Annotated in this window: 222 protein-coding genes, 3 pseudogenes, 1 riboswitch and 1 other annotated feature (2 of these 227 cut by a window edge); of the genes and pseudogenes, 33 read left to right on the top strand and 192 right to left on the bottom strand. The window is 46.2% G+C overall.

The genetic code is table 11. From position 1 onward, the window contains the following. The 24 genes from BLS69_RS04645 to mtrB all read right to left on the bottom strand — a co-directional run. Positions 1-927 carry the 5' portion of a hypothetical protein gene (locus tag BLS69_RS04645; protein WP_091028956.1) on the bottom strand. 192 nt of this gene lie to the left of the window's left edge, so 927 of the gene's 1,119 nt are visible here — the first part of the coding sequence; its start codon is at positions 925-927; its stop codon lies off the left edge, out of view. A gap of 233 nt (positions 928-1,160) precedes the next feature. Then, a complete protein-coding gene (locus tag BLS69_RS04640) occupies positions 1,161-1,760 on the bottom strand; it encodes a histidine phosphatase family protein (protein WP_091028954.1) in 600 nt (199 codons plus the stop codon). Between the two features lie 43 nt (positions 1,761-1,803). Next, on the bottom strand, positions 1,804-2,439 hold the full coding sequence (locus tag BLS69_RS04635) for an anti-sigma factor family protein (RefSeq protein ID WP_091028953.1): 636 nt from the start codon (positions 2,437-2,439) through the stop codon (positions 1,804-1,806). Further along, on the bottom strand, positions 2,436-3,029 hold the full coding sequence (locus tag BLS69_RS04630) for an RNA polymerase sigma factor (protein ID WP_062835180.1): 594 nt from the start codon (positions 3,027-3,029) through the stop codon (positions 2,436-2,438). The genes BLS69_RS04635 and BLS69_RS04630 overlap by 4 nt, the downstream gene beginning before the upstream one ends. 699 nt (positions 3,030-3,728) lie before the next feature. Further along, complete coding sequence (locus tag BLS69_RS04625) at positions 3,729-4,823, bottom strand: prephenate dehydrogenase (RefSeq protein ID WP_091028950.1); 1,095 nt, start codon at positions 4,821-4,823, stop codon at positions 3,729-3,731. A 26-nt stretch (positions 4,824-4,849) separates the two neighbouring features. Next, the gene (gene hisC / locus BLS69_RS04620; RefSeq protein WP_091028948.1) at positions 4,850-5,950 is read right to left on the bottom strand and encodes a histidinol-phosphate transaminase; all 1,101 of its coding nucleotides are present in this window, start codon (positions 5,948-5,950) and stop codon (positions 4,850-4,852) included. An 86-nt stretch (positions 5,951-6,036) separates the two neighbouring features. Beyond that, positions 6,037-6,843, bottom strand: a complete 807-nt coding sequence (trpA, locus tag BLS69_RS04615; RefSeq protein ID WP_091028946.1) for a tryptophan synthase subunit alpha — start codon at positions 6,841-6,843, stop codon at positions 6,037-6,039. Then, positions 6,840-8,039 (bottom strand): tryptophan synthase subunit beta, encoded by a 1,200-nt coding sequence (gene trpB / locus BLS69_RS04610; RefSeq protein WP_017687714.1) that lies wholly within the window; start codon positions 8,037-8,039, stop codon positions 6,840-6,842. Before trpB ends, trpA begins: the two co-directional genes overlap by 4 nt. Continuing rightward, the gene (locus BLS69_RS04605) at positions 8,036-8,737 is read right to left on the bottom strand and encodes a phosphoribosylanthranilate isomerase (RefSeq protein WP_091034832.1); all 702 of its coding nucleotides are present in this window, start codon (positions 8,735-8,737) and stop codon (positions 8,036-8,038) included. The genes trpB and BLS69_RS04605 overlap by 4 nt, the downstream gene beginning before the upstream one ends. A gap of 35 nt (positions 8,738-8,772) precedes the next feature. Then, on the bottom strand, positions 8,773-9,561 hold the full coding sequence (trpC, locus tag BLS69_RS04600; RefSeq protein ID WP_076250003.1) for an indole-3-glycerol phosphate synthase TrpC: 789 nt from the start codon (positions 9,559-9,561) through the stop codon (positions 8,773-8,775). Further along, positions 9,551-10,591 carry an anthranilate phosphoribosyltransferase gene (gene trpD / locus BLS69_RS04595; RefSeq protein WP_091034830.1) on the bottom strand — a complete coding sequence of 347 codons (1,041 nt, stop codon included), beginning with the start codon at positions 10,589-10,591 and terminating at the stop codon, positions 9,551-9,553. Before trpD ends, trpC begins: the two co-directional genes overlap by 11 nt. Positions 10,592-10,659: 68 nt before the next feature. Continuing rightward, positions 10,660-12,228, bottom strand: coding sequence for an anthranilate synthase component I (trpE, locus tag BLS69_RS04590; RefSeq protein ID WP_036607674.1), 1,569 nt, complete (start codon positions 12,226-12,228; stop codon positions 10,660-10,662). 691 nt (positions 12,229-12,919) lie between these two features. Continuing rightward, positions 12,920-13,297, bottom strand: coding sequence for a chorismate mutase (aroH, locus tag BLS69_RS04585; protein WP_047843558.1), 378 nt, complete (start codon positions 13,295-13,297; stop codon positions 12,920-12,922). A gap of 5 nt (positions 13,298-13,302) precedes the next feature. Further along, positions 13,303-14,397 (bottom strand): 3-dehydroquinate synthase, encoded by a 1,095-nt coding sequence (gene aroB / locus BLS69_RS04580; protein WP_091028943.1) that lies wholly within the window; start codon positions 14,395-14,397, stop codon positions 13,303-13,305. 1 nt (position 14,398) lies between these two features. Then, positions 14,399-15,568 (bottom strand): chorismate synthase, encoded by a 1,170-nt coding sequence (aroC, locus tag BLS69_RS04575; protein ID WP_091028940.1) that lies wholly within the window; start codon positions 15,566-15,568, stop codon positions 14,399-14,401. A 178-nt stretch (positions 15,569-15,746) separates the two neighbouring features. Next, positions 15,747-16,541, bottom strand: coding sequence for a CheR family methyltransferase (locus BLS69_RS04570; RefSeq protein ID WP_091028937.1), 795 nt, complete (start codon positions 16,539-16,541; stop codon positions 15,747-15,749). Positions 16,542-16,566: 25 nt separating this feature from the next. Next, the gene (ndk, locus tag BLS69_RS04565) at positions 16,567-17,010 is read right to left on the bottom strand and encodes a nucleoside-diphosphate kinase (protein WP_017687704.1); all 444 of its coding nucleotides are present in this window, start codon (positions 17,008-17,010) and stop codon (positions 16,567-16,569) included. 154 nt (positions 17,011-17,164) lie between these two features. Beyond that, a complete protein-coding gene (locus tag BLS69_RS04560) occupies positions 17,165-18,139 on the bottom strand; it encodes a polyprenyl synthetase family protein (RefSeq protein WP_017687703.1) in 975 nt (324 codons plus the stop codon). A 343-nt stretch (positions 18,140-18,482) separates the two neighbouring features. Next, positions 18,483-19,103, bottom strand: coding sequence for a UbiX family flavin prenyltransferase (locus BLS69_RS04555; protein WP_017687702.1), 621 nt, complete (start codon positions 19,101-19,103; stop codon positions 18,483-18,485). Next, positions 19,104-19,970 (bottom strand): UbiA-like polyprenyltransferase, encoded by an 867-nt coding sequence (locus tag BLS69_RS04550; RefSeq protein WP_091028934.1) that lies wholly within the window; start codon positions 19,968-19,970, stop codon positions 19,104-19,106. Continuing rightward, positions 19,963-20,691 carry a demethylmenaquinone methyltransferase gene (locus BLS69_RS04545; protein WP_036607690.1) on the bottom strand — a complete coding sequence of 243 codons (729 nt, stop codon included), beginning with the start codon at positions 20,689-20,691 and terminating at the stop codon, positions 19,963-19,965. The genes BLS69_RS04550 and BLS69_RS04545 overlap by 8 nt, the downstream gene beginning before the upstream one ends. Before the next feature lie 15 nt (positions 20,692-20,706). Continuing rightward, the gene (locus BLS69_RS04540; RefSeq protein ID WP_091028932.1) at positions 20,707-21,570 is read right to left on the bottom strand and encodes a heptaprenyl diphosphate synthase component 1; all 864 of its coding nucleotides are present in this window, start codon (positions 21,568-21,570) and stop codon (positions 20,707-20,709) included. Positions 21,571-21,671: 101 nt separating this feature from the next. Further along, positions 21,672-22,223, bottom strand: a complete 552-nt coding sequence (locus tag BLS69_RS04535) for a hypothetical protein (RefSeq protein WP_091028929.1) — start codon at positions 22,221-22,223, stop codon at positions 21,672-21,674. Between the two features lie 121 nt (positions 22,224-22,344). Beyond that, the gene (mtrB, locus tag BLS69_RS04530) at positions 22,345-22,566 is read right to left on the bottom strand and encodes a trp RNA-binding attenuation protein MtrB (RefSeq protein WP_017687697.1); all 222 of its coding nucleotides are present in this window, start codon (positions 22,564-22,566) and stop codon (positions 22,345-22,347) included. 147 nt (positions 22,567-22,713) lie between these two features. On the opposite strand from mtrB, the gene BLS69_RS32065 reads away from it, so the two are divergent. Then, positions 22,714-22,875, top strand: a complete 162-nt coding sequence (locus BLS69_RS32065) for a hypothetical protein (RefSeq protein WP_176872576.1) — start codon at positions 22,714-22,716, stop codon at positions 22,873-22,875. 66 nt (positions 22,876-22,941) lie between these two features. Here the strand turns inward: BLS69_RS32065 and BLS69_RS04525 are convergent, their stop codons facing one another. From BLS69_RS04525 to BLS69_RS04420, 23 genes are all read right to left on the bottom strand, one after another. Next, complete coding sequence (locus tag BLS69_RS04525; protein WP_024630670.1) at positions 22,942-23,214, bottom strand: HU family DNA-binding protein; 273 nt, start codon at positions 23,212-23,214, stop codon at positions 22,942-22,944. A 217-nt stretch (positions 23,215-23,431) separates the two neighbouring features. After that, on the bottom strand, positions 23,432-24,418 hold the full coding sequence (locus BLS69_RS04520) for an ABC transporter permease (RefSeq protein ID WP_017687695.1): 987 nt from the start codon (positions 24,416-24,418) through the stop codon (positions 23,432-23,434). After that, a complete protein-coding gene (locus BLS69_RS04515; RefSeq protein WP_091028926.1) occupies positions 24,415-25,932 on the bottom strand; it encodes a sugar ABC transporter ATP-binding protein in 1,518 nt (505 codons plus the stop codon). Before BLS69_RS04515 ends, BLS69_RS04520 begins: the two co-directional genes overlap by 4 nt. Positions 25,933-26,041: 109 nt before the next feature. Then, on the bottom strand, positions 26,042-27,139 hold the full coding sequence (locus BLS69_RS04510) for a sugar ABC transporter substrate-binding protein (RefSeq protein WP_091028924.1): 1,098 nt from the start codon (positions 27,137-27,139) through the stop codon (positions 26,042-26,044). A 217-nt stretch (positions 27,140-27,356) separates the two neighbouring features. Further along, entirely contained in the window at positions 27,357-28,835 is a 1,479-nt protein-coding gene (gene spoIVA, locus BLS69_RS04505; protein WP_036607700.1) for a stage IV sporulation protein A, read from the bottom strand. A gap of 454 nt (positions 28,836-29,289) precedes the next feature. Then, positions 29,290-30,069, bottom strand: a complete 780-nt coding sequence (locus BLS69_RS04500; RefSeq protein ID WP_091028921.1) for a hypothetical protein — start codon at positions 30,067-30,069, stop codon at positions 29,290-29,292. A gap of 46 nt (positions 30,070-30,115) precedes the next feature. Further along, positions 30,116-30,466 (bottom strand): 2Fe-2S iron-sulfur cluster-binding protein, encoded by a 351-nt coding sequence (locus BLS69_RS04495; protein ID WP_091028919.1) that lies wholly within the window; start codon positions 30,464-30,466, stop codon positions 30,116-30,118. Between the two features lie 17 nt (positions 30,467-30,483). Then, entirely contained in the window at positions 30,484-31,101 is a 618-nt protein-coding gene (locus BLS69_RS04490) for a hypothetical protein (protein WP_091028916.1), read from the bottom strand. Positions 31,102-31,184: 83 nt separating this feature from the next. Then, positions 31,185-31,364 (bottom strand): DUF2768 family protein, encoded by a 180-nt coding sequence (locus BLS69_RS04485; protein WP_017687688.1) that lies wholly within the window; start codon positions 31,362-31,364, stop codon positions 31,185-31,187. A gap of 173 nt (positions 31,365-31,537) precedes the next feature. After that, the gene (locus tag BLS69_RS04480) at positions 31,538-31,813 is read right to left on the bottom strand and encodes a stage VI sporulation protein F (RefSeq protein WP_017687687.1); all 276 of its coding nucleotides are present in this window, start codon (positions 31,811-31,813) and stop codon (positions 31,538-31,540) included. Between the two features lie 103 nt (positions 31,814-31,916). After that, complete coding sequence (locus BLS69_RS04475) at positions 31,917-32,957, bottom strand: NAD(P)H-dependent glycerol-3-phosphate dehydrogenase (RefSeq protein WP_036607707.1); 1,041 nt, start codon at positions 32,955-32,957, stop codon at positions 31,917-31,919. After that, positions 32,950-33,573, bottom strand: coding sequence for a glycerol-3-phosphate 1-O-acyltransferase PlsY (gene plsY / locus BLS69_RS04470; protein WP_076209908.1), 624 nt, complete (start codon positions 33,571-33,573; stop codon positions 32,950-32,952). Before plsY ends, BLS69_RS04475 begins: the two co-directional genes overlap by 8 nt. A gap of 11 nt (positions 33,574-33,584) precedes the next feature. Further along, complete coding sequence (der, locus tag BLS69_RS04465; protein WP_076209907.1) at positions 33,585-34,907, bottom strand: ribosome biogenesis GTPase Der; 1,323 nt, start codon at positions 34,905-34,907, stop codon at positions 33,585-33,587. Positions 34,908-35,092: 185 nt separating this feature from the next. Continuing rightward, on the bottom strand, positions 35,093-36,307 hold the full coding sequence (rpsA, locus tag BLS69_RS04460) for a 30S ribosomal protein S1 (protein ID WP_036607712.1): 1,215 nt from the start codon (positions 36,305-36,307) through the stop codon (positions 35,093-35,095). A gap of 142 nt (positions 36,308-36,449) precedes the next feature. Continuing rightward, the gene (locus BLS69_RS04455) at positions 36,450-37,037 is read right to left on the bottom strand and encodes a lysophospholipid acyltransferase family protein (protein ID WP_076209906.1); all 588 of its coding nucleotides are present in this window, start codon (positions 37,035-37,037) and stop codon (positions 36,450-36,452) included. Then, a complete protein-coding gene (gene cmk / locus BLS69_RS04450) occupies positions 37,034-37,738 on the bottom strand; it encodes a (d)CMP kinase (RefSeq protein WP_091028913.1) in 705 nt (234 codons plus the stop codon). The genes BLS69_RS04455 and cmk overlap by 4 nt, the downstream gene beginning before the upstream one ends. Before the next feature lie 103 nt (positions 37,739-37,841). Continuing rightward, on the bottom strand, positions 37,842-38,066 hold the full coding sequence (locus BLS69_RS04445; protein WP_091018057.1) for a hypothetical protein: 225 nt from the start codon (positions 38,064-38,066) through the stop codon (positions 37,842-37,844). A 63-nt stretch (positions 38,067-38,129) separates the two neighbouring features. Next, a complete protein-coding gene (locus BLS69_RS04440) occupies positions 38,130-38,783 on the bottom strand; it encodes a flagellar brake protein (protein ID WP_017687679.1) in 654 nt (217 codons plus the stop codon). A 148-nt stretch (positions 38,784-38,931) separates the two neighbouring features. After that, positions 38,932-40,278 (bottom strand): germination protein YpeB, encoded by a 1,347-nt coding sequence (gene ypeB, locus BLS69_RS04435; RefSeq protein ID WP_076209902.1) that lies wholly within the window; start codon positions 40,276-40,278, stop codon positions 38,932-38,934. Positions 40,279-40,399: 121 nt separating this feature from the next. Beyond that, entirely contained in the window at positions 40,400-40,570 is a 171-nt protein-coding gene (locus BLS69_RS32060) for a hypothetical protein (protein WP_165980215.1), read from the bottom strand. A 114-nt stretch (positions 40,571-40,684) separates the two neighbouring features. Then, positions 40,685-41,380, bottom strand: coding sequence for a glutamic-type intramembrane protease PrsW (gene prsW, locus BLS69_RS04430; protein ID WP_062835211.1), 696 nt, complete (start codon positions 41,378-41,380; stop codon positions 40,685-40,687). 43 nt (positions 41,381-41,423) lie between these two features. Further along, positions 41,424-42,038 (bottom strand): genetic competence negative regulator, encoded by a 615-nt coding sequence (locus tag BLS69_RS04425; protein ID WP_076209900.1) that lies wholly within the window; start codon positions 42,036-42,038, stop codon positions 41,424-41,426. Between the two features lie 187 nt (positions 42,039-42,225). Further along, on the bottom strand, positions 42,226-42,579 hold the full coding sequence (locus BLS69_RS04420) for a hypothetical protein (protein ID WP_047843572.1): 354 nt from the start codon (positions 42,577-42,579) through the stop codon (positions 42,226-42,228). A gap of 94 nt (positions 42,580-42,673) precedes the next feature. Here BLS69_RS04420 and BLS69_RS04415 point away from each other — a divergent pair, with 94 nt between their 5' ends. Beyond that, positions 42,674-43,570, top strand: a complete 897-nt coding sequence (locus BLS69_RS04415; protein WP_091028909.1) for a polysaccharide deacetylase family protein — start codon at positions 42,674-42,676, stop codon at positions 43,568-43,570. Positions 43,571-43,615: 45 nt separating this feature from the next. Here BLS69_RS04415 and BLS69_RS04410 read toward each other — a convergent pair whose 3' ends face one another. From BLS69_RS04410 to BLS69_RS04400, 3 genes are read right to left on the bottom strand one after another with little or no spacing between them, the layout of a single operon-like run. Further along, the gene (locus BLS69_RS04410) at positions 43,616-44,413 is read right to left on the bottom strand and encodes a metallophosphoesterase (protein WP_176872574.1); all 798 of its coding nucleotides are present in this window, start codon (positions 44,411-44,413) and stop codon (positions 43,616-43,618) included. A 29-nt stretch (positions 44,414-44,442) separates the two neighbouring features. Continuing rightward, positions 44,443-44,895 carry a hypothetical protein gene (locus BLS69_RS04405; RefSeq protein ID WP_091028905.1) on the bottom strand — a complete coding sequence of 151 codons (453 nt, stop codon included), beginning with the start codon at positions 44,893-44,895 and terminating at the stop codon, positions 44,443-44,445. Next, positions 44,892-45,485 (bottom strand): CPBP family intramembrane glutamic endopeptidase, encoded by a 594-nt coding sequence (locus BLS69_RS04400; protein WP_036607728.1) that lies wholly within the window; start codon positions 45,483-45,485, stop codon positions 44,892-44,894. Before BLS69_RS04400 ends, BLS69_RS04405 begins: the two co-directional genes overlap by 4 nt. Before the next feature lie 335 nt (positions 45,486-45,820). Continuing rightward, positions 45,821-46,051: a binding site (T-box leader), on the top strand. 198 nt (positions 46,052-46,249) lie between these two features. Between BLS69_RS04400 and serA the strand changes: the two genes are divergently transcribed. Then, positions 46,250-47,845, top strand: a complete 1,596-nt coding sequence (serA, locus tag BLS69_RS04395; protein WP_076209897.1) for a phosphoglycerate dehydrogenase — start codon at positions 46,250-46,252, stop codon at positions 47,843-47,845. 64 nt (positions 47,846-47,909) lie between these two features. Here serA and BLS69_RS32845 read toward each other — a convergent pair whose 3' ends face one another. From BLS69_RS32845 to BLS69_RS04270, 25 genes are all read right to left on the bottom strand, one after another. Further along, positions 47,910-52,493 (bottom strand): BclA C-terminal domain-containing protein, encoded by a 4,584-nt coding sequence (locus BLS69_RS32845; protein WP_091028904.1) that lies wholly within the window; start codon positions 52,491-52,493, stop codon positions 47,910-47,912. A gap of 196 nt (positions 52,494-52,689) precedes the next feature. Next, positions 52,690-54,087 carry an ATP-binding protein gene (locus tag BLS69_RS04385; protein ID WP_240768053.1) on the bottom strand — a complete coding sequence of 466 codons (1,398 nt, stop codon included), beginning with the start codon at positions 54,085-54,087 and terminating at the stop codon, positions 52,690-52,692. A 55-nt stretch (positions 54,088-54,142) separates the two neighbouring features. Next, the gene (locus tag BLS69_RS04380) at positions 54,143-54,859 is read right to left on the bottom strand and encodes a response regulator transcription factor (RefSeq protein WP_017687664.1); all 717 of its coding nucleotides are present in this window, start codon (positions 54,857-54,859) and stop codon (positions 54,143-54,145) included. Between the two features lie 138 nt (positions 54,860-54,997). Beyond that, positions 54,998-56,260, bottom strand: coding sequence for a cytochrome c biogenesis protein CcsA (ccsA, locus tag BLS69_RS04375; RefSeq protein ID WP_091028901.1), 1,263 nt, complete (start codon positions 56,258-56,260; stop codon positions 54,998-55,000). Further along, positions 56,257-57,930 carry a cytochrome c biogenesis protein ResB gene (locus tag BLS69_RS04370; RefSeq protein ID WP_091028899.1) on the bottom strand — a complete coding sequence of 558 codons (1,674 nt, stop codon included), beginning with the start codon at positions 57,928-57,930 and terminating at the stop codon, positions 56,257-56,259. The genes ccsA and BLS69_RS04370 overlap by 4 nt, the downstream gene beginning before the upstream one ends. A 14-nt stretch (positions 57,931-57,944) precedes the next feature. Next, positions 57,945-58,472: a redoxin family protein gene (locus BLS69_RS04365; RefSeq protein WP_036607739.1), complete on the bottom strand. Its 528-nt coding sequence runs from the start codon at positions 58,470-58,472 to the stop codon at positions 57,945-57,947. Between the two features lie 134 nt (positions 58,473-58,606). Continuing rightward, a complete protein-coding gene (locus tag BLS69_RS04360; protein WP_062835222.1) occupies positions 58,607-59,356 on the bottom strand; it encodes a pseudouridine synthase in 750 nt (249 codons plus the stop codon). A gap of 196 nt (positions 59,357-59,552) precedes the next feature. Continuing rightward, entirely contained in the window at positions 59,553-60,371 is an 819-nt protein-coding gene (locus BLS69_RS04355; RefSeq protein WP_091028897.1) for a S1 family peptidase, read from the bottom strand. 63 nt (positions 60,372-60,434) lie between these two features. Further along, positions 60,435-60,968 carry a spore maturation protein gene (locus tag BLS69_RS04350; RefSeq protein WP_017687658.1) on the bottom strand — a complete coding sequence of 178 codons (534 nt, stop codon included), beginning with the start codon at positions 60,966-60,968 and terminating at the stop codon, positions 60,435-60,437. 6 nt (positions 60,969-60,974) lie between these two features. Next, complete coding sequence (locus BLS69_RS04345; RefSeq protein WP_091028895.1) at positions 60,975-61,601, bottom strand: nucleoside recognition domain-containing protein; 627 nt, start codon at positions 61,599-61,601, stop codon at positions 60,975-60,977. 31 nt (positions 61,602-61,632) lie between these two features. Beyond that, positions 61,633-62,820 (bottom strand): D-alanyl-D-alanine carboxypeptidase family protein, encoded by a 1,188-nt coding sequence (locus BLS69_RS04340; protein WP_091028892.1) that lies wholly within the window; start codon positions 62,818-62,820, stop codon positions 61,633-61,635. Between the two features lie 130 nt (positions 62,821-62,950). Further along, positions 62,951-63,433, bottom strand: a complete 483-nt coding sequence (gene ytfJ, locus BLS69_RS04335; RefSeq protein WP_036607830.1) for a GerW family sporulation protein — start codon at positions 63,431-63,433, stop codon at positions 62,951-62,953. Positions 63,434-63,580: 147 nt separating this feature from the next. After that, positions 63,581-64,312: a DUF2953 domain-containing protein gene (locus BLS69_RS04330; protein WP_091028889.1), complete on the bottom strand. Its 732-nt coding sequence runs from the start codon at positions 64,310-64,312 to the stop codon at positions 63,581-63,583. Between the two features lie 188 nt (positions 64,313-64,500). Then, positions 64,501-65,157 (bottom strand): SMC-Scp complex subunit ScpB, encoded by a 657-nt coding sequence (gene scpB, locus BLS69_RS04325; RefSeq protein ID WP_091028888.1) that lies wholly within the window; start codon positions 65,155-65,157, stop codon positions 64,501-64,503. Then, the gene (locus BLS69_RS04320) at positions 65,126-65,926 is read right to left on the bottom strand and encodes a segregation and condensation protein A (RefSeq protein WP_076328266.1); all 801 of its coding nucleotides are present in this window, start codon (positions 65,924-65,926) and stop codon (positions 65,126-65,128) included. The genes scpB and BLS69_RS04320 overlap by 32 nt, the downstream gene beginning before the upstream one ends. A 104-nt stretch (positions 65,927-66,030) precedes the next feature. Further along, positions 66,031-66,498, bottom strand: coding sequence for a 6,7-dimethyl-8-ribityllumazine synthase (ribE, locus tag BLS69_RS04315; protein WP_017687651.1), 468 nt, complete (start codon positions 66,496-66,498; stop codon positions 66,031-66,033). A 101-nt stretch (positions 66,499-66,599) separates the two neighbouring features. After that, positions 66,600-67,832: a bifunctional 3,4-dihydroxy-2-butanone-4-phosphate synthase/GTP cyclohydrolase II gene (locus tag BLS69_RS04310; protein WP_091028885.1), complete on the bottom strand. Its 1,233-nt coding sequence runs from the start codon at positions 67,830-67,832 to the stop codon at positions 66,600-66,602. Positions 67,833-67,864: 32 nt separating this feature from the next. Next, complete coding sequence (ribE, locus tag BLS69_RS04305; protein WP_091028882.1) at positions 67,865-68,533, bottom strand: riboflavin synthase; 669 nt, start codon at positions 68,531-68,533, stop codon at positions 67,865-67,867. A gap of 61 nt (positions 68,534-68,594) precedes the next feature. Then, positions 68,595-69,698, bottom strand: coding sequence for a bifunctional diaminohydroxyphosphoribosylaminopyrimidine deaminase/5-amino-6-(5-phosphoribosylamino)uracil reductase RibD (gene ribD, locus BLS69_RS04300; RefSeq protein WP_176872572.1), 1,104 nt, complete (start codon positions 69,696-69,698; stop codon positions 68,595-68,597). 323 nt (positions 69,699-70,021) lie between these two features. Next, positions 70,022-70,188: riboswitch (FMN riboswitch) on the bottom strand. Positions 70,189-70,356: 168 nt separating this feature from the next. After that, positions 70,357-71,670, bottom strand: a complete 1,314-nt coding sequence (locus BLS69_RS04295) for a hypothetical protein (RefSeq protein ID WP_256332222.1) — start codon at positions 71,668-71,670, stop codon at positions 70,357-70,359. A gap of 107 nt (positions 71,671-71,777) precedes the next feature. Then, positions 71,778-72,209, bottom strand: coding sequence for a peptidylprolyl isomerase (locus tag BLS69_RS04290; protein ID WP_017687646.1), 432 nt, complete (start codon positions 72,207-72,209; stop codon positions 71,778-71,780). Positions 72,210-72,458: 249 nt separating this feature from the next. Then, the gene (gene lysA / locus BLS69_RS04285; RefSeq protein ID WP_017687645.1) at positions 72,459-73,790 is read right to left on the bottom strand and encodes a diaminopimelate decarboxylase; all 1,332 of its coding nucleotides are present in this window, start codon (positions 73,788-73,790) and stop codon (positions 72,459-72,461) included. Between the two features lie 104 nt (positions 73,791-73,894). Beyond that, a complete protein-coding gene (locus BLS69_RS04280; RefSeq protein ID WP_091028877.1) occupies positions 73,895-75,562 on the bottom strand; it encodes a spore germination protein in 1,668 nt (555 codons plus the stop codon). A 24-nt stretch (positions 75,563-75,586) separates the two neighbouring features. After that, positions 75,587-76,015: a stage V sporulation protein AB gene (locus tag BLS69_RS04275; protein ID WP_026080996.1), complete on the bottom strand. Its 429-nt coding sequence runs from the start codon at positions 76,013-76,015 to the stop codon at positions 75,587-75,589. Further along, complete coding sequence (locus BLS69_RS04270; protein WP_091028874.1) at positions 75,996-76,652, bottom strand: stage V sporulation protein AA; 657 nt, start codon at positions 76,650-76,652, stop codon at positions 75,996-75,998. Before BLS69_RS04270 ends, BLS69_RS04275 begins: the two co-directional genes overlap by 20 nt. Positions 76,653-76,696: 44 nt before the next feature. Between BLS69_RS04270 and BLS69_RS31830 the strand changes: the two genes are divergently transcribed. Further along, complete coding sequence (locus tag BLS69_RS31830; RefSeq protein ID WP_143023553.1) at positions 76,697-76,900, top strand: hypothetical protein; 204 nt, start codon at positions 76,697-76,699, stop codon at positions 76,898-76,900. A 254-nt stretch (positions 76,901-77,154) separates the two neighbouring features. Here BLS69_RS31830 and BLS69_RS04265 read toward each other — a convergent pair whose 3' ends face one another. Next, positions 77,155-78,063 (bottom strand): helix-turn-helix transcriptional regulator, encoded by a 909-nt coding sequence (locus BLS69_RS04265; RefSeq protein WP_091028873.1) that lies wholly within the window; start codon positions 78,061-78,063, stop codon positions 77,155-77,157. A 108-nt stretch (positions 78,064-78,171) separates the two neighbouring features. Between BLS69_RS04265 and BLS69_RS04260 the strand changes: the two genes are divergently transcribed. Then, on the top strand, positions 78,172-79,101 hold the full coding sequence (locus tag BLS69_RS04260) for a DMT family transporter (protein WP_091028870.1): 930 nt from the start codon (positions 78,172-78,174) through the stop codon (positions 79,099-79,101). An 87-nt stretch (positions 79,102-79,188) separates the two neighbouring features. Here the strand turns inward: BLS69_RS04260 and sigF are convergent, their stop codons facing one another. The 11 genes from sigF to BLS69_RS04205 form a co-directional block, all read right to left on the bottom strand. Further along, positions 79,189-79,944 carry an RNA polymerase sporulation sigma factor SigF gene (gene sigF / locus BLS69_RS04255; RefSeq protein WP_036607856.1) on the bottom strand — a complete coding sequence of 252 codons (756 nt, stop codon included), beginning with the start codon at positions 79,942-79,944 and terminating at the stop codon, positions 79,189-79,191. Positions 79,945-79,958: 14 nt separating this feature from the next. Then, complete coding sequence (gene spoIIAB / locus BLS69_RS04250) at positions 79,959-80,414, bottom strand: anti-sigma F factor (RefSeq protein WP_036672324.1); 456 nt, start codon at positions 80,412-80,414, stop codon at positions 79,959-79,961. Beyond that, complete coding sequence (spoIIAA, locus tag BLS69_RS04245) at positions 80,411-80,764, bottom strand: anti-sigma F factor antagonist (protein WP_017687636.1); 354 nt, start codon at positions 80,762-80,764, stop codon at positions 80,411-80,413. Before spoIIAA ends, spoIIAB begins: the two co-directional genes overlap by 4 nt. Before the next feature lie 144 nt (positions 80,765-80,908). Next, positions 80,909-82,084 (bottom strand): D-alanyl-D-alanine carboxypeptidase family protein, encoded by a 1,176-nt coding sequence (locus BLS69_RS04240; RefSeq protein ID WP_091028867.1) that lies wholly within the window; start codon positions 82,082-82,084, stop codon positions 80,909-80,911. A gap of 248 nt (positions 82,085-82,332) precedes the next feature. After that, positions 82,333-83,157: a purine-nucleoside phosphorylase gene (locus tag BLS69_RS04235; RefSeq protein WP_091018093.1), complete on the bottom strand. Its 825-nt coding sequence runs from the start codon at positions 83,155-83,157 to the stop codon at positions 82,333-82,335. 129 nt (positions 83,158-83,286) lie between these two features. Then, positions 83,287-84,177, bottom strand: a complete 891-nt coding sequence (locus tag BLS69_RS04230) for a tyrosine recombinase (RefSeq protein ID WP_091028864.1) — start codon at positions 84,175-84,177, stop codon at positions 83,287-83,289. Between the two features lie 75 nt (positions 84,178-84,252). Next, positions 84,253-84,495 (bottom strand): DUF4227 family protein, encoded by a 243-nt coding sequence (locus tag BLS69_RS04225; protein ID WP_091028861.1) that lies wholly within the window; start codon positions 84,493-84,495, stop codon positions 84,253-84,255. A 159-nt stretch (positions 84,496-84,654) separates the two neighbouring features. Then, complete coding sequence (locus BLS69_RS04220; RefSeq protein ID WP_036607866.1) at positions 84,655-85,122, bottom strand: ferric iron uptake transcriptional regulator; 468 nt, start codon at positions 85,120-85,122, stop codon at positions 84,655-84,657. A 107-nt stretch (positions 85,123-85,229) separates the two neighbouring features. Next, positions 85,230-85,859, bottom strand: coding sequence for a stage II sporulation protein M (spoIIM, locus tag BLS69_RS04215; RefSeq protein ID WP_017687629.1), 630 nt, complete (start codon positions 85,857-85,859; stop codon positions 85,230-85,232). Positions 85,860-86,213: 354 nt separating this feature from the next. Beyond that, entirely contained in the window at positions 86,214-87,434 is a 1,221-nt protein-coding gene (locus BLS69_RS04210; RefSeq protein ID WP_091028859.1) for an endonuclease Q family protein, read from the bottom strand. A 2-nt stretch (positions 87,435-87,436) separates the two neighbouring features. Then, a complete protein-coding gene (locus BLS69_RS04205; protein ID WP_091028855.1) occupies positions 87,437-88,030 on the bottom strand; it encodes an NUDIX domain-containing protein in 594 nt (197 codons plus the stop codon). Positions 88,031-88,340: 310 nt separating this feature from the next. Between BLS69_RS04205 and BLS69_RS04200 the strand changes: the two genes are divergently transcribed. Further along, positions 88,341-88,475: a Z-ring formation inhibitor MciZ gene (locus BLS69_RS04200; RefSeq protein ID WP_091028853.1), complete on the top strand. Its 135-nt coding sequence runs from the start codon at positions 88,341-88,343 to the stop codon at positions 88,473-88,475. A gap of 151 nt (positions 88,476-88,626) precedes the next feature. Here BLS69_RS04200 and BLS69_RS04195 read toward each other — a convergent pair whose 3' ends face one another. After that, positions 88,627-89,760 (bottom strand): M20/M25/M40 family metallo-hydrolase, encoded by a 1,134-nt coding sequence (locus BLS69_RS04195; protein WP_091028851.1) that lies wholly within the window; start codon positions 89,758-89,760, stop codon positions 88,627-88,629. Between the two features lie 267 nt (positions 89,761-90,027). Here BLS69_RS04195 and prli42 point away from each other — a divergent pair, with 267 nt between their 5' ends. Further along, positions 90,028-90,129: a stressosome-associated protein Prli42 gene (gene prli42, locus BLS69_RS04190; protein WP_017687624.1), complete on the top strand. Its 102-nt coding sequence runs from the start codon at positions 90,028-90,030 to the stop codon at positions 90,127-90,129. Positions 90,130-90,155: 26 nt separating this feature from the next. Here the strand turns inward: prli42 and lipB are convergent, their stop codons facing one another. The 5 genes from lipB to lpdA all read right to left on the bottom strand — a co-directional run bounded on the left by lipB (position 90,156) and on the right by lpdA (position 96,049). Continuing rightward, positions 90,156-90,863 (bottom strand): lipoyl(octanoyl) transferase LipB, encoded by a 708-nt coding sequence (gene lipB / locus BLS69_RS04185; RefSeq protein ID WP_074095681.1) that lies wholly within the window; start codon positions 90,861-90,863, stop codon positions 90,156-90,158. A 111-nt stretch (positions 90,864-90,974) separates the two neighbouring features. Then, entirely contained in the window at positions 90,975-92,420 is a 1,446-nt protein-coding gene (locus tag BLS69_RS04180; protein WP_091028848.1) for a dihydrolipoamide acetyltransferase family protein, read from the bottom strand. Positions 92,421-92,467: 47 nt separating this feature from the next. Beyond that, the gene (locus BLS69_RS04175; protein ID WP_017687621.1) at positions 92,468-93,454 is read right to left on the bottom strand and encodes an alpha-ketoacid dehydrogenase subunit beta; all 987 of its coding nucleotides are present in this window, start codon (positions 93,452-93,454) and stop codon (positions 92,468-92,470) included. A 2-nt stretch (positions 93,455-93,456) separates the two neighbouring features. Then, entirely contained in the window at positions 93,457-94,485 is a 1,029-nt protein-coding gene (locus tag BLS69_RS04170) for a thiamine pyrophosphate-dependent dehydrogenase E1 component subunit alpha (RefSeq protein WP_036607878.1), read from the bottom strand. A 139-nt stretch (positions 94,486-94,624) separates the two neighbouring features. After that, positions 94,625-96,049, bottom strand: a complete 1,425-nt coding sequence (gene lpdA, locus BLS69_RS04165) for a dihydrolipoyl dehydrogenase (RefSeq protein WP_091028844.1) — start codon at positions 96,047-96,049, stop codon at positions 94,625-94,627. Positions 96,050-96,273: 224 nt separating this feature from the next. On the opposite strand from lpdA, the gene BLS69_RS04160 reads away from it, so the two are divergent. Further along, positions 96,274-96,591, top strand: a complete 318-nt coding sequence (locus tag BLS69_RS04160; RefSeq protein ID WP_017687618.1) for a DUF2627 domain-containing protein — start codon at positions 96,274-96,276, stop codon at positions 96,589-96,591. Between the two features lie 63 nt (positions 96,592-96,654). Continuing rightward, complete coding sequence (locus BLS69_RS04155; protein ID WP_091028843.1) at positions 96,655-97,002, top strand: potassium channel family protein; 348 nt, start codon at positions 96,655-96,657, stop codon at positions 97,000-97,002. Between the two features lie 8 nt (positions 97,003-97,010). Here the strand turns inward: BLS69_RS04155 and BLS69_RS04150 are convergent, their stop codons facing one another. Next, complete coding sequence (locus tag BLS69_RS04150) at positions 97,011-97,223, bottom strand: hypothetical protein (RefSeq protein WP_091028840.1); 213 nt, start codon at positions 97,221-97,223, stop codon at positions 97,011-97,013. Between the two features lie 176 nt (positions 97,224-97,399). Here BLS69_RS04150 and BLS69_RS04145 point away from each other — a divergent pair, with 176 nt between their 5' ends. Next, the gene (locus BLS69_RS04145) at positions 97,400-97,999 is read left to right on the top strand and encodes a thymidine kinase (RefSeq protein ID WP_062835251.1); all 600 of its coding nucleotides are present in this window, start codon (positions 97,400-97,402) and stop codon (positions 97,997-97,999) included. 117 nt (positions 98,000-98,116) lie between these two features. On the opposite strand, the gene BLS69_RS04140 is transcribed toward BLS69_RS04145, so the two are convergent. The 5 genes from BLS69_RS04140 to BLS69_RS04120 form a co-directional block, all read right to left on the bottom strand. Further along, a complete protein-coding gene (locus BLS69_RS04140; RefSeq protein ID WP_017687614.1) occupies positions 98,117-98,593 on the bottom strand; it encodes a hypothetical protein in 477 nt (158 codons plus the stop codon). Positions 98,594-99,127: 534 nt separating this feature from the next. After that, positions 99,128-99,778 (bottom strand): hypothetical protein, encoded by a 651-nt coding sequence (locus BLS69_RS04135; RefSeq protein ID WP_036672336.1) that lies wholly within the window; start codon positions 99,776-99,778, stop codon positions 99,128-99,130. Positions 99,779-99,982: 204 nt separating this feature from the next. Continuing rightward, positions 99,983-101,020, bottom strand: coding sequence for an NAD(P)/FAD-dependent oxidoreductase (locus BLS69_RS04130; protein WP_017687612.1), 1,038 nt, complete (start codon positions 101,018-101,020; stop codon positions 99,983-99,985). A 159-nt stretch (positions 101,021-101,179) separates the two neighbouring features. Further along, positions 101,180-103,156 carry an AraC family transcriptional regulator gene (locus BLS69_RS04125; RefSeq protein WP_091028838.1) on the bottom strand — a complete coding sequence of 659 codons (1,977 nt, stop codon included), beginning with the start codon at positions 103,154-103,156 and terminating at the stop codon, positions 101,180-101,182. 188 nt (positions 103,157-103,344) lie between these two features. Then, the gene (locus tag BLS69_RS04120) at positions 103,345-105,219 is read right to left on the bottom strand and encodes an AraC family transcriptional regulator (RefSeq protein WP_176872570.1); all 1,875 of its coding nucleotides are present in this window, start codon (positions 105,217-105,219) and stop codon (positions 103,345-103,347) included. A gap of 292 nt (positions 105,220-105,511) precedes the next feature. On the opposite strand from BLS69_RS04120, the gene BLS69_RS04115 reads away from it, so the two are divergent. Beyond that, positions 105,512-106,324: a FlxA-like family protein gene (locus tag BLS69_RS04115; protein WP_091028832.1), complete on the top strand. Its 813-nt coding sequence runs from the start codon at positions 105,512-105,514 to the stop codon at positions 106,322-106,324. Between the two features lie 291 nt (positions 106,325-106,615). Here BLS69_RS04115 and BLS69_RS04110 read toward each other — a convergent pair whose 3' ends face one another. From BLS69_RS04110 to spoIIIAA, 26 genes are all read right to left on the bottom strand, one after another. After that, positions 106,616-107,467 carry a diguanylate cyclase domain-containing protein gene (locus BLS69_RS04110; RefSeq protein WP_256332221.1) on the bottom strand — a complete coding sequence of 284 codons (852 nt, stop codon included), beginning with the start codon at positions 107,465-107,467 and terminating at the stop codon, positions 106,616-106,618. Positions 107,468-107,814: 347 nt separating this feature from the next. Further along, positions 107,815-108,621 (bottom strand): sporulation transcription factor Spo0A, encoded by an 807-nt coding sequence (spo0A, locus tag BLS69_RS04105; protein WP_062835258.1) that lies wholly within the window; start codon positions 108,619-108,621, stop codon positions 107,815-107,817. Positions 108,622-108,816: 195 nt separating this feature from the next. Beyond that, complete coding sequence (gene spoIVB / locus BLS69_RS04100; RefSeq protein ID WP_076215808.1) at positions 108,817-110,145, bottom strand: SpoIVB peptidase; 1,329 nt, start codon at positions 110,143-110,145, stop codon at positions 108,817-108,819. A gap of 120 nt (positions 110,146-110,265) precedes the next feature. Next, complete coding sequence (gene recN, locus BLS69_RS04095) at positions 110,266-111,984, bottom strand: DNA repair protein RecN (protein ID WP_091028830.1); 1,719 nt, start codon at positions 111,982-111,984, stop codon at positions 110,266-110,268. A gap of 55 nt (positions 111,985-112,039) precedes the next feature. After that, entirely contained in the window at positions 112,040-112,489 is a 450-nt protein-coding gene (gene ahrC / locus BLS69_RS04090; protein WP_017687604.1) for a transcriptional regulator AhrC/ArgR, read from the bottom strand. Positions 112,490-112,573: 84 nt separating this feature from the next. Then, the gene (locus BLS69_RS04085) at positions 112,574-113,059 is read right to left on the bottom strand and encodes a hypothetical protein (protein WP_091028828.1); all 486 of its coding nucleotides are present in this window, start codon (positions 113,057-113,059) and stop codon (positions 112,574-112,576) included. An 84-nt stretch (positions 113,060-113,143) separates the two neighbouring features. Continuing rightward, positions 113,144-113,989 (bottom strand): TlyA family RNA methyltransferase, encoded by an 846-nt coding sequence (locus BLS69_RS04080; RefSeq protein WP_091028825.1) that lies wholly within the window; start codon positions 113,987-113,989, stop codon positions 113,144-113,146. 22 nt (positions 113,990-114,011) lie between these two features. Continuing rightward, entirely contained in the window at positions 114,012-115,919 is a 1,908-nt protein-coding gene (dxs, locus tag BLS69_RS04075) for a 1-deoxy-D-xylulose-5-phosphate synthase (RefSeq protein ID WP_091028823.1), read from the bottom strand. 283 nt (positions 115,920-116,202) lie between these two features. After that, positions 116,203-117,108 carry a polyprenyl synthetase family protein gene (locus BLS69_RS04070; RefSeq protein WP_371129031.1) on the bottom strand — a complete coding sequence of 302 codons (906 nt, stop codon included), beginning with the start codon at positions 117,106-117,108 and terminating at the stop codon, positions 116,203-116,205. Further along, on the bottom strand, positions 117,101-117,358 hold the full coding sequence (xseB, locus tag BLS69_RS04065; protein ID WP_017687599.1) for an exodeoxyribonuclease VII small subunit: 258 nt from the start codon (positions 117,356-117,358) through the stop codon (positions 117,101-117,103). Before xseB ends, BLS69_RS04070 begins: the two co-directional genes overlap by 8 nt. Further along, complete coding sequence (gene xseA, locus BLS69_RS04060; RefSeq protein WP_091028819.1) at positions 117,348-118,712, bottom strand: exodeoxyribonuclease VII large subunit; 1,365 nt, start codon at positions 118,710-118,712, stop codon at positions 117,348-117,350. The genes xseB and xseA overlap by 11 nt, the downstream gene beginning before the upstream one ends. A gap of 10 nt (positions 118,713-118,722) precedes the next feature. After that, positions 118,723-119,580, bottom strand: a complete 858-nt coding sequence (gene folD / locus BLS69_RS04055; RefSeq protein ID WP_017687597.1) for a bifunctional methylenetetrahydrofolate dehydrogenase/methenyltetrahydrofolate cyclohydrolase FolD — start codon at positions 119,578-119,580, stop codon at positions 118,723-118,725. A 117-nt stretch (positions 119,581-119,697) separates the two neighbouring features. Then, positions 119,698-120,150, bottom strand: a complete 453-nt coding sequence (gene nusB / locus BLS69_RS04050; RefSeq protein ID WP_091028817.1) for a transcription antitermination factor NusB — start codon at positions 120,148-120,150, stop codon at positions 119,698-119,700. Between the two features lie 222 nt (positions 120,151-120,372). Beyond that, entirely contained in the window at positions 120,373-120,606 is a 234-nt protein-coding gene (locus tag BLS69_RS04045) for a DUF2273 domain-containing protein (RefSeq protein WP_017687595.1), read from the bottom strand. Between the two features lie 14 nt (positions 120,607-120,620). Further along, positions 120,621-121,160, bottom strand: coding sequence for an alkaline shock response membrane anchor protein AmaP (gene amaP, locus BLS69_RS04040; protein ID WP_017687594.1), 540 nt, complete (start codon positions 121,158-121,160; stop codon positions 120,621-120,623). Between the two features lie 146 nt (positions 121,161-121,306). Further along, on the bottom strand, positions 121,307-121,717 hold the full coding sequence (locus BLS69_RS04035) for an Asp23/Gls24 family envelope stress response protein (RefSeq protein ID WP_017687593.1): 411 nt from the start codon (positions 121,715-121,717) through the stop codon (positions 121,307-121,309). A gap of 218 nt (positions 121,718-121,935) precedes the next feature. Then, the gene (gene accC / locus BLS69_RS04030) at positions 121,936-123,279 is read right to left on the bottom strand and encodes an acetyl-CoA carboxylase biotin carboxylase subunit (protein WP_036614375.1); all 1,344 of its coding nucleotides are present in this window, start codon (positions 123,277-123,279) and stop codon (positions 121,936-121,938) included. Positions 123,280-123,334: 55 nt separating this feature from the next. Further along, complete coding sequence (gene accB / locus BLS69_RS04025) at positions 123,335-123,799, bottom strand: acetyl-CoA carboxylase biotin carboxyl carrier protein (RefSeq protein ID WP_036614903.1); 465 nt, start codon at positions 123,797-123,799, stop codon at positions 123,335-123,337. 139 nt (positions 123,800-123,938) lie between these two features. Beyond that, a complete protein-coding gene (locus BLS69_RS04020; protein WP_091028815.1) occupies positions 123,939-124,769 on the bottom strand; it encodes a SpoIIIAH-like family protein in 831 nt (276 codons plus the stop codon). 66 nt (positions 124,770-124,835) lie between these two features. After that, positions 124,836-125,474 carry a stage III sporulation protein AG gene (spoIIIAG, locus tag BLS69_RS04015; RefSeq protein ID WP_017687589.1) on the bottom strand — a complete coding sequence of 213 codons (639 nt, stop codon included), beginning with the start codon at positions 125,472-125,474 and terminating at the stop codon, positions 124,836-124,838. A 15-nt stretch (positions 125,475-125,489) separates the two neighbouring features. Continuing rightward, the gene (gene spoIIIAF / locus BLS69_RS04010; RefSeq protein ID WP_176872562.1) at positions 125,490-126,320 is read right to left on the bottom strand and encodes a stage III sporulation protein AF; all 831 of its coding nucleotides are present in this window, start codon (positions 126,318-126,320) and stop codon (positions 125,490-125,492) included. Positions 126,321-126,352: 32 nt separating this feature from the next. Beyond that, positions 126,353-127,495, bottom strand: a complete 1,143-nt coding sequence (spoIIIAE, locus tag BLS69_RS04005) for a stage III sporulation protein AE (protein ID WP_371129059.1) — start codon at positions 127,493-127,495, stop codon at positions 126,353-126,355. A 68-nt stretch (positions 127,496-127,563) separates the two neighbouring features. Then, the gene (gene spoIIIAD / locus BLS69_RS04000; protein ID WP_017687586.1) at positions 127,564-127,953 is read right to left on the bottom strand and encodes a stage III sporulation protein AD; all 390 of its coding nucleotides are present in this window, start codon (positions 127,951-127,953) and stop codon (positions 127,564-127,566) included. 32 nt (positions 127,954-127,985) lie between these two features. Continuing rightward, positions 127,986-128,189, bottom strand: coding sequence for a stage III sporulation protein AC (gene spoIIIAC, locus BLS69_RS03995; RefSeq protein WP_017687585.1), 204 nt, complete (start codon positions 128,187-128,189; stop codon positions 127,986-127,988). 29 nt (positions 128,190-128,218) lie between these two features. After that, positions 128,219-128,737: a stage III sporulation protein SpoIIIAB gene (gene spoIIIAB, locus BLS69_RS03990; RefSeq protein ID WP_036614389.1), complete on the bottom strand. Its 519-nt coding sequence runs from the start codon at positions 128,735-128,737 to the stop codon at positions 128,219-128,221. Beyond that, complete coding sequence (gene spoIIIAA / locus BLS69_RS03985; protein ID WP_036674989.1) at positions 128,730-129,734, bottom strand: stage III sporulation protein AA; 1,005 nt, start codon at positions 129,732-129,734, stop codon at positions 128,730-128,732. Before spoIIIAA ends, spoIIIAB begins: the two co-directional genes overlap by 8 nt. 262 nt (positions 129,735-129,996) lie before the next feature. On the opposite strand from spoIIIAA, the gene BLS69_RS03980 reads away from it, so the two are divergent. Then, complete coding sequence (locus BLS69_RS03980) at positions 129,997-130,746, top strand: 2-phosphosulfolactate phosphatase (RefSeq protein WP_091028807.1); 750 nt, start codon at positions 129,997-129,999, stop codon at positions 130,744-130,746. A gap of 86 nt (positions 130,747-130,832) precedes the next feature. Here the strand turns inward: BLS69_RS03980 and BLS69_RS03975 are convergent, their stop codons facing one another. The 5 genes from BLS69_RS03975 to BLS69_RS03955 form a co-directional block, all read right to left on the bottom strand. Then, positions 130,833-132,086 carry an aspartate kinase gene (locus BLS69_RS03975; RefSeq protein WP_047843625.1) on the bottom strand — a complete coding sequence of 418 codons (1,254 nt, stop codon included), beginning with the start codon at positions 132,084-132,086 and terminating at the stop codon, positions 130,833-130,835. 190 nt (positions 132,087-132,276) lie between these two features. Next, a complete protein-coding gene (efp, locus tag BLS69_RS03970; protein ID WP_017687580.1) occupies positions 132,277-132,834 on the bottom strand; it encodes an elongation factor P in 558 nt (185 codons plus the stop codon). Positions 132,835-133,126: 292 nt separating this feature from the next. Further along, positions 133,127-134,200 carry a M24 family metallopeptidase gene (locus BLS69_RS03965; protein ID WP_036674988.1) on the bottom strand — a complete coding sequence of 358 codons (1,074 nt, stop codon included), beginning with the start codon at positions 134,198-134,200 and terminating at the stop codon, positions 133,127-133,129. A gap of 39 nt (positions 134,201-134,239) precedes the next feature. Further along, positions 134,240-134,683: a type II 3-dehydroquinate dehydratase gene (gene aroQ, locus BLS69_RS03960; protein WP_062835278.1), complete on the bottom strand. Its 444-nt coding sequence runs from the start codon at positions 134,681-134,683 to the stop codon at positions 134,240-134,242. 76 nt (positions 134,684-134,759) lie between these two features. Next, a complete protein-coding gene (locus tag BLS69_RS03955; protein ID WP_091028804.1) occupies positions 134,760-135,338 on the bottom strand; it encodes a YqhR family membrane protein in 579 nt (192 codons plus the stop codon). 213 nt (positions 135,339-135,551) lie between these two features. On the opposite strand from BLS69_RS03955, the gene BLS69_RS03950 reads away from it, so the two are divergent. Both BLS69_RS03950 and BLS69_RS03945 read left to right on the top strand, forming a co-directional pair. Further along, on the top strand, positions 135,552-136,544 hold the full coding sequence (locus BLS69_RS03950; protein ID WP_062835280.1) for a DUF1385 domain-containing protein: 993 nt from the start codon (positions 135,552-135,554) through the stop codon (positions 136,542-136,544). Between the two features lie 5 nt (positions 136,545-136,549). Continuing rightward, positions 136,550-136,882 (top strand): hypothetical protein, encoded by a 333-nt coding sequence (locus BLS69_RS03945; protein WP_036614407.1) that lies wholly within the window; start codon positions 136,550-136,552, stop codon positions 136,880-136,882. Positions 136,883-136,942: 60 nt separating this feature from the next. On the opposite strand, the gene BLS69_RS03940 is transcribed toward BLS69_RS03945, so the two are convergent. The 3 genes from BLS69_RS03940 to mntR form a co-directional block, all read right to left on the bottom strand. After that, entirely contained in the window at positions 136,943-137,944 is a 1,002-nt protein-coding gene (locus BLS69_RS03940) for a patatin-like phospholipase family protein (RefSeq protein WP_091028801.1), read from the bottom strand. A gap of 91 nt (positions 137,945-138,035) precedes the next feature. Then, positions 138,036-139,640, bottom strand: a complete 1,605-nt coding sequence (locus tag BLS69_RS03935) for a family 10 glycosylhydrolase (protein WP_091028799.1) — start codon at positions 139,638-139,640, stop codon at positions 138,036-138,038. Positions 139,641-139,849: 209 nt separating this feature from the next. Beyond that, on the bottom strand, positions 139,850-140,278 hold the full coding sequence (gene mntR, locus BLS69_RS03930) for a transcriptional regulator MntR (protein ID WP_036614415.1): 429 nt from the start codon (positions 140,276-140,278) through the stop codon (positions 139,850-139,852). Positions 140,279-140,469: 191 nt separating this feature from the next. Here mntR and splB point away from each other — a divergent pair, with 191 nt between their 5' ends. Further along, the gene (splB, locus tag BLS69_RS03925; RefSeq protein WP_091028797.1) at positions 140,470-141,540 is read left to right on the top strand and encodes a spore photoproduct lyase; all 1,071 of its coding nucleotides are present in this window, start codon (positions 140,470-140,472) and stop codon (positions 141,538-141,540) included. Positions 141,541-141,682: 142 nt separating this feature from the next. Here splB and BLS69_RS03920 read toward each other — a convergent pair whose 3' ends face one another. The 17 genes from BLS69_RS03920 to adhE all read right to left on the bottom strand — a co-directional run bounded on the left by BLS69_RS03920 (position 141,683) and on the right by adhE (position 166,880). Continuing rightward, on the bottom strand, positions 141,683-142,396 hold the full coding sequence (locus BLS69_RS03920; RefSeq protein ID WP_036614418.1) for a cytochrome c biogenesis CcdA family protein: 714 nt from the start codon (positions 142,394-142,396) through the stop codon (positions 141,683-141,685). 49 nt (positions 142,397-142,445) lie between these two features. Beyond that, entirely contained in the window at positions 142,446-143,249 is an 804-nt protein-coding gene (locus BLS69_RS03915) for a metal ABC transporter permease (protein ID WP_047843633.1), read from the bottom strand. Positions 143,250-143,301: 52 nt separating this feature from the next. Next, positions 143,302-144,060: a metal ABC transporter ATP-binding protein gene (locus BLS69_RS03910; protein WP_091018152.1), complete on the bottom strand. Its 759-nt coding sequence runs from the start codon at positions 144,058-144,060 to the stop codon at positions 143,302-143,304. A 99-nt stretch (positions 144,061-144,159) separates the two neighbouring features. After that, positions 144,160-145,218, bottom strand: coding sequence for a metal ABC transporter solute-binding protein, Zn/Mn family (locus tag BLS69_RS03905; RefSeq protein WP_091028794.1), 1,059 nt, complete (start codon positions 145,216-145,218; stop codon positions 144,160-144,162). A gap of 242 nt (positions 145,219-145,460) precedes the next feature. After that, positions 145,461-147,521, bottom strand: coding sequence for a methionine--tRNA ligase (metG, locus tag BLS69_RS03900; RefSeq protein ID WP_091028792.1), 2,061 nt, complete (start codon positions 147,519-147,521; stop codon positions 145,461-145,463). A 598-nt stretch (positions 147,522-148,119) separates the two neighbouring features. After that, complete coding sequence (gene yidD / locus BLS69_RS03895) at positions 148,120-148,371, bottom strand: membrane protein insertion efficiency factor YidD (protein ID WP_017687565.1); 252 nt, start codon at positions 148,369-148,371, stop codon at positions 148,120-148,122. Positions 148,372-148,373: 2 nt separating this feature from the next. Then, positions 148,374-148,838: a Fur family transcriptional regulator gene (locus tag BLS69_RS03890; RefSeq protein ID WP_074095707.1), complete on the bottom strand. Its 465-nt coding sequence runs from the start codon at positions 148,836-148,838 to the stop codon at positions 148,374-148,376. A gap of 338 nt (positions 148,839-149,176) precedes the next feature. Further along, a complete protein-coding gene (locus tag BLS69_RS03885; RefSeq protein ID WP_091028789.1) occupies positions 149,177-151,423 on the bottom strand; it encodes a stalk domain-containing protein in 2,247 nt (748 codons plus the stop codon). A gap of 275 nt (positions 151,424-151,698) precedes the next feature. After that, positions 151,699-153,345 (bottom strand): beta-N-acetylhexosaminidase, encoded by a 1,647-nt coding sequence (nagZ, locus tag BLS69_RS03880; RefSeq protein WP_091028786.1) that lies wholly within the window; start codon positions 153,343-153,345, stop codon positions 151,699-151,701. 28 nt (positions 153,346-153,373) lie between these two features. Next, positions 153,374-155,005: a response regulator transcription factor gene (locus BLS69_RS03875; protein WP_091028784.1), complete on the bottom strand. Its 1,632-nt coding sequence runs from the start codon at positions 155,003-155,005 to the stop codon at positions 153,374-153,376. Further along, on the bottom strand, positions 155,002-156,837 hold the full coding sequence (locus tag BLS69_RS03870; protein ID WP_091028780.1) for a cache domain-containing sensor histidine kinase: 1,836 nt from the start codon (positions 156,835-156,837) through the stop codon (positions 155,002-155,004). Before BLS69_RS03870 ends, BLS69_RS03875 begins: the two co-directional genes overlap by 4 nt. A gap of 32 nt (positions 156,838-156,869) precedes the next feature. Then, positions 156,870-157,700 (bottom strand): carbohydrate ABC transporter permease, encoded by an 831-nt coding sequence (locus BLS69_RS03865; RefSeq protein ID WP_091028779.1) that lies wholly within the window; start codon positions 157,698-157,700, stop codon positions 156,870-156,872. Beyond that, complete coding sequence (locus BLS69_RS03860; protein WP_036614432.1) at positions 157,700-158,584, bottom strand: carbohydrate ABC transporter permease; 885 nt, start codon at positions 158,582-158,584, stop codon at positions 157,700-157,702. Before BLS69_RS03860 ends, BLS69_RS03865 begins: the two co-directional genes overlap by 1 nt. A 51-nt stretch (positions 158,585-158,635) precedes the next feature. Next, positions 158,636-160,003 carry an ABC transporter substrate-binding protein gene (locus tag BLS69_RS03855; protein WP_091028776.1) on the bottom strand — a complete coding sequence of 456 codons (1,368 nt, stop codon included), beginning with the start codon at positions 160,001-160,003 and terminating at the stop codon, positions 158,636-158,638. Positions 160,004-160,226: 223 nt separating this feature from the next. Further along, complete coding sequence (gene pflA, locus BLS69_RS03850; protein ID WP_091028774.1) at positions 160,227-160,979, bottom strand: pyruvate formate-lyase-activating protein; 753 nt, start codon at positions 160,977-160,979, stop codon at positions 160,227-160,229. Positions 160,980-161,068: 89 nt separating this feature from the next. After that, a complete protein-coding gene (pflB, locus tag BLS69_RS03845) occupies positions 161,069-163,327 on the bottom strand; it encodes a formate C-acetyltransferase (RefSeq protein ID WP_091028772.1) in 2,259 nt (752 codons plus the stop codon). Positions 163,328-164,267: 940 nt separating this feature from the next. Beyond that, positions 164,268-166,880: a bifunctional acetaldehyde-CoA/alcohol dehydrogenase gene (gene adhE, locus BLS69_RS03840; protein ID WP_091028769.1), complete on the bottom strand. Its 2,613-nt coding sequence runs from the start codon at positions 166,878-166,880 to the stop codon at positions 164,268-164,270. A 430-nt stretch (positions 166,881-167,310) separates the two neighbouring features. Between adhE and BLS69_RS03835 the strand changes: the two genes are divergently transcribed. Continuing rightward, positions 167,311-168,027 (top strand): Crp/Fnr family transcriptional regulator, encoded by a 717-nt coding sequence (locus BLS69_RS03835; RefSeq protein WP_076333276.1) that lies wholly within the window; start codon positions 167,311-167,313, stop codon positions 168,025-168,027. 87 nt (positions 168,028-168,114) lie between these two features. Here BLS69_RS03835 and BLS69_RS03830 read toward each other — a convergent pair whose 3' ends face one another. The 6 genes from BLS69_RS03830 to BLS69_RS03805 all read right to left on the bottom strand — a co-directional run bounded on the left by BLS69_RS03830 (position 168,115) and on the right by BLS69_RS03805 (position 173,612). After that, a complete protein-coding gene (locus BLS69_RS03830) occupies positions 168,115-168,828 on the bottom strand; it encodes a hypothetical protein (RefSeq protein WP_133385433.1) in 714 nt (237 codons plus the stop codon). Positions 168,829-169,025: 197 nt separating this feature from the next. Further along, positions 169,026-169,757, bottom strand: a complete 732-nt coding sequence (locus BLS69_RS03825) for a hypothetical protein (RefSeq protein WP_091028765.1) — start codon at positions 169,755-169,757, stop codon at positions 169,026-169,028. Between the two features lie 191 nt (positions 169,758-169,948). After that, on the bottom strand, positions 169,949-170,245 hold the full coding sequence (locus tag BLS69_RS03820; protein ID WP_076333333.1) for a winged helix-turn-helix transcriptional regulator: 297 nt from the start codon (positions 170,243-170,245) through the stop codon (positions 169,949-169,951). Between the two features lie 331 nt (positions 170,246-170,576). Next, positions 170,577-171,305: a ThuA domain-containing protein gene (locus BLS69_RS03815; protein WP_017687549.1), complete on the bottom strand. Its 729-nt coding sequence runs from the start codon at positions 171,303-171,305 to the stop codon at positions 170,577-170,579. Positions 171,306-171,329: 24 nt separating this feature from the next. Beyond that, positions 171,330-172,298 (bottom strand): sugar phosphate isomerase/epimerase family protein, encoded by a 969-nt coding sequence (locus BLS69_RS03810; RefSeq protein WP_091028762.1) that lies wholly within the window; start codon positions 172,296-172,298, stop codon positions 171,330-171,332. A gap of 201 nt (positions 172,299-172,499) precedes the next feature. Next, on the bottom strand, positions 172,500-173,612 hold the full coding sequence (locus BLS69_RS03805) for a Gfo/Idh/MocA family protein (protein ID WP_091028759.1): 1,113 nt from the start codon (positions 173,610-173,612) through the stop codon (positions 172,500-172,502). Between the two features lie 190 nt (positions 173,613-173,802). Between BLS69_RS03805 and BLS69_RS03800 the strand changes: the two genes are divergently transcribed. Then, on the top strand, positions 173,803-174,621 hold the full coding sequence (locus BLS69_RS03800; protein ID WP_091028757.1) for an AraC family transcriptional regulator: 819 nt from the start codon (positions 173,803-173,805) through the stop codon (positions 174,619-174,621). 25 nt (positions 174,622-174,646) lie between these two features. Here the strand turns inward: BLS69_RS03800 and BLS69_RS03795 are convergent, their stop codons facing one another. Beyond that, entirely contained in the window at positions 174,647-174,961 is a 315-nt protein-coding gene (locus tag BLS69_RS03795) for a hypothetical protein (protein WP_091028755.1), read from the bottom strand. A gap of 32 nt (positions 174,962-174,993) precedes the next feature. After that, on the bottom strand, positions 174,994-175,932 hold the full coding sequence (locus BLS69_RS03790; protein ID WP_091028752.1) for a Gfo/Idh/MocA family protein: 939 nt from the start codon (positions 175,930-175,932) through the stop codon (positions 174,994-174,996). A gap of 100 nt (positions 175,933-176,032) precedes the next feature. Here BLS69_RS03790 and BLS69_RS03785 point away from each other — a divergent pair, with 100 nt between their 5' ends. Further along, a complete protein-coding gene (locus tag BLS69_RS03785) occupies positions 176,033-176,743 on the top strand; it encodes a TVP38/TMEM64 family protein (RefSeq protein ID WP_091028750.1) in 711 nt (236 codons plus the stop codon). A 180-nt stretch (positions 176,744-176,923) separates the two neighbouring features. Next, positions 176,924-177,886 (top strand): peptide-methionine (S)-S-oxide reductase MsrA, encoded by a 963-nt coding sequence (msrA, locus tag BLS69_RS03780; protein WP_091028748.1) that lies wholly within the window; start codon positions 176,924-176,926, stop codon positions 177,884-177,886. A gap of 105 nt (positions 177,887-177,991) precedes the next feature. Here the strand turns inward: msrA and BLS69_RS03775 are convergent, their stop codons facing one another. From BLS69_RS03775 to BLS69_RS03765, 3 genes are all read right to left on the bottom strand, one after another. Further along, entirely contained in the window at positions 177,992-179,233 is a 1,242-nt protein-coding gene (locus BLS69_RS03775; protein WP_091028747.1) for an MFS transporter, read from the bottom strand. A gap of 82 nt (positions 179,234-179,315) precedes the next feature. Next, positions 179,316-179,924, bottom strand: coding sequence for a TetR/AcrR family transcriptional regulator (locus BLS69_RS03770; protein ID WP_091028744.1), 609 nt, complete (start codon positions 179,922-179,924; stop codon positions 179,316-179,318). Positions 179,925-180,060: 136 nt separating this feature from the next. Next, positions 180,061-180,861, bottom strand: a complete 801-nt coding sequence (locus BLS69_RS03765; RefSeq protein WP_076216967.1) for a lipid II flippase Amj family protein — start codon at positions 180,859-180,861, stop codon at positions 180,061-180,063. 429 nt (positions 180,862-181,290) lie between these two features. Here BLS69_RS03765 and BLS69_RS03760 point away from each other — a divergent pair, with 429 nt between their 5' ends. Next, positions 181,291-181,761 carry a DUF2188 domain-containing protein gene (locus BLS69_RS03760; protein ID WP_091028742.1) on the top strand — a complete coding sequence of 157 codons (471 nt, stop codon included), beginning with the start codon at positions 181,291-181,293 and terminating at the stop codon, positions 181,759-181,761. Positions 181,762-181,886: 125 nt separating this feature from the next. Here the strand turns inward: BLS69_RS03760 and BLS69_RS03755 are convergent, their stop codons facing one another. Further along, positions 181,887-182,621 (bottom strand): YitT family protein, encoded by a 735-nt coding sequence (locus BLS69_RS03755; protein ID WP_036614465.1) that lies wholly within the window; start codon positions 182,619-182,621, stop codon positions 181,887-181,889. A 949-nt stretch (positions 182,622-183,570) separates the two neighbouring features. Between BLS69_RS03755 and BLS69_RS03750 the strand changes: the two genes are divergently transcribed. The 4 genes from BLS69_RS03750 to cysK all read left to right on the top strand — a co-directional run bounded on the left by BLS69_RS03750 (position 183,571) and on the right by cysK (position 186,809). Continuing rightward, positions 183,571-184,608, top strand: a complete 1,038-nt coding sequence (locus BLS69_RS03750; protein ID WP_051447360.1) for a nucleotide-binding protein — start codon at positions 183,571-183,573, stop codon at positions 184,606-184,608. Continuing rightward, positions 184,605-184,838, top strand: coding sequence for a hypothetical protein (locus BLS69_RS03745; protein WP_017687536.1), 234 nt, complete (start codon positions 184,605-184,607; stop codon positions 184,836-184,838). The genes BLS69_RS03750 and BLS69_RS03745 overlap by 4 nt, the downstream gene beginning before the upstream one ends. 468 nt (positions 184,839-185,306) lie before the next feature. Then, entirely contained in the window at positions 185,307-185,690 is a 384-nt protein-coding gene (locus tag BLS69_RS03740; RefSeq protein ID WP_091028740.1) for a YhjD family protein, read from the top strand. Between the two features lie 162 nt (positions 185,691-185,852). Next, positions 185,853-186,809, top strand: a complete 957-nt coding sequence (cysK, locus tag BLS69_RS03735; protein ID WP_091028738.1) for a cysteine synthase A — start codon at positions 185,853-185,855, stop codon at positions 186,807-186,809. A gap of 491 nt (positions 186,810-187,300) precedes the next feature. Here the strand turns inward: cysK and BLS69_RS03730 are convergent, their stop codons facing one another. Then, complete coding sequence (locus tag BLS69_RS03730; RefSeq protein WP_091028736.1) at positions 187,301-189,283, bottom strand: ATP-dependent DNA helicase; 1,983 nt, start codon at positions 189,281-189,283, stop codon at positions 187,301-187,303. Between the two features lie 188 nt (positions 189,284-189,471). Here BLS69_RS03730 and BLS69_RS03725 point away from each other — a divergent pair, with 188 nt between their 5' ends. Next, positions 189,472-191,064: a catalase gene (locus BLS69_RS03725; RefSeq protein WP_091028734.1), complete on the top strand. Its 1,593-nt coding sequence runs from the start codon at positions 189,472-189,474 to the stop codon at positions 191,062-191,064. A gap of 553 nt (positions 191,065-191,617) precedes the next feature. Next, complete coding sequence (locus BLS69_RS03720; protein WP_091028731.1) at positions 191,618-192,994, top strand: right-handed parallel beta-helix repeat-containing protein; 1,377 nt, start codon at positions 191,618-191,620, stop codon at positions 192,992-192,994. 141 nt (positions 192,995-193,135) lie between these two features. On the opposite strand, the gene BLS69_RS03715 is transcribed toward BLS69_RS03720, so the two are convergent. After that, positions 193,136-193,417 (bottom strand): DUF6809 family protein, encoded by a 282-nt coding sequence (locus tag BLS69_RS03715; RefSeq protein WP_091028729.1) that lies wholly within the window; start codon positions 193,415-193,417, stop codon positions 193,136-193,138. Between the two features lie 263 nt (positions 193,418-193,680). After that, positions 193,681-194,517, bottom strand: coding sequence for an ATP-grasp domain-containing protein (locus BLS69_RS03710; RefSeq protein WP_091028726.1), 837 nt, complete (start codon positions 194,515-194,517; stop codon positions 193,681-193,683). 688 nt (positions 194,518-195,205) lie between these two features. Between BLS69_RS03710 and BLS69_RS03705 the strand changes: the two are divergent. Further along, positions 195,206-195,717, top strand: a pseudogene (locus tag BLS69_RS03705) (GNAT family N-acetyltransferase). A gap of 199 nt (positions 195,718-195,916) precedes the next feature. Here the strand turns inward: BLS69_RS03705 and BLS69_RS03700 are convergent. The 5 genes and pseudogenes from BLS69_RS03700 to BLS69_RS32495 all read right to left on the bottom strand — a co-directional run. Beyond that, positions 195,917-196,159, bottom strand: coding sequence for a hypothetical protein (locus BLS69_RS03700; protein WP_091028723.1), 243 nt, complete (start codon positions 196,157-196,159; stop codon positions 195,917-195,919). Between the two features lie 280 nt (positions 196,160-196,439). Next, the gene (locus tag BLS69_RS03695; protein WP_091034825.1) at positions 196,440-196,769 is read right to left on the bottom strand and encodes a hypothetical protein; all 330 of its coding nucleotides are present in this window, start codon (positions 196,767-196,769) and stop codon (positions 196,440-196,442) included. A gap of 310 nt (positions 196,770-197,079) precedes the next feature. Then, on the bottom strand, positions 197,080-197,460 hold the full coding sequence (locus tag BLS69_RS03690) for a hypothetical protein (RefSeq protein ID WP_091034823.1): 381 nt from the start codon (positions 197,458-197,460) through the stop codon (positions 197,080-197,082). Positions 197,461-197,485: 25 nt separating this feature from the next. Next, a pseudogene (locus BLS69_RS32500) lies at positions 197,486-197,893 on the bottom strand (hypothetical protein); the annotation flags it as partial. A gap of 540 nt (positions 197,894-198,433) precedes the next feature. Continuing rightward, positions 198,434-198,694, bottom strand: a pseudogene (locus BLS69_RS32495) (WXG100 family type VII secretion target); the annotation flags it as partial. Between the two features lie 608 nt (positions 198,695-199,302). Between BLS69_RS32495 and BLS69_RS03680 the strand changes: the two are divergent. Further along, positions 199,303-199,869, top strand: a complete 567-nt coding sequence (locus BLS69_RS03680; protein WP_091028718.1) for a DUF4879 domain-containing protein — start codon at positions 199,303-199,305, stop codon at positions 199,867-199,869. Between the two features lie 372 nt (positions 199,870-200,241). Here the strand turns inward: BLS69_RS03680 and BLS69_RS03670 are convergent, their stop codons facing one another. After that, positions 200,242-201,129, bottom strand: a complete 888-nt coding sequence (locus BLS69_RS03670; protein ID WP_091028713.1) for an AraC family transcriptional regulator — start codon at positions 201,127-201,129, stop codon at positions 200,242-200,244. 213 nt (positions 201,130-201,342) lie between these two features. Between BLS69_RS03670 and BLS69_RS03665 the strand changes: the two genes are divergently transcribed. After that, positions 201,343-202,101 (top strand): SDR family NAD(P)-dependent oxidoreductase, encoded by a 759-nt coding sequence (locus BLS69_RS03665; RefSeq protein WP_256332218.1) that lies wholly within the window; start codon positions 201,343-201,345, stop codon positions 202,099-202,101. 657 nt (positions 202,102-202,758) lie between these two features. Here the strand turns inward: BLS69_RS03665 and yaaA are convergent. From yaaA to BLS69_RS03645, 5 genes are all read right to left on the bottom strand, one after another. After that, entirely contained in the window at positions 202,759-203,511 is a 753-nt protein-coding gene (yaaA, locus tag BLS69_RS03660; RefSeq protein ID WP_091028711.1) for a peroxide stress protein YaaA, read from the bottom strand. Between the two features lie 213 nt (positions 203,512-203,724). After that, complete coding sequence (locus BLS69_RS03655) at positions 203,725-204,603, bottom strand: prohibitin family protein (RefSeq protein ID WP_091028709.1); 879 nt, start codon at positions 204,601-204,603, stop codon at positions 203,725-203,727. Next, positions 204,581-204,739 carry a hypothetical protein gene (locus BLS69_RS32050; protein WP_176872558.1) on the bottom strand — a complete coding sequence of 53 codons (159 nt, stop codon included), beginning with the start codon at positions 204,737-204,739 and terminating at the stop codon, positions 204,581-204,583. The genes BLS69_RS03655 and BLS69_RS32050 overlap by 23 nt, the downstream gene beginning before the upstream one ends. Positions 204,740-205,300: 561 nt before the next feature. Continuing rightward, positions 205,301-205,732 (bottom strand): hypothetical protein, encoded by a 432-nt coding sequence (locus BLS69_RS03650; protein ID WP_091028707.1) that lies wholly within the window; start codon positions 205,730-205,732, stop codon positions 205,301-205,303. A gap of 308 nt (positions 205,733-206,040) precedes the next feature. Then, positions 206,041-206,325 (bottom strand): DUF3139 domain-containing protein, encoded by a 285-nt coding sequence (locus BLS69_RS03645; protein ID WP_091028705.1) that lies wholly within the window; start codon positions 206,323-206,325, stop codon positions 206,041-206,043. Between the two features lie 231 nt (positions 206,326-206,556). On the opposite strand from BLS69_RS03645, the gene BLS69_RS03640 reads away from it, so the two are divergent. Continuing rightward, positions 206,557-207,327: a hypothetical protein gene (locus tag BLS69_RS03640; RefSeq protein ID WP_091028703.1), complete on the top strand. Its 771-nt coding sequence runs from the start codon at positions 206,557-206,559 to the stop codon at positions 207,325-207,327. A 157-nt stretch (positions 207,328-207,484) separates the two neighbouring features. Here the strand turns inward: BLS69_RS03640 and BLS69_RS03635 are convergent, their stop codons facing one another. The 6 genes from BLS69_RS03635 to BLS69_RS03610 form a co-directional block, all read right to left on the bottom strand. Further along, a complete protein-coding gene (locus tag BLS69_RS03635; RefSeq protein WP_256332217.1) occupies positions 207,485-208,372 on the bottom strand; it encodes a cell wall hydrolase in 888 nt (295 codons plus the stop codon). 278 nt (positions 208,373-208,650) lie between these two features. After that, on the bottom strand, positions 208,651-209,868 hold the full coding sequence (locus tag BLS69_RS03630; protein WP_074095747.1) for an MFS transporter: 1,218 nt from the start codon (positions 209,866-209,868) through the stop codon (positions 208,651-208,653). 113 nt (positions 209,869-209,981) lie between these two features. Beyond that, positions 209,982-210,797, bottom strand: coding sequence for a carbohydrate ABC transporter permease (locus BLS69_RS03625; protein WP_017687488.1), 816 nt, complete (start codon positions 210,795-210,797; stop codon positions 209,982-209,984). A gap of 49 nt (positions 210,798-210,846) precedes the next feature. Next, a complete protein-coding gene (locus BLS69_RS03620; protein WP_017687487.1) occupies positions 210,847-211,719 on the bottom strand; it encodes a carbohydrate ABC transporter permease in 873 nt (290 codons plus the stop codon). Positions 211,720-211,722: 3 nt separating this feature from the next. After that, complete coding sequence (locus tag BLS69_RS03615) at positions 211,723-212,997, bottom strand: ABC transporter substrate-binding protein (protein ID WP_091028701.1); 1,275 nt, start codon at positions 212,995-212,997, stop codon at positions 211,723-211,725. A 210-nt stretch (positions 212,998-213,207) separates the two neighbouring features. Continuing rightward, positions 213,208-214,392, bottom strand: coding sequence for an LLM class flavin-dependent oxidoreductase (locus tag BLS69_RS03610; protein WP_091034818.1), 1,185 nt, complete (start codon positions 214,390-214,392; stop codon positions 213,208-213,210). A gap of 548 nt (positions 214,393-214,940) precedes the next feature. On the opposite strand from BLS69_RS03610, the gene BLS69_RS03605 reads away from it, so the two are divergent. Continuing rightward, entirely contained in the window at positions 214,941-215,813 is an 873-nt protein-coding gene (locus BLS69_RS03605) for a helix-turn-helix transcriptional regulator (RefSeq protein WP_091028700.1), read from the top strand. 260 nt (positions 215,814-216,073) lie between these two features. On the opposite strand, the gene BLS69_RS03600 is transcribed toward BLS69_RS03605, so the two are convergent. The 6 genes from BLS69_RS03600 to BLS69_RS03575 all read right to left on the bottom strand — a co-directional run bounded on the left by BLS69_RS03600 (position 216,074) and on the right by BLS69_RS03575 (position 224,392). Next, positions 216,074-216,997 (bottom strand): hypothetical protein, encoded by a 924-nt coding sequence (locus tag BLS69_RS03600; RefSeq protein ID WP_091028697.1) that lies wholly within the window; start codon positions 216,995-216,997, stop codon positions 216,074-216,076. Between the two features lie 8 nt (positions 216,998-217,005). Next, positions 217,006-218,373 (bottom strand): nucleotide sugar dehydrogenase, encoded by a 1,368-nt coding sequence (locus tag BLS69_RS03595; RefSeq protein ID WP_091028694.1) that lies wholly within the window; start codon positions 218,371-218,373, stop codon positions 217,006-217,008. A gap of 92 nt (positions 218,374-218,465) precedes the next feature. Further along, positions 218,466-219,269: a response regulator transcription factor gene (locus BLS69_RS03590; protein ID WP_091028692.1), complete on the bottom strand. Its 804-nt coding sequence runs from the start codon at positions 219,267-219,269 to the stop codon at positions 218,466-218,468. 239 nt (positions 219,270-219,508) lie between these two features. Further along, entirely contained in the window at positions 219,509-220,909 is a 1,401-nt protein-coding gene (locus tag BLS69_RS03585) for a glycosyltransferase family 2 protein (RefSeq protein WP_176872555.1), read from the bottom strand. Positions 220,910-220,931: 22 nt separating this feature from the next. Then, on the bottom strand, positions 220,932-222,140 hold the full coding sequence (locus BLS69_RS03580) for a HEAT repeat domain-containing protein (protein ID WP_091028691.1): 1,209 nt from the start codon (positions 222,138-222,140) through the stop codon (positions 220,932-220,934). Between the two features lie 26 nt (positions 222,141-222,166). Next, positions 222,167-224,392, bottom strand: coding sequence for a hypothetical protein (locus BLS69_RS03575; protein WP_091028689.1), 2,226 nt, complete (start codon positions 224,390-224,392; stop codon positions 222,167-222,169). Positions 224,393-225,249: 857 nt separating this feature from the next. On the opposite strand from BLS69_RS03575, the gene BLS69_RS03565 reads away from it, so the two are divergent. Together BLS69_RS03565 and BLS69_RS03560 are read left to right on the top strand one after the other, a co-directional pair. Beyond that, on the top strand, positions 225,250-226,494 hold the full coding sequence (locus BLS69_RS03565) for a DNA polymerase IV (protein WP_091028687.1): 1,245 nt from the start codon (positions 225,250-225,252) through the stop codon (positions 226,492-226,494). Next, positions 226,491-226,832, top strand: a complete 342-nt coding sequence (locus BLS69_RS03560) for a YolD-like family protein (protein ID WP_091028686.1) — start codon at positions 226,491-226,493, stop codon at positions 226,830-226,832. The genes BLS69_RS03565 and BLS69_RS03560 overlap by 4 nt, the downstream gene beginning before the upstream one ends. A gap of 213 nt (positions 226,833-227,045) precedes the next feature. Here the strand turns inward: BLS69_RS03560 and glsA are convergent, their stop codons facing one another. The 4 genes from glsA to BLS69_RS03540 form a co-directional block, all read right to left on the bottom strand. Next, positions 227,046-227,987 (bottom strand): glutaminase A, encoded by a 942-nt coding sequence (glsA, locus tag BLS69_RS03555; protein ID WP_091028684.1) that lies wholly within the window; start codon positions 227,985-227,987, stop codon positions 227,046-227,048. 136 nt (positions 227,988-228,123) lie between these two features. Then, on the bottom strand, positions 228,124-228,606 hold the full coding sequence (locus tag BLS69_RS03550) for a GNAT family N-acetyltransferase (protein ID WP_091028682.1): 483 nt from the start codon (positions 228,604-228,606) through the stop codon (positions 228,124-228,126). Between the two features lie 260 nt (positions 228,607-228,866). Next, a complete protein-coding gene (locus BLS69_RS03545; protein ID WP_091034815.1) occupies positions 228,867-230,102 on the bottom strand; it encodes an L-lactate MFS transporter in 1,236 nt (411 codons plus the stop codon). A 180-nt stretch (positions 230,103-230,282) separates the two neighbouring features. Next, positions 230,283-230,686: the 3' portion of a LytR/AlgR family response regulator transcription factor gene (locus BLS69_RS03540; protein WP_091028680.1), read on the bottom strand. It continues 391 nt past the right edge of the window; 404 of the gene's 795 nt are visible here — the last part of the coding sequence; its start codon lies off the right edge, out of view — the gene reads right to left on this strand; it ends in the stop codon at positions 230,283-230,285.

Below are 230,686 nucleotides of genomic sequence, written 5' to 3'. Positions count from 1 at the left end.
CTGAATGAATGGACCGATCTGACGAAACAGCGACTCGGCGGTTGACCATTCTTGGGCACATTCGCCTGTCCAGTACACAATAGAGGACAGATTGGGAATAGCACCTTTATACAATCTTAACCAAAACCTAAATAGCTGTATCATCTCGGCTGTTTTCTCTGCCCCCAGCTTGTCTTCTCCAGCTGGTGATAGCTTCAGCGTGCCTTGCTCCTCATGAACCAGCCGATGGTGAAATGCATAGTCGTAGAGAAGTGCGAAACGATCCGGGTAATCCTTGAAGGAACGGCCATATCCGAATCTCCATCCACCTTTGCCCACCAAATCCTCACTAATGTGCAGATGCTCCATAATCTGCTGTTGAGAGCGACGGTACATCATGCCTTCAGCGTTAAGGGCAATTTCGTGCTGCTGGACAAACTGCAGGAACAACTTGAGATCATCCGCTAAGAGATGATATTCATCCCGATACATGGGTGGTTCCGTTGTTTTGATAATGCCTGCTCGCAGATGTGTGGATAACACATCCCTGAATCTTAATTTCAGATCCTGGGGTACCTGATACAAATACCTGGTCTGCTGCGTTGTCCCATTGAACAACCATCCACTCTTATTAAAGCGAACGATGAGATCACGTGGACTCGCGCCAGCCTCACTCTCCTTTTTGTCCATCGATTGACGGGCTATGGCAATGAGTTCTTCCATACCATAATACTGGCGAGGATCAAACAACAAGTTGTTCAAAAAGCGCTGATCTGCTTGATTCAGTTGACGTACCTGCTGCTCAAAAAAGGGTCTGCTGCCCAATGTAGTGAGAATACTCTGGATGAGTTCATGTTTGGAATTGGGCTTGCATTCACATTGGTAATAGTCTGCTATTCGATTAAGCTGGCCAATATCGGCAAAAGTAAGCATATCCGCTAGATTCATGGGTCCATCGCCTCGCCCGTTAACTACTTCGACTGCTGATTAGGAGCCTGAAATAGTTTGGTTTTGTAAACATCGTTGACGGAATTCCCATAATCTAAACCTCTTTTTGGAAATCTTTTATGTTTTAAACCATACTATGCCCCAAGTTGGTCAATCAGAAGAAAAATGAGAGGTTTGAAATCATATAAAGTCTTTATTTCCCCATAAAACGCAAAAAAACAACCCAAGTTAGATTACTCAGGTTGTTTCGCTGTGTCCAAAGACAGATGTCGTGTGCAATTATATAACAGCGGACTCCAGTCATCACGTTCCTTTTCCAGGATCGTCAGTGACAGGTTTCCAATTCGTTCTGTATACCGATCTTTAAACAAGGCTGTTAACAGGTTGGCCAGAAAAGCTCCATGAGTGACAATGAGCACGGCTTGGTCCGGATAGGCAGACCATAGATCTTCCAGAAACGCCAGTGCACGAATCTGGATATCCGCTATCTGCTCCTGTCCCAAGTCCAATGTCTCCCAGGATTTGCCCCAACGGGCAACCCGTTCTTCTGAAGTCAGACCTTCAATCTGACCAAAAGCCCTTTCTTTCAACCGTGCGTCCGGCTCAAGCAAAGGTACATTCAACAGTTTAGAGATAATCTCCCCTGTTTCCTGTGCCCGCGATAATCCACTTGTGATGATATAGTCCCACTGGTATTCTTCCGTCAACAGACGTCTTCCCAGTCGCTCTGCCTGTTCACGGCCTTCCCCATTCAGAGGTATATCAGTCTGCCCCTGTATACGGCCCGCCGCATTCCAGTCTGTAAGACCGTGACGAATAAGCCCGATTCGCACTTACATCCCTCATTTCTCCACACGGCGAACGAAAGGTTATTACCTATGCACTCGCACCTTGTTTACGTTTATTCGTTGTTCGATGCATACGTCCAAGAGAAAATAACGCCATTCCTATTGCAAGTAAAGAGAGGGCCATCCAATACTGCGGATAAGCAGGTCCCATGCTCACAACAAAAGGTTCTATGATACTTCCTCTGTCCGCTCCAGTCATGTTGTACTGATACATTCCAGAGGACGATGGTCCGCTTCCGGCAACCCCTGTCTCCAGGATACCCGTAGTAACAACTTTGGTTTGCTCAGCTTCTGATACGTCTGGCTTAAACATTGCCATATACAGAAAGCTGCATAAAAAAATAGCCAGGAACGCGGCAATCCACAAAGACATATGCTTGCGGATCACAGCAGAGAAACGATTAACCTTTGCCTCTTCCGGCAGTAGCCATGGAGACTCCGCATAGATCCGGTCCATAACGTTACGGTTCACTCTCTCTGCTTGTTGTTCTGTCACTGGAACCGGAATGCTGTGCAGCAAGATCTGAGCTTCTTCCCAGACCTCAAACTGCTCGGAGCACTCTCCACAACCAGCGAGATGAGCATGAAATGCAATCCGCTGAGGATGAGTTTCCGGCAAGTCCCAGACCAGTGCAAACAGTTCCTGGGCTTCATTGCAATTCATCGGTTCTTCATCCCTTCATATGGCTCGTACACCGGTTCGAAGAAATAAGGTTCCAATTGAGTTTTTACGCTTGATCTTGCTCTGAATAATAGCGATTTCACAGAACTGACGCTCTGCCCAAGAATATTCGCAATCTCTTGGTAGTCTAGTTGATCATACTCGCGGAGTATAATCGCAGAACGCTGCTTCTCCGGCAAATTGTTAATCGCATCCCTAACCAGCATCACCCGCTCGCTGCGTAGTACAGCATACTCCGGTGCATTCTCCGAAGGAGCAACGGGAACAATCCCGCTCTCTTCAAGTGGGACATTTCCGCTGCGCTGTTTGCGAAGCTCACTCAGTACCGTATTTCTCGCAATGGTATATAACCAGGTTGAGAATGAGGCATCCACCTCACGGAAAGAGTGCAGACTGCGGAACGCCTTATAGAAAGTCTCAGAACAGAGATCTTCCGCAAGCAGCTCCATATTGGAACTTTTCAACATATGATATACGAAAGCCAGTATTTTACGCTGATAACGACTCATCAGCTCGGAATATAACTCCAGGTTACCTTCCTTGATCTCTCGAATCAACTGGGAATCCGTCATTTGAGTGCGACCCCTCCTCGCCCATCCATGTGCTTCTCCCCGTTCGACTCTATCCATGTATTACCGAACAGGCACAAAAAAGTTGCGGTTCTCACCGCATATAAAAAGCGTTCAGCGCCGTAACTGGCCTTCCCGCCAAATTCCCCTATGTAATGGCAATTTCCCCAACGTTTCTACATTAACAGTATTTATTGTACAACGGTCTGCATCATCCTGGCAAATCCATTGGTATCCGCAAAACCCGACCTGTCATTCATATGCGGTCATTTTCACGTTCATGACTTCATTTTGAGCCTTTTTGGTAAGCCCTGCTTATATAGACGGACGACATACCGAAAAGGTTACAAAAATGTGATATTTTTTTGATCTAAGGTATCCCTAAAAAAAAGGAGTTATTATCCTGAATTACCGAAAGATATAATTAATTCAAGCAATTTTACTGAAAGTGTTGACAAAATGAAAACGTATACATATAATAAGGGTACAGTATGGTTTCTCTCCACTCCTATCCAATAACTGTATTGCTCCACGTGAGCAATGGCCGCTTTTGTAAGCGGTCTTTTTTTTGTCTTTAAAAAGATATTCATATGTTAATATTTATATAAACCCTGTATAAAATCCTCTTTGATCCGTGTCTGAAAATCAAATAATAACTCCAATATAAACTCACAAAAAAGAGGGCTTTCGCCCTCTCTCGTCTTATATCCACACTTGATAGCCTAAGGAATCCAATAACGTCTTGGCTCGTTCCATATCTTCTTCCTGACGGAAAGACAGACGCATAATGCCCGGCACATCCACCCGGTTTTCGATAATCTCCAAATTGCTCAAGTTGATGTCATTCGCCCCAAGCTCAGTTGCGATCTTACCGATCATACCCGGTGCATCCTGGACATCAGTATACAGATCGAATAACGGCGAAATCATGCCTTTGCGTCGTTCTGGTAATATACTGCGGAACTCGCGGGCCTGACGGAATGCCTCCTCTATACCTTCACCGTTCTTATGCTCCAGCATATCCGTAAAGGCCTTCATCTGGCTATTCCAGTCCTTAAGCAAGCCCAACAGTACATCACGGTTGCTAAGCAAGATATCTCTCCACACAATCGCATCACTGGACGCAATCCGGGTAATATCCCGGAAACCACCTGCAGCCAGCATTTTATACAGTGGATTCGACTCATTATATTCACGCACCTGATTCACCAGCGCAACAGCAATAACATGTGGCAGATGACTAATCGCCCCCACGATGTCATCGTGCAGCAGAGGCTCCACACGCACGATCTGTGCCCGTGTATACGCAAGCAGCTCAGACAGCCTGCTGTAGGCTTCCTCAGGTACATGTTCTGAAGGGGTTAAGACATAGTATGCATTCTCAAACAACACAGCTGAGGCCGCATCTACGCCTGCACGCTCCGACCCCGCCATAGGATGACCACCAATGAAGTAAGCGTCAGTCAACCGCACATGCTCGGCACAAGCGGCAATGGAAGCTTTAGTGCTTCCTACGTCCGTGATGATACAACCTTTTTTCAATGGCAGCTTGGAGAGCTTTTCGAAATAGGATTCAAGCAAACCTACGGGAACGCACAAAAAAATAAAGTCGGCATCCTCTACCGCTTCTTCCAGAGAGAGCGTAGCATCATCCACTACACCGCTCGCTATGTACTTGTCCTTCAGTTCATCCAAGTGGGCGTAGCCCATCACGGTTACATCTGGCTTGCCTTTGAAGCAGAGCGCCAGTGAACCGCCGATGAGTCCTACACCAATCATTGCAATTTTTAGTTTCATGGGTCCTCACTCTTTCATCGCCAGTATTAAGGGCGTGCTACCGCCTTCTCAGCCAGCGTGTTCTCCAGTGCCGTGACAAATGCACGGTTCTGTTCTGATGTTCCGACGGACACACGAATGTAAGTTGGGTATACGTGGAATCCTGGGCGAACGATAATGCCTTGTTTGAGCAAGGATTGGAACGCAATTGCTGAAGGCATATCCAGGTCAACCATAATGAAATTACCCTGTGAAGGGAAATACGACAATCCGAGCCGTGTAAATTCATTTTGCAGGTAATCCCGATCCGTTGCATTCCGCTTCGAGCACTCTTGAACAAAATCCTGATCCAGTAGTGCAGCGGTTGCCGCAACCTGTCCAAAACGGGAGGTGTTAAACGGTTCACGTACACGGTTAATCAAATCAATAATTTCGGGACGTGCAATGCCGTACCCGATCCGGAGCGAAGCCAAACCGTAAATTTTGGAGAATGTCCGCAGTATGACCAAGTTCGGATACCGTTCGATCAATGGTATACTTTGCGGGTATGCTTCATCGGTTACGAATTCATAATAAGCTTCGTCCAGTATGACCATCACATGAGCAGGCACACGGTCCATAAAGGCTATAAGCTCCTGCTCGGAGATAATCGTACCTGTCGGATTATTGGGATTACATACCCATACTGCTTTGGTTTTGTCGTTAATTTGCGCGAGCATCGCGCTCAGATCATGCGTGCCATCTTTCAGAGGCACTTCTATGGTCACGGCCCCCTCAATATCTGCATTGCTTTTATATACGGAGAATGTCTGATCTGCCATGATGGTCTCGTCACCCGGCAAGAAGAAAGCTCTTGTGATCAAAGCAATAATCTCATCGGAACCACAACCAAATATTAAGTTGTTCCGTTCAACGCCAAGATGCTTGGCAAGAACTCCCGTCAGCTCAACCGAGCTACCGTCTGGGTATATGCTTATATTCGTCATTTCTCTCGTAATGGCTTCCAGGGCGGCAGGAGAACTGCCGTACGGGTTTTCGTTGGAGGCCAGCTTGATGACTTGTTCAAGCCCCAGTTCACGTTTCACTTCTTCAATCGGTTTGCCCGGCTGGTACACAGGCAGATTGACAATCTGGGATTTCGGTTTCAACCCGACCGCCTCCTGTTATTGAAATAATGTTAGACACGAATCAGCGTGCACCTCACGTGTCCAAAAGATGTCCTTTCAGGACATCCCTATCCCTTTAATTGTGCCACAAAGTTGCGAATTTGCAACAGTCCCGCTGCACGCGTATCCGGATTTTCAAGCAGAGGAATCGCATCTTCCACCTGACGAACAATGGCACTACCTACCACAACGCCATCGCAGATGCGGGAGAAATGGGCCACCTGCTCATGACTGGAGATACCAAAACCTACCGCTACAGGGAGGTCTGTCAGACTTTTCACCGTCTCAATGAAACTCTCTACGCCATCAAAGAAAGAAGCTCTCTCTCCGGTTACCCCAAGGGATGATACACAATAGATAAAGCCACTCGCTCCCGTTACAATCCGCTCAATCCGGGCATTAGATGTAGGTGCAACAAGAGGCACCAGATGCACACCAGCACGATTTGCGCGTTCACGCATCTCTTCCGCTTCCTCAATCGGCAGGTCCGGAATGATCATGCCACTAATATCGTGTTTGACCAATTCATCAAAGAATACATCCAGTCCTGTCTGCAATACCGGATTATAATAGGTGAACAGTACAAACGGCAGTTTCACACCTGCATTACGAGCTTTTGCTGCAGTTTCCATAACAGTACGAATGGTAATTTGGCTTTTCAACGCACGTTCGGAAGCGCGCTGAATGACTGGTCCATCTGCAAGCGGATCGGAATAGGGAACACCCAATTCCAAAATATCCGCTCCAGCCTGTTCAAGCTCCTTGATGATATCAATCGTTGTGTCCACATCCGGGTCTCCCACGGTTAAGAATGGAATAAGTGCCGTACGATTCTGTTCCTTCAATTGCTGGAAGGTCTGGTCCATCAGATTCATCCCAAGTCACCTCCCGTGTATTTCATGATGGATTCAACATCCTTGTCTCCACGTCCCGACAGACAAATCACTACAATATCATCTGCTGTAAGTTCAGGCGCCAGTTTGACAACTTGGGCTACCGCATGTGCAGACTCCAGAGCAGGAATGATTCCTTCCGTCCGACATAGGAGTTGCAGGGCATCCAGTGCTTCCTGATCCGTGATCGGTACATATTTTGCCCGTTCAATATCCTTGAGATAGGAATGCTCCGGACCAACACCCGGATAATCAAGTCCGGCCGAGATGGAATGCGCTGGCTGAACCTGTCCATACTCATCCTGCAACAGGTAACTCATAGATCCCTGGAATACACCATGCGTACCTTTGGTCATCGTCGCAGCGTGATACTCGGTTTCGACCCCTTTGCCTGCGGCTTCAACACCAACAAGCTTCACATCCTGATCACCGATAAATGGATAGAACATACCGATCGCATTACTTCCTCCACCAACAGCTGCTACAATTACATCCGGCAAACGCCCTTCGATCTCCTGAATCTGACGACGGGTCTCATCACCAATCACACGTTGGAAATTCCGCACCATCATCGGATATGGATGAGGACCAACCACTGATCCAAGCACATAGAACGTATCCTCCACATTGCTGACCCAGTAGCGAAGCGCTTCATTACCAGCATCCTTCAATGTCCGTGTTCCAGACGTCACCGGAATCACTTCTGCTCCAAGCAGCTTCATCCGAAATACGTTTAACTGCTGACGCTCTGTATCTTCTTCGCCCATAAATACTTTGCATTCCAATCCAAGCAATGCGGCTACGGTAGCCGTTGCAACGCCATGTTGACCTGCACCCGTTTCGGCAATAACTTTCTTTTTGCCCATCCGTTTGGCGAGCAAACCTTGTCCAATCGCATTATTAATTTTGTGCGCGCCTGTATGATTGAGATCTTCACGTTTCAGATAAATTTTCGGTCCGCCCAATCGGCGTGACAATTGCTCTGCATGATACAATGGCGTTTCACGTCCAGAATACTCGCTTAGCAGATAATTCAGTTCCTTGTTGAATTCCTCATCTTCAGAGAAGTGGCTATATGCCTCCTCCAACTCAATAAGTGCGTTCATTAGTGTCTCAGGTACAAAGCGGCCTCCGAAGTGACCGAAACGCCCGTGTTGATCCGGCAATTGATGTGTCATGCCTGCTTCACCCTTTCTACGAATGCTGTAATTTTGGCCATATCCTTCACACCTTCAGTCTCCACGCCGCTGGATACATCGACGCCGAAAGGTGCATATGTCTGTATTAGTTGTTGTACATTGTCCGGCTGCAACCCTCCTGCAACGAACAGAGCAATTTCGTGACTTTTCGCCCATTCAGCATAGGCAGGGATTCGCTCCCAGGCAAACGTTTTCCCGGAGCCCCCTCCATATAGAGGATCATGGGTATCAAGCAATATCGCATCCACGAATTTATCGTAAGTATCAAGAGCCCTTATGGCTGCATCATCAGCTTCCGGCCCCGTTTCATCTTTGGGAAAAGAAAAAACTTTGAACACTTTGGCATTCCACCGCTGCTTCACCTGCTGGCAAAATTCCGCAGTCTCCTGTCCATGCAGTTGAATAACATCCAGCTGAGCAATCTCCATAATGTGTTCCAGTTCTTCGAGCGTAGGATTCACAAATACACCCGCAAGCTTCGGCCGATCATAGGCAGACCATTCGAACAACACCGTTCTTAATGCAGCAGCCTGCTCGGGTTCGATTCGGCGGCGTGATTTGGCAAAAACAACACCAATGTAATCCACAGGCAAGTTTATCATCGATTTTAGCACTTCAACGTCCTGAAGTCCACATATTTTTACGGCCGCTGGCAGCGGGTTTCTCAGTTCTGACATACTGTCACCTGTGCCATCGTGTATGGAAGTATTCATCATTTGGGTCCCATCAGATCATATACAGCCGCCTCGACATCATCCTTGCGCATGAGATGCTCACCTACGAGAATACCATGAACACCGGCCTGGATCAGAGGTACTGTTGATTCTGGTCCGTCAATACCACTTTCGCTAATCAAGGTAACACCACTTGGAATCAATTCCATCAAATCCAGTGTCGTGTTCAGACTGGTTTCGAATGTTTTCAAATTACGATTGTTGATGCCTACAAGTGTTGCCTGCGGAATCTCCAATACCTGCTCCAGTTCTGTTCGATCGTGGACTTCAATCAAGGCATCCAGCCCCAAACTTTTGGCAAATTCCAGATATTGACGAATCTGTTCAGGTGTCAGAATGCTGGCAATCAGCAATATCGCATCCGCCCCCAGCAATCTTGCCTCGGCAATCTGTCGTTCATCTATAATAAAATCCTTGCGTAACAGCGGAATGTTCACCGCCTGATGAATCGCCTGCAAGTACTCGTTGCTGCCTTGAAAATACGACACATCCGTTAATACGGAGATGCAGTCTGCACCCGCTCGCTCATAAGCAGCAGCAATCTCTACCGGATGAAAATCCGGACGAATTAACCCTTTGGATGGTGAAGCTTTCTTCACTTCAGCAATAAGGCCGAGTTTGCGATTACGTCCGCTCGATAGTGCTTGTTCAAACCCCCGGGTTGCGGGTAGTTGTTCGATTTTTTGGATAGCTTCATCCATGCGAAATGTTTGTGCCAGAACTTCAACTTCTTTATGTTTGGTTGCAACGATTCGATCAAGATACATGACTGTACGCCTCCGTTGTATGAATTAACTGTTCAAGCTTCCCGGCAGCTTTGCCCGAATCTACCGCTTCTGCGGCAAGTGTCACCCCTTCAGCAATGCTATCTGCAAGACCGGATACATAGATGCACGCTCCGGCGTTCAACAGAACGACATCGCGATAGGCACTCTGCTCACCCTGGAAGATCCTTTTAATAATTTCGGCATTCTGTGCCGCATCTCCTCCAAGTACCGCTTCGAGCGGATGCAGAGACAACCCCATATCACGTGGATCGATATCGTAGGTGTGCACTTCCCCATTGCGAAGTTCAGATACCTGAGTTGGCGCCGAGATGCTGATTTCGTCCAGACCATCATGGCTGGCCACGACCAACGCTCTTTTGAGACCAAGACGATTCAGTACTTCAGCAATCATCGGCGTCCGGGAACGATCATACAGACCAAGCAATTGGCGATCTGCTCCCGCAGGATTGGTTAATGGTCCGAGCATATTAAAAATGGTACGAACACCCAGCTCTTTTCTTGGTCCTGCCGCATGTCGCATGGAAGGGTGATATACCTGGGCAAAACAGAAGCAGATTCCGATATCATCCAGACATTGTCTGGCCTGCTCCCCGTTCAGATGGATATTTACACCCAGTGCCTCTAATACATCTGCACTACCCGCTTTACCTGAAGCTGAACGGTTGCCATGTTTGGCGACACGAACCGAGACGGCCGAAGCAATAATGGCGGATGCTGTGGAAATGTTGAATTTGTGAATACCCGATCCACCTGTTCCACAAGTGTCCAGCAAGCCGCTGCCATCCGTTAGAATTCGTCCGCCCTGACCACGCATGGCTTCAGCAAAACCGGTGATCTCATCCACCGTTTCCCCCTTCATCCGCAGCGCCATCAGCAAACCTCCGATTTGAGCCGGCGTTGCCTCACCTCTCATGATCGAGTACATCAAATCTCTTGCTTCGGCTTGTTCCAAATGGCTGCCCTCCAAAATCTTCGCCAGGCCATTCTTCATGCCTTCCTCACGAGTAATCTCAGCAATGGGGGTTACAGGTTTCTCATTCATTATTGGGTTTATGTTCATCTCCGGTCTCTCCTCTCTCAGTTCTTAGCGGCCGCTGGTGTGACAAAGTAGTCTGCATTCGCCAGTCTCAACGTGCTGTCCTTTTCTTTGGCAGGAAACATGGCTTCTGCTGTTCGAATCGCCTTGAGCAATGCTTTAGCTTTGTTAACTGTTTCCTCATATTCATTCTCAGGCACAGAATCCCAGACGATTCCCGCTCCGGCCTGTACATAAGCTTTTCCTTTTTTGAAAATAATCGTACGAATCGTAATACAGGAGTCCATGTTACCCGAGAAACCAAGGTATCCGATTGCTCCTGCATAAGCACCCCGTGCCTCTTTCTCCAGTTCCGCGATAATCTCCATTGCACGCAGTTTCGGTGCTCCGGATACGGTACCCGCTGGCAAGCATGAGAGGAACGCATCGAAGAAATCCTTGTCTTCTCTAAGCTCGCCCGTAACGTTGGACACCATGTGCATAACGTGAGAATACCGTTCAATCTCCATGAACATGTCACACTTCACACTGCCGAAGCTGGATACCCGGCCCAGATCGTTACGACCCAGATCAACCAGCATCAGATGCTCCGCGCGTTCCTTCTCATCTTGGAGCAGATCAGCAGCGAGAGCACGATCTTCTGCTTCTGTAGCCCCCCTTGGACGTGTACCTGCTATCGGTCGTGTCTCCACACGATTCCCGTCCACCTTGACCAGCGCTTCAGGCGAAGTACCCACGATAATCTCATCATCCATTTTGAGGTAATACATATAAGGTGATGGATTCAAGGTCCGAAGCACACGATACACGTGAAGCGGAGAAACTTCCGTATCAATGTGGAAACGCTGGGATAATACCACTTGAAAAATATCACCTGCGCGAATGTAATCTTTGGCTTGCTCCACATTACCGATAAATTGCTCCTTCGTAAGGTTGGAGCGAATATCCCCCAGTTCCACGTCTCCCGGAATGGAACGCGGATTCAGGTTCTCCCCTGGTCCTTGCTGCTGCAAACGTTCTGCGGCCTGCTCCAGCTTCTCCGAAGTCACTGCATACGCTTGACGTATCTCATCATCCGTTGCACCGTCCTTGACGTGTACATTCCCGACGAGCAGCATCTGCTGCTTCACATGGTCAAACACGATAATCTGGTCACAGAACATAAAGCGAATGTCATCCATATTCAGGTCATCCAGCGCGTGAGCTGGAAGTTTCTCATAATAGGACAGCAGATCATATCCGAAGAAACCAATTGCCCCACCTGTGAATGGTGGCAGTTCATCATCTTTTGGGCTGCGATACTTACGCAGCAGTGCTTTCAGTTCTTCGATCGGTTTGCCTGGCAATTCACGTGTTTTCCCTGCTTCTTCTACAACGATCCGACCCTTCTTGGCCGAAATCATCAGGAACGGATCTGTACCGATGAACGAGTATCTCGCCCATTGGATCCCCCCCTCTACACTTTCCAACAGGAATGCCCGGTCGTTGTCAGCATAACGGCGGAATATTCGAATCGGAGTCTCCATATCTGCCAGAATCCGTTTGACTACCGGAATCAGATTATACTCATTCGACATTTTCAGTACTTGATTAACGTTTGGCGTTATCATCAGATCACGTCCTTTCAGATTTAGGTAAGTTCAACTAAAGATTGTTTACACTGAGCACTTCGATGACAGAACAACCTTCCGATCACTTTTATTCCCAGATTTTTTTGATTCCCTTTCAAAAGGGAAAATCCGGTGATAAATGTGAACGCTCCGCTTCTTCACGTTATTTCTGTCCTCTGCGTTTTTGTGTAAAAGTTAAGTTGAACCTATATGGGTAGTAGAAAAGGTTATATGTACAAAAAAACCTCTACCATCAGGTAGAGGTTTGGTTATAAGCTGTATTTAACAGGGTGATGCTTCATAAATAACAAGTCCCTATACTTCGCTGTCGGATTATTCACAGGTCGCTGAATTGATGCATCTCACATCATCCAATTCGGGAAAATATATCAGTTATAACACTTCAACTCTCATTCCAATATTTCATAAAATATAGGAGAGTGCATTGATTGTGTTTATACCAAAATATATCAAAACAACGATGTCCTATGACACGCTTGTTTTCCCTGTTCCTGTTACCTATTCCGTAGCACGACGTACCGTGAATCAGTTGACCGGTTTCTGTTGCCCCGGTTACCACCCACTGGACTCTGCTATATACTCCACTAGCTCAGCTGCTCTCAGCTCAATCTCAACTCTACTCAACTGGTTCTCACTATACATCATTATGATCGGTTTGACAACCCACTACTTAAGAGCCAGAAGGTGCTGCCAAATCCGGACGTAATGCCTGTGCACCGTTCAGATACACATGGTTGATTTCATTCTGAGCTTTGTTTGTATTCACATGCACCATGAAACGAATGCACTGCGCCAATGCACCTTTAACAGGAACCTCCAGTGCACACATTAGTGGTACAAGTTCCCAGCCATCCAGTTGGCGAATAGCTTTTGCTGGGAATGCAGCATCCAGATCCCCAGTTAACGTAATCCACACACTGCAGATATCTTCCGGTTGAATCTCATTGCGATCCACGATCTCTTGCAACAATACAGCCGTTTCCTTCAAAATCTGTTCTTCGTTGTTCTGCGTGACTGTTGTAGCCCCGCGAATTCCCCGTGTGACCATTGCTGTCATTCTCCCTTCCTGAGCATTTCAATGACGTCCCGAACTGCCGACACCGGTACGTCCTTCACAATTCTTGCAGCCCCAATCTGATCAGGAATGATAAACACCATATGACCTTCACGGAACTTTTTGTCATGCATCATCGCTTCCATTAATGCATCCGTGTCGAGATGCGCAGGCATCGTTGTTGGAAGGCGAAGTGAACGCAGCATGCGGACTGTATCTTCATAGAGCCCTGCTGGCGCACCAAGCTTCTCACCAAGCAATGCTGATCCAGCCATACCGATCGAGATCGCTTCTCCGTGCAGGAATTCTCCATAACCGGCAATCGCTTCAATGGCATGACCAATCGTATGTCCCAGGTTCAACAACGCACGTTCTCCATTTTCACGTTCGTCTCTGGATACAATCTCTGCCTTAATGCCACATCCACGCTCCAAGCCGTATCCAAGTGCTTCCGGATTAAGCGCAAGCAGTTCTTCCGCATGTTCCTCACACCAATGTGCAAAAGCCTCATCACGGATCAGCCCGTGCTTCAGCATCTCTGACAACCCTGCCGATACATCTCGTGGTGGCAAGGATTGAAGTGTGTCCACATCATAGAGTACAAGCTCGGGCTGGTGGAATGCACCGATCATATTTTTGGCCAGCGGATGATTGACAGCTACCTTACCGCCTACACTGCTGTCATGCGCCAAAATTGTTGTAGGCACTTGAACAAACTTCACTCCACGCATATATGTAGCGGCAACAAAGCCAGCCAGATCACCTACGACACCACCACCTAGGGCCAGAATCGCAGAACTCCGATCCAGTTTGCCTTCGATCGCAACGGTCATCATATCCTGGTACACCGAAAGGGATTTCGATGTTTCACCAGAGGGCACAACCGCAGATACGACTGTATAACCAGCCGTACGCAGCGTTTGCTCCATACCTGACAAGTATTTGGGAGCCACATTTTCATCTGTAATGATGAGTAGCGGACTTTTTTTGGTCAAGCCATACTGCTCAAAATATTGAGGGGCTTGTGCCAATAGGCCGCTACCAATCAGAATCGGATATGAGCGTTCCTCCAACTGTACCGTCAGCTGACGCATATTAGTAACTCTCCAGTTGAGCGTTATAACTAGCAACATTCGCACGGATCTCTTCCATGGAATCCCCGCCGAATTTCTCCAGGAATGCTTTGGCAATTTCCCACGCTACAACATGCTCCATAACCACACTCGCTGCTGGTACAGCACAAGCGTCCGAGCGCTCAACCTGAGCCGTAAATGCTTCTTTTGTATCAATATCAACACTTTGCAGTGGCTTATACAACGTTGGGATCGGCTTCATCACACCACGTACAACGACTGGCATACCGTTTGTCATACCACCTTCGAATCCACCCAGACGGTTGGTTGCCCGGTGGTAGCCGCGCTCATCCGTATGCATGATTTCATCATGCACCTGTGATCCCCGAATGACTCCGGCTTCGAATCCGATACCAATCTCTACACCTTTGAATGCATTAATGGACATTACGCCTTGAGCGATTCGTGCATCCAGTTTGCGATCGTATTGAACATAACTACCAAGACCAATAGGTACACCTTCAACGATACATTCCACGATTCCTCCGATGGAATCGCCTTCTTGTTTAATCTGGTCGATGTAGGCTTCCATCTTCTTCTCTGTCTCAGCATCCGTAACACGTACAGAGGAAGCTTCTGTCACAGCGATCAGTTCATCAATCGGAAGGTCCTGATACGGAGCTTCGATCTCTCCAATGCGAAGTACACGTCCTGCTACCTTGATTCCGAATTCAGCCAGGAATTGACGTGCAATGGCACCACATGCCACACGTACCGTTGTCTCACGTGCACTGGAGCGCTCCAGTACGTTACGCAAGTCTTTAAGATTATACTTGAGTCCACCGTTCAGATCAGCGTGTCCGGGACGAGGACGATGAACGCGACGTTTCTCTTCGTCACTGCCTTCAATCGGCTCAATATTCATAATATTCTGCCAATGTTTCCAGTCGTTATTTTGAACAACCAGCGCTACCGGAGCACCTGTTGTATATCCATGACGGATACCACCAACGAAATTCGCCTGATCCTTCTCGATCTGCATCCGGCGTCCACGGCCATATCCCTTTTGGCGGCGGTGAAGCTGGAAATTCAGTTCTTCAAAATCAATTGTCAAATTACTTGGCAATCCTTCAATAATAGCGGTCAATTGGGGTCCGTGCGTCTCCCCTGCGGTTAAATAGCGTAAACTCATAATACGTTCCCCCTTTAAACTGTTAAACTTCACATTGCTAAAATCCCATAATTTCTTTGCTTATTATAGTATAGCTGACCGGCTTTGACAAGAAAGTCGGCTCTTTCTTGTACTTGGTATACAAATAACCGCCTGAACACATGTACATGTGCTTCAGACGGCTCAACAACCATTATCATTATTTTTTCCGATAGAAGAATGTCTCTGCTGTCTCCAGACCATATTGTCCCGGGGAGAAGATCTGCTCCGTACTGCCCACAAACAAAATACCGCCTGGACGCAAACTTGCTGCAAATTTGTGATACAACAGGTTTTTGGCTTCCTCGGTAAAATAGATCATGACATTTCGGCACACAATCAGATCGTACCCATCGTCAAAACGGTCCACCAGCAAATTTTGTTTCATGAACTTGATCGAATTTTTGAGTTGCTCATCAATACGGTATACCAAGCCATCCTGCTTGAAGTAACGGTTCGCCGTTTCCTTTGGCACATCCTTAAGTGAGCGTTCCATATAACGCCCTTCCTTGGCTTTGGCCAATGCACCTTCATCCAGATCACTTGCCGTAATGGAGCTGTCCTTCAAAATACCCATCGTGTCCAGAATCATGGCGAGTGTATAAGGTTCTTCACCTGTTGAACAGGCCGCACTCCAAACTTTAGCACGACGCTTGGACCCCAGCAGTTCAGGCAGGATCTCGTCCCGCAGCACTTCCCAACGATTGGGATTACGCCAGAATTCCGACACGTTAATCGTCATACGATCAAGGAATTCGTAGAACAATGATTTATCTTTCTGCATAGCATCAAAAAAGTTAGAAAATGTATGAAACCCGTTTTTGTTGCGAAGTGTGGTCAGCCTTCTTTTCATCTGGCCTTCCTTGTATTGAGCAAGATCAATGCCTGTGCTCTCTTTGATTTTACGAATGAATCCGGTGTAATCCGGGTCTAGTAGTTGTTCTTGCTCCAGCATCGTGTATCACCCTTTTGGCTAATAATTACAACCAGGCTGCGATGCTCTTGTCGTATACCACCAGTTCATCTGAAGCAAAGAAATTGGCTGCTTCACGGGAAGCACTTTCCGGTGAATCTGCCCCATGAATCAGATTATGTGGTGTGTGGCTGGCGAAGTCTCCGCGAATGGTACCCGGAGCTGCTTCCTTCACATTGGTTTTTCCGATGACGATGCGCGCAAGCGCCACAATATCGTCGCCTTCCCACACCATGGCAAATACAGGCCCAGATGTGATAAAACGAACCAAATCATCGAAAAACGGTTTGCCCTCATGTTCAGCATAATGGCGTTTTGCCTGATCCTCAGACATCTGCACCAATTTGCCTGCCACCAACTTAAATCCTTTGTCTTCCAGACGGCTAATAATTCGACCGATCAATCCACGCTGCACACCATCCGGCTTCACCATCAAAAATGTACGATCCATCAGCTCACTCCTCACTCACGGTTCAAAGTTAATCACTATGTAAACGCAATCCCTATGATTGTAACATACATGTCCAAATCCTCCCAATGAGGAATCTCACAGTTCTGTTCATCTTTGGGTATGAGCAAGCCGAGAGTCGAAGGTCATACAAAGTTTAATGCGTACGTTTAACCACAAAATGAGCGATATCACGCAGGTTTTTGGTCGTCTTGATGTTAGGTAGCTGATCGAGAGCATCGAGCGCTTTCTTCATATATCGGTCAGCAAGGGCTTCTGCTTTAGCAATTCCTTGACTTTGGCGAATCATTCCAATTGCATCCGATGCACTTGCCCGTCCTTCTTCATGCTGGACACGGGAAATCTCCTTAAGTAAAGGTTCCCGCAGATCGGATTCTTCCAGAGCATAAAGTACAGGAAGAGTAATATTCCCTTGCTTCATGTCACTGCCAGGTGGCTTGCCAAGTTGTTTCTCGGTACCTACCAGATCAAGTACATCATCTTGAATCTGAAAAGCCATCCCCACATTGTATCCGTACGTATACAGCAGGGAAGATACATGCTCAGGCGCACGTGTAGCCAATGCCCCTAACTGACAGCTAACCGCAATCAGAAGTGCTGTTTTGCGGCGAATCCGCAGTAGATAATTACGAACACTTTGTCCCGTATTGAAAAAGTCCCGAATTTGCTCCATCTCACCAATGGACATCTGTACCATGGCTTTGGCAAGGATACGATGAATAGCTGGATCGGATAATCCGGCAGTCATTTCAAGTGCCTTACCGTAGATATAGTCTCCAGTGTACATGGCAATCCGATTATCCCATTTTGACTTCACCGTAGGTTTACCGCGGCGTGTCTCCGCATTATCAATAACATCATCGTGAACGAGGGATGCCGAATGAATGAGTTCCAGCGGAACCGCAACCAGCTTCAGACGTTCAATGTCGTATGTACCAAATTTCCCACCAAGTAACACAAAAACGGGCCGTAACCGTTTTCCTCCTGCTTTGAGCAAATGAAGTGACGTTTCACTCAGCAGCTTCTGTTCTCCTCGAACACTGCGATACAATTCTTTCTCAATGTAATCCATGTCCTTTTTTAACAACCCGAAAATATCCAATAGTTTCATTCGTTCACCCGTATCAGCGTATTGTCAGTCCATAAATTCATGCTTACCTTCCCCTCCAGCAAGTCGGGCCTGCAGGCATTACGAAAAACCCGGCTTACCGTTCTTGCTTGTGTTTTTCTATAAGGTAATCTAACGTATTTTTCTTCTCCGAATGTCATGGCCGACACCCGAAAATTAAACTCTGCGACTTGTTCTGAAACAAAATACAGAAGTTGCCGGAGCATGGGTCAAGACTGTGGTTCATGAAGACTCACCATCAGCACTCACCAATACCCCGGGATTCGGGGGACAAATAAACCGAGCAACACTTTGGCAAAAAACAGCCTTGTATCGAACTCAGTCGTTATCCCCGTTCATCCGGTTCTCCCCATCTTGTAAACAGTTGATGTGGGATGCGCAAGCTATCCAGCACTTTCCCCACCAAAAACAGAATCAACTCATCCATAGTTTGAGGTTTGTAATAAAAAGCAGGCATAGCCGGTATCATTCGTACACCAAGACGAGAAAGCTTCAGCATGTTTTCCAGATGGATTGCATGAAGAGGCGTCTCACGTGGTACGAGTATCAATGTTCTTCCCTCTTTCATCATAACATCGGCTGCGCGAGACATCAGATTATCCGACGATCCCTGCGCGATGGACGAAAGAGTTCCCATCGAACATGGCATGATAATCATGCCGTCGGCCAGATAAGAACCACTTGCAATGGAGGCCCCTATATCACTCACAGGATGATAGATCAGAGAACCGGCACGGTTGCCGAATTTTTCTTCCAGCACCGCGTCCCGATTCGTCACATCCCAGTCCAATTCTTCTTTCAGTACACGCCACCCTGCATTGGATATGACCAGATGAACGTTATATTCCAAATCAAGCAGCGTTTCAATTAATCGAATGCCATATATGCTGCCACTCGCTCCGGTAATTCCGACAACCAGTCGTTTATTGTCCGGCTGCTGCACCATTTATTTCACCGCCAGATCAATAAGAGTGAACGTAAATACGATTATACTAAGCAAACTGTTCATGGTAAAAAACGCCGTTTGAACACGGCTCATATCATTAGGCGATACGATATAGTGTTGATAGAACAGAATTCCATACGTCACCAACATGCCTGCGCCATACCACCAGCTCAGATCTGTCATCAACAATAACGCAAGAAAACCAATTGCAGTAATCACATGGAAGAACTTGGCGATCTGCAAGGATTTAACCAGGCCAAAACGAGAAGGTATGGAGTGAAGCCCCTCTCCCTGATCGAACTCCAGATCCTGACATGCATAGATAATATCAAAGCCCGCTGTCCAGAACACAATCGTAACGTACAGCACAATCGCTGTCCAATCCATCGTTCCTGTTACAGCTACCCAGCCACCAAGTGGTGCCAAACCAATCGTCATTCCGAGAACGACGTGGCATAACCATGTGAATCGTTTGGTGTACGAATACAGTACCAACATAAACACAGCAATAGGCAACAGCTGCATGGATAATACATTAAGATTGGATGAGGCCCAGAATAACAATATAAATGAGATAATGACAAATATAACAACTTCCCCATTTTTCAACAGTCCTGCCGGGATGGCTCTCATCGCGGTACGCGGATTTTTGCCATCAATCGCTTGGTCAATAATTCGGTTCAAACCAAAAGCTGCACTACGTGCGCCGACCATCGCAAGCAATACCCACATGATCTGCATCCAGCTTGGGAAGGTATCATTCACTACCATGGAGCCGAGAATGGCCCCCATAAATGCAAAAGGTAAAGCAAAAAGCGTGTGTTCAATCTTGATCATTTCTAAAAAGATGCGAATTTTCCTAAACATGCTGATTCTCCTTGGTTCCAATATGCAGTGCCGCTATACCTCCGGTCAGAGGGTAGGCCTGCACTTGTTGTAATCCAGTTTCTGCAAAAATGTCTGCCAGTTCCTGCCTTCCCGGAAAAATGGCCAGTGAGTCCGGCAGCCATTTGTACTGCTCAAAACTTTTAGCAAACACTTTGGCAAGATTCGGTAAAACCTTCTCAAAGTAAAAATAATAAATGCCTTTAAACGGCTGCCATGTTGGCTTGGACAATTCCAGGCACACAACCATACCGCCCGGTTTGACCACACGTTTCATTTCAGACAACACTTGTCTGAGATCAGGTACATTACGCAGCCCGAACCCGATCGTCACATAATCAAATGAATTGTCTTCAAAAGGAAGTGACATAGCATTTCCCTGTGTCAAGGTAATCTGCTTTTGACGTTGCACCGCATTGATCTTTGTCTGACCAACTTCCAGCATGTTGCTGCTGAAATCAAGTCCGTGCATGTGCCCCGTTTCACTTGCCTCTGCCATAGCAAGCGTCCAGTCACATGTGCCGCAACACAAATCAAGACCGGTATCGCCTTTGGACATATTCATCTTTTTCATGGTGAATTTACGCCAAGCCTTATGCCTGCGGAAACTTAGAATATCATTCATGACATCATATTTTCCGGCTATACTCTGAAAAACCGAATGGACATATTCTTCTTTCGGTTTGGTCTCTCCGCTCCCCATTCGTCTGTCTCCCCCTCAATCTTCCCTTACTGCCGCATGTGAAGGCTGCAAATATGCCAAGTAAGGATCTAGAATTGCATGTATCTCATGCAAGCCCATCCGCCCTTCCTCGTCTTGCAACAACAGTTGAATGCGGTGTGTACACTCGCGAAGCTTGTCCAGCAAAACCTCGCCAACCCTATGCTTCAGCACCATAGCGTTCCATGCACGTGCATCCGGTTCAGACTGACGTAGCACACTGCGCTCATCGTCATTACCATGCTCGTATATGTGCCAATATGCATAGCTGTGAAGATATTGTTTTGCGTCATTCATCCGCTTCAGTTCTTCCACGATCGTTTCGCAGGAGCTGAATTCGGTCAACAGGCTGTTCCATAATGACTCTTCGTTATGTTGAATCATGCCTGTAAATGAAAGAAACAGCTGCATCCTCAGCTGTACCGTTTCACGCAAGTATTCATCAGCCGAAACGAGAAGCTTCTTCATCCGTTCATACAGCGTCATCTTGCGTGCGTTCACTCCGGATACAGCACCACTGAGTTTGCCAATCATTTCAATTCTGCCCGCTTGGGCAAGCAATTGATAAAAACGGCTACTTAAATAATCCCCGGCGAGTACATTCAACTGGCGTGAACGCATCTCCTGCTCTCTCCGCTCACCGGAAATGGTATCGATTCGATCATGCGTATCCATGGCCAACTGAACGAGCGAAGTTGCAAGAGCATATAACTCTTGATGCACCTTTTCGTCTGTGCGGCCCACAAATACCTGCAACAGACGTGCCCGGCTATCCGGAAATGATGGGATTTCCGTATGTTGTCGAATCATGTCGTAATCCGTATATTTCTTTGCTAGTTGGGGTACGCGATATGAATTCATTCTCAGCCTCCGAGCCTTAACATTGTTAAACCATTTCTGCACTACAATCTTATATATTATAGCATATGTTGAACGGGCACGCACTGAATCCTGCTATTCTATTACCCCTGACTTGTCATTTCGAATTGCTTCTTCCAGAGTTCGGTCTCCATCAAATGAAACCAGTCCTTCAATTCATCTGAAAAGGCCGCACTTTTCCAGTTCCGTAATGTTTCAATCGCATACAGAGGCCACTCTCCACGCCGAATATCAGCAGCAAGCAACAGATGTCGTTTATGCATCCATTCATCTTCTGCCATTACACGTAGCAGCACCTGATCCACGTTATCCAGACTCCGAAAGCCCATATCCGCCACAGCTGCCATGTTCTCATAGATTTCAGTGTAACTTGTACCCGTTCCTTTAACTTTGAGGTCCAACGTCAAAATGGACTGTTTCCATTCCACTCTTGCAATGGGAGTTGATAGTTGCATGGAACTTAGCACATCAACCAGATTGTCATTCGTTAGCTGAACTGGATGATGTGATGCAGAGGCAGGCTGTACGTTGTCCCCGCCCCATGTACGCATATGTAAGGTTTGTATCGCAACAAGCAGAAAGACCGCCGCAACCGTTGCCAGCATTGAAGCAGTAACAATCATCCGCGGTTTCATATACGCCTCCCTGCCTTTACCTGTTAGTGTAGTCTGTCCGGTAAAGGCTCATACCTCATTGTACAATGAAAAAAAGCAGGCTATGCCTGCAATCTTCATTTGAATGTATTCAATCTGTCCATTACTCCGATTCAATCTGTCCATGCTTGGTAATCAGCGTGGCTTTGCCCCGGATTTTAATAGCTGAGGTATGAGTGGTAAATTGGGCAAACATCACTTCACCCTTGTCCAATTTCTCGGTGTGGTGAAAACGTGTATCCTGACCTCGGGTTAATCCGATCACCTGGACACCATTTTCCTCTGCCTTAATTACAATATAATCATTGCCGGTTGGATGATCCATCACGCATGTCCCCTTCTTTAGTTCGATAGCGTTAATGATGATTAAGATTGTTTCATTTGTCAACCTGCGCCTTATACGAATGAACCGCAAGAATCGGCTACCCTAGGGTCATACTACAGTTATACAGCTACAGAAAGGAGAATTTGCATGAAGTACACCCCTGCCGCACTTACAGACGAGCATATTCATCAGTCAAAAGAAATCGAACAGCATCTGTCTGCAGCTGCGGGCGAAGAACTGATTCTGGTTGCTTATATCGGGCAACCGGAGGATCCTGAGCACTCGGATAGCCGCAAGAATCATCGTTAAAGGGCAAAAGAAAAGGCCGTGAACAAGTCACGGTCTTTTTGTCGACATATGGAATATGTAGAAATCTTATTTAATTCCGTCTTTGAGCGCTTTACCTGGTTTGAATGCAGGAATTTTGCTCGCAGGAATTTCGATTTCTTCACCTGTTTGCGGGTTGCGTCCTTTACGTGCAGAGCGCTCGCGAACTTCGAAGTTCCCAAAACCAACCAATTGTACTTTATCTCCGCTTTGAAGAGCCTCAGAGATTGCTTCGAATACGGCATCAACCGCTTTCGTTACATCTTTCTTGGACAATTCAGTCGCTTCAGATACGTGTGTAATCAAGTCTGATTTGTTCATTTGTTTTTCACCTCCTGTATCAATGTCCTGAATGTTATACTGTGTTTCCGTTTTATAGCGAAATATACGTTCATACGCAAAAAATCTACGTACATCTTGAGCGCTGAACACAAATCTCCGCCTGCGGTCAACAGTCATTTTCGGCAGAATGTCGTCTGAAACCACGGGCATTTCAGACGCCGAACAAATTTCATACTAATACAGACAGCCCACAATTTCAAGTCCGGTTGCGGTTTAAGACGTAAAATGTAACCGCCAGGGCAAGCACGAGAACCCCACCTTTTACAATATCATGTGTGAAATACTGTACGTTCATCATTGTTAAACCGTTCACAAGTACACCAATCAGAACCGAACCGATGAAGGTTCCGATGACATTTGGTTTACCCGCGCCAAACACAGAGAAACCGACAAATACTGCAGCTACGGATTCCATTAACAACGGTGATCCCGCATCAATTTGACCAGATCCTACTTTGGAAGCATAGATGATACCCCCGATTGCTGCAAACACTCCAGCGGCTACATAGGCGAGTGTACGCACCTTTTTCACCTTGATTCCAGACAACCGTGCAGCTTCCTCATTACCACCTGTAATGTACATCTGGCGACCATATTTCGTATACGTCAAAAAGATATGCACACCTATTACGGCAATAAGTAGCATGATAACTGATATAGGCATACCCAGCCATTTACCCTGCCCTATAAGCAGGAATGTCGGGTCCATCTCTCCCGCAGCTTTACTCCCATCAGGGAACTGCATGTGATTGTAAATGGTATATCCCTGTGCATACGTTTTGTGAATACCTCCGATGATGTACATCGTGGCAAGGGTGGCGAGCAAATCCGGAATACGCAATTTTACAATGAGCAAAGCATTCAGTAAACCAATAACAGCTCCAATGATTAGTGGCACAATAATTACAATTGCCAGTGGTTGTTGATACCAAATCATTAACGAAGCAGTAACGACGGTAGTTAATGAGACAGTCGCCCCAACCGAGAGATCAAATCCATCAACAATGAGAGATAATGTAACACCGATCGCTACAAACGTAACGATAGAGATCGAGCCCAAAATATCGGTCAAGTTACTGTACGTAAAGAAATAAGGCAATTTAATGCCAAAAAATGCGATAACACCTATGATGACTATAATTGCCCCGTAACGGAACGCAAAATCTAGTGATTTATCCTTCATGATTGCACCTCTTGTCCACCGCTTGCATAGTATAGCAGCTGTTCTTGGTTAGTCTGGCCTCGTTTGAACTCTTTTACGATAACACCCTCGCACATGACAGCGATTCGGTCACCAATTCCCATGCCTTCGTCCAGTTCACAGGTGAAATAGATTACACCCTTGCCCGCCAAAGCCAGTTCATTGATGATACGGAAAATGTCACTTTTTGCCCCAATATCTACGCCTTTGGTTGGCTCATCAAATATAAATACATCCGCATCCGCATTTAGCCATTTACCAATGGCTACCTTCTGCTGATTACCACCGCTTAGATATTTCACTTCCTGTTTCACGGACGATGTCTTGATTCCGAGCTGTTTCACCAATGACTCTGCATTCAGACGTTCCCGCTTGCGGCTTACGAAACCTAATGTACTAAGACGGCTTAGCAAAGGCAGACTTAAATTCCGTTCCACGTTCTCCTGGATCAGGATTCCTTGTTTACGTCGCTCCTCCGGTACAGAAACGATCCCCAGAGCCGCCGCATCCGCAGGCTGAGACAAGCGGAGGTTACGGTTGTTAAGCCGGATCTCGCCTCCCTCCAGCCGATCTGCACCAATCAGCAAACGTGAACTTTCCGTTTTACCCGCGCCTACCAGACCCACCACAGCGAGGACTTCACCTCGGCGTACAGAGAGGTTAACACCTTTGACTTTCACTCCACGACGAAGCCCACGTGCCTCCAATAACAGCTCTCCCACGGGCGCTTCCGTCTTCGGAAACTCTTCTTCGAATGGTTTGCCCAGCATCTGTGTAACCAAATCGTTGATCGTAAGTCCCTTTGCTTCAACAGTAAATACGTGTTGCCCATCTCTCATAACCGTAACGCGATCACAGTGACCCGTCACTTCAGCAAGGCGATGGGTAATGAAAATACAAGCTACACCCCGATCCTTCAGCAGATGAACAATTCGGAAAAATGCATCCGTTTCTTCCTGACTCAGCGGTGCAGTCGGTTCGTCAAAAATGATGACCTTGGCATCCTGAATTAAAATCCGCGCCAGCAATATCATCTGTTTCTCTGCAAGTGTCAGATCGGCCACTTTTTGGTGAACAGATATGTCTGCTCCTAATTGCTTCAACGCCTCAACCGCACGCTGTTGCAATTTTCGTGGACTTTTCCACCAACCTCCAGCAGATGAAGCCAACTGATCCAACATGATGTTCTCCGCAGCCGTCAGCTGTGGCACCAATGCTGCATCCACTTCCTGATAGACACAGTGAATCCCACTTGCCTTAGCGTCTCCCGGAGAACTTAAATGAAGCGCTTGTCCACTCAATTGAATCGTACCCTGATCCAATGGATAGGCACCAGACAGAATTTTCATTAACGTGCTCTTACCGGCACCATTGGCACCCAGCAGCGCGTGAATTTCCCCGCCTTTTACAGAGAAATCCACATCCTTCAGTGCAGGAATACCTGAAAACTGCTTGTGGATATGTTCCATTTGAAGCAGAATCGGTGCAGTGCTCATGATGTTAACCTCCAATCGTTCCCTTCCGGGAGCATCCCTTTTTTCAGACCACACATATCTTCATTATGTTTGAAAAAGCGCGCCTTGCGGCGCGCTTCCGTTACGCTGCTTATTTAGCAGTAATTCCGTATTCGCTCATCCAGTCCTTGATTCCTTGTGTGCTGCCACCCCAACCTTCAACGAACTCTGACAGCTCCGAAGTGGAGATTTGTTTATCTGGCAGAGCTTCACGTTGAACATAGACCGGGTTTAGAACAACTGCATCTTCGGTCTCGTCCCCGTTCAGTTTCTGATAAGCATAACGTACTTGGACGCGACCAATATCCGTTGGATCAACAGCAGCGGAAGCTACCCAAGGATTTTTCGGGTCCTGAATCATTTGCAGATCCTCGTCACTCATATCAATACCATACACTTTGATCTCATCACGTCCAGCTTGTTGAATCGCACGGGCTGCACCTTTGGCGAACTCATCCCATGCAGTCCATACAGCTGTAATCTCACCTTTTGGATACTGCTTGAGAATAGCTTCCATTTTGGCTTGAGTATCCAGCGCCGGGTTCTGTGCAGAACCGAATGTAGCTATTTCCTTGATGTCCGGATTTGCTTTCATGAATTCACCGTATGCAATCTGACGGCGTTCCATCGGTGCAAAACCAGCTACCCATACTTTTACAATATTACCTTGTCCATTGATATCTTTTTTCATTTGCTCCAGCGTCAGTTCAGCCATCTTCTGGTCATCCTGCGACAGGACTGTGGCTCCTGGAACACTGATAGCTGCGTCAAACACGACCACTGGAATATTCAGTTCTACTGCCTTCTTCACGCCTGGCTCTAATAGGGAATCACCGTGATCCGTGAGAATGGCATCAAATTTCTGGTTAATAGCGCTATCAAGCAAGGATACCATCTTTGCTTTGTCATTATCGGCAACAAACGTTGTCAGTTCTCCACCGAATTTTTCGATTTCTTCTTTTACACCCTGTACATATTGCTGCGAGAAAGTACCTGTATTAAACTCCATAATAAGTGCAATCCGCTTGCCGCTTAGAGGGCCTGTAACTGCTTCCGTTTTTGGTGTATCATCTGTTGCACCCGAAGCCGGAGTTGCTGCCGGTTCTTTTTTGATTCCGCAAGCGGACAGCGCCAATGTAAATACTAATAACACACTCAACCATACCCATTTTGTCTCTTTTCTTTTCATCTCTGTCTCCCCCTGTCCACTCTCTGTGATCTCGATCACAATAGTTGAATATTAATATAACGGCTAATCCCTAGTATGTAAATGGGTTTTAGCAATTTAAAGCTAAAACTCGCTAAGTTTTTTCGAAAGCACTATTCTTCCTATCCATTTCATCCAAAATAAAGAAATCATATAAAAAAGACCGCGAGGGGATGCCCCCTTACGGTCTTTTGATGTCTTACAGAATGATAGCGATCAAGCCGCCCGAACCTTCGTTAATGATTCTTCCCAGCGTCTCTTGCAATTTGTATCTTGCATTATCCGGCATCATGGCAATTTTTCCCTGAATACCTTCTCGCACGATGGAGTGCAACGAACGACCAAACATGTCTGAATCCCATACCTTGATTGGATCGTTCTCGAAGTCCTGCATCAGATATCTCACCAGTTCCTCACTTTGTTTCTCCGTACCGATGATTGGAGCAAACTCCGATTCCACATCAACCCGGATCATGTGAATGGACGGTGCCGTTGCTTTTAGGCGTACGCCAAATTTGGTGCCCTGACGAATGAGCTCAGGTTCATCCAGAGCCATCTCTGCAAGAGATGGAGCAGCAATGCCGTATCCGGTCGTTTTGACCATCTCCAGCGCTTCTGCGAAGCGGTCATATTCCCTCTTCGCATGCGAGAATTCCTGCATCAATTGCAGCAGATGATCCTTACCGCGAATTTCAATTCCGACCACTTCCACGAGAATCTGATCATACAATTCATCTGGCGCATACAGGTCAATTTCGGCTACACCCTGCCCCATATTCATGCCACTCAGGCCTGCGCGATCAATGAATTCATATTCCATGAACTGAGCAACAACGCGATCCACGTCGCGAAGTCTTCGAATATCCTTAACGGTATCCCGTACGGAATTTTCATAGTTGCTGCGCAGCCAGTGAGTCTCGTTCAGTACCATAACCCAGCTCGGCAAGTTTACATTCACTTCATGCACAGGGAACTCATAGAGCACTTCACGAAGTACACCTGTCACATCATCTTCCGTCATGGTCGCTGCACTGAGTGTCATCACCGGAATGTCGTATTTGGCTGCAAGCTCACTACGTAATTGCAGGGCTTCTTCACTGCGAGGACGAGTCGAGTTGATGACCAGGACAAACGGTTTACCCACTTCTTTTAATTCCGCAATGACCCGTTCTTCAGATTCCACATAGGAGCTGCGGGCAATTTCGGCGATTGTGCCGTCTGTTGTTACCACAACACCCAGTGTAGAATGCTCCTGAATAACTTTGCGAGTACCAATCTCGGCGGCTTCCTGGAATGGAATTGGTTCCTCGAACCAAGGCGTGGAGATCATGCGTGGACCATTCTCATCCTCGTATCCCTTGGCTCCTTCCACCGCGTAACCTACACAATCCACAAGACGCACATTGACATCGAGTCCTTCTGCCACCTTGATCTGGACTGCGTTATTTGGTACGAATTTTGGTTCGGTAGTCATGATGGTTTTACCTGCTGCACTCTGTGGAAGTTCATCCACCGCTCGACCACGGTCAGCCTCGTTAGTGATGTTTGGCAACACAATGGTTTCCATGAATCGTTTAATAAATGTTGATTTTCCCGTCCGGACTGCGCCGACAACCCCGAGATAAATATCCCCTCCGGTCCGCTCAGCTATGTCCTTAAAAATGTCCACTTTCTCCAATGAAATCCCCTCCCTAAATTACTCCGAAGGAAAAATGCTAAAGAGCATCCGCTTCGTTTTTTCAATCAGAAGACTGAAATCCCTGCAACGGTAGAGCCGCCTTTGTGAGTGCCCGGAAGTCGTCCGCCGCCGAACGTTGCATTCTGATGAAACCGGCGAGAGCGGCGTTAACTCGTACATGCAATTGGACTAGTATCATCTTATGTATCCGTATGCGGCAATATGACGCGTATTTTTGTTTTTTTATCTTATGGTGATGACATTAGGAGAATCCCCCGATCTCGGACTACGCGTCTTTATTTCAATCTACTTTATGTGATCCGTGAAGCTTTTATGACGGTTATTGCTGATACTAACAAAAGAAAAAAGAGATATCCCTTATTTGGAATATCTCTTTTTGAACCATTAGAGCCATGGCGGTCCTACACCTAAATCATTTGAATTGCAACCATGCTTATTTTATGGGCTGGGCAATCGGCGCATTATTTTGCCAAGCATAGGGAACCGATTTAACGGGTACGAAGTAGGAGTGTTCCAACAGAAAATCGCGAACATCTTCAGTGTCTGCTGGGGACATGTCAGACTTTTCCACTGCCTGCATAATGTCAAAAGCATAATCTACATAGACTTTGCCTTCGTCATCCATCATAAAAGGTAACGCCTGACCTGAATATACACTATTCAGCGTAATGGAAGGTGTGCCCGCCTGTGCAGCCTGCTCCATATCCACAGCATATAACCCCGGATACAGTTCTTCCCCACCTGGCAGCTTATTGTTATGTACGGACTTATATTGATTAACCATTCGTTGCACATCGTTTACTTTCTGTACAGTCAGAAGATCCATCACTTTAACGGTCGGATTCACTTCTTCGTCCTGAATAAGGAAGTAAGCGCTCCCACCACTTTCAAAAGCGGTTCCTGGTATTTCATCCAGATACCCCAGTTGTTTCAACTTGGGCAGATCCACTCTGAACTTTTCATATTTTGGCGTTTCCATATCTGCATTGATGATTGGCAAAATCCCCTCATCTTTCTGGAATGCCTCGACCGCACTCTGGATACGGCTCACGCTTTCCCGATAGGCTATCTTTGGGTCCGAATTGCTCTGGGATGGATACATACAACCACTTGCTGTAAAAGCAAACAACAGGAATAACAGCAGACCACCCGTCTGATGTTTCAGACGCTGCCGTCTGCTTCTTTCAACACAATTTGGCTTGTTCCTAATCATTCGTGTCCTCCTTGAATAACTCATTAGAGAATCAATTTCATAACGCTCAGAACCAGTCGTCTTCCTGTTGTTGACGTTCCAGTTGTTTCCGAATGGCTGCCTTCAGCGGGTCCTCTGGAACATGAACCGATAGAGATCCACACACCTTGGCCTGACAGGACAGTCGTGTACCTGCTTCCAACAGTGAACCCAGCTTGCGCTTTTCTGCATCTGTTGGTGGATACAGTTCCGCCCGATGTTCTTCATCCACGTTCACTTTGCACATCAGGCAAGCCGCTTTACCATCACATCGGGTCGTAATCTTGACTCCAGCACGTCGTGCTGCATGCAGAAGTGTTGCCCCTGGTTTGAGCGCTATCGATTTGTTCATAGGTAAAAAAGTTATCTTATAGTCCATCATTTTCCTCCCTCAACCTACTGGGGCCATGCAAAGCCAACAAGCTCTTCCACTTCGGCTCTGAAGCGGGCTGTCCATACATTCTGTTGACTTAACAGCATCATTATAGGTTGATGTGCATGTGGTTGCTGACGCATCTGTGTCGCAATGGGTACATAACGATCTTCACGACCTCGCAGCAGATTAAACAACAGCTCATGCGCAAGCGGCATCAGTCGCAGGGTATATGAACCTACTTGTGCTACTGGTGCATGTGGAGCAAGTACATGTTCAATCTCGATACGGTACCAACTTTTGCGAGCCCATATTTCGAAACCACCAACCAATTCCAGCGCACATTCACCCACTTGATAGTGGCTCAGCAGAGAAGCATACGGTCCTGTCTTGTCCACTGTAGGCTCGTCAAGCATTTCCCCCGGAGCGCTACGGTGAAGTTCTTTAGCAGCAGCAACATCCGCATAGATATCAATATCTCTTGGAGCTTGTTGCAACTCCACCCCTTGAAGCAGCAACCCACAACTTCCTCCAAGTAACCATGTCTGTGGCTGTGTGTTCCAGGCTTTGGCCGTTTCCAGCAAAGCCGCGTGTAATTCCGGATAACGCTCTGTCCGACCCTCCGTATCATGCGGCCCCATAGGCTCACACTCCCCTCATCCGTGTTCATTGTGTCAGTTCTTATGATGTGCTTATGCGGATGTTATCTTTCAGGCATGGGAAATCAGGTCAGAGAAGCGATTCCACCGAAAAAGCCAATCAGCATAATCAAAAATGCAATTAGAGAAAGAATCCCCCGTACAATACCTTTTGTTTTGGCACGAGCAAACGTAATCAGGAATACAGATAATCCCATAATGAGGATGGCCACCAATGACAGCCACATCTTGTCCATTGCGCTCATAATCCAGCAGTCTCCCCTTCAGTCCGATATTCATCACTGACACTGTGACAATTGCAACCATTATAACACGAAATTCAGCTCAACTTTCCAAAAAAAAGACAAAAAAGCAAGCCGGCAGAAGCCGACTCGTCTTTTTGTCTTACTGGATCACCTGTACATGCAGGTGTGATCTATTATTTTTTCATCATCATTTTCATTAACGATTCCATACTGCTCGGATTCAATCCGCTTTTCTTGACCGCACTCACAATATCCTTAACCGTATCCTCAGATACCGGAACTTTCGCCATGGCGGATACTTGTTTGATCAATTGGCGCAACTGAGCTTCATTCTGAATCGTCGTTGGTTTCACCGTGCTTGCCAATTTCTTAACGGCACCTTCAGTTATCGTTTTACCCGTTTTCTTGTTGATTGCATTCAGTGCATCTTTGGAAATGTTGTTACCCATTCGTCTCCCCTCCTCCGGCAATACTCATGTGTATAGTATGAGTCTGCTACAGAAAAGGTGAATAAGCTTCTTATTTCACAAGGTACGTTTAGGCTGATTACAATCAGGAATGCCACTGCTCCCAGGTTTCAAGCTTCATGACTTCCATTTCAGTCTTCGGGTCACGTCCCATCAAGGCTTCAACCGCATCACGCGGCTGTCTCTCCTGGAATAAAACGTGATATAACTGATCCGCAATTGGCATTTGCACACCGTATTTTTGTGAGATGAAATAGGCAGCTTGCGTAGTTCGAATGCCTTCTACCACCATGCCCATAGACTTCAGAACATCATCCAACTTCTGTCCCTGACCCAACATGGAACCTGCTCTCCAGTTCCGACTGTGCTGACTTGTAGCCGTTACAACCAGATCCCCGATGCCGGCAAGTCCCGAAAACGTTAGCGGATTTGCTCCCATCTCAACACCAATACGTGTGATCTCTGCCAGACCTCGTGTTAGCAAAGCGGCTTTGGCATTATCACCAAATTGAAGACCATCGGACATGCCTGCACCAAGAGCAATGATATTTTTGAATGCGCCTGCAAGCTCAACACCAATCATGTCCCGATTCGTGTAAACCCGGAAATAGGCATTCATAAACAAAGCTTGGGCAGACTCGGCAGATGCCTTATCCAGTGAAGCTACAACCACTGTCGTTGGACAACGCTTCACCACTTCTTCCGCATGGCTTGGGCCAGAAAGAACAACCACACGTCCTTCTTCACATTCAAGCTCTTCTGAAATGACTGTGGACATCCGTTTGAGGCTTTCTGTCTCAAAACCTTTGGTTGCATGAATGACTAACATCTCAGGCTTGTAATAAGCCTTAAGCTGGTTCGTAACTGCACGCATGGCTGATGAAGGCGCAACAATTAACACAGCTATAGCGCCTTCCACCGCAGCTTCCATATCAGTTGTTGCTTGGATCCGTGGTGAAAGCTCCGCATCCGGAAGATAGCGAGTATTGGTGTGCTTGTTATTGATTTCGTTAGCCTGGTCTTCACCACGTGTCCACATCATCACGTCCAACTGATTGGCGGCGAGTACACTGGCCAGAGCTGTCCCCCAGCTTCCAGCGACCAGAACAGCAACTTTTTTAGACAACTCGTTTACCCCCTCCAGGGTTTTTCGATCCCAATTTATTTTCCTGTCCTTTGGCGAGCTTCGCAATATTGGTACGATGTCTCCAGAACGCAAACAGACAAATAATCAGACTCCCCCAGAAGATATTCATTGAATATCCGGGTAATACCAGGATAAAGATGGGTGTAAATGCTACAAAAATCAGAGACCCCAATGAAACATAGCGTGTCAATACAATAGACAGAATGGCGATCACCCCAGCACATAACGCAGGTAGGAAAGCAAGACTCACCAGAACACCAATGGCTGTGGCAATGCCTTTTCCTCCACGAAAATGGAAGTAAAGCGGCCAGTTATGTCCTGCAATGGCTGCTATACCACTGAGTGCAGGAATCCAGGCAGATCCGTCACTCAGCCAGATTCCTATCCATACAGCTGCAACACCCTTAAGTACATCAAGTAACAGAACAGCAATTGCCGGTCCTTTACCCAAAATACGCAACGTATTGGTAGCTCCCGCGTTTCCGCTTCCGTGCTGACGAATATCGATCCCCCGTATCGCTTTGGCAAGGAGGACACTAAAGCTGATCGAACCGAGTAAATAACTCAGTACAATCGCTGCGATTTGTAAAATCACACACTTCTCCCCTAACTTTCGTCGGACTTCTTCCGAGTAAATATGCGAATTGGTGTTCCTTCGAAATCAAACGCTGCACGGATTTTATTCTCCAGATAGCGCTCATATGAGAAGTGCATCAACTCAGGGTCGTTCACAAAAATAACCATGGTCGGCGGTTTAACTGCAACCTGAGTCACATAGTTAATTCTCATTCTCCGTCCTTTATCCGTTGGCGGAGGATTAATCGCAACCGCATCAGACACCACATCGTTAAGCAGATGTGTCTGCACACGTAACGAGTGTTGCTCTGCTACACGTTGCACAACCGGCAACAGTTTTTGTAAGCGTTGTTTTGTGAGGGCTGACAAGAATACGACCGGAGCATAAGTCATAAACAGGAAGTGATCCCGAATTTTTCTCTCAAACTCTTTCATCGTTTTGTCATGCTTCTCTACTACGTCCCATTTGTTCACAACAAACAATGACGCTTTACCAGCTTCGAATGCATATCCTGCAATATGCTTGTCCTGTTCAATAATGCCTTCTTCACCATTAATGACAATCAGAACAACATCTGCACGCTCAATCGCACGCATCGCACGCATTACACTGTATTTCTCAGTTGTTTCATATACTTTACCACGCTTACGCATACCTGCTGTATCAATCAGCACGTAACGTTGGCCGTCTTTTTCAAAAGGTGTATCAATTGCATCCCGGGTCGTTCCAGCCACGTCACTTACAATGACACGCTCTTCTCCCAAAATCGCGTTCACCAGTGAAGATTTACCCACATTAGGACGTCCAATCAGAGCTACACGAATAACATCTTCATCGTAAGTCTCTTCCTCAAGTTCTGGCAACTTCTCCACAATTGCATCAAGCAAATCACCTACACCTGTACCGTGACTTCCGGATACGCCAATGGGATCACCGAAACCAAATCCATAAAACTCATAAATGAGCTCACTTCGTCCGATATTATCCACTTTGTTAACGGCTACAACAATAGGCTTGCCTGAGCGGTAGAGCATCTCTGCTACCTCTTCATCCGATTGCGTAATACCTGCTTTTGCATCACACATGAATACAATAACATCCGCTTCTTCAATAGCGAGCTCTGCTTGCATCCGAATCGATTTTAAGATTACATCTTCACCATCAATTTCGATACCACCTGTATCAATAATACTAAATGGTTTACCGTTCCATTCACCGATTCCGTATATGCGGTCACGGGTAATGCCCGGCTTGTCTTCCACAATGGCCAGTCTGTCGCCGATGATCCGATTGAAAATGGTGGATTTACCCACGTTCGGTCGTCCGACAATTGCCACAACGGGTCTTGCCATACATTCCACTCCTCCTGTCCATACTTACGATACTCATCATAGCAAAAAAGATATGTCTTGGCTAACGTTTCATGCCAAATTACTCGCAATAAAAACAATCGGCGAACCCGCCTGGGGCTCGCCGATCTTGCTTTTGTTATTCAGCAAAATATGCAGTATATAACTTAGAACCATGCATTGTTAACTTATTTGAATTTGCTGAGTTTGTCTCCAAACAGTTCGCCAAGCGTAGTGCTCATACCTTGATTGTTCAAGGAAACGTTTGGATTGTTGATTTCTTCACGCGGAGCGTTGTTTCTTGAAGGTCTTTCTGATTTTTGTGGTTGAGCTGGAGCTTCTTCTGTTTCTTTGATGCTCAAGCTTACACGTTGCTCAGAAGGGTTCATGTCCAAGATTTTAACTTGAACTTCCTGTCCTTCTTTCAGCACTTCATGAGGAGTGCCGATGTGTTTGTGGGAGATTTGCGAGATATGCACAAGTCCCTCAACACCAGGAGCGATTTCAACAAATGCACCGAAGTCAACCAGACGTTTTACAACACCTGTTACGATATCGCTGGAATTGAATTTTTCGCTTGCTGTTTCCCAAGGACCTGGTTGAACAGCTTTCATGCTCAGGCTGATTTTGCCTTTTTCAGGGTCAACTTTCAGCACTTTCACACTAACTTTGTCACCTTCAGACAGAACGTCGGATGGTTTTTCAACGTGTGTCCAAGCCAGCTCGGATACGTGAACCAAACCGTCAACTCCGCCCACATCAACGAATGCACCGAATTGAGTCAAACGTTGTACTGTACCTTCGATCACTTGACCTTCTTGCAAACCAGCCATTACTGTAGCTTTGTTTGCTTCGAATTCTTGCTCCAGTACGTCTTTTTGGGAAAGGATCACTTTGTTGTTCTCACGGTCGATCTCTTTCACTTTAACACGCAGTGTGCGTCCTTTGTAGTCGCTGAAGTCTTCAACGAAATGGCGTTCAACCATGGAAGCCGGGATAAATCCACGTACGCCCACGTCTGCTACCAGACCGCCTTTAACAACATCACCTACAACAACTTCGAATACGTCTTGGTCTTCAAAATGCTTTTGCAATTGATCCCATGCGTTTTCGCTGTCGATTGCACGTTTGGACAGAACGAGTTTTTCTTTCTCGTCGTCGATGCTAAGAACTTTAGCTTCAACTTCTTGTCCAACTTCAACTGCGTCAGACGCGCTGTCAACATGTAATGAAGACAGTTCACGAATTGGAATGACACCGTCATATTTATATCCAATGCTCACATAGGCTTGGTTATCTTCCAATTTGACGATGGTTCCTTTTACGGTATCTCCTTTTTTCAAGGAAACGAATTGATCCAACTCATCTTGGGTTGCTTCTTGATTTTTCATTTCTTCCGACATGTCAAATACCCTCCTCAATTCAAAAACCCCATTATATTCAAACCTGCCTGTAGCAGAGTTCAAAACACTTTCATCACTGAGTGCTTAAGCTTTAGTCTCCCTCAAAAATATGGAAACATGCACTCAGCTACCGACGAAGCCATTACTTGCTTGGCACGCCCGTTTGCACCATTTCGTTAATCTTGGACATAATCTTTTCAGTCGCCTTCTCCAGAGCTTCTCCAGATGGGTCTTCCTTGAACTCGTCCAAACTTACTGGTGCTCCATATACAACTTTCATCTTACGAAAAACTTTGTAGTTACCGATAATAGCAGTAGGAATAACTGTAGCGCCACTGCGGAGAGCAAAACTCGCTGCCCCTTTTTTGCCGATACCTCCATCATTGTGACGGCTTCCTGAGGGGAAGATTCCAAGCACTTGACCATCACGCAAAATATTGAGTGAGGTTTTGATGGATTCCTTGCTGACACCTCCACGTTTAACGGGGAAAGCGCCCACGGCTTTAATAATTCGGCCGAGTACCGGAATGTCAAACAATTCGCTTTTGGCCATAAAACGCACCTGACGGCGAATTTTGATACCAACGGTTGGAGGATCGAAGTTACTAATATGATTGGAACATAAAAGTACGCCGCCTTCTTTCGGAATATTCTCCCGTCCAACGGCCTCCAAGCGGAAAAGAATGGTATAAATGATCCGCAGTAATGTGCTGCAAAATGTGTAAATCATAGACCGATCTCTCCTCTGACCATTGTGCAATAAGATACGATTTTGTCAACCACTTCATGAATGTTCATCTCCGTTGTATCAAGGACGATAGCATCCTCAGCACAACGCAATGGGGAAATTTCCCGATTCTCATCCAATCTGTCACGGGTGGCAATGTCTCGCTCCAGTTGTTGCAACGTCAGTCCTTCAGAGGGGTCCAGTTCTTTGAAGCGGCGAAGTGCACGCTCTTCGACACTGGCAGTCATGAAGATTTTCACTTCCGCATCGGGCAATACTGTCGTTCCGATATCGCGTCCATCCATGACGACGCCCTTGCGCAAAGCCATTTGCCGCTGAGTATCCACTAATTGCGTACGCAGCCCCTCGATTTGCGCATATCGGGACACGATTCCCGTCACTTCACGGGAGCGGATTTCCGAGGTTACTTCTTCCCCATTACAGAACACTTTCTGTCCGTCGGGATCCGGTTGTAAATCAATGACCAGCTTTTGGGCTTCCTGAAGTACCTGTGTCACTTCTTCCGGCGCAATATCTTTCCGAAGCATGTGCAAGGTTACCGCACGGTACATTGCGCCTGTATCGACGTATACATACGCGAGCGCCTCTGCAACCAATCGGGCCACCGTGCTTTTCCCGGCACCGGCAGGTCCGTCAATTGCAACGTTCATTTTCCCGTTCTCTGATGTGTTCTGGCTTGCCAACGGGGCATTCCTCCTCAAACGATAAACCTCAATAAAAAAACAGGCATTGCCTGCATCGTGAAAATTATACCACACTCTACACATGGATGCAAAAACAGACAAATCAACGATGTTCGTAATCATTCATCGTTTGCACTTCAATTGGCGTTCCTTCCAGGCGGTCAATGGTGGTCAAATTCTTTTTGAAGCCGGGTACCAACAGCAGCAATTGATATACCACAAGCAAGATTAGAAGGACTGTAATCAGAATCGTAACCTTTCGTTCCATTCGCCTGGAGAAAACATAATAAAGTCGTTCATATCTGCGGGTTGCATGACGATGATTCATGGCAATGCCTCCGTTTTTTTCATTACGGTACCCGCAGTTCCTTCTTCTTATGCCACAACATTCCTATTTCGTACGATAGTCCAATTGTCGTTCGAAACAAAACTTGATAATTTTCTGGCGCTCCGAATCTGAAATCTGCACAAATTTCAGCATGCATAGCTGTCTGCCGGTTTCCAGGGTTTTGATCCGCACAACTTCAGCTTCAAAATTCACATGTTCAATGGTTGAATTCCGGTAGGGAACCAGCAACCAGCATTTCAGTTTTTGACCTTCAGCTATTGAAAAACCTGTTTCGCCGTAGATGGACAATCCACCGCCACCAATATCTTCAGTCAATCCGACGGCACGGGTCAGATCTTCACTCTGGATGGCCAATTCGAGGTTTGCATGAACACGAAGAAAGCTGCGTCGTTGTATTTTGGATATATCGCTCGGAAGCGGTTTGCGGATACGGACAAGACGGACCACATCTTCCTCAAATCCCGTGACATAGGTATTAAAATAATGCCGGACCCCATCCTCCGTAATATATGAAATGGACAATTCCTCTCCGAAAAAGAGCCTTTTCAGACGGCTGCTTCCTTGTTGCATCGGGACCTCAATCAGAAAACTGCTGTCATCCATATCTGCAATGCGTGATTTGTACTCTTTGTGTTCCTCTTTTTCATCTGCAGAAGCAATCTGGATGTATAAAATTTCATTTATTTTCGGAAACAAGCTGTTCACCGCCACTTTATGTATTTATCTTCGTATGTACAAGGACTATTATACCATGACCTTTCTCACATTGAACAAGAAAAAAACAGACCACATCGTGGTCTGCCGCAGTTATTCGCTCAGCTTAAAATTCAGATTATCCATCTTTTTATGAGGTTGCATTGACCGGTTTGATCTCTTCAACCGCTTCTTCCATTCCTGTATTTGCATTAATGTATATCCGGTAACGAGAACCGTTAATTTTCCCTCCGAATTCATAACACAATACTTCTTTGCTGTAATCATTCTCAATCAAGGATTTGCGAACATAATTTTCTTCGAACTCCGAGTTCAGCTTTTTCCGCGCCTGTTGCTCCGTAAGAGTTGCTTTCGGAATTTTGCGCTTGTCATTATGTTCGTAGACAAAGTCACTCGCCTGAAAGCCGGTTACTTCGCCTGTATCCAAACCTACACGAACTGACATTTTCTCTGGATAGATCAAAGTGTCTCCTTGCTTACGCACATAAGTAAGGTTACCCAGATTACCATATTCATCGTAGTTTACAGCCTTCATATCCTTATAGCCTTTGTTCATTAGAAATTGATCCGCTTTAGCCATGGCATTCTGACGAGACACTTTTTTGGTTCCGATTGGACGCGTATCACTGTAAGAGATCAGCATTCCGCCATTACGGGTGAAATCCATCATCAGTTTGCCATTGTTGGCATGATCAATCGTGGCGGTGTAGGACTCCCAGTCTGTTCCTTTGCCGTTCTCCTGCACTTGGATTTTGCTACTATCCGCATTAGAAAATTTTGCAGCCTTGCTCTGAATCTGTTCTTTGGTCACCGGTAAGCCGCCCAGTTTCTTGACTGATCGTTTTGCATAGATATTGGATACGGAAGGACCCCAATCAAGCTCCGGGTATTCCTGCACCTTTTTGTTCACCGTACGAAAACCATCAACGATCGTGTTGTCCATGGTTTGCTCTTGCGTTGCCATGGCAGTCTCTGCATCCATCCAGCGCAATCGGTCCGTCAGGACTTTCTGCTGCACATCCTGCAGATTCTTGGTAATCTCGGATGAATTCTGATACAGCTTTTTCAGGTTGCCCATTTCCTTCTCACTTAGCGGTTCGTTTGTCAAGTCACGCATCGACGCCCGATAGGCAAAGTTGGAAATACGCGAGAGAAACTCCTCTGTCTCGTTAAATGGCAGCATGGTAAGTGGCAGTTGGTTGATCTCATTCTGCGCTTCACTGGTGAGTCGCCATACATTCATCAGACCTTTGCGATGCATCCCCTGTGATGTAGAGTGAACCGCCAAGGTGTTACCAATCTCCGAATGCAATTTGTCCATATGAAAAGATAAATCGTGAAAGGCACGCTGATATTGATTCTCTGCCTTGATCAGAATTGCATTCTTCTCCTGATTCTCCTGATAGCCCCACACGAGCGCACCGACCAGCAGAACCGCAAATATCGGAAACATAACTGAACTTAATCGTTTATACATCGGTAGAGTCTCCTTTCTTCTAAACCACTACCTCTATTGTGGATCGAAGAAAGATCTCTTATGCATGCGATTTCCAGTCCTTACACAAGCAGGTTGCTAAAGTACCGTTTGGGTCCTTATTTTAATTCAGCTGAATCCCAGTTGCCATGCCCTCTTCTTCAATTTCGAACTGGTCTCTGTTATCACAGAGGCACTGCTTGAATCCCGTCTCAATCCGGCCCCGCTCTTTCTTGCCTCGTAATGTAAATCGTTCACCGCATTGTTTGCATCTGATTTTAATTTTAATTCTCATCACAACGATCTCCGTTTCTGTTGGTCATTCCCCGGGAGTTTATCCGTAAAAATAAAAACACACCGGAGCCATAGGCGCAATATGCGCTTTATGTCCACCAGTGTGTCCGTATTTTTATAATTTAACCTCTTCCTCCCGCTTCACAAAACGAAAAGGAGAACGGTTATTAGCTCGTGTGATTTTACCCATTGCCCCATACCACAGGCCCGCCATTAGCGGCGCTATAAACCACAACCAATGATTCACCATGGTGTTCATGATGACATCGTACAATGCATGCCAGAAAAAAGGTAACACCAGAGAAAGAACCAGATACCACCGCTTTTTCTTACCACCGATAAACTTGGCTTTACCCATATAATAACCCATGATTACCGCAAACATAGCGTGCCCTGAAACAGGGAGCAGTGCCCGAAGGAACATGGCTGAGACGGATGCATTCCCCGCAAAGGCATACAACACATTCTCAACAGTGGCAAATCCAAGTGAAACAGCGACTGCATATAAGATCCCGTCATACGGCTCATCAAATTCGGTGTGATTATAGATGATATGATAAAGTACGAACCATTTAACGAATTCCTCCACACCACCTGAGATCAGAATGGCCTCAAGATAAGGATTATCCCCGAGCCACATCATCATGCCACGCTGAATAATCATCACAGGCAGTACCATCAGAATCCCCATGAGGAAAACCCGCAATACCATATGAAGTGGCTCATAATCATAACGGTCTTTCAGGTAAAAGTATGTTAACAAGGCGAGACCCGGAGCAACTGCTGCCGCTAAGACCGAAAACAAAAGCACCGAAATTCCCTCCTCTGACTAAAGACGCGATTACAACTAGAGATTAATCCTGGCGTTTGAAGTGGGTGCAGATAACATCAATCGCTTGTGCAGGAATAACAACCTTACCATACTCTTCCATAACTGCTGGAGTAACTGAGGAGCCTTCGCCAAATTCAGCAAGCAAAGCAATCAATGCCGCATGTTTGGTGGAATCTACCTCATCTGGCTCCAAATGCAAGAACCACTTGTCTTTATAAGAATAAAGTCTCCCAGCATCCGTAACATGCTGACGCAACATATGTGCAGCTTCAATGAGCACTTCAAAGTCCTTGAATGCATAAACGATGGAATCGCTTTGCTCGAGTGTAACTTCCATTTCATATACTTCTTCAGGAAGATCATCTTCATGACCTGAACCATATTGTTGCGGATCATATTTTCCACGTGTGACAATGACAACCATCCCTTGAGCGGGAAGTGCGAATACTTCGACAGCGAGTGGACCTGTGGCATCAAATCCAAGTTCGGAATAGGCCTGATCCATCATTTCAGTGAACAGTTCATGAACCTTAGGTATTTCCTGCCACATATCTTCTTTTTGTATTCCGCGCTCGCTCAGATCGTCAAAGGTCAGGAAAATCCGTATCTTATCGTGACTTAGTCGTTCTATTTTCATACAGGATCTCCCCTTTATAAGCAAGTCTTATAACAGATTATGAAGCACAAAACAATATGTGCTGAAAATAAATCTATGTAGTTATGTTATCATTTTATACCTCTAAATGCACGAAGTAAAATCGACAAAAAAAGAATCATTCCACAGCCAATCTAGACTGTGGATGATTCTAATTGGTGGTTTTGGTTTATAAACCCGGTACTGTTGTGTTTGTTTGACTTAAAATTTGCTCAACTTCATGCTTTACATCCGGATTGGTGCGAATAAAATCTTTGAGCATGCTCATATTCGCTTCTTTTTCCTGCGGTGTGATTGCTCTTGCGGTCTTTGCTGCCGGATTTTTGTGGGATTCACCATGTTGATTTTGCTTACTTGTGAACCCGTCCATACCCGGGAAAGTCATTTCCATCATCTTATGTTTTGCCTGATCCATCATATTTCTTGATGAACCCGATGACATCATGGGCAATTTGCCTTTGGACAGCCATGAACTGGCTGCAACACCAATGACAATGCCCCAAAAAAAGGATGACGTCTTCATTACACCAACCTCCTTCAAGTGTTAAAATCATATTTAGTGTTTGCGGTAGTGAGCGATCTCATTCCGTATAAATACAGGAAAGCGAGTTGAAATCATGTTCAGACATACCGCCGCATTGATAATTGCTGCAAGTTTACTGCTGTCAGCTTGTGGGACAGCGGAAGAAAAAACATCTGAAAATTCCGCACCAGCGGGCGAATCGACTACCACGAGTCAAGAAGAGCAAGGTAACTCTAACCCAACTGAAACAGCAGAACCCGGAACTGATGTGCCCGAGCCTTCAACGGAAGATTCAACTGCGACAGAAGAAGAACCTGAATCTTCGGAGAAGGTTTCTACAGAAGAGAAAGTGGAAAAGACGTATCATATGAATGAAAATTATTATATTAAACCAAACGATGAAGCGAGCCCAAACAAAGTGGTCTTGTTAACTTTTGATGATGGACCCAAAGAAGAAAAAATGATTACTTCACTGATCGACACTTTAGATAAACATAACGCTAAAGCGATATTTTTCGTCAATGGATATCGGGTAAAAAGCCATCCGGAATTGCTCAAACTCATACATGAACGGGGTCAGATTGTAGGCAATCATGCCTGGGATCATGAGGATCTCAAAAAAATGTCCAACGCTGAGGCGGCAAAACAGGTTACAGATGTCCAAAAAATAGTGAAGGATACCATTGGTGAGGAACCGCAATTCTTCCGTCCACCTTTTGGGTCGGGAAATGATGCACTGAAGGCTGCTGTGAAGAAAAATGGCATGTTATATATGACTTGGTCTAATGGTTCGCTCGATTGGGATAAAAGTACCAAAGACAAACCGGAAAAAGTCATTCAAAATGTACTGGACCAGTTAAATCCCGGAAGCAATATTTTGATGCACGAGTTGCCATGGACGGTTGAAGCATTGGATGAGTTGCTGACCAAGCTCGAAAAGAAAGGTTATTCCTTTGTTGATCCGCGTGCAATTGAATTGGAAGCTCGTTAAATTGAAATTTTGCGCATTAAAATAAAACAGCCTTGATCCAATGGATCAAGGCTGTTTCTCTGTGAGTGCTTTTTCCGCGGGCACTCTTAACGTGATGATATGCATCTCCGCAGGACAACCTAGTCGGAGAGGAAGATGATTTGTACCGTATCCTCTGCTAACAAGCATTTTGCCTTCTTGGTGAATGTCCTCCGGACTTCGCTTCAGGGAGTACCAACCATTCGATACGGGACGATACACTTTGCTCAGGAACACAGGTCCGAAAAATGGTAAAACCAATTGTCCTCCATGTGTATGACCGCTTAAAATAAGATCTGCATTTTCCTCCAAGCGAAGGGCCTGCAAAGGATCATGAACGATAGCAATTTTGCAAAAACGGTTACCGATCTGTTGTAGTAATACATCGCCCTGTTTGGAACGATAGTCTATGCCGATCAGGCTCAATCTGTCGTTGCCTCTTTGCAGATATTCCACATTATCCTGCAGGAGCTTAACGTCCGATTCCCGAAGGATTCGCGCAAGTTGAGCGGTACCAGCCCTCTTGTCATGGTTGCCATACACCGTAAATGAAGGAGCAATGTTCGATAAAATTTTCATGTTATGTCTAACTAAAGACCATGAGATTCCTTTTTCCGCAACATCCCCGCCGATGAGAACCCAGTCCACCTTGTTTTTAACGTTTTCCAGATCCTTCTGCTTCAGCTTGCGCTTGTGCGTGTCGGATACATACAAAATCTTAGCCCCGTCAAAGGATGTTGGCAGATGAGGCACTTCAACCTCTTCTTCAATCATTTGATGAATATGGGCTTCACGCCACATATGAAAAAGAAGTAAAACTCCCATCAAAATGATTAAACCTGCGATTAAAAGCATTACCACGGTAAGGGAAGGAACGTATTCAGAGCGGGTGCCCCTTCAACCCCCCACCAAACCAGACTAATCGTTAACATGACAAAAATAAAAATGAGTGAATTGACAAACCTCTTGCTCAATTTTAACCGACGTGAAGGATGTAATTCTGTCCGTGTAGGAAGCGAACCCGCTTCGGGGATCGACTCTTCCGTTGATGTTGGCGTTTTTTTGGAGCGTGATGGTGCCCTTTGAGGAAGTACTGGACTTTCCAGCTTTTCTGTATAAGGCTTGCGCTGTGATCTAGGTAAAGAAACAGAAGTAATTGGTGTGATTCCGCCAACCTCAGCAGCTGCTGCCGTTTCAACAACGATGCTTACTTGAGAAGCCACCTGACGCTCGGATTTCTCTTTTTTATCCGATTGACGATGGCGCTGACTGCCATATGTCTTCATTCTACTTAATGGCTGATTCATGATCCCCTCCGAAAACGTATCGCTAATCCGGACACCAAATCAATAATAAAGTGACATAATATAGGCGCCCATAATGTGCCGGATTGCAAGTAAATCCAACCCAATCCATAACTTGAGACAAACACCCAGCCTGTTGGAATCCAGTGGCGCAAATAACGAATATGGATAACTGCAAATAAAATACTTGTCCAGTAAGGACCGATGGCATGTTGGATGGCTCCACGGAATAATAATTCCTCACACACAGCAACAATGGCTGCTATACATACAATGTGCCAGATCGGACGCCCACGGAACAACATCTCGTTAATTCCACCGTCATCCATACTTTCCTGAGGTATAACATACGACAGTACCAAGTCCATAACAAGCATAATGCCTGCAAGACCAAGACCCCACCATATAAATTGGTAATTGTCAGGCCATGCGAGTACATCTAACAAGTTTCGTTTCTGCAATAAGATCCACACAACTCCGATAATCAGTGTCAGACCTTGTGTAAAGTATAGATTGATTAAAAGCAAACGCTCGGTAAGCTGCTGTGGCTCAGCCTTTTGAATCTTGAACTTGGGAAACTTGAATTTTTTCATCGGATGCGTCTGTCCTCTTGAGTTAAATTTGATGGATAACAATTACGTTGTCCAATCGGATAGTATACTAAATGATAGCCAAAAAACCAATTAGGTTCAAGACCTGCCCCAAGTCCTGGTTATACGTCCGTGCCATTACTTCATTAAAGCAGTAAAATCCAGTTCACCAAACAGCTTACTTTCCATCTTCTTGTGGTAGGTATATTAACTACTGTATTACTTATGGTGACTCTGTTTATGTGTGAATCTAAAGACATCTGCAAAACAATTTAAAACATTTAAGCCTATTGACATGCTCATGTTAGCCATGATACATTATGAAAAAATTAGTCACGTTAAACACGATGATGGAAAAAAGACGTTGCTTCGTCTTACAGAGAGCCGATGGTAGGTGTGAATCGGTGGCAGGCAAATGGTCTTGAGCGCTCCTGAGTTATTGCATTGAAATTGGAGTAGGTGCAATCGGTTTAGACCCGTTATCCTCTTCGGTCTTCATTGACCGCTAAGACTGTCGTTGCGAAACGGCGGTGAATTAGGGTGGTACCACGACAACTCTCGTCCCTTATTGCGCAAGCAGTATGTGGATTGAGAGTTTTTTGATTTATTTAAAGGATATCTGTGGGATCACTCTATTTGCTCCACCTCCCCCCTCTGTTGCGACACCGCGTTGTTGGGCGGAAGAATCAATCTGGTTTTAAGGAATACCTCTTCGCTGAGGTCAAACCTTGACGATATAGATACACATACCTAAGGAGGAAGAAACCATGTACAAAGTGTTAGTGTCGGACCCAATCAGTGATCTGGGGATCCAGCAACTGGTGGATGCAAATGATGTTGTTGTTGAGAAGAAAACCGGTCTTAGTGAAGATGAACTTGTTGCCATTATTGGTGATTATGATGCCCTCTTGGTTCGTAGCCAGACTCGTGTTACAGATCGTATTATGACGGCTGGTACCAACCTTAAGGTGATCGGACGTGCAGGTGTTGGTGTAGATAACATTGATCTGGAAGCTGCTACTCAGCGCGGTATCATCGTTATTAATGCACCTGATGGCAATACCATCACAACTTGTGAGCACACATTTGCCATGATGATGGCATTGGCACGACACATTCCTCAGGCATATGCCAAGACTATTCAAGGTACGTGGGATCGTAAAACCTTCCTGGGTGTGGAATTAAGAAATAAAACGCTCGGTGTACTGGGTATGGGACGGATCGGTAGTGAAGTTGCCAAGCGCGCCAAAGCATTCGGAATGGACATTCTTGCTTACGACCCGTTCCTCACGGAGGAGCGTGCCGAGAAGCTGCAAGTGAAGCTGGCTAGTGTAGATGATATTATTCGCAATGCGGACTTCATGACCGTTCACACGCCATTAACACCGGAAACACGGCATATGATTTCACGTCCACAATTCGAAGTGATGAAAAAAGGCATGCGTATCATCAACTGTGCTCGTGGTGGTGTAGTTGACGAGATGGCACTTGTCGAAGCCATTGATCAAGGTATTGTTGCTGGTGCAGCATTTGACGTATTCGAAAGCGAGCCGCCAGCCGCTGATCACCCGTTCCTGAATCACCCAAGCATTATCGTTACGCCTCACCTTGGTGCGTCCACAGTAGAAGCACAAGAGAACGTGGCTATCGATGTGTCGGAACAGGTACTTCACATTTTGCGTAACGAACCGTTTAAAAACGCAGTTAACATGCCGGCTGTTGCACCAACCGTTATGAACAAATTGCAGCCGTATTTCAAACTGGGTGAAACGTTGGGTAGTTTTGCAGCACAGATTACACAAAATGCAGTGCAGGAGATTCGGATCGACTATGCTGGTGAACTTTCTGAAGTAGATACTTCTCCTCTCACTCGTTACATTGTGAAAGGGATTCTCGCCAGACATTTGGGTGGGGAAGCCAACATCGTTAACTCCATGCATCTGGCCAAAATCCGTGATCTGAATGTGGTTGTAAGCCAAACCTCAGCAACTAAAGGATTCACTAACCTGATTACCGTAACATTGGTTACAACTCAGGATGCTGAGGAACGCCGTGTAGCAGGTACATTGCTTGCAGGTTATGGAGAGCGTATCGTTCGTCTGGACAAATTCCCGGTAGATATCGCACCGGAAAGTCATCAAATTTTGATCTCCCACAACGATAAACCAGGTATTATCGGACGTGTAGGAACCCTGCTTGGACAAAACGATGTCAACATCGCATCCATGCAGGTTGGACGTAAAATTATTGGTGGTGCAGCGATCATGATTCTGACCGTAGATAAAGCTGTTCCAAAAGATGTGCTTGTGCAGCTTGCTGCGCTGCCTGAAATCAATACTGCTGTTGAAATCGTGCTGGAATAGTTCCTTATCATTCAGTAAGATCAAAGAGACGAGCCCCAAAGGGTCCGTCTCTTTTTTTTCGTGATTAGCTTAAGCGAATAATGTTGAGTGTCGCACCTGGCGGCGATAGAACAGCTGTGGCTATTAGACCGAATAATTGAAGCTGAATGGTCGAACCCGCTGTGGCAGTGATAATAAAGTCGGTTGACAACTGGCTTAGAGAGAGCACTGGTGAGATTACACTCGCCGGTACTACAGCCCCATTAAGCAATATCCGTGATTGTACGGCGAGTGCTGCTGTCAAATTAATTTTGTAACTGATATAGTATCTGCCTGCTGTAGCAAGAGTGAAGGTATCATTCGCTCCATTTACCGTAATTCCGGTTCCAATATTCTGATTCGCAGGAAGAGCAACGACCGTTCCGCCCAAAATAACAAGAATGGTGCCATTCGTATTTTCTGCGTAGGATGAAGCCGTTGTGACAGAAGTTCCTGTGGCTCCGGTTTCCCCAGTGACACCAGTTGTCCCGGTACTTCCCGTTACGCCCACTCCCGTGGCTCCGGTTATACCTGTGGCCCCTGTAACCCCCGTCGTTCCCGTTCCACCTGTTGCCCCGGTTGATCCCGTGCTTCCGGTTACGCCAACCCCGGTGGCTCCTGTAACTCCAGTCGCACCGGTCAAACCTGCGAGACCCGTCGCTCCCGTTTCCCCAGTGGCACCTGTTAATCCCGTACTTCCGGTCACGCCAACTCCGGTCGCTCCTGTAACTCCAGTCACACCGGTCAAACCTGCGAGACCCGTCGCTCCCGTTTCACCGGTGGCACCTGTTAATCCCGTACTTCCGGTCACGCCAACTCCGGTCGCTCCTGTAACTCCAGTCACACCGGTCAAACCTGCGAGACCCGTCGCTCCCGTTTCACCAGTGGCACCTGTTAAACCCGTATTTCCAGTTACACCGACTCCGGTGGCTCCTGTAACTCCAGTCGCACCGGTCAAACCTGCGAGACCCGTCGCTCCCGTTTCCCCAGTTGCACCTGTTAATCCCGTACTTCCGGTCACGCCAACTCCGGTCGCTCCTGTAACTCCAGTCACACCGGTCAAACCTGTGAGACCCGTCGCTCCCGTTTCCCCAGTGGCACCTGTTCCACCTGTTAATCCCGTACTTCCGGTTACGCCAACTCCGGTGGCTCCTGTAACTCCAGTCACACCGGTCAAACCTGCGAGACCCGTCGCTCCCGTTTCACCAGTGGCACCAGTTCCACCTGTTAATCCCGTACTTCCGGTTACGCCAACTCCGGTGGCTCCTGTAACTCCAGTCACACCGGTCAAACCTGTGAGACCCGTCGCTCCCGTTTCACCAGTTGCACCTGTTGATCCTGTACTTCCGGTTACGCCGACTCCGGTGGCTCCTGTAACTCCAGTCGCACCGGTCAAACCTACGAGACCCGTCGCTCCCGTTTCCCCAGTTGCACCTGTTGATCCTGTACTTCCGGTTACGCCGACTCCGGTGGCTCCCGTGACGCCCGTCGCTCCTGCTCCTGCGATTAACGTGTAATCTGGTGAGGTCCCCGGCGTTCCCGTTGGTGATGCGATATTTGCAATATACGTACTGCCGTTGAACATCACGACTTGACCCACTGGATACGTTGGGGCTACGGCTGGATCGAATGGTACTACTCCCGTGAGTCCTGCACCCGTGACACCCGTCGCTCCTGTGCTTCCTGTCACTCCAAGTCCAGTTGCTCCCGTTACACCTGTTGCGCCTGCACCTGCAATTAGCGTGTAATCTGGTGACGTGCCTGGTGTACCCGTTGGTGACGCTACATTGGCTATATACGTACTACCGTTAAACGTTACGACTTGACCCGCCGGGTACGTTGGGGCTATCGCTGGATCAAATGGTACGATACCACTTAAACCTACACCTGTCGCTCCTGTTACACCGGATGCCCCTGTAGCACCTGCCCCTGCAAGCAGTGTATAATCCGGCGAGGTGCCCGGTGTTCCTGTTGGTGATGCCACATTGGTTATATACGTACTTCCATTAAATGTTACAACCTGACCCGCCGGATACGTGGGGGCTACCGCTGGATCAAATGGCGCGACACCATTCAAACCGCTTCCTGTAGCTCCAGTAACTCCCGTTGCTCCTGCTACCGCAATCAGCGTGTAATCTGGTGAGGTGCCCGGTGCTCCCGTCGGCGATGCCACATTTGCAATGTACGTGCTGCCGTTGAAGGTAACAACTTGACCTACCTGATATGTGGGAGCTACGGCTGGATCGAATGGTACTACTCCCGTGAGTCCTGCACCCGTTACGCCCGTGGCTCCAGTATTACCCGTAACCCCGACACCGGTTGCACCTGTTGCTCCTACACCTGCAATTAATGTGTAGTCTGGTGAGGTGCCTGGTGTTCCCGTTGGTGAGGCCACATTCGCAATATACGTACTGCCACTAAACGTTACTACCTGACCCACTGGATACGTCGGGGCTAACGCTGGATCAAATGGTACAACTCCTGTTAAACCCGCACCAGTTACACCCGTTGTCCCTGTTACGCCAGGTGTTCCTGTCGCTCCTGTACTTCCCGTTAATCCAACTCCAGTTGCACCCGTAACTCCTGTTGCTCCTGCGCCCGCAAGCAACGTGTAATCTGGTGAAGTACCCGGCGTTCCCGTTGGTGAGACTACATTGGTTATATACGTACTGCCGTTGAACGTTACAACCTGGCCGGCTGGATACGTTGGGGCTACGGCTGGATCAAATGGCACAATACCACTTAAACCCAAGCCTGTCGCTCCCGTTGAACCCGATGCCCCTGTAACCCCCGTACTTCCCGTTACGCCGATTCCTGTGGCTCCCGTCACACCTGTCGCTCCTGCTCCAGCAAGCAACGTGTAATCTGGTGAAGTCCCCGGCGTTCCCGTTGGTGAGGCTACATCGGTTATATATGTGCTTCCATTAAACGTTACAATTTGACCCGCTGGATATGTTGGAGCCACCGCTGGATCGAATGGCAAAATGCCTGTTAAACCTGCCCCGGTTGCTCCCGTTACACCTGATGCACCCGTGGCTCCTGTGGGTCCTGCACCTGCAAGCAATGTATAGTCTGGCGAAGTCCCTGGAGTACCCGTAGGAGAAGCCACATTCGTTATATACGTACTTCCATTAAACGTTACGACCTGACCTGCTGGATACGTTGGAGCTACTGCAGGGTCAAACGGAACTGTACCATTAAGGCCGATGCCTGTAGCTCCAGTCGCACCGGTAACTCCTGATCCTGCTAACAATGTATAATCTGGAGAACCTCCTGGTGTACCCGTTGGTGATGCAACATTCGTAATGTAGGTACTGCCACCAAACGTGACGATCTGTCCAGCTGGATAGGTTGGTGCTAATGCCGGATCGAACAGTGCAATGCCATTTAACCCTACACCTGTGGCTCCAGTTGCCCCTGTTGTTCCTGCCCCCGTCGCTCCTGCTGCCGCAAGCAGTGTGTAATCCGGTGAGCTTCCTGGCACCCCTCCCGGACTTACAACATTCGTAATATAAGTACTGCCGTTATAAGTAACGACCTGACCCGCTAGGTATGTCGGGGACTGAGCTGGATCAAAAGATGTTATTCCGGTTAAGCCTACCCCGGTTGCTCCAGTTGCCCCTGCTGCTGCAATTAATGTGTAATCCGATGATGTACCGGGTGTTCCTAATGGACCAGCTACACTTGTAATATAGGTGCTCCCGTTATAAGTAACTACCTGACCTGCAGGATAACCCGGGGCGAGCGCTGGATCAAATGCTAAAGCACCCGTTAAACCAGCTCCGGTTGCCCCCGTTGCACCAGTCGTTCCACCCGACAATAAAAGAGTGTAGTCTGGAGAACTTCCGGGTGTACCCAGAGGACCGTTTACGTTGGCAACATAAAGACTACCCTCGTAGCTTACTACCTGACCTTGAGCATATGTCGGTCCAAGTGCAGGATCATATCCGGTAATATTGTTTAAACCTACACCTGGTGCCCCTGCCGGACCTGGTGCTCCCTGTGGGCCAACTGGTCCTACTGGACCTATTGGACCTATTGGGCCGATTGGTCCAATTCCTCCTGCCGGTCCCGTAGGGCCTTTCACCCCAGGAACTCCTGGAACACCTGGTACGCCAGGAACTCCTGGCACTCCCTGTGAGCCAGCCGGTCCGGTAATCCCTCCGTTTCCAAAAGTCGTCGTCGCCCGACTTAGGGATAACGATATCGAACGGATTAATCCCACAAGTTTATCTTTTTCAGCAGGCGGCAATTCCAGAAGTAACGTCACACTTAACAAATCATCTAGTAAATTTTGCAAGTTACCTGCGAGATTAATTAGAGGAACAGGAATAATCTCTGAGCCTGCAATCGTTAATTCCAATACAGCTTGTAATTCTGCTTTTACCCCGGCACGAAATCCCGATTGATTTACAAACGTAAGTAACTGGCGTAATCCATTCTGCAATGCCAGTATATTGGCTGAAGTTGGCTGACTGATTGCAGCTGGAATAGTCACAGCGAGGGAACGCAAAATGGATTCAAACTGCTCCAGTTCTCTTGTGGTTATGGGAATAAAGGGAGAGCCCGCTCTAAAAGATCTGCCTTCCAGAAAAGCTTTAATATTGACCCTTTTTCGATCATCGGACATGCTTAGCTCAATCCTCCTCTATCTTGCTTGCTTTTCAAGCTTATGTCACATAGGAAGGAAAATTATCTTGGACACTCCTTTTAGTCAAAATAAAAAGACGATTCATGTTCCACGTTGAACAAGATTAAACGGTACTCTTCAACAAAAAAACACCCTCCATAAGAGGGTGTTTCCGCACTTTTTGTATGAAATCAGGCTATTTCGATGAATCCAAAGGAAATTGCAAAATAAACTCGGTTCCTTCGCCAAGTACACTATTGACGGTAATCATGCCTTGATGCGCATCAACAATATTTTTTACAATCGCTAAACCAAGCCCCGTGCCTACACTTTCTCCACGAACACGAGCCTTGTCTGCTTTGTAGAATCGTTCGAAAATAAATGGCAAGTCGGATGAAGGGATACCTACACCCTGATCCTTCACAGAAACTCTGACAAATGGAGCACGAAGATAAGTGACACGCTCGGCTGAGATCATTACATTTTTGCCTGTAGGCGTATGTCTGAACGCATTATCCAGCAAATTCGTAAATACTTGCTCAAGTCGATCCTCATCTGCCTGTTGAAGTTCAATGGTTGGTTGTTCAAATTCAAAGTGCAGTTGAATTCCCTGTTCTTTTGAACGCACCGAGAACTTCCGATATACACGTTCAAGTAGTTCTCCAAGGTCAACTTCCTTCATCACCATGTCCGTATGTCCAGCTTCCATCCGCGCAAGGTCAAGCAAGTCTTTAACCAGTCTGCCCATCCGCAGTGACTCATCATGAATGACCTGGATCAGTTCTTCGCTCTCTTCCGGTGAGGTTGCCATGCCGTCCAGAAGGGCTTCACTGTAACCTTGCATCATGGATAGCGGAGTTCGTATCTCATGAGATACGTTAGCCACGAAATCACGCCGCATTTTCTCCAGACGCACTTCTTCTGTTACATCTCTCAAGACAGCCACAGCCCCTCTGACAACACTATCAGCATACAACGGTGCCATCTGAACAGACCAGACACCTTGCTGTACGTGGACATTGGAGTTCTGATCCCCACCTTGCTCCATCACCATTCTGAACAAAGGAAGAAGGGGCTCAGGTACATCACGTGAGGACTTGTCAGACTGTTCAGGATCTTTTCCTTCGTCCATTTTTGCCCAATCCAGATCATACCAAGCCTGCATGATCTTTTCTCCAGGCGGATTCGTCAGAATAACTTTGCCTTCACCATCAAATGTAACCACCGCATCGGTCATGCTTCGAAGCACACTCGCCAAATGTTCCTTCTCATGGTTAAGGTTTCGAATATTATCTTCCAGTTGGGCAGCCATATGATTAAATGTGTTGGCAAGTTCACCAATCTCATCACTCGTTACCAGGGAGAGACGTGTTCCGTAGTTCCCTTTGCGAATCGCATTGGCTGCCTGAATCAATTGCTGCATGGGCTGCGTTATCTTGGTGAATAGAAACAATGCAAAAAACGTGGTTAAACTGAATCCGATTATACAGATATAGGTGAACAACCGCTTAATATCTCTGGATTCGGATTCTGCAAAGTTTGTATCAATGTAGGGCAGCAAAAAAAGACCCAGCGCTATAAGTACACAACCCACAAGGCAGATAATAGTGATCCATAACTTCCCGACCAGTGATCTCCAGAAACTAAAACTACTTCGGTACTTCCAGTTTATAACCCACACCCCACACCGTCGTAATCATGGCCGCCGATTCAGGCGATACCTTGTTAAGTTTCTCGCGAAGACGCTTCACATGCGTATCCACGGTACGAAGATCGCCAAAGAATTCGTAATTCCATACATCCTTGAGCAATTCTTCTCTGGAGAAAACTTTGTCGGGAGATGTTGCCAGGTAGTGCAGTAATTCATATTCTTTTGGTGTAAGACTAATCTCTTCGCCACCAGCGGTTACCCGGTGGGCATCATGCTCAATAACCAGATGCGGGAACACGATGTTGTTACTCGAATTACTCTCCTTGGAGAGATAAGCAGTCGCGGAAGATCGACGCAAAATCGCTTTGACACGATAAATCACTTCACGCGGGCTGAATGGTTTTACAACATAATCATCAGCGCCAACTTCGAAGCCTTGAACCCGGTTGATCTCTTCACCTTTTGCAGTGAGCATCAAAACCGGCGTTGATTTCACCTGACGAAGACGGGTACACACTTCAACTCCATCCATACCCGGCAACATCACATCAAGCAAAATCAGCCCGTAGTCCCCTGCTGTTGCTTTACGCAGCGCAGTTTCCCCATCCTCAGCTTCATCGATTTCATAACCTTCTTTTTCAAGATACATTTTCAAAAGCCTGCGGATTCTCTCTTCGTCATCCACGACCAGTATTCGATTCTCATGTTCAGCCATGCCTCTCCAGCCCCTTTGCAATAACTCCTCATCACTTCTATTATGTTCGATCTGGCGAACAATATTTGAATACCCTTCAATAAAAAGGTATGTTTGTGTTCCCGCTTCTAAACTCAACCTTTGAGTTACGAGTCTGTCCTAGTCCGCTCCAGCGTAAGAATGTAATCCAGCAATGATCAAATTCACCCCAACTAGCGTAAACATGACGACCAGGAAGCCAAGAACTGCAAGCCATGCAGACTTCTGACCTTGCCAACCTCTGGATAAACGCAAATGCAGATACACACTATAATATAGCCATGTAATCAATGCCCACACCTCTTTGGGGTCCCAACCCCAAAAGCGACTCCAGGCAATCTGAGCCCAGATCATGGCAAATATTAATGCTCCCAGCGTAAATATCGGAAAACCAATCGCAATCGCGCGATAACTTATCTCATCCAGATCATCGGCATCGATTCCATCCATCATTGGTTGTAACGCTTGTCCAAGTGGTCTGCGCACAAGAAGTCGTACAATTCCATACAGGATCAGACCTACAATAAGTGACCAAACCACCGTATTCAGCTTGCGCCCGGCATTTACCCCGTTCATCCAGGAAGGCGTCTCAAGTAAAGGTTTTTCCATGCCAAGAAACGGTGTCATGCTCTCCACTTCGCTATTATATGGTGCAAAAATCGGAGGCATGCGATAAATCACTTTCTCTATTGTACTATTTTCCTGTACCTCTGTGTCAATGCTGACCGTTTTCTGTACAAAAACCGCCTCGTAACCAGCTGTACGAAAGGCAAATACCGTTCCGATGAATCCGATGACTACAACGATCGTAACCAGAGTGAATTCAACCCATCCTCGTTGACGTCTTGAAGACTTGTCTTTACCACTGAAATCAACAGTACGGAGCAAATACATGAACCCTGCGGCAAAACCCACGGCGAAGAATGCTTCACCAAGCGCAGCCAACGTCACGTGAATTTTCAGCCAAATGGACTGAAGCGCCGGGATTAATGGTTGTACCTCCTGAGGAAATACAGCGGCGTACGCCATAATAATAATGGTAAGTGGTAACGCAAACAAACCCAGTAATGACTTGCGGTATATGGCATATACAACAATAAATGCAACCATGATCATCATGGACAGAAAAGACATAAACTCATACATGTTACTAACTGGGATATGACCTGCCCCAGCCCATCGGGTTACAAAAAATACGATATGTGCCGCTAAAGCGACAGTCGAAGCGATAAAAGCTCTTTTACCCCAGCGATTCATATGGTCCAGAGGATCACGATTACTCCATTTTTTGCCCATGACTGCAACAGCATATAACAAGAATGCAGCACAATAGAGAAAGAAAGATACGATAAATGCGTCGCTGCTGAAATCCAATAATCTCATGCCTGATTCCCCCCGTTATCCAACGACTTCTCTTCCACTTCCAGATTCATCTGTTTCAAGACGGCCGCAACTTCACGCCTGAAGCCAAACCAGTTTTTGTTGGTATGTCCACCCAATGTGAGCTGTTTATCATCAAAACGAATCCAGATGCGGCGATGGTGCCAATAAAAACCCATGACGAGACCCAACATAACAATACCGGCTCCTACCCACACAAAAGGCATTGCCTTATCCACTCTTATATTGAGATAACTTACGGACTGAATAATATCGACCTTGTCCATGCTGTCTACTTCCAGCTGTAAAGGAATCTCAGCTCCAATCAGCTGTTGGTTAATCGCATCCTGTTGAAACCGTTGTTTATCAATCTGCTTTGCAAAGTACAGATATTGTATCCCCTCTTCGGGCAGATCCGGTCCCTTGATGAGAAATAGAAAAGCAGGTGCATTAGGTGAAGGCGATTTTGATTTGGGCTGACCATTCTCATCCAATCCAAAGTCCATAAACTTTTCTTTTACCGTGAGCTTATAAGGACCAGCTTCAAATGTTCTTTGGGTATCTACCATATCGATCTTAATTGGCCCATATACTTCACCCGTCTTTGTATTGACCAGATCAGGCGTTACGGAACGAATGGTGGGTGTTAGATCATAATCAAACTGATATGCTTTCAGACCGTTATAATTCAATGGATGATTCACGCGTACATCATGTCTGGCCACCTCAGCTAACTGAGGTTTCTTCGAGAGATCCGAACAATCTGCTGTACATTCATACAAAACAACTTTTGTTTCAAACAGTTTTGGAACGGTCTTATTCAGGTTACGGAATTGCTCTGGTACTTCTTCCTCACTGTAGAATTCAACATTAAACTGTTCATTTTGCAGATACATCGATGTATTCGGGATCTTTTTAATCTCACCTTCAGGAAAAGCGACATGTTCGTCCAGATTCAGACCTGGAAGCCCTCGTGCGAGCACCGCCAGCAAAAATATAATGAGTCCAATATGGATGACATATGGTCCCCATCGACTGAATCGCTGTTTCTCGGCGAGTAATGCATCCCCCTGGGTGTACACGCGGTATCCTTTCTTTTTCAACGGCGTAACCGCTTTCTTAATCCAGTCTTCTGGTGCCTCTTCGATGGTACCTTGGTACACCAGACGCTGTCTTGTCAAAAATTGCGTATGCTTACGTATTCTCTGTTTATTCAGTGCTTTGTAGAGCGGTAGGACGCGATCCAGACTGCATATCACCAATGATGCCCCAATCAGCACCAGCAGTAGAATAAACCACCAGGATTCGTATGTATGGGATAAACCCAACAGATAATAGATATGACCCAACTGACCATATGTTTCTTTGTAATACACGGAAGGATCAATATTCAAGAATGTACTTTCTTGCGGATAGATTGTACCAAGCATAGAACCTACAAGCGTAAAAACAATCATATAAACGGCAATTTTAACGGATGAAAAAAAGTTCCATATGCGGTCAATGATGTTGGGATTACTGCGCTGTGAACGGCGCGCCATGCCATCATAACGCATTTCCAACACTTCATCCGATTTAGCTTCAGACTCCAGCAGCGGTTTCCCACATGCTTCACATAGTACAGTGCCTACCGGATTCTGGTGTCCGCACTCACATTTGGTATTTTGGAACACGAATAGACCTCCTGTCAGGGCTGCTTCGCCAGTTGCGAAATTTGAGCGTCAAGTGTGTCCAAATCAAGTTGACCGATATGAATGGTAGAGATTTTGCCCGTGTCGGATACAAAGAATGTTGTTGGCATCGGGGAGATCCCAAAATCACGAACCGAGTTTTTGTCCCGGTCAAGCATGATTGGAAACGTAACGCCAACCTGCCGTACAAAATTATCCACGGTCATCTGGTCTTCTCCAACATTAATTCCGACAAATTGTACTCCCTGGTCCTTCCATTTGTCAGCTTGTGCCTGAAGTGCAGGCATTTCTTTAACACAAGGTTCACACCATGTGCCCCAGAAATTGATCACCATTGCTTTTCCTTTGTACTCATCAGACGTATGAACTTGACCATCCAGGCCCAGCAGTTCAAAAGAAGGAGACTTGTCCCCTTCCTTTGGCTTGCCATTCGAGCCGGATACCGATGTGGTAATCGCATATCCGCCCAACACCAGGATCAATAACAAAATGACGATTTGCACCGTTCTTCTTGATTTCCCCATGTGCTGCTCCCCTTTTAAGTGACTGTTGCATTCGCATTTTATTGGTCTAAGACAACTGTGAACATCCTATGAACAATTATAGCGAATTTCGTCACAAAACTGCGGCGGTTTTATGAAAATTATGTGTCCTCACATTACCTTTTTTTCATTTTTTTGGCTGGTTCTGATTGTGCGAGGGTAATCAGGTTGTTGACTTCTTCTTTGGTCAGATTGCGTGTCAGACCACGTTTCAGGTTTTGTAGCAAAATACCACCAAACGAAATCCGTTTCAGACGGGTTACCGGATGGTTGATTGCCTCGAACATGCGTCTAACCTGACGGTTACGTCCTTCATAGATCGTAATGGAAATGACCGACTCATTAGCGGCTGTATCCACATCTTTGTACTCTACCTCTGCAGGAGCAGTCATGCCGTCATCCAGCATAATGCCTGTCTTTAATTTCTCCAGAGCTGTACCATGCGGCACACCTTTAACCGTTGCATGATACGTTTTGGGTACGTGATGCTTCGGATGCGTCAGCAAATGTGCAAACTCACCATCATTGGTGAGGATCAATAAGCCCTCTGTGTCATAATCCAGACGACCCACAGGATATACGCGTTCCTTGACACCTTTCAGGTAGTCGGATACAATTTTCCGACCTTCCGGGTCAGATGCACTTGTAATTACACCTTTTGGCTTGTTCAACATCAAGTACACTTTTTTCTCACTGCGGATCGGTTTTCCATTAACCGTAATCATATCCTCTTCGGGGTTCGCTTTTGTACCCAGTTCGGTTACGACCTCCCCGTTAACTTCTACTTTGCCGGACAGGATTAGTTCCTCGCTCTTGCGGCGGGATGCAATGCCTGCCTGTGCGATAATTTTTTGTAATCTTTCCATGTTTGTCATGTCACCTCACACTAATGATACCCATCAAACAGGGAAATCACAAGGTTAATCCAAGGATTTTGTAAACTGGCGACACGAATATGCATTTTAGGCTACCTTCCCCTTTGAGATTGACGCAAAAAAAGCCTGCCTTTACACGACCTGTTGAACACAGATGGTGTAAAGATAAGCCTTTTCCTCAAATCATTTAATTGTAAACTTTGCCGGCAACTGCAACCTGTTTTTTGGCAGGTTTGGTACTCTCTTTAATGAAAGTCTGCAATGTCTTGGAAGTTATATAATAGGTACGTCCACCGTACACAAATGTCATCATACCAATGACCCGGTTGTTCTGATCCAGAACAGGGCCACCTGAATTACCTTGGGCCATGGATTTCACAATACTGCCGATTCCCTTTTTACCTGGAACGTCCGAAGCTTGGGAACTGAACACTCTGCTTTTGGCTATCGTATTGTAGGTTGAAGGAAAATCTTCATCCAGGATGACAAGATCACCAGCAGGATTTTTGGGGAATCCAATGGTATAGACAACCTGGTTATCCCTTGCGTTTGCAAATGTGACCGGTTGGGCGTCTATTTCCTTGTCCAACTTCAGCAGTGCCATGTCTGTGACCGGATCTGTCTTAATAATCTTTGCCTTTACAGGCTTACTAAGGGAACCCGGACTTGCAACAGTCAGTGTACCTTCATCACCATCAGACAGTTCAGCAAAACTCTGAACGACATGGTAATTCGTGAGCACTTCATCCTTCGAGATCAGTATCGAGGTACCAACATCATAATATACCATATCGGGTTCATCCTGCTTGACCAAACGTACATTCACGACTGGAAAAGAATCTGCCGTAACTGCCATTTGTGCACGCAGCTGTTTGTCGAAGTAACCTGTAAAATGTATTGTCTGAACGGATTGAGCCGCCGCCAGCCCCGTTGAACCCGCGAGCATTGCAATAGCAAGCACGCCTGACATTCCAACACGGAGCATTCGTTTCCAACTCTTCTGCATGTCTCACTCTCCTCCGCTATTATTCTAGCATATCTAATATATCGGAAGGAAAGGAGATATCTTTTAACCAAACACGAGCAAACAAATGGCGAGGGCAGCAATAAAACCAACGACATCGGAAAACAACCCTACTTTGAGTGCATATCGGCCATTCCTTATGCCTACAGCCCCAAAATAGACAGTCAGCACATATAATGTGGTATCTGTACTCCCCTGGATTGTAGATGCCATACGTCCAATCATGGAGTCAGGACCATGGGTTTTGATCAGATCGGTTGTAAACGCCAGGGAGCCTGTCCCAGTCAAAGGACGCAGTATTCCGAGCGGCAACACTTCGCCTGGAACACCCATCCAGGACACCAGCGGAGCGAACAGGCTAATCACAAAATCCAGTGCACCCGAGGCACGAAATACGCTGATTGCGACCATCATGCCCACGAGATGCGGAATAATACTGATTGCAGTAGAGAAACCATCCTTGGCCCCATCAACAAAGGATTCGTAAACCGGGACCTTTTTGGTAAACGCATATAATGGAACAAACGCGATAATAACCGGGATGGCCCAGACGGAGATCCAGTTGATGAAGGTTAACAAAGGTGCTCATCCTTTCATGCCGGGATTGCCACTTTTCGGTACGCGCGGCGGTTTGTGTAAAGCCCTGTTCCGATACCAGCGATCGGCGATTATAGCAGCAAGTGTAGCGATAATGGTAGCCATCAATGTTGTTCCCACAATCTCTGTTGCATTGGCGGAATGATAGTTTAAGCGGATGGCGATCAGCGTTGTCGGAATAATGGTAATACTAGCCGTATTCAGAGCCAGTAAGGTGCACATCGCAGGAGAAGCGGTTTGTTTGTCCGGATTAAGCTCCTGCAGTTGTTGCATGGCTTTAATTCCCATCGGAGTAGCCGCATTTCCTAGCCCCAGCAGATTCGCACTCATATTGGAGAGAATATAACCCATCGCCGGATGATTTTTGGGCACATCGGGGAATAGGAAGCCCACAACCGGACCGAGCAGCTTGGCAATCCGGGCCAGGAGGCCAGCATCCTCAGCCATTTTCATCATACCCATCCAGAACACAAGCACACTAATCAGTCCAAAACAGACCGTGACTCCCGTTGCCGCCCCATCAAAAGCGGCTTGCGTGACAATTTCGATATTGCCGTTGACGGCTGCAAAAGCAAAACCGATTAAAATCATGAGCAGCCAAATTAGATTAATCATGGATTATATCCTCCCTTCAATGACGATTTAGCTAAGGAGACAACAGGTGGCTTAACACGGCACGCCATGCAGCTGCCCAGGAAGTAGCGTCTCCGATCCCACCCAGCGTTGCCTCGGCTGTCTTCGGTTCCGGAGGAATAAAACTACCTTTGCGATACACCGGAATCGAGCCAACAAGTTTACCGTCAAGTTGCATATCGATGCGTCCTGCCAATCCAAACGTAGGGTCTGTTGATGGTTTATTACCTTCCGTTTCCGATTGGGCGCGATTTGCGTGCAGAATCAACTTTTTGGTCAATGAACCTTGTTCACTCTTAGCCAGTGGGTACCAGAATCCCCGGCCCGTAACGACATCTGTATTTTGCACAGGCTGTTCTTGCTTGGCGACCTCTACTAACGGGAAGTACTCAAACCCGAAATCTAGCATCCGAGCATGATCATTCCAATCGTTTCCGTCGTTCAGCGTTACCGCGGCGAGCTGCTGTCCATTGCGTGTAGCCGAGCTGACCAAACATCTGAAAGCTTTCTTGGTGTAACCGGTTTTCACTCCATCTGCACCTTCGTACATCCGCAGCATTTTATTTTTGTTGTGCCAGGAGTATTCCCAGCTTTCATTGGGATTCGGTGCGGATTTGTCTTCCGTGGCTACGATGCGTTTGAACACCGGATTGTGCAACGCATATGCCGTTAATCTGGCCAAGTCATTGGCTGTGGAATAATGACCTTCTGCATCCAGTCCATGAGGGTTCATAAAGTGGGAATGTGTCAGACCGATTTGCTCTGCCTTTTTGTTCATTAACAGAACAAAACCTTCTTCCGAACCACCTACATGTTCCGCTATTGCAGAGGCCGCGTCATTGCCTGAACGGAGCATTAGCCCGTACAACATGTTCTCGAGTGTCATCTCTTCACCTAACTTCAGATAGAGAGACGATCCTTCTTTGGCAAATGCCGTGGGAGACACTTTCACTTTCTCATCCAGCTTGCTGTGTTCGATCGCTACGATCGCCGTCATGATTTTGGTCAAACTGGCAATCCGCAGTTCCTTATCCCCATCTTTGCTGTATAAGATCCGGCCTGATGTGACATCAATGAGAGCGGCACTTTGCGCATGTGTAGACGGACCTTGAATTGTTGCTTGGGCTTGAGTAACCCCTAATGAAGACAGCAAAAAGACAGGGATAAGCATGCATGCAAGAACTTTCGTTATTTTTCGCATCAATTCATTCCTCCGGGTCACTTGGAATCTTGTACTATCTTATGTTCGGACAACTTGGAGTATGTCCCATAGGGCAAAAACAGCAAAAATCCCTCACGCTTGGATGCGGGAGGGATCATGACGAAATGATTCAGCTATACGTTGATGGATCTGGTGTAACCGGTACACCTGTAGTATTCGTTGGTGTTGTATTCCGTTGGAACATGCCTTGAATTCGGTCCAGAACATAAGGGGTGGAGTCAATGAGTTTCTCAAACAGATGTGTGGAGTTATCAAGTGGTACAATGTGTACCCCCTGTTTACCTACCACCAGGAACGCAATAGGACGTATGGATACACCGCCGCCACTACCGCCACCAAACGGAGAAGCAACTTTAGCTGAACTCGCATGTTCTGCAGAGGTACCCGTAGCACCACTTTTGCCACTACTTTCTCCATTAACGTGAAAATCACTACCACCGGCAGCAAATCCGAATCCCACCTTACTGATTGGCAGAATCACGGTACCATCTGGTGTCTCAACTGCATCGCCAACAATTGTATTGACATCCACCATGGCCTTGATATTTTCCATTGCGGTTTCCATTAAGCCTTGAATTGGATGATCTGACATTTAAATTCCCTCCAGTTTCAATGTAAGCTAGGTTTGATCTAACCATATCATCCCCAAACTTGAAGGGACTTATGTAATAAGCATTTTAAATACACTCACCAAACCCCAACCTTACATTCCCAAAAACAGACCGACTATGATGGGTTTTTATACTGTTGTCCCACTAAGCTTATTCTTTTGTTTCTCCTTATGCCTGCGGCGCTGTTCCTGAAGAAGCTTGAACCACATCCGCCATCCGCCTTCGACTTGAAGCACACGGGTGAGTAGTGTAACTCCAGCGATCAGAACGGCTGTGATCCGAATTTTCACTCTGAAATCAAGTTCCGTCTTAAATTCCATTTCATCGGACCATACCGGCATAACCTGAAGCACGGGTGTTTTATCAAAGCGGATCTGATAGGTGAGAAAACCAATAATAATGGACTTAATGCTCCACACCCAGCCCGTCAGCACCGCTGTATATGCTGCATCACCAACGCCGATGTGGGTAGCCCAGGACAGTTGGGTCATATGTACGCGTGTGAGTGTTTGCTTAAGCCACAGCTTGAGCGCGTCCGTTGCCCTAAGCATAATTTTCACATCTTTAGTCCACTTCTTGACTTTGCGTTTGTTGACCCGCTCACTTCCCTGGGCCTCGCCTCTCGAATGATTCATGGATTGTTCGGTCTTGACCAGATAACCTTCCTTCATATTGCGGAAAACAATACTCGGGATCTCATAGTTAATCCGCACAATTCCATAGAGAAAACGAACATTAATATTGGCGTAATCATCACTTTTATGTTTACTGAATGTAAAATGTACATGAACATTTGAGATGAGGACTGCGGCAATCAGCAATGCGAACAACAAACCGATTCCTCCAAGCCAAATCCACACAGGCCTTACCTCCAAGCCCTCAATTCTTTTCTCGTCTAGTATGACACTCTGAATAGGAAAAAATTCACGTCTGACCTAAAAATCCCATTAGATATTTGTTTGGAAACTGTTCTATTCACCATTTTTCTAAAACAATGCACAAAAAAACCGACTCCACTGATGGGTGTCGGTTAGTATGAGCTTGCAAATTAGAGTGAAGAATCCGTACTATCATCTTCGCTGTCGATATGACTTAGAACATCCGCCGGATCAGCACTTTCCGGTTCCAGTTGTTGCAGATCCAGTTTGTTGAATAACAGTTGTGTCTCTTCCTCCAGGTTTTCCGAATCTTCGAACAAGCCTGGTTCCGGAAGGTCTTTAATTGAAGCCAGTCCGAAATAATCCAGAAATGACTTGGTCGTTCCGTACAGAATTGGTCGTCCGATCGCCTCGGCTCGTCCCACTTCAATAATCAAATCCTTATTCACAAGCGTATGAATGGCCCGCTCCGATTTTACACCACGGATTTCCTCAATCTCTACCCGTGTAATCGGCTGACGATACGCCACAATGGCCAGCGTCTCCAGAGCCGCTTGGGATAAGGACGTTCGTGCGGGAGAGTATGCCAGTTTCTCGAAATATACAGCGTGGTCAGGCAAGGTGCCCAACTGCACTACACCAGCGATCTTGAGAATCTGTACACCTCGTCCCTGCTGTGAAAATTCATGAATCATCTCCTCAATCGCGTCCGTTACAAGTTCCACTCGCTGGTCGACGATCTCGGCGATTTGTTTGATACTCAGACCTTCTTCTCCGGACAAAAACAGCAGGCCTTCAATAATCGATTTCAATTTCGGAAAATCCATGATTCTTTGTTTCCCCTCTCCACTCCATAACGATATCCTCAAACATCCGTTCCTGATAACAGACAATCTGCTTCATCTTCATCAGTTCCAGCACCGCCAGAAAAGTGACAACAATCTCATGGCGATAGATATGCTCGTCCATCAACTTGGAGAATAACAGTCTGCCTCCCGGCCCCATACTTTCCAAAGCGCCGATGACATCCCGTATCCGGTCCTTAACCGAAATCTCATCCCGTTTGATTCGGGTTACAGTTGTGCGCTTCTCAGCCTTACGTAGCGCCTTCTGAAAGGCTGCAATCAGGTCAGAGGTGTGTAAACCCTCAACCGGGTTCGATTGGGCTTCTACGGGCATATAGGGGCGCAGATCCTCGGGCTCTTTGGAAAATATAAGGCTACGTTCCCACTCCCGTTCATGAAGATGACGCGCAATTCCCTTGTACTTGCGATATTCTATCAGACGTGCAATCAGCTCTGCACGTGGATCATAATCTTCTTCTTCCATAAAATCATAATCCTCGAAGTCCTCAATGACCGGTGGTTTGGGCAATAAAAGTTTGCTCTTGATCGACAGCAATGTTGCTGCCATGACCAGAAATTCACTCGTAATATCCAGTTCCAGTTCCTGCATCGAATGCAGATACGCCATGTATTGATCGGTAATATCGCTGATGGGAATATCCTGGATATGAATTTCAGCCTTATCAATCAGATGAAGCAGCAGATCCAAAGGCCCTTCAAAAGTCTCCAGTTTGTATGTAACTACCGTCACTAGACGAATCCTCCCGCCAGAAAAATACAAAACCCTGCTAAGCCGTCCGAATCCGGTTTCCCGTGTTCGTCTGCGCAAAGCAGGGCACTACTATTAAATAAGCACTATTTTAGCTGTTTCGTCAAGTTTGCCATCTCAATTGCCGCCGTAGCTGCATCCCAACCTTTGTTGCCCGCCTTGGTTCCGGCACGTTCAATCGCTTGTTCAATATTTTCTGTCGTAACCAATCCAAAGATTGTAGGCACGCCAGTTTTCAGGTTAATTGCTGCTACCCCTTTAGCCATCTCGTTGCACACATAATCGTAATGCGTAGTGGATCCACGAATGACAGTTCCCAAGGTAATCACCGCATCATACTTGCCGCTCTCCGCCATTTTCTGCGCAATCAGAGGGATTTCGAACGCACCTGGAACCCAGGCTACATCCACTTCATCATCCTGCACGCCGTGACGTTTGAATGCATCAAGCGCTGCGCTAAGCAATTTACTGGTGATAAATTCGTTGAAACGTCCAACAACAACTCCATATCTGGATCCTTCTGATACTAAATGTCCTTCAAAAAATTGTGGCATTCAAGTCATCTCCCTAACGGTATAATGTAATGTAAGTAACGGAAATCCTAATTAATCTCTTCCATAAATTACATGGTGAACGTTATTCATATAAAATATATTTACTGTTCGTTTTGTTCGATATCATCAAACTTGAGCATATGCCCCAGCTTTGCTTGCTTTGTATGAAGATACACTGTATTGTCCTCGTTCTCTTCCATCTGGATCGCAACACGCTCTACAACTTCAAGTCCATATCCTTCAAGGCCTTTAATTTTACGAGGATTGTTAGTAAGCAGTCTGATCTGACGAACCCCAAGGTCTTTCAGAATTTGAGCGCCAATCCCGTAATCACGCAAGTCGGCAGCAAATCCCAGCTTCAGGTTTGCATCCACCGTATCCAGACCTTCCTCTTGCAGCTTATAGGCTTTGAGTTTGTTGATTAGCCCAATGCCCCGGCCTTCCTGTCTCATATAGAGCAGTACGCCGTTGCCTTCCTCGTTAATCTGTTTGAGTGCCGCATCAAACTGAGGACCACAGTCACAACGATGGGAATGGAATACATCACCAGTCAAACATTCAGAGTGCACACGTACAAGTACGGGTTTGGAACCATCTATTTCACCTTTGACCAAAGCCACATGCTCCTTGTTGTCCACAGCGTTTGTATAAGCCACCGCTTGAAACTCGCCAAAGTCCGTTGGCATACGTACAGCCACTTCACGTTGGACCAGCTGCTCTTTTTCGTTACGGTAACGAATCATGTCCTGAATACTGATCAGCTTCAGATCATGTTTGCGGGCAATCTCCTGCAGATCCGGAAGTCTGGCCATTGTGCCATCTTCCTTAATCACTTCACAGATCACGCCTGCGGGATATGAACCACACATAATGGCCAAATCTACGGCCGCTTCTGTATGCCCAGCACGACGAAGTACACCGCCATCTTTTGCAATCAGCGGGAACATGTGACCAGGCTTACGGAAGTCCCCAGCTTTCGCTTCAGGATCGATCAGACCTTTCACGGTAATAGAGCGTTCATGTGCCGAGATACCTGTTGTCGTATCTTTGTGGTCCACAGAGACGGTGAAGGCTGTTCCATGGAAATCCGTATTTTGTTGAACCATCGGTTTCAGATTCAGTTCGTCCGCACGTTGTTGTGTAATCGGAACACAGACCAGACCTCTACCTTCAGTAATCATGAAATTAATGACTTCAGGTGTCGCCTTTTCGGCCAAAGCGATAAAATCGCCTTCATTCTCCCGATCTTCATCATCCACAACAATGACGGGTTTACCACGCATGAGATCATATATAGCTTCTTCTATCGTATCCAAAATGGATTGTTCTGACATGGGTCCACCTCCAGTTAATTTCTGTTCTCTATTTATACAAATCCGTGATTGGCGAGAAAATCTTCACTGATACTGTGCGGCTTGCCAGCACCCGTCTCTCGATGTCCTCTCCCATACTGGAGCAGATGATCCACATATTTGCCCAAAATATCGCATTCGATATTAATGGTATCCCCTGTCTTTTTCACATTTAGTACAGTTTCACCAATGGTATGCGGGATTATGGAAACCGTGAATGCGGTATCCGATGTATGGACAACGGTCAAGCTAATGCCATCCAGTGTAACCGATCCTTTGGGAATCAGATATTTGAACAACTGGTGATCATCAGGTTTGATCTCAAACACAATCGCATTCTGATCACGTGTTATACTGCCAATCACTCCGGTACCATCGACATGGCCCTGAACGATGTGTCCGCCAAAACGCCCGCCGGATTGCATGGCCCGCTCCAGATTAACTTTACTGCCAGATTGCAGCTGACTGAGATTGGTATGGCGATAGGTTTCAGGCATTACATCGGCGGTAAAACCTCCACCTTCGAGCGTTGTCGCAGTTAAGCACACGCCGTTCACTGCTACACTATCACCAATTTTCAGATCGTCCATGATGGCGGAAGCTCCGATATTCAGGACCATCGCTTCGCCTTTCCGACCAATACGCCGGATCTGACCGACTTCTTCCACCAAACCGGTAAACATGCTGCCGCCTCCCTTGTTCAATTTATAAAGAGTCTAACTTGTTTCTTTAAAATTCATTTATTTATTCAGGCCACACCGGAATACCGCCAATGCTGATATTATCTCCAACTTTTTCGATCTCCAACTGATTCAATTGAATCGCCTGATTCATACGTTCCACACCTTCGAAGCGGAAGCTTCCAGGTGTATCATAACCGCCTACAATCTTCGGAGCGATAAACATGAGCAGTCGATCGACCAACCGTGCCTCCAGCATGGCTCCATTCAGAGTGCCCCCACCTTCAAGCAAAATCGAACCAATCTCACGCTCACCCAACTTGCTAAGTCCGCTTAACAGATCCACACGTGGTCCAGGACCACAGCGTATAATCTCAACACCGTAAGCTTCCAAACGTTCAGCAGCTTCAGGACTGGCTTCGTCTGTGGTGAGAACCCATGTTGGAGCAAGACCATCCTTAACCATTTTGGCACCTACGGGAAGACGCAACTTGGAATCCACCACAATGCGCACCGGACTAATGCCTTCCACTTGTAAACGGGTTGTAAGTTCCGGATTATCGGCAATCACTGTGTCGACGCCAACCATAATTCCCTGGTGACGATGACGAAGGGCATGCACAATCTCACGAGCGGGCTCGTTGGAGATCCACTTGCTGTCTCCGCTGCGAGTAGCAATTTTGCCATCCAAAGTAGTAGCCGTTTTCAGTGTCACAAAAGGTAGACCCGTTGTTATAAATTTAATGAATTTTTCATTCATGCGTCTTCCACGCTCACGCAGTACGCCAACTTCAACTTCAATGCCTTGTTGACGAAGCATGCTGATGCCTCTGCCGGATACTTGCGGATTTGGATCTTCACAACATACGACAACACGTTTTACCTTTTCATGAATCAGGCGTTCACTACAAGGTGGCGTCTTGCCATAATGACTACAGGGCTCAAGTGTAACGTATACCGTACTTCCTTCTGCATCGCTGCCTGCCATGTTAAGGGCATGCACCTCCGCATGACCGGTTCCACGTTTCAGATGGCTCCCCAGACCTACAATACGACCCTCTTTCACAACTACACATCCAACGACCGGATTAATCCCCGTCTGTCCTTGTGCTCGTTCCGCCATATCCAATGCTAGTGCCATATAAAATTCATCATTGATCATTTCCAAATCCGTTCACCCCGCGGTTTAAAGTCTTTTTTATTAAAAAATCCCCGTCGAACAATCAGTTCGATGGGGATGATGAGAGACAAATGTCACCAGCAGGAGTGAAATGGATACAGCACGCCAACACTTTGCCCAAAACTTCATTTCGGGCAAGTGAAAATAGACACATACCTTAATGAACATCAATTACAGGTAAAGAGCTTTTATAGTGTGGCATATGTATGGAACTGTCCGGCGTAACCGGATTTTCCCTGCACAGTGCAAGACATTACCAATCTAGACTGTACAGCAATACTCCTGCTGAATGCAAACCTGTTAGGTCTGCACCTCTCCTTCTCCCATCCAGACTATACTGTCGGTTCTGGAATTACACCAGATCAGCCATCTGCCACAGGCAGACAGGTCACGGACTTTGCATCAAGTGCTGGACATGTGTCCTTACACTTCCTGCATCACCGCCGGTAGGGAATTGCACCCTGCCCTGAAGGATTGCTTTCGTTATTACTTGGATGTTAGCACTTTAATGCCAAAAAATCAATTGTTTTTTGTTCCTTTTTGTCACATACTAACTTTTAATAAGCTAAGAAACAACAAAAAACCGCTTCCTCTCAAGGAGGTACGGTTTTTGTTTGGAGGCACATTTCACATCCATCGCAGCATTCTACATATCAGGAAAACACCAGCTCGCCATATGCTTTAATTCTTTGGCATTATGGAATGGAGTGCGATCAGGTTCTTGCAGGGGCGAAGTCGGAAGCGGGAACTCTCTTGCCACCCTTCTGACCCAACTTGTGGAATCAATCGCAATAGCCGAGCATTTCCAGCGTCCATTCGCTCTCGGTCGAAACGTTCCATGCAAATCTGCTTTTCCCGGCATCTCTGGAAAGACACCATCCAAATATTCAACGATGACACGCTTGTCTCTGACTTCATGACAGTATACTGTCACCCATACACCTTCCCGGACCCGAACAGCATACACATCTCCAGACTGTACCTCCCCGGTACCTGCATCAGGAGATGCCTTTGGTACTTTTCCGCGAACACTTCTCTTCTTCTCCAATGCTCCTAAGATCGTGTCCTTTACAACTGGACTCTCATCAGGCTTATCCGCAAGAGATATATTATTCAGATCAAAATCATGAAATATCTTGTTCAGGTTGTTCTCATTGATTCCTACAGATGAGTCCCACCATGCCAGAGGCGCCTGTACCTCAACCCGAACATTGGGGCGTGCGTCACGTTGCATGTAAGTGGTGAATTCCGTGATCATTCCAGGATGTTCCGGCGTATCCAATATGCCAATCAGAGCTAACGTCTCAAGCAAATCACGGTAAGCATATTCCTTCTGTGTAGGCAAAAGACGTTCCTTCTTGAGCGCTACTGCTGCCTTGCTGTAGCGTGTTTTGGGAGGTAATTCGCGCAGCACCGTTAACACCGCACGGAATGTCCAACGGTCGTAATCATTGGGTATTGGAAGCTCCTGTGCTGCAGCCAACTCTCGAAGTGCCAGCACATATCCAAAAGGATCACCGTCCAACGGGGTTCCATTGGTCATCCGCCAATACCATTGCAGCGTCGTGTCGGTTGCTTGATCTACACTTAACCCGCAGATCTTGCAAGTGTTCGAAGATGGATATGGCGTATGTTCATGACTTGGCATACTGCTCGCAATAAGCTTGCCCGTAAGCAACGAGCGCCAGATCATGGGTGCTGACCACAAAGAGGATACAAAAGCCTGCGCTGCATCATTCAGTGTCCATTGATTCGCAACTTTTTTCAGCTCAGTAATCGTTTCATCATGTTGAGGACGTACAAATCGATTCGGTTCATGCCCCGCTGCCTCAAGCGCTTCTCGATCCTTTACCGATAGACTATCCGGAACGACATGGCGCGATGCCTGCAGTTCTTCATCCCACAACGTGCGCTCACTATAAATTTGTTTTAACAAGCTTAGCTGAGTAACCGTATCCAAGGTTTTATTCATCCTTTCTAATCATCGATTTCAAGTATGTAAAAAAACAAAAAAAGTGCTTCTATAAAAGAAGCACTTCATGTTTGGATCCAGTTAAGGTGAAGGTATTAAGCTTCTACAACTTCAACAGTTTCCATTTTGTCTTTACCTTCTAAAGCGTCCACGAACTCCATACCTTTAGTTACTTTACCAAATACAGTATGTTGTCCATCCAGATGTGGTTGCGGTTGGTAGCAGATGTAGAACTGGCTTCCACCTGTGTTACGGCCAGCATGTGCCATAGCAAGTGTTCCGCGCTCATGTTTGTTCGGGTTAATTTCACAATTGATTGTGTAACCTGGGCCACCTGCACCGCTACCGTTAGGGCATCCGCCTTGAGCTACAAAGCCCGGGATAACGCGGTGGAATGTAAGACCATTGTAGAAACCGGAGTTAGCCAGTTTCTCAAAGTTTGCTACAGTGTTTGGAGCTTCTTGATCAAACAGATCGATCAGAACTTCTCCGCCGTTTGCCAATTTAATTTTCGCTTGTTTCGCCATATGTAAATGACTCCTTTCGTATTGACCATCGTTAATGGTGCCAGAACGCATGACCCTGGGTCAAGCATTACAGCACTTTTCTTAGTGTACACCGAAAATGACTGGATCGCAAAAAAAACGGAAACTTTTTTTCATAATTTAGTCCGAATATACAAAAAGCAGACGAAAATGGAAGTTCCCTTTTCATCTGCTTCAAATTTAAAATCCCTATATCCTGAATAATGCAGAAACGCATTATTTTTTGACGAATTAGCGAGTTACTGGCTGTTTGCCAATGCGCGCTGGTACCAGGTCATTCTGGATGATATCTTGATACGTCTCACGGCGTACTACGACATCTCCTTGACCGTCTTTGACAAACACAACAGCCGGACGACGAATACGGTTGTAGTTGCTCGCCATGGAGTAGTTATATGCACCTGTACAAGCTACAGCGAGCAGATCGCCGCTCTCCACTTTTGGCAGGTCCAGATCCCAGATCAACATATCGCCACTCTCGCAGCATTTACCCGCAACAGATACCGTTTCCTGAGCAGCCTCATTTGCACGGTTGGCAAGCACAGCTTCGTACTTGGATTCATACAAAGCAGGACGTGGGTTATCGGTCATACCACCATCAACGGCAACGTATTTACGCACGCCTGGGATGTCTTTGCTTGTTCCAACAGTATACAGCGTTGTTCCCGCTTCACCCACGATACTGCGCCCTGGCTCAACCCAGATCTCAGGTACGGCATAGCCGATTTGAGCAAAATGATTTTTAACTGCGTCTGTAATAGCCTTCACGTATTGCGCAACTTCAAGCGGTGTATCTCCATCGATATAACGGATTCCGAATCCACCACCAAGGTTAACCACTTTGAAAGCAACATTAAGACGCTCATATACACTTGCTGCAAATTCAGCAACACGTTGAACAGCCATCTGGAAGCCTTCAACTTCGAAGATCTGGGAACCGATGTGGGAATGCACACCGAGCAATACCAGGTTAGACTGCTTGGAAGCCAAGTCAATCGCTTCAAATGCTGTACCATTGCCGATATCGAATCCAAATTTGGAATCCGTTTGACCTGTGGAAATATATTCATGCGTATGGGCCTCAACACCAGGCGTCACACGAAGCAAAATGTTTACTTTACGATTTTTGTCCGCTGCTACAGCCTGCAACAGATGTAGTTCATTGAAGTTATCAACAACAAAGCATCCGATCTCCGCATCAAGAGCCATTTCGATCTCTTCCAGCGTTTTGTTGTTACCGTGGAAGTGAATGCGCTCAGCCGGGAATCCTGCTTGCAGTGCAGTAAACAGTTCACCGTCAGATACAACATCCAGGGAAAGTCCTTCTTCAGCTGCAAGGGCACACATCGCCATTACACAGAATGCTTTACTTGCGTATGCAACCTGGAAGCCCAATCCGGAAGCACGGAATGCTTCCATATACTCTCTGCAACGCTCGCGAACCAATTGCTCGTCCACAACGTACAGGGGAGTTCCAAATTGTTCTTTCAGATCTGTTGCATCAACTCCGCCAATCTCCAGATGCCCTTGCGCGTTTATTTTACTTGTACCATGTAAATACATAATCTGCATTCCTCACTTTTTTATATACTGGAACAGTTGCTATTCCAATGATTTTACACCAGTATATCAAATTAGGCAGCGAGATGAATGGATTTTTCGGAAGATCATTTGTGTTTTTTACTTTTTCGCAGTTCACCGTCTGGATCATCAGACATTTTGGTGTTGTCACGGGTTTTGTTGAATGATGGACGTTTTTTATTTTCCAGCAACGGAAGCCGGAATAAAAAGTTGCCCAGGGCCTTTGCATTAAACGGTATAAAAGGCCAGAGATACGAAGAATTGTACGACCGGTGAATGGTGAGCGCCAATATGAGCAATGTACTGCCCACCACCAATCCCGGAACCTTGAATATCGCAACAGCGATTAACAGAACCAACCTGACCAGCCTGTTGGCAAGTCCAAGCTCGTAACTCGGCGTGGCAAACATGCCGATGGCTGCGATCGCCATATAAAGTACAACCTCATTGACAAAATATCCTGTTTTGACGGCGATATCCCCGACTAGAATTGCCGCGATTAAGCCCATTGCCGATGCCAATGGTGTAGGCGTATGGACCGCTGCCATCCGTAATAAATCGACGCCAAGTTCGATCAATAGAAACTGTAGAATCAGCGGTAGCTTTACATTTTCCTGCGGACCGATGAAGTCAAGTCCCATCGGTTTAATCGAAGGGTCAATAACCATGAGAAGCCATAGCGGTAGCAAAAACAACGATATGAGAATCCCTGCAAAACGCACCCATCGTAAATACGTCCCCATCAATGCTGTCTGTCTGTTCTCCTCCGCATGCTCACACAGATCGAAGAAAGTCGTAGGCAGAATCATCACACTGGGGGAAGTGTCTACGAAAATGACAACACGTCCTTCCAGCAAATGGGAAGCTGTAACATCCGGTCGTTCGGAATACCGGACGAGTGGAAACGGATTCCAACCCTTGTTGATAATCGCTTCTTCCAGCTGTTTATCGGCGGAGGGAATACCATCAATATCCACTCGCTGAATTTTTTCACGAACGGAATCCACCTGCACTTTATCCACAATATCGTCAATGTACACCACGCAGACATCGGTTTGTGTTCTCCGCCCCACCTGCATGATCTCAAATTTCAGTCCTGGGTCGCGAATTCTACGGCGCACCAAGGTTACATTGGTTAGGAGTGTTTCGGTAAAGCCGTCTCTGGAACCCCGGACTACCCTTTCCAATGAAGGTTCTTCGGGTGAACGTACCGGATAACTCCGGGTATCCATAATTAAGACCGAGCGGTCCCCTTCAACGAACATTGCACTCATACCGGTAAGAACCTTGTTGATGACCGCACTCATCTTCTCGACTTTTTCCACCTGAATATGGGGAATGTAACATTCAAAATAAGATTTGAGTGCATGTCCGGACACGTCATCCGGCGTGAGATAGGTGAGTCTTTTCAACACTTCAAGCAAAATCTCATCCTTGGCGAAGCCGGTGATCATCAGCAATCCAACGTGCTTGCCACCCAGGACCATTTCTCTCATATTCACGTCAAACGATTCTCCGAGCCCCAGTACCTGTTGCAGTGTATATCTATTCTCACTCATGCGTGGGGAGATATCATCGTTTTCCTGCCAATATTGCACGGATTCCTCAATGCTGTCGGACATCTCATTTTGTTTTTTCTTACTGTACGCTTTCTCCTCTTCTTCCTTCTGAATCTCATAAGCAGACTTGTGTAACATCTCTTCCGTTATACCTTCACTATTTTCCTGGCCTGTGTGCTCTGTTTGTTCATCCATCTTCCATCCTCCTATGGCCACGAGTTACCGCTGATATATGAAAAAATCAAACAGGGAACCTGTCATTTTGCCCAAAATCATGGCGAGCAGTAATCCAAACAAATAAGGTTTCATGCCCAATCGTTTGGCTAGTACGGGCAGTACATTAAGCACCTCAGTGAGCGCTGCGGCCAGCAGACCGATGAACACCCCACAGAACAAACCAACGATTGGACTGAGTAGCAGCACCCCATGCATTTTCCAGTGCCAGAAATCCGCCACCGTCCCGAGCAGTGAACCACCGATCAGCGCCCCTTCGTACCAGTGAGTCTTGTCATACGATTGCGTAAGTTGGGCCAACCTGGGAATCATATCGAGCACCAGAATGAGCGCAATTACGCCGCTCCCTACGGCAATTCCCCCTGCAATACCCAATACAATGCTGATTGCTCCATTAAGAACGCTCATCCGCATTCATCTCCCTGCGTTCCTGCTCGTGCATCCGTTCGCTTTCTTCAATCACCACATATTTATCTACATTTTGCTGGTATAGGAACATCTCCACTTCCAGCGGGGTAGGTTCCTCATTCCACTTTTTCTTGAACAAATGATTAAAAAATACTGCCATTCCGAATCCAATGCCAATGGAATACGCCACTTGGAACAGATAGGGATGTTCGTCCCGATGCCCAGTGAGCATCTCCACAATTCGAATCTGTACTTCCTGCATGTTCACATCGGCATGAAAATTCATAATGGTTAAGGCTGATCCAAAAAACAGCAGCAGCCAAACCAGAATGAACAGGGACTTGGAAGGTTGACCATTTTCCGCAATGACTTCAACCAACGTATGACCTGATCCCATCAGTTCCACACTTACCTCCGGCAAGACGTGCCGAATTCGGGGAATAATTTGCAATATATCAATGAGGATCAGATTGCCATCCTCCGGTCCAGGGCGCAGCAGTTCAAGCTCCAGTAGCCTGCCCTCCTGGTCTTCAGAAGAGGTCAGTACATGTGCAATGTCTCCAAGCTTGACTGCTCTGCCCCTCTGGATGCGAATACGGCTGCGCAGACGAATATAGACCATTGGAGTGGGTGTCTGGGACATCCATAGCACTCCTTTACTGCGTAATTTAGGTTAGTATTTGAAGAATGTGCAAATTTATTACAAACGGGTTGGAAAAAGATCGGGAGGTGGGTGGTGGCGCTGCGGGATGGATCGGTCATTGGTCGCTGTTGCTCGGGGGAGGATACACGCAGACACTCCGACGGCAGACCAACCTTCTGATCACTGTTGTCTCCAAATGTGTTAGAAATTTGGAGACAAAGACGAACGCTTCGCTTCTTCAGGTCTAATCTGCCGCCTGCGTTGCTTATGTATCATTAGGCAAGCCCTCCCGTTTCCAAACGTTTGAAATAAATATGCTGGGGAGGAGGCAGGGGGATTTAAAAGATGAATCTCGGGCTTTATTTTGACTTGAACGGAGGAGTGACTATTGACCGATTTGGGGCGTAATTGAGTGTGAAGCATTATTTTACATATCAAAAAAGTCGCCGTATGGGCGACTCTTTGGAATTTGTAAATAGGCTCACGGATCATGAACAATAACTCAACAATTATCTTCTTTTTCTCTTTTGTTCAATTCCCTTCTAAATCGTAAAGGGGTTGAATTCATTGTTTTGCGGAATTGGTTGATGTAATAACTCGTGCTGTTAAAACCAACCTCATAGGCAATTTCGGTGATGCTACGCTCGGAGAGTTGCAATAGTTCAATGCTTCTTTGGATGCGGTACTCGATCACATATTGCATGGGTGTGGTTTTCAGGATTTGCTTGAAATAACGGCATGTCTCCGATCGACTTAACTGTCCGGCCTTTGCAATATCTTCTAATCTAATCGGCTCGGCATAGTTGAAATGAATCCATTGCAACATGTCTTTCATTCGGTTGTTTCTGCTCATCTCTGATGGATCATGTTCCAGGGAATATCCGTTCATAATCAGTAGTTTCCACATATTCAGCACCGAAGAAGCAACATTCACTTCGTAAAAAGGAACTTGTTGCACTAGCTCCTTTCTAATCTGTGCAATGGCACTCAGGATCTGTTCTCCCCAAGCGTTAGCTCTTTCGATATACAGAAAAGGCAAATTAGTTGCTGTTACATATGGATGTACGTACTTTATATACAAATCCGAAGGTATGATAACATGCGGGGACAAATTCAGACATAAATAAATGCAGTTCTCGCTCACACCATGATCTTCGGCCATATGCATTATTCCACTGTTGATAAAAATCCCTTCACCTTTGGACAAAATCACCTTTTGATCGTTGATATGGAATAACGCCGTACCCTGAAGAACGGTAACAAACTGCAATTCATCATGCCAGTGGAGAGGAATATGTCCGTGAACATTTTGAACAATGGTTGTCTCATAACAGGCTATAGATAATGTATCGGTACGGTGTTGCGTCATTTCTTTCAATTGTTGATCAATGATAAATTCGATTTTCCGCATGGCCCTCATCTCAATATAGTTATATTTTTAAGTGTAATATTGATATTAATGTACCGCATTTCTCCTTAATATAACACTATTCTTATATTTAAGGTGAGGCGAACAAGAATGACAACTTCTGCAAAATCCAAAATTTCAGGCATCGTACTCGTTCTGACCGGAGCCATCTGTTGGGGCATTGGGGGTACGGTATCTCAAAAACTGTTTCAACTGGATGGAATTGAGGTCAATTGGTATGTCACGGTACGATTGTTGATCGCTGGGTTACTATTACTGGTTATTCAATCGTTTACTAATGGACGATTTCAGATTTTTGATGTGTGGAGAAATAAAAAAACGGCTGGACAGCTGATCATCTTTGGATTGGTCGGTATGCTTACCGTCCAGTATACGTACATGGCATCCATTAAACACGGTAATTCAGCGGTAGCTACACTCCTGCAGTACCTGTCCCCTGTCATGATCATGATTTACATCGCACTCCGTAAGCAGTCTGTCCTTACACGCAATGACCTTGCATGCGCCGTTCTGGCTCTCGGTGGGTGTTTTCTCCTACTGACGAACGGCTCACTCACGCAGTTATCTGTCTCCTGGCTCGCAGTGATGTGGGGCATATTATCCGGGGTTTCAGCTGCATTTTATACGCTGTATGCCGTGCAACTGATTAAAAAGTTCGATTCACTTGTTGTGGTCGGCTGGGCTATGATCATCGCTGGTTTGGGAATGAGTTTTATTCACCCGCCCTGGAAAATGAATTTTGCTAGCATCACGCTGGAAACCTACGGTTATTTGATATTTACGATCCTTTTTGGAACCATGATTGCTTTTTGGTTTTATATTGCGAGTCTCAAAAGTCTTACACCCAAGGAAACTAGCCTGCTCGGGAGCGCAGAGCCCCTAGCTGCTGTCGGAACAACCGTTATATGGCTCCATGAACCTTTTGGCCTCTATCAATGGATTGGTATGGCATGTATTCTTGGCATGATGCTGGTCATGCAGTCCAATCGTTCGAGATCTCCCCGGAGTAACAACAAATAACCTCCCTCGCCATAATGCGCGATAGAAGGTTGTTAGTTGTCGTATATTGGTGCATAAGCGCCAATATTGTTGTTGCACTCCACAAAATCACTGTGCGATCTGGTCGCGGATGGATTGCAGTATTTTTTTCTCCAGACGTGATACCTGTACCTGAGATATTCCCAGCCTGCTGGCAACCTCGGACTGCGTCTGATCCCGGTAATACCGAAGATAAACGATTAACCGCTCCCGCTCGCTAAGACCACCGATGGCTTCGTTCAGGGCCAGTTTGTCAAACCAACGTTCCTGAGACTCGTCGGCAATCTGATCCATTAACGTGATGGGATCACCGTCATTCTCGAATACCGTCTCATGGATGGAGGTCGGTGGTTTGTTCGCTTCCTGGGCAAATACGACTTCCTCTGGGGTTACCCCCAGCTCTGCGGCAACTTCCTTAATCGTTGGCAGACGATCCAGATGTTTAGACAGTTCGTCCCTTTTTTTACGGACTTTATTCGCCATCTCTTTTAGTGAACGACTGACCTTCAGGGTACCGTCATCCCGCAGGAATCGCTGGATTTCTCCGATGATCATCGGTACCGCGTAGGTTGAGAACTTCACGTCATAACTGAGATCAAATTTGTCCACTGACTTGAGCAGACCGATACAACCAATCTGGAACAGATCTTCCGGATCATATCCCCTGTTCATAAAACGCTGTACGACGGACCAGACGAGTCTGATGTTGCAGTTCACCAGCGTATCCCGTGAGACATGGTCACCCGACTGACTGAGCGCAATCAGCCGTTTGACCTCGGCATCGTCCAAATAGGTCTGTGAAGATGGTTTCACTTCAGCATCCATAAGAACACCAACCCCTAATTATACAATGCTTTCTTGGATTCAATCCTTTTTTTCATCTTGATGGAGGTGCCTCTGCCGGGCTCACTGCTGACTTCGAATTCATCCATAAAGTTTTCCATAATGGTGAAGCCCATGCCCGACCGCTCAAGTTCGGGTTTGGACGTATATAGCGGCTGCTTGGCGAGTTCAAGATCTTCGATTCCTTCACCGCGGTCTTCCACGATGATTGTGATCATGTCTTCCCGAATCTCGGCCTGGATAGACACAACACCTTCGGAGTTGTTGTTGTATCCGTGGATGATGCTGTTGGTCACGGCTTCCGAAATGACCGTCTTCAGGTCACTGAGCTCGTCCATCGTTGGATCAAGCTGGGAGATAAACGCAGCAACGGTTACCCGTGCAAACGACTCATTCTCTGACTTGGCCGCGAATTGCAGATTCATGAAATTTGTCCCTGTTCCTTCATTCATGAGACGACCTCCAGACCTGAGAGAGCAGTTCCCTCATTTTCGTATATCGGCATAATCTTGAACAGACCCGACATTTCCAGCAATCGGTACACTGGCGAATTGACGTCACAGACCACCATCTTGCCACCTTTATTCTTAATGAGCTTGTATCTTCCCAAAATGACACCCAGACCCGAACTGTCCATAAATTGCAGATCTTTCAGGCTGAGTACGAGATGCTCGCTTTGTCTCCGCTGGATGGCTTCATCCATTTGCATCCGTACCATGTCAGCTGTATGGTGATCCAGCTCCCCGGATAATCGTACAATCAGAATCCCGCGATGGTGTTCCATTTCCACATGCAAGTTCACGTTTGCTCACTCTCCTCCCTGTCTTAGAACAAGGATTTCTACGCTTCCGAAGGCTTTTCCTGCCCCCCGACAAAACTAGAAGAAAACCCCTATTTAACTACAAAATATGTTCGAAGGATGCGTGCAACTCGCAGAAATCGCCGTTTAGTCAAACAGGTTGGACGTTGTCCGCTTGAACAGCTTCCACCAGCCAGCCTTATTCACATCCTGCGGAGCCTGAATATCGAACTCCTTAATCACATCATTGCCCTGGTAAACCACAAGTTTACCTATACTTTGCCCAGCCTTGATCGGAGCTTTCAATTCTTTGGCAACCAACAATTCATGTCGGATGTCGTTGGATTTGGCTCCTTTGCGCATCAGTACACTATAATTTTGCGTGGCATTTAGAGGCAATTCGGCAACTTCACCTTTTTCGATCTTCAGACTGCCCAGCAGATCCCCTGCCTTGTAGAGCGCCTTCATCGTATATTGGCTAAACGCATAGTCAAACATCGAAGATACCTCACTGTTCCGTGTTTTGGTATTTGGTTCACCAAGTACCACGGAAACGACACGCAATCCATCTTTGGACGCCGTTGCAGACAAGCAGAATTTCGCTTCGGAAGTGTAACCTGTTTTCAAACCGTCTGCCCCTTGATAAAAACGAACCAGCTTGTTGGTGTTAACCAACCAGAATGGCTTTTCCGTATCTTTGCGAAGGTAATCCTGATATGCACCGGTGTACTTCGTAATCCCGGAATGTTTCAACAGTTCACGGCTCATGACGGCAATATCATGGGCGGAAGAATAATGATTATCGACCGGCAGACCGTTACAGTTGGCAAAATGAGTATCCTTCATGCCAAGCTCCTTCGCACGCTCATTCATCAGCTGTACAAAGGCTTCTTCCGAGCCAGCGATCTTCTCAGCCATAGCTACCGAGGCATCATTGCCTGAAGCCATCGCGATCCCTTTTAACATATCATCGACCGTCATTTCTTCCCCAGGCTCCAGGAAGATCTGCGAACCGCCCATGGAAGCTGCATATTCACTCGTTCTTACTTTGTCCGTCAGCTTCAGCTTGCCCGAGTCGATCGCTTCGATCGTAAGCAGCATGGTCATAATTTTTGTAATGCTCGCAGGAGGCAGCTGATCATGACTGTTTTTCTCATAAATGACGGTCCCCGTATCTGCATCCATTAAGATCGCAGAGCGCGCCGACGGGGCCAGATCAGTTCCTCCCGCTGCCTTCGGTGTTTCTTCAGCTAATGCCGTTGATGCCAAAAGGGACAGCAGGATACAAAGGGTCATGAACGATGCCATTATTCTTTTCTTCACAAGGTTACCTCCTCAAATGACTTGCTTACTGCATGTTCCATGCATGTACTGCTAATCATTGTCGGCCCGTTTCCAGTAAATTATTCCATGTAAAGCATGATTTCCCGAACTTTTATTGAAAATGTGGTCAAAGCTAAAAAACGCACTGCACTCAACGAATGAGTAACCGTACGTTCAACACAACAAAAAAAAGGTTACCTCCGATGATTTCTCATTCAAAGAGGTAACCTTATCTACTCAAATCTTGCTTACATTTGTGGAATAACAGCCAATACCAGCGCCAGGAACGACTCACGCACACGCTCCGTCGTTTCCATCACCTCATCATGTGACAGTGGCTGGTCCAGAATTCCGGCAGCCATGTTGCTGATACAGGAAATACCGAGTACTTCCAGGCCTGCGTGGCGTGCCACGATCACTTCAGATACAGTGGACATGCCCACTGCGTCTGCGCCCAATGTACGCAGCATTCTGATCTCTGCCGGTGTCTCGTAATTCGGACCAAGCATACCTGCGTATACCCCTTCACGTACGTTAAAACCTTGTGATGCGGCCGTATCCTTCGCCAGCGCACGCAAACGGCGGCTATATGCTTCGGACAGATCCGGGAAACGCACGCCCAGTGCAGCGTCATTTGGTCCAATCAGTGGATTTTTGCCTGTGAGATTCAAGTGGTCAGAGATCAGCATCAAGTCTCCAGCTTCATACGACGTATTCACACCGCCTGCAGCATTGGTTACAAGCAAGCTACTTACACCCAGTTCTTTCATAACCCGTACCGGGAAAGCTGTCAATTCCGGACCATATCCTTCGTACATATGGAAACGGCCTTTCATCATCACGACTGGACGACCTTTAATGGTTCCGACCAATAGTTCACCTTCATGTCCTTCTACTGTGGACACCGGAAAATGTGGAATATCCTGATAAGCAATACTTACGCCATCTTCAATCAGTTCTGCCAGTACGCCAAGACCCGAACCCAAAATCAAACCGACTTCCGGCTTGATGGAGCTTTTGCTTTGAATATAAGATGCTGCTTCCGAAATCATTTGTTGGTTTAATGCTGTCATGCGTTGTATGTTCCTCCTTGAGTTGAAACGATCCGTCTTATGTATAACGGCGTTTGGATGTATTCAATTTATTTTATCCTAAATCGGTCCAATGTTCCGCATTTATTTGTGAATGCCATGCGTCAAAATCTATCTTGCCCTCGGATGATGGGTTTCATAGATTTCTTTCATGGTTTTGCGACCATGATTGCCATATTGTTGTCCAGGTTGCTCCACGTGACCCAGCATGTCTTGAACCGCACGTGTATCCGCCCCATTGGCAATCAGGTGTGCCGCAAAGGAATGACGCAGCGTATGCGGCGTTATTTCTTCCGAGATTCCCGCGTCCACCGCCGCTTTTTTGAGCAGCTTCCAGAAGCCCTGCCGGGTTAAACGTCTGCCAGATACATTCACGAATAGTGCCTGCTCGTCCGAATCGGTTTTGAGCAACTTGTTGCGGAATTCCTCCACATATACACTCGCCCAATGTGCAGCTGGTGCACCGATGGGAAGGATGCGTTCCTTGCCCGCCCCACCGCATCGTATAAAGCGCATGCCTGGCTGTACATCCCGAATGTCAAGCGCAATCAGTTCAGAGACCCGAATGCCTGTAGCATATAATAGTTCAAGCATCGCTCGATCTCTCACACCCTGCGGTGAACGAATATCAGGCGCTGTCAGCAGTTGTTCGATCTCCTGGATACTTAACACCTGTGGTGGCGTCTTATCCGCCTTGGGAGCTTCCACATCAAACGTAGGGTCCTGTATAATATCACCCCGCCGCATCAAAAAATGAAAGTAGGAGCGCAGAGATACGATGCTGCGGGCAATGGTTGCATTGGCACGTCCTGCCTGTTTGAGCTGACCTGCAAACAGGACGACATGTGTGCGTCTGACCTGATCGGCTTCGCGTATGCCATATTCATTCTCTGCAAATTCAATGAACTTGTCCACGTCTCGGAGATACGATTCAAGCGTGCTGCTCGACATCCCTTTATCATCTTCCAAGTATAAGGCATAGGCATGTATCGTCTGTTTCATGTACAACGCTCCTCAACTGACAGATCTGCCGCTCTGGCAGACTGCTCCCGTATTTGCATCCCTGGCTGTTTGAAGCTACTCCCCGTACCAATAGAACAAACGGAGACGCTCTGCCATCGTAGGACGTCCTTCTCCATTAACCGGCCAATCCGTTTCCTGAAAAACTTTGATTGCATTGCCAGTCGGCATCTGATACTGATCCACAGGTGAGATCCAGCCATTAAACAGATCCAGAACATGATAGAACAGATAAACTAATGCGGCAAAAAATATAATAAATCGAATAAAACGGAGCCCTCTCCGCACTGATATAATCATGGGCGTGTCCCCCTCCTGATTCGAATCCGGTAATGTCCTTGAATCAGGGTATGTCCATAAACACAGATTTATGCCATTCGGAGGAAACTCCAGATCATGTCCGGTGCCAAAAAAGCTCTCCCGTCAAAACCGCCGGTGAGAGCTTGAAGATATGCTATGTTATTCTTCATCTTTGGGTTTCTGTTCATTTTTAGCTTTGCAACGATAACAAATTCCATGAAAGTCCAGTCGGTGATCTACTACCGAAAAGTTGAATTCCCGCTCCAAACGCTCTTCAAGCGGTCCAAGCCAGTCTTCACGTATTTCATCCATACTTCCGCATTGAACACAGATTAAGTGATGATGGTGATGCTTGGATGTATCTCCGCGCAGATCATAACGCGCTACACCGTCGCCGAAGTTGATTTTCTCTACAACATGCAGCTCACTCAGCAGTTCGAGGGTACGGTACACGGTTGCCAGACCGATTTCGGGAGCCTTTTCTTTAACGAGCATGAATACGTCTTCTGCACTCAGATGATCTTCTTCATTCTCAAGAAGTACTCTTAAGGTGGCTTCCCGCTGGGGCGTTAATTTATATCCTTGGGACTGTAGTTGCTGCTTAATTTTATCAATCCGTGCTTCCATTTTCTCCCTCCCCCTAGGAAATCACTGCACACTGCAACTTAACCCACTCTTTTCATTATAGGGGGAGTGCGTAATTAAAGTCAACATTTTACACTATACGGTGCACGTTAGGCCGGTAGTAACATTGGCGTGACCCAACGCATCATCGCAGGTGTAACCCATGTTTCAAAAGACGCCACGCCGAGCAGCAATGCAGCCATAACCAAAGTTAACACTATATATGAAGCAAAAGGCCTTTGTCGACCAGGTGTTCGCTGCATCAAAACACGATTGCGAATGATGTATAACGAGAACGTCATCGCCGCCACACTGCAGATCAGAAGGATCGGAATGACAAATAGATTATGCGGTGCCACGGACACCAGTGCAAACAGCAGCCCTTTCCAGGAATACTGCCCAACAAGGTACCCCACTGTGAATCCAATGAGCACACCTTTTAGAAAATCCAGAACCAGTATACCGGGTAGTCCAACGACGGATAAACCCAGAATAAAGATCAGACCCACCCATTTCAGATGGAGCATGGCAATGTCCCAATATGCCCCGGTCTCAGTCACTTGTGCGCTGTGCTGCACGGTCATGAAGAAATTGCCCAGATAACCCTCCAGATCCTGACGTTGCTCAAGAGACAATGCGTTCACCATGAGCGCGCCAAAAATGACGCCGACCAGAAACAAGACAGCCACGAATACATATAACGAAGTCTGACCTTTAAATGTAAAGTAGGAAGAGCGCATTCAGGTACGAGTCCCCTTTCCGGTATCATGCTGCAAGGATTCTCAGTTACATCCTCATAGTCATTCTTATGAACCGGAACGCACCTGTATGACTTCTTGTCCAGATTGGCTCTACGTGAAGTGAAGCTTTATCAGTTGAACCTAGGAGTAATTACACGGGTCACTCCGATGACAGAACAACCTTTCGATCGCTGTTATCCCCAGATTTTTTTCATTCCTTTTTAAAGGGGAAATCCGGGGATAAAGGCGAAGCGTATGCTTACGATGCAGCTTTCTTTCTGAAAGCTTTTAGCTCCGCCTTCTTCAGGTTCTTTCTGTCCCCTCCGTTTTGTGTAAATGTTTAGTTCAATTTATCTAATCTGAAGATTTCACCTGAACAGCAACTTTACCGTACGTGCCGCCACCTCCGGAGGACAGCTCCAGTTGTCCGTTCCGTGCAGCCACAATTAAGCCTGCTAGCACAGGTCCAACAACCGCAGCAAGCTCTTCCTCACGCGTGCGATGAAGTACATTCATTTCTGTACCAAAATGGTCCAGTAGCTGGCGCAGTTTGGCTTTGCCAAGTCCGGGGATGAACTCCAGTGGTACCTGATAATGATAGGCCGGTCTGTTTGCAGGGACATGAGGACTCTCCCGATCAGAGATCGCCAGAATGCGGTCCAGCACACCCTGAACCAGCTTCAGACTGCCACAGTGCGGACAACGCTCTGCTGACATCGCTCGCTCATCCATAATGCTGCCACATGCTGCACAGTAAGTACGGTGATACTTGCCCAGCCTTGGATTCAGTCCATAATTGGCCGCAATTTTCCTGCCGGCTTCTCCTTGAAGTGCCATACGGAATTCATCAAAAGAAGGGGCAGCAACTTGCAGTTCGTTATACTCCCGTCCAATCTTACCGAGTGAATGAGCATCCGAGTTGGTGAGAAACGGTACATGATCCAACTCCCGAATATAACTGGCCATGGATGAATCAGAGCTTAACCCCAACTCGACAGCATCCACAAGACGGGTATCCAATACATCGCCCATACGGGGCGCAGTACTGCCATAGATGCCTTTATGCGGTGTAAATACATGTGCAGGCACAATAAGCCCACCAAGTGCCTTAATCTCAGCCTGCATCTCTAGAGCGGGCACGTACACCCGCTGAGAACTGAGGTTCACATTTTTCATATAACGTTTCATCCAGTCCGTGAAAGACTTCATCGTTTTCAGATCACGGAAGTACGCCAGCATATGAAACTCACGCATTCCAGGCTCGCGCAGCTCAATCTCTGTACCCAGCAGAATGGTAGTGTCCTGGTAGGCAATACCGCCGCCCTCAATCTCGGACATGGTACCACTCTCCAGCAATTGCTCAATATCTATCTGTACAACCGGAGAATGACAATCAATAACACCAAGCAAATGAATTCCTTTGCGATCCGATGCTTCCCGAGCGATATTCTCAAATGTCAGATCGCGACTGCCACTGATTTTCACGGCCTCCCCCCGAGAGGTTCGTCCGATGTGAATATGCAGGTCTGTATAACAGGGCTCCCACATCGTGGACGTTTTCAGTTGGTCTTGCATGCCTAGAACCGTCCTGTCGTTCTGTAAAGGTCCCACGCGTACACAGCCATCATCGTTTTGGCATCGCTAATCCGGTTCTCGTCCATAAGCGCATAGGCTTCCTCCAGAGTTATTTCGGCAACTTCAAGGAATTCATCTTCGTCCAGCGCCATGTCCCCTGCTTCCAACTCTTCAGCGATGTAAAGATGAATGATCTCATCTACGAACCCCGGTGACGTGTAGAACGAACGCAAATGACGCAGCGACTTCGCCACATATCCTGTCTCTTCTCGCAATTCACGTGCTGCTGCAACCTCTGGTTCTTCACCCGGGTCCAGTTTCCCCGCAGGAATCTCCACTTCGGTGCGCCCCATTGCCTGACGATACTGATCTACAACAAGCATGCGATCCCCGTTTAGAGCTAGTACCGCTACAGCGCCAGGGTGCCGGATTATCTCACGTGTAGCCGTCTGGCCGTTCGGCAATTTAACGGTATCGACTTGAAGTGAAATCACTTTGCCCTCGAAGATTGGCTTGGTGGATACGGTCACTTCATCCAGCTTTGGATTGGCAGGTTGTGCTGCATGGATGGATTGGGCAGATTGGTTTGGTTTCATTTGTTCTTCAACTCCATATCGTAGGATTATATATAAATGGACTAAAAATATTTACACTAACCACTCCGATGACAGAACAACCCTTCGATCGCTGTTATCCCCAGATTTTTTTGATTTCTTTCTCTAATAGATAAAATTTGGTTATAAAGGCGAACGCTCCGCTTCTCTTGGTTATTTCTGTCCTCTCCGTTCTTGTGTAAAGGATTAGCTCAATTTATATATTCGGTGAATGTATAATTCTCTGATTTTGGGCATATGGTGAGCGTATAGAATTCTCACAGCAAATATAAACGAATCAGGGGGACTTTCAATGAACAGTTATATGACGCCTCAATCCGTACACGTGGTAGGACAAGCCCGGCAAGTGCAGCTCATACTCAAGCAATGGTTGCGCGAGTGGGGCCCTGATGCCAAGTTAGTCGATCTGCTCGCTGGACGTAAATAAACATATTGAAACATGATTTTGCTTCCTTTTGACCCTAAATTAACGAGTCTTCTCCCTTGAAATATAACATGAATTCGCAAAAAGTCCGAATCCGATACAGACCGGGTTCGGACTTTTGTCTAACAACATGTGAGGTAACATGCGCTCTATATTATTTCTTGTCAGCTGCCGTTTCCTGAATAATAGCTACGACTACCTGAGACAACTTCACAATGTCTTCGGCACGAATGCGTTCTTTGGTTGTATGAATATCCTCATACCCTACCGCCAAGTTCACTGTTGGAATGTCGAATCCGTTAAAGATATTGGCATCACTGCCACCACCGGAAGCAAACGTACTGGTCTCCAGCCCAATACTGCGGATGGCACGCTGTGCAAGCTGTACAACTTCGTGTTCATCATGGAAGCCAAATGCAGGGTAGAGGATCTCACTTCTGAATTCAGCCGTTGCACCGTATTTGCGACATGTCGTTTCCAGCGCGTCACGCATCTGTCCAACCTGCAATTCAACTTTCTCCTGCACAATACTGCGGGCTTCCGCTTCAAGCTGTACAAAGTCACATACCACGTTGAGTGGTGATCCACCCTGGAATTTGCCAATGTTTGCTGTCGTTTCATCATCAATTCTGCCCAGTGTCATCGCTGCAATTGCTTTGGCTGCTACCTGAATGGCGCTGATCCCGTCTTCCGGGTTCACGCCCGCATGTGCGGACTTACCATAGATGCTCATTTGAATTTCAGCTCTGGCTGGTGCAGCTACACAGATCGTGCCTACAGCTCCATTAGAGTCAAGCGCATAACCGAACTCGGCATCGATATCCTTCGGATTCATCGCACGTGCGCCCACCAGGCCAGACTCTTCGCCAACTGTAATGACAAATTGAATTTTACCATGAGGAATCTTGTTTTCCTGGATCACACGAATCGCTTCGAACAATGCCGCAATCCCTGCTTTATCATCTGCTCCCAGGATCGTTGTTCCATCACTGCGAATCCAGCCATCTTCACCCAGTTCAGGCTTGATTCCCTGTCCCGGCGTTACGGTGTCCATGTGACATGTGAAAAAGATCGGTGCAACTCCATCTGTTCCTTCGGCTTCCCAGGTAATAACGAGGTTTCCGGCGCCATGTCCGGTTTGCTCCATCGTGTCGTCCTCATAGACATGAAGACCAAGCTCTGTAAACTGTTCTTTTAACACCTTCGAGATGTTCTGTTCATTTTTCGTTTCACTATCAATCTGCACCAGTTCCATAAACTGATCGATAACGCGTTGTTGTTTAATCATAGGACTTTCCTCCCTCTCGTGGATACGGTACAATACAATTACTATGGCTTGTTTACTTTTTATGAGGTTGTTCAAAAAGTCCGCTTTTGATTACGAAGGATGCCTGGCGGCATCATCAGCATCGAATATGGAATTCAGCCGAAATGTCCGTTGCTCACGTAGTTTTCCTACGCTCCGCTACTCCATTTCTAGCTTCATTCCATCTTCTTGGTACTGAAAACCAGTCTTTTTGAACACACACTTTATGTTGAAAGGAGTTCTCTCATCATGCAAAAAAAGAAATGGTTCAAAATCATCATCTATCTCATGCTGATCGCCATGATCGGGTCCACCCTTTTCATCGCTCTCGAACCGTTGCTGTTCGGATAGCAACCTAAAGCCTTTCGACGAACTGTTTACAGACGTTGAAGGGCTTCTTTTTCCGTGACCCAATTAATCTCATATGGAAAAATACGATTAAAGTACGGAACAATCTCCTGCGCTACCTGCTCCACCGCATAGGACTTGCCTGTTATATCCTCCAGTGAGGTAACACCATACTGCTCAATCCCACAAGGAACAATCCCCTGAAAACCTGCATGTTGAATGCCTGAGCTGATATTAAAAGCAAAGCCGTGACTGGTCACAAAACCGCGGCGGTGTTTGCAACGATTAAACTTGATGCCAATTGCAGCGATCTTCATATCGCCAATCCACACACCCGTGTAACCCTCTTTGCGTCCGGCTTCGATGCCCTGGTCTGCGAGATAATCCATAAGTACCTGCTCAAGTTTCCGTAAATAGCCGTGCAGATCCAGGTCTTCATCCCGACCAAGAATCAATAACGGGTAACCTACCAACTGGCCCGGGCCATGATAAGTAATATCACCGCCGCGGTCAATTTGAAACAAAGAAATCCCTTGCTCACGCAACTCTTCCGGACTGAGAAGCAGATGCTCCGGATGATTTTGTGATCCGATCGTATACGTAGGCGGGTGTTGTAAAAGCAGCATCTGCTCCGCTCCCTCGCCCTCGTCCAATCGCTGCACAATCGCTTTCTGGCGGTTCCAAGCCTCTTCATAATCAAGCATTGGTATGTATGCAACATCCAGCGGCTTGCTCATGATTCCCCACACCCTTCTGCTTCAGGTTCAGTGTACAATTGAGCACCTGTCCGTAGACAGCAGGAAAAGTGCACGGCCTGCGGCACATACACTTCCCCGACAACTATTTACTTAATACACCTTGCTCTCCATGGTATATCCTTCAAGGTTTTCTTTGACACGTTGCAAGAAACGTCCGCTGATTACGCCATCCAGGATTCGGTGATCCAGCGACAGACACAGGTTAGCCATCGAACGAACAGCGATCATATCATTAATAACCACTGGCTTTTTGACAATCGACTCAAATGTAAGAATCGCTGCCTGCGGGTAGTTAATGATTGGCTGGGACAGGATCGAACCAAATGAACCTGTGTTGTTTACCGTAAACGTACCACCTTGCATATGATCCAGCTTCAACGTACCTTCACGTGTTTTGCGAGCCAGTTCATCCACTTCACGGGCCAGACCTGCAATATTTCGCTGATCGGCATGTTTGATTACGGGTGTAAGTACGGAATCTTCGGTTCCTACCGCCATGGACAGGTTAATGTCCCGTTTGACGATAATTTTGTCCACTGCCCATACCGAGTTCATGATTGGGTAGTCTTTAATCGCGTTAACGACTCCCTTCATCATGAAGGACAGATATGTCAGATTGATGCCTTCCTTACGCTTGAACTCATCCTTAAGTTTATTGCGCAGCATCACAAGATTTGTTACGTCCACTTCGATCATTGTCCATGCATGCGGGATTTCCGATACGCTTTGACGCATATTCCGGGCAATGGCATTACGCACAGGGGTAACATCGATGAAATACTCCGATCTTCCCTGGCCGCCACCTTCCACTTCGATCTGTGGAATTTTCGGGCTTTCGGTTAGATGAATGCCTGAATGTCTCACAGGAACACCTGCATCGGACGCTGAGATCGCTTCTCCAGCGGTTAAACCCATTTCTCCATTTCCACGATTCACTCCGCTGAATGGAGAAGCAGACGGCACACCAGAAGGTGTATGCTGTGCTGCTGCAGATGATGCTTGTGCAGACGTTCCAGCCGCGTTACCTCCCTGTGCAACAAATGCCAGCACATCTTTGCGGGTAATACGACCACCGGCTCCAGTGCCTTGGATGCTTTGCAAGTTCAAGCCATGCTCTGCTGCCAAGGATTGCACTGCCGGGGAATACCGATTGCGCATCGGCTGGTTGGGGTCATGTGCTGCTGTATTTGAGGCGGCAACAGGAGTGTGGCTGACATGTTGCTGCACTTGCTCCTGTTGCTGCGATACTTGTGTTACTTGCTCGGCCACTTCTTCGTCAGAAGCTGCGACCTGCATGCGGCAGATTGCTTCACCAACAGCAATCGTTGTGCCCTCTTCCACCAAAAGATCACCCATAATTCCATCCACAGTGGATGGAATCTCGGCATTAACTTTATCAGTGATTACTTCACAGATCGGCTCGTACTGTTCCACACGGTCGCCCGGTTTTTTCAACCATTTGCCTATGGTAGCCGAGACCAGCGATTCCGCCAATTGCGGCATAATGACCTCGATCCATTTCATACGTTCAGCCATTTGATTATCACTCCAAACTTTACTTTTAAACGATCCAAAAAACGAAATTAAAACTCGGCAAGTGTACGCATTGCTGCTTTGGCTTTGTCCTTGCTCAGCATGTAGAATTTCTCCAATGTTGGGCTAATTGGCATGGCCGGCACGTCAGGTCCGCAGAGACGCTGAATCGGTGCATCCAGTTCAAATAGACATTCCTCACTAATAATAGCGGCAACTTCGGCACCTACACCACCGGTTTTGTTATCTTCGTGTACAATCAGCACCTTGCCTGTCAGACGAGCGGAAGCGATAATGGCTTCACGATCCAACGGCTGCAATGTGCGCAGATCCAGAACGTGTGCTGTAATGCCTTCTTCCCGTTCCAGCTCCTCAGCAGCCTGCATTACAAAATGCAACGGCTGACTGTAACCGATCACCGTAATATCCGCACCCTCACGAAGTACGTTGGCTTTACCAATCGGAACGATGTAATCATCTTCAGGCACATCTTCCTTGATAAGCTTGTAGCATTTTTTATTTTCAAAAAAGAGTACCGGGTCCGGGTCGCGAATAGCCGCCTTGAGCAGTCCCTTGGCATCGTATGCCGAGTAGGGTGCTATAATTTTCAGACCAGGTGTACCAAAGAAAATCGATTCCGGACATTGGGAGTGATACAAACCACCGAAGATTCCGCCACCAATCGGCGCACGGATAACAATCGGACAGCTCCAGTCATTATTGGAACGATAGCGGATCTTCGCCGCTTCACTAATGATCTGGTTTGTTGCCGGCAGCATGAAGTCCGAATATTGCATTTCGGCAATCGGCTTCATGCCATACATCGCTGCACCAATGGCAACACCTGCAATAGCGGATTCAGACAAAGGTGTGTCCATCACTCGCATTTCGCCAAACTGATCTTGCAGCCCTTTAGTTGTGGTAAACACACCACCTTTGAGACCTACGTCTTCACCAAGGATAAAAACATTCTCATCCCGTTCCATCTCTTCTTTCATCGCGAGACGGATTGCATCAATATATTCCATCACTGCCATACTTACCGTCCCCCTTCTTCGCTGTCCGCATAAACGTGCGTCAGAGTATCCTCAGGTTTAGGATATGGCGCGTTGTCTGCATATTCAGTTGCTTCTTTCATTTCCATCGCAAGCTGCGAAGCCAGATCCGCATCCCGGGCTTCGTCCCAGATGCCGCAATCGATCAAGTAGTTCTTCATGCGAGGAACGCCATCTTTCTTCCAGTTCTCCTCAACTTCCTCTTTGGTCCGGTAAGCCAGATCATTATCGGAGGTGGAGTGAGGTGACAACCGATACATCATCGCTTCAATCAGTGTCGGGCCTTCTCCGGCTATGGCACGGCGACGCGCTTCCTTCACTGCAGCGTATACTTCTAAAGCATCGTTACCATCTACACGTAGTCCGGGGAACCCGTATCCTTGTGCTCGATCGGATATTTTGCCGCTCAACTGTTTGTGAATCGGTACCGAAATTGCATATTGATTGTTCTCACACATAATAATGACAGGCAATTTATGCACACCTGCAAAGTTGGCTCCCTCGTGGAAGTCACCCTGGTTGCTTGATCCTTCACCAAACGTAACAAAAGAAACAAATTCTTGCTTCTTCATTTTGGCAGCCAGCGCAAACCCAACAGCGTGCGGAACCTGTGTTGTAACCGGGCTGGAGCCCGTCACAATCCGCAGCTTTTTGTGACCGAAGTGACCCGGCATTTGCCGACCGCCACTATTCGGATCTTCCGCTTTTGCAAAAGCAGACAGCATCAACTCACGCGGAGTCATGCCTACCGCCAGTACAAAGCCATAATCGCGGTAATAAGGTAAATAATAATCGTGATCCCGATCCAGACCAAAAGCAGCGCCTACTTGCGCAGCTTCCTGTCCTACACCGGATACGTGAAAGTTAATTTTGCCAGCCCGTTGCAAGAGCAAGCAACGCTCGTCAAACTTGCGTGCGAGCAGCATGTATTTGTACATATCCAATACTTCACCATCGCTAAGTCCCAGCTGTTGATGCCGATGGACCGCGTCTGCAGTACCTTGTGAACTCATATGAGGTACCTCCTTTTAATCAGAGCCTGTGCCACTCTTACTACCCGATCTTATAACCTGGTACTAAGACTTGGCTTAACCTTATTATAATCCCTTTTACCCAAAAAAGGAAAGAACCTTTCTCATAAGCCTGTTTGGCTTACATTCCAATGGCCTTTCCATCGACCGCCAGCATGGCTTCACCCATGATTTCCGACAGAGAAGGGTGCGGATGAATGGTTTGTCCAACTTCCCAAGGTGTGGCATCCAGCATCTGAGCCAGAGAAGCCTCAGCGATCAATTCCGTCACATGGGTGCCAATCATATGTACTCCCAATATATCATTCGTCTTGGCATCTGCGATCACCTTCACGAATCCATCCCGACTTCCGTGAATAAGCGATTTGCCAATGGCCGAAAATGGGAACTTGCCGGTTTTAATGTCATAACCACGTTCTTTGGCTTCACGCTCGGTGAATCCGATGCTTGCTGCTTCCGGACGTGTATACACACAGCGCGGGATGCGATGGGATTCTACGGCATGTACCGTTTCGCCCGCCAGATGATCGACAGCGAGAATGCCTTCATGACTTGCGGCATGTGCAAGCTGCAAACCGCCGATGCAGTCACCAATGGCGTAGATGTGACCTTCGCCGGTTTGTAACTGTTTGTTCACAGCGATGAATCCACGCTCCAGTTTGATATCTGTATTTTCGAGTCCGATATTTTCGACATTAGCCTGACGTCCAACCGACACGAGCATTTTCTCCGCTCTCAGCGTTTCCTGCTTATCGTCACCAAGCTGCACATCAATCTGGATGCCCTCTTGATCCGTGTTATATGTTTCCGTTAGAACAGTGGCACCTGTCAGGAAACGAACACCTCGTTTGCTTAGCAATCGCTGCATTTCTTTGGCAACATCCTCATCCTCGGCAGGCAACACGTGAGCAGCTGCTTCTACTACTGTGATGTCTACGCCAAAGTCATTCAGCATGGATGCCCACTCCAGTCCAATCACACCCCCACCGACAATGATGAGTGATGCAGGAAGTTCATCCATACGCAGGGCTTCGTCACTGCTCATAATAAACTTGCCGTCCGGTTCCAGGCCCGGCAACACACGTGGACGCGAACCAGTCGCAATGATGAGATTGGTTGGAACTACCGTATCCATCTCGCCATCTTCAAACTCCACAGCGACTGCTCCGCTCTGCGGTGAGAAGATGGATGGTCCGATGACGCGACCTTTCGCGTGTACAACCTGGATTTTATTTTTTTTCATCAAATATTGAACGCCCTGATGGAGCTGTTCGACAATTGCATCCTTGCGCGCCTGTACTTTGGGAAATACAAGTGTGGCTCCAGCTGTCTCGATACCATACGTCTCGCTCTCCTGGATCTCGGCGTATACTTCCGCACTTTTCAGCAAAGCCTTACTCGGAATACAGCCACGATGCAGACAGGTACCGCCAAGCTTGTCCTTCTCAATGATAACGACCTGTTTTCCCAGCTGTGCAGCCCGGATCGCAGCTACATATCCACCAGTTCCTCCTCCAAGAATTGCAACATCACATGTAATTGGCATCTCTCATGCTCTCCTCTATGAATCAAATTTCAATATAATTTATGATGGCTTAAATCATGGTTTAGCTTATACCCTCTATATGCCATTGTACTCTCCTTGAGCGGTCAACTCAAAGTTTGAAGCAATCACACATGGACAGCCCATGCATTCCAAGCTATGATGGAATCAGGTATGATCTGTAAGCGTAACCTTTATTTAATGTCGACTTTGGCAGAAAGGGTATAATGCTCATGAATACAAGATTGGTCTTTGCGCGATTTTTGGCAATTGTTGTTCTGGTCATCCCCGGTTTAATGGCAATGAAGGGTTTTCTGATGATGAAAGATGCCCTGTTCCTATATTATGCCGAGCACGGGAACGAACTGATTTCACCAGGGTTCCAGTGGCTTTCCTTTGGCGGTGGACTTGTCCTTTTTGCCGCAGGTATGAGTTTTCTGGGAGGCTGGATCTTGTTCCGTGACCGCAAGCGTAATTATGTAGGTCCCCGTTTCCGGTCCAAAAGTGTACCCGAAAAAGCAGAGACGCCCGGAAGGACTCCATGAGTCCGGGCTTTTTTTGTGTGTATACAACACACCGCCTACTTTACATAGACAGGATGGATCATCATGGTATCATTTCTAATCACGTTACAACGATTGCTCAAAGGCATTTTCCATGCGTTCAAAGACCCCAAGTTTCTGGCTCTGTTCGCGTTAACAGCAGCAACGTTGCTGTCAGGCACTTTGTTTTACACTCGTGTTGAAGGTCTGCACTGGATCGATGCGTTATACTTCTGTGCAGTTACCCTGACTACAGTGGGACATCCTGAATTTGTGCCATCCACCGGATTCAGCAAAGCCTTTACCGTAATCTACATGTTTGCAGGCATTGGTCTCACCTTTGCCATGATTGCCAGAATTACAGCAGGTATTCTGTTCCCTCGCAAATTAAAGACAGAAGAGAACCCGGAGTAATCTCCGGGTCATTCGTATAGGGCATCCCGCAGTTTGGTAGACATACGTGATTCTTTGGAAGAAGACTTCAAAATCGTTCTACGCAAGGTAAGGTTACTTGCCTGCAGTCTCTCCGCTTCTGCGAACAGTTCTGCAAATAATGCCTGCGCCGCTTCATCTATAGATCCCTGTTCTTTCAGGCTTTCATATTGCGCTTGCAGTGATGTTAATGCTTCACTCATACTAAACACCTCTTTTCACAACTCCTGTTAATTAGCTGCCGTAACCAATACCTTAACAATCCATATAGTAACACAAAGCTGCGCAGATTAGTTCTGGCTCTTTCCAAAGATTTTGTGGTACTCTGTAAAGGTCGCTTTTTTTGTTGAATCCCGTATGTGAGAGGAGTAGCAGCACCGTGCAAACAGGACGTATTACCGTAATTACTGGACCCATGTTCAGTGAAAAATCCGGTGAACTCATTCGCCGTTGTCAGAAATTAATACAATTTGGCCGTAAAAAGGTTGTGGCCTACAAACCAGCCGAGGATGATCGGTTTGCCCAGGACGAGATCGTAAGCCGAATTGGTTATCGACTCCCTGCCCATTCCATTCCCCGGCAATTAACCCCGGAATCCGTAGAAATGATCTTGAACCAAACCATAGATGCTGATGTTGTTGCATTTGATGAAGTACAATTTTTCAGCAGTGCCATTATGGAACTTGTCTCGGAGTTAGCGTATTGTGGCAAACATGTCATTGTGGACGGACTTAATATGGATTACCGTGGTAAGGAATTCGGATATGTCGGCGGTTTGCTTGCCATGGCAGACGACATTGAGAAACTCTCGGCTTTCTGTGCGGTATGTGGCAGCCCGGATGCAGCCTTTACGCAACGTATTGTCAATGGGGAGCCTGTTACCTTGGGTCCGGTTGTCATGATTGGCGATTCAGAAGCTTACGAGCCACGCTGTCGTTGCTGCTTCATTCCTCCTCACAAAGTTGAATGCTCATCATAATTGCTAAAAGATTTTTGATATCTTCCAAAAAGGCCCCTTGGGGCTTTTTTTGTTATAGAGCAAACATTCGCACAAAAAAGCACCGCTTCGCAGCGATGCTTCCAGAGTCACTTCCCGCTAGTCACGGGAAACAAAATATTTGTTGGTCATGTAGTAAGCGTCACCACGCGACGTTTCCACCATTCCTTTTTTGGCATCCAAAAATACAATCTCTTTACACTTTGTACAGTACCATTTTGTGCGCTTGTATGGGGATTCCGTCACATAAGCCGTGCCACATTTACAATCAATCTTCATTAATAACTCGGTTGATTTATAGGCACTGGACAAGCGTTCCAGGTTATCCTGCTGCTGTGTAGGCATAATGGTCTGCTGATAATCCGATAAATGATTTTGAACCTTGAAGTCTGCTACCAATCCTGCATTCAATCCAAAAAACTCCTTGCCGATTTCGGTCACGAAGCGCTTCTCATTTCTGTAGCAATCCAGCCACTCAATAATCTGCTTATTAGACAGTGGAACCGTACCCTTGATACCGCTGTTTAAGGTGTAGGTCATGATGTATAAAGTATCGTCTTGTCTACCTGAGTACATTAGAATCCTCCTTCGAATACATTTGCTAATGTACTACAAAAACGCGCATAAATCAAAAAATTCTTATTTCCTGAGCGCATCTCTTCTTATTAAATGGGAAACATTCCACGTTCATCCGCCAAAGACTTACAAGAACTGCATACACCTGAAACATTTCCCTGTGGCGCCGCATAATGCACGACCGATTTAACGTTTTTCTTGCATATGGAACAGTAGTGCCTCCTTTCCTTTTTTGGGATATAGTCCGATAGCTTAACCACGTTTTTGTTCGGTCGGAATCGTTGTAAGAAACCCGGCCATTTCATCTCGCTTCACTCTTTCTTGTTCGTCTACTTCGTAGTCATTTTTTTACTCTGGGCTAAAAATCATCTCGTCTTTTTTTATGTATACGATTCCAAGTTGTGCATGCCTATCTCATAATCTATTCGACGTTTTGAACGTTTTTCCTGTTTTTAATCTCTACACATACAAAAAAAACCGACAGAACCTGCTCTCCTTATTTTCGGAAGAACAGTATTTTAGTCGGTTCCATCCTTATTTATAAAAAGTTCCCAGAACGTCCAGCTCTGAAGAGCGCTCAATTCGAAATGGATAGATATAACCCTGATTCATTCGGGTAAATTTGCGGCTCCACAGGTCCAGTCCCGATGTGAACTGATAGGCCTGATATATAAACTTGGAGCAGTAATTGCGCTCAATACTGCGCAGATTGGTCTGCAAACGGTAGAATTTTACCTGCTTGTAATGGTCATGTACCCACCCGGCTGCTTTCATGCCTGCCTCATTCAGTCTGGAACGGAATACAATGAAACGATCTCCTTCATAAAACCGCGTAAGATACCACTCTAATGAATCAGCAAATACAGGCCCATAAGGGTGCACATGATACACCTTGCCGTCGAGACCAATAATGCCCATATGCCCGGCGTAATACGTCGATTCCGAGCTTGGCGTGTACACAATATCCCCTGGCTCTAGCTTCATCTCACCCAACACGTTAATAGGCAAGTCCTGATGCAGCCGTTTGGCTGCTGAACGTTCACGCCGCCCTTCAACCAACAAGCGATGAAGCGCGCCAGCCAGTGCGAGATACATTTCAGACCATTTGATCTTTTTTTTATCAGATCGTTTGAACCACCGCTGGATGAAGGTGAAACCTCGTTGTGGCTGTGATCCCTTTTTCATACGCTGCACTCCACTCTGATCTAATTATTGTGTCTTGATGTCATTCTAATGTTTCTCAGGCTTATTATAGACATTTGGTAGTGTATATACAATTCGGCAGCCTTTGCTTCTCGTAAAATTATGCCTTCTTATTACCCATTTTATGCAAAAAAGATGACTTCGGAATGAACCCGAAGTCATCTTAATATAACCGATCGCAGACCTTTATTCTTCTACAACACCAAGAGCTTTATTTTTCTCCTTAAAGCGACTGTTATGGGAAGAAACATAAGCCACTTTTTCCGCTTCAGGGTCCATGTAAAGCTTTGCACTGTTTACCGCTAGGGCTGCATCAGTAAAAGTACCCGCAATCAGATACAGTTTGCTACCATAATCTACAAAGTCACCCGCGGCAAAAACACCAGGAATATTGGTCTGTAATCTCTCCGTTGTAGTGACATGCCATTCGCCAAGATCAAGTCCCCAATCCCGGATTGGACCAAAGTCACTCTTCATGCCGTGGTTTACAATGACAGCATCGACTTCAAGCAGTTCAGTTTCACCTGTGTCCACGTGTGAGATGGTCACCTGTTCAATCACATCACCACTCATACTATGCAGTGTCTCTACCGCGTAAGGTGTACGAACATCTACAGAGGATTCTCTCATACGCAGTACATTACGCTCCAACCCGCCAAAGCGGTCACGACGATGCACAACCGTAACTTGCTCTGCCAGAGCTTCCAATTCATTCGCCCAGTCCACAGCAGAGTCGCCTCCACCCGAGATCAGCACGCGTTTACCGCGGAATGGTTCTAGTTCCTGCACGGTATAGTGCAGATTGCTAACCTCGTAACGGTCTGCACCTTCAAGCTCCAGCTTGGCCATTTTATATATACCATATCCGATTGCCATAATGACGGTACGTGTCCAGTGTTGCTCACCTGTTGCAGAAGTTAACAGAATTGTGCCATCAGGTTGACGCTCGAATCCTTCGATCTGTTGTTCAAATACGAGGGTAGGCTCAAAAGTTCTTGCCTGTTCTTCCAATTGTTTGATCAGATCTTCACACAGAATTGGCGTCACACCCCCGACATCCCAGATCATTTTCTCCGGATAAAAGAGCATGCGACCTCCCAATCTGTCACGTGCCTCAATCAACTTGGTCTTCATATCTCGCATGCCGCTATAAAAGGCAGAGTACATACCCGCAGGGCCACCGCCGATAATGGTTACATCATAAAGTTCCAACTGCTGATTCATATTAAAAATACCTCCGTTAATTCGATCCAGAACATCGAGTATTTGATATCGATTCTCATTATCACTCAAATCCTAGTGTAATGGTAATCTTATCAAAATACAATGGCTAAAAAACAAACATTTCTTGTACAAAAATTCTACGAACACATCTGCTCTTTACTATTGCGCTCTTGGAGCCGCCAACAGCTTTTCAACGACAAAATCAAGTTGTTTATTAATTGAATAGATATCCGAATAGTAGAAGAAATCAAAATCAATCTCAATTAGGCGACCTTCTTTAACAGCCGGGATGCTACTCCATATTGGATCATCCGTAAGGTTATCTGCCCCTTCATACACCGAACGAAACACGTAGTCACCGATATATTCAGGCAGTACTTCCATGGATAGATTGGAGCCTCCAGCTTCCGAAACTACATCAATTTTCTTTTGTACCACTTCAGGTGCTTTCATCCCCAAGTATTCATATAGTGCCTGAGATCCTCGGCCATATTGCTTGCTCTCTACAACGACCATACCTTTCAAACCGCCCTCAACAATGGAAACCGTTTTGTCCAATATGCCTGCATCTGCTAGTGTTTGCTTACTCTCTTCGACTTTGCTATTGAGATTATTGATTAATGTCTCAGCTTCCTGCTCTTTGCCAAAAATACTCGCTATACTCTGGAGTCTTTCTTCTGTTGTCATTTTCTCGTATGGAATATATACCGTAGGTGCGATATCCTTTAACAACGTATACGTCTCTTCTGAAGGAACAATGATCAGATCCGGATCAAGGTCAATGACAGCTTCAGGATTCGGTTCGAACCAGGTGCCTAGTGAATTTACACCTTCAAGCTCACTCTTGTAGGCAGCCCCGTTGAATACTTCAGATGTAGCAATTGGCTTAATTCCAAGCGCAACGACGTCTCCCTGGAGATATAGTACAACAACCCGTTTAGGATTTGCTGGAACAACTACGTCACCCTTAACCGTGGAGACCGTGCGTGTTTCATTGTCTTTGTTCGTCTGGCTTCCTGTGTCTGATGATACTGCCGTACTGCTGTTATTGTTGGAACTGGCACCCGTTCCTTCGCCAGCTGCTGGTGTTGTTGCTGTACCTGAAGAGCAGGCTGCGAGGAGCATCGTTATGCTCAATAATGCAACCATAATCATACTGGAACTTGTTTTTCTTCTTTTCATTGGTGTAGACCCTCCGTCTATATATTGATAATGATTCTCATAATCAATATATCCCGACTTCCATCTTCGGCCAATGGACGATTCAGAGATTACCAATGGACGATCCTCTGTGCTCGCTTCTTCTCTTATCTTTCGTTGATACTGAATCGGAGAGATCCCCACATGTTTTTTGAAGATACGACTAAAATAATACACATCCGAATAACCCACTTCTGCTGCAATTTCACTCAGCGTTGCATCAGATCGGACAAGCAGATTGCGAGCCTTAGCGATTCGGGTCTGAATTAAATAATCAATGGGACTGTGACCCGTCTGTCGTTTGAATTGCATGGATAAATGACGGGAGCTGTAGTTGAATTGTTCAGCCAGGAAATCAAGCGTGACCTGTTCCCTATAATGGTTCTGTATATAACGAAGTGTTTGTTTCACCGGGTCAGCAAGCTCTGTTTTGATCTCCTGCTCTGCCAACTGAACCATCATTTCATGAATGAATTGGTAAAATAAACTTTTGGTATGAAGCAGATCCAGACTCCCAGATTGAATCCATGCACCCTCAAGCTCATCAAGGTAACGTAACAACCCCAGCGGACTGCCCGGTGCAAATCCATATTGCAAAGAGAACGGCGCAACTTCCGGCTGTGCCAATAACCACTTTTTACGAGAACTAGGAAAGGCAAGGAATGCTCTGTAATAGAGTAGAATATATTCGAAATCTTCGTTGGTTTGGATATCCAGTGAAGATCCTTTCGCCCCATGAAGCATGTAAAACCGCTCTGCCTTGTATGTTTGTCCATCCAACTGAAGCACAGCCGATCCTCGAATCGTATATATAAAACCATTTGCCGGAAGTATGTAGGAACTCAGTTGTGCCCCTGCCTCCATAACGATTCGGCGTATATCCAGAACCTTAACAGCGGCATGATTCCAGCATTTCATCTGTTCGTCTAATTGCATCGAATACTCTCCAATCCCAACCTCACCCGGAATAAAGGCCTTACAAGGTCATCATTCTGCCACACATCCGATAACATATGCGTAGCAGAGGTTCACTAATATACCTTTATTATAAATGATAATAATTTTCATTATCAACTGTAATTTAGAGTGGAATTGGATTTCATCTCATCCATCACTTGTTACGCTTATTTTGGTTCAGAAATCTTCGTAAACCACGCGGCCAATTCCTCTGTTTGATCCAATGTTGCAATCGGGTCAAAGTACCATGAACGATCCGGGCTCCAGATAAACACACGATCATTTTTAACCGCATCCAGTGAACTCCAGACCGGTTTCGATTTCAACTCTTCCAGTGTCAGATTGTCCGCTGTTAGAATAATGTAGTCTCCGGCAAACTCAGGAATCGCTTCCGACGAAACTTCAACCAGTTGATCCTTCATTAAAATCTCTTTTTTATCTGCAGTAGGATTCAAACCAAGCGCGCTGTAGACTGCCTGACCTCCCCGACCAAAATTATCACCAAAGGCCAACGGTGCTTTATCATAGAACTGCATGACCGACACCTCGGCCTGCGGATCAATCGCCTCATGAACGCGCTTCTTGGCATCTGCAATTCTTGCGTCATAATCGGCTAACCATGCCTCAGATTCTTTTTCTTTATTTAGCACTTCACCGAAATAGGCAATTTCTTCGTGGGTGTTTTTCAATTCACCATAAGGTACAACCAAGGTAGGTGCAATTTTGCTAAAGGAATCAAATAAATCAGGATTACCTGTCACAATGAGATCCGGTTCAAGTTCCAACACCTTTTCGAGAGAAATGGTTTCATATTCGCCAATATTTTGCACACCCTCAAGTGATTCGATAAAATAAGGATTTTTCAGGTTCATCTCCGGTGTACCCACAGGTTTGATTCCCAGGGCGATCAGACTTCCCAAATACAAGTCAACCACAATCCGTTTAGGTTCAGCAGGGATTGTAATATCTCCCTTCACCGTTGAAATTGTACGTGGTTCAGATGTTTTGGTTTGATTATCGGCTGTTACTGTGTTTGTGGAACTTGATGCACTTTTGCTTCCCGATGCATCCCCGCTTGAATTGCTGGCAACACCTGTAGAGCAGGCACTCAGCAGTAACGTAAGACTTAATAGAATACTAAGCAACATTCCCGTTCTTGTCTGTCTGTTCATATTTATTGACCCTCCGTGTTTATATTGATAATGATTATCACCATCAGTATAAACATACCTTTCACTTCCACCTCTGAAAATGTCATTTCGCGCCACACCTGATGTCAGATCAGGCCAATTTAGGGGTGCTGAGGTCTTTTCTTTAAATTGCAGAGGAGAAAGACCTGTATGTTTCTTGAACATACGCCCCAAATAATATCCATCCGGATAACCGATTCCTACAGCTATCTCATCCAACGTGGCGTCCGTTTGCAGCAACATCTCCTTGGCTTTGAACAAACGAAACTGAATCAGATAATCGATGGGACTGGTTCCAGTCGACTGTTTGAACTTGCGTGACAAACTTCTTGGGCTGGTCCCGATCATTTCTGCCAAAACATGAAGTGTAAGTGGCTGGGTGTAGGAAGACTCTACAATTTCAATGACTTTGCTGACCTGATCCTTGATACTTGGATAACGATTGGATATACGAGGAATCTGTGATGAGATCTGCTCCACAAATGCATAGAACAAACTCTTGGCCTGAAAGTGCTGGATAGGGTTCTTTTGATCCCACAAAAAGTGCATCTGTTTCAATTGCTCATATAGAATGGTTGGCATATCGGGGTTAAAGCCATAGTTCATTTGGAACGGATTGATACGCTCCATTAACCTTCCCAGATCGTTTCTCCCTCCACTAGGCAGGTTTGCTTTGTACATCAAGTAATATAGGCGCAATCCGGATTCACCTGCTTGAATCACCAACTTACTCCCTTTTCCCCCATGGAAAATATAAAAGCGACTCACTTCATATGTTTGGTTGTCAATCGTTACTTCAGCGTCACCCTGAATGGTGAGTACAAAGGTACTTGTCGGAAATTTGTATTTCATCTTTTCATATGCCTCTAATTCCATGTAACGGATATCTGTTATGCTCACCGCAGCATAGTTCCAGAGGATATAATAATCATTCCACATTTTACTAACCCATCTCCGTCTACATAAATTGTGTCTGTACTCTACGCACTTATTGATAACCATTATCAATTATTATGATAAAGTACGCAATACAACCGATGTAAATGAATCCATTCAGACGAAAAAAGAACTATTCAAATCCTTCTCTTAACATCCGATATATGTAAATAGAACCATGATAAAGAGTAGAAGGAGAACAGAGGATATGAATTCAATCTCATCTGCAACCAATAGCAGTTTCACTCCCGGGAATCAGGTCTCCAGTCGGGATAAAGAAATTCAGGGACTCATGCAGCAGAAGATCCGGCTCAATGAAGAAATGCAAGGTGTAAAAACCAATGACGAGTTGGATACCAAAACCAAGGCTCAGCGAATTAAATCCTTAACAAGCTCCATATCACAGATCGATAGCCAGATTGCCCAAATTAAAGCTGAAGAGTTGCAAGAAAAGAACAAATTAAGACAGCCCGAAAAGACTCAACAGCAACAACCCCAACCAACCGACGAGACACAAGCCCCTTCACTGGATCACCTGATCAAGCATAGTCAGACTTACGATCAATTGGGTAAGCTGGTCGGTTTGCGTGATCGCATGCAGGGCTCCATTCAGACCACTGAAGGAGAGACGCGATTCGACCGACTCGTCCTGGAGATTAATCCTCCTACAAATGATCTCGATCTCGGCAAATCAATGATGTTGGAAAACTCAGAGCGCACCGTCTTTCAGGCAAAACGAGAGGTTGTTCAGGACATCAATTCTCAGCTCAGCAAGGTCAATCAAAAGATTGGGGATCTGGTGAAAGAGATCCATCAGCCCGTACCTAAAGAGGCAGCACAAACTCCTATCTCTGCAACATCTGGAGAAGAAGATCAGGAGATAAATGAAGGAAAGAAAACGGGAAGTAAGGAGCACCCATCAGATGGCGGAACCACAGATCAGGAATCCGGAAACGGCCCGCAAACTCCCGCTTCTGCATCTCCTGCTGCTTCATATCTATCCATCGATATTCGAATCTGAGTACCCTTTGCTCAAACATACTTATATGTATACATAATGAGGTTGAAGTGTTTTCACAACACAGCACTCGTCTCGCATCCATCGATAGAAAAACCGCTATTACAGGTGACTAACTCCTGATAAGTAGCGGTTTTTCTTGTATCTTTAGCGTTAGTAGTTGTAGCTACTATGAGTATTTCTTATTTCTAGCACGGAGTAATGGCGGAATCATTTGCACAGATGACACTACCGGCAATCGCTTTACAACCTTTTTTGATCCGTGTGGCCTCATCAATAATCTGATCTATGTTTTCATATTTTCGCTTGCTGTTGGTTACAACGGCGATGGATACCGACACAAGAGGGAGCGGCCGATTCAGCCCCGGAACGTCCTTCCCCCAGAACATATTGATTATGCCAATCATGTTCGTTGTAAAATATCTTTTTCATTTCCTCAAAACCTGAGATGACTTCCTCACTAATATGTTTGTAATCATGGTGATTCAGGATTGTAATAAAATCATCACCACCAATATGTCCAAGAAACGCTTCAGGAAGAACAAAAAGTTTGCGAAGCAAGTTAGCTGTTGCCTGAATAAGCTGATCCCCCATTTTGAAGCCGTAGCTATCATTGTAGGATTTGAATTGATCGAGATCAACGTACAGTACGCTAAAATGGTCCATCTGAAGAGCCTGAGACAGCCTTTCATTTATGATATGATTACCTGGAAGACCAGTCAGCGGGTTCATAAAAATCGCCATTTCAGCCCGTACATCAGCAACAGCAAGCAGCAAACGGCGAATACTCACAGCTCCAAAGAAACTTTCCCCTGACGTGACCAACACAAGATCATATATTTCCCCTTCATCTCGGTCCATGGCTAGAACACTGACATCTGTAATCTGTTCCGAATAATCCACGACCAGTGCCTGCGTGTTCATCACCAGTTCTACAGGACGTCCCATATACAGATTATAGCCATACTGGGTGCCAATCTGCTGAAAGAATCGGGGCCGCATCATTAATGACACACCCTTCTCCCCCATAACAGCTATACCTTCCAAACTAGGATTGGACTTGAAAAGATGATAGACGATATCACATTTTGTATCAGATTGTACTACAGGAATCGGTTCAGCAATCTTGCCTATTTGCGTAAACATACTATTCTACTCCTCTGTTCGTAGCATCTAATCCGTACTTTTCAAATATATATGTAGGTCTTTGTCAATGGTCACATCGTACCACTTTCTACTTGAAAAAGCGTTAACTGAAAGTAAAAGTTTATGAAATAAAATTTTTATCCCCATGTTCTGTGTTATTTCGTTATGCAAAAATACCGTCATTTACTGGATATCTTAAATCCAATAATTGACGGTATTCGTTGGCATATATTACAGAAGTTTATCGACCTGAAATGAACGAATTCAGACATTGACCCCCAAAATTCATTTGGCTAGAATCTAATCTGAATCCAAAATTTCTTCTCCAATCATTACTCCTGACCCTTTCAGCTTACCTTATGCTCAATTCTCAGCTTGTCAGCAACCATCGCAATGAACTCACTATTTGTTGGTTTCGACTTACTGATGTTGATCGTGTAACCAAACAAGTGGCTGATGCTGTCGATGTTACCGCGAGTCCATGCCACTTCAATGGCATGACGAATCGCACGTTCGACGCGGGACGGCGTCGTTTTGAATTTTTCGGCAATCGCCGGATACAGTGTTTTGGTGATGGCTCCCAAAATTTCGATATTGTTATACACCATCGTAATGGCTTCGCGCAAATACTGATATCCTTTAATATGCGCAGGAACGCCGATTTCATGTATGATGGACGTAATGCTTGCATCCAGATTTTTATGTTTGCCCATTGGCACAACATTGGATTTCATGAACATGGATGAACCGCTGCTTGTGGACATGGCGGTCTGTGTTCCAACCAGTTGACGCACACGATTCGCAAGCACTTCCATGTCAAATGGCTTGAGAATATAATAAGAAGCTCCGAGTTGCACGGCACGCTGTGTGATATTCTCTTGTCCGAATGCCGTAAGCATAATGACTTTAGGCTGTGGAGACAGGTTCAGGTTGCGCAAGCGCTCAAGCACACCCAGACCGTCCAGATGCGGCATGATAATATCCAGAATCAATACATCCGGCACATCCCGAGTTTGCTCCAGCAATTGCAGTACTTCTTCTCCATTGTATGCAATACCGGTTACTTCCATATCTTCCTGCTCAGATATATATTCGGCAAGCAAATTCGTAAATTCACGATTATCATCGGCCAGCAATACCTCAATTTTTTGCAAAACGGTATCCTCCTTTAAATTAAACATCGTTTCGTACAATTCCTTACAGGTTAAATTTTCGACACAGCAAGTTAAATTCCTCCTGTCGAAAATTATTTTTCTTTATTTTTTTTTCTCGATCCTATATAATAAATAATTTATTTCATTATCCGATATATTATGTTTCCTTTCGACAAAAAAGAACCTCAGGGCTGTTTAGCCAGCCTTGAGGTTCTTATCGTTTTCCTTTTTCATCATCACACCAGCATCTTGTAACATCCATTCAATGAAGCAACCGTAACCCGATTTTGGATCATTCACGAATACATGAGTAACTGCACCGATCAACTTACCATTTTGTACAATGGGGCTGCCACTCATCCCTTGAACGATACCTCCGGTCTTATCCAGCAGTTTCGGGTCCGTGATTCGAAGTACAAGACCTTTTGTTGCTGGCTCGGTTTGATCTGCCACATGAACAATGTCAATCGAGAAGCGTTCAACTTGTTGGCCGTCAACCACGGTAAGTATTTCGGCCGGTCCTTCTTTGACTTCATGAGAAAAAGCGACGGGAATACCTTTCGAATACAGACTGTGCTCAGGATTTCCGGACATTTTACCAAAGATGCCAAAAGCCGTATTACGTTCAATATTGCCCAGAATTTTGCTTTCCTTGAGGAAATGAGCACGTTTTTCACCCGGATCACCGGTCTCACTTTTAGAAATGGACGTCACATTAGACTGAACGATCTGACCACTACCTACAACAATAGATGTTTGTGTGTTCATATCTGTAATGACATGGCCCAGTGCGCCGTATACGCCCTGATCTGGAGCATAGAAGGTAAGTGTGCCAACACCGGCTGCAGAATCACGAATGTACAATCCAAGCCTCCACGCTTGATCCTCGGAGTCATACGCCGGAGTTAATCGTGTCTTCACCGTTTCCTTACCACGTTTCAAAACAACATCAATACCTTTTTTACTTTTCCCTGCAAGTTCAACGGCCTCAGAGACACCTGCCACACCATCAAGGCGTTTACCATCCATATGCGTAATTAGATCTCCGAGCTTAATGCCTGCTGTTTCTCCTGGCGATACACGCTCATCCTGCCCAGAGTGGACCAGATGATGACCTACAACCAGAATGCCTGCCGATTTAACTTTGACGCCAATCGTTTGACCCCCGGGTACAACACGCAAATCCGGTATCACATTCACATGGACTGTTTTGACCGGAATTTTACCCCACAACTTCAACGTTAATTTGGCATGTCCCGTCTGTTGAGGGTGAAGATGCAAAGGTTGTTGCCTGGTAACATGCATCGCTGCCTGATCATCCAAACCAACGATATCAGGACGATCTACAACGGCGCTTGAAGCAGCAGGTACAGCGAGCCGGACATCCGCTTGCCTGCCAGCAAACACTTGCAATTCATCCGGCAGTGAAGCATAACTTTGCACAGGCTGAATGGCCTGGCTAATCACACAAAGAAAGAAGGCAAATAAAAGACCTAGCAATTTCTTCCTGAGGGGGGAATTCAATGGCTGTCACACTCCCTTTGCTTCTTTCGCTTGACGAAAGGTGGTCGCCAATTGCGTACCTATAAGATAACCTCGCCCCCAGGCTTTTATTACTGTCAATCATTACGCCAGCCGTCCGTTTCACCCTTTTTTGGCTTCCGCCAAATTCAGCATTTCCTGTGCGTGATGCAGCGTTTTTTCTGTAATTTCCACGCCGCCCAGCATACGTGCCAATTCCTTCACTCTGCCTTCGTCTGACAGCGATTCCACCTGCGTCATCGTCCGTCCATCGTAGACATGTTTCTCAATGAGATACTGATGATCTGCCATACAAGCCACTTGTGGTAAGTGAGTTATTGAGAAAACCTGACAAGTTGAAGACAAACGGAACAGTTTTTCAGCAATGGATTGAGCTGCTCTACCACTAACTCCGGTATCAACTTCATCAAAAATCAACACAGGTATCCGGTCATGTCGCGCAAAGATACTCTTCATCGCCAGCATCATTCTCGACAACTCACCACCTGAAGCAATCTTGCCAAGTGGTCGTAATGGCTCGCCCGGGTTCGGTGAGATCAGGAATTCCGCATTGTCCGCACCCTGACGATTCAGACGAATACGGCGTCCATTCCATTCAATGCCCTTCGGATCTTCGAAAGGAGTAATCTGAACACGAAGTGTAGTCCGTTCCATTTGCAGATCCTTGAGCTCGCTTTCCACCTGTGCAGCAAGTTCCTCGGCGCATTGTTTACGAACCTTGCTGAGTTCTTCAGCAGATTCCATCACAAGGTTAAGCATTTTGTCACGTTCAGCTCGCAATTTCTCCAGCCGTTCGTCCTTGTTCTCCAGTTGGTCGGTTTCATGGCTAATCTGATCATAATAACTCAGAATAAGTTCAACACTGTCCCCGTATTTCCGTCTGAGGCCAGAAATCAGATTCAGCCTTTGCTCCACTTCTTCCAGCCTTGCCGGATTAAATTCAATCTTCTCCCGGTAATCCCTTAACTGAAATGTTGCATCTTCCAATTGATAAAATGCGGATTGCAGCTGTTCTACGATTGGTTGCAGTCCTTTGCTATCATATCCAGAAATGTCTTCAATTCTTGAAAGGGCAATGCTCACAGCTTCAAGTCCGCGTTGACCATTGAGCAGATCATATGCACCGGCAACACTGTCCATCATTTTCTCACTATGGGATAGTTTGACCCGTTCTTCCCCGAGTAATTCATCCTCGCCTCGTGTAAGGCTTGCTGCTGCGATCTCCTCAAGCTGAAAGCGATACATGTCCAAGAGTTGATATGCCCGCTGACTGGACTCCTGAAGCGCACGCAGTTCTTTTTCAGCCGTGATAAACTTGCTGTAACGCTCCTGATACTTCGCTTTGACAGGTCCTATTACTTCCGAGCCATAAGTATCGAGAAGCCCCAGATGGCTCTCTGCACGCAGCAAACTCTGATGTTCATGTTGTCCATGAATATTGATCAGCTTCTCGCCTACTTCCCGCAGCATGGTCAGATTGACCAATTGCCCATTAATGCGGGACGTACTTTTCCCCTGTGTGTTCAGTTCACGTCGAATGACCAGATGCTCTTCCGGCTCACAGTGGATACCGAGCTTCTCTAATGTCTGCCAGACCGGATGACTTGGTTCCATCTCGAACAAGGCTTCCATCTCTGCCTTCTCACATCCGTACCGGATCAGATCAGCTGAACTTCGTCCACCAGCAATTAAGCCAAGTGCATCTATAATAATCGACTTTCCTGCACCCGTTTCACCTGAGAGTACATGGAATCCCGGATGGAATACAACGTCCACTTCTTCCACCACAGCCAGATTACGAATCGATAACGTAACTAACATCTGCAAAAACACCTCCGGATGACTAACTCAGAAATTATGTTTTTGAACCATTGCTTTAAGCAATATAACCCATGATGCGTTCAATAACGGTCACGCTGTTACCTTCAGTCCGGCAGATAATCAGAATGGTATCATCTCCACAGATCGTCCCCATGACTTCATTCCATTCAATATTATCAAGCAAAGCTGCAATGGAGTTTGCTGTTCCCGGCAAACATTTCATCACAACCAGATTGTTTGTGTGATCAATGTGCAAGAAGTTGTCAACGAGTGCACGCTTCAACTTTTGAATCGGATTGTATCGTTGATCTGTTGGCAAAGAGTACTTATATCTGCCATCATCCATCGGAATCTTGATTAACAGAAGTTCCTTGATATCTCGGGATACCGTCGCCTGAGTCACCTGAAAACCTGATTTGCGTAGTGCTTCAACCAGATCATCCTGGGTCTCAATTTCATTTTGACTAATGATTTCACGAATCTTGATGTGCCTTTGTCCTTTCATACATGCCTCCAGTTAAATGTATTGCAATAAAGCAGCATTTGTAATTCGCCGCAGACTTTGCCCTGCAATGTTTATTCTTTTATATTAGTCCAGATCATCCCCATCATACACATCTTCCTGATAGTCCATGAGCCTGATTAACTTAATATCGGAATCCTCCACGTCAACATACAGCAATCCTTCACAGCCAGGATATAACAACAGATAATTGAGGAAGCGATCCCTTAGCGCAGGGCCGGTCATTTCAATTGGCTGCCTGCGACGAGACGTTTTCACCAGGTATCTGAGATCCTCACGTTCTGCAACATAATCAATGAATAATCTGCTGTAATAAACGGATTCATTGGCCTCAAAAGCCAAAGGAACTTTCATTTTGCCACCGATGACTTCGTAACCCTGTGCTTCAAGCAACTCCAAGGCCGGGGAATCCTGAATCTTCACGTTCAGTTGCATTCCAGACAAGCTTACCGGTATCGGTCGGTTCACCCAATTACGTAAGCCAAAGAACAGCCACAAGATCAAACAGACAGCAAGTATACCTATAACGATTGTGTCATATTGACCATCCATTATCGCTCACCTCGAAGACATATTCGAGGTTCAGTAACGATTTCCCTTTACGTCAATCACCTTTCCAGCGAAAAGAAACCCATCTTATGATGAGTTTCCCGTAAATGTATGAGCTGCTTCCTTTGCAACTTGCTCTGCAAGTGCATCAAGTGAAGCTGGATCGTTCTCTGGTTGTGTTGCCTCTGGTTCTTCCAGACGCCAATGAGCGAGAAATTCTATATTACCTTCTCCACCGGTTATCGGGGAGAAAGTTAAACTCTGCAAATGCAAACCAAGTTGACTGGCAAAATGAAGCATCGTCTGCAATACATCCTTGTGTACTTTCGTATCACGTACTACACCAGACTTGCCTACTTTTTCACGTCCTGCCTCAAATTGAGGTTTAATCAATGCAACGATATCTGCAGGTTGTTTCAAAAGAGCCAGGAGTGGCGGTAATATGATTCGCAGTGAAATGAACGACACATCAATGCTCGCAAAGTTCGGCACTGGTCCCGTTAGATCTTCCGGAGTCACATAGCGAAAGTTGGTTCGTTCCATAACAGTAACCCGCTCATCATTACGCAAAGACCAGTCGAGCTGATTATAACCCACATCAATCGCGTAGACGTGAGACGCGCCATGCTGTAGTGCACAATCCGTAAATCCACCGGTGGATGAACCAATGTCGAGCATGACAAGTCCATTCATATCAAGGCCGAAATGGCGGATCGCTTTTTCGAGCTTCAATCCGCCTCTGCCGACATAGGGATGTACCGAGCCTTTAACTTTCAGCTCGGCTTCCCTTGGAATTTTCATGCCCGCCTTTTCGATCGGCTCATTATTGGCATACACCAGTCCAGCCATGATTGCGGCTTTTGCCTTCTCACGACTTTCATAATAGCCCTGCTCAACCAGCAGAACATCAATTCGTTCTTTCGGGAGTGACATGTCTGTCTCCTATCATGTAAATTTACGAAGGAAAACGTGTTTTGGGGATGCCGTAAGATGATTGAACAGCCATCTTGCGTAGTTCAGCACATACATTCTCAACGGTAAGACCCACTTCCTCACGTTGTTCCTTAATACTGCCATGCTCGATGAAGCGATCCGGAATCCCCATCAATTGTACATGAACATCATGTAGTCCCTGCTCTGCATAAAACTCCAGCACTGCACTACCCATGCTACCTGCTTGGGATGTTTCTTCAAGTACAATCAATTTGGTGCCTCGAACAGCTAATTCACGCAACATCTGCTCATCAAGAGGTTTCAGGAAGCGAGCGTTGATTACGCCTGCTGTGATACCTTCCCGCTTCACCATCTCTGCTGCTTCTTCTGCAAGCTGCACCATCGATCCTGAAGCGATGACAGCATATCCTTCCGATGGACGCAGTTGCTCCCATGATCCAATCGGAATCGGAACAAGTACATCATCCAGAGGTACACCCACCACATTGTTTCGTGGATAACGGTAAGCAATTGGACCTTCATTATAATCAAGCGCCGTTTTCATCATATGACGCAATTCATTTTCGTCTTTTGGCATCATCAGAACGATATTTGGAATATGGCGCATAAATGCCACATCGTATACCCCTTGATGTGTTTCCCCATCCGGACCAACAAACCCGGCACGGTCAATAGCAAACATCACGTTAGCATTATGACGGCAAATATCATGTACAATCTGATCATATGCACGTTGCATAAACGTAGAATACACGGCAAAGACCGGTTTCAAGCCTTCCATAGCCAGCGCAGCACACATGGTTGCCGCATGTTGTTCTGCGATCCCTACGTCAATCATGCGGTCCGGAAATTCCTTACTAAATGGAATAAGACCTGATCCTGTAGGCATTGCTGGCGTTACAGCTACGATCCGCTTATCCTGCTTAGCAAGATCAATTAACGTTTGACCAAACACTTCCGTGTACATCGGTTTTCCGACTGCCTTCAGCACTTGACCGGATTCAATTTTGTACGGAGAAATCCCGTGCCACTTGTGCGAATCGGCTTCTGCTGGCTGATAACCTTTGCCTTTGGTCGTGAGCACATGAACGAGCACAGGACCATCAACGTTATCTGCCTGTTTGAAGGTTTCAATCAATTTGGGAATATCGTGCCCATCAATCGGTCCCAAATACGTGAAGCCCAGTTCTTCGAAAAGAACACCTGGTACCATCATATATTTGACACTATCTTTGATCCAGCTTGCCGATTTGGCCAAACGATCCCCAATAGCTGGGATTTTTTTGAGCATCCCCTCGACATCATCTTTCGCTTTCAGATAATGACGATCCGAACGAATCTTGCTCAAATATTTATGCATGGCCCCAACGTTTGGAGCAATGGACATTTCATTATCATTCAGAATAACCATCAGTTTTCTCTGCTCATGACCAATATGATTGAGAGCCTCAAAAGCCATACCACCTGTAAGCGCTCCATCACCAATCATCGCGATAACTTGGTTGTCCTCACCCTTCAGATCACGTGCAAGGGCCATCCCCATCGCAGCGGACAATGAAGTACTGCTGTGTCCAGCTTCCCATACATCATGTTCGCTTTCGTTGCGTTTGACAAATCCGCACAGGCCATTATGTTGACGCAATGTATCAAAACGATCCATACGCCCTGTCAGGACTTTATGCACATAAGCCTGATGCCCTACATCAAAAATCATTTTATCTGCTGGACTGTTATAGCAGTAATGCAGGGCTACCGTGAGCTCAACCACGCCTAAGTTGGGTGCGAGATGCCCACCTGTAACAGACAGTTTCTCAATCAGAAACTGCCGGATCTCTGCCGATAAAAGGGCAAGATCATCCTGAGACATCGACTTTAGATCACTGGGTTGTTTAATTTGTGGAAGCAGCACGAGAATCTCCCCGCTTTCCTAGATTGTTTAGTTATTGTTGTAAATCGATATATACATTATGAATCAAATGACATTAAATCATTATAACATAAAAGAACAAGAATCATAATTTACTGCACTATACTCCCGATAACGAGCATTCTCGCCAGCAAGTTATTTAAAATTCTTCTCCATATGTATTCCCGCATCCACTCGGGACAGACTTTTTCCATCTACTCGGAAAAAGGACATTACATTCATTACACGGTTATACAGATTTTGAAACAGCACTTTTTATCAGAATCTAATGGTCTCGACGCATCAGGTAATCTGCAATTTCCAGCAATCTGGATGCATCAGGTAACTCAGCTCTTTCGAGTGCGTCTTTTGCAGATTGGGTAAGGGATTTCACCTCAGCTACAGAAGCCTCCATGCCAATAAAATAAGGATATGTTACCTTCTGCTGATTCACATCGCTCTGTGTTTTCTTGCCCATCTTCTGCTCGTCGCCCGTCAGGTCGAGAATATCATCCTGAATCTGGAACGCCAGCCCCAGATCACGGCCAAACACACGTAAGGCTTCCAATTGTCCTTCCGTTGCTCCACCGATTCGTGCTCCAGCAATGAGTGAGAAAACAATCAGGTCACCTGTTTTGTGCAAATGAATATATTGAAGCTGTGAAAGATCGGTCATGCCTTGCTCGCCTTCCATATCCGCAACTTGGCCGCCGACCATGCCTCTTGCTCCAGCAAGTTCGGACATGTCCTCTACGATGGACAGCAATGCATCTGCCGTCACACCGCTGCGACGACCCGCTTGAACTATGCTATAAAAAGCATGGGTTAGCAACGCATCGCCCGCCAATATGGCTGTTGCTTCACCATATACCTTATGATTCGTTAATTTTCCCCTGCGGTAATCATCATTATCCATAGCAGGCAGGTCGTCGTGGATCAGTGAATAGGTATGAACCATCTCCACGGCGCAGGCTACCGGCATTGCAGCTGTACGCTGTGCACCGAAGGCTTCCGCCGCAGCAACGACCAGAAGAGGACGAAGGCGTTTGCCTCCGGCCATGAGTGAGTACTGCATCGCATCCGTCAACGATTGGGGTACATCCCAATGATCGGGAAGCGTGTGTTTCAACGCTTCTGTCACCTCAGCTGTGACCTCTTCGAGATATGCTTGAAACGAAGGACGATTACTCATGGACTTCACCGCTCTCATCGTCAGCAGTTCCGAAAGGCTTCTTGCGAAGCTCTCCATCTTCTTCTACGATCATCTCGATCTTACGTTCCACTTGTTCCAGCTTCAGACCGCAAAGTTGCGAAAGTTTCATCCCGCGTTGAAACAGATCGATGGCCTGTTCCAACGGAACATCACCATGTTCCAGCTGACCTACGATGTCTTCCAATGCCGCCATTGCCTCTTCAAAATTCAATTCCGGTTCATTCGCCATGGGTATTGTCGTCCTCCTTCATTCCCCAAACCTGACAGTCCAGCTGTCCGTCTGTTAATTTAATCTTAATTGAATCTCCAGGCTGTACATCCTTCGTGGACTTGATTAATCGCTGTTCCTGCTCGTCATAGACAAGGCTGTATCCCCGTGACATGACTTTAAGCGGGCTAAGCGCATCCAGATGCCGCACAGATGATTTCCACTGTTGCTGCTTCGATCTGGTTATAGACCTGATCGCAAGTTCCAGTTGTCTGCGTGCTGCCGCATTCTCACGGCGTGCTGCATTGACCTGCTCACGAGGATTGAATCGTTGCAGTGCTGCCCGCAAACGCTCTTGCTTCTCTCCTGTCCATTTCATACGCGTATCCACTGTTCTCAAAAGCCGTTGGTGCATCATATCCAGTCGTTCGGTGTGTTGCATCAAGGTACGTCTTGGATGAACCAGCACCGGCGAACGCTGTAATCTTGCTAGCCGTTCGCGATTATGTACAGCACGCTGACGCAAGCTATGCTGTAACTGGCGCTGACGTTGTCCGATCTGATCAAGCAACTCAGCTCGATTAGGTACAGCTAATTCAGCAGCTGCTGTAGGTGTAGCCGCACGCAAATCGGCTGCAAAATCAGCAATAGTGAAGTCCGTTTCGTGCCCAACCGCAGAAATGACAGGAATATCCGAAGCAACTATTGCTCTTGCCACAATCTCCTCATTGAACGCCCACAATTCCTCCAGTGAACCGCCTCCACGTCCAACGATAAGTACATCGGCTTCTCCCATCCGATTCAGGTTGCCAATCGCTTTGACGATGGAAGGTGCTGCACCCTTGCCTTGAACCAGAACAGGATACAAAACAACTTTGGCAGAAGGGTATCTGCGCTGGAGTGTGATCATGATGTCCCGCACCGCCGCTCCCGTCGGTGAAGTTACAACCCCGATGGTCTGTGGATAACGAGGGATCTGTCTTTTTCGAGAAGGTGAAAACAATCCTTCTTCCTCGAGCTTTTTCTTCAGCTGTTCGTATGCCAGATACAGACTTCCAATCCCGTCCGGCTGCATATGGGTAGCGTAGAATTGATACTGCCCATCCCGTTCATACACCGAGACATTACCACGAGCAATAACCCTTGCACCCTCCTTCGGTACAAAGGGTAATCGCTGGTTATGGGACGCAAACATAATCGACTTAATCCGGCTGTCCTTGTCCTTCAATGTAAAATACATATGGCCGCTGGAGTGATGTGTGAAGTTCGAAATCTCCCCGCGTAGCCAAACGTCCGACAGGACCTGATCCGATTCTAGTTTCATTCGTATATATCGGTTCAGGTCTTTGATGGAGTAGATCTTTTGATCTGCCACAGACAAAACCCTAGGCCAATCCGTGAGCGCGCTTGGCAGCGATCAATGTATTTTGCATCAGCATTGTGATTGTCATCGGGCCAACACCACCAGGAACCGGTGTAATTGGACCAGAAACTTCTTTCACACTCTCAAAATCAACGTCTCCTGCCAGTTTGCCATTCTCCAAACGGTTCATGCCGACATCAATAACAACAGCACCCGGTTTCACAAAATCAGCATCCACAAAATTGGCACGGCCGATGGCTACAACTAGAATGTCCGCCTGGCGTGTAATTTCTTTCATGTTGGCTGTACGGGAATGACACATCGTTACCGTTGCATTCTCACGTTGGAGCAACAGGGATACCGGTTTGCCGACAATATTGCTTCTTCCGATGACTACCGCATGTTTACCGGACATTTCCAGCCCAGTCCGCTTGATAAGTTCGATTACACCAGCAGGGGTACATGGAAGCAGACTATCGTCTCCAATAACAAGATTACCAACATTGACTGGATGGAATCCGTCTACGTCTTTATCTACGGCAATTGCATCAATGACCGCTTTCTCTTCGATATGTTTCGGTAGTGGGAGTTGAACCAAAATTCCGTTTATGGATTGTTGATTGTTCAGCTTGTCCACCAGCGCAAGCAGATCTTCTTGGGACGTATCTGCATCCAAGCGATGCACTTCGGAGTAGAAACCGAGGTCGTGACATGCTTTTTCTTTATTACGCACATAGACTTGGGATGCCGGATCTTCCCCGACGAGCACAACAGCCAGACCAGGTACTACCCCCTGTTCGCTAAGCTGTTTCACTTCTGTTGTCATGCTTGCGCGGATCTCTTGGGATACTTCTTTACCGTTAATAATAGATGCTGTCATTGTACTCTCTCTCCCTTATGTGAATATAAATTTAGAGGTTGTTCAAAAAAACCGCTTTTGATTACGAAGGATACTGAAAACCGGTCCTTTTGAACATGCTCCATAGTTAATCATAACTTAAGATAATTTTGCTTTAATCGTGTCAACTTCCTGAATCATGCGTCCAAGTACACCATTGACAAACTTACCGGATTCTTCTGTACCAAAATATTTGGACAGTTCAATCGCTTCATTGACGGATACCTTTGCCGGGATGTCATCACGAAACACCATTTCATAGGTAGACAGTCGTAGAATCTGGCGATCTACACGTGACAGACGGCTGATCTGCCAACCTTTCAAATAATCCACAAGCAGCCCGTCAATTGCTTCCTTATTGTTCCAGGCTCCTTGTACAATCTCAGTAACATAAGTACGCATTACATCTGCATCGCGGATGACCACTTCGGTTTCATTATCTTCAGCAGCTTCATTGATCAACATGTTTACAGCTTCTGCTGCGCCTACCTCATTCATTTCCATCTGATACAGACTTTGTACTGCAATTTCCCTTGCCAAACGTCTTTTCATGTCCTGCCTCCTGCAGCGCTCCGTCTGGAGCGTCATCATGCTTATTTTATAATCCATGCATCCATCTCATCAAATCCTGTATCGGTTAGATCGATGGCTTACACGGTATTGTTATTGTTATCCCTTTTCACAAAAAAACCTGCAATACGTTTCCTCCAAAAAACGGGCAACCTAAACTACAGCTCTATTTTCGGAAGAAACATATTGCAGGGTTCAGGTAGGTCACTTAAACGGACGCCAGCGATCGCCAAGCCATTGTCCCCACTCCCTCCAGGGAATGGACGAACCCAGCTTCGAATCGCTCCGTCTGCCTAACGTATAACCGATGAACACCAAGAGTGCAAAGAACAACATATCCCAAAAACCGATCCATACATAAAGAAATCCAAAAAAGATGCCGCCGATAATTCCGGTAATTCGGCCTCTGTGACTATCCCAAATCTCTTTCCACAGCATCAGTGAAACTCACCTCATTCCACTCGACTCTTGTAGTTAGGCGACTGGGTTACATTAGCGATATACACCGTGACAAAAGAAACCGGGATGCCCGTAATCTCTTGTACATGATCATGAATCGCCTTTTGCAGATCAGAAGTCAGCGCAGGAATAGGGGTCTCACCATCCACTACCGCTCGAATCATAATCTCCAGTCCTGACTCAACCACACGTATGCGTGCCTTGACATCACGTACTCCCCGGAAACGGGAAGTTGCCTTCAAACAGAGATTCTCAATCGTCTCCATCGAAATCTGTACATCACCAAACTCAGTACGTTGATCTACAGACGGCAACGATGCACGCTCACGCCGAACCGAGATGTAGAAAAATCGCAAACTCAGGATAAACAAAATCGCTGCTGCAATAACCGACGCAACAATAACGTTTTGTTCCTGCTGGTAATTCAATTCGTAAGGCAGCACACCGCTAATCAGAAGAATGACGGCTGCCGATATTGCTCCAACGCTTATGCTGTATATAAACAACAGAAGCCGATCCAGTATTTTAGCCACGAACTGCACAGCCTCCCTTGCTCACTAACATGACTTAACCTGTTCACTAGCAAAAAATCAGATCCTCATCTAGCTTTCGCTATAATGAAGACCTGTCCAAGACGGGATAACCCCCGGCAGATGATGCCGGGGGAATCTGTCTTCTTTTATTTTACGCGCTGACTGTTCAGGTCGATCTCTTCCACTTTCTCGGTGCTCTTGAACTGAACGTCATGAATGTGCACATTCACTTCATTCACATTCAATCCTGTCATATTCTCGATGGAACGTTTCACGTTCTGTTGAATCTCCGTAGCTACTTGTGGCAAACGGTATCCGTACTCGATAATTACGGAAACATCAACTGCAGCTTCACGTTGGCCCACTTCAACTTTAACACCTTTGGAAAGGTTTTTGCGACCAAGCAATTCAGCAAATCCGCCAGCGAATCCGCCACTCATGCCTGCAACACCTTTCACTTCAAGGGTTGCCAATCCAGCAATCACTTCAATAACTTCAGGTGCGATCTGGATTTCACCGATATCCGTTCGTTCAAATTCAGTCGGTAGTGTACTCATAACTGTTCAACACACCTTTCGCGAGATAAGTTTGCGGCCATCCGTCAGGGCGCTGGACTCAGGTTAATCAACCTTCAGAACCCTTCCGGTCCGGCTTTACCGGAACTCCTGCAAACATCCGCGAGGTGCGGGCTTATCCTTTGCAGGAGACATGCGCTCTTATTATTACATACTATATCATTTGGGCTACATTATGACAAACAAGCCCAATATACCTTTTAAATCTCGTTTTCCTCAAGAAATTTGATATCAAAGTCCCCACGAATGAACGTTGGGTGCTCCAGCAATTTCTGATGGAAAGGAATAGTTGTAGATATGCCTTCAATCGCAAATTCCCCAAGCGCACGTTTCATCTTGGCAATCGCCTCTTCACGATTCGCTCCCCACACAATCAATTTTGCGATCATGGAGTCATAGAAAGGTGAAATGGTATAACCCGGATAAGCAGCACTATCTACACGAACGCCAGGTCCTCCCGGTGCAAGGTAGAATCCGATTTTGCCTGGTGATGGCATAAAGTTACGGTCCGGATCTTCTGCATTGATACGACATTCAATGGACCAGCCATTGATAACCACGTCTTCCTGACGGAATGAAAGTGGGTTGCCTTCAGCTACCGAGATCATCTCACGGATCAGATCCACCCCAGTAACCATCTCAGTAACCGGGTGCTCTACCTGAATACGCGTATTCATTTCCATGAAATAGAACTCGCCATTCGGGCTGAGCAGGAATTCCAATGTACCCGCTCCCGAGTAATCCACAGCAAGGGCAGCCCGTACCGCAGCTTCGCCCATCAGTGTACGCACATCTTCGGAGAGAATCGGACACGGCGCTTCCTCTACCAATTTCTGGCGACGACGCTGAACCGAGCAATCACGCTCTCCCAAATGTGCTGCATTTCCGTGTTTATCAGCAATGATCTGAATTTCCACGTGTTTCATACCTGTCAGGAATTTCTCCAGATATACACCTGCATTGCCAAATGCCTTTTGTGCTTCCTGCTGAGCAGCAGTAATCTGCTTAATCAGCGTTTCTTCATCTTCGGCAATACGAATTCCCTTACCTCCGCCACCAGCAGTAGCTTTGATAATAATAGGATATCCGATATCTCTAGCAATCATGATGGCTTCATCCATATTTTCAACAAGGCCGTCTGATCCAGGAATAACAGGTACTCCTGCATCTTTCATCGTCTGTTTGGCAACAGCCTTGTCACCCATTTTGGTGATGGCTTCAGGAGAAGGTCCAATAAACGTAATATTGCAAGACTCACAAATTTCCGCAAAATCAGCATTCTCCGCCAAAAAACCGTAACCAGGGTGGATTGCATCACATTCCGTCAGTGTGGCTACACTCATCAGGTTTGTGAAGTTGAGGTAACTGTCCTTAGACAGTGTCGGTCCGATACAATAAGCCTCATCTGCAAGACGAACATGCAGAGAATCCTTGTCCGCTTCCGAATAGACGGCTACCGTTGAGATGCCGATTTCACGGCAGGCACGAATAATACGTACCGCAATCTCTCCACGGTTCGCAATCAGTATTTTTTGAAATTTCATTTCGTTTTGTCCTCCTTCGAAGCTCATGCGGTTAGCTGTTTACCAGCTATAACGGTTATTCCGGTTTCACCAGGAAAAGGGGCTGCCCATACTCGACCAGCTGTCCGTTCTCAACCAGCACTTCAACGATTTCTCCCTTGATGTCCGCATCAAGCTCGTTCATCAGCTTCATAGCTTCGATGATACATACCGTTGTTTTCTCAACAACTTTATCACCAGCGCTCACAAAAGGACCCGCTTCCGGCGAGGAAGCTCTGTAAAAAGTACCTACCATCGGAGATACAATTTTATGTAAATGACTTGTAGTATCGACCTGCGGTGCAGCTTCACTTACCACTGCGGCCGGCTGTACTTGCGGAGCAGCAATCATTTGCGGTTGCACAGCAGCTGCTTGAACATACTCCGTTTTGCCCGGTTTGCGGATCGATAACCGTGATCCTTCATTTTCAATTTCCAACTCTTGAACGGAACTTTCATCTACCAGTTTAATCAGTTCTTTGATTTCACTCAATTTAAACATTTCCATTATTCACTCCTTCGGCATCATGCCAGTCTCACTAGGACGGTCATATGGCTTTATGTATTATATCATAATCATTAAAAATGGAAAGAGCCCGAGAGTACAACCAGCTCCCGGGACTGCATTTCCATGATTTGGATTACTGTTCTGTGACGTATTGCACGCTGATTTTGTTCTGTGAAACCGCCAATTCTTTCATGACCAGATCGACAATGGATACCGCCTGTTTTACATCCAGTTTGTCACTGAGGACCACAACTTTATACTTGTCGGCATCTTCTTGAACAATCGCATTAGCGAACTGTTGAGAGAGCGTCTCCTCAATGCCAGTGATTTTGGCTTCTTTTTCTTCCAGTGTACGGAGTTGCTCCGTTGCTTTGGCATTCTCTTCTGGCGTTTTGCTCAGATCACCTGCCACGGTCATCAGTTCCTCATACTTGCGATTGTTGCTTTCCTCACGTTGCCACTGGTAGTTCTGGAACTGGCTGCTCGCAGATGCTGTCGTATTCTGCTCTTCCATTTCCTTGAGGACTTCCTCATCTGTCTTGGTTGCAGTGCCGCCTGTCTGACCGTCTGTCTCCGGTGTAGTTGTTGCCCCTTTGTCGGTCTCTTTGTTGGTTTCTTTGCCTGCCTCACTCTTATTCTCGCCTGGTTCGACAGCAGGTGTTTTCTCTGTATTTCCAGCTTCTTTACCTTCCGTAGCCGCCGGTTCTTCCATAGCGCCAGCCGCACTTGGATCACTTTCAACTTCGCCGCTATTCACCACTTCATTCACAACCAAACCTTCTGTAGGATCAAGAATGCCTGCCGTCTCCTTTGCTTCCCCTTGCTTGATTCCATCCACTTGCTGGCTGTCTGCCACCGGCGCGTTGATTGGACCGGAATCCTCAGTGAACAGATAATACGCGGACAAAATGACCATCAGACTCAGCATGGAAACGAGCCATACCGTTTGACGTTTGTTATTCATTAGAACTTCCTCCTCAAATTGGCTTCAATCTTATGAGAATTGAATCTTGTGATTCAACACATCAGATTAGTCTTGTTTGCGCGGGACAACCGAGATCCGGTAGGCTGCCACATTCAGTCCTTTTTCCACAGCATCGGTTATCAGGTCCTTCACAACCTTGTTCTCTGCACCCCTCGCAACCACAAGCACCCCACGGATCTGCGGTTTGAGCTTTTTGGTCACTATAGGTGTCTGATCCCCTGATATTTCGTACGTAATAATCTCGCCATCACGGGTATATTGCGTCATATGTCGCTTGCCCCCGCTAGCATCGGTTTCTTCGGTAAGTTGCTGAGAATCCTTCACGTTCCGCTGAACGACCAATTCTTCTGTGGAATCCACGGTAACCATCACATCAACCGTTCCCACACCAACAATGTTTTCCAGCACACCTTTGATTTTGTCTTCAAATGCAATTTCGATCGCCTGAAAAGGATTCTGTTCTGACGGATCACTCTGTATGGATGCCATGGATGTTGCCGGGTCCGGTGGTTCCCGACCGATATTTTCGGAATCAATTTTTTTGACATTGACGAAGGAATTGAACAGCATGATTCCCACCCCGATCAAACCAAGGATAATCAGCCAGCGGAAGGTTTGACTTCGCCTTGCCCCACCCTCTCCGCCACCCATCCAGGTTTCCATCTTTTTGAACCATTGTTTCATCGGACACCCTCCTTCTCAGAGCACTCCAGCACTTTTTGGTTCTGTCACTTGAACGTTGTTTGCATCAACATCCCACTTTTCAGTCAACAATGTAATAATCTGCACTGCATGTTCGGACCTTGTGGATGTCTCACCTTGCTGCTTCGTCTCATCTGGCTGATCACGTATAACAGGCTCGGAAGACGCTTCATTTTCATCACTTTGCCCTCTACTCACATCAATCTGAACATCAGGCACTTCAATCTGACCAACCCGGATGGGCTGCTGTATTTGATGTGTTTCATCCTTCTCGGATTCTGTGTTTGTTCCAAATATGGGTTGTGTATTTGCAGCGACTTCTTGCTTCCCTGCCTTCACTTCTTTTCCTGCACCCTCTCCGGCCATCTCGACCAATACACGCTGGATTACAGGCAGTTCGACTGATGAGGCAGCTTCCATCTCGGTTTCATATTTACTCATGGTTAGCTGTACCTCTACGGACCGCACCTTGGCACCTGTTGTTTCTTCAATCTGACCTTTCATGACATTAGCCAGTTCTTTGGCTGTCCATTGTAAGGATTGTTCCTGTTCATTGGATTGCAGCCGCTTGCCCTGAGCTAATATCTGTTCGAGTGTTGCATTCCCATCCGATGGAGCATCCATTGCCGACATTGCCCGTTTCAGTTCGCCAACCGGATCACTTTTGAGGAGCTTGGTTATGGGTGATAAAAGGGTCAGCAGGATGAGAAGGCTCAGCACAAGCTTGACATAACGTTCCATGGATCGATTCGGCAACAGCATATCCACAAAAGTCGCCAGCAGAACGATCATAATCAATTCCTGGAGCCAGTTGCTCAGCCACCCCATCCTTTCCATCCCCTTTCTTGCCAACATACAATTCAGCGCATCATGACAGTCATATTGCCCGCGGTCAGCAAGATGGTAATTGCCAGGAAAAACATGAGCCCGACGGCTGCGAGCGCCGCAAATACGTAGATCATGCTCTTGCCGATGGCCTGCAGGCATCCTACAATCGGGGTGTCTCCGAGCGGTTGCATAATGGCACCAGTTACGTTGTATATCAAGGCAAGAGCCAGGATCTTGAGTGCCGGAAAGGCACATAGGAACAAAATGATGATCACCCCGGTGAGTCCAATTGCATTTTTGACAAGTAAAGAAGCTGTAATTACCGTATCCGTCGCATCCGCAAATGTTCTGCCCACGACAGGGACAAAGTTGCCTGCGATATATTTGGCGGCCTTCAGGCTGACTCCATCCGCTACCGATCCCGATGCTCCCTGAACCGAGATTACACCCAAAAACATCGTCAGCAGGATACCCAGCAGTGCCACACTAATATTGCGCAGGAGGTCTGCCAGCTGTGTCAGCTTGTACTTGTCAGACAATGAACTGACGAGATGGAGAACAGCTGAGAAGAAGAGTAACGGGAATACCAGCAAATGAATCAAAGTACTCACCAGATGAATCATGAAAATGATGAGTGGATGTGTCACCGAGACGGTGATGACATTACCCATGGACGCAAGCAGTGTGAATAACAAGGGAACCATGGCCATCATAAAGTTGATCATGCCAGTTATGGCATCCTTGGCGTATCCAATCGCCACACTGAAGCTGTTGATTGCAATGATGATAATGACCATATAACAGATGGAATAGGCGATTTTGCTAATATTATTTTTCTCAAATGCGGTCTGAAGAGTCTCCAGAATCATGCTGAGTACGCTTAACATCACAATCGTGACCAGAAGCTTGCCATTATATAAAATTTCATGCAGCATGAAGGTTCCGATCGCCACAAACACCGATTTCAGGCTGAACCCTTCATTGCCGGGGATTAACATATCCATGAAGGAAGGGGTCTTCCCATCCGGGAAGAAACCACCGTATTGTTGCATCAGTTGATCCCAGTATTTCTCCACCTGATCCTTGGGAAGCTGATCGGCCTGCTGCTCCATCCACTCACCGGAAGGCGAGGTTGCAGTAACCTGTCCCAGGATACCAAACAGAAAACAGAGCATCAGCACAACCGTAAGGCGCCACTGCGGCTTATGATGCATTGATTTCATATGAAGTCCGCACGCCCTTTCTACACCGGCATCAGCTTCATGACGGTTTCGATAATAATGCTGATGATCGGTATAGCAAGTACAAGGATCAATACCTTACCAGCCAGTTCAATCTTGGACGCAATGCTCTCCTGACCTGCATCCCTGACAATCTGTGCGCCAAATTCTGCGATGTACGCTATGCCAATAATTTTCAGCACTGTTTTCAGATAAATACTTTCCATGCCTGAATTCTCGGCAAGCCGCTTTAACACTTCGATGACTGCACCGATTTTGCCAATCAACAACATGAAGATGACAATGCCAGTCGCGGCAGCAATCAGAAAGGCAAACATCGGTTTCTGTTCCTTAATGACCAGAATGAGCACTGTTGCGATGAGCGCCAAACCTACAACTTGGATAATTTCCACAGGTCACCACCATCCGGCTTCATGACCGTTTTTCATTGAAAAAGAAATATCGATTTGATCTCTTGTAGCAGGCTGTCCAGCATACGGACCACCATGAACAATACAACGACAAATCCGATTACGGTCACCCAGTGAGCCATATCTTCCTTTCCCATTTGTTTCAGTACCGTGTGAATCATGGCGATGATGATTCCGATACCCGCAATTTGAAAGATTGCGTTCACTTCTAGATTCATGACCTTGGCACCTCACTATCCCGGCTATTTCAGAAGATCAGAATGACGATTAACGCTCCGACAAGCATCCCGAGGCTTCGGCTCATTCGTTCATATTTCATTTGATCGGCCTGGGCACGGGATTCCTCATGCATTAGTTGTTGAATGGCTAACGATATATGTTTGGTCTGATCCTGACGGTCACTTGTGCCAAGGCTGAAGCTTAATTGCAGCATCACTTCCTTCTCGTCAGCCTTCATGGCTGATCTTCCCCACGCCAGATCCACGCCTGACTGCAGACTTTCCCGGGCAGTGAGTCCATGAGGAGGTTCCATCTGTGTAGCTGCATGAAGAAACAGCGTCTTTACAGGTTCTTTGGTCTGTGCTCCCATCTTGCCCATGGCATCGGGAAGTGGAGTGAGCCCATAGTTAATCTCCGTCATTAGTCGCTGGAGGGCTGCAATGAGTTCTCGCAACTGTCTCGGTCTTAATGCATACTGTCTGGCCTTGTAAAATCCGGCGAGGGTGCTGGCTAACAAAATAATTACCGCACCAAACATGTTAACCAAAGGCTTCACCTCCTGCCCCGGTCTGCTGCAACCCACGCATTTTGCCATCAGCCAGCCGAAAGGTCATGCCCCGGCTCGTCCGTTGCAGCTGGACATAACGTTGAAACATCTGCTCCGTAATTAAGGTTCTGAGGGCAGGTCTGGCCGACAGCTCCGATAGGTCACGGCCATGCGCAGTCGCAATCACTGAGACTCCTGCATGCAGGGCTTCCATCACCGCCTCGGCATCCTCCGGACGACCGATCTCGTCCACAATCAGGACATCGGGCGACATGGAGCGAAGCATCATCATCATGCCCTCAGCCTTCGGACAACCGTCCATCACATCTGTTCGGGGACCTACGTCGAAGCCAGGTACTCCTTTGTAGCTACCAGCGATTTCGGACCTTTCATCCACAATGCCCACTTTCAGACGTGGGCGTATTCCCTGAACCAGTTCAGTTCCCCCTGTAAGCTTTGTACCACTGCTAATTTGTCTCGCCAGATCTCGTAACAACGTCGTTTTCCCTTGTTGTGGTGGTGATAGGATCAACGTGTGCAGGACCTGTCCGCTCTTCATATCGAGAAGATAAGGAAGGATACGATCAGCCACTCCATGTACCTCACGGGCTACCCGAACGTTAAACCCGTTGATATCACGCAGGTATTCGACACGCCCACCGCTTAGTACCGTTCGTCCAGCAAGCCCGATTCGATGTCCCCCAGGTATGGTGATGAACCCTTTGCGCAGTTCCTCTTCCAATGTATAAAGTGAATGGTTACTGATCAGGTCCAACAACCTGTGCGTCACTTCTTTCTGAGGAACATACGCTTCTTCAGGATTCCCGGTCGGACAACCTTGAGGTGTCAGGAAGTGGTATGTGTTGCCTGCATTAATCTCCAGGGGTCTGCCTTCACGAATACGTACTTCCTCCACTTGTTCCAATAGAGCGGGTGGCATTCTTCCAAGAATGGTTCGGATCGGTTCCGGAAAAAGTTCCCTCCAGTTCACCTTCATGAGTAGGCTCCTCCAACCTTGAGATCATTTGGTTCACACTTCTGGCGCTTGTTCATATCTCAAGTTTATGCCTGTACATTTAATTTATGACGCTGAAATCTATCAATTCTTCAGAATACGGTTGAGAGTTGAAAGCATAGATGCACCTTCTGTTCTAGGCACCTGTCTAGATGTGCATGCATATAGTAATTGCAGATAGGTAAGTTCCATTTCGGTTCAAAACAGAACTACCGATCCCCAGATAAGAAAGGAGTTGTGGGGAGTGCGAGTTGATGTCGTTGGCAATGTGAATGAAGTACGTACTATTGATATCGCAGGGCGAAGTGCAGTTGTCATTGATGTATTGTGTACGACCAGTACGATTATTACGGCTCTGGCGTATGACGCTTCCGCTGTGATTGCTGTAGAGACCGTTCCACAAGCCAAACAAATGGAAGTGAAAGATTGCATTCGAGGCGGGGAACGTTTTGACAAAAAAATCACCGGATTCGAGGTGGGGAATTCCCCCTATGAATATATGACTGAGGACATTGCAGATAAAACAATCATACTGACCACAACCGATGGAACCCGCGCCTTGATCAAAGCTTCCAGGGCGAAACATGTACTAGCTGGATCATTTCTCAATGTCAGGGCTGTCGCAGCAGTTCTTTGCCAACTTCAACGAGATGTATTGCTGTTATGTGCGGGGAATCAGGATGAATTTGCACTGGAGGACGCCTTGTGTGCTGGATGTATCATCGACGAACTGCACCGTCAATCCTGTTCTCCCCTCCAACTAAACGATCTCGGCATAGTACTTCATCAGGCGGTATCCCAATGTCAAGAGAGCATCCCCGAGCTGGTGCAGGGATCTGTTAGCGGGCGTAGGCTTGAAAAGCTAGGCAGGGTTCATGACATTTCATATTGTTCTCAATTAAACTTGCTGGATTGTGTTCCCGAGATGGGGGAGGGGAACCTCATGCAACCTTATAAAGGCATACGCGGGGGAAAGATGTTCAAGTTGATGTGAAAATTGCCATGAGAAAAACAAAAAAAGGTGTACTGCTGCCCGTTGGCAACAGTACACCTTTGCTAATTTACACACACAGAAAATACTTATCTGCGATCTTGAGGTCCACCGATAACGGCTTGCTCGGCAGTGTCGAGATCATATGCTGTATGCAATGCCTTAATGACGTCATGCAGCTTATCTCCGTCAATGACACAAGATACTTTGATCTCGGAAGTGCTCACCATCTTGATACTCACGCCTTCAGCGGAAATGACTTTGAACATCTTCGCAGCTACACCTGGGTGACTGACCATGCCTGCGCCAACAATGGAGATTTTAACGAGGTTCTCCTCAGATGTGACTTCACGGTAAGGCAAGCGGCTGTGAAGGCCTTCAATGACACGTAATGCGTTCTCACGATCAGACAGCGCCACAGAGAATGAGAAGTCCGCTTTGCCATCCATCACTCCGCTCTGAACGATAATGTCCACATCCAGCTGATTGGATGCAAGCGCACCAAATACTTCGGCCAGAACTCCTGGTACATCCGGCACACCCAGAATACTGATGCGAGCCACGTTTTTGTCATAGGCAATACCACTAACCACTACGCCTTGTTCCATTGCTGCTTCCTCCTTCACAACCGTTCCTTCATTATGGTTAAAGCTGGATCTTACAATTAAAGGTACACCGGAATGCTTCGCGTACTCTACTGCACGCGGATGCAGCACCGCTGCTCCCAAATTAGCGAGTTCCAGCATTTCGTCATAGGATATTTCCTTCAGCTTGCGCGCAACCTTAACGATCCGCGGGTCCGTAGAATAGATTCCGTCTACATCCGTATAGATCTCACACGCATCAGCCTTAATTGCTGCCGCCAGCGCTACAGCTGTTGTATCCGAGCCACCACGACCCAGCGTTGTGATCTCGCCGTCTTCCGTCATGCCCTGGAAGCCTGCAACAATAACAATGTTGCCCTCGGCAAGTGCTGCATTCACGCGGTCAGGTTGAATATCATGAATACGTGCTTTTCCGTGAACCGGCTCTGTGCGGAATCCCGCCTGCCAGCCCGTAAACGATACTGCCTTACGTCCAAGTGCTTGAATAGCCATCGATAACAAAGAGATCGAAATCTGTTCTCCTGTCGTTAAGAGCATATCCATCTCACGAGCAGGCAGATCACTATTCAATTGTTTTGCCTGATCAATCAAATCATCTGTTGTATCCCCCATGGCCGAAACCACGACTACACACCGATGTCCTTCATCAGCTTTTTCTACAACACGTCCGGCTACACGCTTCATGCGTTCTGTATCTCCGACCGAGCTGCCCCCAAATTTCATGACGTACAATGACAACGCAAATCCACTCCCTACCTTGTGCAGTATGCATAATTAATGTCCATCGTCATTATTCTCTACGAGAAATGACTTTAACCCAGTATATTACGAAAGCGCCTGATAGGCTAATCTTTTTTCGAAAAAACCCTCTGCCAAAGGAATGGCAAAGGGTTGTTAATACCGTTTATTAGCTTACAGCTTGTGAAAGTTACGCACGGGAAGAGTATTTACCTTCACGTGTGTCAATCAGGAGAACATCACCTTCGTTAATAAACAAAGGAACTTGTACGTTCAAGCCTGTTTCCACTTTTGCATTTTTGGTAGCGCCTTGTGCAGTGTTACCTTTAACACTAGGCTCAGTCTCGATGACTTTCAACTCAACGCTTGTTGGCAAGTCAATTCCGAGGATTTCACCTTGATAGCTAACAATCTTAACGACCATGTTTTCTTTCAGGAAGTTCAATTCCCATTCCAGTTGATCACTAGTCAATGTGAACTGATCATAAGTTTCGTTATCCATGAACGTGTGCTCTGTACCGCTTGCATACAGGTAGGATACGCCACGGTTTTCGATGATGGCACGACCAATCGTTTCGCCCGCACGGAATGTTTTTTCAACGGTGTTACCGTTACGCAGGTTTTTCAATTTGGAACGTACGAAGGCAGCGCCTTTACCTGGTTTAACGTGTTGGAAATCAAGCACGGTATAGATATCGTTATCTACTTGCACGGTCAAGCCTGTTTTAAAATCGTTTACTGAAATCACAAAAAATCCCTCCTGATATGGTTAAAAAGTAGGTGATATAAGACGAGGGGTTAATGTTATATGTAAAATGAGCCCAAGAATGGCCACCTCGTTCACTTCGATTGCAGTACCATCCTCCGATCGCTGTTATCCCCAGATTTTTTTGATCCCATTAACAATGGGAAAATCCGGTGATAAAGGCGAACGCTTCGCTTCTTCAGATTGGTTCTGCACTCTCCGATATGGTGAAATTTCTTATTTTTCATTTTAAATAACACATTAAAAATCGTCTTATATCCCTGGTGGCTGTAATTTAGCCGATTACGGTGAACTTCTTGTCCGACTTCGTGAGAATATGAATACCCGTCTCGGTAATCACTACGTCATCCTCGATACGCACGCCGCCAAGCCCGTCAATATATATACCCGGTTCAACGGTAACAACCATACCCGGTTTCAATACATCGTCGCTAAGCTTGGACAGGCGAGGAGCTTCGTGAACTTCCATACCCAGACCGTGGCCTGTGCTGTGTCCGAATTGATCTCCATATCCGTGACCTGCAATGATATCACGAGCCAATGCATCTGCTTCCCGTCCGGTCATACCCGGTTTCAGGTTCTCCAGCGTATGTAACTGAGCTTCCAGTACAATGTCATAAATTTTGCGCAGTTCAGGTACAGGTGTACCTGTTGCAATGGTACGTGTCAGATCTGAACAGTATCCGTCCAAAAGTGCACCAAAGTCAAATGTAATTAACTCATTCTGTCCGATGACCTTACTGCTCGCTACACCGTGAGGCATAGCAGAACGTTCACCCGATGCTACAATGGTGTCAAACGAAGAGGACGTTGCTCCATGTTTGCGCATGAAAAACTCCATCTCCAGATCCACTTCACGCTCCGTCATACCTGGTTTTGCAAACTGCAAAACGTGGCTGAACGTGGCATCCGCCAGATCTGCTGCTCTCTGCATGACCGCGATCTCGTCTTCATCCTTGAACATACGAAGTTGTTCCACGATCCCGGATACAGCTTTCAGTTCAATAGACTGCAGTGCTTCAGCATAAGCGGAATGCGTGCCGAATGTGACACTATCCTGTTCGAAGCCCACTTCTTTGATATTCGCGGATGTCAGCAATTCGCGCACCGTATCCATCGGCTTAGCTCCATGTTCCACAACGGTAAATCCTTTGGCTTGCTGAGGCGCTTGTGACATATAACGGAAATCAGTCAGCAGATATGCATCCTGTTCCGTAATCAGCACATATCCCGCCGAGCCTGTAAAGCCCGTCATATAACGACGGTTAATCGGGTTTGTAATCAGCATTGCAGTGAGTTCATGCTCACGCATGGCTTCACGCAACTTATTTACTCGTTTGTTTTCCATCGGTAACCCTTCTTTCTCTCACATTCCCGGGTTCCCGGCTCAGGTTTGTTTGTCCAGATGACGCACAAGAGCCAGCAATCCCAGTTCATAGCTTACTTCGCCAAATCCGGCAATCTGCCCGATTGTTTCCGCTGCAATCACTGAATGATGTCTGAACGCTTCGCGTGCATGAATGTTGGATAGATGTACTTCCACCGTAGGGACTTTTACAGCATTGATTGCATCACGTATAGCATAGCTATAATGGGTAAATGCTCCGGCATTCAGTATGATTCCGTCTGCCTCACCCATCGCTGCATGAATGCGGTCAATGATGTCCCCTTCATGGTTCGATTGATAAAAAGCGATGGAGACGCCAAGTTCATCAGCCTGTCTGCGAATTTTGTCTTCAATATCCTTCAGACTAAGCGTTCCATAGATGCCCGGTTCACGTACACCAAGCATGTTCAGGTTCGGACCATTGATCACAATAATTCGTTTCATCGCTGCTCCACCCTCTCTGCAAATAACCATCTGCTATTTTAACACAGCCATTGCCGGATTGAGAAGCTTTTTTGCGCTATGCCCCCGCTTGCTCCGGCTCGCGTTTGCGTTCGTCCGTGTACTCCATGGCTACCGTGTAACCAATGAACAGCCCCCATAACAAAAAGAAACAGAGTTCCGTGATGATTGAATCCCACGTTAAACCGTTCAAAGGTTTCATCATCCCCAGTTTTGGTCCGACCAGTATAAAGAGAATCAGCCACCAGACGATTCCATACACCATGCCGGGTAACGGCCCTTTCAGTTTTCTAATCGTGAACGTGTAGAGTAAGGATGCCAAGATGGAAAAGACGATAAAAAACAGCCAGCCTGTCAAATGTCCTGCTGCGGTATATATATATTCATGTTTGAAAAAAGGCTCGGCCAGAAATCCGACAGGTACAATCGTAAAATGCAACAGATAGAATAGCCAATGTAGCCCGCCCCAGATAAAACCGGCAAAAAAGCCAAGCTCTAACGCAAAGGAAAATGGATTCGTGTAGTAGTGTGCTTGACCTTGCCTCTGGGTAGGGCGTCTGCCCCTGTCTTTTTGCTGCCGCTCATTGGGACGTTGACCTTCATCGTGTGATGTATCTTCATGCTTACGTTCTGTCATCGATATTCTCCTTCATTCAGTTGATAATCCCGCATTATGCCTCGAATTTCCGCTCTGATTCTACGAGGTAGTATGTTCAAAACAGGACAATCTTAACAACATCCTTCAAGGTTTGACTCACAAACTAGAAATTGGTCTTAAAATTCGATACAATAGGGTTATTAAACTGCCTTTGATCGCGAAGGCCTAGAACAGAATAGGAAGGTGAATAATTTGCCTCAACAATCCAAGCCTGTCAGCTATGGGGGGCAAGCTGTCATTGAAGGCGTAATGTTCGGTGGGAAACATGTCAACGTTACAGCTGTTCGTAGAAAAGACGGCGAAATTACGTATCTGGAAGTTCCCAAGCAAGACAAGTCCTGGGTCACGAAATTGCGGCGGATTCCTTTATTACGCGGAATTGTCAGCATTATAGATTCAAGTGTCAAAGGTAGCAGACATCTCAATTATTCTGCTGACGCCTATGCTGATGATGAACTGGAACCGGAAGAGAAAGCCAAGCAAAAAGAGAAAGAAGGTTCGGGCTGGAGCCTAAGCATGATCATCGGTGTGACTGCCGTAGCCATCCTTTCATTCCTTTTTGGTAAAGTTGTGCTCACATTGCTTCCTGTTGTTATCGAGAATTTTCTATTCAAAAATGCATTCGACAATCAGTTTTTGCATAATTTACTGGAAGGCGGCATTAAGCTGATCCTGTTACTCGCCTATCTGTGGTTAATCTCACAGACGCCGATGATTAAACGTCTCTTCCAGTATCATGGAGCGGAACACAAAGTAATCAGCGCACATGAAGCTGGTGAAGAACTGACACCGGAGAACGTGCAAAAGTACAGCCGACTGCACTACCGCTGCGGAAGCAGTTTCATTATGTTGACAGTCATTATTGGAGTGTTTCTATACTCTCTCTTCACGTACGATAACCTCTGGGAACGGATGGGTCAGCGTCTGTTGTTATTGCCAGTTGTGCTAGGCATTTCTTTTGAACTGTTAAAGCTCACGAATTCAGTACGTGATATTCCTGTACTGCGTTATCTCGGATACCCGGGATTGTGGCTGCAATTGCTGACAACAAAAGAACCGACCAACGAACAGGTAGAAGTATCCATTGCTTCGTTTAACCGTATGCGTGAGTTGGATGCCAAGCTTGCCAATGTCTCTGCTACGTCAGAAGTACCTGTTGCAACACTCGATCCTGTGAAAGGGTGAATGATATGAACAAGCAGGCAATCTTATTTTGGACGTTCATCGCACTAGCTGCTGTTGGAGTCTTGACTTGGCTGGGGAACGCTAGTCCATCCAGGATCATTATTCCTCTGGTCGTGTTCGGAGCTGTATTCCTGCTGTACAAATATCCGCCTCGTCGCTGGGCAAGCAAAACCAAATCACCAAAGATCAAGCCATCGGCACGAACCATGGCAAAAGTCAATGCACAGTCCAGTGCCAGAAAGAGCAGCGGCTCTTCTAAGAAACGCAAGGATTATCCTTTCCAAGTGATTCAGGGACAAAAAGGGAAAAGCGATGAAGATATACCGAAATTTCATTAAAAGTTACTGATATACAAAAAAGCAGTTCTCCCAATATGCGGAGAATTGCTTTTTTCACGTTTATACAGGAATCAGAGGCGGAGCTTCTGCCTGTTTCTTGCGCAATTCTTTTCTTTGTTTGTCCAGCTGTTCATCATACACTTTCATATTCCACCCGTTGAAAAATTCACTCCCTGCGGTAGTACCTGATCGATATAAGGCCGTGCTGTCCTGTAACGATAAATGAAATTGCGTTGGTTTAATCCCAAGCGTTGGTATCTTCACTGTCCGAAACCGGTTAATCTGTTCGATGTAGCGTTCATCATGTGCTGTGAGCATCGTCTCCACAAGGGCCTGAAGCATGCTTAACGGTCCTTTAATACGGGCAGGTTCCACTTCCGTCTTCCCCACCATTTTGAATCCGACAACCGGAATAACGTCTCCCCCTCGTTCCGTACGATCCCCATCGAAGAGCCACAGCGGAAAATTGCTAAGCAATCCACCATCCACTACATAGACAAACTGATCTTGAAAAGGAAGTCCTTTGGAGAATACTGGCGATTTGCGTATGACTACGGGATCAAAAAAATAAGGGATACTGCAACTCATACGTACCGCTTTTGCAACATCCAGCTTGGCAGGATCAATGCCGAACCGTCGAATATCGTCCGGCAGCACCAGAATGGTTCCATTGGATATATCGGATGCCGTAATAAGCAACTTACCTTGCGGCAAGTCAGCGAATGTGCGAATCCCTTTCTGCTCCAACATCTTGCGAATCCATGATTCCAATGCCTCCCCCGAATACAAGCCTTTCTTCAAGAACAGCCTTGCCGCGGGTCCGATCCATCGGGTATTAAATATGGGGGAGCGACGCAGCAATGAAACAAAGGGGGTATTCTCAATAATGACTTTCATCTCCTCGGCCCTGTAACCGGCCGCTAGCAGAGCAGCTACAATGGAACCGGATGATGTGCCTGCCACTCGATTAAACTGAATGCCGCAGTCTTGAGCACCCTGCACAGCACCTGCAAGCGAGATCCCTTTGACGCCTCCACCTTCAAACACAGCGTTAATTAACATAACAAAAAACCCCCGTTCTCCAGGCAGCCACGTTTCTACTGCCACTCTATGAGAACAAGGGTTTGTCTTATAACCGTATTGTTAAATTGTTTTAGAGACCATAATAAGCTTTTAATTTGGCAATTAGGCCGAGAGGGTTCTTCGTCAGGTATTGTGAACTGAAGAATATATCCCCTTTAACCGAAGAATACTTCTTGTTGTAGTTCAGCTGATCGATGATCTCCTGTGATGTCTGCCAGCCAATCTCTGGCGTACCTAACTTATAAGGTGAGTGGCCGATATACAATTTTACATTTGTGTTAGCCACTTCATTCGCCCACCAGTCCACGACTTTGTCGTATCGGGCTACGCTCAGTGTCATACTCCAATACACCTGCGGAGCGACATAGTCGATCCACTCCTGGTTAATCCATGTCCGCACATCTGCATTCATGCTGTCATACGCGGTTACTCCTGCTTTGGTATCAGAACCTGTCAGATCAACAGATTTGTTACGCCACACACCAAATGGACTAATTCCATATTCAACGTTAGCTTTCGCTCTGTGAATGCTCTGCCCGAGCTGCTTAACAAACTGATTGATATTGTCCCGACGCCATTCGGCACGGTCCTTAGTATTTAATGTGTTATAGGTTTTGAAGGCTGCATCATCATTAAAAGTCACATTGGACGGATAGAAATAATCATCCAGATGTACACCATCAATATCATACTGATTGACCACTTCCATGATCGTATCGATAATATGCTGTCTGGCTTCCGGGATACCCGGGTTAATGTACATTTTGCCGGATGCATTCACAATCCAGTCGGGATGAAGCTTCGAGATGTGGTTTGCAGCCAAGTTTGATGTACTCGCTGTTGCTCTAAACGGATTAAACCAGGCGTGGAATTCCAGGCCCCGTTTGTGTGCTTCCTCGACCATAAACGCGAGGGGATCATAACCAGGATCTTTACCTTGTGTTCCTGTTAATACGCTGTTCCAAGGTACCAGACCTGAAGGATAGATGGCATCCCCATTAGCTCTCACTTGGACAAATACGGCATTAATGCCCATACCTTGCAACGTATCTAGCTGTTTTGTATACTCCTGTTTTTGCTTCTCTACATTTCCCTTGGCACCGGATGTAGGCCAGTCTCCATTCACAGTGGAAATCCAGGCTCCCCGCATCTCTTCAGAAGCTGGTACAGTGCCCGTGCCTCCAGGCTCCGCTGGGGTTGCCGGGGTTGGTTCAGGAGTTGGGACTGATTCGTCTCCTGTGTACAGATCAATGGTCTGGGCTGACTGATTCCAGTTCACTCGAATGCCCAGGTTCTCACTGACGAAACGAATGGGTACCATGACCCGACCTTGTTTCAATTCGACCGATGCATCCAGACCAACTACAGCGTTATCCACAGTTGCCTGCTGGCGTCCGCTCGTCATAGAGATGACCGAATCGGATTTCTGAATGGTCACGGTACGAGTAGCTTGAGACCATAAAACAGACGCACCCAGTCCTTCGCTAATAACACGCAAAGGCACCATCGTTACATTTACTTTGGGCAAGATGTAGGGTGATACATCCGATTCCAAACGGTTGCCGTCTAGAAAAATAGTGATTTCCTTCTGCCCGGCTGCTTGTGCTGTCATGCCTGCTGTCTGTAATCCAAGTACAAAAATGAGCAGCAGCATCAATCCTTTACGAACATTCATTAGTGCAGTCCTCCAAAATCATTATAAATTTGCGGTAAATTCTACTAGTTTAATAGACGCTCCTACCCTTCGTTTAGTTGCGAAAATCACCAAATTATGGTGTGATTGCACACAAAAAAATGCTTCCTGCCATTGAAACGGCAAGAAGCATCCTTTGATCACAGGATACAATTCATTGTATATCATCATGTTTATTCCACTGCTGAATCTTAAGACTCCGTATTACTCATGACGTCCTGAAGATTTTTGAGGTCTCGCAACCGGCTCTCATCCTGACGGAAGTATTCAACCAAGGACTCAATGCATGTAATGGAGTCCCAGCTCAGGTGATGTTCAATGCCTTCAACATCATTGTAGATATTTTGTTCCTGAACACCAATCGTTGTCAAAAATTGTTCAAGCAGATGATGGCGCTCCATCAAACGTTTGCCCATCTTTTTGCCTTTTGGCGTAAGCACCAGTCCGCGGTACTTCTCATAGATCAGGTACTCGTCTTTGTCCAGCTTTTGGATCATCTTCGTCACCGATGAAGGATGTACTTCCAGTCCTTCAGCTATATCAGACACACGAGCATAGCCCTTTTCATCAATTAATTTGTATATACGCTCCAAATAATCTTCCATACTGGGCGTTGGCATCTGCTTCCCTCTTTTCTCTCTGACCGGCCCCTATTCGTGCCTGGTCCCTATCTTATAATGATACATGTTATCAATACGCATTGGCAAGTCCTGCACAGTTCGGAGCGCGCTGTTACACAAGTAATTGGCAGCGTGACTTCTCACCAAACGAGGCAAACTAAGCAAAGTTCCGCATCGAAAGGAGTGATTTCGTGAGTACAAGTGTAGCCTCACCGCCAGTTCGAAAAGCAAAAGGTACTAAACCCTTTATTCCCGATTTGGTGTATTTTGAACCCGGTGCATTGGAATATGATAAAGGCAAACGGATTATGGAGTGGGTGACATCCAAAAACATACCTTATCAGATGACCACATCCCATAACCGAATCACAAACCTGCCCGGTGAAACCGAACAAGAAAAGTACCGGATGGCAAAGCGTACTTTGGTCGTTGGTGTGCGCAAAACACTCAAGTTTGACCAGTCGAAACCTTCAGCGGAATATGCCATTCCCATCTCTACAGGCTGTATGGGGCACTGCCATTATTGTTATCTTCAAACTACACTTGGTGCGAAACCTTATGTTCGTGTCTATGTTAATACCGAGGAGATCATTCAGGCTGCAAAAGGATACATCGAAGAACGGGCGCCTGAAATCACGCGATTTGAAGCCGCCTGTACGTCTGATCCCGTAGGACTCGAGCATATCACGGAGAATTTAAGTGACCTGATTCGTTTTATGGCGGAAGAAGAATATGGGCGCTTGCGATTTGTAACCAAATATCATCACGTTGATCCGTTGCTGAACATTAAACATAACGGCCACACCCGTATCCGGTTTAGTGTCAATTCGGATTATGTCATCAAAAACTTTGAACCGGCTACCTCCAGATTTGAGGAACGCATTGAAGCTGCTGGCAAAATTGCACACGCCGGTTATCCCCTGGGATTCATTATCGCTCCGATTATGTGGTATGACGGCTGGGAAGAAGGATACTCGGATCTGTTGCAGAAACTGGCAGATACACTTCCAGAGGAAGCAACCAAGGACCTTACCTTTGAGATGATCCAGCACCGTTTTACCAAAACGGCCAAAGCAACCATTGAGAAACGTTATCCCAAAACCAAGCTGGAGATGGATATCGAGAAACGTAAGATGAAATGGGGCCGCTGGGGTCAGTACAAGTATGTGTATAAGGATGACCAGCAAGATGCGCTGCGCGAATTCATTACGGAACGGATCTTTGAACATTTTCCACTAGCCAATATTGATTACTTCACCTAAACAAAAAACGGGACTGCCCATAACGATATGCTGGTATAAGCATTCCTAACGATTAAAAAGCAGGTTACATGACCCAGAGTGTCTCTGGTAACATGTAGCCTGCTATGCCATACATAATAATACTTAAATTCAGGTCATCCGTTTAAATAATCATCCAGTCTGGTGTAATCTGCTGCAACCAGATGGTAATCTTCGTCATCTGATCTGTAAAAAGCAATACCCCAAGGAACAACATTAATGCTCCTCCGACTTTCATCATGACATTGGAATACCGTAAGATCCAGCGTGTCGAACCAATGAAAAAGGCCAAAATGAAGAACGGGATTGCAAACCCTGCCGTATAACCTGTTATCAGCGCCAGCCAGGTTGTGGGCTCACTTGCAGCCATAGCAATGATCGCTGTTAGAATAGGGCCAATACACGGCGACCAGCCTGCTGAGAAACCGATGCCAAATATAAAAGAGCCCAGATAGCCTGCTGGTTTCCATTTCATATCCAACTTGCGTTCCTTCATCAGAAACTGTGGTTTGAACACCCCAAGCAAAAATAACCCCATAAGCATAATCAAAATCGCAGACAATTGCCGAATCAGTTCTCGGTTGTCATTGAAAAATTGGCCAAACAGTCCAGCACCAAGGCCAAGCGAATAAAATACAGCCGAGAAGCCTAAAATAAACGCCAGCGTATGCGTCATGGTCTTAAAGCGGACTTCGCGCTGATTGCGGTCATCCTTCAATTGTTGCACCGTCATACCTGTAATGTAGGAGAGGTATGATGGATACAGCGGAAGACAACATGGTGATATAAATGAGACTAAACCTGCTACAAAAGCCATCCATACATTAACATCAGGCATGAAGCGGATGTCTCCCTTCCCCGGGCTCACGTGCTTGCTCGTTCAGTCGTCAGGCTCGGAACCCTTTTTTTCCAATCATCGTCAGAATCAGCATCATGATCAGCAATAATACAATCGTTGCTCCAGGTGCGAGGTTCCAGATGCCTGCTACAACCAGTCCAAGGACTACGGCAATTTCGCCGATAATCACGGACAAAATAATGGCGGATTTGAAACTCCGGGCCATCAACAGGCTGACCGCTACCGGAATGGTCAATAGCGCTGACACCAGAAGCGCACCAACAATCTTGATCGCCGTGCTAATGACAAGTGCTGTCATCACAGTGATTAACATGTTCAGAATTCTCACAGGCAACCCGGTAACCGCTGCCGCATCTTCCTCAAAGCTGAGCAGGAAAAATTCCTTATGTAACAATGCCACTACAATCACCACGATCAGCGTAACCACACCTACCAGCTTCAGATCCGTAGCGTCTAATGTATATATACTGCCGAACAGATAACTCATGACATCTGCATTATATCCTTTGCCCAGCGTGAAGAACAAGGAAGCAAGAGCCACGCCACCGGACATGATAATGGCAATCGATAATTCGGCGTAACTCTTGTACGCTTTGCGCAATTTCTCTATCGCAAATGAAGCAAGCACGGCAAATATCAAGCCCACCGCAATGGGATACACTTCAATCAGGAATCCAAGTGCAACACCGGCAATGGTCACATGAGACAAGGTGTCTCCAATCATGGATAACCGCCGTAAGACCAGGAACAGTCCGATTAACGGAGCGGTAATGCCAATTAACAACCCACCCGCCAGGGCACGCTGAAAAAAATCACTCATTAATATTTCCAAAACAAACACGACTCCTTCGGCCTTACTCTAATCTAATGGGCCATAAATACGGCTAGCGTACCTGTGCAGTGGTATGTTGCAGATTGGTCTCAGCACAATCCTGTACCTCATGCGAATGACGGACATGAAAATTAATTTTGCCATTCGTTACCGCAGCTTCAGAACCCAGATAACTCTCCATCCGATCCATATCATGAGACACCATTAGAAAAGTCATACGGTGATGTTCATGCATATGGGTAATCAGTTCAAAGAAACTGGCCTGTGATTCAGCATCAATACCTACGGTAGGTTCATCCAGAATCAACAGATCCGGGTGATTGATAAGCGCCCGTGCCAAAAATACACGCTGCTGCTGTCCGCCGGACAATTGACCAATTCGTTTGTTCGCCAGATCCTCGATCCGCATGACCTGCATCGCATCCGTGCACTGTTGCTGACATTTGCGAGACATACGACGGAACATGTTTTTGTTATTGTACAAGCCTGACATGACCACTTCACGAACGGTCGCGGGGAACAACGGGTTAAATGCATTCTTTTGAGGTACATACCCGATTCGGTCCCAGTCCTTGAACCTGCGGATCGACTGTCCGAATAGTTTGATATCTCCCTGCGCAGGAGGAAGAAGTCCTACCAGCATGCGCAGCAATGTCGTTTTACCCGCCCCATTGGAACCGATAATCCCGACAAAGTCCCGTTCCTGGGCCATAAAATCGAGATTCTCAATCACTCGCTGGTCCCCGTAGGAAAATGATAGTTTCTCGATCTCTATAATTGGATCATGACATAGTGGCATGATTTGCTGCATGGCAAAGCCGCCCTTCATTATATATAAGAATCCCATAGCGTCCTAAGAGCCTTCACCGTGAACGGTAAAGACTCTTCGATCTGAATTCTTCATTCTATCTTATTTTAATGCGATCAGCAGATTTTGCAAATTTTTCTCCATCAGGGTGAAATAATCATCCCCATTTGTTGCCTGCTCCTTGGTCAATCCCTCAACCGGATTAAGGACCATGGTCTCTACTCCTGCTTCACTTGCCAATGTTTTCGCCAATTTGTCAGATACCAGCTCTTCGAAGAAAATGTATTTAATGCCTTCATCTTTAACGAGTTTCGCAAGCTTCACAATATCCTGTCCTGTCGGTTCAGCATCCGGGGAAAGTCCCATAATGGCATGCTGGGTTAATCCATAATCACGTGCAAGGTAGCCAAACGCTTGGTGCGAGACAACAATTTCGTTGTTCGGTACGGTAGCCAATTCATCTGTGAAACGCTGATCCAGCGTCTCAAGCTTGGTACGAAGTTCTTCATAACGTTGTTCGTAACCTGTTTTGTGATCAGGATCTGCCTCGACCAGGCTATTTTTGATGTTTTCAGCCATGATCATGGCTGATTTCGGACTAACCCACGTATGTGGATCAATATGATGATCAGCGACATCTTCACTGGTAGCCTCATCTGTATGTTCATCTGTATGTTCGTCTTCGTGCTCTTCGCCGTGACCGTGCCCATCATCACCCTCAGCCGTTAACAGCTTAACACCTTCACTGACGGCAACAGACTTCACCTGTGTATCACTATTCAGCGACTTCAGGAAATTCGGCACCCATCCTTCCAGTCCAGCTCCATTATAGAGAAACAGCTGTGCCTTGGACGTATTAACGATATCCTGACTCTTCGGAGTCCAGTCATGTGGCTCTACTCCCGTTGGCAGCAGGTTAATGACATTGGCATCCTCACCACCGATTGCAGTCGTAAAAGCATATACAGGATAAAATGTCGTCACAACGTTTACCTTGCCTTCCACAATCTTCGCACTATTGGAACTATCCTGCCCACACGCTGACAATACCAGCAAAGTGAGAAAAAGCAACCCCGTCCACAGTAGCTTTATGTTGCCTCTTTTGCTCGTCTTCCCTGTCCGGTTATCCTGAACTTGATGTTGCACTTTATAAAATGTCATTATGATTCACTCCGCATCTCTTAATCGTAAACATTACTGAAAGAATTATAGGTAACCTGAACCTACTTGTCAAGCTATCCCGTCCTATTCATTCTTTCCTGAAGTACGGAGTTCATAACAGTATATGCTTGTTCTCTTCCCGTCAGATACGAATTATATCAACAAAAAAAGGGCCCGAATTACATCGGGCCACCTTGAGTCATAGTTACGACAGTATTTGAATCAATTTCATAACTCAATTCTTATTTTACTTGTGCACCATTAGGCATGTTGTCTGGTACTGTAGCCAGTGTAAGCTGGTCGCCATGCGATGCTGCAAGGATCATACCCTGGGACAGTTCACCACGAAGTTTCACCGGTTTGAGGTTGGTCACACAGATGACTTTGCGTCCAACCATCTCTTCTGGCGAATAGAACTTCGCAATTCCAGATACGACCTGGCGCTGCTCATAACCCAGATCCAGCTGCAATTTCAGCAACTTATCCGCTTTTTTGACAGGTTCGCAGGAAATGACTTGCGCGACACGCAGTTCAACTTTGGCAAAATCGTCAATACCGATCTCTTCGGTACCCTCAGGTGCAGTTACCGGTTCAACAGCTGCTGAAGCTCCAGCATCTGCTTGACTTGTTTCAGGCTGTGCTGCTTTTTGTCCACCTGTCATTGCTTCAGAGATATAAGCAATTTCCTGTTCGGAATCCAAACGCGGGAAGATTGGATCCCCTTTTTGCAAGGCATTTCCAGCTGGAACCAGACCCCATTGCTTGGCTGTATCCCAAGCCGTAAGTTCACCTTCCTGAATGCCCAGCTGTGCCCAGATTTTATGAGGAGCACGCGTCAGGAACGGTTGCAACAGAATGGAAGCAATTCGCAAGCTTTCGATCAGGTGAGCCATAACGGATGCCAATTCATCGCGTTTTGCTTCATCACGAGCCAGCGCCCATGGCTGCGTCTCATCAATATATTTGTTGGTGCGGCTGACAAACTGGCTGATTGCTGTCAGTGCTACGGAAAACTGCAGGTTTTCCATCGCCTGTTCCACTTTTTCCACTGTAGCATGGCCTGCTTCTTCCAGCGAAGCATCAAATTCCGTTACATTCGAAGCAAACGCCGGGGCTTTGCCTTCAAAATATTTGTCTACCATAGCAACTGTACGGTTCAACAGGTTACCCAGATCGTTCGCGAGGTCGGAGTTAACACGCTCTACGAAGCTCTCCGGTGTAAACGTACCATCGGAACCAAACGGTACTTCACGCAGCAGGTAATAACGCAGTGCATCGAGACCGTAACGGTCAATCAGAGTCACTGGATCAACGACATTACCTTTTGATTTGGACATTTTACCGTCCTTCATCAACAACCAGCCATGTGCGAACACTTTCTTCGGTAAAGGCAGATCCAATGCCATCAACATAATTGGCCAGTAGATCGTATGGAAACGAACAATTTCTTTCCCAACCAGATGTACATCCGCAGGCCAGAACTTGTTATAAAGGGATGCATCGGATGAACCGTAGCCCAAAGCTGTAATATAGTTGGACAACGCATCAATCCACACGTAGACTACGTGTTTTGGATCGCCTTTCACTTTGACGCCCCATTCAAATGTAGTCCGTGATACGGCCAAATCTTCAAGACCTGGCTTGATGAAGTTGTTGATCATCTCGTTCTTACGGGATTCCGGCTGAATAAAGCCTGGATTCTCTTCATAATATTTCAACAAACGATCTGCATATTTGCTCATACGGAAGAAGTAAGATTCTTCTTTGACCAATTCAACCGGGTGTCCGCTATCAGGGCTCTTGGCCGAGATAATCTCACCCTTCTCATTCTTCTCTACATCCACCAGTTGAGTCTCTGTGTAATACGTCTCATCCGGAATGCTGTACCATCCTTCGTACTCACCTTTGTAGATATCTCCCTGTTTCAGCAAACGGTCAAAGATATCCTGAACAATGGTTTTGTGACGCTCTTCGGTTGTACGGATAAAGTCGTCATTGGAAATGTCCAACTTGTTCCACAGTTCCTTGATCCCCACAACGATATCGTCGATAAAAGCTTGCGGTGTCTGTCCTTTCTCTTGTGCCTTGCGCTCAATCTTCTGGCCATGTTCATCGGTTCCTGTCAGATAATGAGCATCATAACCGCGTAAACGCTTGTAACGAACCATCGCATCTCCCGCCACCGTTGTATACGCATGCCCAATATGCAATTTGTCACTCGGATAATAAATCGGGGTTGTCAGATAAAATGTTTTTTGGTCAGCCATGAATGACTTCTCCTCCTTCAAATGTTCCTGCTTCATGTGATCTCTTCGTCCAAAACAACTAAAAAAGAACACAAAAACTCCCGCCCCTATGGGACGAGAGTTGCTCTCACGTGTTACCACCCAAATTCCCCGTATTTTTCACAAAACACAGGCTCTGTCGGTCCTTCGACCGCCCATTAACGCTGGATCACGCCTCAGCCTTACGACAGCAGCTCTTAAATCACTGTCTGCACGCTCGAAAGAGGTTCCTCCGGGACCATATTCCATCCTCCTCCCAGACCGGTTCTCAGCTCATCCGGCTCTCTGCACTGGGGGTGTGTCTGTACTTATCCCTTCACTGGAAATCATATAGAAGTTGTTCAAAAAGTCCACTTTTGATTACGAATCATGCCTACCGGCATCATCAGCGTCGAAGTTGAAATTCAGTCGAAATGTCCGTTGCTCACGTAGGTTCCTACGCTCCGCTACTCCATTTCTAACTTCATTCCATCTTCTCGGTACTGAAAACCAGACTTTTTGAACGTGCATATATAGGAAAAATATACTGAAATGCGGACCCCTTTGTCAAGTGGACAGCATCCTCAAGTCAATCCTGGCCTGCTTCCAGGCCACCCGAATACTTCAAGCTACATCGTTACTCTGATACCATCATGGATTTCTCCGCCTTTGGTGGCACCAGATCTACACCGCCTGGATGAAACGGGTGGCATTTGGCAATACGTTTCGCTGTTAACAACGAACCTTTGAGCGCACCGTGCACTTCAATCGCCTCCATGGCGTAAGCCGAACAACTCGGATAGAACCGACATGTTGGCGGTGTTAATGGAGAGATATAGTTGCGGTACACCCGAATGGGTGCCTGAGCAATTCTGCGCGATAACTTCATGGTCAGTGCTTCCCATGAGCGTGTTGATGTCCCGACGCTGCTTTGGCCGGAGCATGCTCTGCACAGTCCTTACAATATCCAAATACCTCGAACTTGTGGTCCACAACCTGAAATTGCTCAGGTGCATCCGCAAGCTGCATCGGGCAAAAAATAATAGGATATGTCTTCTGACACTTCAGACAGATCATATGATGGTGATGATGATCTTCACTACAGTGTGCTTTGAATTTAACGCCATCTTCGAAGATGACCTGTTCCAGTACACCTAGTTCCTGCATCACCCGCAAATTACGATATACTGTGTCAAAACTCAGTCCGCTGTAAGTCTTACCCATATATTCATAGACGTCCTTGGGTGTAAGATACCCGGGGGACTCGGCAAATAACCGGGCCAGTGTTTTCCGCTGATCGGTAATGCGAAGCCCCTGTGAGGACATGGTCGAAATAATCTGTTCTGTCGACAGCATGATCTTAAGCACCTCCTGTCATACGAGCATTTTGCATCATTCATAGAGCGACAGTTTATTCGGCAAAAGCGAAAACTTTCGCTTTCTTGTATCCTCTAATAATGCATCAAATTACGATTAGAGTCAACGAAGACACCGGGTTAGGTCATTCCAACATCACATAAAAAGGACTCCATGCACATGCATTGCCATTAGTCTAGCTTTGAGCTAATGACATTACATTTTGATGGAGTCCCTTCCTGACGGTTCAGATGATCAATCGTTCGGGCGACTTTTGGGGTGAACGGGTATATATGATATAAGCTTTCACTCCAAACCGTCCGTGCATGTTCATGTTATTACTTTTCAGCCGGAAGCGGCGTGAACAGCAGGTTAACAGGCAAGTTACTTCCTGGTGCCGCCGAGAAGAGAATGGTTACACTCTCACCGTACGAACCTGTGCGATACATAACGCTTTGCTCATTAGGTGCAGTTACAGATTTACCTGTGGAAATCTGAACGACCTGTCCATTCACAAGTGCCACACCAGAGTATCTGCCTCCACGAGGGTTGAATGAAATCAACGTGCGCGGAGCAACATTATTCAATGTAATTTTGTACAATACACCGAAGTTACCTGCGTTGGACGCTTCCGTGTAAGCCATAGGGTCCGTTCCTACAAGGTTTGGATCACTTGCATTGTCTCCAAGTGGAAGACGTGCAGGCTTCGATCCTAATTCTTGATCGTACGTAATGATCCGTGTTGCATTCGGGTACGTTCCGCGGTTGTGAACACCATCACGATCCAGAACCGGCAGGCTCGACAACACTTCCATCGGGTCCTTGTTTTCTTCAATCATGATAATGTTGTAATCCAGTTCATAGTCACTGAATACATCCGAATACAAGGAAATGACTTGTCCCTGTTTCATCGGAAGAACGCTCAGATCATTGAGAATCAACTTGCTTTCTCCTGGCTGGATGTACACTTTCTTTTGTCCGGTACCATTCTGCATGGATTGGAACCAACGGTCAATCGACAACTTTCCAGCTACCGTTGCAAAAGGAGACGGTCCTGCAAAACCCATGTTTTGCTGGTCAATGGACGCCGTGTATGCATTGTTGTTTGTCGCTACAACATACATTTTCACGTTTTTGCCCGTGTTGTTCACATGGTGAATCATGAAGCGTGTCTGTCCGAAGGAAGATTCCTTGTACACAATGCCTTCTGTATTCACGGTTTCCGGGCTGTTACTGCGGATCAGCAGACTTGGTTCGTCATAATAGGTGAAAGGAACTTTCTCCAATGCCGGTACTCCACCACCGTCAAAAGTGAACTTCTCACCGACTGGTGTGAACAATTGATTGAAGTCAGTCACACTATAAAGTGTTTCTCCCGTAATATTGATCATCTTGGTATAGCTATCGCTAGCACCATGTTTATCGGTAACTGTAATCGTTACGGTCTTCGGTCCTGGAACAAAGAATGCAAGTGCATTGTTATCCCATTCTGTTTTTACAATTGCGTTCTCATCATCTGTGCTTTGATCAATATAAGTGATTTTCTCACCCATTTTGTATTCTTCTTTATCTGTCGTAAACATTGCGACAGGTGGCAGATTTGGTCTTTCAACCTTAATCGTAACCGAATACGGATCACTCCATTGACCACTTGAATCCTGGACCGCATAGGTTACTGTGTATACACCTGGTTGGTCGAATGAATCCTGACGACCTGTCCAACGCTCATCTACAATGCTGAGTCCCTTGGGAGAGCTGGATCTGGTTGTGTAGGTTACCTGGTCTCCGGCAAAAACCTCTTTTTGTACCGTGAAGCTTGCCACCGGTTTGGTACTCAGATTCAATACAACCGTTTTGGCAGATTGATTTACTTTATACGTAATGTCCAGAGCCTGTGTAATTGAAGTCAACGGCACCATGAACGTATTTTTTTGTTGATAAGCCGCGCCCTTCATCGTTCGGGACACACCATTAACGGTATAGATCTTGCTGTTTGTTTTGAAACGCAGCTCATCTTCACCACTAATAATGATCGTTTCTTTGGTTGTGTTATCATATTTGACATCATAGCCAACCCGATCAACGAGAGCACGGATCGCTACATAGGATACACCATTTTTAACAGCCATCGGCTGTCCAGCAAGATACGTTTTGCCATCTTGCATCATTTTATTACTGTTCATATAAAGAGTGAGGTCTCCACCCCCGCCTCCAGCAACAGATGAACCGCCTGTAGATGGTTGCTCCACTTCAACTGGTGCAGGTGTTTCCTCAGCTGTACCTTCTTCGTCCGTAGGTTCAATTACCGGCTCAACAGGAGTCGCGTCTGTTCCTGTAGGAACATCTGTCTCAAGGTTCTCTTCTTCAGTTGTTTCATTATTTGATGTTGGAGTGTTTGTTCCGGATTTCACTTCGGATTCCGCGATGGTTTGTTCTTTCTTCACAACCTCCACGGATTTAACTTTGGCTGTATTCACTGATGTAGTATCGCTCTGATCTGCTGATTGTGCATTGGCAGGAATCACTGCAAACGCCTGAAACACAGCAAAAGCGGTAAGTATGGACAATTTCTTCTTCAAATTCATTCTTTGTCTTTGGCTCCTTCTGCTCCCATTTTATAAATATCCCCCTCAAAAAGTCATATTATTAGACGCTTGGAACCGGGAAAAGTTGCTAAAAAGTTAAGAGGAGAATTGTAAACTTTTAATAGAAGGAAAATACTATGAAAATAGTTATCTATCAATTATCTTTTTAGCATCCATATCCCAAAATTAACCAATAGAAAATTCCAACAAAAAAATCTCTCCAGGAGATGGTCAATCAGCACCATATCGCAGAGAGATTTAAGGATTGAATAGGCCTAGCGCAAACGGACAGGCAGACTTCCAGTTGGCTGCAGTCCACCTGTTAACACATGGGACAGGGCCCGAACAACTGCGGGTGTATTCTCATACGTACACACATAACTTCCCGGCCTCGAAATCTCCAGCAGATCATATGGATTGCGCAGAGCAATTACAATCAGCGAATGATTCTTACTAAGCTTTTCAACCAAATACTGTTGCCCTTTCGGAAGATGACCTGCCGATGTGTACGTACATACGATAACTTGTTCACTCTCCGACACATCCGCCACTATCCGATCTGCTTCATCATAAGTGGGCTGAGTAGTAATTTTGTGCTCACGAACTCTGCCTCGCAACTGCGAAAGCGCCATACCAAGTGATTCTGTATGAGACCATGGTTCATCCACCTCTGTCCGTTGTACCACCTCAGGCCAGATGACATACACGTCCTTCTCAGGGTCCAACGGTAGCAGCCCTTCATTATGAACAATCGTAATACTGCTTGAAGCAATCGTGAACAGCATCGATTCGTTTCGTTTACTTGAATCACTGGGTTTAGTAGATTCAGTGCAATCAACAGGTTCAACATCTGTTGCTTCGACCATTTCATTCGCTTTCAGCGAAACAAGATGATTATTCTGCTGCCCGCAGCGATTTCTTTTCCATGTCATAATGCGTTCCAACGCCTGATGAATAACTTCTTCCAAGATCCGGCCCGTTCGAACTGCTTCCACAATGGCTTCCAGCGCAGCAACCTGATCTTGCAACGTATGACTCACCAGTATCAGATCTGCTCCTGCCTCCACAGCACGAATCGCAGCTTCAGCTACACCATATGGCTTGGATATTGCATGCATTTCAAGACAGTCTGTAATAATAATGCCTTCAAAACCCATTTCCTCACGTAGCAGACCCGTTAACACCTTATGTGACAACGTTGCCGGAATGGGCTCGGGCTCAATCGAAGGGAACATCACATGAGCTGTCATAATAACATCAACGCCGGCTTCAATCGCCCGGCGGAACGGTAGCAGCTCCATCTGTTCCAGCCTGTTTTGATCATGAGGTACTGTAACCATACCAAGATGAGAATCTACGGCGGTATCTCCGTGTCCAGGAAAATGTTTGGCAGTAGCAGCTATGCCCTGTGATTGATATCCGGTGATGGCTGCTACGCCATGAGTGGCCACACTTTCAGCATGTTCACCATACGAACGCACACCGATAACCGGGTTAAGCGGGTTGTTATTCACGTCGACCACTGGCGCAAGGTTCATATCAATACCGATGCTTTTTAACTCACGACCCAGAATTTGAGCACACTCTAGGGTATAATCCGGATTGCCTGTCGCACCAAGCGCCATATTACCCGGCACTTGGGTCATTCCCTCTTTGTCAATCCGTGCAACCATGCCACCTTCCTGGTCCACCGAAATCATGAGTGGTAGGGCCCCCGCTTCAGCAGCCATATCTTGCAGTTCGGCGGACAGCCGCGTCAATTGATCTACACTTTCGACATTGCGCCGGAAATAAATGACGCCCCCGACGTGATAGTCACGGATTAAGCGAGTAATCTGTTCATCTGCGTGCTGACTGTGAAATCCACACATCAACAATTGTCCTACTTTTTGCTCCAATGTCAGATCATTTAAGAGTTTCATTTGACCTCTCCTCCCGGTTCCCTTGCCACTACGAACCCAATCGTTTACTCTGCCTGTACTCCGAGGGTTTCATGTGGAAGTGTTTATGAAACACCTTGGAGAAGTAACGGCGCTCCTTGAACCCTGTGGCTTCCCCAATCGCTGTAATGCTCCATTCGGTTGTACTCAACAATAAAGCAGCACTTTCCATCCGTTTCTGCGTCATGTATTCTACAAAAGTAACACCCATTTGGGTTTTAAATAGCTGGCAAAAGTAACCCGGGCTGATTCCGAGCCAATCTGAGACTTCATCTATTCCCAAGTCCTGTTGCAGCCGTGCATCCATATACTCACATGCAGACAGGATCAGTTCCGATACAGAAGGACGTGGCTGCGTTTGTTTGCCCTGATAGGCATGGGTAACAACCTCTGCAAATTCAAGGAGTTCCCTCATGGATACGGCCCCTTGCAGTGCATTCCAAAAATTCACTTCGTGCTCTTCAGCGAGGGCCTGTACTTCACGCAGTTCACGAAGCATGTGCACAAGCATAAACCGAAGATTGGTTTCATCTACCTTGCTGAAGGATTGTCCTGAATTCCCCATTTGCTGTTTAAGCCGATCCAATACATCACGTAACCCCTGCTTGTTCCCTTGACGAATCCACCGAGTAACAAGCTCCAGATCTTCTCTTGTAATCCATGAGTTAGCCCCTTTGGAGGCCGTATGATCATGCGATAAGGCGGTTTCGGGACAACTTGCCTTCAGCACCCTGTCTTCACTCTCCGAATGGGACATCAGTATTTTTTGACAATGCCGGTATCGTTCCAGAATTTGACTTTCCAGATTCACAGGCACACCATCCTGAACCACCCTAACCTTCACACCTGAATCCAAGGATAATATCACATTTAATTCGAGACACAGTTGATGGGCCAGTTCCTCTGAGCGACGTTTCCACTCACCCGATGCCTCCAGCAGGATGCACCACTCCCCTTTGCGGGTCGAAAGAATCTGACAGTCACCCGTAATTCTCTCTGCCACTTCCCTAAGTCTGGAAATTACGGTCTCATGCCATCGTTGGTGCTGAAGCTCGGACCAACCGATCGAATGGCGAAAATAACCGACTGCATCCACCAGCAGCAACGTATACGGTGCAGCAGTTGTTATGAATTCAGGAACAGAAGCAGGATAGGCAATCTTCAATGGTGCTTCTCCTCGCAACAGGTCAATCAACTGTTTGTGTCTGATCCAGCTTTCCATCTCTTGGCTGCGATAACGTTGCGATTCGTTTTCCAGACGTCTCTTCTGGATCTGCCCGGCAAGCTCACGCAGTTTAAGTTCCAGATTCAAATAATCAATTGGCTTACATATGTATTCATGTACGTTATATTTAATAGCGGTTCGAGCATATTCAAACTGCTGATAACCGGTCAGCAAAATAATTTCACACGTTTCACCCTGCTCTCGCAGCAAACGAATTAGTTCCAATCCATCCATAGACGGCATCCGAATATCGCACAAGAGAATGTCTGGATGACTTTCTGTAACTTTCCCCAGCGCTTCTACACCACTTCTCGCTGTACCTGTGATTTCAATCCCCATCTCTTCCCAGGGTAAAATGTAGTTCAGATTCTCCAGAATCGGCAGTTCATCGTCAACCAGCATTGCAGTCAGATTCATCCGGCTTCCTCCTGCTCATATAATGGAATGATGCATCGAATAACTGTGCCATACCCCGGTGCTGAACATATAAATATGCCATACCCGGCACCGTATTGAATACGAATTCGATCTGCCACACTTCGTAATCCCAATCCCCTGCGTTCCGTTATGGCCGATAATGATTCCGCCCCTTCCGCGAGCATATCTTCCGGCGGATCTTCTGCCATATACTCAAATCGTGCGAGCATTTCCTGGGGAATACCGATCCCATTATCCTCAACACATAACACCAGATGATCCCGTTCCGCATATGCGCTTATCCGCAGTACACCTGGATAGGTGATCCCCTCAAACCCATGTTGAATGCTATTTTCCACCAGAGGCTGGAGGGTAAGCTTGAGCAGGATTGAGCTGTATAAATGAGGTGGAATGTCAATCTCATAGGTGAACAAATCACTGAACCTGTACTGTTGAATCTCCAGATAACTCTGCAAATGCCTGATTTCCTCACCCAGCGGAATCTCCTCCTGATCCTGAATGCTGATACGAAGCATATTGCCAAGTCTGGTCACCATCTCGCTTACTTTGCGGCCCTCCCCACGCAGCGCTAATCCATTAATGGATTCCAATGTGTTAAACAGAAAATGAGGTTTGATCTGGGCCTGTAGTACACGTAGTTCCGCTTGGGCCTTCTGCTCTTGCTCTGCCCGAACACGACGGAATAATCCCCCGATACGATCCAATAGTTCATTGAACCCTTGCGCAAGCAGCTGCATTTCATCGAACCCTTTTCCTTCCACCCTCGCATTAAAATCACCATCATCCACACGACGCATAAACCTTACAAGTACAGCAATGTTACCCGTAATGCGATTCATGAAAAAAAGATTAAAGATCATCGCTGCGAGCAAGCATAACAGAATAATGATGACAGACCAACCGGCAAAGGCATTTGTTTCCGCAGATAAGGCTTCCCATGAAGTCACACTGACGAGGCTCCAGTTATAGTTCTTCAGATGATATTGCGAAATGATGCTCTCCTTGCCGTCAAAGACCGTTCTGACACTGCTAAAGCCAGGACCGTAACTGCCGGATTCAGCACCAAGATTTTGCATGTTTTCACCGTTATAAATACCAGCAGGATCATAGACGATCAGCCCTTCTTCATTAATTAACAGGAAAGATGTATCCTGTGCCGAATCGCTGATCTGCAGGTGACGGAAGATCCTGTCGATCTCTCCTTTTTTGATCTGAACAACAAGCACCCCGATATTTTGAAAATAACTGAGTTCTTTGACCAGTCTGATCTGGGTGAAGACAGGTTCTATCCCGGTTAATTCGGGATATTCCAGAGGTGCGAGCCATTTGGGCACGCCATTAAGTTGCTGAATTTCGTTGAATAAGGGATGTACTTTGAATTGCTGAAAAGGAAGGGCTTGAAAATTTTCTTTAGTGAAAATGGAGACAATCTGGTTATTCTCAGACGAACGCAAATCATATAAAAAGGCATAACTGATGAACGGATAATTATATAGAAGAGAACGGAAATTGCGCTGGCTGGCATTCAGGGATAACTGATTACCGGTTCCCAGATCCTGCTTGGTCGGATCTTTGGCGTTCAACGCCATTTGGAAAACCGATGTGGCTATACCGTTGTCGGTCACATTGTTAATCTGCTGAAATACATTCTCGATATTATAACTGATGGCCTGAAGCGCATATTCGGCCTGTTGATTGTATTTTTTCTCAATCGTATGTGATGTGACCAGAAACATGCCAATGCCTAGCGCACACATCGGTACAATAATCAGCAGCAGAAATGCCAAGGCCAGCTTCATTCGCAAGTTCATATCCCGTTCTCCCTATCAACTGGTTCATGGTATTAACCTTTGACACCACCCGCAGTTACTCCTTCTATAATTTTCTCCTGGAGTATAGCGTAGATCACAAGTACAGGTACAACGCTGTATACAATACCTGCCGACATCTGGGCATAGTTCATCTGATATTGATCCCGAAACTGGACCATGCCCACTGGCAGCGTACGCAATTTATCGGTGGATAAGAAATAGTTGGCGAGTAAAAATTCGTTCCAGTTGCCGAGGAAATTAACGATAAAAACGGTAACAATAGCGGGAACCGTAAGAGGTATCACTATTTTAGCAAAGATACCCGGGGCCCTCAAGCCGTCCATGACCGCCGCTTCCTCAATTTCTCCAGGCAGAGAACGCATAAAAGCCGCCAGTATAATAATGGTAAAGGGGATCGCATTGGCCACATAGGGCACAATCAATGCCAGATGGGTATCCAATATGCCCATTTTGCGAACAAGCAGATAGATCGGCAGCATAAGTGCATTGTTGGGAATAAGCATACCCGCCAGAATTAAGCTGTACAGAAACAGGCTCCATCTCCGGTGTCTCATCCGGGTTACGGCAAAAGCAAACATGGCACCGAGCACAATCGTACACGCCGACGATAAAACCGAAATGTATAGGCTATTCCAGAAATATGTCCCAATCTTTGCATTCACCCAAGCCTCCACGTAATTGTTAAACTCCCATGTTGTAGGCAGACCGAATGGATTCAAGGCGATTTCATTGTTATCCTGCTTAAATGAAGAGAAGATTACAAATAAAAAGGGAAACAAAATCGCGATTAAATACAATATTAACAACACATGAGGTATACTGCTTTTTAAGCTTTTTGCCATCAATATTCCACCTTCTCGCTCCGCCTCGCTACCAGCAGTTGATACACCGCAGTGAGCACAAGCGTCAGAGCAAAGATCAGCACTGCAATGGTATTGCCATAGCCATATTTGAAGTTGGTAATCGCGTATTTGATCATATATGTGGCCAGAACCTCGGTGGACCCAGCGGGCCCACCTTTGGTCATGACAATCACGATGTCGGCTGCTTTCATGGCACCTGCAATGGACAACATGATCACCACTGAAATGATCGGCCGGATCAGCGGCAACGTAATTCGCATTGCACGTTGTACCGCTGTTGCCCCATCAATTGCAGCCGCTTCATCCAGATCACGGGGAATCGCCAGTATGGCAGCCAGCACCATGACAATGTAAAATCCCGTCCACTGCCAGGCATTGGTCACCAAAATGGACAACATGGCAAATCGGTTATCCGATAACCAGTAGATTGGATCGATGCCCAGCACATGAAGTATTTTGTTTAATAGTCCGATATTGGGTTCATAGATGAACCCCCACAAGATACCGATAACGGCTGTCGACATGATCGATGGTAAAAAAACAGCTGTTTTATACAGACCCTTCAGCCTTTTCACATTGGCAATAAGAAGTGAAAACAGGACGATCAGGGGTACCTGAATCAGTACCGAGAATCCGATGAAAAAGCCGTTATTCCGTGTGGAAATCCAAAAGCGTTCATCGGTCAGTGCCTTCACATAATTGGATAAACCCACAAAACGTGGCTCAGCCGATACCCCATTCCAACTCGTCAGACTGTAATACAGGGAGCTGCCAATAGGATATAAGAAGAACATCACAAACAGAATTAGGGCTGGCATTACAAACAGCGTATAGATTAACGGGCTGCGGAGTGAAGTATTCATGGTCAGCCTCCTTCAGTCACTTCAACGATCGCAGTTTCAACTTGGATTGATTTATTCTACGGAAGCGTTTGCTTCCTCCTGCACCTTTTGCAGCTCTTCTGCCATTTTCTCTGGCGTCGTCTGCCCACCAATCAACTTCTGGATTTGCAGATTGCTGATCTCTGTCGTCACATCGGCCTGAACGAGTGCATCAAATGCCGGGAACGACGTCTTGGACGCATTAAGCACAGCCACAATTTCTTTCATCAGATCATCGGTAATGCTGTCGGTCAGCACTTTCTCGTCCAGCTTCATCGCAGGCAACACACCGTCTTCCACAAGACCACGGACCTGCATATCTTCATTGTAGAAATTTTTGATAAAAGCTTTCACTGCTTCCAGCTTCTGCGGGTCATCCGCCACTGCTGCCGAGAATCCGTATCCATTGTTCACATCACGCATCAAAGACGTCTGATCACCTGCTCCGTTCTCTACCGGAGGCATATTGAAGAATCCAACCTTGCCAATGAGCGATTCACCACTCTGGCCTTCTTTGAATACAGATGATTTCCACGTTCCGTCATACATCAACACCGCTTCTCCGCTCGTAAATTGCGTGGTATATTCGGCATACTCGAAGCCCAGCTCACCTTTTTTGAAATAACCCTTATCCACCCATTCCTTATGTTTGGCAAAACCTTGCACAACACCCGGATCGGTCCACTTCGCTTCACCTGTTGCAAACTTTGCGGTAATCTCTGGTCCGGCATACCGGGACCACAGGTGGTTGGTTAACATAAGCGGTACCCAGCCCGCCTTGGATGCTGAAGCAAGCGGCACTTTGCCATCGGCCTTGATCTCGGCCAGTATATTGTCCAGTTCAGCCATGGTGGTTGGAGCTTTCCATCCTTTTTGTTCGAAGTACTCTTTATTATAGAAAAAACCTTCGCCCGAACCGCCAATCGGCAGTCCATATACTTTGCCTTCATACGTAAACGGTTCAAGCGATGTAAACTGGTCCTGAATGCCCAGCTCTTGCAAGATCGGAGTCAGATCAAGCAGCATACCTTCCTTGGCATAAACTTTGGAATCCGGGCTACCGAACAGTTCAAATATATCCGGCGGGTTACCTGCCGCCATCTCCCCGCGAAGCTTCTCCTTGCGATTCACATCGGATTCGACACCATCCAGCGTAAAGGTCAGATTGGGTATCTCACCCTCAACTTTGTCCACAACATCCTGCAGAATGGCCAGTCTTTTCTGTTTGTCGGCTCCCACCTGCGTGTGACGGAGAAGCATCTCAACCGGTTCCTTACTTGTCTCCTCCACAGGTGTATTGCCTGCGCCCTGCTGTGGCTCGTTACTTGAGCTTGCACATCCCGCCAAAGTCCATGAAGTGATAAGCAATAATGAAAGCAGTAATGTCATTCCTTTTTTCATCTGGTTGACCCTCCTCAAGATATTGAGCATTTGGCTTTACACTCTGATTATAAAAAGCCGGAGCTTACATCGTAAGGATGACAATTCATCAATGGAGGGATAAAATCCTTCACTGGACCCATAATCTTGCATTTACAATGGATATCAGCAAAAAAACAGCCCCTGCGAAACATGTTCGCAAGGACTGCTTGATTGATTGTTTTTACTATATATAAAGGTTAGATTACTTACCTGAACAAGCCACACCAGCCGTTTCCTGGCGACCTTGTTCGATCAGGCGATACGCCCGCTCCACTTCTTCTTCACTTGGTGAAGGAACACCATCCAGTGGATATACTTTACCGAGCGCTTCCCATTTGTAAATCCCCATCTGATGGTATGGAAGAATTTCGAACTTCTCGACGCCATTTAATGTCCCAATAAACCGTCCGAGGTTAAGCAGATCCTCTTCCTCGTTATGAATGCCAGGCACATACACGTGGCGTATCCACATTTTCCGGCCCTGCTCCGATAACCACTTGGCCGTTTTCAACGTTCTCTCGTTGGATTTGCCTGTCAACTTGATGTGTTTCTCATCATCAATATGTTTGAGGTCCAGCAGAACCAGGTCTGTGTGATCCAACAGATCGTGAATCCGTTCCGGTTCGTTAAATCCGTTGCTGTCCAGTGTCGTATGCAATCCCCAGCGGCGCTTCACTTCTTTGAAGATTTCCCCTACAAAGTGGGCCTGTAACGTTGGTTCTCCGCCAGATATCGTGAGTCCGCCTCCAGAGCTGCGGTAGTAGGATAGATAAGGCTCAATTTCAGCCAGTACCTCCTCAAGTGTCATTTCTTTTCCACCATCCAGCGCCCATGTATCAGGGTTGTGGCAATACTGACATTTGAGTAGACATCCTTGCATAAAAAGCACAAAGCGGATGCCTGGGCCGTCAACCGTCCCGAAAGTTTCGAGTGAATGAATATGTCCTTTAACCATGCTGCCTCTTCCTTTCTGTATCCGCATCCGCTGTGCGTTTAATATGATTTGGAATGCCTTGCTCTAACGGTCTTCTACTTGCAAATTACTTACATGGAGCCATGGAACGTACGGTTGATGACATCCAACTGTTGTTCACGAGTCAGTTTAATGAAGTTAACCGCATATCCGGATACCCGTACAGTCAGTTGCGGATAGTTTTCCGGGTGATCCATCGCATCAATCAATTGCTGACGATCAAATACGTTAACGTTCAGGTGATGAGCGTTTTGACCGAAGTACCCATCCATCATCGCAGTCAGATTGGATTTACGTGTAGTCTCCTCTTTACCCAATGCTTTTGGCACGATGGAGAAGGTATTGGAAATACCGTCAAGACTGTGTTCATAAGGCAATTTGGCTACAGATCCAAGGGATGCCAGTGCACCTTTTTTGTCACGACCATGCATTGGGTTCGCACCTGGAGCAAATGGTTCACCTGCTTTACGACCATCCGGTGTAGTCCCTGTTTTCTTACCGTATACTACGTTGGATGTGATCGTCAGAACGGATTGTGTTGGCACTGCGTTACGGTAAGCTTTGTGCTTGCGAATCATGCCCATGAAGTTCTCAACCAGTTCAACAGCAATGCTGTCTACGCTGTCTTCATTGTTACCGTAACAAGGGAAGTCTCCTTCGATTTCGAAATCAACTGCGATGCCTTGTTCGTTACGAATTGGTTTTACTTTGGCATATTTGATTGCACTCAGTGAATCTGCTGTAACCGAGAGACCGGCGATACCACAAGCCATCGTACGTACAATGTCACGGTCATGTAATGCCATTTCGATACGCTCATAACTGTATTTATCGTGCATGTAGTGAATGACGTTGAGGGTGTTCATATACAGCTTCGCCAGCCACTCCATCATTGGTTTGAAGCGTTTCATAACCTCATTGTAATCCAGCACTTCGCTAGTAATGGCAGGATACTCAGGTCCAACTTGTGCTCCGGATTTCTCGTCACGACCACCGTTGATCGCATACAGGAGAGCTTTTGCCAAGTTGGCACGAGCGCCGAAGAATTGCATTTGTTTCCCGATCTTCATAGCCGACACACAGCATGCAATACCGTAATCGTCACCGTAGATTGGACGCATCAGATCATCATTTTCATACTGAATTGAGCTGGTTTCAATGGATACTTTACTGCAATAATCTTTGAAAGCTTCTGGAAGTTTCGTGGACCATAGTACAGTCAAGTTCGGTTCTGGTGCAGGACCCAAGTTGTGCAGTGTATGCAGGAAACGGAAGCTGTTTTTGGTTACACGTGTTTCACCATTCACAGACATACCGCCAATGGACTCAGTCACCCATGTTGGATCTCCACTGAACAGTTCGTTGTAATCCGGTGTACGCAGGAATTTGACAATCCGCAGTTTCATTACAAAATGGTCAACCAATTCCTGAGCCTGTTCTTCGGACAGAATGCCTTCTTGCAGGTCACGCTCAATGTAGATATCCAGGAAAGAAGATACACGTCCGAGTGACATCGCAGCACCGTTCTGTTCTTTGATCGCAGCGAGATAACCGAAGTACAACCATTGGAACGCTTCTTTTGCTGTTGTCGCTGGCAAGGAAATATCGAACCCGTGCATATCGCCCAATTGCTTCAATTCTTGCAATGCACGAATCTGTTCAGACAACTCTTCCCGCAAACGAATGACATCTTCATCAATGACATCAACTTCGAGTGCATTCAATTCACTTTTTTTGTTACGAATTAGGAAGTCTACCCCGTACAAAGCTACACGACGATAGTCACCGATGATCCGGCCACGGCCGTAAGCATCTGGCAGACCTGTAATAATTCCTGCTTTACGCGCTGCACGCATGTCGGATGTATAAGCATCGAATACACCTTGGTTATGTGTTTTGCGAATGTTCGTAAATATATCAATGACACCTTGAGGCAATTCGAAGCCGTATGCTTCACATGCATCAATCATCATCCGGATTCCGCCTGTTGGTTGAATGGAACGTTTGAACGGAGCATCGGTCTGAACGCCGACGATCTGCTCTTTGGATTGATCCAGATAACCGGGTTGGTGAGAAACAATAGTCGCTGGTGTGTTCACATCAACGTCAAGGACACCGCCGTTATCCCGTTCTTTTTTGGTCAGATCAGATACGATCTCCCACAATTCTTTGGTATTCTGGGTTGCACCTGCGAGAAATGCTTCGTCACCGTAATACGGAGACAAGTTGTGTGCCAGAAAATCATTCACATCTACGGATTTGGTCCATGTTCCTTTGGTAAAGTTTCTCCAGCCTGTTTGTTGTTTGACATCTTTTTCAATCACCGACATCTTAATCCCTCCACTAATTTGGATTTCTGGACACATAACATCTTGCTTCATTCGTAGCATTGTGTGCCCAGAGCCGCGATTAATGTGAATTGTTTCACATAAACCGGAACATGTTCTCTCTACTTGGGAACCGGAACCGCGGGATGAATGTTTTTCTTACATTTTCAGTATACGTCTTGGGGCTTTCATCATCTGTGATTTTTGTCACAAAGTCAGTGAACTAACTCACTCCACCTGCGTTGTGTCCCATTGAACCCGGTAAATTCACACTTAGCCACTGCGCGGGCAGAACAACTTCCGATCGCTGTTATCCCCGGATTTTTTCAATTTTATTTTTCAAAGGGGAAATTCCGGGGATAAAGGCGAACGCTCCGCTTCTTCAGTTTTTTCTGCCCTCTCCGTTATTGTGTGAACATCTGGCTCAAACGGCCACATCACGGATTCCGTGCCACCTCTTTTGAACCCTTTGCTCCTCTATGCTTGGAGCAAATCAAATCTTAGAATAAATCCTGAAAAACAGGTGCTTCGCTCTTCTGTTTTTCTGCCCTCTTCGTTCTTGTGTGAACATCTGGTTCAAACAGCCAGATCACGGATTTCGTGCCACCTCTTTAAGAACCCTTTGCTCCTCTATGCTCGGAGCAAATCAAATCTTAGAATAAATCCTGAAAAACAGGTGCTTCACTCTTCTGTTTTTCTGCCCTCCGTTATTGTGTGAACATCTGGCTCAAACGGCCACATCACGGATTCCGTGTAACCTCTTTAAGAACCTTTGCTCCTCTATGCTCGGAGCAAATCAAATCTTAGAATAAATCCTGAAAAACAGATGCTTCGCTCTTCTGTTTTTCTGCCCTCTCGTTATTGTGTGAAAGACGGCAATCGGGGCTCCCCTCTCGGGGAACCCTGATCTTCTTGCCGTAAGGCACACTTCGTTCTGAATTTGTTATTCAAACTTTCCGTAGAAAGCGTTGCGGTACACATCAGCCAGTTCAGTTACCAGCGGCAACTTCGGATTGGCGGTTGTACATTGGTCTTCGAAGGCACGGTCTGCCAGATAATCCACATGTGCTTCAAAGTCTTTGGCATCAAATCCGATTTCCTGGAACGATTCTTCAATGCCCAATGTTTTGTTCAGTTTGCGAATCGCATTGATAAGACTGGTTACGCCTTCTTCTGTTGTACGAGCAGGCAATCCCAAGATGCGGGCGATTTCGGCATACCGCTCATCCGCTACAAAGTGCGAATATTTCGGGAACGATGCAAATTTGGTCGGTTTTTTCGCGTTGTAACGAATGACGTGTGGCATCAGAATGGCATTGGTGCGTCCGTGTGCGGTATGGTACTGACCGCCCCATTTGTGCGCCAAGCTGTGGTTAATGCCCAGGAATGCGTTGGCAAATGCCATACCAGCAATAGTGGAAGCATTATGCATTTTCTCACGTGCCAGTTTATCTCCTTGCAGTGCCGATTGCTCCAGGTATTGGAACACCAGTTGAATGGCTTTGATCGCAAGTCCATCCGTGTAATCATTTGCCATGACAGACACATATGCTTCAATCGCATGCGTCAGTACATCCATACCTGTATCTGCAACGGCTGTTCTAGGCAGGGAGTATACAAACTCTGGATCAACAATGGCTACGTCTGGTGTCAGCTCATAGTCGGCCAATGGATATTTGGTGTTACCTTGATTTTTATCTGTGATAACCGCGAACGATGTCACTTCAGAACCTGTACCGGATGTTGTTGGGATCGCTACAAATTTCGCTTTTACGCCGAGACGTGGATATTTGTAGATCCGTTTGCGGATATCCATGAATTTTTGTTTCAGATCGTTGAAGTCCGTATCCGGATATTCATAGAACAACCACATGGCTTTGGCAGCATCCATCGGTGATCCACCGCCAAGTGCGATAATGCAGTCTGGCTGGAAGCGGCGCATCATTTCTGTACCGCGGTCTACCGTTGTTGTCGATGGATCTGGCTCAACATCGGAGAATACTTCGATCGCTACTGGCATTTGGCGTTGACGCAGATAGTGTTCTACCTTTTCAACATATCCAAGTTTCACCATCATGGCATCCGTAATAATCGCTACACGTGTGATGTCAGGCATTTTGGCAAGATACTGCGTTGCCCCTTTTTCGAAGTAGACTTTGTTTGGCACTTTGAACCATTGCATATTCACGGTACGGCGAGCCACCCTTTTCACATTGATTAAGTTCACAGCGGTTACGTTGGAAGAAGTCGAGTTACGTCCGTATGATCCGCATCCCAGTGTCAATGACGGCATGTTTGTGTTGTAGATATCCCCGATGGCACCGTGTGTGGATGGCGAGTTCACAATAATCCGTCCGGTTTGCAGACGATCTGCAAATTTGCCGATCACTTCTTCATTTGTGGAGTGGATAACCGAGGAGTGACCCATGCCGCCAAAAGCAACCACTTCTGCTGCACGCTCAATACCCTCTGCTGCCGTTTTAACTTTGTAACAAGCCAGTACCGGACTTAATTTCTCAGCCGACAATGGGAATTTTGTACCTACCCCTTCAATCTCGGCCACGAGAATTTTGGTGCCTGTTGGAACTTCAATACCGCACAATTTCGCAATGCTTACCGCAGATTGACCAACAATCGCCGGGTTCACCGCACATTTCTCGGCATTAATCGCACCTGCTGTCAATTTTGCTGCTTCATCTTTGTTAACAAAGTAACAGCCATTGGCTATCATTTTTTTCTTCACTTGATCAAAGATAGGTTCTTCAATGATGACCGCTTGTTCAGAAGCACAGATCATGCCGTTATCGAAAGATTTGGACAGGATCAAATCCGTCACTGCCTGATTGATATCTGCGCTTTTCTCGATAAAGCAAGGTACGTTACCCGGTCCTACACCCAGTGCAGGTTTACCACAGCTGTACGCTGCACGTACCATGCCTGATCCGCCTGTTGCCAGAATGAGAGCCACATCATTGTGATTCATCAGTTCGTTTGTACGATCCATAGAAGGATCATCAATCCACTGAATACAATCCGCTGGTGCACCATGTTTCACAGCCGCTTCCAACAGGATTTTAGCAGCTTCCCGGCTACAATTCTGTGCAGATGGGTGGAAACCAAAGATGATTGGGTTACGCGTCTTGATGGAGATCAGTGCTTTAAACATCGTTGTTGATGTTGGATTCGTAACCGGGGTAATCCCCATAATAATACCAACCGGCTCCGCAATTTTCTGGAAGCTCTCATATTCGTTATCTTCAATCACACCTACGGTTTTGTCATACTTAATGCTGTGGTACACATATTCTGTTGCAAATATATTTTTGGTGATTTTATCCTCATATACTCCGCGGCCTGTTTCTTCTACGGCCATCTTGGCGAGCATCATGTGTTTATCCAGACCCGCAAGCGCCATCGCTTGCACAATCCGGTCAATCTGCTTCTGGTCCATCTTCATGAATGCGGCGTGTGCTTTATTCGCTTTGTCAATTAACGTTTGAATATACTGACCTGCTGTCGGTTCTTTTGCTGGGGCGACTTCGTTCTTTACAGCCATCTCCCTCATCCTCCTAAAGGTTCGTATTAGTTTGTCTCTCTCGTTTACATTCACATCGTAACATGACAATAAACTTAATTATGTGATTTTTTTCACAAAGTATAACAAATTTAATTTAAGTTTTGTAGTGTCCTTCATACGACCATTTTCACTTTCTATTTAAAATATAGGGCTATAAAATTCATCCTCTCCATTAAAAGTGAATTTTATCACAATGTTTGAAATTTCGTCATTTTTGCCCCCTTTCCTTCCCCCTCAAACGGTAAGATTAGGTATATACTGAACTTAAAAATTGAACCACCGCAATTTGTACCGTCCTTCCTCCCGGCCGAGATGACCCTGATCAGGACGGCAACGGTTTGCGGCGAACCTCGGAGGCTACTGCTTACTACAGAAGGTCGTCCGATGGACATAAAGGGGAGATAGACTTATGAGAGAACTAACAACTGTACTGGAAAAGCGCGGTAATACCAACTGTTTCTCGGAAGCAAATTTCAACCATCTGCTGGTTACCATGAAAGATAGAACTTATCCGGAAGGTACACATCTGTACTGGGAAGGCGACATCTCTGACAAACTTTATTATATGAAACGGGGTCGTGCCCAGATCACCAAATCCACGGATGAAGGCAAGGAACTGATCATGTACATGTATCAATCCGGTGATATGATTGGCCAGGCTGATCCCTTCTTTGGCTCTAAACACAGCTTCTCAGCGGAAGTTCTGGAGGATAGTGAGATTGGTGTACTGGAGCATAAAGACTTGGAGATGTTAATCTGCCAGCATTGTGACTTTGCGATCGACTTTATGAAATGGATGGGCATCCACCACCGGTTGACACAGACCAAATTCCGGGACCTCATGTTATATGGCAAACCGGGTGCACTCTGCTCCACCCTCATTCGGTTGTCGAATTCGTATGGTGAGCCTCATGGGGAGCATGTCATTATTCACAAAAAAATCACCCACACGGACCTGTCCAATATGATTGGAGCCACTCGTGAAAGTGTAAACCGCATGTTAAGCGATCTGCGCAAGAAAGATGCGATTGAATATGACAATGGCATGATTGTCATCAAAGATCTGAAGATGCTGCAAGGGATCTGTCACTGTGAACTTTGCCCGAACGAGATCTGTCGTATTTAATATTTGAATATGTTAATCGGATATTGCTTATATATTATAATGAAAAAAGCCCAGTTCTCTAAAAAGAGATTGGGCTTCTTGGTATACTTAGGATGCATTGGTCAATTCAAGCTTTACCGCATCACGTGGATTCAATTTCATGTCCAGACCATTTTCCATTAATTCTTTGTCATTCACCATAATGACCCACCGCTCATTCATACGAGGCGTGACATTCTCGACCGAAACGACAAATTTGTTATTCTCAGACATTCTTACAATGCCGCTGGACTTCAACACATCGCGAACTGTGCACTCTTGAACGTAGACGCCGGCATATTGACGATTAAGGGTTGGCATAATGTTTCCACCGCTAACCTTGAGTAACGTTGTCTGATATGCAACGCCATCCCCCCCACTGTCAGCGGCTTTCACGTAAATGATCACTTCATCTTTGGCATGAAGTTCCATGTCCCAATCTTCCTGCTCAATATCCTTGCCATTTAATTTGACAGCCCAGCTAAGCGAAGAATCCAGAGAAACTTCACCGACGGATTGAATCCGTTTGCCATCTGCCGTAAAATCAACCAGTCCGCTATTGAGTAATGCTTTTTTGAGTGTCAATCCCTCACTAAAATCTCGCTTAATGGACTTTGTTGCATCAGGCAAAAACGTACTGCCATCTACAGCCACTGTGATCGTATTCGCTGTTTCTGTCTCCTTGACAATTGGCTGCTCAGAAGGCTGTGTCTCACTACAACCAGCCAAGATCGCCAGTAGGAGCATACATACACCTATGTAACCGGGGATTTTCTTCATCATGTAGGTAACACCACCCTGCGTAAAATCATTCACCCTGTTGTCCATAACCTCTATTATGGCACAACTTTCGGCAAAAAAAAGTGTCAAAGCCGTTACTTTTATAGGGTGTCCCCTCCAAATAGGGCTTGTACAAGAAAGAGAGCCTGCACACAGGCTCTCCAATCTAATTCATTTTTATGTTCGAATTGGTTACGTTATCACTGGACACTAGCCTGCATATATGTCCGTCCTCCATCGCCATCTTTCAGATATGGATTAAGCCCGAAGAACTGCTCCTCAGATACATATACACCTGTCAGCAATCGACCTTCAAGTAATCCACCATCCACCTGTACACAACATGAAGGTGCGTCTACATACTCCTGATATAGCGGAATCTGCCCATATTGTTGATGGACCTTGAATACCTTGCCTTGCTCGTGCAAAGGCCGTTCCGAGAAATAGGTAGGCACAATATAACGGGCAATGACATCCAGTTCCTGCACGCTATAAAAGGGTTCATCCCCAAGCCATGGTGCAAACATTCGAATCTTCTCATATTGAGACCAGACAACCGCCTGAATCAGCATTTCTGCCTGAACCAACCGACCTTCTCCCACATCCAGAACCAACCGCTCACCATGGATGGTATCTTCCATCTGAGAAGTCTTTGAATCAGGTTGTCCCAGCTCACATCCGATACACTTCCAGCCCCTGGACGTTTGAATCCATTTTTGCAGCACCGCCGGAGCTAATCTCGGACCATCGCTGTTCACAGAATGCGTATTCACTTCGGCAAGATCATCCATAACCGAACGGGAATATGCTGTGCGCTTAAACAACTCCGCAGCTTTTTTGTAAATCAGATGTACCTGAATGGATGCGCTCTCAAGTTCTGCAATATCTTTTTTGCCGTAGCGTACTTCACGGGATAAGCTTTCTTCTCTCATGACAAGTGGGCCTCCTTCGCTCCGGCCGTCTGTGGCCATTTTCTATAGATTATACTACAACTCATGACAACATGTGCATAGCCCAAGAGAAAAACGCCGATCCACGTTATACTTAAGACAAAAACCCCTGATTTCCACAGAAATCAGGAGTCTATGTCATTCATGCAACGAAAGTGGGTGATGCTTATACGTTAGTCAACCCACTTCTCAGCCCAGTCTTGAATTTGATTCATGACAGGCTGGAGCGCTCTACCTTTATCCGTCAGTTCATATTCAATACGAACCGGCGTCTCGGGATAGACGTGACGAACCAGAATACCTTCACTCTCCAGATCTTTCATCCGTTCGGATAACATCTTATCACTCATGGATGGGATCAGATTGGAGATATCCTTGAATCGCTTCGAACCACTCATCAATGTTTGAATAATTAAACCATTCCAGCGCTTGCCCAAAAAAGAAAACGCCGTTTCAAAACGCGGACACATCCGCAAGTCTTGACCTTCCACATTAATCACCTCTTTAGAGATCACTCAAATCAACTTACATTTTGTTAGTATATTTCATAATAACATATTTAAGCTTCAAAGAAAACGCCTGCAACTAAAAAGTTTAAATTTTAGAAGCATAACATCCAAAATGGATCATACATCCCAGTGTACATTACACGCTGCGTCGTAACCATGGGAAATATCGTATAACTTCCCCATAGTACTATCTTACCCAAAAAGAACCCAACTGCCACAGTCATCATTGACTCGGAGAAGGGTTCTTTTTGAATAAAACTTATAATTTCCATTTCACGATTGAGTTAGTGAATTAAACCAGCACGCCACCAAATGGTCTTACAGGTTCACTCTTGCCAAATTCCGGCTTAAAGCTGCGGGCAGGATATGCCCATTTCACAGCGTTGCTGATCACTCTTAATATTTCCGGCTTGTAATAGGTCGGATACGTCTCATGACCTGGTCGGAAATAAAAGATTTTACCTTCACCACGCCGGAACGTGCATCCACTCCGGAATACTTCTCCACCCTGGAAGTTGCTTACAAACACCAGTTCATCCGGTACTGGAATATCGAAGAATTCGCCGTACATCTCTTCTTTTTCCAATACAATCTTGCCTTCTATGCCATCCGCAATCGGATGAGATGGGTTAACACACCATACAATTTCCTGCTCGTCAGCTACACGCCATTTCAGATCGCAGCTTGTTCCCATCAGCGCTTTGAATGGTTTGGAGAAATGACCTGAATGGAGCACAATCATTCCCATCCCGTTCAGCACTCGCTGCGCAACCTTCTGTGAGATCTCATCGCTTACGCGATCATGTGCCATATGTCCCCACCATATGAGCACATCTGTGGAATTCAGCACTTCATCACTTAATCCGTGTTCAGGCTGATCCAGTGTAGCTGTACGAATAGCAAAGCCTTCGCCGCCAAGTCCGTCAGCCAGTGCTCGATGCAGACCATCCGGGTAGACTTCCCTTACTTCATCGTGAATTTTCTCATGGACAAATTCATTCCAAATGGTGACGTTGATCATATTCAATTTCCCCCTAGTGTAGCTCTAAACCCACCACATATCGCCCAGCGGTTCTTCAATCAATACTTGCTGGAGATTTTGCACGGCTTTAGAGAATCCTTCTTCAACCGACATCAGACCGTCTTCGTGCTCAATACTTACTACATAATCATATCCGACCAGACGCAAGGCACTTATAATATCTGCCCAAGTCTTGTTATCATGTCCATAACCAACCGAGCGGAACTGCCAAGCCCGATCCAGCATATTGGTATAGTCCTGCATATCCGTTACACCGTGTTTGTTCACGTTTACCGGATCAATCGTTGTATCTTTTGCATGGAAGTGATGGATGGCTCCTTCACGTCCCAAGATGTGAATTGCCTGAACCGGATCAATACCTTGCCACCACATGTGACTTGGGTCCAGATTGGCTCCAATCACTTCACCTGCTGCTTCACGCAGTCTCAGCAACGTTGCTGGAGTATGAACGGAGAATCCACCGTGCAGCTCCAATCCAACTTTTACGTTACGATCTGCTGCAAATTTACCCCACTCTGTCCAGTAAGGGATAACTTTGTTCTCCCACTGCCACTTCAGGATTTCTTGGAAGTCATTTGGCCATGGTGCAACAGGCCAGTTCGGATATTTGGCATCCTCATGATCTCCCGGACAACCGGAGAATGTATTCACTACAGGTACTTCCAGCTTCTCAGCCAGTTCTACCGTTTTAACAAAATCATCGTGGAATCCTTTGGCAATATCCTTTTGCGGATGTAGCGGGTTACCGTGACAGCTGAGTGCGCTGATCGTCAAACCACGTGATTCCACTGCATTTTTGAAGTTTTTCAATGCTGTAGGATTGCTTAACAACTCATCTGGCTTACAATGTGCATTGCCTGGATGTCCGCCTGTTCCGATCTCTACTGCTTTTAATCCCTTGGATGCTACATAATCAAGAGCATCCTCCAATTTACGTCCTCCGAATAGTACCAAAAATACGCCGAGTTTCAAGTGCGATTCCTCCCTGGATTAGATATCGTATGATTGCTGAATTCATGAATATTGAACTGTATACAATTACCGTTCAGATCACATGCCTGTTTGATTAGTGTGGAAAATCGAGAGTGTTTCTATCCTGAAATTGAACGTAAGAATACTGGTTATTCTGCTTCACTCGCAAGAGCATCAAGCTTCGAACACTTTTTACTCAGACTAGTGGGATTCCACGGTTTCAATCTCAGTTTGAACTGTACGAGTTACTGCAAAAGAATCATAGCTGCTCTCCAGATGTACGTGCTTGCCTTCAAGTGAAGAACGCTGGAATGAATGCATGGCTTCCAGTACGTGATAAGCAAGCTTGCCACTGGCCTTGTGTTCCCGTCCGGCACGAATGGATTCAACCATTTCCGTTACGCCGATGCCTCGTTCGTTTTGTCCACTTTCGAAGACTGGTTTGACCGTCTCCCAAGTGTCTTGACCGTATCTGCGCACCTTCACTTCCCCATTAAAATAATTGGGGTCCGGTACACTAAGCGTACCTTCTGTACCATAGATTTCAATACGTGGCAGATCCGAAGCTCCCCGAATATCGAAACTGGTAATCATGGTTGCAATGGCACCTTCTGCGAAATCAATCGTTCCTGCCAAGTGGGTAGGCGTCTCTACTTGAAGCGCTGTACCTTCCTTCGGTCCGGAGCCAATCTTGCGATCTGCAATCTGTATGCCTGCCGAGGCGCTGATTCTGCGTATCGGTCCAAGCAACGTAATCAGAGCGGTCAGATAGTAAGGTCCCATATCAAACATCGGTCCGCCACCTGCAACATAAAAGAACTCCGGATTAGGATGCCAAGCTTCTGGTCCTCCACCCATGAAAAATGAAGTCGCTGCAACCGGCTTGCCAATCAGCCCATCTTCAATGGCCTTACGAGCTGTCTGTATGCCTGAACCAAGGAAGGTGTCCGGTGCAGAACCAACATACAATCCCTTTTCCTCAGCCAGCTCAACAACCTTGCGACCATCCTCAAGAGAAATTGCCAGCGGCTTCTCGGCATACACATGTTTGCCTGCTTCGAGTGCAGCCAGATCGGTCATGGCGTGACTTCCAGGAACCGTAAGGTTCAACACAAGTTCAATTTCGTTATTTTGCAGCAACTCATCTACATTGTAAACGTTTGCGATATTAAATTCATCTGCCCGTTCCTGAGCGCGTTCACGAATCAAATCCGCAACAGCCACGACTTCAATAACCGGGTTGTTTTTGAGATTTTCCAAGTAGATGGCGCTGATGTTACCACACCCGATGATGCCTGCTTTCATTTTCTCCACTGTGACGTTCATCTCCTTACGCATGGTGAAAATCTGCGTTTGAATGGTTGAGATACATATGTTTTGTTGGATGTTTCCTGTTCCTTAAATCTAATACTATGGTATTCCGTTTCAGCTTGAATTAAAATGAATAATATGATTGAAACATGAACTATCTGGTCATAATTTTCAAATTGCAAGGAGTATGCCCATGCCGACAGATTCTTCCTGCCAAGTTCTTACAGCAGGCTTTTCATTTCATCGTAAACCCTACGCTATGGTGCAGCCTGAAGGGGTGAAGAACTACCTGTTAAGACTGCAAACAGACGGACGTTGCCGCGCACGCATAGAGGGAGACATGTCCCTGGTGGATGCGGGCGATCTGCTTCTTTTTGATCCTGACGAGCCTTATGAGCTGAGAATAGACAATGAAACCAATCCGATGGGAGAACGACTGGTGGAGAGTGGCGACTATCACATCTTCTTCAATGGTTCCTGGGTGGATGAGTGGTGGAAACGTCACAAACGGCCGACCCGAATTAAAGTCGAACTGACGGAAAGCCTCTTGGTCCTGTTTCGACAGCTCGTACTGGAGCAGCGCCGCATCTCCAATCCTTATCCGGAAATTTCAAGTTATTATATGCGAATTTTATGTCTCGAAGTGGATCGTCTGCTCGCGGAGCATCCAACGATAACCAATACCAATTACGTGGCTTATGAGATCAAGAATTATATTGAAGAAAACGCTTCCTCTTTATTCAAGCTCGATGATGTGGCAACACATATTGGTATCAGTGTCTCACGGGGTGTTCATCTCTTCAAAGAAGCGTTTGGCAAAAGCATCATGCAATACACGCTTGACGTAAGGCTGAACATGGCGAGGGAACGGATTATTTTCAGTCCAATGACTCTGGAGCAAGTGTCTGAGTCTTCCGGCTTTAACAACTATACCTATTTCCATCGGGTATTCCGTTCCCGGTTCGGCATGTCCCCGAAGGAATTCCGCGTCATTCACCGGGAACAGATGTAATCATACCAGTATACGTAAGTTGAACTTATTTGCGCGCGGCTATGGCCTCGGATACAACCATCGCCAGATCTTCATTGCCAAACATGGACAACACGCCAAGTACCGTATCATCCGGGATCTCACCGGCTTCCTCCTTGGATACAATCAGCTTCTGCACCTGCTGCAAACGCTCGTTGCTCTGCTGATTCGGGTAGGCTTGCCGGTACATCTCTTCCGGGTCCAAACCATTATTGACACACCACTGGGCAAATACGAGGATCATCATCTCTTCTTCCTGTTTATAAGTTTCAATAACGGCTTCCTCGATCTGTTTATTACGTTCCTTTTCATATTCATCCATGACTTGTATTCCTCCGTATGTGTATTCTGCAATTATTTGCGAATCAATTGTTCAGCCAGTTCATGACTGTCCATGACGTGACTTGCACTGATCAGGCAATCATCAGGTGAGTCCAGACAAGCCAGGAAATTGTCAACTGCTCCGCTAAAACCTCTGCGTGCTAACACGGTGTCCCAGCTCCCGAACGTTTCTTTGGTTTCCAGACTCCCCTGTTCCATGCAGCTGATCGTGTCCATGTTCACCACTTCAACAGATCGTCCACCACCATGCAATTCGATCTTCTCCAGATCTGCCCCAGCTTCACGCACCATATCGAATCGACCGTAGGCTGTTCTGCCCAGCTTGGCCGTTCCAGTTGCATGCAGCAGTCTGTCCAGATCATTCTTCCGAATCCATTGATGAAGCAACTCCACATTATGATCCGAGTACCACAACATCAGATCCAGCATATGGATGAGATCATCATAGATGGTTTCTGCCGCAGGGCGATCCTGAATGCCTGTACGATGTTTGGTCACTGTCAGGGACTCGAAGCCTTCTCCACCCTGCATCCATTCTTTCGCTTTTTGGTACATCGGTGCGAATCTGCGGTTGAAGCCCACTGCCAGTAGCAGCCCTTGTGCCTCGGCAAAAGCAGTCATCTCTTCCGACTCGCGAATCGTATAGGATAACGGCTTGTCTACGTACACGGCTAATCCCTGTTCCAGACATTGCATGACAATGTCAAAGTGTGCTTCCGTTGCTGTATGTACAAACACGGCATCCAGATCCCAGGACAACAGTTCTTTCAGATCCGTTGTTCCCCGTTCTAATCGATACGCCTCCTGAACGGCTTTGACCGGCTCCGGAGATCGGTTCATAATGCCTACAATCTCCACGTTCGGATGAGCTGTTAACAGCGGCAAATATACTTTACGTGCAATATCGCCCAGGCCGATAATTGCAACTCGTTTACGTTGGGTTGTTTCCATGATGATCATTCCACCTTCAGTTCGGTTCTATATTTCCACGTCCTATAGTGTAACCCTTCGGACAGCAACTTGCCAGTGATTGCAGCAGACTTCGCTCGAATTGTTCAGACAATGGGCGAACGTGGTAAACTTAGGAGGAACAGCAGTACAGATCGGGATACGACTAGACCTGCCTGATCTGAAAGGAGCGTTTGGGATTTTGCGAAAATGGTTATGGCTTCTGTTATATGTTTTACTTGCAGGAGTCACGTTTATTTACAGATATGAACTGCTGGCCTGGACCGATCTTCATCAGTCCATCCCGCTGTTACTCGCCATGGCAACATTGTTTGCTCTTGTGCCAGTGATTCCTTATAAGTTTGTTATTATCGCCTTTGGTTACAGTTACGGTACTACCACGGCAGCCTGGATATGCTGGCTTGGCACCACACTTGCAGCCATGCTCGTTTATGGCGGAGCAAGAACCATTTTCAGACATCAGGCGAGATCGTACCTCGAACGCATTCGGGGTCTGAACCGTTTTACCACATGGATGGAAGCACATACGTTCATGGGCGTCATGTCGATGCGACTGTTACCGATCGTGCCTCAGATGGCCGTTAATATCTACGCAGGTATAACGTACACGCCATTCTGGGTCTTCATGGTTGCCACGGCCATTGGGAAAATGCCAGCGATTTTTGTATTTGCCTATGCAGGTGCACAAGCTGAAACCTCAATCTGGCTGAGCCTGGCGATCCTTGCCGGATATCTGGTGTTCATGGCCATTGTATTGCTCTTATTTCGCTTTCGGTCACGCAACAAAGCCTGAATTCAGAATTCGCAAACCGTTCAGATTCAGCTTGTTTTCATTCCGGCTTGGTTGGCTTGCCAATTCAGGATATAATAGAAGAGCAAGCCTAATGCTTGTGTAACAAGTTTAATAAAACGGTAGATTGCTGGAGCTCGAACACGAGCGCTAAATCTTCATCAGAAATGGAGTGACTATAGCATGGAACAACATTCAAGTGAGTTAGCAACTTTTGCAGGCGGATGCTTCTGGTGTATGGTATCCCCCTTTGAAGAACTGCCCGGTATTCATAAGATCGTATCGGGTTATACAGGAGGACATACCGAGAATCCAACATATGAAGAGGTCTGCTCGGAGACAACAGGACATGTAGAGGCTGTACAAATTACGTTCGACCCTGCCATCTTCCCTTATAAGAAACTGGTTGAACTGTTCTGGCAGCAGATTGACCCTACGGATACAGGCGGACAATTCCATGACCGCGGATCTTCCTATCAGACGGCTATCTTCTATCACAGCGAAGAGCAGCGCCAGATTGCAGAAGCTTCCAAAGCGGAGCTGGGACAAAGCGGGCGTTTTGACAAACCAATCTTCACTCCGATCTTGCCAGCCAAACCGTTCTATGAAGCGGAGGAACATCACCAAAATTATCACCGGAAGAACCCTGCCCACTACAAACGGTACAGCAAAGGTTCTGGACGCGTAGACTTTATCGAACGCAACTGGTCCGGTAACGTGGATAAAGACGGGCTGAAAGAGCGTTTGACGCCGCTTCAATATGAAGTTACGCAGAACAGCGCGACCGAGCCTGCATTCCATAACGAATTCTGGGATCACCACGGTGATGGTATCTATGTGGACATCGTATCTGGCGAGCCATTGTTCAGTTCTACCGACAAATACGATTCCGGCTGCGGCTGGCCGAGCTTCACACGTCCATTACGTGACCACAACGTGAAGGAAAAAACCGATCTCAGCCATTTCATGATTCGTACCGAAGTGAGAAGTCGTGAGGGTGATTCCCATCTGGGTCACCTCTTCAACGATGGTCCTGCCGAAGCAGGTGGAATGCGTTATTGCATCAACTCTGCGGCACTTCGTTTTGTACCCAAAGAAGACTTGCAAAAAGAAGGATACGGTGAGTACGCCGTCCTTTTTCAATAAGTTATAATACAGATACAAAAAGAGCAGTGGGATGATCCCGCTGCTTTTTTTGTTGTACTTTTTTGTTTTTAATAGACGAACTATTGATACACGAGAATGCATGGATTAGGTTTGGCTCGAAGAGATTTCCGAATTCAAATTCAATTGGCTGGCAGAAGCCGTCTGATGATTGTGAAATTGAATTCGCATCGCTGGAACAATACCCAGCATCATCACGGTAACCGAAATTGCGTAGACGATATAAATGGATGTGCTGTTCATCAGTACACCTGCCATGGAAGATCCAAGAAGCATGCTTCCTATGAATAGAGGTGTGATGGTGCCATTCACCCTCCCGATCAAGTGCTCATCTATCCGGGTGACCAAATAAGTAGAGATGATGACGTTGATAAATGCCAAACTGATTGAACTCAAAAAGCTGATGACAAGAGTCAGCCAGAACCAACTGGATAACACTTCCCCCATCGTGGCTACAGCCAGACACAGCACACCTACGATTAGAGTTAAAGTCTGATTCAACTTGCCACTTACAGCAGCCGCAATACCTCCTCCAATCAATAAACCTATTCCAGATGCACCTGACAAAAACTGTAACGACGTTGCTTCAAGTCCCAGACGTTCGGTGATCAGAAATATTCCAAGTGGGCTGATGAGACCTGCAGAAAGCCCTATACAGATGAATACCAGACTAAGCATTTTTAACGAGCGAGATCGAGCAACATATTGCCAGCCCTCTTTGATATCCGCTAGTAATGAGGTATTTTTTTCCCGCTGAGTGGCGTCTTTAGGCAGAAATGTGAGTAGAAGCGCAGAGATGAGGAATAGAATGAGTAATGCGTACATGGATGCCTGAATTCCCATTGCAGTGTAGATAAAGGTTCCGACGATTGGTCCGAGAATTAAAAACAACGATTGACCACTCTGTGTAATAGCAATTGCAGACTGCAAATGTTCTCCCTTTACATTTCGCCTCACAATCTTTAGAGAAGATGGTTGAGAAAACTGGCTAACGATAGACGATACAAACGTGGCTACGTATAGAATCTGCCAATACCCGGAAGATAAAACGCCAATAATCATGACAATAGACAACGCACTCAGAATATCCCCCAGTATCATCGTACGTTTGGGATTCCAGCGATCAGCAAGTGCACCGCCTATGATGGAGAAAACAAAAATCGGGGCATATTCAAGTACGGTAATCAGCGAGACGGCTATTGGACTTCCCTGAGTTCGATCCATCACATAATAGAGGATCGCCATATTTCGGATCCATATCGCCAGATTTTGCAGCAGATCAGACCCTGTCACGATTAAAAAAGCTTTATTCCTGAACAATGTGTTCATTCTCCATCTCCTCTTTTAAACCGACTGTCCGGTTTATTAATATTTAAAAAGAAAAACTGACTGTTACATCAGCTTTTCATGGTTAACGTTGTTGAATGCCTGCCAGCAGACCGGCCATGCCTTTGTGGTAAATACGACGAATATCCGTCAGGTCCTTCTCGTAATAGAGTGTGGTCAATCCGCTAAACAGACCGTAGATAATATGCATTACATCCTGTGGGTCATCCTGTTTTAATTCCCCATCCTCCATGCCTTTAGTAATAATGGACTCATATGTCGCATACGGAATACGGATCAGGGAAAGCATCTCATCAAGCATCTCCTGGCTGACGACCTGACCCGAGACAAACTCGTTAATGGCATGATTCAGCGGGTTAGCCAAATCATCCACGTAATGGTCAGCAAGTCCGTACAGTTTGTCTATGGCAGTCTTATACCCGGATTCTTTGTCCAGCCAAGCATCCATCCAATCTTCATTGTTAAGCTTGATTAGATACATGAATAACTCTTCTTTGCTTTTGAAATGATAATAGATGCTGCCTTTACTCCGATTGTTAATCGTACATATGTCTTCCATGGAAGTTGCACTATATCCCTTTTGGGCAAACAGTTCCTTGGTATTACGCGCAATGTCTTTTTTAATTTGGGTAACATCTTTTCTTCGTTTGACTTCGATTGGAAAAACCTCCATAAACTAAACCGACTATTCGGTCTAATAGTATCACAGCAAAAATACCTCGTCAATTCAAAGTGCACAGGCACCCTCTCATTTGCTGTTTCAAAAGATGTACAAGAGAATGCCTGACTACAATTCAGGAAAGAAGTCGTCACATCATACTTACGATCCAACCGATCCAATACGCAAATGGAATTAATAACAACTGTGCCAACAGAGTACCGAACAAACGGGATACGAGCATGCAGCCATAAATCTGATTCATGCGATCCAAACGGATCTCGCCACGTAATGATCGGTCACTGAGCAGGGAAATCCTCGGATCAATCAGGATGGTTAGCAAAATAGTCGCTATTCCGTTAATTAGCCCGGTTGATTGGGATGCAGCTACAGCCTGCCCTGGGTAAAGATACGCTGCGTACAAGCTGGACAGGACACCTGTGGTATAGATTGCGGTTACCGCTACATTCAGCAGCATTAACCTTCTTGGCATCCCATGTTGTACCAATCGTTTGGCCATCTTCCAGGATGGCGGGGTGATGTAATACGTTGCATTTCTAATCTTGCTTCGCTTCAGCATACCGCGAACCATCGCAGGGATGGAACCGGCTGCTTCAAAATGCACAACCATTCTCGATGAGAGCTTCACCATGGTTGGGAAACACAATATGGCTAATGCCGTTCCTATCGTCGCCGCACCCATTAACCAGTGCAGCTGCGCCGCAAAGTGTGGATTGGCTCCACGTGTTGCAGTATCCACTAGATTACCTACCATTGGACCCTGGGCCATATTCGAGGTTCGAGAAACCAACAGCAAGATACCTGCCAAAGAAATGGCTAGCGCGATTCTGCGAGTGCGTAAACCACCAAGGCGGAGCGCGTATGACAAGCTGTCTGCGGCATGAATCAGCATGGTGAACAGCATAGGGATTGCCAGGCTAAGACTAAACATATGTGTATGTACTCCTTTATCTTCCTTTTGTTGAACTTATTTCTTACATGGACAGCATTATACTCCTCTGGCTTGCAAAAGTATAGGAACGAGGTCCTTCAATATAAGTTGAAATAAAGAATGTTTACACTGGACACTCCGATGACAGAACAACCTTCCGATCGCTGTTATCCCCAGATTTTCTGATTTCTTTTAGAAAGGGGTAAATCAGGGGATAAAGGCGAGTTTATGCTTACGAAGTAGCTTTCCACAGAAATCTCTTAGCTCCTCTTCTTCAGGTTCTTTCTGTCCTCTCCGTTTTGTGTAAATGTTTATTTCAATATATATAGATCATCGGTAAATGCACTTACGACCTCGGCTGTTTATCGTTTATCCCTCCCCTCACAGGGTAATATACAACTAATCCATCATTGTACAGGAGGGGTTTATATGCCTTGGAACAAACAGGATTATCCGGTATCCATGAAGAACCTGGAACCACGTATCAGACACAAAGCAATTGAGATTGCCAATGCTCTGCTCGATGACGGGTATGAGGAAGGGCGTTCGATTGCAATAGCGACAGCGAAGGCGGAAGAATGGGATGAAAATCATCCCGTGCCGAAAGGTTCGAAATCGGACTCCACATCTTCTTCCGATCATTCCGACCACAAAAAGTCGTCTTCCACGGATCGTCGTCATTCGGAGCCCGTTTCTTCGTCCAAAAGTCATGATAACATCCATGTCGTACCTACCGACTCCGGTTGGGCGATCAAGGAAGAAGGAAAGTCTACCTATCTGTCCACATTTGATACTAAGGCAGAAGCTGTAGATAAGGCCAAAGAACTGAGTAGCAAACAAAATATTCGAGCGATTATCCATAATCAGGATGGTCAGATTGCTTCTTCGATCAAGCCCTGAATGAATCGGAAAACAATAAAATCCCTTTTGCTGCTGAAGAGCAGTCAAAAGGGATTTTATATGAACGTTAACTATCAAGACCTGAATATGATGCATACAGGTTATGGTTGTTCTGAAACGTATGGTTAATTGGATACCCCTCTAGCCACCGTAGTCCGTTGTGAAATAGCAGCAGCGTTAACTGCCTTGGCTGCAGCCGATGGCATCGGCAATTTCACAGCCGAAGTTGTAACCACGGTTCCGCGAGCCGGAACACTAACGACGTACGTGATGACTTTACTGGCAATCCATACGGCCAGAATCGTATATAAAGTTTCTTTTACCGGAAGAAAGAAAAGCGACAATCCCAATACAAAAGCATCGCTGACAAAGAAAACTGTTCCCAGCTTCCATCCCTTCCAGCGGCTAACCAGCACGGCGAGAATATCGTCTCCGCCTGTCGCTCCACCGAATCGAAGCACGATCCCAGCGCCTACCCCTGTCAATATACCGGATAGAACTGCCGGAATCCACAGATTTCCGTTAAACGACAATACCAGTGTGGAGTATCGTTCAAAGCCGTCATAGAATAGGGAAAATGCACCGACGCCAAGCAATGCCTGAATCATGAATTTCCAGCCTTTGAGGAACCAAGCCAGGATCATGACCGGAATGTCCAGTAACAACATACCGATAGCAGGTGATAAGCCTGTTGCGTATTTTCCGAGCAGGGCCAGACCAACAAATCCGCCCTCCGATAAATGATTCTGAAAGTTAATGTGATAATAGGCAAAAGCTAAAATAAATGTACCGAGCAGCATAATGGCGAATTTGATCGCCTCTGTTTTAACGTGTTGTAAGGTTAACGATGTTCTCTTCATTCAGGTTCCCTCGCAGTTTGTAGGTTGGTTTTTTAGACCGACCGTACCCTGCAAAAGGTAAGCCTGGAAGAAATCATCGTGTACGTCCTTCGAATATTCATTCCAATCCCCTCTTTCGCAGAGTCAGCCGTTTTTTTGAACCGGTTGGTGTACTCTACAAGGGGCGCTATGTGTATGAGAGATCGTAACGTTTCCAGATCGTCCTTGGGGAGATTGTCCTTCGGGAACTCATGGTATCCTGATCCTTTCTGTTCTGTTGTGGTTAGCTGTGCTCAGTTAAACTGAAAAATAACTACAATGCATAAGCTTGAACATTTAATTGTACACTTACACTTGGATTACAGTACCCTCTTTCGATCGCTGTTATCCCCGGATTTTTGGAATTCCATTTTCCCTCTGGGGAAAATCCGGTGATAGCCTATGCTTCCGAAGCTGCTTTCTTTCAAAAAGCTTTCAGGCGAACGCTTCGCTTCTACAGATGGGCTCTGCACTCTTCGTTCCTGTGTAAATTGTAAGCTCAACTTACAGCAGTTGCAAGTTCATTCAGTTTAAACACCAAAGCTAACTTGCTTGTTCTTCTATTATATAACACCAACGTGACCGGGTCTAAACAGCGGACCCCTCAAAAACAGGCATAAAGCAGCCTTTGGACTGCTCCAGCAGTCATACGGCAACACCAGGATAAGCAATGCTTGCTAATGGTGCAACCTGCTCCTTTATTCTATGACCAAAGCTTCCAAAAATAACTGTCAGTCACCCAACTGTGACAAATTGGGGCCTTTTTTTATTTTCTTGCGCTTTTTAAAGGAATCATTTTCCTTTCATACATACACTATAGCAAACGTAATCGGCTTATTCTTTGTCCAGTTCAGACGTTTCCAGACTTACTCTGCTGTTTATGGTATAATATAACAATTGAATCCCACTACCGTTTAAGCGAGGCGGATTGATGAAAACGTTAAAGCCAAGAGTCTTTATTGGCTGCTCGCTGGAAGCGAAGCCGATTGCAGCCGCAGTACACGAAAACTTACGTTTTTCAGCCGAAGTTACCCCTTGGTATTCCGGGGTTTTTAATCCAAGCAGCTATACCATGGACGATCTGGAAGTAGAGGTCCGTACGACTGACTTTGCCATTTTTATTTTTCATCCGGATGATATATCCAAAATTCGCGGGAAGTACTACGCGTCGGTCCGGGATAATACAATGCTGGAAATGGGTCTGTTTATGGGTCGTCTGGGACGAAAACGTATTTTTTTCATTCTTCCTGAGGATATTACAGACATCAAGGACACAACCAAGGTTGAAGGATTGCGTATGCCCACAGATCTGCTGGGGTTAAATCCACTCGTATATGAAATCCGTTCTGACGGAAAGTGGGCACCAGCCGTGTCCGTGGCATGTTCCAAAATCGCAGACAGTATTGAGGAACAAGGACGCTGGAGTGATCCAGAATTGGAGAACATCATTGAGAAGCATAAACGCACTGAGGGAGAAGCAAGGTTACAACTGCTTAAGTTGCTGCGGTTCTTTAGGGAATTGCTGCGTACCCGCAAAGCAGATGCCAAGATGCTGGAGCGAATGAGCGATGCCCTGCGTACTGCCTTTGTCTCTCATCCTCCATTCGCTGTACGTGGCACAGCCATATACCGTACAGATGACAGTGGTTATATTGAGCAATTATGTGGTAATGTTGGAGAACCGGGGAGAAAGTATGACTTGTCCGCTAATGACGACAAACAACCGGATGATCCCAAGCGCATCCTTGTTATTGATTCTTACCGGGAGAATAAAATCAAGATCAACCTGTATGATGATTACCTTGAGAAAGAGTATCTGCTATGCTATCCTGTAGCCAAGAGGTATGTAATCACCGTGCACATTATTGGACATATTGAAGCGGATGAGGCGGTATTTCAGCAGATTGACCTACAGAATCGTCAACTGTTCAACGCCATCAACGATTTGTTAGGAGGCGAACCGGAATGAAACCGGAAACGAAAAAAATAAGCAAGCGCTGGGGCAGCGAAAAAAAGGTACGCCTCAGTTCTGCGCCCGAATCATCACGACCGGTTCCGGAACCCAAGGAAGAAGATCGTTTCCACAAGCCGGCCGTACCGCTAACTACCATTGGGCCCTCCCTGAAGGGCAAGGAAAGACCTTATAAGGTCATCCTTGAAAAAGAGGCGTTCTACGAAAAGCCTCAATATCTTGCTTAATTTCTAAACACATCATCAAACCTGCCGCTGAATCGGCAGTATTCCATAGGCCCCGCCGCCCAAGGCAGGGGCTTTTTTGTTGCTCATTTTCGCTAAAATAAAACTGCTTCTACTCGTTGACCCGGTGCCATCGTGTTAAATGTAAGGCATCCTTAAATCATGATCGCAATTCATTGCAGTAATTCATTGCTTGTAATCACTTCTGTAGCAGACTGCATTGCATAAGGCTTATTTGGTTTATGGCCTTAGGTTTCCTGCAAAACCCATAAATTATACCTTATTTTGGAGCAGGCTTGTCCCTAAATCCCTAGCTTCATTCAATATCTGTACCTTTAGGAAAATGCGGTAATGTGTGCTTCCAATATTTCTCGGTTGTATTGTGTATCTCCATTACATATATTGATTATAATATAGGAACACATGTTCTGTAAATATAAAATTCCAATTAAAGGCTAAGGAAGTGAACATATGACATCCTCAACTTCCGCCCCATCCCCTTCTGATGAAGACCATCGTCTGATTAAAGGTCTGGTTGTGCGCACGCTTTTGCTGGATGTACTTGAACGAGATATTCGCACACTGGATACGCTGCTGCTGAAGATGCCCGAAGTCTACATTCTGTCACTGACCCGCATTCAGAACAATGTGCTCAAGGAGATGTTGACCCTTCGCAAACAGATGAGAACCCGTGGTGTCAAAGTACTGGAAGAGAAACGGGAAGCCGAGGGTATCGAAACTCTGTATATGTGCAGAGGGTATTGGCAACGGTTCTATATGCTGTGGACATTCGCACGCAATGAAGTCAAAAAAGAACTCAGTCGGCATCTGCAGATGGACTTGGCGCAGACTTGATACAACTTTGACAATATTGAACCCCTCCCCAGCAAAACAAGTTGACCACGGAAGGTTACGTTCATTAAGATGGAGAAGAGATATCCAACCATTCCAATAAGGCATGATTTGATTTCAACCGGATATACGCTCAACGTCTTATCAATCAAGGAGTTGTACTTCATGGATTTGAATACACATTCGATTAAACAAACACCCGCACATACAGGCATTGCCGCAGATGTAACCGAACTGATCGGCCAGACACCTGCCGTTAAACTGAACCGACTCACAGGCAGCGACTCCGCTGACGTATACGTGAAACTGGAATACTTTAACCCCAGTGGCAGCGTCAAAGACCGTGCCGCATATAATCTGATCGTTCAGGCTGAACTTGCGGGACATTTGCTACCCGGCGCAACCATTATCGAACCAACCAGTGGCAATACGGGCATAGGTCTTGCGATGAATGCCGCCGCCAAAGGATATAAAGCTATTCTGATTATGCCGGACAATATGTCCAAGGAACGCATCAACATTCTGAAAGCCTACGGCGCAGATGTGGTACTCACCCCTGCTGCGGAGCGGATGCCTGGTGCGATTCGCAAAGCAAAAGAACTTCAGGCAGACATTCCGGGAAGTTTCATTCCGCAGCAATTCGAGAATCAGGCGAACCCGGACATTCACCGGATCACGACGGCTCCCGAGATTATGCAACAGATGGAAGGCAAGCTGGATGCCTTCATCGCTACGGCGGGAACTGGCGGAACCATTACCGGCACCGGGGAGGAACTGCGCAAGCAGTTACCCGATATCCGCATCTATGCGGTGGAGCCCAAAGGGTCTCCGGTGTTGTCCGGTGGCGAGCCCGGACCACACAAGCTCGTCGGTACAAGTCCGGGGTTCATTCCGGACATCCTGAATACCGACGTATGGGATGCCATCATCCAGGTGTCCGATGAGGACGCACTGGATACGATGCGGCAGCTTGCTGCCCGGGAAGGGCTGTTGCTCGGCCCTTCCTCTGGCGCTTCAGTGTGGGCCTCCCTTCGCATTGCGAAGGAACTGGGGCCGGGGCACCGGGTGCTCTGCATTGCGCCGGATACCGGGGAACGGTATCTGAGCATGGGTATTTTTTAACACAGCATAAATCTGTACACATCAAAAAGGGCCTTCCATGTCCCATAAGTCATGAGCATGACAAAGGCCCTCCCTTATTAGCGCTCATTGGTCATTGGTTCTAATGAACCTGACACACGCTATTCGCTCCTATTTGCGCAGGTCTGACGTGTAACGAATCACAGCGACGTTATTTCTCCAAATTCGGTCGATTTACAGGCTTAAAAGCTATTTTCGACGGGATAACGTTACTGAGATTCGTTAGAATTCACATCGCTTAATTATCACCCTAATAAGGTGCGGTAGGTTCGTTAGAATGTTGGAGCGATTGGTAGCGAGAAGCGAGGGAAAATCCCTCGAAAAAAGGGAAGATAAGTACATTGAAGGAACCATCAAAATAAAAAAATAAGCTCTCGCTCCCATACGGATGTTGAATCCGCAGAGAACAAGAACTTATTTTGGCAAGGAACTTTATCATCAAAAATAAAGCAAGAACATTTAACGTAAGCTGGTTAGTGTGTCAGGGTTGTCCATTCCACACCTTCAGGAAGCAGGGCCGCAATGCGGTCTTTGGCTTCCTTTTTGGTATACAGCGATTCATCGAGAATGACCGCAGAACCGGAATCTGTGCTTGTCCGAATCAGACGTCCGAGACCTTGCTTCACACGCAAGAGCATATACGGAAGATCGATCTCTTCGTATGGTGCTGCAGACGCACTGCGTTTTGCATTGAAGACAGGGTCCTGTGGTGGATACGGAAGCGACCAGATCATGACATTGGATAATGACGGACCTGGAACGTCCAGTCCTTCCCACAGATTAACGGAGCACAGCACACTCTCCTCATCCTGCTGGAACGCCGCGATCAGATCACTGATCTCCCGGTCGCCCTCATACATAAAGCGCAAACCTTCTGCTTCAGGTACATGAACGATGTCCTGCTTGAACGCGCGTAGTTCTTCCATCGTACGGAAAAGAATCAGCGCACGTCCTCCACTCTCCTGAAGTAACGACACCGCATCACGCAAGCGATTTTCGTTCTCCGGGTGACCCGGTACAGCTTCATCGGTAATTTTCATCTTCATTTTGTCCGCATAATCATACGGAGAAGCCACCGAGAATGATACAAAATCATCAATGCCCAGGCTGTCCGCCACATAACGGAATGAACTGTCCACAGATAATGTTGCGGAGGAGAACACGATTGGAATACCTGTGTTGAACACACGCTCGTTCAGCATTTCCTTCACGGTGCGCGGCATGATTGATAAGGTCGTCTCATCCTCGCTCTCTTCCGCCCAACAGATGTAACCATCTTCCTTACGGAACAAAGCAAGTGCAGACTGAATCATGTCCAGATGTTCTTCCACGACACGCATCTGATAACCATCCAGCGAGAACAATCCACTCTCAAATACCAGTTCTTCACCGATCGCATCCAGCACACTCGTCAGACGTTCAATCTCACGCAGCAGTGGCGGCTCTACCCGAACTTCTTTCCGTTCCGATCCCGGAATCGCCACCGTATACGTATCCAGCAATGCAAATAGTCGCTCACTGCTCTCAATCGCTTCATCTACACGCTCCGCGAGGGATTCACGAATCTCTCCTTCTAACAGGCGAGTCACGAGTTCCTCGAAGATACGGTGTTTCAGTTTGTAGCTCAGTGCGTTCAGTGCTGCTTCTTCCAGCAAATGTCCTTCATCAAATACAACTGAGCTGTGATCAGGCAGCAGGGGCAATTGTCCCTCGCGTTTGCGCGCATCATAGGTCCACACATGCTCCATGTAATAATCATGGGAACAGATGATGATGTCTTTGGAACGACGGTAATGGTCACGCGACAGCGTAAGGCCGCAGCGTTGTCTTTTTGGACAAACAAAACAATCCTGGAACGGGTCCCAGTTGATTTTGTTCCACTGACGATCATTCAGATGTGGATACTGTTTCCGGTCACCATATGGATGGAAGGCCTGAAGTGTACCCGGCGTGTTCACAAAATCCGGCAGACTCTCATGCACTTCTTCAATAACAGGCGCATCCTCATCCGCAAATCGCATCGCACTTAATTTGTTCAGACAGACGTATTGGTCCGGTGACTTACCCAGACGTGCGTCCACTTCCAAGTCCAGATGTGCAGCCAGCTTGGCAATATCTCCGCCGGGCTTCACAAGCTGTTCAATCAAGGACTCATCGGCACAGGCGATCACTGCCGGTTTGCCCGTATAACGTGCATAACAGACCGCGTAGAGCAGATAGACTAACGTCTTGCCTGTTCCGACACCGGCCTCCGCCATAATGGTCTTTTTATCTCCATAGGCCCGTTCGAGCTGGTACGCCATAAAAATCTGTTCATCCCGTACCTCGAAGCCGGACTCTGGCAAAATATCGTAAAAAACATCGGCAACCCATTCCCCGAGACGGGATACAAAAGGTTCAGCCGGATCATATGCAAAAGGATAACGTTGTGTAGACAATCCTAGGTCAGCCTCCATTCTTAGACGCGGTCCTCTTTCATTTTTCCGTTCAAAAAAGGCCGCAGGGCAAAAGTTAATTATCTCACGCGATGAAGCGGGTGACAAGCTTTTTTTACGAGATTATTTGCGAGGTTTAATGTATAGAACCATTTTTCAGGGAAAATATATACAGGAATCCACTTTAAGGAAAGGCGGTGCTCCACTCCATGAATCATCAGTCTTCACAATCAGAGCATTCCTCAGACAAAGACCCTGAGACATTAACGGATCGACAAGGTCATCCCATTACGGACAATCAGAATGTACGAACCGTTGGCAGTCGGGGACCGACTACGCTGGAGAACTATCATTTTCTCGAAAAGATTACTCACTTCGACCGTGAACGTATTCCTGAACGTGTGGTCCATGCCCGCGGCGCTGGCGCTCATGGCGTATTTGAAGCGTATGGAACGGCCGGAGATGAACCGGTATCGAAGTACACACGTGCACGTCTGTTTCAGGAGAAAGGCAAACAAACGCCCGTGTTCGTTCGCTTCTCCACCGTTATACATGGTGGACATTCACCGGAGACCCTGCGGGACCCGCGCGGGTTTGCTGTAAAATTTTATACCGAAGACGGCAACTGGGATCTGGTGGGTAACAATCTGAAAATCTTTTTCATTCGCGACCCACTCAAATTCCCGGATATGGTACATGCCTTCAAGCCAGATCCTCTGACCAATGCACAGGATATGGAGCGGTTTTTCGATTTTGTTTCGCTAAGTCCTGAAGCTACCCATATGGTGACATTCCTCTTCTCTCCATGGGGCATTCCAGCGAATTATCGGCAGATGCAAGGGTCGGGTGTTAATACATACAAATGGGTCAATCAGGAAGGCAAGGGCGTACTCATCAAATACCACTGGGAACCGCTCAATCAAGGGATACGCAACCTGCTGCAAAAAGACGCAAGCGAGATTCAGGGACAGAATTTCAACCATGCGACGTTGGATCTTTATCACGCCATTGAACAAGGGGAGTATCCCGAATGGGAGCTGTGCGTTCAAGTAATGGAGGACGGCGAGCATCCAGAGTTGGACTTCGACCCGCTGGACCCAACCAAGCTATGGCCGCAAGATCAGTTCCCTTTTCTACCTGTGGGCAAAATGACGTTGAATCGTAATCCCGAGGATTATTTCAATGAAGTGGAGCAAGCAGCGTTTGGCACAGGTGTATTGGTAGACGGGCTGGATTTCTCAGATGACAAACTGTTGCAAGGGCGCACCTTCTCCTATTCGGATACCCAGCGTCACCGGGTGGGTGCGAACTATCTGCAATTGCCTGTAAATGCACCGAAGAACCGGGTTGCAACGAATCAGAGCGGCGGGCAGATGCAGTATCAGGTGGATCGTGCACCGGGTCAGAATCCGCATGTGAACTACGAACCTTCTTCGCTTGGTGGCTTAAAGGAAGCACCCCCTCGTGGCAAGGAGCATGAACCACTGGTGGAGGGCCGACTTGTCCGCGAGAAGATTGAGCGCACCAATGACTTTGGACAAGCGGGTGATACGTACCGGGCGTTCGAGGATTGGGAGCGAGATGAGCTGATCAGCAACATGGTCGGCGCGTTGGCACAATGCAAACCAGATATCCGGGATCGCATGATCTCTTACTTCACCCAAGCGGATGCGGATTACGGTCGGCGCGTCTCTGAAGGGTTGGCCTCTGTACCAACCGATGATAGTGCCACAGTCCAACCGAAACATGAACCCAGTGTCGAGCAAGCAAAGAAACGCAGTCGTGAGACGGACGGATATTAAAATAGCTGGACAGCGTTTAGACTGATAAGTCTGACACTGTTAGTACATTCGAGTATGTTGAGTAAGCAGATTACGTTCTGAATTAAACATAGCCCTGATCGTCAAGTTGCCAGTTGCAGCTGCTATCAGGGCTTTTTCATGACTAGCTGGAGTGTAATCTCCACTTCAGGATGCATGCAGCTATGTATTTTAGATTGAATGAAGTTCATAGGAGTGGATCATAAGTAAAACTGGTACTCTTAGGATTGAAAAGCGTACTTCTCTACGTTCATTTCAGATGATTCTTCGTTAAATGAGAGCTATCACACAATGGAAAGATTACATAATTCACGTGATATTACAGGCATTGGAAGCTTGCAGGCCTGACCTGCCTGCATGTACCTCCATCTGATCAGATGATTATTGATGATAACGATTACAACATTTACCATAAAGTTGTGTCCTAGAGATTACATCTAACCAGCCGGCATGACCTCTCTCATAGGTAACGGTCTGGTACACGGATACCACATGCTCTTCATTCTATTCCCAATTAACCAAGGAGGCTTACGTAATGAAATTATTCCCATCCACATCCACTCATGTATCTGCACGATCTGCACGTTCTCTGAAGGAACGCTCCCTCAAATCGAAAATGGCCCAGATCTGTCTGAGCGCCGCGTTCCCTCTATTATTGATTGGTGGTGGATCGGCTGGTGCTGAAGAGCTGATCGAGAGCAGCTTACAAACCCCCTCCGAATCGGTGGCGACTTCGAATATCGCACTTGCTGCAGGTGATCTCTATGTCTCCCCTAACGGCTCAGCCAGCAATCCGGGTACGATCAACAGTCCAACGTCACTGGCTAACGCATTAACCCAGGTCGCACCGGGCAAAACGATCTATCTACGCGGCGGTACCTATAACTTCTCCCAGACCATTACCATTGAACGTGGCAACAGCGGCACATCGAGTCAACGTAAAAACCTGGTGGCGTATGGATCGGAAAAACCAGTCTTTGATTTCTCAGCCCAAACCTTCGCTTCCACCAATCGTGGACTGCAAATGTTCGGAGACTACTGGTTCGTCAAAGGGCTTGAGGTGAAGGGTGCCGGCGATAACGGCATTTTCATCGGGGGCAGCTACAACCGCCTGGAGCAGATCGAAGCTCATCACAACCGGGATACGGGTATTCAAATGGGACGTTATGCTTCCACGGCTGCCAAGAGTGAATGGCCTGCATATAATGAAGTCATTCGTTCCTACTCCCACAACAACTATGACCCGGATGACGGCGAGGATGCCGACGGTTTTGCCGCGAAACTAACGGTCGGTCCAGGGAACGTATTCGACGGCTGCATTGCCGCCTATAACGTGGACGATGGCTGGGATCTGTATAGCAAAACGGATACAGGCGCCATCGGCGCGGTTACGATCCGCAACAGCATCGCCTACGCGAACGGTGCAACATCAGACGGCACTTCCACCTCCAACAGCGATGGCAACGGCTTCAAGCTCGGTGGCGAGAAGATTGCGGTGAATCATATCGTTGAGAACAACATTGCGTTTAACAATAAAAAGCACGGCTTCACCTACAACAGTAATCCCGGTTCGATCCAGGTGAAAAATAACACCTCCTGGAATAATGGGCAAAGCAACTTTGCCTTTGATCTAGGCACCCACATCTTCACCAACAACCTGTCCTTCCAAGGCGGCGCCAGTGACAAAACAAGCGGAACCGACGTCAGCAGCACCAACGTCTGGTGGAAGAACAAAAAAAGCGAGAACGCCAAAGGCCTGCTCGTCAGCGCAGCCGACTTTGTCTCCCTCGTGCCTTCGGTAACACGTAGCGCCGACGGAACACCTGTCTTGGGTAATTTCCTGAAGCTTGCGGGTGGCAGTGATTTGATTGGTTCGGGTACGCCAGCGGGTAAGAATATTGGGGCACGGTAGGTATGTGAGTAAATAAGATAAAAGAATAATTTAAAAGCAATTCCCCTCCCCCCAATGCCAGCCTAATCGGTGGTAATGGAGGAGGGGATTCTTGAATTGCTTTGTATTGTCAGCTGGCTTATGAGGTAGATAGATAAATACTTATGTTTTGGCTAAAACCTCAATCATCAGTCTGCCGCCTGTACGAAAACCTTGCTCGAATGCCGCTTCCACATACATCGACGTGGACTGTCCGATCAAGTCGATCAGTTGTTCCAAAGCATCGTATTCTGTATCTGTGAGATTTGTTTTGTAGTTCTGCATCATGTCCGATATTTGACGATTGATCTCTTGATACTCAGCCTGCTCAGGATGAATCGACTCGTCCAACCGCAGGTTCCCGTGAAACAAATCTTCGATCAGGTTTGACATATTATCCTTCATGGTAAGGTCACCTCAGGAAGATTGTAACTCAAGGGAAGAGATGAAATGCGGATTTAGCGGGAAAACCGCTAGTGTTTTTTTATTGAGTCGAAGTTAAAGTTAAACTCATACCTCAAACACCAAAGGAAGCTTATCTTGCTGTAGTCAACGCTCACAAATGGCTCACATTCTGTCATATGAAGGCAAAAGAAAAAGCACCACGAGGGGGGCTTTAGTCGACATGTTTATGATCATTTCGCTACTATCATTTGAATGATATACATTTATCCCAAAGGATTGATACTAAGGGCTTTTATTAAGGATTCCTTCATGTTTTGAATAAACTCGGCGCGAGTTTCAGAAGAAATTTCCAACAGAGACAGATAAGGATTCAAGTCCTCCAGTTCAACTAATAGCAGTTCTCCTGATAGTGTGCGACATGCATCCACACGTTGAATACCGTAGTCAATGTTATTCCAATCAATAAACTTTTGTGCAAAAGATAAATCTTGTTCAGTAGGTGTATATTCTTTCAATTCCCAACGTTTATCCTTATCCGGTGCATACAATGCGTACTGATAGTCCTTGTCAATGAAGTAAAAGGATACCTCGTATTCAAAAGGGATAAACGGTTGCACCAGAATACTATGCTGCTCATTATCAATTTCATTAGTTAGTTCTTCTTTAGAAATTTTCTTCATGCCAATGGAATCAGCGCCATCTTTTGGTTTGACAATGAAGTATTCTACCTCGGGTAGAAATTTAACATTTTCAACGGAATCTATGGTGGGTATAACCGGGAAATTCACATTTGTTAATTCCAACAAATACTCTTTTCCATTCATATCTGCTTTGCCATTAAATGAATTGTAAGTATTTAGTTGCTTGTCTACTATTCTCTTACGAAAAGCTTGATACTTTTCTTTAAAATTGGCAACAGGACCTGCATTTCGAAAGACAATTAAATCGACAACATCCTCGAAGCTCTCGATATCCTCCGGATGGCAAATAATCAAGTCGAACTCTTCTCTAAGTTTGGAAGTGAGATACAGGTCTTCTTCATAATAGTTTCTGCCTTTAGCTGGATAGTAAAGGTCTGTTACAAATAACAACTTCTTCAAAAAGTAACACCTAACTTTCGTATTCTTTTTATTAACCCATTCTTAACATATTATACGATGTTAATCTCCTATTCAAAGAAAATAAGAAAAAGCGAGATGCGGAACGCCCCAGTCATATGCCGCTATTGCAGCTGTACGTTTCATTCTCGCCCGATTTCCACAATACAAATATATCACGTGAAAAGTCCAACGAAAGGCCATCATGTGGCCATAATCAGGTCAAAAATAGGTCACTTTTTTATTCAAACGATTCTCACCCATGTCTTTCTTACTTTTAAAGTAATATCTTCCCCTTACTGGTCATTGACCATTTCCTTGCGGTCAATTGAGAAGTCAACTTATCAACATTAGGTAATTATAGTACTGCAGATCCATTGTTCATATAATTGCTCAAGTGTTCAAAAAGCCCCATAATATACGCCCACATCTTCGAGCCTAGGTTTCCATGATGTTCATCCAAAGATTGCTCAAATGTACTAGGGCTTTGATACCCATTAATCGCCCATAATGTTAAATAACGAAACAGGAATGTTATACTTGCTTTACAAAAATTTAATTGCATTAAATTCAATATTTTCAATATATTCAAAAAGTGGAATTAGAACAAACTGAAATCGTGGTGCAGATTATAGTTTACAGAAGCAAAATCGTAGTATTTTGTATTAAAGTTGATTGGAGGAAAAGATTCATGAATTTAGTAATTGAAAAGTTAAAAGTCACAGATATTGAAAGCTTGTATGAATTCGAAATTGAAAACAGAACTTTTTTCGAGGAAATGGTACCGTCTCGAGGAGATGATTATTACATACCTGAGGTTTTTAAAGTAAGGAATGAATCTCTACTTGATGAACAAGTCAAAGGACTCTCCTTTTTTATCTAATAAAAGACGAAAATAACTCTATTCTTGGAAGAATAAATTTAGTTGATATTGATTCCGATAAAATAGGATTTCTCGGCTATAGAGTGGGACAAATCCACACTGGAAAAGGTGTTGCTAAAAAAGCATTAAAATTATTACTTAATACGTTAGTTGATTTAGATATAAAAGAAGTTAAGGCAAAAACAACCACCAACAATATAGCATCTCAAAAAGTTTTAGAGCAAAACGGATTCGAGCATACAGAAACTAGTGATAAAGAATTTGAAATGAATGGCCAAATGTTAAAATTCATTACTTATAAATGGACAAATAAACCATAATTTTAATCACCAATCGGATGCAGCTGTTTAAGCTGAAGATCATAAGCCAAATTCCTCGTTCAAGATACTGAGGGGTTAGGCTTTTTTTGTCTTTTAAGGTTCCTTATATTTTGAATTTCGCGCTCTTGATGTTATTCCTTTGGGAAACTCATTGAGTATTGCAGATGAATTGGTTCTTACGCGCATTTAGTGAAACAAACTAGGTATATGTAATGTAATTTAAGTTCACATTCCCTCCACCCTCATATAACGTTATTTTCCCTTTCAGTAATTCGATTAAGTTTCCGATCTCTTCCTGGATTGTGGCGAAGTCTCCAAATATATCCGATCCCAAAGAATTACTAATCAGATAACCATTCTTTAACGATGAATCGATGCCTAAGTCCACGATAACTTCGTTGAAATCTTCTTTATATTCAATGGTATACCTATATTTAATCATGTTCGTATCTCCAATCAGTTGTGTCCAAGTCATTTCTTAAAAAACGCAGAAGAACCAAGGGAACAAAAAAACAGATCAATCATAGTGATATCTAACCATAATCGACCTGTTCGATGTAACAGAGTAACATTAATTAGGGATGAACCCAAAGCCTTTTCCTGCGTACAACTCAATTGATGATGTCTTTATACAGAGCTTATGTTATTGATTGAATGATTGAATGATGGATTCACTCTGCCCTGGGTAGTCCCATTAAACTGTAACATGACGAATAACCTATCTATCCTATAAAAACAACAGCATCTTTACGTTGAAATGCTAGGGGCAATTTATTTTGAAGAATTGTTATTCTTTCAAACATTTTATCCCTTTTTTCCTCAGTTAAGTTTTTTACCGCCCAATCTTTGATTTGAATTAGTTCCTCAATAATTGACGGTATATCTTCCTCCTCTACATCAACACCTGATGAAAACAGGTCTGTCCATTGTAACCCCAGTGCTTCAATCGCAGGTTGCCAACATTCTTTAAAAAACGATTCTGTAGCAATGGGAACAAAGAAACTCTGTTCAAAATCATTTTGCGGTTCATATACTACAGCACTGATTGACATGCACTTATTCACCTCCAAAAGTAGCACTAAATTTGTAGTCTGGAAACTCTTCTCTTTTGAGAACTCGATCTTCTGTGCAAAATCGCAAACATTTCGAAAATCTTCTTTCATGTAAAAACACACTTTTCTTTTCTGTTCACCAATGTACTCTTCTCTTCTATTAAAGAAACGAAAATAACAAAAGAACAGATTAATCATGGTGATATATTGACCACGATCAATCTGCTGTATTTGTTGAATGATGAATCAATACTAATTAAGTAGCCTCTACTTAAATTTCCATAAAGATATTAGACAATCTTCACATACTTTATAAAATAGCTTTAAAAGGAGCATGACCTGTTTCAGCATTTCTTAATAAAGTCGGTTTTCTAAAACGCAAACTGGTTTCCAGCTTGAAGATAGCGGTATCTCCTTCAATTTCTATAAAAGATACATTAATCCATATAGGAGCTTTCGGAAAAAGACCTCCTAAAACCCCAACAACATCTTCTAACAATAGTTTTTTACCACCAACATTCTCTTTAGATAACACAAGACGTTTCATCATTTCATCGCCACCATCTAACATTTTCCCCTGTTCCTCAACCGGCTCTATGATAAACTTAACGATATCGCTCGTAATGTTTTTTGCCTTTTTTATCTTATCAACGGCTTTAGATAAATTAGTCGAAAAAATTACCTCGTTCATTTGAGTAGTCAAAATATCTCCCCTATTATTTCAGTTTAGTTGAATATACTTTCTTTAATTTCCCTATATCGACATAACCACTTCTCGTTACTTCTAGTTGATATATCTCTAACCAAGCGTTTTCTGTCTTTATTCCAGCACTATTGAATATCTGCTCATATTTTTTAGCCTGCTCAGTTGTTGGTGTATAGTGTCCTGATTCATTTGTTATTCTTCTAACATTTCCGTTTGCATCGACTTTTAGTTTTCCAGCAGCTTGAACATCAGCTCCATTTGCTAAATGAGAATGTCCTCTTCCAACATTTAAATTACCATCTACATCTATGACAAAGTCAACCTCTTTAATTCCATCTCGAATCTTAACTTGGCCATTCTTCAAAACATAGTCAAAACTCTTTCCTTGCTGAATCTCATTTGGATATCTATTTTCAATGATTTCGACAGGTCTAACATCACCCGTCCCCTTAATCTTACTACCTTTCCTTGCCTCAGCCGCTTCCAAATTCTTTTTAATCTTCGCCACAGCTGGATGAGAAGAAGGTACGCGAAACGGCCCTTTGCCACCCGGCATACTTCCGCGAACCATCTGAAATGCCATAAATAGTTGGCTGAATTTCAGAGAAGTCAGCATCATCTGAGCATACTTATCGGATACAGGCTCACCTGTGAAGGGATGAATTCCATTTTCAAAGGCTTTGATCTGCATCGCATAAATATCTTCTCCTGGCGCTTCAGCATCCGTAGCTTGCATCCGATTGATATCCAAATGCCCCTGATCCTTCTTATATGCCTGAAGGGCTGCCTGATCCGTAACACCATTCTCGTTAACAGGCATCCACATCAGCTTCCCATACACATTCACTTGCGCCATCCGGTAGCCTTTATCCTCCGGACCCCCATCATTTCCCAAGGTCTTCATCATTGCTCCCGCACCCACAGCGCCAACAGCACTTCCAAGACTCACCTTTTCAGCATCGACATTCTCAAATCGCGTAGCGATCTCCTTGAGTTCCTTGGAGATGCCCACCATACTCTCCAGTGCTTTATCCAATATAGGACGCGACTGTTCAAACTCATAGTAGAATCGCTCCTGCGTCGCCCCAATCCACATCATCTGAACGAACATGATCTGTCTCGTCAGTTCACTGCGAATATGCTCCAACTGTTGTCTGGCCTGATCCACCTGATTGGTTACATGATGTAGTTGCTCAGGATTCACCTTAATCGTACTCATCCGTTTTCACCGCTCATCTGATATATGATTAACCTATGTTAGCAGAAGTACTAGTACAATACATCCGCCTAACCTCCTGATTTCACTGCATGAACCTACGCTCAGAATGATTTATATCCGTCCTTCAGCCCCATAGGATCTCTTTGTAGGTATATATTGTTCCTGAGGATTGTCCTTCATTTTGACGACTAAAGGATACTATGGCAATTTACTGCGATGAGCAGCATGATTTAATAAATAATAGAATTAATGAAATACTTGACTTAAAGTGATACATAAAGGTACTATATGTTTGTATAAATGGAATATATTACAATTTAAATATCTATTTTGGAATCTTATATTTTCAAGATGGGTATCAGAGTCTATCATAGCTAAGATATCAATGCGTATAAATGAGATTTACATTTTGTCTGCAACACATAACCATTGGCAGGCATTCATTTTATATATACATTCCTACTTCATAGAGTTTTCTAGCCTGTAGAGTTCTACCATTTTCATAAGAGAGGAGGGCACGAGGCTTTAATCTGCAAGCAGGTCTATTTATCGTAACCGCATGTTTTTGTAAAAAAATACCCATAACAAGAAAGGTGGAATTGATTGCTATGAGAAAATTGTTTAGTTTAGCTCTTATTCTTGTTCTAGTGCTTTCGTTTAATGTTGCTGCTTATGCAGACGGTGACGTGACTCAAGCCAAACCGTTGACAAAGGAAGAAATTATTAATTCCAAAGAATTCCGTGAAGCTGTGAAAGCGGCTAAGGCTGAATTTGAATCGCAAAAGGCTGATAATGCGGGTGGTCCAGTTCTGTTTGCTCCTGCTCCGAAAGTATCTCACATTAATGTATATGGTGTTGTATCTCCTAATGGCGGTCAAGAAATTTACGGCTTTAATAACAATCCGCTCTCCACGACCAATGATCATGGTGGGGCTTGGATTCAGTGTATTACGTTCCAGATCGGTTATGACAGTAGTCACTACGGCAAACTCGCTGGCAATACTATGACAAACAACTGGTCTGAAGCTATTGATCTGGACGGTGATCGTGTCGTAGATGCTTTTGCCCATTCTTGGGTTTATGAATCCCCTAATACAACAGGCGGACAATTTGTAGGTACGGTCTATTCCATTAACATTCCAACACAGTGGACCGCTTGGATTAATGTTCGTTAACAGGAAGGATGTAATCTGAATATTGGAGGAATTGGCTATCCTGGTTCTATCATGAGGAATACGGGAAGTAAGCCCAAAGGCTCATCAGCTTCGGATACGAATCGGATCGCACCTAAATTGGATGTGACAGCTCCCTCTTCTGCTAACAATTATGTTAGTACATTTTCTCAGGCGACCTTGAAGAATGGTCTCAAGAAGTCAAGGATGCGTGGAACAAAGCAGAGGAAACAAGCAGTGGCTTCAATCCCTTATCCAATCTGGATTGATGGACACGGATTTGATTCTTGATCAGGCGCAGGGATATACATCCCTGCGTCTTTTCTCATACACCATATGCTTCCCCACTACCATCAAGTTAGTAGAGGCAGCTAACTAATCCCTCGCGCTTTCGATTAGTCTTAGTTTCTCCGTATCTCGAGCTGGAGATAGACCGAAGAAACGGGAGTATTCTCGATTAAACTGTGAGGCACTTTGATAGCCAACTTGATATGCGGCACCGGCTACTGTATAACCCTCAAATGCAATGAGGTTTCTAGCCTCCAACAGCCTTAATTGCTTTTGAAATTGAATAGGACTTAACCCTGTTGCACTTTTAAACTGCCGGTGAAAAGTATTTATAGCCATACCAGATTTTGATGCCATCTCGCCGACGTCTATTGGACTCATAAAATGATCGCGAAACCATTTTACAATTTGAGAAATCTTCGAAAAATTACTCTCCTGCATACCCAGTTGCCTCAAATACCACCCTTGTGGTCCCATCAGAACACGATATAGGATTTCGCGTTCATAGGCCGGCGCAAGAGCTGGAATATCTCTTGTTGTCTTTGTTAATCGCAATAACCGTAGCCATGCCTCCATAAATTCAATATCTATCTCACAAGCTGCGAACGGCTCCGATGACGTTGGTATCAGATTTTCAGGCAGATCTCTTAATAAGCTTTGAAGGACATTCTGATTCAACGCAAGACCAAGGGACATGTAAGGACCGCCATTAGGGTCTGGATATACCCTCGCCGTTGCGGGAACATGTACCGGCAGAACATAATATGAGGGTCCCCCCAAGGTAATACTGCGCTCCCCGATTGAAAGAATCTTTGTTCCTTGAACCGTAAACCCAATCATCGGCTCGTATAGCGCTGCAAGCTGATGTGCGGGTATATCTCCCTTAATCATACTCAGCCCCGGCACTTCCGTTGCAATCGGTCGAGTACCTGCATATTTCATTAAATCTATAATTTCATCCATAATTTTATTCATACACCTATTTTATCAGACGACTCTGTATTCCTCAACACAACACCGACATGAATCGGCACTTTTAGGCTTTTCTTATATATAAAACAAAGGAAATTACAATTACATAAAATTAAACATGGTGGTTTTAGGCAATTATAAGGTGTTATTAGATCTATATAATTTCAGCAGAGGAGACTACAATAAAGTCCAGATCGATCACAAGAAAGGGTGGATATGATGAAAATTGCAATCGTAACAGGTGGAAGTAATGGCATTGGTAAAGCGACGGCTCTTGAACTGGGCAAGCGCGGAATTAGCGTGATTCTCACATACAATTCTTATAAGGAGCGGGCAGAAGCTGTCGTTAAGGAAGTTGAGAAGAATAATGGAGTTCGGGCTGCAGCACTGAAGTTGGATCTGACGCAAGTATCAACATTCGAAGGTTTCTCCCTGGAAGTTAAGAAATGTCTCAAAGACATTTGGGATAGAACAACTTTTGATTACTTAGTTAATAATGGAGGTATTGGCGGACCCATGATGTTCAATGAGATGAGCGAAGAGTACTTCGACAAGATTCTTAATACGAACTTTAAAGGACCGGTTTTTCTAACACAACACCTCGTGCAATTCATGGATGATGCTGGAGCCATCGTTAATACCACAAGTTCATCCAAAAACCAATCATTCCCAGGTTACTCTGCCTACGGTTCGTTAAAAGCAGCCTTCTCCACATGGACTCGTTATATCGCCAAAGAACTTGCACCTCGCAACATTCGGGTCAACGCCGTTTCTCCCGGTCCTACGCACAGCAATTTTGGCGATGGAGTATTCGATAAGCATCCCGAATTCATCAAGTCACTGGCTGAGCAATCTGTATTTGGCAGAATAGGCCAACCCGAAGATATTGCGAAGGTCATTGTGAATGTATTGTCCGATGATTTCGGCTGGGTTACAGCTCAGGACATTGAAGTGTCTGGCGGACATTTGCTTTAAAAATGTAAAGACAACACGCTGTGAATAACGGCATATCTGCGGAGTTCCACACTGATATTGCTCTGCTTATAGAACATTTTTCTAGCTGCTACGTTCGATTATACTTGGTTTGTTTAGCTCATGGTGTTTGGCCATGAGCCTTATTTATTTTCGTAAGAGTAGTATTACATTGCTCTCTCCGGTTCGTGTAATTCTTGATTTGCTTGTTAAACGATTCGATCAGATGCGTCGGATACAGACTTCTCCAGATCGGTTTGGGAAAGCTGTGAAAGGGTCTTCCTTTTCTATTTGCACACTATATTTTACGCTCTGCTCCGTAGAAGTATTGAGACCGCTACGGCTACTTTCGTTCATTATTATGGAAGTTGATGGATCCGAAAGTGCGTAACCGTTGGTCGGCATCATGGTTCCAAGCGCAAACCATAGGACCAGAAAAATGATAAAGCGGTAATAGTAATTTAGTCCTCAATTATAAGGTTATTTTCCTTTTATACTTCGATGACATTTGGAATCACTCTGATTAAATAGTCAATTTTCGGTAGTAAGTGATGCTCGTAAGAGCATCCTCCAAAAGGTTGCTGCATACAACAAAAGCCGCCGGATGGCGACTTTTTAGTAAAAAACACTTCTTATTATAATCTGCTCACATAATACAAACTACTTTTCCTCTGTATATATAAACACATACGTACTCTCATCCGATTTCTCTTCTGAGAAAACAAACTCTAACCGATCAAAGCTTCTTACATCCTTCACATCTGTAATTTTACGCTCTGCCATATATCGTACCATCTCACCTCTAGCCATTTTGGCCCGGGTTGCCTTTTCAACAATCTTCCCATCAACCATTTGTCCAAATACACAAGTAATGAACCGGGTTTCCTTACTCAGAAAAGGAGTGATATTTTTGCTATACTCTTTGGAAGCCAGATTCAGAATGCAACTGCTTTCAGATTGAAGCTGATCTGCGAGTTTGCTGCCCCAGAATTGATAGAGCGATTTGAAACCTGGACCTTGCAGCTTGCCCTGCATCTCCAACCGATAAGGGGTAACGCCATCCAAAGGCCGTAACATGCCATAAAAACCGGATAAAATACGTAAATGCTGTTGAAGATACGCCAGTTCCTCATCTTGAAAAACACCCGGAGCCATATATTGATACTGTATGCCCTCATAGGCATAGATGGCTGGCGTAAGATTTGCCTTTATATTCATATTCCGAATCCGCTCCACGTTCTGTTCGGCGATTGCATCGTTACACTTCCACATCGCTTTGAGTTCGTCATAGGATAACTTTTGAAGCAGACTCAATAGCTGTTCTGACTCGTTTATAAATTGCGGCATCTGCGCGATAGCCATAAGGTCTGTATCGATCTTCATCTTTTTAGCTGGTGATATGATAATTCTCATCGTGCTGATCCATCCTTAATCTACCGTTGTTTTAGTCGTTATCCATTGTACAGGATTGGACAGGCGAATCCAATGCCAAGGCTTAACTAAATCCTCATGATACCTTTGTAAAGACTCAAAAATGAACAAGTCAGCCCAAGATTGGACCGGCTTGTTCATTCGAATTCAACAATTTGATTGGTGAGAAAGCAAGGCTCGCATTTCAAACCGCTATTAGGGAGATACGCTCCCCGCGCTGCTATTTTGCTCTGTTTTTGTAGTCGGCAATTGAATCATTGGCGTATTTGACCCACTTACATATGGAAGGGCTCCATCCCATTTCTTGATGGTTTCATATTCAACGAGTTGACTCGATAAGGATTGTTGAAGCTCTTTGTTGGCTTTAGCTTGACCTTCTGCTTCGATCAATAGTTTGTCTGCATTACCTTGTGCTTCCACGCGCTTGCGCTCTGCTTCTTTCTTGGCGATCTCGAGTTCCGTCGTTTTACGTTCCAGTTCTTGAGAAGCTTCGACACGCTTATCGATTGCTTCCTGAGTCTTGGCATCAGGTTGAGGAACACCTACAGTAACGTTGGATACAATAAAACCTAACTCTTTAACGTCATCAGAGAAACGTTGTTGCACATCGACGCCTGCCTCAGATGACTTTTCACCATACACATCAATGACTGTAAACTTGGAAATTCCTTTACGGGCTGCGTCACGGAAACGTGTTTTGAGATATGTATCCTCAATTTCTTGAATGCTAATTGGCCCAAATGTATTGAATATAGAAGATACTTTACTTGGTTCTACCTGGTAGTTGTAAGCAAAATCAATGGTGATGTTTTTTCCGTCAGAAGTTGCAATCTGAATGTCTCTGTATTCCACCGTTTGAATTCGGATCGGATATTTCGTTACTTTATCAAACGCTCCAACCAGTTTCCACCCTTGACTCAGTGTACTATCTTTTACCCCTCCATTGGGTGAATAAACGACCCCAACATATCCATTAGGAATTCGTGTTAAAAAGAAGGTCACCAGTAGCACTCCCACAATAATAACTAATGCAACCGCAATTGCCCCTACCCTAAACGTCTTTGAATTTTTCATCAACATTCTCCTCTTGTTTGAATTTATTGTATTTCTTCAGAATTCTACTACCTATTTTATTGAATAGCGGGATCATTAATGCCCATAGAATAAATGCTAGGATAAAAATTAAAATGATTCCCCCAATAAATGGCATATTCGTCCTCCCCTCTATGGATGTAACCGAGTACAAATTTATAAATGGTAACTAATTATATCCTTCTTTATATATACTTTGTAAATTCGTATTAGGTTTCAAGGATGTTTAGCGCTTGAAGTACTAATAGGTTAAGTAGTGAAGAAAATGGTGAGTGAGTGACGTCAAGTACCCGGTTGTTCCCATAAAAAGAAAGTGATCAATAATTCATCTGGCTATTATGGATCAGGCCATAGTTGTACCCATTACTCTTCTCTCTGGGTGTATACAACTTCCTGTGGATTGTCCTTCAATATGACGACTACAGGATACTGTGGCATTTTACTGCGACGAGCAGCGATGCTAATGATATCATCTTCATCCATACTCTTTTCAACGATTAAATACGTTTCTTAAACCATCTTCAAGCTCCTTCATATCCTTTTTATATGAGCCGTACCATGTGACAGAAGCTATGACAACTAATATAAGTACAATCAGTGATCCTTTTAGAAACTTCTATTCTATCGGCCAAAAAGAAAAAACCTTAAGGACATTGCCCCAAGGTTTAAGCGTAGGAAATTATACATGTTCATTATAAGAAATAGACTCAAATAATTGACCAAATACAGGTATTAGTTTAGTTACATACCAATTTACGTCAGTTATTTTGTTATAACTTTCTACATCAAGGACTTTTCGATTGATATAAGGACTCATAAGTATGGTACCATTCTCTTCAATTAAAAATGTTCCCCCTACATCAGTATCTTTCCAAGTCATTGCCACTCCAATTAATTCTCTTTTATTATCCTTTATGACTAAAATCTTTAGTAACTCCTCTAGAGGAATTGATTTGCTCCGCCAATTAAAGTCATTATCGTCTCCAATTGGTAGATAAGTTACTTTTCCTTGATCGTTATAAGACCAACCGAAATCTTCGAGTTTGCGAAGAATAGTCATTCTTGAGATTTGCTTTGATAAACTTATTTCAATGGATATTGAAACAGACATGCAAAATCCCCCTTATCTTTAATCTGAAAATCCCTTGAATCCAATCCCTTTTTTAGTTAGCCAATCTTTGATCTGCTGAGGTATTTTTCGTGTTTGAATATAAGTAATTTATAAATTGCGGCATCTGCGCGATAGCCATAAGATCGATGTCGATCTTCATCTTTTTAGCTGGTAATATGATAATTCTCATCGTGTTAATCCATCCTTAATCTACCGTTGTTTTTATCGTTATCCATTTTCCAGGATTGGACAGGCGAATCCAATGGTGAAGCATAATATCTTCTTTTGTCTTAGCAAGTATGATTGCTTTATTCATTCGGATTAGGCGTCAGCTGAATCCATTCATCTGTATAGTTGTAGATATATTCCTGCGGATTGTCCTTGAATTTGACGACAACAGGATACATCGGCATTTTGCTGCGACGAGCGGTGATGCTTATAATCGTATTCTCATCTATTCCTTTTTCGGCGGTTAAATATGTTCTCAATTCATCCTCCAGCTTCTTCATGTCACTCTTATAAGAGCCATACCATGAAAAAGAAGCAATGACCACTAGTACAATTATAATTAATGAGGCCTTTAGTAACTTCATTTCTACTCACCCTTACTTTAATTATATTCTATATAATCCGAAATTCACCAATCTGATTGAACTCGCTTATTTGGAATAGGCCCTTGCTACTAGATCAGATCAAAACTTGTCAATATGTTATTATCTGAAGTTTGGTCGATATTCTCATGAGTCACCATGATCTGTTTTGTTATGATTATAAATAAAATGTATTTAAATTAATAGGGTCTAAGAGAAAGGGTGCCGCTTCTTATGTTTATTGTTCAATTACTGCTCGCTCTCGCACTTTTGGGCGGTTCAGACAGCTCCAATAATGCCACGTCTACACAACTGGAATTCAATCCGTTACAGCCTCACCCTGCTTATTCTGAACTTGTCTTGGAATCCGGTTTAAAGCCTTTCCGTTCTGAACTAACATACAAAGGATTTGATCCAGACTATAATCAATTTGAGCAGGCCGCTAAAATTCTTCAGGACAAGCTTTTGGAAAGCGCACTACCACCGCTTCTATCCAAACCCGGAGATACAGGTACATTTGATTACGGCGGACAATTAAAATTGTTAAAAACTGTCCCTCTGAAGCAAAGTATTGAATTCGGCCCATTAACTATTCATATGATGGATGCTCAATTATTAGAGGCTAGTAATATTCCAGATGATACCCGTAAAAACATTTCTATTCTGAATCAAGAAGATATCGGTCCTGATATGACGTATATCAAAATCATCTACAGTGTGGAAAATACAACGGATAAAAATATCGGATTTTACGGTTTGAATTCCATTCATCCAAACACGGGTAAACCTATCTCAGCAGATCGTAATTTCATGAGAAAACCCTATGTTTATCATCAATATGACGGCGTAGTTATGGATAATATGGGCTATGGTTTAGTCTATACAGATGATCCCGACAAGCTGGAATCCCTTGAATTGGTTTTCAATAGAATCTATGACTATGACACTGGAGAAACCATTGTAGAGCCTACTTCGTTGATTATCCCTTTCACGGTCCAGAAGTAATATTAAACTTATATTTGCTTCAATAATAGGATATCATTTTTACACGATATGATAATTATTAAACCCCGGCCACGTACCTGCAGATGAGCAGCATACAGCCGGGGTTCCTTGTTGTATTAAGAAAATACCTTTGCTCTATCTAATAACTCAAACTATCTCATCTCGTAAAATCATGCTGCCCAATGGTCAGAAGCGTCGGCCTGCTCTTACTCCACACCGAAGTGGCAATCTTCGGATTGTAATAATAGAGCGCTCCGTTCGTCGGATCAGCGCCATTCAAAGCTTTGCGAGCAGCCCTGTAAGAGGTCTGGGTTGGCTTGGTATTAAACTGGCCATCGTCTATAGCCGTGAACTGCCCTTTCTGGAAAATAACTTTCGAAATAGACGATGGGAATTCACTTGAATGTACCCGATTCAACACAACCGCTCCTACAGCGACTTGCCCTTCAAAAGATTCTCCGCGCGCTTCACCATGGATCAGCTTCGCCAACTGGCGCAGCGTTTCGCCCTCTGCTTTGGCCTTTTTGTTCAGCCTGTTCAGCGTCGCTGGACCTGCAACGCCGTCTGCACTCAGTCCCTGCGCCTGCTGGAACTTGCGGACAGCACCTTTGGTGATGGTACCGTAATATCCAGTCATTCCAGCATTGAAGTAGCCCAGATCGCTTAATTGCTCCTGCAATTGCAGCACATGTTCGCTACGAACGCCCTGTTCCAACTTCTGTGCTCCCGCAGAAGGAGCTGCCACGGTCAATCCCAGAGTCAATGCGCAGGCACCGAGGAGCATGCTGACCCGCCCTGCTCTTTTGCCAGCCATTTTCCCCTTTCCATGAGTGACTTTCCGACTGACAGTGATAGGCTCCATGTTGTCAGCAATCGTTAACAGATCTACCCCCTCATTCGTGCTATCAACTGTAGTGCGTTCATTACTGTTCATATGGCTAACCACCTTCATCTCTTTCATCTCACTCACGCTATCTAATTCAATTATCATATTCTTTTCATTCATTTCATTCGGTTGATCCATTCCAATATTGTTCTTCATCATTCCATTAACCTCCACTTTTCTGAATCCAGATCCCACATCTTCCTCCTGAATCCTCACGGTTGGACATCCCGAGTGTCATTATAGGATATAGAAAAAATGAAGTCTATCGGACCGATGACGCAGTGAAAAAACGACACCGAACATAACAAAAAGAGGCATGAGCCCATGGTCACACCATGGTCATGCCCCTTCTTGTATCAACCATATACCGCTTGTCCAACCCGTTATTTCCGTAGGCAGGCAGACCCGTACAAAAGTTGCGTTGTATTTATTGACAATTACTCGGCCAGTTCCTGACCCTTCGTTTCCCGGCCCCAGAACAGTACAGCCGCTGCGCCAATGAGGATTGTCACGAAGAAAATCGTGAAAATCAGACTGATCGCAACTTCACGTTGAACCAGCATACCGACCATTAATGGGGCAAGTACACCACCGATTCGGCCAACCGATGTGGCAAGTCCAACACCTGTCGAACGAACGGAAGTCGGATACAATTCCGGGCTGTAGGCGTACAGACCACCCCAGGCTCCCAGATTGAAGAAGGAAAGACAGATTCCTGCGGCCAAGATCGTCGCTTCCGTTGTTGCCAGTCCGAACGCAATCGCACTGAATGCGGTCAAGGTAAGGTACACAACCAGTACGAACTTGCGACCGTAACGTTCAATGAAGTACGCCGCGGTGAAGTAACCTGGCAACTGTGCAATCGTCATGATCAGCACGTATTGGAAGCTTTTGACCAACGTAAATCCTTTTGCCATTACAACCGAAGGCAACCACAGGAACATTCCATAATAAGAGAAAATGACGGTAAACCACAAAATCCAGAGCATCAACGTTGTACGGCGATGTGGTGCTGACCAGACGGTAGCCACTTTCTCGCGGAACGTGATTTTATGAAGCTTGGTATGATTCTTGTACCGCGGCGGGTCCTGAATGGCACGTCGCAGATATAATGCGTAGAACGCCGGAAGTGCACCAATGGCAAAGGCAATTCTCCATCCGTACTCCGGGATGACAAAGTTGGCAATGAGCGCCGATACAATCCAGCCCCCTGCCCAGAAACTTTCCAATAATACAACGGCACGTCCCCGTTCTGCTGTAGGCATCGACTCCGACACCAGTGTGGATGCCACGGGTAGCTCTCCGCCAAGTCCAATCCCTGCAACCAGACGCAGTGCACACAACACGGCAAATCCAGTCGCCAATGCAGACAGACCACTTGCAATCGTGAAGATTAGCAAGGTCCACATCAGAATGGCCTTCCGTCCAAAACGGTCCGCGAGCGCACCCGCAAGCAAAGCACCGAGCGCCATACCGATCGAGTTAATACTCGTAAGCACGCCGACTTGTCCGGGACTGAGACTCCATTCCTTGGCGAGTGCAGCCACGATAAAGGAGATCATACCGACTTCCATCGCATCAAACAGCCAGCTCATGCCGGCACTGAACAGCAGCTTACGCTGCTTGGGATTCCGCAATACTTCCAGTTTGCTCATCACTTATAGCTCCCTTGATCTCTATGTAGTCACTCTGACACTAAATCATTATTATGCAGAATGCTCCAGAAATCAATGCAAAATAAGCTTTTCCTTCCGATTTCTGCGATACCTCACCCCTTGAGTGAACCCGCTGTCAGACCTGCAACAAAGTAACGTTGGAGCAGAAGAAACAGCACGATCATCGGAATGGCCGTTACCAGCACCCCCGTAAGCATCATCGGATAATTCGTCACGTATTCCCCGCGGAACTGCATAAGCGCGAGCGGTAACGTGAGCTTGCTCTTACTACTGAGCATCAGCATGGGAATAAGCAAGTCATTCCATACCATGACGAGTAGGAACGTAGCCGTTGCCGCCAGTGAAGGTGCAGCGAGTGGCAGTGCAATCCGGGTATAGAGCCTCCATTCACTAGCTCCATCCATACTACCCGCTTCCAGAATCTCCGAATTGAGCATGCGCATGAAGCCTGTCAGCATGAACACAGAGACAGGCATCAGCATCGCTGCAGATACCACAATCAGGCCCGTCAGACTGTCCGACCAGCCGAGGGTACGCGTAAGGGAATAGATCGGCAGCATACTCACCTGGGAAGGAACGATAAGACCGGCTACGAACAGAGCAAACACGATTTTGCCTACACTGCCGCCCCAGCGGACAATGGCGTAAGCAATCATGCTGCTCAGCAATAACTCAATGGCAACCGTACCAAGCGTCACGACCAGACTGTTTCCGAAATATTGCCACATCGGCTGATTGCGGAACATGCCAGTGATGTTATCCCACGTAAACGGGTCCGGCCAGCTGAATGGACTGGTGAAGAAGTTGCTGCTTGTTTTGAACGAGGATACAAATACAAAGTACAGCGGCACCAGAATCAGCAGCGCGTACACCAATAAGATCAGGCGATTGAACCATTTTAAAAACATGTGAACTCCCTTCTGCCTCGATTGCAGGATGAATGCTCCAACATCAACCTCAATAGCTCACCCGGTCAGCGCGTAGTGCCTTGAACTGCAATAACGTCAGCAACGCGAGCAACACCAGGAAGATCATGGAACCCGCAGAAGCCAGACCAAATGAATAGCTGCCAAAGGCGGTATGATAGATATATGTTGTCAAAATTTCAGTTGCGTAGTTCGGGCCTCCGTCCGTCATTGTAAAAATGAGGTCAAATGCCTTGAACGACTGAATGGTCGTGTAGGCCACAACAATCGTCGCCGAAGGTGCCAGCAGCGGCCAGGTCACGGTACGGAATACCTGCCATTTGCTGCCGCCGTCCATACGAGCCGCTTCATAAAGTTCTGCCGGAATACCTTGCAGACCTGCGATGAATACAATCATCATCTGTCCAGCATGGGCCCAGACTTGTACCGCAGCGATGGAATAGATGGCGATCTTGGGATCACCAATCCAGTTACGAGCGATGCTGCTCATCCCGGCTTCATTCAGTCCATAGTTGATCAATCCAATGGATGGATCATACATAAATGCCCAGATCAGTCCGACCGATACGGAGGACAGAATCGCAGGCAGGAAATACAATGCCCGAAGCACAATGCGTGTCTTGGTATTGCGTACCAGGAGCAGGGCCAGGACAAGTGAAATAAAGGTTTGTGCAATAACAACCGTTAACATAAACTCCACGTTGTTGCCAAAGGCTTTGCGGAATACGATGCTGCTGAGACTGTCCTTGTAATTATCCAGCCCTACAAATGCATACGACGGGGATACCCCGTCCCAATCCGTAAAGGAATAGAACAGCCCCGTCAATGTAGGAAATACGAACAATCCAACGTACAGCAGCAACCCAGGGATCAGAAACAGGGATAGCTGAAGACGGTTTTTCATCGTTTATTTCCCGATATGCTGATCAATGATCGCTTGTGCCTGCTGTGCTGCTTCTTCTGGAGAAGTGCCGCTCAGTACAGCCTGGATGGAGTTGGTTACTGCTTTTTGATTATCTCCGTTCAGGATGGTGAACCGTGGCTGGAACACGGTCTTTTTGCTCGCCCATTCTCCGGCTACCTGAAGCTCAGGCGTATCGTACTTCACATCATTCACCGTTACATTCTGTCCCGTTTGGTTGGCATAGTCACTCGCTACATCGGGATTGCTAAGGAATTCGAGGAACTTCTTCGCTTCTTCCGGATGTTTTGACTTGCTGTTCACGGCGAGCATGAATGTGGTCGTATGCACTCCTTCATACTTCGCTTGATCTGCGCTTACGGTAATCGGTGCAAGCAGTTTTTGCTCCAGATTTGGATTCTGCTGCTTGTTCTGAGCTAATTGATACGATCCACTTGCCAGCATCGCTGCTTTTTCTTGAATAAACAGTGCGCCAGCCGCAGGGTCCTTCGTGCCCAGTGCATCTTGCTGGAAGTAACCTTTATCGTTCAGTTCCTTGATTTGAGTCAACGTTTTCACCCAGAACTCATCCGTTAGTTTAGCTTCGCCAGCTTCCACTTTGGTAAAAATGTCGTCACTTGGTGCATTGTTCATCACCATCGTATTCATGAATTGCCCTGGGCCAATGTCCGCTCCGGCAAAGGCAATCGGAATGATGCCATTGTCTTTTAGCTTCTGGCAAAGTGCCAGGAAACCTTCCCAATCGGTCGGTGGCGTCAGGCCGTATTGTTCAAACAGTTTTACGTTATAGATAGGATCGTTATATACGAGTTGATACGGGATCGCATATTGCTTGCCATCATGCTGTCCTGATTCAATCAGCTTTGAATTGTAGGCCGACAGAAACGATGATCCGGTCAGGTCCGTGAACAAGCCGGCTTTGGTGAAAGCTTCGAACTGTGCACCCGGGAAGGAAGCAAATACATCCCCTACCGAACCGTCACTGATTTTGGATTGTACGGTGGACTGATATTGATCGGAGGGCAGTGTCTGCATCTCCACTTTAATGTTCGGATTTGCTGTCTCAAAAGCGTCAATGGTTTTGTTCAGTGCTTCCACATCTTCTCCACGCCAGTGCATGAAGCTGATCGTAACTTTACCTGAACCCGAGGAGCCGTTCTCTCCAGATGACGCGTTATCCCCACTGCCGCAAGCTGACAGCAGGATGGACATCACCAGCATACTGACAAGCGGCAGGATCAATTTTTTATTTTTTTTCATGAAAGACGACCTCCTGAAGGATGTTATATAAGTTGAAAGAATGATTTACACTGTATCACTACGCGTTCAGAACAATCTTCCAATCGCTGTTATCCCCGAATTTCTTTGAACTATTTCTTCAATGGTTAAAATCCGGGGATAAAGGCGATCGCTTCGCTTTTCCAGATTTGTTTTGAACGCTTCGTTATCGTGTAAAAAAGTTTAACTTATTTAGTTGGTAGTAACTGAATGTTGCTTCTGTCTTGTTTTCCATTTCTCGCGAATGATCGGCATCACGGTCCGGCCGAAGATTTCGGCCTCTTCCAGATGCGGGTAACCGGACAGAATGAAGGTTGTAACGCCCAGATCTCCATACTCCATCAAACGCTCTGCGACCTGTTCGGCTGTACCTACAATAAGGATCGCACCGCCGGAACGCACAACGGATAAGCCTGTCCACAGGTTGGGACCTACGACAAACTGCTGCTTCTCGGACAGTTCCCGTAACTCGTTCTGTCTGCGTTGGTTGGTTGCATCCGTTTCGGCAAAAGCGGCTTTGGCTTTCTCAATCGCTTCTGGTGGTACTTTGCTTATAATCTCCCAAGCTGCTGCCCATGCTTCTTCTTCGGTATCCCGAATGAGCACCTGAGCACGCATGCCGTAACGGAGCTGACGATCTTGTCCCGTTTCCTCTTTCACCTGCTGACGGATGACCTCAATCTCTTCGATCTGCTCCTGAATCCAGTCATGAGGCTCGCCCCACATGAGGAACGTATCTGCATGTTCAACAGCGACCTTTTTGGCAATCGGAGAACTTCCTCCCAGATAGAATGGTGGATGCGGATTTTGCACCGTCTCCGGCATGCCTACTGGTCCTTTGAAGTTGTAATACTGACCGTTGAATTCAGGATTGGGATCGCTGGGTGCGTCTGCACCAGATTTTGAACCACTTCCGGCAAACTCCGTCAGATTCAGTCCCGTCGATTGGGTCCATGAACGCTTCATCACTTCCATATACTCGCTCGCCCGTACATACCGTTCATCATGCGCATGTGCCAGTGGATCGCCGAGTTCCTCCAGATCTCGAACAGAACTGCCTGTCACCACATTGATCATGGCGCGACCACCCGATAGCTGATCCAATGCCGCTCCCATGCGTGCAGCGAGTACGGGTGTAACCAAACCCGGGCGAATGGCGACAAGTGGACGCAATGTCTTCGTGTGACTCATCACAGCCGAACCAACTACCCATGCATCCAGACAGGCTCCCCCTGTTGGAATTAGTACAAATTCGAATCCTGCCTTCTCCGCTGTCTGTGCTACATCGACCAGATAATCAAGACTTGGCTCCCGCTCTGGGGCAACCCCTACATACTTACCATCCCCTGCTGTAGGCAAAAACCATCCAAACTTCATTTCTTCCTGTTCGCTCACAAAAGTCAATCCCTTCTATGAATAAATAAAGTCTCATGTTAAAAAAGTTACCGTTACGCCTCCTTGACGTTCCGGGTACGAATCGTTCTTCCGATCACTGTTATCCTTGAATTTTTTTGATTCTCCTTTTTAAAGGTAAAAATTCAAGGATAGCTTATGCTTCAGATGTAGCTTTCTTTCAGAAAGCTTTCAGGCGACCGCTTCGCTTCTTCAGAATCGATTTCGTCCCCTCCACTACTTGGCATCTCTTGAAATTTATTTTTAAAGTGCGCCTAATTTCTAACTCATTTTCAAAGTACACACTCAAATGCCGATTAATTAACTTGGTTTAATAGGTATGGACATCATAACAATTGATTTGTCTGTGAGCAATGTCATTTCGCGGCAATTTCATTTTGTCATTTTGTGGTCTTTTCTCAGATTTAGGTCTTCGTGATCTTGAATATGTATAAAACCCACCTGTATAATAGGTTATAAGTGAAACTTTTAAAATCTACAAACGATACTTATACAATAAAGAGGTGTTCCTGATGACCGAGAGTATGAAGGAGGACCACCATGAGTTTTTGGATATTATTTTCTTCACTCCATCTGAATTCGAGAAAGCTGGTGGCGCCTGGCCGATTCGCATTGGCCGCAATATAGCCAAGACCAACTATCATATTGGCCCGCGTACTACGCCTTATCATTATTTGCTATTTGTGCTGGAGGGGGAAGGTACATTCATACAGAACGGACAGCATCATGCCCTTCGAGCAAGGGATGCGTTCTGTCTGTTTCCGCATGTTACCCATGAGTACTGGACGGACCCGGAAGACACGTTGCAGAAAATATTTATTGCCTTTGACGGTGCACATGCAGCCGAACTGCTATTTCGAATTGGACTTACACCCGATTCACCGTATCGTTCAGGTGTACTGACGCCGGAGACTGCAAGTGCCATGCGCTCGTTCATGGAGGATGTTCGTAAACCGCAGGATGGAGCGAGTGATCTGGGACGACTCACTCGGTTTTTAAGCCTTTTTGACCGAATTGCCCGTTCTCCCGCAACCAAAGGATTGCAACCGGATTCAGCCATACCTTGGCTTCAGAAAGGCAAAGAATACATGGATATTCATTTTGCAGGTGGCATCTCCGTGGAAGGTGTGTCCTCTCATGCGGGTGTGGATCGAACCCATTTTGCCAAACAGTTCCGCAAAGCCTATGGTCTGTCCCCTGTGCAATATATCCAACAATTGAAAATGAATCAGGCCAAACGTCTGCTCGTGCAGACGCCGCTAAGCTTAACTGAAGTGGCTCATTCCGTAGGTTATCCGGACTTGTTCTCCTTCTCCAAAGCGTTTAAAAAGCAAGTCGGGCTGCCGCCCAATCGCTATCGTACAGCGGAGACCACAAAAGAGTGAGGGAGCGACCTTTCGCTCCCCAGCCTATAATCCATGCCTCATGCTCCACGCCTTGTGTACGGTTGTGCACAAGGCCGCGTCTACCAAATTGCAACGGACTCCTGAGTTTCATATCCTGCACATCATCGTGCTGCAAAATCCATTACGAAATCTACCACCAAAAAAGGCAAGCCCCTTCAACCCGGGACTTGCCTTTTTTCTATACTATAGTCTTGACTGCACGTACCCAAAACGAGGAACTTTTTTACGTTGACGTAACGCTATTCCTTCTCCTCATCCTTACGTGCAAGCGGAATACCATTCTCCTTGGCATACCATGCTTCATAATGATGCACAGCCACACCCGCAAAAGAAGAATGAGAGGAACCCAGATCAAACACCTTTGCCATCTCTTCATTCATATTGCTAACCGGTTTACGGAAAAAGGTCAGGTGATCCCCCTCGTGTGTATCCGCGAGTTCCGCTCCAATCCAGACTTTCTTGCCGAGATCATCCGCTTCGTCCAGTTCTTCCTTGGACAGATCATACATCTGCTGACCACTGTCCCGGTAAGCCATAATGGCCACCGCATCGAAGTGGGAGATCACCCAGCGACTGAATGTACCGTCACCTTCAGCCGACTGACGGGCATCAAGCCAGAACGGAATGGCAGCGCTCATGTACAGTCCGGCATCCTCGCCGGCTTTTGTCCAGGCCTTCATGTTGTTCTGCCACTCTGCAATGACGCTGCTCTCCTCGTTCTCCCAGCGTTTCAGCTGATACGGCTCCACATCCAGTTGAATGCCTTGGAAGCGTTCATTCTTCGCCGAAGCTGCATTGTATGCTCGTACTCGCTCGATAAAAGCAAGCCCTTCATCCCGCTTCTCCTCATAGGCCCAGTCTGCATGACCGTTAAGTCCATGCACTTCAATCTCGGCCTGCCCTGCAGCCGCAATGAATTTGCGGTATGTTGCGTCAGGCACCTCATCCTGGATTTGCAGGAAGATGGTATCCACGCCCTGTTCTTTGGAAAAGGTAATAATCTCAGGCGTCTGTTCTGCAATAATGGACGCGTCCCACAGCCAGGTCGCTTTGTGCTCCTCTGCCGAGAACCATTTGAACATCCAGGACAGAAGCAGCAGGCACAACACCACAGCCAGAATGGCCCATTTCGCCATACCCACCAGTTTGCCCCGTTGCCTCATATATTTCCTCAGACGAGCAACGCTTCACTTGGTTCAAGCACAGGATGCTGTACCGAGTGACCAATCTTGTAGATATGCGGATGTGTGTACGAACGGAACGCATTACGTGTATCCAGAATCGGTACACCCATCTCGGCAATATCAAAGTAAGGCAAATCGCTGTGGTTGGTGATCAGTACGATGCAATCGTACTTTTTGAACTGCTCCAGATTGAACACTTCGCTGTGTACGGTCTCGCCATGCTTGTCCTGGAAGGAATCTGCATGTGGGTCGTAGTAGCTTACGTTAGCTCCACTTTCCTTGAACAGTTCATATACTTCCAGTCCTGGTGATTCACGCAGGTCGGCAATATTCGGTTTGTACGACATACCGAGGAGCAGAATATTGGATTTACGTACGGATTTAGCGTATTCGTTCAGAATCGTTGACGTTTTGTTCAACACATAATATGGCATGTTGTCATTGGTAGATTGCGCCAGCTCAATGAATTTGCTATAGAAACGGAAACCTTTGGCCTTCCATGACAGGTACATCGGATCAAGCGGAATGCAGTGTCCACCGATGCCTGGGCCTGGATAGAATGGCATGAAACCAAATGGTTTCGTCGCCGCCGCGTCAATAACTTCCCAGATATCGATACCCATACGATCGCACATCATCGCCATTTCATTTACAAAGGCAATGTTCACACTGCGGAATGTGTTCTCCAGCAGTTTGGACATCTCAGCCACTTTTGGTGAAGATACCGGTACTACGGTTTCTACATATTTGCTATATAGCGCTGTTCCGAGCTTCAAGCAAGCTTCAGTTGTGCCCCCGATTACTTTCGGCGTATTAAATGTGGTGAAACGTCCGTTCGACGGGTCCACACGCTCAGGCGAGAAGCAGAGGAAATAGTCTTTACCTGCTTCTTGTCCGATCTTGTCCAGCTGTTGCTGGATCAGTTCTTCGGTTGTACCTGGATAAGTAGTGCTCTCCAGCGTAATCAGCATGCCTGGTTTCATATGCAGTTTGATCTGATCCACAACCGTCTCGATGTAAGACGTATCCGGGTCCTGATTTTCACTAAGCGGTGTCGGTACGCAGATACTGAGTGCGTCGATCACGCGCAGCATACTGTAATCTGTCGTTGGCTGGAAACGACCGCTTTGCATTACTTTTTTCAACTCATCGGACGAAATATCGTGAATATAGGAATCTCCTTGATAGATACTTTCTACTTTGGACGCATCCAGATCAATTCCGATTACCGTGAAACCTTGATTGACCATTTCCACGGCAAGTGGAAGTCCTACGTAACCGAGCCCGACGACGCCGAGTACAGCTTCTTTATTTTCAATCGCATTCAGTAATGTGTGGAATTGTTGATTCTCCATGATATTCCCTCCGGGCAGTGTATTTTGTTGGTGCTTAAAATCCATATAAATAGATGAGTGTCTGTGCTCTAAATGTTGCTCTAATCTATCTTCTAATGAAGGCAGCGTCTGATTCGGGCATCCAGCTCTACAGGCGAAAACGGTTTGGTCATGTAATCATCCACGCCGCTGCGGAAGCATTGACTGATCGTCTGCTCGACACGTTGCTCGGTCAACACGACAATTTTGGGTGGCTGCTCCATCTCCAGGTTCTGGATATGATGGATGAACGGCAGACCGTCGATGCCATACAGATTCAGCTCCGTGAGCACCAGGTCTGGTGTAACCTTCTCGATCAACTCCAGTGCAGCCAGTCCATCGACAGCTTCATAGGTTTCGTACCCCTGCATCTTCAACCGCAATTGCAGGAATTCGCGTACCGTAGGATCGTTGTCCACAATCAAAATGCGTTCCGGTTCGTCCGCCGTATTGTCCAGCGTGTAGATATGAATCTCCGACGAATCTACGAGCTTCGAGGATTCAGCCATATGCTGAATAGTTGCCTTCGAAGGGCGCTCCCCTTCCGGGAAACTGGCCAGTGTAATCTGTGGATCGGCACCGGGTACAGTCTCTTGCAGTTCATGCTTGATCCGAAGTCCTTCATAATGAACTTCATCCAGTGACAACCCTGGCAGCAGGACGGCAATCGCCTGAGTGGCCCCATCCTTCCACACCTGGAAGGCTGTCCCGCTCGTCTGCTCCAGATGTGTCCTGACCTGCTGCTCAGGTTGAGAGTTTCCTGCACAATGGATGAACATTAAGCCGCATGTTTCGGCACCCGTTTCCTTCAATTCCTGTTCTACACTTCGGTACACATTAACGGCAGCCTCACGCTGCAATGTCGCCGTATTTGGCATGTTCTTTTCCACCCTTCTCCTCGATTATCTATATAAGTCCAGTAAAATGTTATTTACACTGACACTCCGATGACAGAACAACCTTTCGATCACTGTTATCCCCAGATTTTTTTGATTCCTTTATACAAGGGGAAATCCGGGAATAAAGGCGAACGCTTCGCTTCTTCAGGCTTTTTCTGCCCTCTCCGTTATCGTGTAAATGTCTAGTTGGACATATAATTGCTTTGATTATTCTTTACTCAAGCAGCTTCGCTTGTTTTCTTCTCATCCTCGGACCAGCTTTGGCGTGTCATGGTACCCCATGAATTGTTGTTTTGCATGAACTGCACATGTCCCTGCAACCTCCACAATACGCCGAGCTGGTGGTAACCTACGAATTTCAGCGCGGAGTAGACCAGCATTTTGACCAGATCCGAGAGCTTGTTGTAGCGTTTGAAAGCAATCTCCTCCAGGACAAGTGCGCCTACACTCAGCAGATAACCACTCACAAAGTTCAGCAGTCCGAACAGAACCAGAATCGGCCATTGCGTCATATCCAGAAGGACATATCCGGCGAGTGCCAGAAGTCCGGTAATCCGGAAATACGGGTTCAGCGCTTCAAAAAGGACGTTATATGGCATGGTCACCATACCCATAACCTTATATTTCGGATTGAACAGCATGCCCCGATTCTCCAGCATGTTCTTCAGGTTCCCACGGCCCCAGCGCTTGCGCTGACTGGACAAGATCCGGTAGGAATCCGGTGCCTGCGTCCAGCACACAGCCTCAGGGCAGAAGGCAATGCGATACTTCAATTTGTTTTCCAGCATGTAACGGTGAAGTTTAATGATGATGTTCATGTCTTCCCCAGGATAACCATCCCGGTATCCACCCACGGCGATTACAGCGTCCTTACGGAACATGCCGAAGGCACCAGAGACAATGATCAGACCGTTCATGTGACTCCAGCCAATCCGTCCGCCCAGGAAGGCTTTGAGATATTCGATCGACTGGAACATGGGCCAGATCTTGCGTGGCAGCGATACATCTTGCACTGCCCCGTTTTCAATTTTGCAGCCATTAGCGATCCTTACATCTCCACCGATGGCTACTGTCTCTTCCGGATTCTCCATATACATGCGAGCCATGCGGATCAGGGCATCCTTCTCCAGCAACGAATCAGCATCGATGGAAGAGATCAACGGATAATGGGACAGGTTGATCCCGGCATTGAGGGAATCGGCCTTACCGCCGTTTTCCTTGTCAATGACATACAGATCCGGGAACTCTGGATTGTGGTAGATCCCACGAATTTTCTGACAGGCGATCTTACCCCGAATCTTCGTATTGGGTACTGGCTTCAGACGATATTCTTTCAACAGGATATTCAGTGTCGCATCACTGGAGCCATCATTTACAACAATGACTTCATATGTTGGATAATTCAGCGTCATCAGACAGTTCACATTTTCAATAATCGTCAGTTCCTCGTTGTACGCCGGTACCAGCAGAGAGACCGAAGGCACCAGTTCCGAGCCTGACAATGTATTGTATTTGGAATAATGCGACCGTCGGAAGATCGTCCAGATATTACGGAACGATAAAGCCAGAATGGAAAAATAGAGCGTATTTACAAAAACAACATAGTAGATTGCGACCATGCCGTAGATTAATAGTAGATCCCTAAGCAGTGTAATCCCCTCCTACCGTAGCGACACTTGTACGTTTCTTGCTGGTTCTGTTCTCTCGTACAGGGCCAAAATAGCGATCGTACAGCAGTCTTTTTTTGTTATGTGCAATCATCTGCTCTACAGCTCTGTCATCGGTTCTCGTGTGCTGCATGGTACTCTCAATCTGCTGCATCGCAATCTCGCGCTCAGCAACTGTACCTTGCACCGCAGCCTGACACAGCGCTTCGAATCCCGGTTCACCGAGCTTGCTCAGACTCTCCGCACTGTTATAGCGAACTCTCCAGTCTTCATCCCGCAGCGCTTTGCGCAGTAATGGAATGCTGCCAGATGCATGTTTCGAACCAAGCGCTTGTACCACTTCGGCGCGAACTTCCGGGTCAGGGTCCTGAATCAGCTTCAGAATCGTCTCATCCCGGAGCGCCGGACTTGCGCTAAGATACAGCTTCACCGCTTCGGCACGTACATCCTGATGTTCTGCGCCTACCAGTCTGTCGAGTGCAGGCATCACTTCAGGTACAGCTTGTCCCCACATAGCAACCAGTCCGACTTTAACAAAATCAGGATTCCGGTCTTCCAGCAATTCAATTAGAATTCTGCTCGTATCCAGACTCGTTTCGAGCAGAATATCTGCTGCCAGATGGTGAATGGACTTACCTTTGGTTAACAGCAATGCCAGCATGTCTTTCAGTTCACCTTGCCGAGTCGTACATCTGGAGATGGACCGACCAATCATAATGGCCATCGGGCCCGGTTTCTCATCCTTCAGCAATTCCATCAAACCCGGAACGGCTTCGGGACAACGCATGCCACCCAAGCGATAAGCCGCATCAATCTGGCGACCATAACGCAGACGGCCCAGTTCCTTCAGATCATGCTCTACGAATCCTGCTTCACGGCATAGTGCGATTAATTTATCACGATACTCACCCTTGAACTGGTCGATCCATTCAATCAGCCTGTCCTGAATGACTCTGCGTTCCAGCGGAGCCAGCTTGCCTGGTGGCAATTTGAGTGGACTATTCTCGGTCAAGGCTGTTTGCAGATAGGTGAAGTAGTCACGCTGCTTCAATTCATAAAACGCCGTCTTACGTCGTTTGCCATTGTGGGACATTTTCATGGCAAACAATACGATGACGCCTACAACAACAAGTGCGATACAGATGTACAAAAACAGATAGGCCAAAGCCAAACTTGGAAACATGTGAAAAGGTCCTCCTTTATACTCATTTATTCGATCTGAAAACTAGGAATTTTTTCATAACTCTTCTTCATTTTTTCATAGCTTAGCTTCAGGCGTTCACTATACTGCACCTGCTCCCAAGGCTGCCAGCTATATACGGGCAATGTCTTCAGATCCAGGGTCGTCTGTTCACCCCCAGGCCAAGATACTTTCTTCGTGGCGCGGTCCGTTAACCACGGAATAAGGGTAACACCTTCCACAGCAACTGTGGAGAACTCACGTCCATTCTTGAGCGGCCCATAGTCAATCGTTTGCAGCGAACTCGGATCACCGAACCCGAGCAGCATCCAGGGAATTCGCATCTCCACTTGATTGCCGTTATACTGCCATGCCGTTAATGAATCCGTATCGGGCTGACCGGGAGCCGTCGTTCCCCGCTTCAATGTTCCGACCTTTTCATTCATGAATGGATGAGCAGATCGGGTATCCGGCGGTGTCATTCTCAGGCTGACTGCCAGATTCCATGGGTGGAACGGATCTGCGGAGTCTGACTGCTGATCTGGTAGCATGTCGTATCCATCCTTGCCATACAGACGCTGATTAAAGTCATAATCCTTGGCAATCTCCACCTGAGATTCTTCATCCTGCCCCAGTGTAATCACCGTCTCAAGACCATCACTGAGCGTCCGGCCCGGGAGTAACTTGTCAGGCTGACTGCCTCCAGCAAGTGTATCGGTCCCAATTCGTAACACTGTCTTAGCCGGGTCAAACGGTTGATCCAAGGTCAGCCCAATATACAGATAAGCTTCATCATGGGTCATCTTCATTTCCTGAATGCCGTCCACTTGGCCCTGCCAGGTCGTGACCTCTTCATCCTTCAGATCATTCCAGTCATCCAGTGATCCGTCGATGGTCAACTGTTCCTGTTTACCGGGGTCCATGGCAAGCAGACCAAACATCTTCTCGTTTGTCAGCACGTTCAGCCAATATGCACGGCGATCAGCCGGGATTTCCAGTGGCATCGTGTTCCATGTTTTTTTGAACCATTCATCCTGCCACATGAACACAATCGCTCCCGAGTATCCTTCATCATAGATATCCTGCGTCAGTGACGCGTCAATATCTCCCTGCTCTACTTCGTTATGTCCACCCTGATTCCGTCCTCCCATACCCAGATGGGAAATGCCAAGAGAAGAGGGTACGCCATACTCTGTAATCATTACAGGCATATCGGAAAACTCGGCTTTCAGCTTGCGCAGATAACTTTTGTACGTGTTGTACTCACCGTTCTCATCCTTGATCGTTTGGAGTGTTTTATCGATATGGAACAAATCCGGGTAATACGGGTACACATGGTAGGCTGCAAAATAACCTCCCTGCCACGCCTCCGGCTGAATATGTCGGGCATCCACACTGACGAGATCCTCTTCATACAGCGGCTCGCCGGGATGATCCAGCACATCGGTCGTTACCCAATTGGTGAAGGTTATCGGATGTTCCCATCCATACTTCTTCTCCAGGACCGCCGTATGATCCAGTAACTCTGCGAGCCAGTTCTCGAACGGTGACGCTTCTGGACTCGCCGAGAAATAAGCTCCCTTATATTGCGGCACGTCCGCATGTTTTGCGTTTGTGTTGTCTACCATCGCCGGGTCCCATTCCGTCCCCACATGCCAGGCCATCAGGTATTTTCCTGCATTCGTTTTGTATTTGCCGCTGGACTCTCCCTGCTTGGCAGGAATGTCCGCATCGCCATAGACAGCAGATACGGCCTTTTCAATCTCCTGCTTGAACGTCTGCTCAATATGGGCTGCATAGGCATCCTGTTTCTCAATCAACTCTTCTTCAGGTGACCATATGCCCTGTATAAAATATAACGGTTGCTCCCGGCCGCGGTTATATTCGACTAATGCGGAGTAGAAAATGGGTTCGTGAACCGTGTATACCCGGATTACATTGGCTCCCAGATCCTCGATCTGCTGGAACCACCGCAAGTAATCCTCTTTGGTCAGCGGGAATTCTCCCGGGTAATGCCCCGGTGAAGTTGCGCCCAGGTTGACACCTTTGACGAACATCTCCCTCCACGTTCCATCTGGCCCGTATTCCATGAACCGGTCTCCATCGGTCTTGAATTTCATCTCCGTGCCGTTCTCCGCTGTGTACGTAACGAGCTTGGGTTGCATATAGTGCCATCCGGCAAATATCCCACCGGTCACCACCACTGCTCCTGTCAACACCGTTAATAGCCAGCGTCTTCGTCTTTGTCTGCTCATGTCTTTAGATTGCTCACCTCTCTAATATGCATCCTGCTTCAACATCGAATGGTCCAACATGAAGTTTACGAATCATTCCGCTTCGGATGTCCGCTTGGTAGAGATGTCAGCGGTGTAGTTCTCACTATAGCGCTAAGACTCTGCATTTGTAACTAGGCTGATGGAAGCAAACATGAAATGGAACATTCTGCCCATAATTCGTAAAAAGCGCCATCAACTAGCATCCGAAAGCCTCCAGAATACGTCTGATTCCCAAACACTAATATTTGCTGGAATCGCATGGATTAGATACCCTGCTGATCTTGCACTTCTGGAACCTTTATTGTTATGTGCAACGCGGGTACAGGCAACGTTTGCCGTTTGAACACATACCCCATTAAACGCGAGTTATATTTTAAAGTTGCGGACCTTTTTACAGTATTAACCATAAAGATTACAAAATTGATACTATAGTCCGATAACGCATCAGCGATATTCCGCGTCACATCAAGGTTTTCTGAAAAATGCAGAAAATCAAAAAAGGACATCAGTCCCCCTCTATAGGACTGTGCCCATTTATAACCCTTTTACAAAAACCCAAATGAACGCCCGGTCATCACCCAGAGGTCACAGATCTCTCACATTAAATGTAAAAAAGCACATCTTATTTCCTAATTTCTGCCTCTAATATAGCTAACCCATAATTGTGTCCAATTTGCAAAATAATTCCGGTTGCTGCATTTCGAATTGTCGGATATGCTTATAAAACAAGAACACTTGTTCCATACTGTAAATAAACTGTTAATTATCGATGTTCAAATGAAGATCATTGATACTTAACAGATGAGCTTAGCATCACGGATAAGGAGAGAAGTCTTATGCCCCGCCAAGACAGACGTGTCATCATGCTGGCAGACTGCCAGTCATTCTATGCCAGTGTGGAGAAGTCTGCACACCCCGAATACAAGGACCGCCCCCTCGTTGTTGCGGGAGATCCGGCGCGCCGTTCGGGTATTATTCTTGCGGCCTGTCCACTCGCCAAGTCCTATGGAATTACGACAGCAGAACGACTAGGCGAAGCGCTTGCCAAATGTCCGGATGTTGTTGTTGTTCGCCCTCGGATGGCCGAGTACATTCGGGTGTCCCTTCATATTACGCGTATCCTTCAGTCTTACACCGATCTGGTGGAACCCTATAGTATTGACGAACAGTTTCTCGATGTCACCGGAAGCCTGGATCTGTTCGGTAGTCCCGAGACGATTGCCCGCAGCATTCAATCGAGGGTGATGGATGAGACGGGTGTGTACATTCGGATCGGTATCAGTGATACGAAGGTCGTTAGCAAGATGGCCTGTGATCTATATGCCAAAAAAGTCCCTAGTGGCATCTGCACGCTGCCTCGCAAAGATCTGCCTTCAACCATCTGGGAGAAGCCTGTGCGAGACATGTTCATGGTTGGTTCCCGCATGGCACAGCATCTCTACAAGATGGGCGTCCATACGATCGGTGATCTGGCCCAGACCCCATTGTCCCGACTGAGAGAACGTTGGGGTGTAAATGGTGAGGTACTGTGGCGTATCGCCCGCGGTATTGACGATTCCCCGGTCAAACCCGGGACATATGCTCATCAGCAGCAGGGAATCGGACATCAGATGACGCTGCCCCGGGACTATGACTCCTGGGAAGATATCAAAGTGGTACTGCTTGAACTGGCGGAACTCGTCAGTCGACGTTCCCGGGACAAATCACTCATGGGCCATGTGGTCTCGGTTGGTTGTCGCGGACAGGATTATGATCGGCCAACCGGTTTCTCCCGCCAGATGAAGGTGAATGAACCCACCAACATTACGGATGAAGTATACGATGCGGCAGCAGCTCTGTTCCTGCGCCATTGGGACGGATTACCCATCCGCCGCATCAGCGTGTCATTGACCGGACTTGTACCCGATTCTGAAGTACAGCTGTCCTGGTTTGATGACCGTGAACGTAAAAGAGAATTGGAACGTGCCACGGATGATATCAAGCGCAGGTACGGAGATACCGCCATCATGCGGGCATCCTCCCTCTGCTCGTCCGCGCAAGCCCATGAACGTTCTCATAAAATTGGAGGTCATTATAAATGAGTAAAAAATTGCAGCAAAACGGTATCTTCGAGTCCTCACGCATGATGCTCCCCGAACACCGGGAAGCTTACATTCTTCATCAGGAACAACTTGCTCCTCGTACCCGCCCATCCCTGGATGCCCAGGCCGCGGAAGAAATGTCCCGTTTGCTCAGCAACTCGATGATGCTTGGAGATAGGGTCACTATTACGTTGTTTCACGAACATGACGATATCCGTTACACGGGGCAGGTGCTTCGGCTGGACCGTCCTGCCCGGACCCTCAGACTACTGATGGAAGATGGGTCCCGGGATATTCAGATGAACCTCATTACGGATGTGGCGCTTGCCAATGAATGAAGGGGTATACCCCCCCCCCCGGTGTTGTGGATATTCCATGATAGATGCAGCATGGTCGTTACCATGCAGGACTGCCTTCCTACACATCCTGATGAATACCAAAAATAGCCGACGAAACATATCCCCAACATTCACTTCGTTCAAAAGAAGCAAAATATCGGATATGTGATTCATCGGCTACATATGAGGGTATGACTTTTTTCAGAAAACTTTTTAGAAAAAGCTCCAGTCGAATTCCTTGGACAGACGCTCGAGCAGGTGTACGCCAGCAATACTGTTGCCTTTGCGATTCAGAGCCGGGCCTACAAGACCAATGCCGAATTGTCCTGGTACAAGGGTCAAGATGCCTCCAGATACACCACTCTTGGCGGGCAAACCTACCTCGATGGCAAATTCGCCTGACGCATTGTACATCCCACAGGTCGTCATGAAGGTTTTGGCAATCTGTACATATCGGCGAGGAATAAGTTCATTGCCCGTAATTGGATCTGTTCCATCATAAGCCAGAACAAGTGACATTCGTGCCAGATCAGCACAGGTAACTTCAATGGAGCAATGACGGAAATACACGGCGAGTACATCTTCCACGTCATCCTTGATCACGCCATTATGCTTCAGGAAATAACCAAGCGAACGATTCAGGTGACCGCTCTCCGATTCGGACTGAAATACCTCTTCGTTATAGCCCAGCTGATCATTATTCGCCAGTTTGCGGAAAAACTCCAGAATGCGGCGTGATTTTTCTTCCTTACAGTCTCCTCCAACAAGCGAGGACACCGTAATCGCACCTGCATTAATCAATGGATTAAATGGAATACCGGGTTCAACCAATTCAAGCTTGATCATCGAATCGTAATCGTCGCCTGTCGGTTCTTTTCCTACATTAAAGAAAACCGCTTCTTCCCCATGATCCATCAGGGCCAGAATAAGGGTAAATACTTTGGAGATACTTTGCATCGTAAATGGAACACCGCAATCCCCTGCCGACACATGGTTTCCTTCGGCGTCCATGATATGTATACCAAGCTCATCCTGAGAGGCTTTGACAAGCTCTGGGATATAAGAAGCCACCTTACCCTGCCCGGTGTGCAAACGACTGGTCTCCAGCCACTCCGGCAGTAATGCATTCAGACGTTCCATGGTTGAATTGCTCATATGTCATCTCCTCCACATCTCTATATAAGCAAGCATCTTGCATGAAATGTTGAACCCATGCACCATGATGATAATGAGCCCCATCTGCATCATGCAAGATGCCATATATTATCTGATTACCCTCAGAACAGTTCCTTTACCGCTTCGTTTGAAGATTTAACTCCAAAATCTCGCCGGGAAGACCATCGTAATCGCCTGTCCAGGTGGATACAAAGTTCTGGCGGGTCAAGATCCGGCGGGAAGCAGCGTTACCCGGATCGATAACTGCATAGAGTGATCCAATCCCTGCGGCTTGTGCCTGAATAATCAACCGTGATGCTATGGATGTGCCTTGACCTTTGCCCCAATGTTCAGGCAGGATCATGTAACCTATCTCAGCCTTGGTCGGGTCCTCTTGATCCGGAATCAATTTGGCATACGCCACACCAGCACCATCTTCACTAAATACCCGGTAATGTCCGCAAGTGGAACGCTCATTAAACTCCAGCATGGACTCAAATTGCGTTCTCGCCTCTTGCTCCGGTATTGCACGTTCTGTAATCTGTTTCATTACTTCCATATTGGAAACCAATGCATAATAATCATCAAAATCAGGTTGTGTGTATTTAATGAACTTCATGATATGCCTCCTCTGGGGTACATAACTTGGTCTTAGTCTTGATGAATTCATCTAGAGTATAACAGATGCGAATGATGGAATGCACACAGGGCACCACGCTCGCAGGCAGCCAGATGGTTCGATAGCCCAACAAGTCAGCAATCTGACAACTGTAGATACCAAAAAGCGGCCTCGTCTGGAGACCGCTTTGTTTACTTTGTTTTTTAATTTGCTGTTTAAGATGAAGAAATATTCTCTGTTCCGTACTTCCAGTGCATGTGTTAGCTTGCCCGTGATGAAGGGTTAAGGTTCATCTGTTTTTCACGTTGACGTGCACGACGACCTTGACCCGGAGGTGTAATGATCAGTGCGAGCAACAGCGAGACAGCGCAGAGTACGGCAATCACGATGAAGGTTAGATGGAATCCGCCCAACAGGGCGCTGATAAATGATCCTGCCAAGGCACCAAATCCAAATCCCTGATAGATCACGCCATAGTTTTTGCTCTGATTCTTCAGTCCGAAGTAATCGGCCACAATCGCCGGGAACACCGTAATGTTACCGCCAAAGCAGAATGCAACGGCCGCGACACAGGCGAAGAAAATCCCGAAGGTCAGTGGAACAAGACTAAGTGTCATAACAGCTACGGCTGTAACAAGCAGCGCACCAGCAATGACCTTCATTCGTCCTACTTTATCCGACAGCGCACCGAGAATAATACGTCCTGCCGTGTTAAAGATCGCAACCATGGCCACTGCGTTTGCAGCGGTAGCTACATCAAGTCCAGCGAGCTGTACACCGATATCTTTGACAATACCGATCAGATACAAACCGCTCATACACGCCGTGAAGAAAATAACAAACAGCATGTACGCTTCTTTTGTACGCAGCATCTCTTTCACCGTGTAATCATGACGTGCCACGACTTGTTTGGATCCTTCCTTGCTTGCCGGAGCTTGTTCACGAACAACCGCTTCACGAATCAGGAATGATCCCGCAACGACCAGAACCAGAACGATAATGCCCCAGTACATAAATGCCTGAGCAGGACCAACGGCACCAATCAATGCCGAGTTCACATATTTGAACAATAAACTACCTGTACCAAAGGCGCCGACCGAGATCCCCGAGATCAGGCCTTTACGCTCCGGGAACCATTTGATCAGATTAGACAGTGACGTAATGTACGCCGTACCATCTGCAAAACCAACAACAAATCCAGCCAAAATGTACAGCAGTGTTAACGAGGTGACTTGAGAACTCAAAATGAGACCCAACCCAAGCACAACCCCGGCTACACGGATCAGGCGCTGAAGACCCCAACGTTCCTGTAACCGTCCTGCGAACAATGTGGCAAATGCCAAAGCAAAACTGGTAATTGAAAAAGTTATCGCGACCGAGCTGACGTCCCATCCGAAACGATCAGACAGCGGTTGATTAAATAAACTCCAAGTATAGATGGTTCCAAGACCCATTTGTACAATGATGGTCCCCAAAACAATAAGCCAGCGGTTCATTTTTGTAGGTGCAGAAGTTGATTCAGGTGTTGATGAAACGGATGAAATGGTTGCTTTCATCGTGATCTCCCCTTTGCCGATGTCATATACATGAATGCGTTCACAAGTTAATCATACATGAAAGGGGATTCATTACACCGTTTTGAGCATGAGTTGCATCAGATGCGGAATGAAATGCTTCTAGATGCGCATGAGTTGCCTGAATTCTTTGACCTTCCCACGACTCACGGGCACTTCAGCTTCCAAATCGCGCAGACGGAGCAGATACGTATTGTTGAACCAAGGTACAATTTCACGGATTTGCGACAGATTTACGACGTACGAACGGTGGCAGCGAAAGAACGTGTCCTGTGGCAGACGGCTGTGAAAATCCGATATACTCACTGGCATGGTGAACTCCCCATTTTTGGTATATACCTTCGTCACTTTCTCCTGCGCTTCCGCATAGTAGATATCTGCCGTATCCGTAACAATAATATTGTCATTCCGCAGCAGATTAATTCTTCTGTCCGTATGGGAATTCATATCCCGTACCAGTTCACCCTGCGCAGCAGATCCGTCCATCATAGTAACTGGTCCATCCT

The sequence above is a fragment of the Paenibacillus sp. CF095 genome (assembly GCF_900101225.1).
Lineage (GTDB): Bacteria > Bacillota > Bacilli > Paenibacillales > Paenibacillaceae > Paenibacillus.
The sequence above is the reverse complement of the archived record's forward strand: the minus strand, read 5'-3'. Positions and strand labels throughout refer to the sequence as shown.

Coding starts and splice junctions, on each gene's coding strand:
- accB (WP_036614903.1), bottom strand. CDS start 123,799: ATGTTTAAATTGAGTGAAATCAAAGAACTGATTAAACTGGTAGATGAA.
- BLS69_RS03695 (WP_091034825.1), bottom strand. CDS start 196,769: ATGTCAATCAGTGCTGTAGTATATGAACCGCAAAATGATTTTGAACAG.
- BLS69_RS04485 (WP_017687688.1), bottom strand. CDS start 31,364: ATGAGCGCAATGGACAAGATGTGGCTGTCATTGGTGGCCATCCTCATT.
- BLS69_RS03690 (WP_091034823.1), bottom strand. CDS start 197,460: ATGAACGAGGTAATTTTTTCGACTAATTTATCTAAAGCCGTTGATAAG.
- BLS69_RS04355 (WP_091028897.1), bottom strand. CDS start 60,371: ATGCAGAAGAGTTGGAAACGAATGCTCCGTGTTGGAATGTCAGGCGTG.
- BLS69_RS03790 (WP_091028752.1), bottom strand. CDS start 175,932: ATGGAAACAACCCAACGTAAACGAGTTGCAATTATCGGCCTGGGCGAT.
- BLS69_RS04420 (WP_047843572.1), bottom strand. CDS start 42,579: ATGAAGACGTCATCCTTTTTTTGGGGCATTGTCATTGGTGTTGCAGCC.
- BLS69_RS04340 (WP_091028892.1), bottom strand. CDS start 62,820: ATGCGAAAAATAACGAAAGTTCTTGCATGCATGCTTATCCCTGTCTTT.
- scpB (WP_091028888.1), bottom strand. CDS start 65,157: ATGGATTTTCCGAAATTGAAATCGATTATTGAAGGCCTGCTGTTTTTG.
- BLS69_RS04220 (WP_036607866.1), bottom strand. CDS start 85,122: ATGGAAGCACGGATTGATAAAATTAAGCAGCAACTACAGTCCCAAGGA.
- BLS69_RS03775 (WP_091028747.1), bottom strand. CDS start 179,233: ATGAACACATTGTTCAGGAATAAAGCTTTTTTAATCGTGACAGGGTCT.
- BLS69_RS04310 (WP_091028885.1), bottom strand. CDS start 67,832: ATGTCAGAACAATCCATTTTGGATACGATAGAAGAAGCTATATATGAT.
- BLS69_RS03605 (WP_091028700.1), top strand. CDS start 214,941: ATGACCGAGAGTATGAAGGAGGACCACCATGAGTTTTTGGATATTATT.
- BLS69_RS03680 (WP_091028718.1), top strand. CDS start 199,303: ATGAGAAAATTGTTTAGTTTAGCTCTTATTCTTGTTCTAGTGCTTTCG.
- BLS69_RS03585 (WP_176872555.1), bottom strand. CDS start 220,909: ATGGTCGCAATCTACTATGTTGTTTTTGTAAATACGCTCTATTTTTCC.
- BLS69_RS04365 (WP_036607739.1), bottom strand. CDS start 58,472: ATGGGGAAATCAAGAAGAACGGTGCAAATCGTCATTTTGTTATTGATC.
- BLS69_RS04265 (WP_091028873.1), bottom strand. CDS start 78,063: ATGCGGAAAATCGAATTTATCATTGATCAACAATTGAAAGAAATGACG.
- BLS69_RS04160 (WP_017687618.1), top strand. CDS start 96,274: ATGCTCATGAATACAAGATTGGTCTTTGCGCGATTTTTGGCAATTGTT.
- BLS69_RS03765 (WP_076216967.1), bottom strand. CDS start 180,861: ATGTTTAGTCTTAGCCTGGCAATCCCTATGCTGTTCACCATGCTGATT.
- ytfJ (WP_036607830.1), bottom strand. CDS start 63,433: ATGTCAGATCATCCAATTCAAGGCTTAATGGAAACCGCAATGGAAAAT.
- BLS69_RS03905 (WP_091028794.1), bottom strand. CDS start 145,218: ATGACATTTTATAAAGTGCAACATCAAGTTCAGGATAACCGGACAGGG.
- BLS69_RS03940 (WP_091028801.1), bottom strand. CDS start 137,944: ATGTTAATTAACGCTGTGTTTGAAGGTGGAGGCGTCAAAGGGATCTCG.
- BLS69_RS04080 (WP_091028825.1), bottom strand. CDS start 113,989: ATGTCACTCCCGAAAGAACGAATTGATGTTCTGCTGGTTGAGCAGGGC.
- BLS69_RS03630 (WP_074095747.1), bottom strand. CDS start 209,868: ATGAGCAAACTGGAAGTATTGCGGAATCCCAAGCAGCGTAAGCTGCTG.
- BLS69_RS04230 (WP_091028864.1), bottom strand. CDS start 84,177: ATGAAACAGACGATACATGCCTATGCCTTATACTTGGAAGATGATAAA.
- ribE (WP_017687651.1), bottom strand. CDS start 66,498: ATGCCACAATTTTTTGAAGGACATTTAGTATCAGAAGGATCCAGATAT.
- BLS69_RS04150 (WP_091028840.1), bottom strand. CDS start 97,223: ATGAGTGAAGCATTAACATCACTGCAAGCGCAATATGAAAGCCTGAAA.
- BLS69_RS03575 (WP_091028689.1), bottom strand. CDS start 224,392: ATGAGCAGACAAAGACGAAGACGCTGGCTATTAACGGTGTTGACAGGA.
- BLS69_RS03595 (WP_091028694.1), bottom strand. CDS start 218,373: ATGGAGAATCAACAATTCCACACATTACTGAATGCGATTGAAAATAAA.
- BLS69_RS04400 (WP_036607728.1), bottom strand. CDS start 45,485: ATGAAAAAATTCAAGTTTCCCAAGTTCAAGATTCAAAAGGCTGAGCCA.
- BLS69_RS04155 (WP_091028843.1), top strand. CDS start 96,655: ATGGTATCATTTCTAATCACGTTACAACGATTGCTCAAAGGCATTTTC.
- BLS69_RS04290 (WP_017687646.1), bottom strand. CDS start 72,209: ATGGCGAAACAAGCGAAAATTAAATTGGCAAACGGCGGAGAAGTTCTG.
- BLS69_RS04495 (WP_091028919.1), bottom strand. CDS start 30,466: ATGGACTATAAGATAACTTTTTTACCTATGAACAAATCGATAGCGCTC.
- BLS69_RS04445 (WP_091018057.1), bottom strand. CDS start 38,066: ATGAATCATCGTCATGCAACCCGCAGATATGAACGACTTTATTATGTT.
- aroH (WP_047843558.1), bottom strand. CDS start 13,297: ATGGTCACACGGGGAATTCGCGGGGCTACAACAGTCACGCAGAACAAC.
- yaaA (WP_091028711.1), bottom strand. CDS start 203,511: ATGAGAATTATCATATCACCAGCTAAAAAGATGAAGATCGATACAGAC.
- BLS69_RS04140 (WP_017687614.1), bottom strand. CDS start 98,593: ATGTACTCAGGTAGACAAGACGATACTTTATACATCATGACCTACACC.
- spoIIIAC (WP_017687585.1), bottom strand. CDS start 128,189: ATGAATCTAGAAGTGAACGCAATCTTTCAAATTGCGGGTATCGGAATC.
- BLS69_RS03655 (WP_091028709.1), bottom strand. CDS start 204,603: ATGAAAAATTCAAAGACGTTTAGGGTAGGGGCAATTGCGGTTGCATTA.
- BLS69_RS03715 (WP_091028729.1), bottom strand. CDS start 193,417: ATGAAGGATAATATGTCAAACCTGATCGAAGATTTGTTTCACGGGAAC.
- BLS69_RS03890 (WP_074095707.1), bottom strand. CDS start 148,838: ATGCTGTCGACAGAACAGATTATTTCGACCATGTCCTCACAGGGGCTT.
- BLS69_RS03910 (WP_091018152.1), bottom strand. CDS start 144,060: ATGCAGCAAATCATGCCACTATGTCATGATCCAATTATAGAGATCGAG.
- spoIIIAF (WP_176872562.1), bottom strand. CDS start 126,320: ATGGGGTGGCTGAGCAACTGGCTCCAGGAATTGATTATGATCGTTCTG.
- BLS69_RS03755 (WP_036614465.1), bottom strand. CDS start 182,621: ATGAAGAGAACATCGTTAACCTTACAACACGTTAAAACAGAGGCGATC.
- serA (WP_076209897.1), top strand. CDS start 46,250: ATGTACAAAGTGTTAGTGTCGGACCCAATCAGTGATCTGGGGATCCAG.
- nusB (WP_091028817.1), bottom strand. CDS start 120,150: ATGAAAAGACGTTTGGCAAGGGAAATTGCAGTACAAAGTCTGTATCAG.
- trpB (WP_017687714.1), bottom strand. CDS start 8,039: ATGACACATCAATTGCCGGATCAACACGGGCGTTTCGGTCACTTCGGA.
- BLS69_RS03860 (WP_036614432.1), bottom strand. CDS start 158,584: ATGAATACTTCACTCCGCAGCCCGTTAATCTATACGCTGTTTGTAATG.
- BLS69_RS31830 (WP_143023553.1), top strand. CDS start 76,697: ATGTGCAAATTTATTACAAACGGGTTGGAAAAAGATCGGGAGGTGGGT.
- BLS69_RS04455 (WP_076209906.1), bottom strand. CDS start 37,037: ATGATTTACACATTTTGCAGCACATTACTGCGGATCATTTATACCATT.
- lipB (WP_074095681.1), bottom strand. CDS start 90,863: ATGAGCAAGCCGCTGGATGTTGCATACATACCAATGCTTGATTATGAA.
- BLS69_RS04205 (WP_091028855.1), bottom strand. CDS start 88,030: ATGAAACCAAACCAATCTGCCCAATCCATCCATGCAGCACAACCTGCC.
- BLS69_RS04405 (WP_091028905.1), bottom strand. CDS start 44,895: ATGAATCAGCCATTAAGTAGAATGAAGACATATGGCAGTCAGCGCCAT.
- BLS69_RS04275 (WP_026080996.1), bottom strand. CDS start 76,015: ATGCGGATGAGCGTTCTTAATGGAGCAATCAGCATTGTATTGGGTATT.
- BLS69_RS04360 (WP_062835222.1), bottom strand. CDS start 59,356: ATGGAAAGATTACAAAAAATTATCGCACAGGCAGGCATTGCATCCCGC.
- cysK (WP_091028738.1), top strand. CDS start 185,853: ATGGATTTGAATACACATTCGATTAAACAAACACCCGCACATACAGGC.
- spoIIIAE (WP_371129059.1), bottom strand. CDS start 127,495: ATGCTCTGTTTTCTGTTTGGTATCCTGGGACAGGTTACTGCAACCTCG.
- BLS69_RS03815 (WP_017687549.1), bottom strand. CDS start 171,305: ATGATCAACGTCACCATTTGGAATGAATTTGTCCATGAGAAAATTCAC.
- BLS69_RS03745 (WP_017687536.1), top strand. CDS start 184,605: ATGAAACCGGAAACGAAAAAAATAAGCAAGCGCTGGGGCAGCGAAAAA.
- BLS69_RS04490 (WP_091028916.1), bottom strand. CDS start 31,101: ATGGGGCCGCATGATACGGAGGGTCGGACAGAGCGTTATCCGGAATTA.
- BLS69_RS04200 (WP_091028853.1), top strand. CDS start 88,341: ATGAACAGTTATATGACGCCTCAATCCGTACACGTGGTAGGACAAGCC.
- BLS69_RS04085 (WP_091028828.1), bottom strand. CDS start 113,059: ATGGATGGTCAATATGACACAATCGTTATAGGTATACTTGCTGTCTGT.
- BLS69_RS04540 (WP_091028932.1), bottom strand. CDS start 21,570: ATGAATTCATATCGCGTACCCCAACTAGCAAAGAAATATACGGATTAC.
- BLS69_RS32845 (WP_091028904.1), bottom strand. CDS start 52,493: ATGTCCGATGATCGAAAAAGGGTCAATATTAAAGCTTTTCTGGAAGGC.
- BLS69_RS03545 (WP_091034815.1), bottom strand. CDS start 230,102: ATGAACCGCTGGCTTATTGTTTTGGGGACCATCATTGTACAAATGGGT.
- BLS69_RS03875 (WP_091028784.1), bottom strand. CDS start 155,005: ATGAATCTGACTGCAATGCTGGTTGACGATGAACTGCCGATTCTGGAG.
- BLS69_RS04120 (WP_176872570.1), bottom strand. CDS start 105,219: ATGAAATACAAATTTCCGACAAGTACCTTTGTACTCACCATTCAGGGT.
- mtrB (WP_017687697.1), bottom strand. CDS start 22,566: ATGGATCATCCAACCGGCAATGATTATATTGTAATTAAGGCAGAGGAA.
- BLS69_RS04045 (WP_017687595.1), bottom strand. CDS start 120,606: ATGCTGTGGAAAGAGATTTGGGATAGTCACAGAGGCCGAATTACCGGA.
- folD (WP_017687597.1), bottom strand. CDS start 119,580: ATGACAGCATCTATTATTAACGGTAAAGAAGTATCCCAAGAGATCCGC.
- der (WP_076209907.1), bottom strand. CDS start 34,907: ATGGCAAGACCCGTTGTGGCAATTGTCGGACGACCGAACGTGGGTAAA.
- BLS69_RS03590 (WP_091028692.1), bottom strand. CDS start 219,269: ATGCCAAATACGGCGACATTGCAGCGTGAGGCTGCCGTTAATGTGTAC.
- BLS69_RS04570 (WP_091028937.1), bottom strand. CDS start 16,541: ATGCTGGAGCAAGAACAACTACTAGACCCGGATTACACCGGATTCATT.
- ccsA (WP_091028901.1), bottom strand. CDS start 56,260: ATGAGATTATTGGATTTCAGCAGCGACGCATTTATCGTATCTTTCTTT.
- aroC (WP_091028940.1), bottom strand. CDS start 15,568: ATGAGTTTACGCTATTTAACCGCAGGGGAGACGCACGGACCCCAATTG.
- BLS69_RS04550 (WP_091028934.1), bottom strand. CDS start 19,970: ATGTTTAGGAAAATTCGCATCTTTTTAGAAATGATCAAGATTGAACAC.
- BLS69_RS03825 (WP_091028765.1), bottom strand. CDS start 169,757: ATGAGAGAAGAAAGCTTATCCCGTGAAGTACGCTACGGCAAAAAAGAT.
- BLS69_RS04020 (WP_091028815.1), bottom strand. CDS start 124,769: ATGAATAACAAACGTCAAACGGTATGGCTCGTTTCCATGCTGAGTCTG.
- BLS69_RS04115 (WP_091028832.1), top strand. CDS start 105,512: ATGAATTCAATCTCATCTGCAACCAATAGCAGTTTCACTCCCGGGAAT.
- BLS69_RS03750 (WP_051447360.1), top strand. CDS start 183,571: ATGAAAACGTTAAAGCCAAGAGTCTTTATTGGCTGCTCGCTGGAAGCG.
- pflA (WP_091028774.1), bottom strand. CDS start 160,979: ATGGTTAAAGGACATATTCATTCACTCGAAACTTTCGGGACGGTTGAC.
- BLS69_RS03615 (WP_091028701.1), bottom strand. CDS start 212,997: ATGAAAAAAAATAAAAAATTGATCCTGCCGCTTGTCAGTATGCTGGTG.
- lpdA (WP_091028844.1), bottom strand. CDS start 96,049: ATGCCAATTACATGTGATGTTGCAATTCTTGGAGGAGGAACTGGTGGA.
- BLS69_RS04035 (WP_017687593.1), bottom strand. CDS start 121,717: ATGAGTACACTACCGACTGAATTTGAACGAACGGATATCGGTGAAATC.
- BLS69_RS04555 (WP_017687702.1), bottom strand. CDS start 19,103: ATGGTGCAGCAGCCGGACAATAAACGACTGGTTGTCGGAATTACCGGA.
- BLS69_RS03800 (WP_091028757.1), top strand. CDS start 173,803: ATGCCGACAGATTCTTCCTGCCAAGTTCTTACAGCAGGCTTTTCATTT.
- BLS69_RS04560 (WP_017687703.1), bottom strand. CDS start 18,139: ATGAAACTATTGGATATTTTCGGGTTGTTAAAAAAGGACATGGATTAC.
- sigF (WP_036607856.1), bottom strand. CDS start 79,944: ATGGATGCTGAAGTGAAACCATCTTCACAGACCTATTTGGACGATGCC.
- BLS69_RS03965 (WP_036674988.1), bottom strand. CDS start 134,200: ATGGAAAACAAACGAGTAAATAAGTTGCGTGAAGCCATGCGTGAGCAT.
- BLS69_RS03650 (WP_091028707.1), bottom strand. CDS start 205,732: ATGTCTGTTTCAATATCCATTGAAATAAGTTTATCAAAGCAAATCTCA.
- BLS69_RS04130 (WP_017687612.1), bottom strand. CDS start 101,020: ATGAATCAGCAGTTGGAACTTTATGATGTAACCATTATCGGCGGTGGC.
- BLS69_RS04070 (WP_371129031.1), bottom strand. CDS start 117,108: ATGAGTAATCGTCCTTCGTTTCAAGCATATCTCGAAGAGGTCACAGCT.
- BLS69_RS32060 (WP_165980215.1), bottom strand. CDS start 40,570: ATGAGAATTAAAATTAAAATCAGATGCAAACAATGCGGTGAACGATTT.
- BLS69_RS04175 (WP_017687621.1), bottom strand. CDS start 93,454: ATGGCAGTGATGGAATATATTGATGCAATCCGTCTCGCGATGAAAGAA.
- BLS69_RS04195 (WP_091028851.1), bottom strand. CDS start 89,760: ATGATTAAACAACAACGCGTTATCGATCAGTTTATGGAACTGGTGCAG.
- glsA (WP_091028684.1), bottom strand. CDS start 227,987: ATGAGCAATTCAACCATGGAACGTCTGAATGCATTACTGCCGGAGTGG.
- ribE (WP_091028882.1), bottom strand. CDS start 68,533: ATGTTTACCGGTTTGGTGGAAGAAGTCGGTCAGATCCGGCGTATTGGT.
- BLS69_RS04225 (WP_091028861.1), bottom strand. CDS start 84,495: ATGATTATATCAGTGCGGAGAGGGCTCCGTTTTATTCGATTTATTATA.
- BLS69_RS03580 (WP_091028691.1), bottom strand. CDS start 222,140: ATGTTTCCAAGTTTGGCTTTGGCCTATCTGTTTTTGTACATCTGTATC.
- BLS69_RS03855 (WP_091028776.1), bottom strand. CDS start 160,003: ATGAAAAAAGGAATGACATTACTGCTTTCATTATTGCTTATCACTTCA.
- BLS69_RS04180 (WP_091028848.1), bottom strand. CDS start 92,420: ATGGCTGAACGTATGAAATGGATCGAGGTCATTATGCCGCAATTGGCG.
- aroB (WP_091028943.1), bottom strand. CDS start 14,397: ATGCGTCAGCTGACGGTACAGTTGGAGGAACGCTCATATCCGATTCTG.
- trpC (WP_076250003.1), bottom strand. CDS start 9,561: ATGTATCTTGATCGAATCGTTGCAACCAAACATAAAGAAGTTGAAGTT.
- BLS69_RS03610 (WP_091034818.1), bottom strand. CDS start 214,392: ATGAAGTTTGGATGGTTTTTGCCTACAGCAGGGGATGGTAAGTATGTA.
- yidD (WP_017687565.1), bottom strand. CDS start 148,371: ATGAAGTTATCGCGCAGAATTGCTCAGGCACCCATTCGGGTGTACCGC.
- BLS69_RS03885 (WP_091028789.1), bottom strand. CDS start 151,423: ATGAATTTGAAGAAGAAATTGTCCATACTTACCGCTTTTGCTGTGTTT.
- BLS69_RS04415 (WP_091028909.1), top strand. CDS start 42,674: ATGTTCAGACATACCGCCGCATTGATAATTGCTGCAAGTTTACTGCTG.
- BLS69_RS04625 (WP_091028950.1), bottom strand. CDS start 4,823: ATGAAACTAAAAATTGCAATGATTGGTGTAGGACTCATCGGCGGTTCA.
- spoIIIAA (WP_036674989.1), bottom strand. CDS start 129,734: ATGAAGGTGAACTGGAGGGAACTTTTTCCGGAACCGATCCGAACCATT.
- lysA (WP_017687645.1), bottom strand. CDS start 73,790: ATGTATTTACATGGTACAAGTAAAATAAACGCGCAAGGGCATCTGGAG.
- BLS69_RS04410 (WP_176872574.1), bottom strand. CDS start 44,413: ATGGGAGTTTTACTTCTTTTTCATATGTGGCGTGAAGCCCATATTCAT.
- BLS69_RS04110 (WP_256332221.1), bottom strand. CDS start 107,467: ATGTTTACGCAAATAGGCAAGATTGCTGAACCGATTCCTGTAGTACAA.
- trpE (WP_036607674.1), bottom strand. CDS start 12,228: ATGATAACGCCAAACGTTAATCAAGTACTGAAAATGTCGAATGAGTAT.
- BLS69_RS04545 (WP_036607690.1), bottom strand. CDS start 20,691: ATGGGGAGCGGAGAGACCAAACCGAAAGAAGAATATGTCCATTCGGTT.
- BLS69_RS03955 (WP_091028804.1), bottom strand. CDS start 135,338: ATGACAGAACGTAAGCATGAAGATACATCACACGATGAAGGTCAACGT.
- BLS69_RS03770 (WP_091028744.1), bottom strand. CDS start 179,924: ATGGAGGTTTTTCCAATCGAAGTCAAACGAAGAAAAGATGTTACCCAA.
- BLS69_RS04345 (WP_091028895.1), bottom strand. CDS start 61,601: ATGATTAATCTAATTTGGCTGCTCATGATTTTAATCGGTTTTGCTTTT.
- BLS69_RS04170 (WP_036607878.1), bottom strand. CDS start 94,485: ATGAGTTCACAAGGTACTGCAGACGCGGTCCATCGGCATCAACAGCTG.
- BLS69_RS32065 (WP_176872576.1), top strand. CDS start 22,714: ATGAAGTACACCCCTGCCGCACTTACAGACGAGCATATTCATCAGTCA.
- BLS69_RS03795 (WP_091028755.1), bottom strand. CDS start 174,961: ATGGATGAATATGAAAAGGAACGTAATAAACAGATCGAGGAAGCCGTT.
- BLS69_RS03560 (WP_091028686.1), top strand. CDS start 226,491: ATGAGTAAAAAATTGCAGCAAAACGGTATCTTCGAGTCCTCACGCATG.
- BLS69_RS04270 (WP_091028874.1), bottom strand. CDS start 76,652: ATGTCCCAGACACCCACTCCAATGGTCTATATTCGTCTGCGCAGCCGT.
- BLS69_RS04525 (WP_024630670.1), bottom strand. CDS start 23,214: ATGAACAAATCAGACTTGATTACACACGTATCTGAAGCGACTGAATTG.
- BLS69_RS04635 (WP_091028953.1), bottom strand. CDS start 2,439: ATGAATTGCAATGAAGCCCAGGAACTGTTTGCACTGGTCTGGGACTTG.
- BLS69_RS04480 (WP_017687687.1), bottom strand. CDS start 31,813: ATGGGTAACAACATTTCCAAAGATGCACTGAATGCAATCAACAAGAAA.
- ahrC (WP_017687604.1), bottom strand. CDS start 112,489: ATGAAAGGACAAAGGCACATCAAGATTCGTGAAATCATTAGTCAAAAT.
- BLS69_RS03600 (WP_091028697.1), bottom strand. CDS start 216,997: ATGAGGCAACGGGGCAAACTGGTGGGTATGGCGAAATGGGCCATTCTG.
- BLS69_RS04380 (WP_017687664.1), bottom strand. CDS start 54,859: ATGGCTGAACATGAGAATCGAATACTGGTCGTGGATGACGAAGAGAGA.
- BLS69_RS03920 (WP_036614418.1), bottom strand. CDS start 142,396: ATGCCTGATGTTAATGTATGGATGGCTTTTGTAGCAGGTTTAGTCTCA.
- BLS69_RS04210 (WP_091028859.1), bottom strand. CDS start 87,434: ATGCAAGACCAACTGAAAACGTCCACGATGTGGGAGCCCTGTTATACA.
- BLS69_RS03565 (WP_091028687.1), top strand. CDS start 225,250: ATGCCCCGCCAAGACAGACGTGTCATCATGCTGGCAGACTGCCAGTCA.
- BLS69_RS04135 (WP_036672336.1), bottom strand. CDS start 99,778: ATGAAAAAGGGATCACAGCCACAACGAGGTTTCACCTTCATCCAGCGG.
- prli42 (WP_017687624.1), top strand. CDS start 90,028: ATGCAAAAAAAGAAATGGTTCAAAATCATCATCTATCTCATGCTGATC.
- BLS69_RS03670 (WP_091028713.1), bottom strand. CDS start 201,129: ATGAATAAAATTATGGATGAAATTATAGATTTAATGAAATATGCAGGT.
- BLS69_RS03870 (WP_091028780.1), bottom strand. CDS start 156,837: ATGAACTTGCGAATGAAGCTGGCCTTGGCATTTCTGCTGCTGATTATT.
- BLS69_RS03635 (WP_256332217.1), bottom strand. CDS start 208,372: ATGATGAAGAACAATATTGGAATGGATCAACCGAATGAAATGAATGAA.
- accC (WP_036614375.1), bottom strand. CDS start 123,279: ATGAAATTTCAAAAAATACTGATTGCGAACCGTGGAGAGATTGCGGTA.
- BLS69_RS04500 (WP_091028921.1), bottom strand. CDS start 30,069: ATGATTAGGAACAAGCCAAATTGTGTTGAAAGAAGCAGACGGCAGCGT.
- BLS69_RS04510 (WP_091028924.1), bottom strand. CDS start 27,139: ATGAAAAGAAAAGAGACAAAATGGGTATGGTTGAGTGTGTTATTAGTA.
- ypeB (WP_076209902.1), bottom strand. CDS start 40,278: ATGTATAAACGATTAAGTTCAGTTATGTTTCCGATATTTGCGGTTCTG.
- BLS69_RS03725 (WP_091028734.1), top strand. CDS start 189,472: ATGAATCATCAGTCTTCACAATCAGAGCATTCCTCAGACAAAGACCCT.
- spoIIM (WP_017687629.1), bottom strand. CDS start 85,859: ATGCGCTCTTCCTACTTTACATTTAAAGGTCAGACTTCGTTATATGTA.
- BLS69_RS03620 (WP_017687487.1), bottom strand. CDS start 211,719: ATGAAAAACCGTCTTCAGCTATCCCTGTTTCTGATCCCTGGGTTGCTG.
- BLS69_RS04280 (WP_091028877.1), bottom strand. CDS start 75,562: ATGGATGAACAAACAGAGCACACAGGCCAGGAAAATAGTGAAGGTATA.
- BLS69_RS32050 (WP_176872558.1), bottom strand. CDS start 204,739: ATGCCATTTATTGGGGGAATCATTTTAATTTTTATCCTAGCATTTATT.
- BLS69_RS03665 (WP_256332218.1), top strand. CDS start 201,343: ATGATGAAAATTGCAATCGTAACAGGTGGAAGTAATGGCATTGGTAAA.
- rpsA (WP_036607712.1), bottom strand. CDS start 36,307: ATGTCGGAAGAAATGAAAAATCAAGAAGCAACCCAAGATGAGTTGGAT.
- BLS69_RS03820 (WP_076333333.1), bottom strand. CDS start 170,245: ATGTGTCCGCGTTTTGAAACGGCGTTTTCTTTTTTGGGCAAGCGCTGG.
- spoIIAB (WP_036672324.1), bottom strand. CDS start 80,414: ATGAATGAAGGAACAGGGACAAATTTCATGAATCTGCAATTCGCGGCC.
- BLS69_RS03550 (WP_091028682.1), bottom strand. CDS start 228,606: ATGAAGTTCATTAAATACACACAACCTGATTTTGATGATTATTATGCA.
- adhE (WP_091028769.1), bottom strand. CDS start 166,880: ATGGCTGTAAAGAACGAAGTCGCCCCAGCAAAAGAACCGACAGCAGGT.
- mntR (WP_036614415.1), bottom strand. CDS start 140,278: ATGCCAACGCCCAGTATGGAAGATTATTTGGAGCGTATATACAAATTA.
- BLS69_RS03830 (WP_133385433.1), bottom strand. CDS start 168,828: ATGATGAAGAAAATCCCCGGTTACATAGGTGTATGTATGCTCCTACTG.
- trpA (WP_091028946.1), bottom strand. CDS start 6,843: ATGAATCTGATGGACCAGACCTTCCAGCAATTGAAGGAACAGAATCGT.
- BLS69_RS03625 (WP_017687488.1), bottom strand. CDS start 210,797: ATGTTTTTAAAATGGTTCAATCGCCTGATCTTATTGGTGTACGCGCTG.
- BLS69_RS03865 (WP_091028779.1), bottom strand. CDS start 157,700: ATGGCAAAAAGCTTAAAAAGCAGTATACCTCATGTGTTGTTAATATTG.
- spoIIIAG (WP_017687589.1), bottom strand. CDS start 125,474: ATGAAACAATGGTTCAAAAAGATGGAAACCTGGATGGGTGGCGGAGAG.
- BLS69_RS03835 (WP_076333276.1), top strand. CDS start 167,311: ATGAGAGAACTAACAACTGTACTGGAAAAGCGCGGTAATACCAACTGT.
- BLS69_RS04630 (WP_062835180.1), bottom strand. CDS start 3,029: ATGACGGATTCCCAGTTGATTCGAGAGATCAAGGAAGGTAACCTGGAG.
- BLS69_RS04515 (WP_091028926.1), bottom strand. CDS start 25,932: ATGAGCACTGCACCGATTCTGCTTCAAATGGAACATATCCACAAGCAG.
- xseB (WP_017687599.1), bottom strand. CDS start 117,358: ATGGCGAATGAACCGGAATTGAATTTTGAAGAGGCAATGGCGGCATTG.
- metG (WP_091028792.1), bottom strand. CDS start 147,521: ATGAAGCAGGAACATTTGAAGGAGGAGAAGTCATTCATGGCTGACCAA.
- BLS69_RS03760 (WP_091028742.1), top strand. CDS start 181,291: ATGCCTTGGAACAAACAGGATTATCCGGTATCCATGAAGAACCTGGAA.
- BLS69_RS03740 (WP_091028740.1), top strand. CDS start 185,307: ATGACATCCTCAACTTCCGCCCCATCCCCTTCTGATGAAGACCATCGT.
- BLS69_RS04605 (WP_091034832.1), bottom strand. CDS start 8,737: ATGTCAGAACTGAGAAACCCGCTGCCAGCGGCCGTAAAAATATGTGGA.
- BLS69_RS04260 (WP_091028870.1), top strand. CDS start 78,172: ATGACAACTTCTGCAAAATCCAAAATTTCAGGCATCGTACTCGTTCTG.
- BLS69_RS04125 (WP_091028838.1), bottom strand. CDS start 103,156: ATGCAATTAGACGAACAGATGAAATGCTGGAATCATGCCGCTGTTAAG.
- BLS69_RS04235 (WP_091018093.1), bottom strand. CDS start 83,157: ATGACAGCATTAAACCAACAAATGATTTCGGAAGCAGCATCTTATATT.
- ndk (WP_017687704.1), bottom strand. CDS start 17,010: ATGGATCGTACATTTTTGATGGTGAAGCCGGATGGTGTGCAGCGTGGA.
- recN (WP_091028830.1), bottom strand. CDS start 111,984: ATGTTAGTTACGTTATCGATTCGTAATCTGGCTGTGGTGGAAGAAGTG.
- pflB (WP_091028772.1), bottom strand. CDS start 163,327: ATGTCGGTGATTGAAAAAGATGTCAAACAACAAACAGGCTGGAGAAAC.
- BLS69_RS04535 (WP_091028929.1), bottom strand. CDS start 22,223: ATGAAACCGCGGATGATTGTTACTGCTTCAATGCTGGCAACGGTTGCG.
- BLS69_RS03700 (WP_091028723.1), bottom strand. CDS start 196,159: ATGATTAAATATAGGTATACCATTGAATATAAAGAAGATTTCAACGAA.
- BLS69_RS03730 (WP_091028736.1), bottom strand. CDS start 189,283: ATGGAGGCTGACCTAGGATTGTCTACACAACGTTATCCTTTTGCATAT.
- nagZ (WP_091028786.1), bottom strand. CDS start 153,345: ATGAAACTCTTAAATGATCTGACATTGGAGCAAAAAGTAGGACAATTG.
- BLS69_RS03645 (WP_091028705.1), bottom strand. CDS start 206,325: ATGAAGTTACTAAAGGCCTCATTAATTATAATTGTACTAGTGGTCATT.
- aroQ (WP_062835278.1), bottom strand. CDS start 134,683: ATGAAACGAATTATTGTGATCAATGGTCCGAACCTGAACATGCTTGGT.
- BLS69_RS04520 (WP_017687695.1), bottom strand. CDS start 24,418: ATGAAGGATAAATCACTAGATTTTGCGTTCCGTTACGGGGCAATTATA.
- BLS69_RS03720 (WP_091028731.1), top strand. CDS start 191,618: ATGAAATTATTCCCATCCACATCCACTCATGTATCTGCACGATCTGCA.
- msrA (WP_091028748.1), top strand. CDS start 176,924: ATGGAACAACATTCAAGTGAGTTAGCAACTTTTGCAGGCGGATGCTTC.
- BLS69_RS03640 (WP_091028703.1), top strand. CDS start 206,557: ATGTTTATTGTTCAATTACTGCTCGCTCTCGCACTTTTGGGCGGTTCA.
- BLS69_RS04425 (WP_076209900.1), bottom strand. CDS start 42,038: ATGAAAATAGAACGACTAAGTCACGATAAGATACGGATTTTCCTGACC.
- BLS69_RS03945 (WP_036614407.1), top strand. CDS start 136,550: ATGAACAAGCAGGCAATCTTATTTTGGACGTTCATCGCACTAGCTGCT.
- BLS69_RS03935 (WP_091028799.1), bottom strand. CDS start 139,640: ATGAATGTTCGTAAAGGATTGATGCTGCTGCTCATTTTTGTACTTGGA.